Source organism: Roseateles sp. GW821-FHT09H10, from assembly GCF_059415865.1.
This window is the reverse complement of record NZ_JBWKOB010000001.1, coordinates 1343890-1562812: the sequence shown is the minus strand read 5'-3', so window position 1 is coordinate 1562812 and position 218923 is coordinate 1343890. Positions and strand designations below refer to the sequence as shown.

General features: G+C 68.7%; 222 protein-coding genes, 2 tRNA genes and 1 pseudogene (2 of these 225 running past the window's edge). 99 read left to right on the top strand and 126 right to left on the bottom strand.

Annotated features, from left to right (window positions below; all coding sequences use genetic code 11):
- A protein-coding gene (locus AC07OY_RS07330) for a protein kinase domain-containing protein (protein WP_495041856.1) crosses the window boundary here: on the bottom strand, positions 1–1598 show its 5' portion. Its footprint begins 1297 nt before the window's first position; only the first 1598 of its 2895 coding nucleotides appear in the window; it begins with the start codon at positions 1596–1598; its stop codon lies beyond the left edge, outside the window.
- 179 nt (positions 1599–1777) lie between these two features.
- Here AC07OY_RS07330 and AC07OY_RS07325 point away from each other — a divergent pair, with 179 nt between their 5' ends.
- Positions 1778–2356, top strand: coding sequence for a TIGR00645 family protein (locus AC07OY_RS07325; protein ID WP_495041855.1), 579 nt, complete (start codon positions 1778–1780; stop codon positions 2354–2356).
- A 4-nt stretch (positions 2357–2360) separates the two neighbouring features.
- Here AC07OY_RS07325 and fumC read toward each other — a convergent pair whose 3' ends face one another.
- Positions 2361–3746, bottom strand: coding sequence for a class II fumarate hydratase (gene fumC / locus AC07OY_RS07320; protein ID WP_495041854.1), 1386 nt, complete (start codon positions 3744–3746; stop codon positions 2361–2363).
- A gap of 112 nt (positions 3747–3858) precedes the next feature.
- Here fumC and AC07OY_RS07315 point away from each other — a divergent pair, with 112 nt between their 5' ends.
- Positions 3859–5400, top strand: coding sequence for a fumarate hydratase (locus AC07OY_RS07315; RefSeq protein WP_495041853.1), 1542 nt, complete (start codon positions 3859–3861; stop codon positions 5398–5400).
- A 111-nt stretch (positions 5401–5511) separates the two neighbouring features.
- The gene (locus AC07OY_RS07310; RefSeq protein WP_495041852.1) at positions 5512–6645 is read left to right on the top strand and encodes a branched-chain amino acid ABC transporter substrate-binding protein; all 1134 of its coding nucleotides are present in this window, start codon (positions 5512–5514) and stop codon (positions 6643–6645) included.
- A gap of 26 nt (positions 6646–6671) precedes the next feature.
- Here the strand turns inward: AC07OY_RS07310 and AC07OY_RS07305 are convergent, their stop codons facing one another.
- Positions 6672–6953, bottom strand: a complete 282-nt coding sequence (locus AC07OY_RS07305; protein ID WP_495041851.1) for a hypothetical protein — start codon at positions 6951–6953, stop codon at positions 6672–6674.
- Between the two features lie 83 nt (positions 6954–7036).
- Between AC07OY_RS07305 and AC07OY_RS07300 the strand changes: the two genes are divergently transcribed.
- Genes AC07OY_RS07300 through ahr form a run of 3 tightly spaced genes read left to right on the top strand, consistent with a single transcriptional unit; the run spans position 7037 to position 9381 of the window.
- Positions 7037–7495, top strand: coding sequence for a GNAT family N-acetyltransferase (locus AC07OY_RS07300; RefSeq protein ID WP_495041850.1), 459 nt, complete (start codon positions 7037–7039; stop codon positions 7493–7495).
- A gap of 12 nt (positions 7496–7507) precedes the next feature.
- Entirely contained in the window at positions 7508–8353 is an 846-nt protein-coding gene (locus AC07OY_RS07295; RefSeq protein WP_495041849.1) for a CE1 family esterase, read from the top strand.
- A gap of 11 nt (positions 8354–8364) precedes the next feature.
- Positions 8365–9381 (top strand): NADPH-dependent aldehyde reductase Ahr, encoded by a 1017-nt coding sequence (ahr, locus tag AC07OY_RS07290; protein WP_495041848.1) that lies wholly within the window; start codon positions 8365–8367, stop codon positions 9379–9381.
- Here ahr and AC07OY_RS07285 read toward each other — a convergent pair.
- Positions 9348–10382, bottom strand: a complete 1035-nt coding sequence (locus tag AC07OY_RS07285) for a PEP-CTERM sorting domain-containing protein (RefSeq protein WP_495041847.1) — start codon at positions 10380–10382, stop codon at positions 9348–9350. The two genes, ahr and AC07OY_RS07285, sit on opposite strands and share 34 nt — an antisense overlap.
- Positions 10383–10568: 186 nt before the next feature.
- Between AC07OY_RS07285 and AC07OY_RS07280 the strand changes: the two genes are divergently transcribed.
- A complete protein-coding gene (locus tag AC07OY_RS07280) occupies positions 10569–11531 on the top strand; it encodes a PEP-CTERM sorting domain-containing protein (RefSeq protein ID WP_495041846.1) in 963 nt (320 codons plus the stop codon).
- Here AC07OY_RS07280 and AC07OY_RS07275 read toward each other — a convergent pair.
- Together AC07OY_RS07275 and AC07OY_RS07270 are read right to left on the bottom strand one after the other, a co-directional pair.
- Positions 11528–12817, bottom strand: a complete 1290-nt coding sequence (locus tag AC07OY_RS07275) for a mechanosensitive ion channel family protein (protein ID WP_495041845.1) — start codon at positions 12815–12817, stop codon at positions 11528–11530. The genes AC07OY_RS07280 and AC07OY_RS07275 overlap by 4 nt on opposite strands.
- A gap of 57 nt (positions 12818–12874) precedes the next feature.
- The gene (locus AC07OY_RS07270; protein WP_495041844.1) at positions 12875–13810 is read right to left on the bottom strand and encodes a histone deacetylase family protein; all 936 of its coding nucleotides are present in this window, start codon (positions 13808–13810) and stop codon (positions 12875–12877) included.
- 30 nt (positions 13811–13840) lie between these two features.
- On the opposite strand from AC07OY_RS07270, the gene AC07OY_RS07265 reads away from it, so the two are divergent.
- Positions 13841–14776, top strand: coding sequence for an AAA family ATPase (locus tag AC07OY_RS07265; protein WP_495041843.1), 936 nt, complete (start codon positions 13841–13843; stop codon positions 14774–14776).
- Between the two features lie 6 nt (positions 14777–14782).
- Here the strand turns inward: AC07OY_RS07265 and AC07OY_RS07260 are convergent, their stop codons facing one another.
- Positions 14783–15820, bottom strand: coding sequence for a S1C family serine protease (locus tag AC07OY_RS07260; protein WP_495041842.1), 1038 nt, complete (start codon positions 15818–15820; stop codon positions 14783–14785).
- A 72-nt stretch (positions 15821–15892) separates the two neighbouring features.
- Between AC07OY_RS07260 and AC07OY_RS07255 the strand changes: the two genes are divergently transcribed.
- The 6 genes from AC07OY_RS07255 to AC07OY_RS07230 all read left to right on the top strand — a co-directional run bounded on the left by AC07OY_RS07255 (position 15893) and on the right by AC07OY_RS07230 (position 22182).
- A complete protein-coding gene (locus AC07OY_RS07255) occupies positions 15893–16888 on the top strand; it encodes a DUF58 domain-containing protein (RefSeq protein ID WP_495041841.1) in 996 nt (331 codons plus the stop codon).
- Positions 16885–18906, top strand: a complete 2022-nt coding sequence (locus tag AC07OY_RS07250; protein ID WP_495041840.1) for a transglutaminase TgpA family protein — start codon at positions 16885–16887, stop codon at positions 18904–18906. Before AC07OY_RS07255 ends, AC07OY_RS07250 begins: the two co-directional genes overlap by 4 nt.
- Positions 18903–19976 carry a hypothetical protein gene (locus tag AC07OY_RS07245; protein WP_495041839.1) on the top strand — a complete coding sequence of 358 codons (1074 nt, stop codon included), beginning with the start codon at positions 18903–18905 and terminating at the stop codon, positions 19974–19976. Before AC07OY_RS07250 ends, AC07OY_RS07245 begins: the two co-directional genes overlap by 4 nt.
- A gap of 15 nt (positions 19977–19991) precedes the next feature.
- Positions 19992–21077 (top strand): lytic murein transglycosylase B, encoded by a 1086-nt coding sequence (gene mltB, locus AC07OY_RS07240; RefSeq protein ID WP_495041838.1) that lies wholly within the window; start codon positions 19992–19994, stop codon positions 21075–21077.
- Positions 21074–21670 carry a TetR/AcrR family transcriptional regulator gene (locus AC07OY_RS07235; RefSeq protein ID WP_495041837.1) on the top strand — a complete coding sequence of 199 codons (597 nt, stop codon included), beginning with the start codon at positions 21074–21076 and terminating at the stop codon, positions 21668–21670. The genes mltB and AC07OY_RS07235 overlap by 4 nt, the downstream gene beginning before the upstream one ends.
- 131 nt (positions 21671–21801) lie before the next feature.
- The gene (locus tag AC07OY_RS07230) at positions 21802–22182 is read left to right on the top strand and encodes a VOC family protein (protein WP_495041988.1); all 381 of its coding nucleotides are present in this window, start codon (positions 21802–21804) and stop codon (positions 22180–22182) included.
- Positions 22183–22184: 2 nt separating this feature from the next.
- Here AC07OY_RS07230 and AC07OY_RS07225 read toward each other — a convergent pair whose 3' ends face one another.
- Positions 22185–23252 (bottom strand): cyanophycinase, encoded by a 1068-nt coding sequence (locus AC07OY_RS07225; protein ID WP_495041836.1) that lies wholly within the window; start codon positions 23250–23252, stop codon positions 22185–22187.
- A gap of 49 nt (positions 23253–23301) precedes the next feature.
- Positions 23302–25704 (bottom strand): DNA internalization-related competence protein ComEC/Rec2, encoded by a 2403-nt coding sequence (locus tag AC07OY_RS07220; RefSeq protein WP_495041835.1) that lies wholly within the window; start codon positions 25702–25704, stop codon positions 23302–23304.
- Positions 25705–25785: 81 nt separating this feature from the next.
- Between AC07OY_RS07220 and AC07OY_RS07215 the strand changes: the two genes are divergently transcribed.
- A complete protein-coding gene (locus tag AC07OY_RS07215) occupies positions 25786–26250 on the top strand; it encodes a RidA family protein (protein WP_495041834.1) in 465 nt (154 codons plus the stop codon).
- A complete protein-coding gene (locus AC07OY_RS07210; protein ID WP_495041833.1) occupies positions 26250–26744 on the top strand; it encodes a disulfide bond formation protein B in 495 nt (164 codons plus the stop codon). Before AC07OY_RS07215 ends, AC07OY_RS07210 begins: the two co-directional genes overlap by 1 nt.
- On the opposite strand, the gene paoC is transcribed toward AC07OY_RS07210, so the two are convergent.
- The 9 genes from paoC to AC07OY_RS07165 form a co-directional block, all read right to left on the bottom strand.
- A complete protein-coding gene (paoC, locus tag AC07OY_RS07205) occupies positions 26727–28913 on the bottom strand; it encodes an aldehyde oxidoreductase molybdenum-binding subunit PaoC (RefSeq protein WP_495041832.1) in 2187 nt (728 codons plus the stop codon). The two genes, AC07OY_RS07210 and paoC, sit on opposite strands and share 18 nt — an antisense overlap.
- Positions 28910–29866 (bottom strand): FAD binding domain-containing protein, encoded by a 957-nt coding sequence (locus AC07OY_RS07200; RefSeq protein ID WP_495041831.1) that lies wholly within the window; start codon positions 29864–29866, stop codon positions 28910–28912. Before AC07OY_RS07200 ends, paoC begins: the two co-directional genes overlap by 4 nt.
- Positions 29863–30492 carry an aldehyde dehydrogenase iron-sulfur subunit PaoA gene (gene paoA / locus AC07OY_RS07195; protein WP_495041830.1) on the bottom strand — a complete coding sequence of 210 codons (630 nt, stop codon included), beginning with the start codon at positions 30490–30492 and terminating at the stop codon, positions 29863–29865. The genes AC07OY_RS07200 and paoA overlap by 4 nt, the downstream gene beginning before the upstream one ends.
- Before the next feature lie 101 nt (positions 30493–30593).
- Complete coding sequence (locus AC07OY_RS07190; protein ID WP_495041829.1) at positions 30594–32354, bottom strand: gamma-glutamyltransferase family protein; 1761 nt, start codon at positions 32352–32354, stop codon at positions 30594–30596.
- Between the two features lie 9 nt (positions 32355–32363).
- Entirely contained in the window at positions 32364–33545 is a 1182-nt protein-coding gene (locus AC07OY_RS07185; protein ID WP_495041828.1) for a serine hydrolase domain-containing protein, read from the bottom strand.
- A gap of 31 nt (positions 33546–33576) precedes the next feature.
- Positions 33577–34956: a DUF1501 domain-containing protein gene (locus tag AC07OY_RS07180; RefSeq protein ID WP_495041827.1), complete on the bottom strand. Its 1380-nt coding sequence runs from the start codon at positions 34954–34956 to the stop codon at positions 33577–33579.
- Between the two features lie 10 nt (positions 34957–34966).
- Positions 34967–36694 (bottom strand): DUF1800 domain-containing protein, encoded by a 1728-nt coding sequence (locus AC07OY_RS07175; RefSeq protein WP_495041826.1) that lies wholly within the window; start codon positions 36692–36694, stop codon positions 34967–34969.
- A gap of 109 nt (positions 36695–36803) precedes the next feature.
- Complete coding sequence (locus AC07OY_RS07170) at positions 36804–37442, bottom strand: 3-oxoacid CoA-transferase subunit B (protein ID WP_495041825.1); 639 nt, start codon at positions 37440–37442, stop codon at positions 36804–36806.
- Positions 37443–37444: 2 nt separating this feature from the next.
- Positions 37445–38152 carry a CoA transferase subunit A gene (locus AC07OY_RS07165; protein ID WP_495041824.1) on the bottom strand — a complete coding sequence of 236 codons (708 nt, stop codon included), beginning with the start codon at positions 38150–38152 and terminating at the stop codon, positions 37445–37447.
- 78 nt (positions 38153–38230) lie between these two features.
- Here AC07OY_RS07165 and AC07OY_RS07160 point away from each other — a divergent pair, with 78 nt between their 5' ends.
- The gene (locus tag AC07OY_RS07160; RefSeq protein WP_495041823.1) at positions 38231–38785 is read left to right on the top strand and encodes a helix-turn-helix transcriptional regulator; all 555 of its coding nucleotides are present in this window, start codon (positions 38231–38233) and stop codon (positions 38783–38785) included.
- Positions 38782–39732, top strand: a complete 951-nt coding sequence (locus tag AC07OY_RS07155; protein ID WP_495041822.1) for a DUF3667 domain-containing protein — start codon at positions 38782–38784, stop codon at positions 39730–39732. Before AC07OY_RS07160 ends, AC07OY_RS07155 begins: the two co-directional genes overlap by 4 nt.
- A gap of 7 nt (positions 39733–39739) precedes the next feature.
- On the opposite strand, the gene AC07OY_RS07150 is transcribed toward AC07OY_RS07155, so the two are convergent.
- Positions 39740–40582 (bottom strand): 2OG-Fe(II) oxygenase, encoded by an 843-nt coding sequence (locus tag AC07OY_RS07150; RefSeq protein WP_495041821.1) that lies wholly within the window; start codon positions 40580–40582, stop codon positions 39740–39742.
- Positions 40579–41358 (bottom strand): peroxide stress protein YaaA, encoded by a 780-nt coding sequence (yaaA, locus tag AC07OY_RS07145; protein ID WP_495041820.1) that lies wholly within the window; start codon positions 41356–41358, stop codon positions 40579–40581. Before yaaA ends, AC07OY_RS07150 begins: the two co-directional genes overlap by 4 nt.
- A 34-nt stretch (positions 41359–41392) precedes the next feature.
- Between yaaA and AC07OY_RS07140 the strand changes: the two genes are divergently transcribed.
- A complete protein-coding gene (locus tag AC07OY_RS07140) occupies positions 41393–42181 on the top strand; it encodes an MBL fold metallo-hydrolase (protein WP_495041819.1) in 789 nt (262 codons plus the stop codon).
- A 20-nt stretch (positions 42182–42201) separates the two neighbouring features.
- Here the strand turns inward: AC07OY_RS07140 and yedA are convergent, their stop codons facing one another.
- Entirely contained in the window at positions 42202–43104 is a 903-nt protein-coding gene (gene yedA, locus AC07OY_RS07135) for a drug/metabolite exporter YedA (RefSeq protein WP_495041818.1), read from the bottom strand.
- Positions 43105–43212: 108 nt separating this feature from the next.
- Between yedA and AC07OY_RS07130 the strand changes: the two genes are divergently transcribed.
- A complete protein-coding gene (locus AC07OY_RS07130; RefSeq protein WP_495041817.1) occupies positions 43213–43719 on the top strand; it encodes an Lrp/AsnC family transcriptional regulator in 507 nt (168 codons plus the stop codon).
- 18 nt (positions 43720–43737) lie between these two features.
- On the opposite strand, the gene AC07OY_RS07125 is transcribed toward AC07OY_RS07130, so the two are convergent.
- From AC07OY_RS07125 to AC07OY_RS07115, 3 genes are all read right to left on the bottom strand, one after another.
- Positions 43738–45084 (bottom strand): TolC family outer membrane protein, encoded by a 1347-nt coding sequence (locus AC07OY_RS07125; RefSeq protein WP_495041816.1) that lies wholly within the window; start codon positions 45082–45084, stop codon positions 43738–43740.
- A 142-nt stretch (positions 45085–45226) separates the two neighbouring features.
- Positions 45227–45880, bottom strand: a complete 654-nt coding sequence (locus AC07OY_RS07120; RefSeq protein ID WP_495041815.1) for a protein-L-isoaspartate O-methyltransferase family protein — start codon at positions 45878–45880, stop codon at positions 45227–45229.
- Between the two features lie 46 nt (positions 45881–45926).
- Complete coding sequence (locus AC07OY_RS07115) at positions 45927–46562, bottom strand: TetR/AcrR family transcriptional regulator (RefSeq protein ID WP_495041814.1); 636 nt, start codon at positions 46560–46562, stop codon at positions 45927–45929.
- Positions 46563–46690: 128 nt separating this feature from the next.
- Between AC07OY_RS07115 and AC07OY_RS07110 the strand changes: the two genes are divergently transcribed.
- The 3 genes from AC07OY_RS07110 (at position 46691) to AC07OY_RS07100 (ending at position 51233) form a co-directional block, all read left to right on the top strand.
- Positions 46691–47548 (top strand): undecaprenyl-diphosphate phosphatase, encoded by an 858-nt coding sequence (locus AC07OY_RS07110; protein ID WP_495041987.1) that lies wholly within the window; start codon positions 46691–46693, stop codon positions 47546–47548.
- 259 nt (positions 47549–47807) lie between these two features.
- Positions 47808–48641 carry a type I methionyl aminopeptidase gene (map, locus tag AC07OY_RS07105; RefSeq protein WP_495041813.1) on the top strand — a complete coding sequence of 278 codons (834 nt, stop codon included), beginning with the start codon at positions 47808–47810 and terminating at the stop codon, positions 48639–48641.
- A 3-nt stretch (positions 48642–48644) separates the two neighbouring features.
- The gene (locus AC07OY_RS07100) at positions 48645–51233 is read left to right on the top strand and encodes a [protein-PII] uridylyltransferase (protein ID WP_495041812.1); all 2589 of its coding nucleotides are present in this window, start codon (positions 48645–48647) and stop codon (positions 51231–51233) included.
- Here AC07OY_RS07100 and AC07OY_RS07095 read toward each other — a convergent pair whose 3' ends face one another.
- The 6 genes from AC07OY_RS07095 to AC07OY_RS07070 form a co-directional block, all read right to left on the bottom strand.
- Positions 51234–51812 (bottom strand): DUF3501 family protein, encoded by a 579-nt coding sequence (locus AC07OY_RS07095; RefSeq protein ID WP_495041811.1) that lies wholly within the window; start codon positions 51810–51812, stop codon positions 51234–51236. It lies immediately after the preceding gene.
- On the bottom strand, positions 51809–53161 hold the full coding sequence (locus AC07OY_RS07090; protein WP_495041810.1) for a (Fe-S)-binding protein: 1353 nt from the start codon (positions 53159–53161) through the stop codon (positions 51809–51811). Before AC07OY_RS07090 ends, AC07OY_RS07095 begins: the two co-directional genes overlap by 4 nt.
- 76 nt (positions 53162–53237) lie before the next feature.
- Positions 53238–53657: a rubrerythrin family protein gene (locus tag AC07OY_RS07085; protein WP_495041808.1), complete on the bottom strand. Its 420-nt coding sequence runs from the start codon at positions 53655–53657 to the stop codon at positions 53238–53240.
- Between the two features lie 77 nt (positions 53658–53734).
- Positions 53735–54625, bottom strand: coding sequence for an alpha/beta hydrolase (locus AC07OY_RS07080; protein WP_495041807.1), 891 nt, complete (start codon positions 54623–54625; stop codon positions 53735–53737).
- Between the two features lie 110 nt (positions 54626–54735).
- Positions 54736–54811 (bottom strand) — tRNA-Ala (locus AC07OY_RS07075).
- 28 nt (positions 54812–54839) lie between these two features.
- Positions 54840–55004, bottom strand: a complete 165-nt coding sequence (locus AC07OY_RS07070; protein ID WP_495041806.1) for a hypothetical protein — start codon at positions 55002–55004, stop codon at positions 54840–54842.
- Between the two features lie 100 nt (positions 55005–55104).
- On the opposite strand from AC07OY_RS07070, the gene AC07OY_RS07065 reads away from it, so the two are divergent.
- Positions 55105–57000 carry a glycoside hydrolase family 2 protein gene (locus AC07OY_RS07065; RefSeq protein ID WP_495041805.1) on the top strand — a complete coding sequence of 632 codons (1896 nt, stop codon included), beginning with the start codon at positions 55105–55107 and terminating at the stop codon, positions 56998–57000.
- Between the two features lie 407 nt (positions 57001–57407).
- Here AC07OY_RS07065 and AC07OY_RS07060 read toward each other — a convergent pair whose 3' ends face one another.
- A complete protein-coding gene (locus AC07OY_RS07060; protein WP_495041804.1) occupies positions 57408–59951 on the bottom strand; it encodes an Ig-like domain repeat protein in 2544 nt (847 codons plus the stop codon).
- 226 nt (positions 59952–60177) lie between these two features.
- Here AC07OY_RS07060 and AC07OY_RS07055 point away from each other — a divergent pair, with 226 nt between their 5' ends.
- Complete coding sequence (locus AC07OY_RS07055) at positions 60178–60723, top strand: 2'-5' RNA ligase family protein (protein WP_495041802.1); 546 nt, start codon at positions 60178–60180, stop codon at positions 60721–60723.
- Between the two features lie 146 nt (positions 60724–60869).
- Positions 60870–61418, top strand: a complete 549-nt coding sequence (locus AC07OY_RS07050; RefSeq protein WP_495041801.1) for a hypothetical protein — start codon at positions 60870–60872, stop codon at positions 61416–61418.
- Positions 61419–61505: 87 nt separating this feature from the next.
- Here AC07OY_RS07050 and AC07OY_RS07045 read toward each other — a convergent pair whose 3' ends face one another.
- On the bottom strand, positions 61506–62150 hold the full coding sequence (locus AC07OY_RS07045) for a BON domain-containing protein (protein WP_495041800.1): 645 nt from the start codon (positions 62148–62150) through the stop codon (positions 61506–61508).
- 228 nt (positions 62151–62378) lie between these two features.
- Here AC07OY_RS07045 and AC07OY_RS07040 point away from each other — a divergent pair, with 228 nt between their 5' ends.
- Positions 62379–62879, top strand: coding sequence for a hypothetical protein (locus tag AC07OY_RS07040; protein ID WP_495041799.1), 501 nt, complete (start codon positions 62379–62381; stop codon positions 62877–62879).
- Between the two features lie 29 nt (positions 62880–62908).
- On the opposite strand, the gene AC07OY_RS07035 is transcribed toward AC07OY_RS07040, so the two are convergent.
- The 4 genes from AC07OY_RS07035 to AC07OY_RS07020 are packed head-to-tail and all read right to left on the bottom strand — an operon-like array spanning position 62909 to position 64586.
- Positions 62909–63322: a response regulator transcription factor gene (locus tag AC07OY_RS07035; RefSeq protein ID WP_495041798.1), complete on the bottom strand. Its 414-nt coding sequence runs from the start codon at positions 63320–63322 to the stop codon at positions 62909–62911.
- 16 nt (positions 63323–63338) lie between these two features.
- The gene (locus AC07OY_RS07030) at positions 63339–63875 is read right to left on the bottom strand and encodes a ferritin-like domain-containing protein (RefSeq protein ID WP_495041797.1); all 537 of its coding nucleotides are present in this window, start codon (positions 63873–63875) and stop codon (positions 63339–63341) included.
- Positions 63868–64332, bottom strand: a complete 465-nt coding sequence (locus AC07OY_RS07025; protein WP_495041796.1) for a BON domain-containing protein — start codon at positions 64330–64332, stop codon at positions 63868–63870. Before AC07OY_RS07025 ends, AC07OY_RS07030 begins: the two co-directional genes overlap by 8 nt.
- The gene (locus tag AC07OY_RS07020) at positions 64329–64586 is read right to left on the bottom strand and encodes a hypothetical protein (RefSeq protein WP_495041795.1); all 258 of its coding nucleotides are present in this window, start codon (positions 64584–64586) and stop codon (positions 64329–64331) included. The genes AC07OY_RS07025 and AC07OY_RS07020 overlap by 4 nt, the downstream gene beginning before the upstream one ends.
- 192 nt (positions 64587–64778) lie before the next feature.
- Here AC07OY_RS07020 and AC07OY_RS07015 point away from each other — a divergent pair, with 192 nt between their 5' ends.
- The gene (locus AC07OY_RS07015) at positions 64779–65414 is read left to right on the top strand and encodes a response regulator transcription factor (protein ID WP_119045846.1); all 636 of its coding nucleotides are present in this window, start codon (positions 64779–64781) and stop codon (positions 65412–65414) included.
- Positions 65415–65502: 88 nt separating this feature from the next.
- On the opposite strand, the gene AC07OY_RS07010 is transcribed toward AC07OY_RS07015, so the two are convergent.
- Both AC07OY_RS07010 and AC07OY_RS07005 read right to left on the bottom strand, forming a co-directional pair.
- Positions 65503–65676 (bottom strand): DUF3563 family protein, encoded by a 174-nt coding sequence (locus tag AC07OY_RS07010; RefSeq protein WP_495041794.1) that lies wholly within the window; start codon positions 65674–65676, stop codon positions 65503–65505.
- Between the two features lie 96 nt (positions 65677–65772).
- Entirely contained in the window at positions 65773–66696 is a 924-nt protein-coding gene (locus AC07OY_RS07005; RefSeq protein WP_495041792.1) for a VTT domain-containing protein, read from the bottom strand.
- 84 nt (positions 66697–66780) lie between these two features.
- Between AC07OY_RS07005 and modB the strand changes: the two genes are divergently transcribed.
- From modB to AC07OY_RS06980, 5 genes are all read left to right on the top strand, one after another.
- A complete protein-coding gene (modB, locus tag AC07OY_RS07000) occupies positions 66781–67464 on the top strand; it encodes a molybdate ABC transporter permease subunit (RefSeq protein WP_495041791.1) in 684 nt (227 codons plus the stop codon).
- A complete protein-coding gene (gene modA, locus AC07OY_RS06995) occupies positions 67461–68198 on the top strand; it encodes a molybdate ABC transporter substrate-binding protein (protein WP_495041790.1) in 738 nt (245 codons plus the stop codon). The genes modB and modA overlap by 4 nt, the downstream gene beginning before the upstream one ends.
- Complete coding sequence (locus AC07OY_RS06990) at positions 68195–68956, top strand: ABC transporter ATP-binding protein (RefSeq protein WP_495041788.1); 762 nt, start codon at positions 68195–68197, stop codon at positions 68954–68956. The genes modA and AC07OY_RS06990 overlap by 4 nt, the downstream gene beginning before the upstream one ends.
- Positions 68953–69768 carry a TOBE domain-containing protein gene (locus AC07OY_RS06985; RefSeq protein ID WP_495041787.1) on the top strand — a complete coding sequence of 272 codons (816 nt, stop codon included), beginning with the start codon at positions 68953–68955 and terminating at the stop codon, positions 69766–69768. Before AC07OY_RS06990 ends, AC07OY_RS06985 begins: the two co-directional genes overlap by 4 nt.
- Positions 69769–70001: 233 nt before the next feature.
- Complete coding sequence (locus tag AC07OY_RS06980; RefSeq protein ID WP_495041786.1) at positions 70002–70793, top strand: PEP-CTERM sorting domain-containing protein; 792 nt, start codon at positions 70002–70004, stop codon at positions 70791–70793.
- Positions 70794–70867: 74 nt separating this feature from the next.
- Here AC07OY_RS06980 and AC07OY_RS06975 read toward each other — a convergent pair whose 3' ends face one another.
- Both AC07OY_RS06975 and cynS read right to left on the bottom strand, forming a co-directional pair.
- Positions 70868–71686, bottom strand: a complete 819-nt coding sequence (locus AC07OY_RS06975) for a 2-keto-4-pentenoate hydratase (protein WP_495041785.1) — start codon at positions 71684–71686, stop codon at positions 70868–70870.
- Positions 71687–71807: 121 nt separating this feature from the next.
- Positions 71808–72251, bottom strand: a complete 444-nt coding sequence (cynS, locus tag AC07OY_RS06970) for a cyanase (RefSeq protein WP_495041784.1) — start codon at positions 72249–72251, stop codon at positions 71808–71810.
- Between the two features lie 159 nt (positions 72252–72410).
- On the opposite strand from cynS, the gene AC07OY_RS06965 reads away from it, so the two are divergent.
- From AC07OY_RS06965 to AC07OY_RS06940, 6 genes are all read left to right on the top strand, one after another.
- Positions 72411–73421 (top strand): sulfate ABC transporter substrate-binding protein, encoded by a 1011-nt coding sequence (locus AC07OY_RS06965; protein WP_495041783.1) that lies wholly within the window; start codon positions 72411–72413, stop codon positions 73419–73421.
- A 167-nt stretch (positions 73422–73588) separates the two neighbouring features.
- Positions 73589–74458, top strand: coding sequence for a sulfate ABC transporter permease subunit CysT (gene cysT, locus AC07OY_RS06960; RefSeq protein WP_495041782.1), 870 nt, complete (start codon positions 73589–73591; stop codon positions 74456–74458).
- Positions 74455–75336, top strand: coding sequence for a sulfate ABC transporter permease subunit CysW (gene cysW, locus AC07OY_RS06955; RefSeq protein ID WP_495041781.1), 882 nt, complete (start codon positions 74455–74457; stop codon positions 75334–75336). The genes cysT and cysW overlap by 4 nt, the downstream gene beginning before the upstream one ends.
- Complete coding sequence (locus AC07OY_RS06950) at positions 75336–76394, top strand: sulfate/molybdate ABC transporter ATP-binding protein (RefSeq protein WP_495041780.1); 1059 nt, start codon at positions 75336–75338, stop codon at positions 76392–76394. The genes cysW and AC07OY_RS06950 overlap by 1 nt, the downstream gene beginning before the upstream one ends.
- Positions 76395–76835: 441 nt before the next feature.
- On the top strand, positions 76836–77054 hold the full coding sequence (locus tag AC07OY_RS06945) for a TOBE domain-containing protein (protein ID WP_119045826.1): 219 nt from the start codon (positions 76836–76838) through the stop codon (positions 77052–77054).
- Positions 77055–77070: 16 nt separating this feature from the next.
- Positions 77071–77658 (top strand): RBBP9/YdeN family alpha/beta hydrolase, encoded by a 588-nt coding sequence (locus AC07OY_RS06940; protein WP_495041779.1) that lies wholly within the window; start codon positions 77071–77073, stop codon positions 77656–77658.
- On the opposite strand, the gene AC07OY_RS06935 is transcribed toward AC07OY_RS06940, so the two are convergent.
- Positions 77655–78536: a dienelactone hydrolase family protein gene (locus AC07OY_RS06935; RefSeq protein ID WP_495041778.1), complete on the bottom strand. Its 882-nt coding sequence runs from the start codon at positions 78534–78536 to the stop codon at positions 77655–77657. The genes AC07OY_RS06940 and AC07OY_RS06935 overlap by 4 nt on opposite strands.
- A gap of 119 nt (positions 78537–78655) precedes the next feature.
- On the opposite strand from AC07OY_RS06935, the gene AC07OY_RS06930 reads away from it, so the two are divergent.
- From AC07OY_RS06930 to AC07OY_RS06915, 4 genes are all read left to right on the top strand, one after another.
- Positions 78656–79615 carry a CysB family HTH-type transcriptional regulator gene (locus AC07OY_RS06930; protein WP_495041777.1) on the top strand — a complete coding sequence of 320 codons (960 nt, stop codon included), beginning with the start codon at positions 78656–78658 and terminating at the stop codon, positions 79613–79615.
- Between the two features lie 76 nt (positions 79616–79691).
- Entirely contained in the window at positions 79692–80684 is a 993-nt protein-coding gene (locus AC07OY_RS06925) for a sulfate ABC transporter substrate-binding protein (protein ID WP_495041775.1), read from the top strand.
- Positions 80685–80918: 234 nt separating this feature from the next.
- Entirely contained in the window at positions 80919–82439 is a 1521-nt protein-coding gene (locus AC07OY_RS06920) for a DUF1800 domain-containing protein (RefSeq protein ID WP_495041774.1), read from the top strand.
- 4 nt (positions 82440–82443) lie between these two features.
- On the top strand, positions 82444–83628 hold the full coding sequence (locus AC07OY_RS06915; protein ID WP_495041773.1) for a DUF1501 domain-containing protein: 1185 nt from the start codon (positions 82444–82446) through the stop codon (positions 83626–83628).
- A 10-nt stretch (positions 83629–83638) separates the two neighbouring features.
- Here AC07OY_RS06915 and AC07OY_RS06910 read toward each other — a convergent pair whose 3' ends face one another.
- Both AC07OY_RS06910 and AC07OY_RS06905 read right to left on the bottom strand, forming a co-directional pair.
- A complete protein-coding gene (locus tag AC07OY_RS06910; protein ID WP_495041772.1) occupies positions 83639–84202 on the bottom strand; it encodes a flavodoxin family protein in 564 nt (187 codons plus the stop codon).
- 33 nt (positions 84203–84235) lie between these two features.
- Entirely contained in the window at positions 84236–84973 is a 738-nt protein-coding gene (locus AC07OY_RS06905; protein WP_495041771.1) for a pirin family protein, read from the bottom strand.
- Between the two features lie 101 nt (positions 84974–85074).
- Here AC07OY_RS06905 and AC07OY_RS06900 point away from each other — a divergent pair, with 101 nt between their 5' ends.
- Together AC07OY_RS06900 and gluQRS are read left to right on the top strand one after the other, a co-directional pair.
- Complete coding sequence (locus AC07OY_RS06900; protein WP_495041770.1) at positions 85075–86049, top strand: LysR family transcriptional regulator; 975 nt, start codon at positions 85075–85077, stop codon at positions 86047–86049.
- Positions 86046–86900: a tRNA glutamyl-Q(34) synthetase GluQRS gene (gluQRS, locus tag AC07OY_RS06895; protein WP_495041769.1), complete on the top strand. Its 855-nt coding sequence runs from the start codon at positions 86046–86048 to the stop codon at positions 86898–86900. The genes AC07OY_RS06900 and gluQRS overlap by 4 nt, the downstream gene beginning before the upstream one ends.
- 4 nt (positions 86901–86904) lie before the next feature.
- Here gluQRS and AC07OY_RS06890 read toward each other — a convergent pair whose 3' ends face one another.
- On the bottom strand, positions 86905–88320 hold the full coding sequence (locus AC07OY_RS06890; protein ID WP_495041768.1) for an ankyrin repeat domain-containing protein: 1416 nt from the start codon (positions 88318–88320) through the stop codon (positions 86905–86907).
- 108 nt (positions 88321–88428) lie between these two features.
- Between AC07OY_RS06890 and AC07OY_RS06885 the strand changes: the two are divergent.
- The 4 genes and pseudogenes from AC07OY_RS06885 to AC07OY_RS06870 form a co-directional block, all read left to right on the top strand.
- Positions 88429–88773, top strand: a pseudogene (locus AC07OY_RS06885) (FKBP-type peptidyl-prolyl cis-trans isomerase); the annotation flags it as partial.
- 30 nt (positions 88774–88803) lie between these two features.
- Positions 88804–89151 (top strand): FKBP-type peptidyl-prolyl cis-trans isomerase, encoded by a 348-nt coding sequence (locus tag AC07OY_RS06880; protein ID WP_495041986.1) that lies wholly within the window; start codon positions 88804–88806, stop codon positions 89149–89151.
- Positions 89152–89245: 94 nt separating this feature from the next.
- Positions 89246–89662, top strand: coding sequence for a PilZ domain-containing protein (locus AC07OY_RS06875; protein WP_495041767.1), 417 nt, complete (start codon positions 89246–89248; stop codon positions 89660–89662).
- 254 nt (positions 89663–89916) lie between these two features.
- On the top strand, positions 89917–90669 hold the full coding sequence (locus AC07OY_RS06870) for an MgtC/SapB family protein (protein ID WP_495041766.1): 753 nt from the start codon (positions 89917–89919) through the stop codon (positions 90667–90669).
- Here the strand turns inward: AC07OY_RS06870 and AC07OY_RS06865 are convergent.
- Positions 90666–91589 (bottom strand): LysR family transcriptional regulator, encoded by a 924-nt coding sequence (locus tag AC07OY_RS06865; protein WP_495041765.1) that lies wholly within the window; start codon positions 91587–91589, stop codon positions 90666–90668. The two genes, AC07OY_RS06870 and AC07OY_RS06865, sit on opposite strands and share 4 nt — an antisense overlap.
- A 97-nt stretch (positions 91590–91686) precedes the next feature.
- Between AC07OY_RS06865 and metE the strand changes: the two genes are divergently transcribed.
- The 3 genes from metE to AC07OY_RS06850 are packed head-to-tail and all read left to right on the top strand — an operon-like array spanning position 91687 to position 94934.
- Positions 91687–94017 (top strand): 5-methyltetrahydropteroyltriglutamate--homocysteine S-methyltransferase, encoded by a 2331-nt coding sequence (metE, locus tag AC07OY_RS06860; RefSeq protein ID WP_495041764.1) that lies wholly within the window; start codon positions 91687–91689, stop codon positions 94015–94017.
- A 37-nt stretch (positions 94018–94054) separates the two neighbouring features.
- Entirely contained in the window at positions 94055–94501 is a 447-nt protein-coding gene (locus AC07OY_RS06855; RefSeq protein WP_495041763.1) for a hypothetical protein, read from the top strand.
- Positions 94502–94547: 46 nt separating this feature from the next.
- Positions 94548–94934, top strand: a complete 387-nt coding sequence (locus AC07OY_RS06850; protein WP_495041762.1) for a hypothetical protein — start codon at positions 94548–94550, stop codon at positions 94932–94934.
- A 7-nt stretch (positions 94935–94941) separates the two neighbouring features.
- Here the strand turns inward: AC07OY_RS06850 and map (AC07OY_RS06845) are convergent, their stop codons facing one another.
- Together map (AC07OY_RS06845) and AC07OY_RS06840 are read right to left on the bottom strand one after the other, a co-directional pair.
- Entirely contained in the window at positions 94942–95736 is a 795-nt protein-coding gene (gene map / locus AC07OY_RS06845) for a type I methionyl aminopeptidase (RefSeq protein ID WP_495041761.1), read from the bottom strand.
- Positions 95733–95981: a ParD-like family protein gene (locus AC07OY_RS06840; protein WP_056197644.1), complete on the bottom strand. Its 249-nt coding sequence runs from the start codon at positions 95979–95981 to the stop codon at positions 95733–95735. Before AC07OY_RS06840 ends, map (AC07OY_RS06845) begins: the two co-directional genes overlap by 4 nt.
- An 82-nt stretch (positions 95982–96063) precedes the next feature.
- Here AC07OY_RS06840 and AC07OY_RS06835 point away from each other — a divergent pair, with 82 nt between their 5' ends.
- Positions 96064–96750: a hypothetical protein gene (locus AC07OY_RS06835; RefSeq protein WP_495041760.1), complete on the top strand. Its 687-nt coding sequence runs from the start codon at positions 96064–96066 to the stop codon at positions 96748–96750.
- Here the strand turns inward: AC07OY_RS06835 and AC07OY_RS06830 are convergent.
- The 4 genes from AC07OY_RS06830 to AC07OY_RS06815 are packed head-to-tail and all read right to left on the bottom strand — an operon-like array spanning position 96747 to position 101986.
- Complete coding sequence (locus AC07OY_RS06830) at positions 96747–97196, bottom strand: acyl-CoA thioesterase (protein WP_495041759.1); 450 nt, start codon at positions 97194–97196, stop codon at positions 96747–96749. The genes AC07OY_RS06835 and AC07OY_RS06830 overlap by 4 nt on opposite strands.
- Positions 97189–100005 (bottom strand): ATP-binding protein, encoded by a 2817-nt coding sequence (locus tag AC07OY_RS06825; protein WP_495041758.1) that lies wholly within the window; start codon positions 100003–100005, stop codon positions 97189–97191. Before AC07OY_RS06825 ends, AC07OY_RS06830 begins: the two co-directional genes overlap by 8 nt.
- On the bottom strand, positions 100005–100688 hold the full coding sequence (locus tag AC07OY_RS06820; protein WP_495041757.1) for a hypothetical protein: 684 nt from the start codon (positions 100686–100688) through the stop codon (positions 100005–100007). The genes AC07OY_RS06825 and AC07OY_RS06820 overlap by 1 nt, the downstream gene beginning before the upstream one ends.
- The gene (locus AC07OY_RS06815; RefSeq protein ID WP_495041756.1) at positions 100685–101986 is read right to left on the bottom strand and encodes a hypothetical protein; all 1302 of its coding nucleotides are present in this window, start codon (positions 101984–101986) and stop codon (positions 100685–100687) included. Before AC07OY_RS06815 ends, AC07OY_RS06820 begins: the two co-directional genes overlap by 4 nt.
- Positions 101987–102152: 166 nt before the next feature.
- Here AC07OY_RS06815 and AC07OY_RS06810 point away from each other — a divergent pair, with 166 nt between their 5' ends.
- The 5 genes from AC07OY_RS06810 (at position 102153) to AC07OY_RS06790 (ending at position 105535) form a co-directional block, all read left to right on the top strand.
- On the top strand, positions 102153–103016 hold the full coding sequence (locus AC07OY_RS06810; RefSeq protein WP_495041755.1) for an L-type lectin-domain containing protein: 864 nt from the start codon (positions 102153–102155) through the stop codon (positions 103014–103016).
- Between the two features lie 77 nt (positions 103017–103093).
- Positions 103094–103894: a DODA-type extradiol aromatic ring-opening family dioxygenase gene (locus AC07OY_RS06805; RefSeq protein ID WP_495041754.1), complete on the top strand. Its 801-nt coding sequence runs from the start codon at positions 103094–103096 to the stop codon at positions 103892–103894.
- Positions 103895–103953: 59 nt separating this feature from the next.
- Complete coding sequence (locus AC07OY_RS06800; protein WP_495041753.1) at positions 103954–104322, top strand: hypothetical protein; 369 nt, start codon at positions 103954–103956, stop codon at positions 104320–104322.
- Entirely contained in the window at positions 104319–104870 is a 552-nt protein-coding gene (locus tag AC07OY_RS06795) for a MerR family transcriptional regulator (RefSeq protein ID WP_495041752.1), read from the top strand. The genes AC07OY_RS06800 and AC07OY_RS06795 overlap by 4 nt, the downstream gene beginning before the upstream one ends.
- Positions 104867–105535: a hypothetical protein gene (locus tag AC07OY_RS06790; protein ID WP_495041751.1), complete on the top strand. Its 669-nt coding sequence runs from the start codon at positions 104867–104869 to the stop codon at positions 105533–105535. The genes AC07OY_RS06795 and AC07OY_RS06790 overlap by 4 nt, the downstream gene beginning before the upstream one ends.
- Here the strand turns inward: AC07OY_RS06790 and AC07OY_RS06785 are convergent.
- Both AC07OY_RS06785 and AC07OY_RS06780 read right to left on the bottom strand, forming a co-directional pair.
- Positions 105513–106112, bottom strand: coding sequence for a DUF1294 domain-containing protein (locus AC07OY_RS06785; RefSeq protein WP_495041750.1), 600 nt, complete (start codon positions 106110–106112; stop codon positions 105513–105515). The genes AC07OY_RS06790 and AC07OY_RS06785 overlap by 23 nt on opposite strands.
- 64 nt (positions 106113–106176) lie before the next feature.
- Positions 106177–107850: a DEAD/DEAH box helicase gene (locus tag AC07OY_RS06780; protein WP_495041749.1), complete on the bottom strand. Its 1674-nt coding sequence runs from the start codon at positions 107848–107850 to the stop codon at positions 106177–106179.
- Between the two features lie 534 nt (positions 107851–108384).
- Here AC07OY_RS06780 and AC07OY_RS06775 point away from each other — a divergent pair.
- Positions 108385–108924: a DUF2087 domain-containing protein gene (locus AC07OY_RS06775; protein ID WP_495041748.1), complete on the top strand. Its 540-nt coding sequence runs from the start codon at positions 108385–108387 to the stop codon at positions 108922–108924.
- On the opposite strand, the gene AC07OY_RS06770 is transcribed toward AC07OY_RS06775, so the two are convergent.
- On the bottom strand, positions 108904–109737 hold the full coding sequence (locus tag AC07OY_RS06770; protein ID WP_495041747.1) for a helix-turn-helix transcriptional regulator: 834 nt from the start codon (positions 109735–109737) through the stop codon (positions 108904–108906). The genes AC07OY_RS06775 and AC07OY_RS06770 overlap by 21 nt on opposite strands.
- Positions 109738–109839: 102 nt before the next feature.
- On the opposite strand from AC07OY_RS06770, the gene AC07OY_RS06765 reads away from it, so the two are divergent.
- Positions 109840–110730: an SDR family oxidoreductase gene (locus AC07OY_RS06765; RefSeq protein WP_495041746.1), complete on the top strand. Its 891-nt coding sequence runs from the start codon at positions 109840–109842 to the stop codon at positions 110728–110730.
- A gap of 4 nt (positions 110731–110734) precedes the next feature.
- Here the strand turns inward: AC07OY_RS06765 and AC07OY_RS06760 are convergent, their stop codons facing one another.
- From AC07OY_RS06760 to orn, 3 genes are read right to left on the bottom strand one after another with little or no spacing between them, the layout of a single operon-like run.
- Positions 110735–111280, bottom strand: coding sequence for a hypothetical protein (locus tag AC07OY_RS06760; protein WP_495041745.1), 546 nt, complete (start codon positions 111278–111280; stop codon positions 110735–110737).
- Positions 111277–113046, bottom strand: a complete 1770-nt coding sequence (locus tag AC07OY_RS06755) for a chorismate-binding protein (protein ID WP_495041744.1) — start codon at positions 113044–113046, stop codon at positions 111277–111279. The genes AC07OY_RS06760 and AC07OY_RS06755 overlap by 4 nt, the downstream gene beginning before the upstream one ends.
- A 16-nt stretch (positions 113047–113062) precedes the next feature.
- On the bottom strand, positions 113063–113623 hold the full coding sequence (orn, locus tag AC07OY_RS06750) for an oligoribonuclease (protein WP_495041743.1): 561 nt from the start codon (positions 113621–113623) through the stop codon (positions 113063–113065).
- A gap of 49 nt (positions 113624–113672) precedes the next feature.
- Between orn and AC07OY_RS06745 the strand changes: the two genes are divergently transcribed.
- Genes AC07OY_RS06745 through AC07OY_RS06730 form a run of 4 tightly spaced genes read left to right on the top strand, consistent with a single transcriptional unit; the run spans position 113673 to position 116879 of the window.
- Entirely contained in the window at positions 113673–114944 is a 1272-nt protein-coding gene (locus tag AC07OY_RS06745; protein ID WP_495041742.1) for a M48 family metallopeptidase, read from the top strand.
- Positions 114941–115276 (top strand): 4a-hydroxytetrahydrobiopterin dehydratase, encoded by a 336-nt coding sequence (locus AC07OY_RS06740; protein ID WP_495041741.1) that lies wholly within the window; start codon positions 114941–114943, stop codon positions 115274–115276. The genes AC07OY_RS06745 and AC07OY_RS06740 overlap by 4 nt, the downstream gene beginning before the upstream one ends.
- A complete protein-coding gene (rsgA, locus tag AC07OY_RS06735) occupies positions 115273–116175 on the top strand; it encodes a ribosome small subunit-dependent GTPase A (RefSeq protein ID WP_495041740.1) in 903 nt (300 codons plus the stop codon). Before AC07OY_RS06740 ends, rsgA begins: the two co-directional genes overlap by 4 nt.
- Positions 116175–116879 (top strand): DUF3047 domain-containing protein, encoded by a 705-nt coding sequence (locus tag AC07OY_RS06730; protein WP_495041739.1) that lies wholly within the window; start codon positions 116175–116177, stop codon positions 116877–116879. The genes rsgA and AC07OY_RS06730 overlap by 1 nt, the downstream gene beginning before the upstream one ends.
- 196 nt (positions 116880–117075) lie before the next feature.
- On the opposite strand, the gene AC07OY_RS06725 is transcribed toward AC07OY_RS06730, so the two are convergent.
- From AC07OY_RS06725 to AC07OY_RS06695, 7 genes are all read right to left on the bottom strand, one after another.
- Positions 117076–117342 carry a hypothetical protein gene (locus AC07OY_RS06725; protein WP_495041738.1) on the bottom strand — a complete coding sequence of 89 codons (267 nt, stop codon included), beginning with the start codon at positions 117340–117342 and terminating at the stop codon, positions 117076–117078.
- A 186-nt stretch (positions 117343–117528) separates the two neighbouring features.
- Complete coding sequence (locus AC07OY_RS06720) at positions 117529–118185, bottom strand: PEP-CTERM sorting domain-containing protein (protein WP_495041737.1); 657 nt, start codon at positions 118183–118185, stop codon at positions 117529–117531.
- A gap of 154 nt (positions 118186–118339) precedes the next feature.
- Positions 118340–119065 carry an SDR family oxidoreductase gene (locus tag AC07OY_RS06715; protein WP_495041736.1) on the bottom strand — a complete coding sequence of 242 codons (726 nt, stop codon included), beginning with the start codon at positions 119063–119065 and terminating at the stop codon, positions 118340–118342.
- Positions 119065–120021, bottom strand: a complete 957-nt coding sequence (locus AC07OY_RS06710) for a CsgG/HfaB family protein (protein WP_495041735.1) — start codon at positions 120019–120021, stop codon at positions 119065–119067. Before AC07OY_RS06710 ends, AC07OY_RS06715 begins: the two co-directional genes overlap by 1 nt.
- Before the next feature lie 92 nt (positions 120022–120113).
- On the bottom strand, positions 120114–122474 hold the full coding sequence (locus tag AC07OY_RS06705) for a penicillin acylase family protein (protein WP_495041734.1): 2361 nt from the start codon (positions 122472–122474) through the stop codon (positions 120114–120116).
- A 67-nt stretch (positions 122475–122541) separates the two neighbouring features.
- The gene (locus AC07OY_RS06700) at positions 122542–123330 is read right to left on the bottom strand and encodes an SDR family oxidoreductase (protein ID WP_495041733.1); all 789 of its coding nucleotides are present in this window, start codon (positions 123328–123330) and stop codon (positions 122542–122544) included.
- A gap of 68 nt (positions 123331–123398) precedes the next feature.
- Entirely contained in the window at positions 123399–124514 is a 1116-nt protein-coding gene (locus tag AC07OY_RS06695; protein ID WP_495041732.1) for an ABC transporter substrate-binding protein, read from the bottom strand.
- Positions 124515–124715: 201 nt separating this feature from the next.
- On the opposite strand from AC07OY_RS06695, the gene AC07OY_RS06690 reads away from it, so the two are divergent.
- Entirely contained in the window at positions 124716–126338 is a 1623-nt protein-coding gene (locus AC07OY_RS06690) for a sensor histidine kinase (protein WP_495041731.1), read from the top strand.
- Here AC07OY_RS06690 and AC07OY_RS06685 read toward each other — a convergent pair.
- The 11 genes from AC07OY_RS06685 to AC07OY_RS06635 all read right to left on the bottom strand — a co-directional run bounded on the left by AC07OY_RS06685 (position 126331) and on the right by AC07OY_RS06635 (position 136014).
- Entirely contained in the window at positions 126331–126537 is a 207-nt protein-coding gene (locus AC07OY_RS06685) for a hypothetical protein (RefSeq protein ID WP_495041730.1), read from the bottom strand. The two genes, AC07OY_RS06690 and AC07OY_RS06685, sit on opposite strands and share 8 nt — an antisense overlap.
- A 42-nt stretch (positions 126538–126579) precedes the next feature.
- The gene (locus AC07OY_RS06680; RefSeq protein ID WP_495041729.1) at positions 126580–127890 is read right to left on the bottom strand and encodes an MFS transporter; all 1311 of its coding nucleotides are present in this window, start codon (positions 127888–127890) and stop codon (positions 126580–126582) included.
- Between the two features lie 10 nt (positions 127891–127900).
- A complete protein-coding gene (locus tag AC07OY_RS06675) occupies positions 127901–128956 on the bottom strand; it encodes a LacI family DNA-binding transcriptional regulator (protein ID WP_495041728.1) in 1056 nt (351 codons plus the stop codon).
- A gap of 119 nt (positions 128957–129075) precedes the next feature.
- Positions 129076–130755: an MFS transporter gene (locus AC07OY_RS06670; RefSeq protein WP_495041727.1), complete on the bottom strand. Its 1680-nt coding sequence runs from the start codon at positions 130753–130755 to the stop codon at positions 129076–129078.
- A 187-nt stretch (positions 130756–130942) separates the two neighbouring features.
- The gene (locus AC07OY_RS06665) at positions 130943–131602 is read right to left on the bottom strand and encodes a 2-hydroxychromene-2-carboxylate isomerase (protein WP_495041726.1); all 660 of its coding nucleotides are present in this window, start codon (positions 131600–131602) and stop codon (positions 130943–130945) included.
- Positions 131599–131826, bottom strand: a complete 228-nt coding sequence (locus tag AC07OY_RS06660; protein ID WP_495041725.1) for a DUF1289 domain-containing protein — start codon at positions 131824–131826, stop codon at positions 131599–131601. Before AC07OY_RS06660 ends, AC07OY_RS06665 begins: the two co-directional genes overlap by 4 nt.
- Positions 131823–132326, bottom strand: coding sequence for a YbaK/EbsC family protein (locus AC07OY_RS06655; RefSeq protein WP_495041724.1), 504 nt, complete (start codon positions 132324–132326; stop codon positions 131823–131825). The genes AC07OY_RS06660 and AC07OY_RS06655 overlap by 4 nt, the downstream gene beginning before the upstream one ends.
- 35 nt (positions 132327–132361) lie before the next feature.
- Positions 132362–132769, bottom strand: coding sequence for a hypothetical protein (locus AC07OY_RS06650; protein WP_495041723.1), 408 nt, complete (start codon positions 132767–132769; stop codon positions 132362–132364).
- Between the two features lie 14 nt (positions 132770–132783).
- A complete protein-coding gene (locus AC07OY_RS06645; protein WP_495041722.1) occupies positions 132784–133176 on the bottom strand; it encodes a DUF3224 domain-containing protein in 393 nt (130 codons plus the stop codon).
- Positions 133167–134408, bottom strand: a complete 1242-nt coding sequence (locus AC07OY_RS06640; RefSeq protein ID WP_495041721.1) for a cyanophycinase — start codon at positions 134406–134408, stop codon at positions 133167–133169. The genes AC07OY_RS06645 and AC07OY_RS06640 overlap by 10 nt, the downstream gene beginning before the upstream one ends.
- 136 nt (positions 134409–134544) lie before the next feature.
- Complete coding sequence (locus AC07OY_RS06635; protein ID WP_495041720.1) at positions 134545–136014, bottom strand: cyanophycinase; 1470 nt, start codon at positions 136012–136014, stop codon at positions 134545–134547.
- 166 nt (positions 136015–136180) lie between these two features.
- On the opposite strand from AC07OY_RS06635, the gene AC07OY_RS06630 reads away from it, so the two are divergent.
- Positions 136181–138889, top strand: a complete 2709-nt coding sequence (locus AC07OY_RS06630) for a TonB-dependent receptor (RefSeq protein WP_495041719.1) — start codon at positions 136181–136183, stop codon at positions 138887–138889.
- Here AC07OY_RS06630 and AC07OY_RS06625 read toward each other — a convergent pair.
- From AC07OY_RS06625 to AC07OY_RS06615, 3 genes are read right to left on the bottom strand one after another with little or no spacing between them, the layout of a single operon-like run.
- Positions 138882–139301: an acyl-CoA thioesterase gene (locus tag AC07OY_RS06625; RefSeq protein ID WP_495041718.1), complete on the bottom strand. Its 420-nt coding sequence runs from the start codon at positions 139299–139301 to the stop codon at positions 138882–138884. The two genes, AC07OY_RS06630 and AC07OY_RS06625, sit on opposite strands and share 8 nt — an antisense overlap.
- Entirely contained in the window at positions 139298–139930 is a 633-nt protein-coding gene (locus AC07OY_RS06620; RefSeq protein ID WP_495041717.1) for a YceH family protein, read from the bottom strand. Before AC07OY_RS06620 ends, AC07OY_RS06625 begins: the two co-directional genes overlap by 4 nt.
- Complete coding sequence (locus tag AC07OY_RS06615; protein ID WP_495041716.1) at positions 139914–140696, bottom strand: SDR family oxidoreductase; 783 nt, start codon at positions 140694–140696, stop codon at positions 139914–139916. The genes AC07OY_RS06620 and AC07OY_RS06615 overlap by 17 nt, the downstream gene beginning before the upstream one ends.
- A gap of 130 nt (positions 140697–140826) precedes the next feature.
- On the opposite strand from AC07OY_RS06615, the gene AC07OY_RS06610 reads away from it, so the two are divergent.
- Both AC07OY_RS06610 and AC07OY_RS06605 read left to right on the top strand, forming a co-directional pair.
- Positions 140827–142503 carry an electron transfer flavoprotein-ubiquinone oxidoreductase gene (locus AC07OY_RS06610; RefSeq protein WP_495041715.1) on the top strand — a complete coding sequence of 559 codons (1677 nt, stop codon included), beginning with the start codon at positions 140827–140829 and terminating at the stop codon, positions 142501–142503.
- A 110-nt stretch (positions 142504–142613) separates the two neighbouring features.
- Positions 142614–143429 carry a DUF72 domain-containing protein gene (locus AC07OY_RS06605; RefSeq protein ID WP_495041714.1) on the top strand — a complete coding sequence of 272 codons (816 nt, stop codon included), beginning with the start codon at positions 142614–142616 and terminating at the stop codon, positions 143427–143429.
- On the opposite strand, the gene AC07OY_RS06600 is transcribed toward AC07OY_RS06605, so the two are convergent.
- Complete coding sequence (locus tag AC07OY_RS06600; protein ID WP_495041713.1) at positions 143426–144043, bottom strand: FMN-binding negative transcriptional regulator; 618 nt, start codon at positions 144041–144043, stop codon at positions 143426–143428. The two genes, AC07OY_RS06605 and AC07OY_RS06600, sit on opposite strands and share 4 nt — an antisense overlap.
- Positions 144044–144080: 37 nt before the next feature.
- Between AC07OY_RS06600 and fdhD the strand changes: the two genes are divergently transcribed.
- A complete protein-coding gene (fdhD, locus tag AC07OY_RS06595) occupies positions 144081–144848 on the top strand; it encodes a formate dehydrogenase accessory sulfurtransferase FdhD (RefSeq protein WP_495041712.1) in 768 nt (255 codons plus the stop codon).
- 7 nt (positions 144849–144855) lie between these two features.
- Here the strand turns inward: fdhD and AC07OY_RS06590 are convergent, their stop codons facing one another.
- Both AC07OY_RS06590 and AC07OY_RS06585 read right to left on the bottom strand, forming a co-directional pair.
- Positions 144856–146928 carry a diguanylate cyclase gene (locus AC07OY_RS06590; RefSeq protein WP_495041711.1) on the bottom strand — a complete coding sequence of 691 codons (2073 nt, stop codon included), beginning with the start codon at positions 146926–146928 and terminating at the stop codon, positions 144856–144858.
- Positions 146925–147917 (bottom strand): tripartite tricarboxylate transporter substrate binding protein, encoded by a 993-nt coding sequence (locus tag AC07OY_RS06585; RefSeq protein ID WP_495041710.1) that lies wholly within the window; start codon positions 147915–147917, stop codon positions 146925–146927. The genes AC07OY_RS06590 and AC07OY_RS06585 overlap by 4 nt, the downstream gene beginning before the upstream one ends.
- A gap of 207 nt (positions 147918–148124) precedes the next feature.
- Here AC07OY_RS06585 and AC07OY_RS06580 point away from each other — a divergent pair, with 207 nt between their 5' ends.
- Positions 148125–149261 carry an epoxide hydrolase family protein gene (locus AC07OY_RS06580; protein ID WP_495041709.1) on the top strand — a complete coding sequence of 379 codons (1137 nt, stop codon included), beginning with the start codon at positions 148125–148127 and terminating at the stop codon, positions 149259–149261.
- A 51-nt stretch (positions 149262–149312) separates the two neighbouring features.
- Positions 149313–150020, top strand: a complete 708-nt coding sequence (locus AC07OY_RS06575) for an AraC family transcriptional regulator (RefSeq protein WP_495041708.1) — start codon at positions 149313–149315, stop codon at positions 150018–150020.
- Positions 150021–150075: 55 nt separating this feature from the next.
- Here the strand turns inward: AC07OY_RS06575 and AC07OY_RS06570 are convergent.
- From AC07OY_RS06570 to cysS, 6 genes are all read right to left on the bottom strand, one after another.
- A tRNA-Ser gene (locus AC07OY_RS06570) sits at positions 150076–150168 on the bottom strand.
- A 198-nt stretch (positions 150169–150366) separates the two neighbouring features.
- On the bottom strand, positions 150367–151641 hold the full coding sequence (locus AC07OY_RS06565; protein ID WP_495041707.1) for an aspartate kinase: 1275 nt from the start codon (positions 151639–151641) through the stop codon (positions 150367–150369).
- Between the two features lie 60 nt (positions 151642–151701).
- Positions 151702–153006: a tRNA lysidine(34) synthetase TilS gene (tilS, locus tag AC07OY_RS06560; RefSeq protein ID WP_495041706.1), complete on the bottom strand. Its 1305-nt coding sequence runs from the start codon at positions 153004–153006 to the stop codon at positions 151702–151704.
- Complete coding sequence (locus AC07OY_RS06555; RefSeq protein ID WP_495041705.1) at positions 152975–153946, bottom strand: acetyl-CoA carboxylase carboxyltransferase subunit alpha; 972 nt, start codon at positions 153944–153946, stop codon at positions 152975–152977. Before AC07OY_RS06555 ends, tilS begins: the two co-directional genes overlap by 32 nt.
- 61 nt (positions 153947–154007) lie before the next feature.
- Positions 154008–154637 carry a DNA-3-methyladenine glycosylase family protein gene (locus AC07OY_RS06550; RefSeq protein WP_495041704.1) on the bottom strand — a complete coding sequence of 210 codons (630 nt, stop codon included), beginning with the start codon at positions 154635–154637 and terminating at the stop codon, positions 154008–154010.
- The gene (cysS, locus tag AC07OY_RS06545) at positions 154637–156007 is read right to left on the bottom strand and encodes a cysteine--tRNA ligase (protein ID WP_495041703.1); all 1371 of its coding nucleotides are present in this window, start codon (positions 156005–156007) and stop codon (positions 154637–154639) included. The genes AC07OY_RS06550 and cysS overlap by 1 nt, the downstream gene beginning before the upstream one ends.
- A 130-nt stretch (positions 156008–156137) precedes the next feature.
- Here cysS and AC07OY_RS06540 point away from each other — a divergent pair, with 130 nt between their 5' ends.
- From AC07OY_RS06540 to AC07OY_RS06520, 5 genes are read left to right on the top strand one after another with little or no spacing between them, the layout of a single operon-like run.
- Positions 156138–156665, top strand: a complete 528-nt coding sequence (locus AC07OY_RS06540) for a tetratricopeptide repeat protein (protein ID WP_495041702.1) — start codon at positions 156138–156140, stop codon at positions 156663–156665.
- A gap of 13 nt (positions 156666–156678) precedes the next feature.
- Positions 156679–157242, top strand: coding sequence for a peptidylprolyl isomerase (locus AC07OY_RS06535; protein WP_495041701.1), 564 nt, complete (start codon positions 156679–156681; stop codon positions 157240–157242).
- Positions 157239–157736 (top strand): peptidylprolyl isomerase, encoded by a 498-nt coding sequence (locus tag AC07OY_RS06530; RefSeq protein WP_495041700.1) that lies wholly within the window; start codon positions 157239–157241, stop codon positions 157734–157736. The genes AC07OY_RS06535 and AC07OY_RS06530 overlap by 4 nt, the downstream gene beginning before the upstream one ends.
- Entirely contained in the window at positions 157733–158479 is a 747-nt protein-coding gene (locus tag AC07OY_RS06525; protein ID WP_495041699.1) for a UDP-2,3-diacylglucosamine diphosphatase, read from the top strand. Before AC07OY_RS06530 ends, AC07OY_RS06525 begins: the two co-directional genes overlap by 4 nt.
- Positions 158479–159252: a M90 family metallopeptidase gene (locus AC07OY_RS06520; protein ID WP_495041985.1), complete on the top strand. Its 774-nt coding sequence runs from the start codon at positions 158479–158481 to the stop codon at positions 159250–159252. Before AC07OY_RS06525 ends, AC07OY_RS06520 begins: the two co-directional genes overlap by 1 nt.
- Positions 159253–159284: 32 nt before the next feature.
- Here AC07OY_RS06520 and clpA read toward each other — a convergent pair whose 3' ends face one another.
- Complete coding sequence (gene clpA / locus AC07OY_RS06515; RefSeq protein WP_495041698.1) at positions 159285–161612, bottom strand: ATP-dependent Clp protease ATP-binding subunit ClpA; 2328 nt, start codon at positions 161610–161612, stop codon at positions 159285–159287.
- The gene (gene clpS / locus AC07OY_RS06510) at positions 161609–161989 is read right to left on the bottom strand and encodes an ATP-dependent Clp protease adapter ClpS (protein ID WP_495041697.1); all 381 of its coding nucleotides are present in this window, start codon (positions 161987–161989) and stop codon (positions 161609–161611) included. Before clpS ends, clpA begins: the two co-directional genes overlap by 4 nt.
- Before the next feature lie 180 nt (positions 161990–162169).
- Between clpS and AC07OY_RS06505 the strand changes: the two genes are divergently transcribed.
- A complete protein-coding gene (locus AC07OY_RS06505; RefSeq protein ID WP_495041984.1) occupies positions 162170–162418 on the top strand; it encodes a cold shock domain-containing protein in 249 nt (82 codons plus the stop codon).
- 163 nt (positions 162419–162581) lie between these two features.
- Positions 162582–164822, top strand: coding sequence for an NADP-dependent isocitrate dehydrogenase (locus tag AC07OY_RS06500; RefSeq protein WP_495041696.1), 2241 nt, complete (start codon positions 162582–162584; stop codon positions 164820–164822).
- A 275-nt stretch (positions 164823–165097) separates the two neighbouring features.
- Here AC07OY_RS06500 and AC07OY_RS06495 read toward each other — a convergent pair whose 3' ends face one another.
- The 4 genes from AC07OY_RS06495 to hemN form a co-directional block, all read right to left on the bottom strand.
- A complete protein-coding gene (locus tag AC07OY_RS06495; protein WP_495041695.1) occupies positions 165098–165373 on the bottom strand; it encodes a hypothetical protein in 276 nt (91 codons plus the stop codon).
- A 49-nt stretch (positions 165374–165422) separates the two neighbouring features.
- Positions 165423–166679: an NADP-dependent isocitrate dehydrogenase gene (icd, locus tag AC07OY_RS06490; protein ID WP_495041694.1), complete on the bottom strand. Its 1257-nt coding sequence runs from the start codon at positions 166677–166679 to the stop codon at positions 165423–165425.
- Between the two features lie 66 nt (positions 166680–166745).
- Positions 166746–167372, bottom strand: a complete 627-nt coding sequence (locus AC07OY_RS06485) for an urease accessory protein UreH domain-containing protein (protein WP_495041693.1) — start codon at positions 167370–167372, stop codon at positions 166746–166748.
- On the bottom strand, positions 167372–168766 hold the full coding sequence (gene hemN / locus AC07OY_RS06480) for an oxygen-independent coproporphyrinogen III oxidase (RefSeq protein WP_495041692.1): 1395 nt from the start codon (positions 168764–168766) through the stop codon (positions 167372–167374). The genes AC07OY_RS06485 and hemN overlap by 1 nt, the downstream gene beginning before the upstream one ends.
- A 110-nt stretch (positions 168767–168876) precedes the next feature.
- Here hemN and fnr point away from each other — a divergent pair, with 110 nt between their 5' ends.
- Positions 168877–169635 (top strand): fumarate/nitrate reduction transcriptional regulator Fnr, encoded by a 759-nt coding sequence (fnr, locus tag AC07OY_RS06475; protein ID WP_495041691.1) that lies wholly within the window; start codon positions 168877–168879, stop codon positions 169633–169635.
- Between the two features lie 56 nt (positions 169636–169691).
- Here fnr and AC07OY_RS06470 read toward each other — a convergent pair whose 3' ends face one another.
- The 4 genes from AC07OY_RS06470 to AC07OY_RS06455 form a co-directional block, all read right to left on the bottom strand.
- Positions 169692–170024, bottom strand: coding sequence for a BON domain-containing protein (locus AC07OY_RS06470; protein ID WP_495041690.1), 333 nt, complete (start codon positions 170022–170024; stop codon positions 169692–169694).
- 198 nt (positions 170025–170222) lie between these two features.
- The gene (locus tag AC07OY_RS06465) at positions 170223–171632 is read right to left on the bottom strand and encodes a sigma 54-interacting transcriptional regulator (RefSeq protein ID WP_495041689.1); all 1410 of its coding nucleotides are present in this window, start codon (positions 171630–171632) and stop codon (positions 170223–170225) included.
- Positions 171633–171792: 160 nt separating this feature from the next.
- On the bottom strand, positions 171793–172233 hold the full coding sequence (locus AC07OY_RS06460; protein ID WP_495041688.1) for a hypothetical protein: 441 nt from the start codon (positions 172231–172233) through the stop codon (positions 171793–171795).
- The gene (locus tag AC07OY_RS06455) at positions 172214–173749 is read right to left on the bottom strand and encodes an ATP-binding protein (RefSeq protein ID WP_495041687.1); all 1536 of its coding nucleotides are present in this window, start codon (positions 173747–173749) and stop codon (positions 172214–172216) included. The genes AC07OY_RS06460 and AC07OY_RS06455 overlap by 20 nt, the downstream gene beginning before the upstream one ends.
- 173 nt (positions 173750–173922) lie before the next feature.
- Between AC07OY_RS06455 and AC07OY_RS06450 the strand changes: the two genes are divergently transcribed.
- Positions 173923–175248: an NAD(P)/FAD-dependent oxidoreductase gene (locus AC07OY_RS06450; RefSeq protein WP_495041686.1), complete on the top strand. Its 1326-nt coding sequence runs from the start codon at positions 173923–173925 to the stop codon at positions 175246–175248.
- Here AC07OY_RS06450 and AC07OY_RS06445 read toward each other — a convergent pair.
- Genes AC07OY_RS06445 through AC07OY_RS06405 form a run of 9 tightly spaced genes read right to left on the bottom strand, consistent with a single transcriptional unit; the run spans position 175211 to position 182705 of the window.
- Positions 175211–175504: a hypothetical protein gene (locus tag AC07OY_RS06445; RefSeq protein ID WP_495041685.1), complete on the bottom strand. Its 294-nt coding sequence runs from the start codon at positions 175502–175504 to the stop codon at positions 175211–175213. The two genes, AC07OY_RS06450 and AC07OY_RS06445, sit on opposite strands and share 38 nt — an antisense overlap.
- Entirely contained in the window at positions 175501–175764 is a 264-nt protein-coding gene (locus AC07OY_RS06440; protein WP_119045694.1) for a hypothetical protein, read from the bottom strand. The genes AC07OY_RS06445 and AC07OY_RS06440 overlap by 4 nt, the downstream gene beginning before the upstream one ends.
- Before the next feature lie 16 nt (positions 175765–175780).
- Positions 175781–177190 (bottom strand): cytochrome c oxidase accessory protein CcoG, encoded by a 1410-nt coding sequence (ccoG, locus tag AC07OY_RS06435; RefSeq protein WP_495041684.1) that lies wholly within the window; start codon positions 177188–177190, stop codon positions 175781–175783.
- A gap of 1 nt (position 177191) precedes the next feature.
- Complete coding sequence (gene ccoP, locus AC07OY_RS06430) at positions 177192–178088, bottom strand: cytochrome-c oxidase, cbb3-type subunit III (RefSeq protein ID WP_495041683.1); 897 nt, start codon at positions 178086–178088, stop codon at positions 177192–177194.
- Complete coding sequence (locus AC07OY_RS06425) at positions 178085–178216, bottom strand: cbb3-type cytochrome oxidase subunit 3 (protein WP_495041682.1); 132 nt, start codon at positions 178214–178216, stop codon at positions 178085–178087. Before AC07OY_RS06425 ends, ccoP begins: the two co-directional genes overlap by 4 nt.
- Positions 178217–178229: 13 nt before the next feature.
- Positions 178230–178853, bottom strand: coding sequence for a cytochrome-c oxidase, cbb3-type subunit II (gene ccoO / locus AC07OY_RS06420; RefSeq protein ID WP_495041681.1), 624 nt, complete (start codon positions 178851–178853; stop codon positions 178230–178232).
- Between the two features lie 9 nt (positions 178854–178862).
- Positions 178863–180311 carry a cytochrome-c oxidase, cbb3-type subunit I gene (ccoN, locus tag AC07OY_RS06415; protein WP_495041680.1) on the bottom strand — a complete coding sequence of 483 codons (1449 nt, stop codon included), beginning with the start codon at positions 180309–180311 and terminating at the stop codon, positions 178863–178865.
- A 46-nt stretch (positions 180312–180357) separates the two neighbouring features.
- Positions 180358–180507, bottom strand: a complete 150-nt coding sequence (ccoS, locus tag AC07OY_RS06410) for a cbb3-type cytochrome oxidase assembly protein CcoS (RefSeq protein ID WP_477935541.1) — start codon at positions 180505–180507, stop codon at positions 180358–180360.
- The gene (locus AC07OY_RS06405; protein ID WP_495041679.1) at positions 180507–182705 is read right to left on the bottom strand and encodes a heavy metal translocating P-type ATPase; all 2199 of its coding nucleotides are present in this window, start codon (positions 182703–182705) and stop codon (positions 180507–180509) included. The genes ccoS and AC07OY_RS06405 overlap by 1 nt, the downstream gene beginning before the upstream one ends.
- A 111-nt stretch (positions 182706–182816) precedes the next feature.
- Here AC07OY_RS06405 and AC07OY_RS06400 point away from each other — a divergent pair, with 111 nt between their 5' ends.
- Positions 182817–183269 (top strand): cupin domain-containing protein, encoded by a 453-nt coding sequence (locus AC07OY_RS06400; RefSeq protein ID WP_495041678.1) that lies wholly within the window; start codon positions 182817–182819, stop codon positions 183267–183269.
- On the opposite strand, the gene AC07OY_RS06395 is transcribed toward AC07OY_RS06400, so the two are convergent.
- On the bottom strand, positions 183266–183922 hold the full coding sequence (locus AC07OY_RS06395) for a glutathione S-transferase family protein (protein WP_495041983.1): 657 nt from the start codon (positions 183920–183922) through the stop codon (positions 183266–183268). The two genes, AC07OY_RS06400 and AC07OY_RS06395, sit on opposite strands and share 4 nt — an antisense overlap.
- 157 nt (positions 183923–184079) lie before the next feature.
- Between AC07OY_RS06395 and AC07OY_RS06390 the strand changes: the two genes are divergently transcribed.
- On the top strand, positions 184080–185294 hold the full coding sequence (locus tag AC07OY_RS06390; RefSeq protein WP_495041677.1) for a polyhydroxyalkanoate depolymerase: 1215 nt from the start codon (positions 184080–184082) through the stop codon (positions 185292–185294).
- A 3-nt stretch (positions 185295–185297) separates the two neighbouring features.
- Here AC07OY_RS06390 and AC07OY_RS06385 read toward each other — a convergent pair whose 3' ends face one another.
- The 3 genes from AC07OY_RS06385 to xseA form a co-directional block, all read right to left on the bottom strand.
- Positions 185298–185987 (bottom strand): alpha/beta fold hydrolase, encoded by a 690-nt coding sequence (locus AC07OY_RS06385; RefSeq protein WP_495041676.1) that lies wholly within the window; start codon positions 185985–185987, stop codon positions 185298–185300.
- A 75-nt stretch (positions 185988–186062) separates the two neighbouring features.
- On the bottom strand, positions 186063–186644 hold the full coding sequence (locus AC07OY_RS06380) for a superoxide dismutase (protein WP_495041675.1): 582 nt from the start codon (positions 186642–186644) through the stop codon (positions 186063–186065).
- Positions 186645–186707: 63 nt separating this feature from the next.
- Positions 186708–188018, bottom strand: coding sequence for an exodeoxyribonuclease VII large subunit (gene xseA, locus AC07OY_RS06375; RefSeq protein ID WP_495041674.1), 1311 nt, complete (start codon positions 188016–188018; stop codon positions 186708–186710).
- Positions 188019–188378: 360 nt separating this feature from the next.
- On the opposite strand from xseA, the gene AC07OY_RS06370 reads away from it, so the two are divergent.
- From AC07OY_RS06370 to AC07OY_RS06340, 7 genes are all read left to right on the top strand, one after another.
- On the top strand, positions 188379–188996 hold the full coding sequence (locus AC07OY_RS06370; RefSeq protein ID WP_495041673.1) for a MotA/TolQ/ExbB proton channel family protein: 618 nt from the start codon (positions 188379–188381) through the stop codon (positions 188994–188996).
- A gap of 10 nt (positions 188997–189006) precedes the next feature.
- Positions 189007–189423 carry an ExbD/TolR family protein gene (locus tag AC07OY_RS06365; RefSeq protein WP_495041672.1) on the top strand — a complete coding sequence of 139 codons (417 nt, stop codon included), beginning with the start codon at positions 189007–189009 and terminating at the stop codon, positions 189421–189423.
- On the top strand, positions 189389–190432 hold the full coding sequence (gene lpxK, locus AC07OY_RS06360) for a tetraacyldisaccharide 4'-kinase (protein WP_495041671.1): 1044 nt from the start codon (positions 189389–189391) through the stop codon (positions 190430–190432). The genes AC07OY_RS06365 and lpxK overlap by 35 nt, the downstream gene beginning before the upstream one ends.
- Positions 190432–190638, top strand: coding sequence for a Trm112 family protein (locus AC07OY_RS06355; RefSeq protein ID WP_495041670.1), 207 nt, complete (start codon positions 190432–190434; stop codon positions 190636–190638). The genes lpxK and AC07OY_RS06355 overlap by 1 nt, the downstream gene beginning before the upstream one ends.
- Positions 190635–191372, top strand: coding sequence for a 3-deoxy-manno-octulosonate cytidylyltransferase (gene kdsB, locus AC07OY_RS06350; protein WP_495041669.1), 738 nt, complete (start codon positions 190635–190637; stop codon positions 191370–191372). Before AC07OY_RS06355 ends, kdsB begins: the two co-directional genes overlap by 4 nt.
- Positions 191373–191460: 88 nt before the next feature.
- Positions 191461–192114 (top strand): adenylate kinase, encoded by a 654-nt coding sequence (adk, locus tag AC07OY_RS06345; protein ID WP_495041668.1) that lies wholly within the window; start codon positions 191461–191463, stop codon positions 192112–192114.
- A gap of 101 nt (positions 192115–192215) precedes the next feature.
- The gene (locus AC07OY_RS06340) at positions 192216–192974 is read left to right on the top strand and encodes a 3-hydroxyacyl-CoA dehydrogenase (protein ID WP_495041667.1); all 759 of its coding nucleotides are present in this window, start codon (positions 192216–192218) and stop codon (positions 192972–192974) included.
- A gap of 358 nt (positions 192975–193332) precedes the next feature.
- On the opposite strand, the gene AC07OY_RS06335 is transcribed toward AC07OY_RS06340, so the two are convergent.
- From AC07OY_RS06335 to AC07OY_RS06295, 9 genes are all read right to left on the bottom strand, one after another.
- Positions 193333–194586 (bottom strand): hypothetical protein, encoded by a 1254-nt coding sequence (locus AC07OY_RS06335; RefSeq protein WP_495041666.1) that lies wholly within the window; start codon positions 194584–194586, stop codon positions 193333–193335.
- 89 nt (positions 194587–194675) lie between these two features.
- Entirely contained in the window at positions 194676–195113 is a 438-nt protein-coding gene (locus tag AC07OY_RS06330) for an ExbD/TolR family protein (RefSeq protein ID WP_495041665.1), read from the bottom strand.
- Between the two features lie 15 nt (positions 195114–195128).
- Positions 195129–195557 carry an ExbD/TolR family protein gene (locus AC07OY_RS06325; protein ID WP_495041664.1) on the bottom strand — a complete coding sequence of 143 codons (429 nt, stop codon included), beginning with the start codon at positions 195555–195557 and terminating at the stop codon, positions 195129–195131.
- A 34-nt stretch (positions 195558–195591) separates the two neighbouring features.
- Entirely contained in the window at positions 195592–196410 is an 819-nt protein-coding gene (locus tag AC07OY_RS06320; protein ID WP_495041663.1) for a MotA/TolQ/ExbB proton channel family protein, read from the bottom strand.
- A gap of 80 nt (positions 196411–196490) precedes the next feature.
- On the bottom strand, positions 196491–197135 hold the full coding sequence (locus AC07OY_RS06315; protein WP_495041662.1) for an energy transducer TonB: 645 nt from the start codon (positions 197133–197135) through the stop codon (positions 196491–196493).
- A gap of 436 nt (positions 197136–197571) precedes the next feature.
- Positions 197572–200391 carry a TonB-dependent receptor plug domain-containing protein gene (locus AC07OY_RS06310; RefSeq protein WP_495041661.1) on the bottom strand — a complete coding sequence of 940 codons (2820 nt, stop codon included), beginning with the start codon at positions 200389–200391 and terminating at the stop codon, positions 197572–197574.
- 361 nt (positions 200392–200752) lie between these two features.
- Positions 200753–201754, bottom strand: a complete 1002-nt coding sequence (locus tag AC07OY_RS06305; protein ID WP_495041660.1) for an LD-carboxypeptidase — start codon at positions 201752–201754, stop codon at positions 200753–200755.
- On the bottom strand, positions 201751–202299 hold the full coding sequence (gene tadA / locus AC07OY_RS06300) for a tRNA adenosine(34) deaminase TadA (protein WP_495041659.1): 549 nt from the start codon (positions 202297–202299) through the stop codon (positions 201751–201753). Before tadA ends, AC07OY_RS06305 begins: the two co-directional genes overlap by 4 nt.
- A gap of 25 nt (positions 202300–202324) precedes the next feature.
- Positions 202325–202837, bottom strand: coding sequence for a winged helix DNA-binding protein (locus tag AC07OY_RS06295; protein WP_495041982.1), 513 nt, complete (start codon positions 202835–202837; stop codon positions 202325–202327).
- A gap of 48 nt (positions 202838–202885) precedes the next feature.
- Here AC07OY_RS06295 and pxpB point away from each other — a divergent pair, with 48 nt between their 5' ends.
- The 6 genes from pxpB (at position 202886) to AC07OY_RS06265 (ending at position 208007) form a co-directional block, all read left to right on the top strand.
- Entirely contained in the window at positions 202886–203536 is a 651-nt protein-coding gene (gene pxpB / locus AC07OY_RS06290; RefSeq protein WP_495041658.1) for a 5-oxoprolinase subunit PxpB, read from the top strand.
- On the top strand, positions 203533–204465 hold the full coding sequence (locus AC07OY_RS06285) for a 5-oxoprolinase subunit C family protein (RefSeq protein WP_495041657.1): 933 nt from the start codon (positions 203533–203535) through the stop codon (positions 204463–204465). The genes pxpB and AC07OY_RS06285 overlap by 4 nt, the downstream gene beginning before the upstream one ends.
- Positions 204450–205184: a 5-oxoprolinase subunit PxpA gene (pxpA, locus tag AC07OY_RS06280; protein WP_495041656.1), complete on the top strand. Its 735-nt coding sequence runs from the start codon at positions 204450–204452 to the stop codon at positions 205182–205184. The genes AC07OY_RS06285 and pxpA overlap by 16 nt, the downstream gene beginning before the upstream one ends.
- Positions 205185–205348: 164 nt before the next feature.
- On the top strand, positions 205349–206062 hold the full coding sequence (locus tag AC07OY_RS06275) for a DUF969 domain-containing protein (RefSeq protein ID WP_495041655.1): 714 nt from the start codon (positions 205349–205351) through the stop codon (positions 206060–206062).
- Positions 206059–207018 (top strand): DUF979 domain-containing protein, encoded by a 960-nt coding sequence (locus AC07OY_RS06270; RefSeq protein ID WP_495041654.1) that lies wholly within the window; start codon positions 206059–206061, stop codon positions 207016–207018. The genes AC07OY_RS06275 and AC07OY_RS06270 overlap by 4 nt, the downstream gene beginning before the upstream one ends.
- Positions 207018–208007: a DUF72 domain-containing protein gene (locus AC07OY_RS06265; RefSeq protein ID WP_495041653.1), complete on the top strand. Its 990-nt coding sequence runs from the start codon at positions 207018–207020 to the stop codon at positions 208005–208007. Before AC07OY_RS06270 ends, AC07OY_RS06265 begins: the two co-directional genes overlap by 1 nt.
- Here AC07OY_RS06265 and AC07OY_RS06260 read toward each other — a convergent pair.
- From AC07OY_RS06260 to AC07OY_RS06250, 3 genes are all read right to left on the bottom strand, one after another.
- On the bottom strand, positions 207997–208227 hold the full coding sequence (locus AC07OY_RS06260; protein ID WP_495041652.1) for a hypothetical protein: 231 nt from the start codon (positions 208225–208227) through the stop codon (positions 207997–207999). The two genes, AC07OY_RS06265 and AC07OY_RS06260, sit on opposite strands and share 11 nt — an antisense overlap.
- 91 nt (positions 208228–208318) lie before the next feature.
- Entirely contained in the window at positions 208319–208864 is a 546-nt protein-coding gene (locus AC07OY_RS06255) for a 2'-5' RNA ligase family protein (protein WP_495041651.1), read from the bottom strand.
- A gap of 4 nt (positions 208865–208868) precedes the next feature.
- Positions 208869–209093: a hypothetical protein gene (locus AC07OY_RS06250; protein WP_495041650.1), complete on the bottom strand. Its 225-nt coding sequence runs from the start codon at positions 209091–209093 to the stop codon at positions 208869–208871.
- 93 nt (positions 209094–209186) lie between these two features.
- Here AC07OY_RS06250 and AC07OY_RS06245 point away from each other — a divergent pair, with 93 nt between their 5' ends.
- The 3 genes from AC07OY_RS06245 (at position 209187) to AC07OY_RS06235 (ending at position 213909) form a co-directional block, all read left to right on the top strand.
- The gene (locus AC07OY_RS06245) at positions 209187–209399 is read left to right on the top strand and encodes a hypothetical protein (RefSeq protein WP_495041649.1); all 213 of its coding nucleotides are present in this window, start codon (positions 209187–209189) and stop codon (positions 209397–209399) included.
- A 16-nt stretch (positions 209400–209415) separates the two neighbouring features.
- Positions 209416–212844, top strand: coding sequence for an ATP-binding protein (locus AC07OY_RS06240; RefSeq protein ID WP_495041648.1), 3429 nt, complete (start codon positions 209416–209418; stop codon positions 212842–212844).
- A 69-nt stretch (positions 212845–212913) separates the two neighbouring features.
- A complete protein-coding gene (locus tag AC07OY_RS06235; protein ID WP_495041647.1) occupies positions 212914–213909 on the top strand; it encodes a hypothetical protein in 996 nt (331 codons plus the stop codon).
- Here the strand turns inward: AC07OY_RS06235 and guaA are convergent.
- The 3 genes from guaA to guaB are packed head-to-tail and all read right to left on the bottom strand — an operon-like array spanning position 213872 to position 218231.
- Positions 213872–215458 carry a glutamine-hydrolyzing GMP synthase gene (gene guaA, locus AC07OY_RS06230; RefSeq protein ID WP_495041646.1) on the bottom strand — a complete coding sequence of 529 codons (1587 nt, stop codon included), beginning with the start codon at positions 215456–215458 and terminating at the stop codon, positions 213872–213874. The two genes, AC07OY_RS06235 and guaA, sit on opposite strands and share 38 nt — an antisense overlap.
- Before the next feature lie 7 nt (positions 215459–215465).
- Positions 215466–216701 carry a TCR/Tet family MFS transporter gene (locus tag AC07OY_RS06225; RefSeq protein ID WP_495041645.1) on the bottom strand — a complete coding sequence of 412 codons (1236 nt, stop codon included), beginning with the start codon at positions 216699–216701 and terminating at the stop codon, positions 215466–215468.
- A gap of 60 nt (positions 216702–216761) precedes the next feature.
- Positions 216762–218231: an IMP dehydrogenase gene (guaB, locus tag AC07OY_RS06220; RefSeq protein WP_495041644.1), complete on the bottom strand. Its 1470-nt coding sequence runs from the start codon at positions 218229–218231 to the stop codon at positions 216762–216764.
- A 59-nt stretch (positions 218232–218290) separates the two neighbouring features.
- On the opposite strand from guaB, the gene AC07OY_RS06215 reads away from it, so the two are divergent.
- Positions 218291–218803 carry a DUF4124 domain-containing protein gene (locus AC07OY_RS06215; protein WP_495041643.1) on the top strand — a complete coding sequence of 171 codons (513 nt, stop codon included), beginning with the start codon at positions 218291–218293 and terminating at the stop codon, positions 218801–218803.
- 14 nt (positions 218804–218817) lie between these two features.
- On the opposite strand, the gene AC07OY_RS06210 is transcribed toward AC07OY_RS06215, so the two are convergent.
- Positions 218818–218923, bottom strand: partial view of an RnfH family protein gene (locus AC07OY_RS06210; RefSeq protein ID WP_495041642.1) — the end only. 221 nt of this gene lie beyond the right edge of the window; the window shows 106 of its 327 coding nt (coding positions 222–327); its start codon lies beyond the right edge, outside the window; it ends in the stop codon at positions 218818–218820.

The window sequence follows — 218923 nt, the reverse complement described above, 5'->3', positions numbered from 1 at the left end:
TTGTCGTCCGGACCGAGGGCGCTCAGCGCCTGCCGCGCCAATTGCTCGGCCTTGCCGTAGTCTTCCTGCCCGAGCGCGGCATTGGCCATCAGCAACCTGACTTTGGCCGCCTCGCCGGCCCTGGACGGCGTGGCGGCCGCTCGCTCCAGCAGCGCCAACGCACGCTCGGAGAAGTCGGCGGCCTGCGCGTAGGCGCCAATGTCCGCGTAAGCCTGGGCGACCGTCGAGTACAGGGTCGACTGGATATCGGGTTGATCCTGGAAGCGCTGCGCGATGAGGTGGGCCCCGTTCTCCAGCGCCGAGGGCGCCAGGCCGGGGCCTTGAGGCCGGGTGCTGGCCTGGAAGAGGTCGGAGACGTAGGCCGTCACCGCCTGGACGCGCTCAGCCTGGCGCGCCGCCCGCTGGCTCTGCAGCACCGCAACGCTCCCTGCGGCGAGGCCCGTGAGCACGACCGCCGAGCCCGCGCCGAGCGGCAGCCAGTAGCGTCTCAACAGCTTGCTCAACCGGTATCCCAGCGAGTCCGGCCGCGCGGATACCGGCTCGCCCGCGAGGTGGCTCTCGACATCTCGCGCGAGCGCATCGGCCGTGGCATAGCGGTTCTCGGGTGCATGCCGCATGGCCTTGCCGAGGATGGCGTCGAGTTCCCCCCGCAGACGGCGCGCCTGTGCCGCGTCGTCCACCACGCTGCTGGCGCGAGGCGGGTCGCCCGGCCCCGCGCCAGGACTGCTCTCGGCGTCCCGCAGTGGCAGGCGGCCCGTCAGCAACTCGAACAGCAGCACGCCGAGGCTGTAGGCATCCGATTGCACCGTCACCGCCTCCCCCGACACCTGCTCGGGCGACGCGTAGCGCGGCGTCATCGCACGGCCGGCCAGCGTGACCGTGTCGCCCGCCCCGCCTTCGTGGACCAGCTTGGCAATGCCGAAGTCGAGCAGGTGGACCTCGCCGTCCGCGGAGACCAGCACGTTGCTCGGCTTCAGGTCGCGGTGCACGACCAGGCGGCCATGCGCGTAGGCCACGGCGCGCGCGACCTGGACGAAAAGCCGCAAGCGCCCGCCGATGTCCAGCTGCATCTCGTCGCAGTAGGCGTCGATGGGCCTGCCGTCCACGTACTCGAAGGCCAGATAGGGCCGACCGAGGTCGTCAACTCCGGCGTCGTAGAGCCGGGCGATGTGGGGATGCTCCAGGAGGGCGCCGATGTCGCGTTCGCGGGCCATGCGCTCCGCCAGGCCACGGTCCCAGGCCAGGCGGGGCAGCTTCAGCGCGACCTGGCGCTTGAGCAATCCATCGGCTCGTTCCGCCAGCCACACCGTGCCCATGCCACCGCGGCCCAGTTCGCGCTCCAGGACATAGGGGCCGACGCGGCTTCCCGCGCCAGCGCTCCCGGCGTCGGGCACCGCCTCCAGCCGCGGCAGGACGAGATCGCCGGTCTCGCGGCCCAAGCTGGCCTGCCGGTCCAGCATGCGGCGCAGCGCCGGTTCAAACCGCCGCTGATCGTCCGGCAACGCAGCGAACCACGCCTCACGGCCGCCGGGGCCCAGCATGGCAACGGCGTCGAACATCGAACTCAACAGGGGCAGGTCGACAGCGGCGAAAGGCATTTCAGCATCGGCAGGCATGCTCACTCCATCAGACCCAGATGCTCCATCAGACGCAGTCAGGGGCGCAGCCCGGACATGATCGCCGCAGTTTGCGCACGGGCCCTCGACCGCAGGCGCATCAAGCCGTCATGCCAGCTTCCCTAGAATCCGCTCGCTGTATCTCGCACCCCAAGGATTCGATGACCTCCCCGCTGCGCCCCCTGCCCCGCCTGATCTTCGCCAGCCGCTGGCTGCAGTTGCCCCTGTATCTGGGCCTGATCCTGGCCCAGGCCGTCTATGTCTTCCAGTTCTGGACCGAGCTGGTGCATCTGATCGAGGCGGCTTTCGGCAACCAGGCGGCGCTGGACATCCTGGTCAAGAGCATCGGCTACAAGGGCGAGGCCCTGCCCGGCAAGCTCAACGAGACCATCCTGATGCTGGTCGTGCTGGGTCTGATCGACGTGGTCATGATCTCCAACCTGCTGATCATGGTCATCGTCGGCGGCTACGAGACCTTTGTGTCGCGCATGGACCTGGACGGCCACCCTGACCAGCCCGAGTGGCTGAGCCACGTGAACGCGTCGGTCCTGAAGGTCAAGCTGGCCACGGCCATCATCGGCATCAGCTCCATCCACCTGCTGAAGACCTTCATCAACGCCGACAACTACAAGGAACAGACGCTGATGTGGCAGACCATCATCCACATCGCCTTCCTGCTGTCGGCCATGGCGATCGCCTACACGGACCGCCTGCTGGCCCACCACAGCGACAAGCACTGAAGTGTCAGCGTCCGACCATCTGGCCGGGCACCACCCAGGCATCGAACTGCTCGGCCGTCACATGGCCCAGGGCCAGCGCCGCCTGGCGCAGGCTGGTCCCTTCCTTGTGCGCCTTCTTGGCGATCTGCGCGGCCTTGTCATAGCCGATGTGGGTGTTGAGCGCCGTCACCAGCATCAGTGAGCGCTCCACCAGCTCGTTGATGCGGCCCTCGTTGGGCGTGATGCCGACGGCGCAGTGGGTGTTGAAGCTCGCCATGCCATCCGCCAGCAGGCGCACGCTCTGCAGGAAGTTGTGGATGACCATCGGGCGGAACACGTTGAGCTCGAAGTTGCCCGACGCACCGCCGATGTTGATGGCCACGTCATTGCCCATGACCTGGGCCGCCAGCATGGTCACCGCCTCGCTCTGCGTCGGGTTGACCTTGCCCGGCATGATGGACGAGCCCGGCTCGTTCTCCGGGATGGAGATCTCGCCGATGCCGCTGCGCGGGCCGCTGGCCAGCCAGCGCACGTCGTTGGCGATCTTGTTCATGCTGGCAGCCAGCGTCTTCAGCGCGCCGTGGGCGTGCACGAGGGCGTCGCAGGAGGCCATGGCCTCGAACTTGTTCGGCGCCGTGACGAAGGCATGGCCGGTCAGCCGCGCCAGCTCGGCGGCCACTGCCTCGGCATAGCCCTTGGGCGCGTTGAGCCCGGTGCCGACCGCCGTGCCGCCCAGAGCCAGTTCATAGAGATGCGGAAGCGCCGCCAGCACATGGCGTTCGCCGTGGTTCAACTGGGCGACCCAGCCCGAGATCTCCTGGCCCAGGGTCAGCGGCGTCGCGTCCTGCAGATGGGTGCGGCCGATCTTGACGATGCCGTCATAGGCCTCGGCCTTCTGCTGCAGCGTCGTGCGCAGCGCCTGCAGCGGCGGCAGCAGGCGCTCCACCAGTGCCTGCACGGCAGCCACATGCATGGCCGTGGGGAAGACGTCGTTGCTGCTCTGGCTGCGGTTGACGTCGTCGTTGGGGTGCACCAGCCGCCCCTCGCCGCGCTCACCACCCAGCAGCTCGCTGGCGCGGTTGGCCAGCACCTCGTTGACGTTCATGTTGGTCTGCGTGCCCGAGCCGGTCTGCCAGACGACCAGGGGGAACTCGTCGGCATGCAGGCCGCCAATGACTTCATCGGCCGCGGCGACGATGGCGTCGGTCTTCTTCGCATCCTGCAGGCCTAGCGCCTGGTTGACGACAGCCGAGGCGCGCTTCACGCGGGCGAGTGCGCGGATCAGCTCGGGTGCCTGGCGCTCACCCGAGATGTCGAAGTTCTGCAGCGAGCGCTGCGTCTGCGCCCCCCACAACTTGTCGGCCGGCACCTCGATGGGGCCGAAGGTGTCGCGTTCGAGTCGGGTGGTCATGGGCTTGCTGAAACGTGAAAACTGAGACGCCAGCATAGGCTCGATGAGAACCATTCTCATCGATAAGGCTTTGATAATGCGAGGGTTTGCCCACCCACCTCCGGACCGCCTCATGAGCACCACGATCCGCCAGCAAGACCTCATCGACAGCGTCGCCGCCGCACTGCAGTACATCTCGTACTACCACCCGGCCGACTACATCGCCCACCTGGCCCGCGCCTATGAAAGCGAGCAGAGCCCCGCCGCCAAGGACGCGATCGCCCAGATCCTGACCAACAGCCGCATGTGCGCCGAGGGCAAGCGGCCCATCTGCCAGGACACCGGCATCGTCAATGTCTTCCTGAAGATCGGCATGGACGTGCGCTGGGAAGGCTTCAGCGGCAGCATCGAAGACGCCGTCAACGAGGGCGTGCGCCAGGGCTACCTCAACCCCGACAACAAGCTGCGCGCGTCCGTGCTGGACGACCCCATCTTTGCGCGCAAGAACACCAAGGACAACACGCCCGCCGTCGTGCAGATGGAAGTCGTGCCCGGCAACACCGTCGACGTCATCGTCGCGGCCAAGGGCGGCGGCTCGGAGAACAAGAGCAAGGTCTACATGCTCAACCCCGGGGACGACATCGTCGACTGGGTGCTGAAGACCGTGCCCACCATGGGCGCCGGCTGGTGCCCGCCGGGCATGCTCGGCATCGGCGTCGGCGGCACGGCCGAGAAGGCGGCCCTGCTGGCCAAGCAGGCGCTGATGGAAGACATCGACATGTACGAGCTGCTGCAGCGCGGCCCTCAGAACAAGCTCGAAGAGATGCGCATCGAGCTCTACGAAAAGGTCAACGCGCTGGGCATCGGCGCGCAAGGCCTCGGCGGCCTGACCACCGTGCTGGACGTGAAGATCAAGACCTTCCCGACCCATGCGGCCAGCAAGCCCATCGCGATGATCCCGAACTGCGCGGCCACCCGCCACGCCCACTTCGTGCTGGACGGCAGCGGCCCGAGCTACCTCGAAGCCCCCAGCCTGGACCTGTGGCCCGACGTCAACTGGGCGCCCGACTACAACAAGAGCAAGCGCGTCGACCTGAACACGCTCACGCCCGCCGACGTGGCCAGCTGGAAGCCCGGCGACACGCTGCTGCTGAACGGCAAGATGCTGACCGGCCGCGACGCCGCCCACAAGCGCATCCAGGACATGCTGGCCAAGGGCGAGCCGCTGCCGGTGGACTTCAAGAACCGCGTCATCTACTACGTCGGCCCGGTGGACCCGGTGCGTGACGAGGTGGTCGGCCCCGCCGGCCCGACGACGGCCACGCGCATGGACAAGTTCACCGACATGATGCTCAGCCAAACCGGCCTCATCGCCATGGTGGGCAAGGCCGAGCGCGGCCCGGTCGCCATCGAGTCGATCAAGAACCACAAGAGCGCCTACCTGATGGCGGTCGGCGGTTCGGCCTACCTCGTCAGCAAGGCCATCAAGGGCGCCAAGGTCGTCGGCTTCGAGGACCTCGGCATGGAAGCCATCTACGAGTTCGACGTGGTCGACATGCCCGTCACCGTGGCGGTCGACGCCAGCGGCACCAGCGCCCACATCACCGGCCCGGCCGAGTGGAAGCAGCGCATCGCTTCGGGCAAGCCGGTCGGCATCCCGGTCGCGACGGCCTGAGGCCGTGGGCGGGCCAGGCCCGCCCGCACTGTGGCGACGCGCCGACGATCGGCGGGTGCGGCGCGGGCATCGCTTGCTAGCATGCCCGCCTCACAAGGAATCCCTTCGCCCATGCAACGTCGCTCCCTGCTGATCGCCACGGCCATCACCCCCTTCGTTGGCGCCTGCTCGCGCATTCCCGACACCATCAAGATCGGCGTCGCCCAGCCGCTCAGCGGCCCGCTGGACCGTCTCGGCAAGGACATGCTGACCGGTGCGCAGATGGCGGTGAAGGACCTGAACGCGGCCAACTTCCTGGTCGACGGCAAGCCCGTCAAGTTCGAGCTGGTGTCGGGTGACGACAAGTCGGACGCGGCCACCGGCAAGGCGGTGGCGCAGCAACTGGTCAGCGCGGGCGTCGTCGCCGTCATCGGCCACCTGAACTCGGGCGTCAGCATCGAGGCCGCGCCCATCTATGGCGCCGCCAGCGTCGCGCAGCTGGCCATCTCCACCAATCCCCGCTACACGCAACTCGGCCTGCCCACCACGCTGCGGCTGGTGGCCAACGACGACGTGCAGGCCAAGGCCATGGCGGGCTATGCCGCGGGCTCCATGGGAGCGACGAGCTTCGCGCTCATCGACGACGGCACCCCCTATGGCAAGGGCCTGATCGACGGCGTGACCGCCCACATGAAGACCCTGGGCAAGGCCGTGGCCCTGCGCATCACGCGTGACGACAAGACCACCGATTTCAGCGCGGACGCGGCCAAGATGGCGGCGGCCAAGATCGATTGCGTCGTCACCACGCTGGCCGACTTCCAGGTCGAGGCGCTGATGAAGCAGATGGCCGCGGCCGGCTTGCAGGACGCGCAGCTGATCGGCGGCGACACCATCAAGACCGACCTGCTGCCCAAGAAGCCCTTGCCGCTGCGCCGCGTCGTGGCCACGTCGCCCATCGTCGAAGCCATCGAGTTCGATTCCGGCAAGCCCTTCGTCGAACGCTTCACCACGGAAAACAAGCAGGCCATCGCCTACGGTGCGCACTACGCCTATGACGCGGTGTTCTCCATCAGCGAGGCCGTCAAGCGCGCCGCCAGCGCCGAGCCCGCCAAGGTGCTGGCCGCGCTGAAGTCGCTGGACCTGCATGGCCCCGTCACCAACAGCCTGCGCTTCAATGAAGGCGGCGAGCAGCGCTTTGGCAGCATCAGCGTCTACAACATCGAACGCGGCCAATGGCAGCCGGTGATGCGCGCTTCGGAGTGGTGACACCGCGCCCCGGCTGACGCCCGGAATCAGCGCTTGGGAGGCGCTGCCGACGCGCCTTGTGGCGGGGGCGGCGGCATGTCCTTGGGCCGGCAGGCCAGCGGCCGGCCCTCGGGCGCCCAGCAGCTGCCCTTCAGCGTGCGGCTCTCATGCGTGAAGCTGCAATCGGCGCCGGCCTTGGCCGTCTTGCAGGCGGCCAAGGCCTCGGGCGGCGGGCCGCGGCGTTCGCCGCCGGGAGGCGGGCCGCCCTGCGGCTGGGCCTGGGCCGCCGCGGCGGCCAGCAGCAGGGGGAGCAGGAGGCTGGTTTTCATGGGAAGTCCTTCGTGAATCGGTGATGGCATGCTGACGGCAAAAAGTGAAGCCAATGTATGCATCGCCGCCACAATGCTTCACGATGATCACGACCCGCCCTCTTCGAACTTCAGACCGCGCCGCCTGGCAGCCGCTCTGGGACGGCTACAACGCCTTCTATGAGCGCGTTGGCGAGACCGCCCTGCCCGCCGAGATCACCGAGACGACCTGGGCGCGCTTCTTCGACGCCAGCGAACCCGTCCATGCCCTGGTGGCCGAGGATGAAGGCGGCCGCCTGCTCGGCCTCGTCCACTACCTCTACCACCGCAGCACGACGCGCATCGAGCTGACCTGCTATCTGCAGGACCTCTTCACCACGCCCGAGGCCCGTGGCCGCGGCGTCGGCCGGGCGCTGATCGAGGCCGTCTACGCGGCCGCCCACGAGGCCGGCATCAAGCGCGTCTACTGGCAGACCCACACCACCAACGCCGCCGGCCGCGCCCTCTACGACAAGGTCGCCCACCATGTGGGCTTCATCGTCTACGCGCGCGACGTGGCTTGAGGGGGCGCTGACATGCGACTGCTCCAAACCACCGCCCTGCTGCTGGTCCTGTGCGCCCTTGCGCCGCTCGCCCAGGCCCAGGCCTGCTCGCTGGCGCCCGTCAACGGCGAGATGCGCGAGCTGAGCTCGGGCGGCCGCGCGCGGACCTACCGGCTCTTCGTGCCGCCCGGCCTCGCCGGCCAGACGCGCCTGCCCCTGGTCCTGGACCTGCATGGCACGGGCGGCAACGCCACCGGCCACGCGAAGACGACAGGCCTTGAGGCCCTGGCCGCCCGCGAGGGCTTTGCCGTCGCCACGCTGCAGGCCGAGGACTCGCGCTGGAACGTGCCCGTCTTCACGCCACGCGCCGACGACGTGCGATACGTGTCCGACGTCATCGACCAGGTCGGCGCCCAGGTCTGCATCGACCCGGCGCGCGTCCATGCCACCGGCTTCTCCGGGGGCGGCCGCATGTCCTCGCTGCTGGGCTGCCGCCTGAACCAGCGCATCGCGTCCATCGCGCCGGTCGGCGGCCTGCGCTGGACCGGCCCCTGCCCGGGCCGCGCCGTGCCGGTGCTGACCATCCACGGCCTGGCCGACTACACCAATGCCTACGAAGGCCACGGCGACCGCGGCGGCGAATGGGTGGAGAGCGTGCCCGAGGCCCTGGCCGGCTGGGCGACGCACAACCGCTGCCAGCCCAAGCTGGTCCAGGACAAGCAGCCGGGGCCGCTGCAGACCCTGCGCTATGAAGGCTGCGCAGCGGCGGCCGAGGTCCGCCTGCTGCGCATCGACGGCATGGGCCATGTCTGGCCGCGCACCGAGGTCGATGCGACGGCCGTCATCTGGCAGTTCTTCAAGACCCACCCGCTGCAATAAAGGAGACCCGCATGTCCAACATCCGCGCCTATGCCGCCCTCGCCCCCGGCGGCGCCCTGCAGCCGTTTGACTACGACCCCGGCCCGCTGGGCGACGAGGACGTCGAGATCAGCGTCGAGCACTGCGGCATCTGCCACTCCGACCTCGCCATGATCGACAGCGAGTGGTTCCCGGCCAGCTATCCCATCGTGCCCGGCCACGAGGTCGTCGGCCGCATCACGGCGCTGGGCGCCCATGCCAAGGGCCGCCAGATCGGCCAGCGCGTCGGCGTGGGCTGGCATGCCAGCAGCTGCACGCATTGCAATTTCTGCCTGGGTGGCGAACAGCATCTGTGCGGCAAGCGCCAGCCGACGCTGATCGGCCGCCATGGCGGCTTTGCCGACCGCCTGCGGGCCCACTGGTCCTGGGCCGTGCCCCTGCCCGACGCGCTGGACCCGGCCGCGGCGGGCCCGCTGATGTGCGGCGGCGGTACGGTCTTCCTGCCCTTCGTGCTGCATGCCATCAAGCCGACCGACCGCGTCGGCGTCGTCGGCATCGGCGGCCTGGGTCACCTGGCCGTCAAGTTCGCGCGCGCCTGGGGCTGCGAGGTCACGGCCTTCACATCGTCCGCCTCCAAGCGCGACGAGGCCCTGGCCCTGGGCGCCCACAAGACCCTGTCCAGCGTCGACAAGGCCGAGCTGAAGGCCGCCGCGGGAAGCCTGGACTTTCTGCTGATCACCGTCGGCGCCGCGCTGAACTGGGACGCCCTGCTGGCCACGCTGGCCCCCAAGGGCCGCATGCATCTGGTGGGCGTCGTCACCGACGCGATGGCGCTGAAGAGCGGCGGCCTGCTGAGCTGGCAGAAGAGCCTGTCGGCCTCGCCGACGCCGCCGCCTTCGGTGCTCAAGACCATGCTGGAGTTCGCGGCGCGGCACCAGATCCTGCCGCAGGTGGAGCGCTTCGCGATGAGCCGCGTCAACGACGCCCTCGATCACCTGCGCTCGGGCAAGGCGCGCTACCGCGTGGTGCTGGACGCCGACTTCCGCTGACCGCGGCGCTGGCCCAGCAGGGCCGCGAAGGCCACGCCGGCCAGCGCCAGCGTGGCGGGCTCGGGCACGTTGCCGACGTTGATGACGACGGGCGCCGCCAGGGCCGCGGCGGCCGTGAACTCGCTCGGATCGGCGACGAAGGCGCCAGCCGGGTCCTTCGCGCCCAGGGTGCTCGTGAAGGTGTGGGTGGCGTCCAGCTCGCCGCCGAAGCGCGCCCACAGGCCAAGATAGCTCTCGATGAAGTAGTAGCGCCCGGCCTCGACGGTGAAGTCGATGTCCGTCGCCGCGCCCGAGGCGGTGATGCCGTCGTTGCGCACCTCGCCTTCGAGGCGGAAGTCGGCGCGCGTGGAGGCCTGGCTCCAGAAGCCGCTGCTCTGGGGATCGAATCCAAAGCCGGTATCGGGATCGAAATCGAAGGTGGAGGCCAGCAGCGAGAACACCGTCACCCGCGTCTTGGCATAGACGGAGGCGTTGGTGGTGCCCAGCTCGAGGTCGCCCGGCCCATCGAGGCCGGCGGCAGGGGTGATGCTGGAGACGAAGTCCAGCACGTTGTGGACGCTGCGCACTTCGGAGCCGCTGCCGGTGTACTGGAAGCTCTGCAGGCCCAGGGAGTGGCCCGACACGCGGCCGTACTCGCCCGCGAAGGCGCCCTGGCTGAGCAGCAGCACGCCGGCGGCGCCCGAGGCGTCGATGGACGAGCGGGTGACCTGGCCGCCATGCGTGCCGATGGGGTTGGTCGCGGCCGTCGCGGCCGACGTGCCGCCGACGGTCATCTGCGAGTTCTGCTCGATGATGGGCCGGAAGATGGGCTGGCCGGACGGATCCAGGGCAGCCTCGCAGCGGTCCGGCGTCGTGCTGCCGGCCGCCTGGGCCGCCGGGCTGCGGCAGTCGCGCACATAGGTGGCCGCGAAGGCGGCGTTGGAGATGGCCGTCGGCACCGCGCTGGCGCAGGTCGCGGCGGCGGCAAGGGCGAGGCAGACAACGGACGGGACGAGGCGCATGCAGGTCTCCTGGCTGGAACTGCGGCGATTGTGCTGAGCCGGCGCGGCGAGTCATCCTCGATTCGCGCGAGGGGAAAACCCTTGACCAGCGCCCCCTGAACCTTGGGGGGTGCTGGCCGGTTTCCCGCGCCCTTTGCGTTCGTTCGGACAAGGCCGATGGTCGGCCCGACCTGAACGGAGAATGCAATGCGATATCGAGACCCAAGCCCGCTGCTGCTGGCCGTGGCCGGCGTGCTGATGACGGGCCATACGCTGGCCGACGTGCAGAGCGCGGTACGCGCCGAGGCGCGTGTGCGCGTGGGCCCCCACCCCATGCGCATCCTGAGCGACCCGGACGACCGCTGGCTGCGTCAGGTCCACGGCTCCACGGTCTCCGCCAGCGTGGCGAACTTCGACAGCTTCACCGATCCCTGGACGTCCAACCCGATCGCTGCCACGGCCAGGGCCAGCTTCGGACTGGAGGCGGGCCGACCGCGCATGGAGCTGCTGACGGCCAGCGACAGGGGCAACTTCTTCTATCCGGACGCCTTCAGCTACACCGAAGCCGGCGGCATCCTCACCATCACCGGCACGCTCACCGGCACCCCCGGCACCCGTGCCCTGCTGAGCCTGGAAGGCAGCTTCATGGCCGCGGTTGCACCGTCCACCCGTCCGCCGGTGAGTTCCTCCGGCGCCCAGGTGAGCTTCAACGCCGGCCTGGTCCTCAGGGGCCCGGGGCAATCGGCCTGCCAGGCCCAGCGCTGCGTGGCCAGTGCGCGCATGGACGAGAGTTTCGCCAACGGCAGCCATCCGCAGAACGGGCTGTCCCAGCCTTTCTCGCTCAGCCTGGAAGCCAGTGCAGGCGACAGCTTCGAGATCTCCTTCGGCGTGGCGGCCACCGCCAGCAATGGCTATTTCGTGCTGATCGGCCAGCCGGCGGGCGTGCCCCTGTCGGCCCTGGCGGCGAGCAGCGGAGAACCGGCGGCCGCTGCCAGCTTTGCCGGCATCAGCGGCATCCGCGTGGGCGCCGGCCTGGGCCTGTCGGCCGACAGCGGCCTGGAACTGCTGCCCGACGGGCGCTGGGTGCTGCCGTCGCCGGTCCCGGAGCCGGCTGGCTTCTGGCTGCTGGGCGCAGGCCTCGCGGCCCTCGGCCTGCGCCGCCGCGCCTAGGCCGGGTCGGCGGCCCCCGCTGCCGGCTTGGGCAGGCGCTGCACCTGCTGCGGATAGGGAATGTCCACGCCCAGGCGCTGCAGCGTGTGCAGCACGGCGAGGTTGACGTCCGAGCGCACGCCGCCGCTGCCGTTCTCGGGGTCCATGATCCAGAAGAACACGCTGAGCTCGATGCCGCTGTCGGCAAAGCGGCTCAGCTGCACGGACGGGCCTGGGTCGCTGAGCACGCGCGGCACCTCGACGACGGCGGCGGAGATGGCCTGCATGACGGCGTCGACATCGCAGTCGTATTCCACCTGCACCACGGTGGACAGCAGCACCCGCGGATCGGCCAGCGAGGAGTTCTCGACCCGCTGCGTGATCAGCATCTCGTTGGGCACGATGGCTTCCTTGCCGCCCAGCGACCGGATCACCGTGTAGCGCGTCTTGATGTCGGTGACGCGGCCCTCGAAGCCGTCGACCTTGACCATGTCGCCGATGCGCAAGCTGCGCTCGGCCAGGATGACAAAGCCGCTCACATAGTTGGCCGCCAGCTTCTGCAGGCCGAAACCCAGGCCCACGCCCAGGGCGCCACCCAGCACGCCCAGGGCCGTCAGGTCGATGCCGGCCGCCGACAGCGCGAACAGCAGGCCGACGAAGAGCAGCAGCGCGCGGATGGCGCTGGCGGCGATCTTGCGCATGGACAGGTCCATGGCCTCGCGCCGCAGCAGCCGCGATTCGATCGCCGAGGAGATCCACAGGGCCACGACCAGCACCAGGGCCGCCGTCAGGCCGCCCTCGATGAGGTTGCGCAGCGTCAGCTTGACGGTGCCGAACTTCCAGCCGATGTCGTCCAGCTCGTCCAGGATGACGGGCAGCAGGCCGGTGATCCACAGCACCGCGCCCAGCCACATGAGCCACGACCCCAAGCGCTCCACGAGGCGGATGGGCGCCGAATCGGGCCAGGCCGCGCGCAGCACGCGGGCGATGACGCGGATCACGGCCAGCGACACCAGCACCGGCAGGGCCAGCTTGAACAGGGCCGGCGCCAGCCCCCACAGCGGCAGCAGGCGGCGGGCACCGAAGGCCAGGGCCAGGGCCAGCAGCGGGAACAGCGCGCCATCGATGACGCGGTCGCCGAACAGCACGCTGTGCTCGCGCCGGGTGGCGGCGCGCGACAGTGCCCAGCTCAGCAGGCCGGCCAGGGCCAGGCAGCCGAGCAGCAGCCCCCATTCGGCGAGGGCGTCGGCGCTGAAGACACGGGCCAGCAGGGCCTGGAGTTCGCTCCAGCTCAGAGGTTGATGCATTGAGTTCATGTCAGGCCCGGGCACCTGGACGGCCCCGGGAATGGTCGGACCCGAAGGTTACAGGTCGGCGAGGACGCGCAGATGCACACCCACACTGCGCGCCAGCGCGTGAAGGTTGTAGCCGCCTTCGAGGACCGAGACGATACGGCCCTGGGCATGGCGCTCGGCGATGGCCTTGATTTTCAGCGTCATCCACTCGTAGTCGGCCTCGACCAGGCCGAGCTGGCCCAGTTCGTCATCGCGGTGGGCGTCGAAGCCCGCCGAGATGAAGATCATCTGCGGCTTGAAGCGCTCCAGGGCCGGCAGCCACATGGCCTCGACGATCTCGCGCACCTCGCCGCCGCGCGTGTAGGCGGGCAGCGGCACATTGACCATGTTGGTGCCCTTGGGCACGGCGCCGCTGTAGGGGTAGAGGGGATGCTGGAACAGGCTGACCATCAGCACGCGGTCGTCGCCGGCAATGATGTCCTCGGTGCCGTTGCCGTGGTGGACGTCGAAGTCGACGATGGCCACCCGCTTCAGGCCGCGCCGGTCCAGCGCATGGCGAGCCGCGATGGCCACGTTGTTGAAGAAGCAGAAGCCCATGCTCTCGCTGCGCGTGGCATGGTGGCCGGGCGGTCGCACGGAGCAGAAGGCGTTGTCGGCCCCGCCGTCGATGACGAGGTCGGTGGCCTGCACGGCGGCACCGGCCGCATGCAGGGCGGCCTCCCAGGTGTGGGCATTGGCCGAGGTGTCGGGGTCGACGGCACAGCGCTCGCCCTTCTCGGCGCAGTCGCGCAGCATGGCGCCGATCTCGGCCACATAGCCGTGGGTGTGGGCCAGTTCCACATCCTGGAGGTCGACCGGGCGGGCATCGACATACGCCAGGGCCTGGCCCAGGCCCGAGGCGATCAGCCAGTCGTCGATGGCGGCCAGGCGCTCCGGGCATTCCGGGTGGCCCTCGCCCATGTCGTGGCGGCGGCACTCGGGGGGATTGAAATACGCGGTGGGCATCTACCGTTGTCTCTTGCTATGGTCTGGTTCATGACGACGCCATCACGAACGCTGGCAGGGCAACTGCAGTCCCTGCAAAACCAGATTAGCACGGTCATCAAGGGCAAACCCGCCCAGATCGCCGATTCCCTGGCCTGCCTGATCGCCGGCGGCCATCTGCTGATCGAGGATCTGCCCGGCGTCGGCAAGACCACGCTGGCCCATGCCCTGGCCATTTCCCTGGGCCTGAAGTTCTCGCGCCTGCAGTTCACGGCCGACCTGCTGCCCAGCGACCTGCTCGGCGTCTCGGTCTACGAGCGCGAGAAGAACGGCTTCGCCTTCCACCCGGGACCGGTATTCGCCCAGGTGCTGCTGGCCGACGAGATCAACCGCGCCGGCCCCAAGACCCAGAGCGCCCTGCTGGAGGCCATGGAGGAGCACCAGGTCAGCATCGAGGGCATCAGCCACCCGCTGCCCGAGCCCTTCTTCGTCATCGCGACACAGAACCCCAGCGAGCAGCTCGGCACCTTCCCCCTGCCCGAGTCCCAGCTGGACCGCTTCCTGATGTGCATTTCCCTGGGCTACCCCGACGCCGCCGCCGAGCGCGAGCTGCTGATGGGCGAGGACAGCCGCGAGCTGTTGAAGCTGCTGAAGCCCGTCATGACGCCGGCCGAGCTCATCCAGGCCCAGGCCGCCGTCAAGGCCATCCATGCCGCGCCGCCGCTGCTGGACTATCTGCAGGCCCTGATCGCCGCGACGCGCTCGGGCCAGTGGTTCGTCGAAGGCCTGTCACCCCGCGCCGGCCTCGCCGTGCTGCGGGCCTCCCGCGCCCGGGCTCTGCTGCAGGGCCGGGACTATGTCTCGCCCGACGACGTCCAGGCCATCCTGCCCCAGACCATCGCCCACCGCCTGCAGCCGCGCGCCGGCGCCGGCCGCGGCGCGCGGGAGCAGGTGCGGGCCATGATCGAAGCCATCCCCCTGCCCTGACGACCATCATTTCGCGTCGCTCGTCGCCTCGCTGCCGACGGGGATCAGCTGGGTTGCGCCGCGGCGGAACACGCGCAGCGCCAGCGTCGCACCGGCCGGCCTGGCGCGGATCATCTGGTACAGCGCCCCGACCGAGCCGGGCGTCTCGCCGCCGTCGACGGACAGGATGGCATCGCCCACCCGCAGGCCGGCCCGCTGGGCCGGGCCGCCCTCGCGCAGCGCGGCAATGACAACGGCGCCGCTCCTGCCGGGCACGCCAAGGGCCCGGGCCGCTTCCTCGGGAAGCAGGTTCGCGCTGATGCCTATCGTGGCGCGCTCGACCCGGCCGCGGCTGCGCAGCTCCGTGGCGATCTTCAGGTATTCGTCGGCGGCGATGGCAATGGTGAAGGGCACGCCGTTGCGCGGCAGGTACTGATGGCTGGCGATGCCGATCAGTTCACCCGTCTTCAGCCGCAGCAGGGGCCCGCCGCCCATGCCCGGCAGGACCTGGGCCGTCGACTGGATCATGGACGCGGCGCCCGCGCCCAGGTCCACCGTCGAGCTGACCAGGCCGTCGGTCACCACCGGCGACGGGTTGGTTTCGGCGGACATGCGGCCCAGCAGCGCCACGCGCTCCCCGAGCGCCACGTCCCTGGACGAACCCAGGGCGGCATGGGGGAGATCGACGCCCTCGATCTTCAGCAAGGCCAGCCCGGAAACCTTGTCCCGGCCGACGATGGACGCCTTGCGCCGGCCGCCACGCTCCAGCGTCACCAGGATTTCGCCACCGGGCGCGAGCAGCGATTCCACGGTCAGGATCAGTCCATCCGCCGAAACCAGCGTGCCCGAGCCGACCACCACCCCCTTGGGCGTCAGCGACACCGGAGGATTCATTGCATCGATGACGGGCTCGGTCTTGTCGGGAGGCAGTCCGGCCGGAACGACGGCAATGCCGACCACGGCGGCCCGCAGGCGGGCGACATGGCCGGCGACGTCCTCCTGGGCGGGCGCGGTGAAAGCAGTGAACAGGCAGACGCAGGCAAGCAGGTATCGGCAGGGTTTCATGAGAGACGAGGCGGATTCGCGGGCATCGTCCCGGCAACCCGCGCCATGGGCAACCCCACGTATCCTTGCGTCGTGGCCGCCTTTCTGACCCTCCGCTCCCTCTGGCAAGCCCGCTGGCAGGCCTGGTGGCAGGCCCGCCTGCCGCTGGCCGACACCCACCAGACGACGCAGCGCAATGTCTACATCGTGCCCACCTGGGCCGGCGTGGCCTTCTGCGGCACGCTGGGCGTGCTGCTGCTGGCCAGCATCAACGAGCAGCTCAGCCTGGGCTATGCGCTGACCTTCGCGCTGACCGGCGCCGGCCTGGCCTCCATGCACACGACCCACGCCAATCTGCGCGGCCTGCAGATGGACCTGAAGGCGCCGGAAGGCGTGCATGCCGGCGACGAGTACGCGCTGGAGCTGCGCCTGCACAACCCGGGCAGCGCCCGCTTCGGCATCGCCATCAGCGCCCAGCTCGACAGCGGCCCGACCGAGCCCGCCTGGGTCGACGTGCCGGCTCTCGGCCATGCGGTCGTCAAGCTGCGCCTGCCCGCGGACCGACGCGGCCTGCGCGACCTGCCGCGCCTGATGGTCACCACGCGCTTTCCACTCGGCTTCTTCCGCGCCTGGAGCTATTGGCGGCCGGCCGCCAAGGTCTGGGTCTATCCGCGGCCCGAAGAGGTGCCGGCCCCCTTCCCCGTGCAGGCCGAGGCCGGCGCCGGCGAAGCCGCGTCGACGCGCCAGTCCTCCAGCGGCACCGATTTCTCCGGCGTGCGCAGCTACCGCCGCGGCGACTCCATGAAGCAGATCCTGTGGCGCAAGTCGGCCCTGGCCCTGGACCAGGGCCTGCCGCTGTGGGTGCGCGAGACCGAGGCGCCGCTGGCCCAGGACCTGTGGCTGGACTGGCGCGACACCCAGGGCCGCGACACCGAGGCCCGGCTGTCCCGCCTGGCCGCCTGGGTGCTGGCCGCCGAGCGCCTGGGCCAGCCCTATGGCCTGCGCCTGGCCGGCCGCGAGATCGCACCGTCACTGGGCGCCGCACATCGACAAGCCTGCCTGGAAGCGCTCGCGGGGTTTGGCGCATGAGCGCCCTGGCCGGATGGTGGGCGCGCCTGCCACGCGATACGCGGGACAGCTTCTTCCTGCTCGGCGTCATCACGGCCGTCATCTCTCCGCACGCCGATCACCTGCCCTGGTGGAGCAGCGCGTTCACGGCGCTCGTGCTCGGCTGGCGGGCCCTGCTGGCCTGGCGCCAGCGCCCCCTGCCCAGCCGCTGGTGGCTGCTGGCCATCATCGTGGTCTACACCGGCCTGACCTGGCTGACCTTCCGCACGCTGATCGGCCGCGACGCCGGCATCACCCTGCTCGTCATGCTGATGGCGCTGAAGACCCTGGAGCTGCGCGCGCGCCGCGACGCCTTCGTCGTCTTCTTCCTCGGCTTCTTCCTGGTGCTGACGCAGTTCCTGTACTCGCAGTCCCTGTTGATGGCGGTCTGGTCCCTGGTGTCGCTGTGGGGCCTGCTGGCGGCCGTCGTGCTGGCGCAGATGCCCACGGGCGTGCCCAGCATCGCCATCGCCGCCCGCCGCGCCGCCGGCACCACGGCCCTGGGCCTGCCGGTCATGGTGCTGCTCTTCGTGCTGTTCCCGCGCATCGCGCCTCTGTGGGGCGTGCCGACCGAGGCCATCGGCAAGACGGGGCTGTCCAACCAGCTCGAGTTCGGCGCCATGAACGAGATCGCCAACGACGAGAGCATCGCGATGCGGCTGAAGTTCGACGGGGCCCTGCCGCCGCCCGACCAGCGCTATTTCCGCGGCCCGGTGCTGACCCGCTTCGATGGCAAGACCTGGCGCGCGCCGGATCCCCGCCTCAGCCAGAGCTGGCTGCGCGGCCGCGACGAGCTGGTCACCGCCGGCCCCGCGCTGCGCTACGAGATGACGCTGGAGCCGCTGCGCATCTCGGTGCTGCCGCTGCTGGAGATGAGCCCCGGCGCGGTCCGCAGCGAACTGGCGCTGACCGATCTCGTCGTCACCCGCGGGCCCGAGCTGCAATGGGTGTCGCCGCGCCCCATCACCGAGAGGATGAGGCTGGCCAGCAGCGCCCACATGGCCTGGCGGGCCGGCGAGCAGCGCAACCGCAACCAGCTCGCCACCGACCTGGAACTGCCGGGCGGCCTCAACCCCCGCACCCGGCTCTGGGCCGAGGCCCTGTCCGGCGAGCCGCGCTTCGCCACGCTGGAGCCGGGCCCGCGCGCCGAGGCCCTGGCCGAAGCCCTGCTGACGCATGTGCGCACCCAGGACTTCACCTACACGCTGACGCCGGGCCGCTATGGCGAGACCTCGCCCGACGTCATCGACGAGTTCTGGCTGGAGCGGCGCCTGGGCTTCTGCGAGCACTTCGCGTCGGCTTTCGTCGTCGTCATGCGCGCCATGGGCGTGCCGGCGCGCATCGTGACCGGCTTCCAGGGCTGGGACGCCGAGCCCCAGGACGGCTACCAGGTCGTGCGCAACGCCAATGCCCATGCCTGGGCCGAGTTCTGGGTCGAGGGGCGCGGCTGGGTGCGCAGCGACCCGACGGCCGCCGTGGCGCCCAACCGCGTCATCCAGGGCCTGGCCCTGCGGCCGCAGCCCGGCGTCCTCGGCCAGTTCAACCCGACGCTGTGGCGGGCGATGCGCAATGGCTGGGAGACCCTCAACAACCGCTGGCAGCAGCTGGTGCTGAACTATTCGCGCGACAACCAGTTCGACCTGCTCAAGCGCATGGGCTTCGAGCGCGCCGACTGGACCGGCCTGGGCCAGGCCCTGGCCGGCGTCATCCTCGTGTTGGCCGTGGCCGGCGCGGCCTGGATACGCTGGAGCAGCCGCCCCCACGACGCCTGGAGCCGCCAGCGCGCCCGCATCACTGCCCTGCTGGACCGTGCCGGCGTCAGCATTCCCGCCCATGAGAGCCCCGCCGCCTGGGCCCGCGCGCTGCGCCGCCAGCATGGCCAGAAGGCCGAGCCGGCCGCCCAATGGCTGGAGAAGCTGGAGCGCTCGCGCTATGCCCCCGGCGCGCCGGCGCCGGCCTGGGGCGAGTTCCGCACGGCGGCCCGTATGCTGCGCGCGTGAATTCCGTCTCCCTGATCTCCTGCTGGCGTAAAGCCTGCATCGCCGCCACGCTGGTCGCCGCTTCGGCAACCACCCTCGCCCAGTCCTCGGAAGCCGATCGGGCAAGGCTTGGCATGGACTACCTCGGCACGGACCTGCGCAACCTCGCCGTACAGGGCCGCCTCGCGCAGCGCCAGGCACGCGAGGCGCAGGTGGCCGAGGCCGTGCGCCAACTCGTCGCGAAGACGCCCGATGACCCCGCCCTGACGGGCGAAGGCGGCGACGGCCAGACGCCGCTGCAGCGCGCCGCGCTGAACGGGCATGCGCAGATCGTCGAAGCCCTGTTGAAGTCGCCCGCCGTGCTGCAAACGGTGAACACCGGCGGCACGCGCGGCAGCTCCGCCTTGGTGCTGGCCACGCTGGAACGACCGTTGACGGCATGGCTGTGCGAGCCGTGGCTGCTGCGCACCCGTTCGCCGCAATTGCGGGCCAACCTGGAATCGCCGCGCAGCCATGTGCTCGAGGCACCGCAGGATGTCTTCGCCCGCATCCGCGCGCTGCTGATCCAGGCAGGCGCCAAGCTTGGCGACGGTGAGCTCGCCGCCCAATGGAAGCGCCGCTGTCCTCGCGGCGACAGCGAGGCCACGGCGCTGTTCACCGACGACGCTGCCACGCCCGCGGCGCTGCGCTCGCTGGCGCAGCGGCTTTGGGACGAGGCTCCCGCGCGCAGCGACACGACCGCGGTGCCGCCCGTGGCGGCGAGTCCCGACTCAATCCCGGGTTCGATGGACGGCAAATGGAACGACAACCGCGTCTGCCGCGCCATGCCCAAGCCCGTCGTCGGCGCCGGCCTGCCGGCGGGCACGGCTTCGGTGACAACGCGGATCCATCTGCGTGACGGCCTGGTGATGCAGGTCTTCGTGGAAAGGACCGGCGGCACCCTGCCGACCTACGCCAACGCGGCCTTGGCACGCACCCTCGAGCGAGCCATCGCCAGCTATGAATGCCGCGGCGATGCCATCGCGGAGCTGAGCTTCGACTTCCGCATCGAGCCGCCCGACGCCCCTGCCTCGGCGCCCTTCCCACGCTGAACAAAATCCGTCTTGATGCCCCCCGTCTCCTCCTTGTTGACCGCCTGCCTGCTCGCAGCGGCCGTCGCGGCCTGCCCGGCCGTGCAGGCCAAGCCGGCACGCACCCACTCGCCACCGGCGAAATCGCAGCCCGCCCAGCCCCTGGGCGACCGTCCCGCCGTCATCGCCTTTGCCGATGAACTCGCCGCCGCCCAGGGCTGGGATGCTGCGGCCCTGCGCGAGCAGCTCGGCCAGGCCCTGGACCTGCCGCGCGTGCGCCAGCTCATCCTGCCGGCCGCTGTCGGCACCGCCAAGAACTGGACGGCCTACCGGGACCGCTTCATCGAGCCCCGGCGCCTGGACGCCGGCCTGGCCTTCTGGGCCGAACACGAGGCGGCACTGGCGCGAGCCGAGAGCACCTACGGCGTGCCGGCCGAAGTCATCATCGGCATCATCGGCGTCGAGACCTTCTATGGCCGCATCACCGGCGGCTTCAAGGTGCTGGACGCGCTGGCCACGCTGGCCTTCGACTTCCCCACCGAGCACCCGCGCGCCGCCGAACGCCAGGCCTTCTTCCGCAGCGAGCTGGCCGAGTTCCTGAAGCTCTGCCGCGAGAACGGCCTGGACGCCGCCGACGTGCGCGGCAGCTATGCCGGGGCGCTGGGCTGGCCGCAGTTCATGCCGGGCAGCTGGCGCCAGCACGCCGTGGACTTCGACGGCGACGGCCGCATCGACCTGATCACCAGCCCGGTGGACGCCATCGGCAGCGTCGCCCACTACCTGTCCGCCTACGGTTGGAAGCCCGGCGACGCGACCCACTACAGCGTCAAGCTGCCGACCGACCGCCGCGAGCGCGCCAGGCTGCTGGCGCCCGACATCAAGCCCACGTTCACGGCCGCCGAGCTGAGCGCCGCCGGCGCCCTGGCCTCGGAGGCCGCACGCGACCACGACGGCCCCATGGCCGTCATCGAGCTGCAGAACGGGCCGAAGAAGCCCACCACCGTGCTGCTGGGCACGCAGAACTTCTGGGTCGTCACGCGCTACAACTGGTCGGCGTACTACGCGCTGGCCGTCATCGAGCTGGGCCAGGCCGTGAAGGCCAGGCGGTTGCAGCAGCGATGAGCACCCTGCGGCCGCGCAAGCAGCCGACGCAGCCGCGCGCCGTCGAGACGGTGGCCTGCATCCTCGAGGCCGCCGCCCAGATCCTGGAAGCCCAGGGCCTGGCGGCCTTCAACACCAATGCGGTGGCCGAGCGGGCGGGTGTCAGCATCGGGTCGCTCTACCAGTACTTCCCTGGCAAGGATGCGCTGCTGATCGCGCTGATGCAGCGCGAGAAGGAGCGCTTTCGCGACGACGCCCACGCTGCCCTGGCCGAGCCCGATGGCCGCGCGGCTCTGCAGCATCTGATCAAAGCCGCCGTGCGCCAGCAACTCGGCCGCGCCGAACTCGCGCGGCTGCTGGACCTGGAGGAAGAGAAGCCCGCGACCCGCCAGGCCCTGGACGGCAAGAGTGGCTTCAGCGAGCTGATACGGCGTGTGCTGGCCCTGCCCGGCCTGCCGCCCCAGGCCGACGTCGCGCATGCGGCCGACGACGTCGGCCAGCTCATCCGCGCCCTGACCGACGCGGCCGGCCTGCGCGGCGACCATGACGGGGCGGCGCTGGAAAAACGCCTGTGCGCGGCCATCTTCGGCTACCTGGACGCCGCTCAAATGTGAGCAAGGGCGGCGGCCGCGCCGCCATGCCCGTGAGCGGCCGCATGCGAGTAGCCTGAAACCAGGCCAAAACCGACGATGAAGGCTCTGCAAATCCCTTGGAGCCTTCCATGACCACAACGACATTCGCCTCCATGAAGCTCAACCATCTGAGCTTCCCCTCCCTGGACCCCGCCCAGACCGCGGCCTTCTTCGAGAAATATCTGGGCTTCACCCGCTCGCCCATTGGCGGCTTCTGGGTCCTCAAACGCCCCGGCTTCGATGTCGTCATCGAGAACGGCAGCGGCGTGGCGCCGGATTGGCCAAAGACCTTCCATGTCGGTTTCGAACTGCCGACGCGGGCCGACGTCGAGGCCCTTTACGCCGCCATGGCCGCCGACGGCGTGCCCATGGAGACCGAGGTCATCAGCCATGAACGCGGCTCGCGCTTCTTCTGCCGCGCGCCGGGCGGCGTCATGTTCGAGCTGAACACGCGGGCCGATGCGACGCCCGAGTACCGCGCCACTTTCGACTGAGATCAGTACGGATTGGGCATGAGGACGCCGGCCTCAACGGAGATGAAGTAGGGCGACACCGTCGGCCAGGTCGCCAGGTTGTACTGGCCACCGGCGACGCGCTTCTCGACCTGCAGGCTGCGAAAGGTCAGCGGCTTCCTGGCCTGCACGGTCGTCGGCGCCAAGGTCGGCTTCAGGAAATAGGCCCGGCCCGTGCGGCCGCCGGCGCCGTCGTCGTTGCCCATGACGGTGGCGATATCGCCATCGACGACGACGGCCGTCTGCTCGTCCACGCCGATGCCGCGCAGCGCCTGCCAGCCGGCCCAGCCGTCGGCGGACAGCCGGGCGAGGAAGGTGACGAGGCGTCCCATGCGGTCGCGCGCGACAAGGTGGGCGTCGGTGACGACATTGCCCATCAGGGGCAGCGCGTTCAGGAAGCCGCGGTCCAGCGTGACATTGCGGTCGTAGGGGTTGGCCATGGCCTCTGCCGACGACACCGACTGGTTGGCGCCCGAATAGTCGAACTGGCCCAGCACGGCCAGTCCGGCGCTGGTGCCCCCGAACGGCACCTTGCGCGCCACCGCTGCCTTCATCGCGGCCTCCAGCGGCGTGCCGGCCCATTGGCCGATATAGGTGGACTGGTCGCCGCCGGCGATGAAGAGCACGTCGGCCCGGTTGACGAGGTCCAGCACCTCGGGCGCGCTGGCGCCGGCCCGCGTCTTCAGCACGATGGACTCGACGGAATCGACGCCGTCCATGGCCATCAGATAGGCGTTGTAGCCATCGGCGCCAGAGGTGCGCAGGACGACGACATCGACCTTGGCCGCCGTGCCGCCGCGTGCCTTGGCGATCATGGCGCGGAAGGCGTCGTCGACATCGATGCCACCGCCCATCAGCACCAGCAGGTTGCCGGCCGGCTGCGGCGGCAGCACATCGGCCGCGCTGCCGCTGCGGTAGAGCTCGTAGTCCTTGCTGCCGGCCGTGGCCTTGGCGCCGCTGCCCGCGCTGCCCCCTCCCGCGAAGGCGGCGAGGCTGAAGCAGACCAGGCCCAAGGAAACAAGACGGCGGCTCCAGATGGACAAGCGATTCATCGCGATCTCCTTGCGCGGCGGCAGCCGCCCCAGTGTGGCAGTCCCGCCGTCAGAAGACCAGTTCGACTTCGGGCGCGGCCGTCGCCTCTTCAGGTGGCCCGGACGGCGTGGCGCCAAGCGAGGTGTGGTCCTGCCAGTAGCGCCGCCTCTGCTCGCGCTCGCAGCTCGACTCACCCGTCTCGCTCTGCCAGCGCCAGGCACCGCAGGACGGGCTGCTCACGACGGCGATGCCGGCCGCCTGGTAGCGCGCCAGCACCGGTGGCGCCGGATGGCCGAAGCGGCTGCGATAGCCGGCCTGCACCAGGCCGACCGACGGCTGCACGGCCGCCAGCAGCTCGGCGCTCGACGAGGTCTTGCTGCCATGGTGAGGCACCAGCAGCACATCGGCTCGCAGGTCAGCCTCGCGCCGGACGAGCTGTCGTTCCTGCTCAGACTCCAGGTCGCCCGCCAGCAGCGCGCGCCGCCCCGAGGCCGAGGTGATGCGCAGCACGCAGGACAGGTCGTTGGACTTCAGTCCGGCGTCATAGTTGGCCGGCGTCGGATGCAGCACCTCGAAGCGCACGCCATCCCAGTGCCAGCCCTGCCCGGCTTCGCAACGCAAGGCGGGCGGCCCCGCCCGCAGCAGCGCATGCCCAGGCTCCAGCGAGCTGCGCATTTCGGTCACGGCCAGGGCCTGCATCAGCGCCGCGGCGCCGCCGACATGGTCGCCGTCGCGATGGCTGAGCATCAGCAGGTCCAGACGCCGCACGCCGAGCGAGCGCAGCAGCGGCAGCAGCACGCGCTCGCCGGCGTCCGCGCCCGGCGCATAGGCCGGACCGGTATCAAAGACCAGCACATGGCCGTGGGTGCGGACGATGACGGCATTGCCCTGGCCCACGTCCGGTGCCAGCAGCTCGAACTCGCCTGCGGGCGGGCGCGGCACCGCCGGCCACAGCAGGGGCAGCAGCATCAACAGGCCCGCCAGGCGCAGCCGCCATGGCAGGCGCAGCGCGATCAGCAGCGCGCCCGCCAGGGCCAGGGCCTGCGACCACCCGGGCGCGGCCGGCAGCCACCAGACCACCGCCGGCCAGGAGACCAGCCACTGCAGCCAGGCCATCAGACCCTGCACCAGGTGCGCCGCCAGCGCCCACAGCGGCGGAAACAGCCCGCCCGCCAGGGCCAGCGGCGTGACGATGAAGCTGATCAACGGAATGGCGACGAGATTGGCCAGCAGGCCGACCAGGGACAATTGCGCAAAGCAGATCAGGCTCAGCGGTGCCAGCCCGATGGTGGCGATGAGCTGGGTGCGCAGCGCGGCCTTCAGGCGTGCGAGCCAGCCCTCGGCAGCCTCGCCACCGGCCGCCATCAGCAGGCCGACGGCACCGAAGGACAGCCAGAAGCCCGGCTGCATCAGCGCCCAGGGATCCACCGCCGTGACGACGACGGCCGCGGCCAGCAGCACCAGGGGCCAGGGCCAGCGCAGACCGAGGCTGCGCAGCCCGGCGACGGCGGCCAGCATGAGAACGGTGCGCTGGGCCGGCACGCCCCAGCCGGAGAACAGCGCATAGGCCAGGGCCGCCGCCACGCCGACCCAGCGCGCGGCCGAGGGCGCCGGCAGGCGCAGGCAGAGCCAGCGGCTGCGGCGCCACAGCGGCGCGACCAGGGCCGAGGCCAGCCAGGCGAGCAGCACGACATGGCTGCCCGAGACCGACAGCAGATGGCTGACACCGCTGTCGCGGAACAGGTTCCAGTCGGCATGGGCGATGGCGTTCTGGTCGCCCAGGCTCAGGGCCGCCAGCACGCCGGCCATGCCGGGGTCGGCCACTTGTGCGCGGATGGCCGCGCGCAGGCGTTGCCGGGCCGCGTCTATGGACCACCAGGGCGCCGCATGCAGGCGCTCGGCCGCGCGCACGACGCCGCTGGCGCGCAGGCCCTGCTCGAACAGCCAGAGCTCGGTATCGAAGCCGCCTGGATTGGCCAGGCCGTGGGCCCGCTTCAACCGGGCGGTGAAGCGCCAATGCTCGCCGGCCATGAGAGACGGCAGGTCATAAGCCAGCAGCATCAGGCGCCGCGGCACCTGCGGCGGCAGGGCCGTGCCCGCAGGGCCGACGGACTCGACCGCGAACTCGAAGCGCCAGCCCGGCACGCCGCCCTGGCCGGTGACCGCCAGCGGCAGCGAATCGACGCGCCCGTTCAGCACCAGGTCGCGGCCTTCCCAGGCCGGCTGCAGCTCGGGCTTCAGGCGCAGTTCGGCGCGCAGCGCGGCCTGCCCGAAGGCGAACACCGCGGCGCAGGCCGCCAGCAGCAGCCAGTGGCGGCGGCGCAGCAGCCAGAACGCCGTGACAGCGAGCCCGAGGGCCGCATATTCGGCGCCGGTCGGCAGCCGCTCGCAACGATGCAGCAGGGCCAGGCCCGACAGCCAGGCCAGGCCCGTCGCCACCAGCTCGCGCGCACCCCACGGCTGCTTTGCCAATGCCCTTCCTCACCCCCTCGGGATTGATGTCGGGGTGTAGCATGCCCCGGTTTTTCGCTCGCGCCACCGCGCTTTCCCCGCATGAGCTCCTCCGCCATCCAAGCCAAGCTCGCCGAACTCGGCATCACCCTGCCGCCGCTGGCCATTCCCGCAGCCGCCTACCTGCCCTTCACGCGCACCGGCAATCTGCTCTATCTGTCCGGCCACATCGCCAAGAAGGACGGCAAGCCCTGGGTCGGCCAGCTCGGCAAGGATGTCGACACCGCCACCGGCCAGGCCGCCGCGCGTTCCGTGGCCATCGACCTGCTCGGCACCCTGCAGGCCGCCACCGGCGACCTCGGCAAGGTGCGCATCGTCAAGGTCATGAGCCTGGTCAACAGCACGCCCGACTTCACCGAGCAGCACCTCGTCACGAATGGCTGCTCCGAGCTGTTCGCCACCGTGCTGGGCGAAGCCGGCAAGCATGCCCGCAGCGCCTTCGGCGTGGCCCAGATCCCGATGGGCGCCTGCGTCGAGATCGAGCTCATCGCGGAAGTCCAGGACTGATGTTCACCTCCCCTTCCAAGCTGCCGGCCCGCGCGCTGGCGGGCATGGCCGTGGCCAGCTTCGGTGCCGTCGGCATCGCGCTGATCGCCCAGCACCAGTTCGGCGTCAAGCCCTGCCCCTGGTGCGTGCTGCAGCGGGCCATCTTCCTGTTGATCGGTACCGTCTCGCTGCTGGGCTGGCTGGTGCACGCCAAGCGAACGCTGCGCCAGGCGGCCCTGGTCGTCGTGCTGACACTGTGCGCCGCCGGCCTGACGGCTGCCGTCTTCCAGTACGAAGTGGCCTCGCAGAGCGCGAGCTGCGCCATGGGCCTGGCCGACAAGACCCTCACCGCCCTCAATCTCGAGGAGCTGTGGCCATCGGTGTTCATGGTCACGGGCAATTGCGCCGATGCGGCCAAGTACCGCATGGCGGGCCTGCCCTATGAAGTCTGGAGCGGCGCGCTGTTTGCCGCTCTCGGCGCGCTGGGGCTGTACTTGCTAAACCAGCGCCGGTAGCCCGGGCAGCAGCTTGTCCAGCGTGACGGGGTAGTCGCGCACGCGCACCCCCGTCGCGTTGTAGACCGCATTGGCCACCGCGGCGGCCGCGCCGCAGATGCCAAGTTCCCCCACGCCCTTGGCCTTCATCGGCGAGGAGATGGGGTCGGTCTCGTCGAGGAAGACGACGTCCTGGTGGGGGATGTCGGCATGCACTGGCACCTCGTAGCCGGCCAGGTCGTGGTTGACGAAGAAGCCGCGGCGATGGTCGACCTGCAGCTCTTCCATCAGCGCCGCACCCACGCCCATGGTCATCGCGCCGATGACCTGGCTGCGCGCCGACAGCGGGTTCAGGATGCGCCCTGCCGCGCAGACGGCCAGCATGCGCCGCACGCGGATCTCGCCCGTCGCCGCATCCACGGCCACCTCGCAGAAATGCCCGCCGAAGGTGGACTGCTGGTAGCGCTTGTCAAGGTCGCCGTATTCCATGCCGTCCTCGGCCACCAGGCCGGCAAAGGTCTTCAGCGCCACGGCCTTGCCGCCGCCGCGCACCTGGCCGTCGACGAACTCGGCGTCGCTCATGCCGGCCTTCTGCGCCACCAGGCCTCGCAGCTTCATGCAGGCCGCATAGACACCGGCCGTGGCGCTGTTGCCGCCCCATTGCCCGCCCGAGCCGCAAGAGACCGGGAAGGCCGAGTCGCCCAGGCGCACGACGACCTGGTTCAGCGCCACGCCCATCATCTCGGCGGCGGTCTGCGCAATGATGGTGTAGCTGCCGGTGCCGATGTCGGTCATGTCGGTCTCGACGATGACGCGCTCGCCGTCCAGCCTCACCCGCGCCTTGGACTTCATGACGAGGTTGTTGCGAAAGGCCGCCGCCACGCCCAGGCCCAGCAGCCAGCGGCCGTCTCGCACCTTGCCGGGCTGGGCATTGCGCTTGCTCCAGCCAAAGCGCTCGGCGCCTGTCTTCAGGCACTCGGCCAGGCGGCGCTGCGAGAAGCGCCGCTGCGGCTTCTCGGGGTCGACCTGGGTGTCGTTGCGCAGGCGGAATTCGATGGGGTCCAGGCCGAGCTTCTCGGCCATCTCGTCCATCGCGATCTCCAGCGCCATCAGGCCCGGTGCCTCGCCGGGCGCGCGCATGGCATTGCCCTCGGGCAGGTCCAGCACGGCCAGGCGCATGGCGGTATGGCGGTGCTCGCCGGCGTAGAGCAGGCGCGTCTGCGCCACCGCCGTCTCGGGTCCGCCGCCGGGCAGGTCGCCCGACCAGCTCTCGTGCGAGATGGCCTGGATGCGCCCGTCCTTGTCGGCGCCGATGCGGACGCGCTGGATGGTGGCGGGCCGGTGCGTCGTGTTGTTGAACATCAGCGGCCGCGTCAGCGCGATCTTCACGGGCCGGCCTACCGCCTTTGCCCCCAGCGCGGCAAGTACGACGTCGGCGCGCAGGAAGAGCTTGCCGCCGAAGCCGCCGCCGACAAAGGGCGACTTGACCTGGATCTTGTCCTTGGCCATGCCGAGCGTCTTGGCGAGGTCGCCGACGGCCCAGTCCACCATCTGGTTGGACGTCCACACCGTCAGCTTGGGGCCCTCCCACCAGGCGATGCTGGCGTGTGGCTCCATCATCGCGTGGCTCTGGTCGGGCGTGCTGTAGCTGGCGTCCAACTGCACCGGGGCCTTGGCGAAGCCGGCCTCGAAGTCGCCATGCCGGGTCTCGGCCTTGCCGCCAAAGCCGTCATCCTTGGCCATGGGCGCGCGCGGCTTCTCGGCCGCCAAGTCGAAACGGCCCTTGGCTTCCTCATAGCGGATGTTCACCAACGCCGCGGCAGCGCGGGCCTGCTCGAAGCTCTCGGCCACGACGACGGCCAGGGCCTGGTGGTAGTGCTCGATCTGCGGCCCGCCGAGCAGCTTGGCGGTGTTCTTGCTGCCTTTTGCCAATTTGCCCGCGTTCTGGGCCGTGACGATGGCGAGCACGCCCGGCGCCGCGCGGGCCGCGCGCAGATCCATCGCTGCAACGCGCCCCTTGGCGATGCCGGCGCCGATCACGTAGCCGATGGCCGGCTTCTGCTCATGGTGCTCGTGGGCATAGAGTGCCGTGCCCGTGGTCTTCAGCGGACCGTCGATGCGCGGCGTTGCGATGCCGACGACCTTGCCCTGGTCGATGGGGTTGGTGGTGGCGGGCTGGTCGAATCTCATGCGGCCCTCCGGGCGGGGTGAAGGACGTCCGCGGCCAAACGCTCGGCCAGCTTGAGCTTGAAGGCGTTGTCCTGCTGGGGCGTCGCGCCCTTGAAGGCTTCGCCGAAGTAGCCGTGCACGCCCTGGGACAGCCGGCCTTCGGCGGCCTCGACGCGCCAGGGCTTGGGCGCCACCCCGCCGAAGGCGAGACGCGCGCTGCCGTCGCGCTGCACGATGGCCGCCAGCGACACCAGCGCGAAGGCATAGGACGCCCGGTCGCGCACCTTGCGGTAGACCTGCACACCGCCCGCCGGCGGCGGCAGCAGCACCGAAGTGATCAGCTCGCCATGAGCCAGCGTGTGCTCGATGTGGGGCGTGTCGCCGGGCAGCTTGTGGAAGTCGGCAATCGGGATGCGGCGCATCTGGCCGTCGGGCCTGACGGTCTCGACCTGGGCGTCCAGCACGCGCATCGCCACCGCCATGTCGCTCGGATGGCTGGCGATGCAGGCCTGGCTGGTGCCGATCAGGGCCAGGGACCGCGTCACACCGCCGATGGCCGAGCAGCCGCTGCCGGGCTGGCGCTTGTTGCAGGGCTGGGCGGTATCGTAGAAATAGGGGCAGCGGGTGCGCTGCAGCAGATTGCCGGCCGTCGTCGCGCGGTTGCGCAACTGGCCCGAGGCACCGGCCAGCAAGGCGCGGGACAGCACCGCGTAGTCCTTGCGCACACGGGCATCGGCGGCCAGGTCGGCATTGCGCACCAGGGCACCGATGCGCAGGCCGCCGCCATCGACCGGCTCGATGCGGTCCAGGCCCAGCGGGTTCACGTCGACCAGATGCGTCGGCGCCTCGATCTGCAGCTTCATCAGGTCCAGCAGATTGGTGCCGCCGGCAATGAAGCGGGCATCGGGCCGCTGCGCCACGGCCGCCGCCGCCTCGGCCGGCGTACGGGCGCGCTCAAAGCTGAAGGCTTTCATGCGGCGCCTCCCGCGACCTCGGTGATGGCCTCGGCGATGTTGGAATAGGCGCCACAGCGGCACAGATTGCCGCTCATGCGCTCGCGCAGCTCGTCCGCGCTCAACAGTGGTTTGGCAGCCAGATCGGCCGTCACATGGCTGGGCGCGCCGCGCTGGAGTTCGTCCAGCATGCCGACGGCCGAACAGATCTGGCCCGGCGTGCAGTAGCCACACTGGTAGCCGTCATGCTTGACGAAGGCGGCCTGCAGCGGATGCAGCTTCTGCGGCGTGCCCAGGCCTTCGATGGTGGTGATCTTGGCGCCCGGCGCCATGACGGCCAGCATCAGGCAGCTGTTGATGCGGCGGCCGTCCATCAGCACCGTGCAGGCGCCGCACTGGCCGTGGTCGCAGCCCTTCTTAGTGCCGGTGAGGTGCAGCTGCTCGCGCAACAGGTCCAGCAGCGTCGTGCGCGTGTCCACGTCCAGGCTGTGGGCCTGGCCGTTGACCTCCAGCGTGACGCGTCCCGTCGTTCCCATGGACATGGCCGGCTCCCGGTCAGCCGCTTCCGCAGTGACGGCGGCCGCCGTGCCCGCGCCCGCCACCAACACGTCCCGGCGTGAAAGACAACATCCCTGCAACTCGTCCATCGCTGGCCCTCCGGGCTGACAACCCGACCAGCCTAGTGGGCGGCGGCAGGACCACGATGTCGGACAAGACGCCGCGCCGCGGCAGGACGCGGCTTGGCTTGCTACTCCCCGCGCACGACGCCCTCGCGGCGCGGGTCGGCGCCGCCCACCCAGCCTTCCTTGACGCGCACCAGCATCTGCAGTCCGCTGGTCAGGTCGGTTTCCACCACCTGCTGGCCGCGGCCACGCAGGTCGGCCAGCTGCTCGGCCGTCAGCGCGCCGCGCTCGACGATCAGGGAGCCGCTGTTGAAGTGGCCGTAGTTCGGCAGGTCCACCGCCTGTTGCGCCTGCAGGCCCCAGGCCAGGGTGCCAGTGATGACCTTGGCGACGTAATGGATGATGACCGGCCCGCCCGGCGAGCCGGCCACCAGGACGAGCTTGCCGGCGCGGTCGAAGACCAGGGTGGGCGCCATGCTGGAACGCGGCCTTTTTCCCGCCTCCACGCGGTTGGCCACCGGCTTGCCGTCGGCGCCCACCGGGTTCAGCGAGAAGTCGGTCAGCTGGTTGTTCAGCATGAAGCCGCCGCCCAAGCCGGTACCGCCGTCGCTCATGACGCGGTTGCCGAAGGCGGACTCCACGCTGGTCGTCATGGCCACCGCATGGCCTTGCGCGTCGACGACGCTGACATGGCTGGTGCCGGCCTCGAGCTGCTCAGCCTGGGGCGCCAGGGCCTGCTGGACGGCGGCCGGCTGGCCGGCCGTGGCCACGCCCATGGCCTTGGGCGCAATCAGGGCGCCGCGCTGCTTCAGATAGGCGGGAGCGAGCAGGTTCTGCCAGTCGCCGCCCGGTGCGCTGACGAAGGCCGGGTCGCCGATGTACTGGGCCCGGTCGGCAAAGGCCAGCTTGGCGGATTCTGCATAGGCATGCATCCAGTCGGCCGTGATGCCCTGAGCCGCCACTGCCGCGGGCTGGGTGTCGAGAATGCCGAGGATCTGCATCAGCGTCAGATGGCCGGAGGTCGGCGGCCCGAAGCCGCAGACGCGATAACTGCGCCAGTCATTGCACAGCGGCGGGCGCTGCGCGGGCTTGTAGGCGGCCAGGTCGGCCTCGGTCAGCAGGCCCGGCCGCACATGCCCCTTGACGCGGCGCACGATGTCGGCCGCGACGGCACCCTCGTAGAAGCCCTTGGCGCCCTGCTTGGCGATGCCGCGCAGCACGGCGGCATAGGCCGGGTTCTTCAGCACCGTGCCGACGGGCTTGGGCGTACCCGCGGCATCGTAAAAATACGGCGCGGCCTGGGCATCGCTGCGCAGGGCCGGCTCCGAGGACATCAGTTCGAACAGCCGCGGGCTGACGGCGAAACCCTGCTCGGCCAGGCGGATGGCCGGCTCGAACAGGCGGGCCCAGGGCAGCTTGCCATGCTGGCGATGCGCTTCGGCCAGCATGGCCAGCACGCCGGGCGTGCCGGTGGACAGGCCGCTCAGGATGGCGTCGCGCATGGCCATGGGCTTGCCGTCGGCCTTGAGGAACATCTCGGGTGTGGCGGCGGCCGGCGCGGTCTCGCGGCCGTCCAGGGACTGGACCTGGCGGCCATCCCAATGCATCAGGAAGGCGCCGCCGGCAATGCCGCTGGACTGCGGCTCGACCAGGCCGAGCACCAGCTGCACGGCCACGGTGGCGTCGATGGCCGAGCCACCGGCCTTCAGCATCTCGACGCCGGCGTCCACGGCCAGCGGATTGGCGGCGGTCACGGCAAAGCGCTTGGCGGGCGCCGTCAGGCTGCCCTGCTTGGCGCTGCGGCTGGTGGCCGCCTCGGGTTGATCGAGGGCATGGGCCGGGGCCAGCAGGCCGGCCAGCAGGAGAGGCGTCAGGAGGCGAAGCATCCGGCCATCTTAGGCATGGCCGGGCCTGGCCATGACCTCGGCGGCCAACTGGGCCACCAGCGGCCTGGCGCGCGAGCCATTGGCCAGCAGCACGACGCCGCGACCGCTGGCGGGATGGATCTGCAGGGCAGACGCAACGCCCGGGTCGCGCCCGAAATGGGCCCAGACGCCCTGCCCCAGGCCGCGCCAGGCCAGGCCCTGGCGGTAGCCGGCGCGCTCGGGCACCGGGGCCTGCTGGTCGGACAGCATCTGGGCTACGCTGGCCGCGGCCAGGATGCGCCGGCCGTCCAGCGCGCCGCCGCCCAGCACGGCCTGCGCGAAGCGCGCCAGCTCGGCGACCGAGCTGCGCAGCAGGCCGTCCGACATCGTGGCGAAGCTGTACAGGCACAGCGGCAGCTGCTGGCCGGCGTCGACAGCCTGTGGCGCCTCTTCGGCGCGCAACTTGTCCGGCAGCGGCTTGCCGGCCGCAACGAATTCATAGGGCGTGGCGTGTTCAGTGCGCTCCAGTCCCTTCAGCAGGAAGCGGCTGCGGGCCATGCCCAGCGGGGCCAGCAGGCTGCGCTGACAGGCTTGCGCATAGGGCAGCTCGCTGAGGCGTTCGACAAGCAAGCCCAGCAGGCCATAGCCGACATTGCTGTAGGCATGGCGCTCGCCGGGAACCCAGGGGTGAAAGCCCACCGCCCCCGCCTCCTTCAGCCAGCTGCCGAGTTCGGCCTGCGGATCGCCACAGGCATAGCTCGCCTCGTAGGCCGGCCCGTCGGCGATGGCTGCGGTGTGCGTCAGCAGCTGGCGCGTCGTGATGGCGGCGCCGGAAGGATGGCGCAGCTTGAAAGGCAGCCAGAGGTCGACCGGCGCGTCCAGCTCGAGACGCCCCTGCTCCTGGAACTGCAGCACGGCCGCGCAGGTGAAGACCTTGGTGATGGACGCGATATTGAGCAGCGTCTGCGCCGCCATGGGCCGCTGCGCTGCGAGGTCGGCCCAGCCGAAGGCCGTCGCGTGCAGCAGGGCACCGCCTTCGATGACGGCCAGCGCAAGGCCTGGCACCTGGGCCTGCTGCATGCGCTGCTGCACGTTGGCTGCGTAGGCCGGCGACCGCAGCCAGTCCAGCAACGGGGGTTCGGCGGCCCGCAGGCCCGGAGTCCAGGCGGCTGCGGGGACGCAGGCCAGCAGTCGTCGGCGTGTCAGCGGCATGGGCCGATTGTTGACCCGCTCAGCAGCGGCGTCAGAAGTAAGCCATGTCCTTCTGGCTGTAGTTGGCGATCTGCGGCAGCACCTTGGGCAGGTCGGTGCCGCTGATGCCCATCCAGGTCGCCAGCGTCGCGCCGAGCTGGTCCACGCCCGTCGTCGGCAGCAGCCGGCCCTGGCCGACATCGTCGGGGCCGTTGATGCTGACCGAGGGCAGGCTGCCCCAGAACCTGCCGCCCTGCACCGCCCCGCCCAACACGAAATGGTGGCTGCCCCAGCCATGGTCGGAGCCATCGCCATTGGTGGTCAGCGAGCGGCCGAAGTCGCTGGCCGTGAAGGTGGTGACCTGGTTCGCCACGCCGAGTTCGACGGTGGCGGCGTAGAAGCTGGCCAGCGCGTCGTTGACGGCCGTCAGCAGGCCGGGATGTTCGTCCAGCAACGCGTCGTGCGTGTCGAAGCCGCCCAGGGACACGAAGAAGACCTGGCGCTTCGCCCCCAGGGCCTGGCGGGCGGCGATGAGCCTGGCCACCATCAGCAGCTGGGCCGACAGGCCGCTGGCCGTGTCGAAGGGCGTCTGCAGGGCCGGCACGCCGGCGAGGCCGCTCGTGACGACGCCCTGGGCGCTGACCGAGCGCGCGACCACCTTGTTCAGTTCGGCCTCCATCCAATGCGTGCGGTCGGCCGCGGTGATGAGGCCGCGCAGCGCATCGGCACAGGCCTGCGAGCCGTAGAGCGGCTTCAGGATGCCGTTGATGGGCACGGCGCCGCTGGTGGACACCTGGTATTGCACGGCCTGCTTGCCGGCCATGAAGACGGCATTGCCGGCGGCATTGATGCAGGTGAAGGTGGCGGTGCCGTTGCCGCCCAGGAAGAGATCGCCCATGCGGCCACCCCAGCCCGAGGTGGCGCCTTCCGGCGAGCTGCTCTGCCAGACCGACTGCTGGTCGTTGTGCGAGAACAGCTTGGGCGGCAGCGGCACGCTCCTGGCGTTGTACTGGGCCAGCGTGGTGGGCTGGATCAGCGTGCCGACATTGAGCTGGATGCCCAGCCGCCCGCTGTCCCACAGGCCCTTGAGCTTGCCGAGCTGGGGCGCCAGGGCCATCTGGCGGCCGCCGACATTCAGCGCCAGGGCCGTCGCGGCGAGCTGGTCGCGCGGCGTCGCCAGGGTCTGGCGGATCTGGGCATAGGCGTTGTAGCTGGCCTGGTCGTAAGGGACGAGGGTGTTGCCATGGTCGTTGCCGCCATAGAGGAAGACGCAGACCAGGGCCTTGTAGTCGCTCGGCGCCGCCTGCGCAGCCGCTTCGCCGAGGGCGGCCAGGTTCAAGGCCCAGGGCGCGGCGGTGCCCGCGATGCCGAGGGCGCCGGCGCGGCGCAGGAACTCGCGGCGCTGCAGTTCGGGGAGTCGGTTCAGCTTCATGGTCGCACCCTCACTTCTGCACCTGGTATTCCGGGCAGGCCATGAGCATCAGGATGGCCGCCTGCACGCGGTTGAGCTTGCCGGCATCGCTGACGGCCGAGATGGTGGCGACGGCGGTTGCGATGGTGGCCTGGGTCGTCGTCGAGATGCCGCCGCCACCCAGGCGCGTGGCGAGGCTGGCGACCAGGCCCGGCGCATCGCCGGCCAGCGCGAGTTCGGCCGTGTAGCTCGGCTTCACGTCGTTGATGCCATCGGCAATGGCCTTCTGCATGTAGTTGAGATAGCCGGCTACCGTGCTCTCGTTGCAGAGCTGGAACTCGGGCGCCGTGACGGCATTGACGCCCAGCTGGGAATTGGGCGGCACATAGCCGGGCCGGAAGAAGTTGAAGACCGAGGGGCTGCGCAGCGGGCTCTGGCCCAGGCGGGTGCCGGCATCGCTGGTGTTGCCGATGTTCCAGATGCCGGTGGGCGAGGTCACGCCGAAGGACCGTCCCCACTGGAGGAAGCGCAGCAGCGGCTCGCGCAGCTTGCCGGCGCCGGGAGCCGTAGACGCGGTGCGGGCTTCGCTGTCGAGCAGGATGGCCCGGATGACGGCCTTGAGGTCGCCGCGCGCGCCGGCGCCGTTGTCGGCCCAGACGGCGGCGACGCGGCCGACATAGGCCGCGCTCGGGTCGGACGCGACGAGGCGCTGGATGAGCTGGCGGCCGATGAAGGGGCCGACGTTCGCATGGTTGGCCAGCGTGTCCAGCGCGATCTTCAACGCCGCCGGGCCATCGGCCGAGGCCGGGATGTCGACGTCCAGCACCTTCTTGGCCCCGGTGGAGAAGCGCGAGGCGATGTTGGCCATGGGCTTCTTCATGAAGGCCGGGTCGCTGCCGCTGTAGCCGTCGAAATCCCAGCCGGTGAAGACACGGGCCAGGTCGCTGATGTTGGCCTGCGTGTAGGTCTCGACGGGCTTGCCATTGCCGTCGAGCTTGAGCGTGCCGTCGGCATTGAGCTGGTAGAGGCCGATGCTGAACAGCTGCATGACCTCGCGGGCGTAGTTCTCGTCGGGCACGCGGCCGGTGTTGGGATCCTCCTTGAGATTGCCGCGCGTGGCGAGGTAGACGCCCATGCCGTTGGACAGCGTGACGGCGTTGAGCAGCTCGCGGTAGCTGCCAAAGCAGCGCTGCTCCAGCATGTCCATGTAGCAGGCGACGGCGAAGCCCCGCCAGGGCATGGGCAGGCCGCTCATGGAGATGACGAAGATCTCGCTCAGGGCCAGCACGACGCGCTGGCGCAGCGTGTCGGGGGCCGACATCAGCTTGCGCCACAGCGTGTTGTCGACGCCGCCGAAGTCATTGCGGTGGTCGACGACCGCGTAGCCATGGGCCACCATCCAGTCGAAGTGGCTGTCGGTCACCGGCAGCGCGAACTGGGCATCCAGCCAGGCGGCATAACCGTTGGCCTTGACGGTGGCGATGTCGGCGCTGCTGGCGGCAAAACCGGCCTGGGCGAGAAAGCGGGCCGCCTCGGCGTCGGTGATGCTGGGAGGCGGTGGCGGCGGTGGTGGCGCCGGAGGAGGCGGTGGTGGCGGCGAAGGCGATGGGGTTGGCGCATCGCCACCCCCTCCCCCACCGCAGGCGGCCAGCAAGGCCGCGGCCGCCGCGGCGATGGCAAGGCCGTCGGGGTTCAGCTCTGCACTTGTCTCGGGTGCGGGGGCGATGGTCTTGACTTCAGGCGACGGAGGTGTGCGCATGATGGCCTCGCTCGTTGTTGTCTGCAGAATGCTCCGCGCAACGCAAACGGGCCAGCTTGCGCTGACCCGTCGAGGCCCATGAACTGGGGACAGGAAAGGAGGATTTACCTCAGAGCAACGGAACCCCTGTCTTGCTTTGCGCTTGTTCACGCGTGACGCCTTCGGCCAGCTCGACGAGCTTGATGCCTTCGGGCACGACGTCGAAGACGCCGAGGTCCGTGATGATGCGATCGACGACGCCGACACCCGTCAGCGGCAGGGTGCAGCTGGGGATGATCTTGAGGTCCTCGGTGCCGTCCTTCTTCTTGGCGACATGCTCCATCAGCACGATGACGCGCTTGACGCCGGCCACCAGGTCCATGGCGCCGCCCATGCCCTTGACCATCTTGCCCGGGATCATCCAGTTGGCCAGGTCGCCGCTGCCGCTGACCTGCATGGCGCCCAGGATGCTGAGGTTGATCTTGCCGGCACGGATCATGGCGAAGCTGTCGTGGCTGCCGAAGATGCTGGAGCCGGGCAGCGTGGTGACGGTCTGCTTGCCGGCGTTGATGAGGTCGGCGTCGACTTCGTCCTCGGTCGGGAAGGGGCCGATGCCCAGCATGCCGTTCTCGCTCTGCAGCCAGACTTCCTTGGTCGCCGGCACATGGTTGGCCACCAGCGTCGGGATGCCGATGCCGAGGTTCACATAGAAGCCGTCTTCCAGCTCCTGGGCCGCGCGGGCGGCCATCTGGTCTTGGGTCCAGGGCATGGTCAGGCCTCCTTCTTCGGGGACAGGGTCATCTTCTCAATCCGCTTTTCCGGATTGGCATTGACGACGATGCGGTGCACATAGATGCCCGGCAGATGGACATCGTCCGGGTCGATGTCGCCGGTCTCGACCAGGTGCTCGACCTCGACGACCGTCAGCTGGCCGGCCATGGCGGCCGCCGGGTTGAAGTTGCGCGCGGTGCGGCGGAAGACGAGGTTGCCGCTCTTGTCGGCCTTGTAGGCCTTGACCAGGGACACGTCGGGCACCAGGGCCTTCTCGAGGATATAGGTCTGGCCGTCGAACTCGCGAGCCTCCTTGCCTTCGGCGATCAGCGTGCCGACGCCGGTGCGCACGAAGAAGGCCGGGATGCCGGCGCCGCCGGCGCGCAGCTTCTCGGCCAGCGTGCCCTGGGGCGTGAACTCCAGCTCCAGCTCGCCCGCCAGGTACTGGCGCTCGAACTCCTTGTTCTCACCGACATAGCTGGAGATCATCTTCCTGATCTGGCGCGTGGTCAGCAGCTGGCCGAGGCCAAAGCCGTCGACGCCGGCATTGTTGGAGATCACCGTCAGGTCCTTGACGCCGCTGTCGCGCAGGGCTGCGATCAGGGCTTCGGGGATGCCGCACAGGCCGAAGCCGCCGACCGCGAGCATCTGCCCGTCCCTCACGACGCCGCGCAGCGCTTCCTCAGCGCTCGGGTACACCTTGTTCATGCCGTCTCCTGGCGGTTTGCAACGCCCGCAAGGGTACTATCGCGCCCCTCTCGAAGTCGATTACGCGAATTCGCCTAAGTGGAACCCGCCGCCCTCGATTACCGCAGCGCCTTCCAGCTGGCTCCCATCGGCCTGGTGCTCTCCGCCCAGCGCCAGATCGTGGACTGCAACGAGCGCGTGCTGCAGATGTTCGCGGCCACCCGTGAGCAGCTGATTGGCCAGAGCTTCGCCGTCATGTACCCCAGCGCCGCCGAATTCGAGCGCACCGGGGCGCGCATCGTCGCCAGCCTGGACGCCCAGGGCCACTATGCCGACGACCGCGTCATGCGGCGCTTGGGCGCTGGCGAGCTGTTCTGGTGCCATGTGACCGGCCGCGCCCTGGACCCGGCCGACCCGCATGCCCGCGGCATCTGGAGCTTCGAGGACCTGTCGGCGCGCCGCCAGATCACGGCCGATCTGACGCCGCGCGAGCGCGAGATCGCCGCCCTGCTGGTCGAGGGCCAGACCAGCAAGCTCATCGGCCGCCGCCTCGGCGTCAGCCCGCGCACGGTGGACATCTACCGCGGCCGACTGATGAAGAAATACCAGGCGGGCAGCACGCCTGAACTGATCAACAAGCTGTTGTCCGCATGACCACGCATCACGCGCCCGAACTGCCCTACTGCCGCAACTGCCACTTCACGCTGGCCGCGCCGCGGCCCGTCCATTGCGGCCACTGCGGCCAGGAGACCGACCTGCATCCGCCCTCGGTGCGCGAGATGTTCACCGAGTACCTGGGCCATTACGTCGCCTTCGACGGCCCGCTGTGGCGCACGCTGTGGGCCCTGGTCTGCATGCCGGGCCACCTGACCAACGCCTATTTCCACGGCCGGCGGCGCCGCTATGTACTGCCGCTGCGGGTCTATCTGAGCGCGAGTTTCCTGCTCCTCATCGGCCTGGCCCTGGTGCCGCAGGGGCCGACCCAGGTCATCGAGGCCGACCCCGACGCCATCGCCACGACGGGCAAAGTGACCACGATCAGGGTCCGTCCCAACATGACACCCGCTGAAGCGGCCGGCAAGGCCAAGGCGATTGCCGATGGCGCCAGTGCGCCGACGCCGGCCAGCGTCTCGATCAGCTCCAAATTCGGCAATTGCGACCTGGCGAAACCGTCCAGTTGCAGCACCACGGAGCGCTGGCTGACCCAACTCGTCAACAAGGGCGAGTCCATGACCTTCGAGCAGTGGAAAGCGCGCGCGCGCGCGCTGGCGCCCTATGCCCTGCTGCTCATGCAGCCGATCTTCGCCGCCCTGCTGCTGGGCGCGTTTGCCGGCAGCGGCCGGCGCTATGCCGAGCACTTCGTGTTCTCGCTGCACAGCCACAGCCTCTGGTACCTGGCGCTGCCGCTGGCGATGGCCACCGGTCTGGAAGCGCCGATGATCTTCGCCGTCTTCTGGCACGGCCTGGCGGCGATGCGCCGCGTCTATGACCTGGGCTGGTGGGGCGCCCTCTGGCGCGGCATGCTGCTCAGCGCCTTCTATTTCATGCTGCTGCTCGGAATGGCGACGGCGATGATCGCGCTGATCGCCGCCACCGCCTGACGCCCGATCAGGTGAACACGCCCTGACGCAGCCACTTGGTGGCCACCCATTTGTCGCCGTCCAGCACCGGCGATCCGCCATGCAGGGTCTGCGTGGCTGGGTGCGGCCGGTCGTAGCTGAAGAAGACGGCATTGCCCTTGACCGGGGCGACGTCCAGGCCGATGTCCGGGAAGATGGTCGAGCCGCCGGCCGTGGGCGTGTTCAGGTACATGACCAGCGTCGCGACACGCTGGCCGCCGCGCTTCAGGATGGCCGGCGTGCTGATGTGGCCGGGGTCGAAGTAGTCGTAATGCGGCTGGTACTCGGCGCCCGGGCGGTAGTGCAGCACCTGCAGGCCCTCGCCATGGTCCAGCGGCCAGCGCAGCAGCGTCGCGATGCGCGACTCCAGCTTGCGGATCAGCTCGGTCTCGCAGCGCTCGAAGAACATGCCGTCGCTGGTGCGCGCGGCGTTCACCTCGCTGCCCTCGGCGCCGGTGGCCACGGTCTCCGAGCGCGCCAGGCGCTTGGTCGCCAGCGCGATGATGCCGTCGCACTCTTCATCCGACAGCAGATCGCCGAAGACGATGACGCGCGGCTGGCGCAGGGCCATCAGCACCTTGACCTGGCGATCGCCGGCATCGATGACGGGGGCGAAGCGCCCCAGGTCGGGCTCGGGCAGGCCCGGCGTCGCATCGGGCGGAGCCGTCAGCGTGGCCGACTGGCCCAGGGTGCGGGCCAGGGCCTGGCGGGCAATGCCCTCGTCCCAGCCGCTGCCCAGCATGGCCGCCAGAATGCTTTCGGACGCATGGCCGGCGCGGCTCTGCTCGGTGATCCACTCACACAGCTCGGGGGTGATGACTTGTTGGCTCATGACTTGCGGCGGAAGACGAGTCGGTCGGGAGTTGAAACCTCGGAGGCCAGACGATAACCGTCCAGATCGAAAGCCTTGAGCCCTTCTGGCGTTTCAAGGCGTTGCTGAATGGCGAAGCGCGCCATCAGGCCACGCGCACGCTTGGCGAAGAAGCTGATGATCTTGTACTCGCCGTTCTTCCAGTCCTCGAACTGGCAGTCGATGACGCGCGGCTTGAGGGCCTTGCGGTCGGCGGCACGGAAGTATTCCTGGGAGGCCAGGCTGACGATGACCGGCGCCTTTTCAGCCTTGGCCAGCTTGTTCAGGTGCAGGGCCAGGCGGTCGCCCCAGTAGTCGTAGAGGCTGGCGCCATGCTCGCCGGCCAGGCGGGTGCCCATCTCCAGGCGGTAGGGCTGCATGCGGTCCAGCGGCCGCAGGATGCCGTAGAGCCCGGACAGCATGCGCACATGGGCCTGGGCCCAGGTGATGTCTTCTGCGCTCAGCGTCTTGGCATCCAGGCCGTCGTAGACATCGCCATTGAAGGCCAGCACGGCCGGCTTGCTGTTCCTGTCGGTGAAGCGGGGGCGCCAGGCCGCATAGCGGTCGACGTTGAGCTGGGCCAGGGGCTCGGACAGGTCCATCAGCTCGCGCACATCGTCCACGCTCTTGGTGCGCAGGATGTCGATCAGGGCCGCCGTGTCGTCGAGGAACTGCGGACGGGTCAGGGCCGGCGCCAGTTCGGGGGGCGTCGGCGTGTCGTAGTCGAGGGACTTGGCGGGCGAGAGCAGAAACAGCATGGGGCCGGATTCTGGCCTAGGCGAAACTGGTCTTATGCCCGCCGCCATCCATGCCTTCCACGAGCCCGTCACTGGTACGGTCAGCTATGTCGTGCACGACCCGGCCACGCGCCAGGCCGCCGTCATCGATCCGGTGCTGGACCACGACCTCGCCAGCGGCCGCTCCAGCACGGCCAGCGCCGACCTGCTGCTGGCCCATTTGCGCGAGCACAGGCTGACGCTGCAGTGGATCCTCGAGACCCATGTGCATGCCGACCATGTCTCGGCCGCGCGCTATCTGCGCGCCCAGGCCGGCGGGCTGATCGCCATCGGCGAGCGCATCCGCGAGGTGCAGGCCACGCTGGCGCGCCTGCGGGGATGGACATCGGAGGATGACGGCTTCGATCGCCTGCTGGCCGACGGCGAACGCTTCATGATCGGCAGCATCGAGGCGACCGCCCTGCTCACGCCCGGCCACACGCCGGCCGACCTGGCCTTCCAGGTCGAGGATGCCGTCTTCATCGGCGACACCCTCTTCATGCCCGATGTCGGCAGCGCCCGCGCCGACTTCCCCGGCGGCGATGCGGCCGTGCTCTACCGTTCCATCCGGCGCCTGCTGGCATTCCCGCCCGCGACCCGGCTCTTTGTCTGCCACGATTACCCGCCCGGCCGCGAGCCGCGCTGGCAGGCGACGGTGGCCGAGCAGCGCGCTGCCAACGTCCATGCCCATGACGGCGTCAGCGAGGCCGAGTTCGTCGCCATGCGCCAGGCGCGGGACCAGACCCTGGCCGCGCCGCGGCTGATGCAGCCGTCCCTGCAGGCCAATATCCGCGGCGGCGGCTAACGTGGCCCATTGCCCTAGGGTTAGCAGGCCCTGGCGCGCCCCACGAGCAGCAGCACGACGCCCACCAGCACGATGCCCGCGGCCAGCCATTCATGGCCGCTGATCTGCTCGCCCGCCAGCGTGACGCCGAGCAGCATCGCGATGACGGGGTTGACGAAGGAATAGCTGGACGCCAGGCCCGCCGAGGCCTCGGCCAGCAGCACCATATAGGCGTTGAAGGCGATCAGCGAGCCGAACACGACGAGATAGGCCCAGGCCCACAGCGCCTGCGGCTCGATGCGCTCAGGCAGGGTCTCGCCCGCAAAGAAGCTCAGCACCATCAGCACGACGCCGCCCGCCAGCATCTCGCTGGCAAAGCCCATGGCGCCGGGTGCCAGCGGCCAGACCCGCTGCGACAGCACGCTGCCCACGGCCCAGCTGGCGCAGGCCACGCTGATGGCCACCAGGCCCATGGGCGAGGCGCCGAAGCCCTGGCCCTGCGTCAGCAGCAGCACGCCCACCAGGCCCAGGGCGATGCCGGCCGATTCGATGCGCGTCGGCTTCTCGCCCCACAGCAGGTTGAGGCCGGCGATCATCAGCGGCATCACGGCGATGAAAGCCACGACCAGGCCGGAGCCCACCGTCTGTTCCGCCGTCGCCGTGCCGCCCATGCCGCCGCCCAGCATCAGGCCGCCGATAACCAGGGCATGCAGCCACTGGCGCCGCGTGGGCCACGCCACGCCGCGCCAGCGCATCCACACCGCCAGCAAGGCACCGGCGACCAGGAAGCGGCTGCCCATCTGGAAGAAGGGCGGCAGGCTGACCAGCGCGTATTTGATGGCGAGATAGGTCGAGCCCCAGACCAGCCAGGTGGCGGCCAGGCAGAGCATCAGTTTCGGGCTCAGGCCAGGAGCGGTCTTCAGCGGCAGCGTGGTCGTGTTCATGGCCGGCATCGTAGAAATTCCGGCCCTCCCGCAACATGGGCTCTTCAAGGTTCAGAACGCCATCGGCCTTAGGATTGAAGTAGTTGACACCGAATTCCGGAGACTTTCATGGCAATTGACCTCGATCAGCATGACCATCGCATCCTCGCCGAGCTGCAGGCCGATGCCCGCCTGACGATGGCCGAGCTGGGCCGGCGCGTGCACTTGAGCCAGCCGGCCGTGACCGAGCGGGTGCGCAAGCTGGAGGACGGCGGCGTCATCCGCGGCTACCGGGCCGTCGTCGACGCCAGCAAGCTGGGCTATGGCATCCGCTCCATCATCCGCATCGGCAACCTCGACGAAGGCGAGCTGATGCGGGCGCTGGACTGCAGCCCCGAGGTCGTGACGGCCTATGGCGTGACCGGCGAGGACAGCTGGATCCTGGAGATCGCCGTGCGCGACGTGGCGCACCTGCGGGCGACGCTGTCGCGCTTCTGCCAGCAGGTGCCGACCTCGACCGCCATCATCCTGAACGCCATCCGCGAGCACGCGCCGATCCGGCCACTGCCGACCGGCGCCGAGGCCGAGCCCGTACCGGTGGCGGCCAAGCAAAAGCCCCGCCGGGGCGGGGCCTGATCGCAGCGCGGCGCCGCTTCAGCGTGCCAGCAGGGAATTGGCGGCGGCCACATCCTCGGGACGCAGCTGGCCCGAGGCCAGGCGCAGCTTGAGACTGTTGACGACGACGTCGTAGCGCGCCTTGGCCAGGTCGCGCTGGGTCGTGTAGAGCTGGGTCTGGGCGTTCAGCACGTCCAGGTTGACGCGCACGCCGACCTTGTAGCCCAGCTGCGTGGCCTCCAGGGCCAGCTTGGTGGACGACTCGGCGGCCTCGTAGGCACTGACCTGGGCCTTCAGCGACTGCACGCCGAAGAAGGCGCGGCGCGTGCCCTCGGCGACGGCGCGGCGCGCGAAGTCGAGGTCGTTGCGGGCCTTCTCTTCCAGCACCAGGGTTTCCTTGATGCGGTTCTGGGTCGCGCCGCCGGTGTACAGCGGATAGGTCAGCGTCAGGCCGACGCTGGCGTTCTTGCCCGTGCCGGCGCTGCCCTGCTGGGCCGCGATGATGGCGGGGCTGGTGTGGGTGTTGGTGCCGCCCAGCGTGGCGTTGGCATCCAGCGTCGGCTTCTCGCCGGCGCGGGCGATCTGGGTGTCGAGCTGCGCGATCTCCAGGCCCAGGCGCGCCTTGCGGACGCTCGGATGCTGGTCATCGGCGGTGGCGACCCAGGTGTCGACATTGTCGCTGGGCAGGGCCGGCAGGGCCACCGGCACGGCCAGGCCCTTGGGCTCGACGCCGACGCGGCCGACGAACTGGTCCAGGGTCACGCGCTTGACGCGCAGGTCGTTGTCCGCGGCCAGTTCCTGGGCCACGGCCAGGTCGTAGCGGGCCTGGGCTTCACGCGTGTCGGTGATGGTGGCCGTGCCGACCTCGAAATTGCGCTTGGCCGAGGCCAGCTGCTCCGAGATGCCGGCCTTGTTGGCGCGCGAGGTCGTCAGCGCGTCCTTGGCCGCCAGCACATCGAAATAAGCCGTGGCCAGGCGCACGATCAGGTCCTGCTCGGCGGATTCCAGGTCGGACTGGGCCAGCGCGTAGGCGCGGCGGGCCTTGTCGATGGTCGGGATGTTGCTGGCGTTGTAGACCGAATACTTGCCCTGCAGGCCGGCCGACAGCGTGCGCGTGTTGAAGGCGCCCGTGGACGGCGGATCGGTGCGGGTCAGGGTGCCCGAAGCCTGCAGGCCCAGGGTCGGGCGCAGCAGGGCTTCCGCCTGGGCGGCACGCGCGGCGGCTGCATCGGCGCTGTTGCGGATCGCCAGATAGCTCGCGTCATAGCCCCGGGCACCGTCATAGAGCTCTTGCAGGCTCTGGGCCTGGGCCGCGCCGGCGAGCAGGAGGCCTGCGGCAAGGGCCAGCGGTTGCAGGGTCAGGCGGGAGGCTGTGACGAAGGGCATGGGATTCCTTGACTGGAGCAATGTAGTGAGCGCGGCCGGGTTTATAGAGGCAAAGCCCGAAGATGACCTAAGCCATGTGACGACCTGCGCCCAAACGGGGAGCAACGGTCGTTTTCGGGCGACGGGCTGCAGCCGGCCATGTTCAGAAGCTGAAGGCCGACGCCTCGGCAAAGCCCGGCAGGCGGCCGGCCACCGTGTCGAACATCTCGACGGTGCGGAAGTCGCTGGCGCCGGTGCGTGTGATCAGCACGGCGCGCATGACCGGCTCGCTGCCGACGATGGCCGCCAGGCGGCCGCCGGTCTTGAGCTGGTTCAGCAGGGCCTGCGGCACGGCGGCGACCGAGCCGGACAGCAGGATGACGTCGAAAGGCTCCTCGGCGGCCAGGCCGGCGGCGCCGTCCTGGTTCAGCACGGTGGCGTTCAGCACGCCGGCGCGCTTGAGGTTGGCGGTGGCCGTGGCGGCCAGGCCGGCGTCGGCTTCCAGCGCGATGACGCGCTGGGCCTTGTGGCCCAGCAGCGCGGCCAGGTGACCCGTGGCGGCGCCGATCTCCAGCACCTTCTCGTGGCGCTGCACCTTGAGCTCCTGCAGCAGGCGGGCCTCGACCTTGGGCGCCAGCATGCGGCGCGTGGCCGTCAGCGGCAGCTCGGTGTCGACGAAGGCCTGCGCCTGGTGGGCTGCGGGCACGAAGTCCTCGCGGTGCACGACGCGCAGCAGTTCCAGCACGCTGAGATCAAGCACGTCCCAGGGGCGGATCTGCTGCTCGATCATGTTGAAGCGGGCTTGTTCGAGGTTCATCTTGTTCTCCGGGCGCGGTCGACGGCAAAAAGCAAAATTCTAGAGGTCAGCCCGGCACCGCCAGCAGACCATGCAGCAGCAGCGACATCTGGGCGTCCAGCAGCTCCTCGGCGCCCATGGTGTGGTGGCAGATGTCGTGCTCGCCGAAGGAGTGCTCGTGCAGCAGCATATGCAGCATGGGCGCGATGAGCATGTGCACCATGGCTTCCACCGGCACGGCGCGGAACTCGCCGGAGCGGATGCCGCGCTCGATGAGGCCGCCGATCAGGGCCTGGGACGGCCGGATGACCTCTTCCACATAGAAACGCGCCAGCTCCGGGAAGTTGCGCGCCTCCACCATCATGATCTTGCAGACCACCCCGGCATTGCCATGGCCGACCTTGGCCCACCAGGCCTGCATCATCTGGCTCAGCAGCTCGGCAATGGGGCCCTCGTACTGCGCGGCCTGGACGGCCGACTCGGCGATGTGCACGGACAGGTTGTCGCGCACCATGGCCTTGAAGAGCTCGTCCTTGCTCGGGTAGTAGCGGTAGAGCGTCCCCTTGGCGACGCCGGCGCGCGTGGCGATCTCCTCGCTGCGGGTGGCCGCGAAGCCCTTCTCAACAAAGAGCTGCAGGGCGGCGTCCAGCAATTCCTGCGGGCGGGCGTCCTTGCGGCGTTGACGGGGAGCAGCTGTGGCCAAGACGAGGCAGTTAATGACCGGAGAGTCAGTAATGTAGCCGCGGCGGCCAGCCGGCCGCAAGGACGCGACTTGCCCGCTCGCTACACTGCGCCGCCTTTTTGCATTCGTCGTTGTTCGGAGCCCTTTACGTGGACGTCATCCTGCTGATCAAAGCCGCCATCATGGGCATCGTCGAGGGGCTGACCGAATTCCTGCCCATCTCGTCCACCGGCCACCTCATCCTGGCCGGCTCGCTGCTGAACTTTGTCGGCGAGAAGGCCAAGGTCTTCGAGATCGCCGTGCAGACGGGCGCGATGTTCGCCGTCGTCTGGGAGTACCGCGAGCGCCTGGCCCGCACCGTCAAGGGCATCGCCAGCGAGCGCCAGGCCCAGCGCTTCGCGATGAATGTGCTGATCGCCTTCATCCCGGCCGTGGTGCTGGGGCTGAGTTTCGGCAAGCTGGTCAAGGCCCACCTCTTCCATCCGGTGCCGGTCGCCCTGGCCTTCATCGTCGGCGGCCTGATCATCCTGTGGGTGGAGGCCCGCCACAAGCGCCTGTACGGCGGCATGGACATGCAGGGCGCCCGCCGCGCCCGCATCGAGACCGTGGACGACATGGGCCCGATGGACGCACTCAAGGTCGGCCTGCTGCAATGCCTGGCCCTGATCCCCGGCACCAGCCGCTCCGGCGCCACCATCATCGGCGGCGTCGTACTCGGCATGTCGCGCAAGGCCGCGGCGGAGTTCAGCTTCTATCTCGGCATCCCGACGCTGATGGGCGCTGGCGCCTATTCGGTGCTCAAGCAGCGCGACGCCCTCGCCTGGGCCGACCTGCCGATGTTCGCCGTCGGCCTGGTGTTCGCCTTCATCAGCGCGCTGCTTTGCATCCGCTGGCTGATCCGCTATGTGTCCAGCCACGACTTCAAGGTCTTCGCCTGGTACCGCATCGCCTTCGGTGTCATCGTGCTGGCCACGGCCTATATGGGCATGGATATCTGGAAAGATTGAAGCCCCTCGCCCAGTCTTGCATCGGCTGAACGCCGGCAAGCCTGGTCGGTCTTGCAGACCGCGCTGCGGCAGTGCCGCAGCTCTTCGGCAGGCACATGCCGCCCACCGGGCGCCATGTGTCCGGCCTCAGCCCCCGCGGGGACGGCGATGCCCGCGGCATTGGGCCGCGAGCACATCGCCAGCGCGGGCCGGCTAGGGAGCGGCCGGGCGCTCGGCCCGCCTATTCATTCCTTGAGCGACGGGCAGAGATAATCGAGCCATGGCCATCACGATCAAGACCGCTGCCGATGTCGAGGGCATGCGCATTGCAGGGCGCCTGGCGTCCGAAGTCCTGGACATGCTGACGCCCCACGTCAAGCCAGGCATCACGACCAACGAAATCGACAAGCTCGCCCATGACTTCATCGTCCATGTGCAGCAGGCCATTCCCGCGCCGCTGAACTACTGTCCGCCCGGCTACACGCCCTACCCCAAGTCCATCTGCACGTCGGTGAACCAGGTGGTCTGCCACGGCATCCCCAATGACAAGGCGCTGAAGAACGGCGACATCGTCAACATCGACGTCACTGTCATCAAGGACGGCTGGCACGGCGACACCAGCCGCATGTTCGTCGTCGGCGAGGGGTCCATCGCGGCCAAGCGGCTGTGCGCCTTCACCTACGAAGCCATGTGGAAGGGCATCGCCAAGGTCAGGCCCGGCGCCAAGCTGGGCGACATCGGCCATGCCATCCAGACCTTCGCCGAGAACGCCGGCTTCTCCATCGTGCGGGAGTTCTGCGGCCACGGCATCGGCCAGGTCTTCCATGAGGAACCGCAGGTGCTGCACTACGGCCGCCCCGGCACGCTGGAAGAACTGGTGCCCGGCATGATGTTCACCATCGAACCCATGATCAATGCGGGCCGCCGCGAGATCAAGGAGATGGGCGACGGCTGGACCATCGCGACCCGCGACCGCTCGCTGTCCGCCCAGTGGGAGCACACCATCCTCGTCACCGACACCGGCTACGAGGTCATGACCCTGTCCGCCGGCAGCCCGCCCCCGCCCGCCTTCATCACGCAGGCCGCGGCGGCAACCGCCAGCACTGTCGCCTAGGCCGTGGCCACGCTTGCGGAGCTCCGCCAGCAGTTCAAGGCGGGCAAGCAGACGCTGATCGACGGCTTCCTGGCCGCGCGGCCCACGCAGGCCGGCGCCCTGACGCTGCTGCGCCGCCTGGCCCGCCATGTCGACGACACGCTGCGCGGGCTGTGGGAGCAGGCCGGCATGCCGGATGGCGCCTGCCTCGCAGCCGTCGGCGGCTATGGCCGCGGCGAACTGTTCCCGCATTCCGATGTCGACGTGCTCGTGCTGCTGCCCGACGGCGTCGAGGCCTACCAGCCCGGGCCGGTCAAGTCGGCCATCGAGGGCTTCATCACGTCCTGCTGGGACGTCGGCCTGGAGATCGGCTCCTCGGTGCGAACGCTGGGCGAATGCCTGACCGAGTCCCAGGGCGACGTGACCATCCAGACCGCTCTGCTCGAAGCCCGCCCGCTGGCCGGCGACGCCAAGCTGTTCCGGCAGATGCACAAGCGCTTCATGCAGGCCATGGACGCGAAGGCCTTCTTCCGCGCCAAGACGCTGGAGACGGTGCAACGCCACACCAAGTTCGACGACACGCCCTACGCGCTGGAACCCAATTGCAAGGAAAGCCCCGGCGGCCTGCGCGACCTGCAGATGCTGATCTGGGTGGCTCGCGCCGCCGGCCTGGGCAAGACCTGGAAGGCCCTCAGCGCACGCGGCCTGATCACGCCCTTCGAGAGCAAGCAGCTGCAGCGCAACGAGGGTCAGCTGAGGCTGATCCGCGCGCGCCTGCATGCGGTGGCCGGCCGGCGCGAGGACAGGCTCGTCTTCGACCTGCAGACCGCCGTCGCCCAGAGCTTCGGCTTCGAGGGCACCGGCGCCCAGCGCGCCTCCGAGGTGCTGATGCGGCGCTACTACTGGGCGGCCAAGGCCGTCACCCAGCTGCACCAGATCCTGCTGCTGAACCTGGAGGAGCAGATCAACGGCTCCCAGCAGAACCATGTGCGGCCGCTGGAAGGCCACAGCGACTTCCTGGACCGCGGCCGCATGCTGGAGGTCGCCAGCGACGACCTCTACCAGCGCGATCCTCACGCCATCCTGCGCACCTTCCTGATCTACCAGCAGACGCCGGGCATCAAGGGCCTGTCGGCGCGCACGCTGCGGGCGCTCTACAACGCCCGCGGCCTGATGGACGGGGCCTGGCGGCGCGATCCGGTCAACCGCGCCACTTTCATGGCCATGCTGCGCCAGCATGAAGGCCAGACCCATGCCTTCCGGCTGATGAACCAGACCTCGGTGCTCGGCCGCTATCTGTGGGTCTTCCGCGCCATCGTCGGGCAGATGCAGCACGACCTCTTCCACGTCTACACCGTGGACCAGCACATCCTGATGGTGCTGCGCAATGTGCGGCGCTTCTTCGTGCCCGAGCATGCCCACGAGTACCCGTTCTGCTCGCAGCTGGCCGCCCAGTTCGACACGCCCGAGCTGCTCTACATCGCCGCCCTCTTCCACGATGTGGCCAAGGGCCGCGGCGGCGACCACTCCGAGCTCGGCGCCACCGAGGTCAAGCGCTTCTGCCGCCAGCATGGCCTGAGCGCCGAGGACACGGCCATGTGCGTCTTCCTCGTCGAGCACCACCTGACGATGTCGCGCGTGGCGCAGAAGGAGGACCTGGCCGACCCCGAGGTCATCGCCGCCTTCGCCGCCAAGGTGGGCGACGCGCGCCGCCTGACGGCGCTCTACCTGCTGACCGTGGCCGACATCCGCGGCACCAGCCCCAAGGTCTGGAATGCCTGGAAGGGCAAGCTGCTGGAGGACCTGTATCGCATCGCGCTGCGGGCCCTGGGCGGCGCGAAGATCAACCTCGACGCCGAGATCGAGGCCCGCAAGGCCGAGGCCCGGCAGGACCTGGCCCTGCACTCCCAGCTGCCCGGCACCGAGGAGCCGCTGTGGAAGACGCTGGCCATCAGCTATTTCGCCCGCCATGACGGCGCCGAGCTGGCCTGGCATGCGCGCTCGCTGTGGCGCCATGTCGAGAGCCAGGTGCCGGTGGTGCGCGCCCGCCCCTCGCCCATCGGCGAAGGCCTGCAGGTGCTGGTCTATTCTCCCGACCAGCCCGACCTGTTCGCCCGCATCTGCGGCTATTTCGACACCGCCGGCTTCAGCATCCTGGACGCCAAGGTGCACACGACGCGCAAAGGCTATGCGCTGGACACCTTCCAGGTCATCCGCCCCGAGGCCGACGTGCACCATCGCGACCTGGTGCCCATGGTGGAGCAGAAGCTCTCCAGCGTGCTGCAGGCCGGCGGGCCGCTTCCCGAGCCTAAGCGCGGCCGGCTGTCACGCCGCGTCAAGAGCTTCCCCTACACGCCGCGCATCTCGCTGCGTCCGGACGAGAAGGCCACGGCCTGGCTGCTGACCATCTCCACCAGCGACCGCGCCGGCCTGCTCTACGCCATCGCCCGCGTGCTGGCGAGGCACGGCATCAACCTGCAGCTGGCCAAGATCTCGACGCTGGGCGAGCGCGTGGAAGACACCTTCCTGCTCGACGGCCCGGCCCTGCAGCACAACAAGGCGCAGATCCAGATCGAGAGCGAGCTGCTGGACGCCGTCTCGCTGCCGGCCTAGCTATCGAAGGTCGCCGGCCAGGCTGGCCAGCGTCTCCGGCGCGATCTGCATGTGCGCCGGATAGTTCGTGTGGTCACAGCCGAGCTTGACGCCCGCGCCGGCCTTCACCGCCTGGCGCATGGCTGAGCTGAGCTCGAAGCGCACGAAGTGCACGGCCGAGGTCTTCTCCTCGTTCTCGCGGTCCAGGTCCTCGTCGGCGATCGCATAGACGCGCGGATGGCCTTCCACCTCGATGAACATGCGGTCCTCGACGCCGATGAGCCTTGAGAGCTCGCGCTTGCGCTCATTGGGATCGGGGTACTCGATCAGCATCGTCGCCTTCCAGTTCGAGCCGTCCGGCACCAGCGGCGCATAGGCATCGATCTCGCCCTGGATGCCCTCTTCCTCGAAGATCTTCTCGATGCGCAGCATCTCCTGGATCTGATAGCGGATGGTCCGCTCGTCCTCGAACTGCAGATTCAGGTGCTCGCCGAGCTGCACGCTGCGCAGGCGGCGATGGGCCAGGATGGCGGTCTTCTCGGCCTTGCGGAACTTGGCATAGGCCTCGAGCGTCATCAGGCTGTCGGGCGTGATGGTCATGGTGCGATTCCGTAAGCGGTGCGCAGCAGCGTCAGCGGATGGGCGACGGCCTTGGCCGGCGTGCCTGCCAAGGCCATGCCCTGGGCGATGTGGTGGCTGGCCAACGCGCAGTCGCTGGCGACGACGTCGGGCTCGTCCTTGGCCATGGCCTTGAAGACGGGCTTGCCTATCTTCATCGCCACCGGGTGGTAGGGCGTCTTCACGCCATAGGTGCCGGCATGGCCCGAACAGCGCTCGACGGTGTTCAGCTTGACCTCGACGCTCTGGCCAATCAGCTTGAACATCTCCTCGGTCTTGCGGCCGATCTTCTGCACGCGGCCATGGCAGGGGATGTGATAGCTGACCTTGCCGAGAGCCTGCCTGAAATCGGTCTTCAAGAGGCCGTCCTTGTGGCGGGCGACGAGGTATTCAAAGGGGTCCCACATGGCGTCCTGCACCAGCGCCACGTCCGCCTCGCCGGGGAACATCAGCGGCAGCTCCTGCTTGAACATCAGCGTGCAGCTGGGGATGGCCGACAGGATGGCGAATCCGTCCTTGGCATAGGGCGCCAGCACCGCGATATTGGCCGTCTTGTGCTTCTCCACCGTGGCCAGGTCGCCCAGCTCCAGCTTGGGCATGCCGCAGCAGGTCTCCTTCTCGACGATGACGTAGGGGATGGCGTTGTGCTCCAGCACCTTGAGCAGGTCGAAGCCGATGCCGGGCTCGTTGTAGTTGACGTAGCAGGTCGAGAAGATGGCCACCTTGCCCGGCGTGCGCTCGCCGTTGGTGACGACGTGCGACAGCGCCTTGGGCGCGCTCCAGCGGAATCGCTTGGACGCGAGCTCGGGCAGCCAGGCCTCGGGGTGCACGCCCAGCTGGGAGTCCATCATCCTGCGTGCGAACTTCGTGCGGTTCACGGCGTTGACGGCCTGCACGACGACCGGGATGCCGGCGAACTGGCCATGCACATCGGTGGACGCCAGGAACTTCTCGCCGCCGCCCACCCCGCCCTTGCGGAACTTGATGGCCTTGGCGCGCAGCATGGTGTGGGGGAAGTCCAGGTTCCACGGGTGCGGCGGCACATAGGGACACTTGGTCATGTAGCAGAGGTCGCAGAGATAGCACTGGTCGACGACCTTCCAGAAGTCCGCCTTCTCCACGCCATCCAGCTCGCCGGTCTTGCCCCCGTCGACGAGGTCGAACAGCGTCGGGAAGCTCTGGCACAGCGACACGCAGCGCCGGCAGCCATGGCAGATGTCGAAGATGCGCTCCATCTCGTGGAGGCAGGCGGCCTCGTCGTTGAACTCCGGGCTCTTCCAGTCGAGGGCATGCCGGGTCGGCGCCTCGAGGTTGCCTTCTCTGATGCTCATCGCGTCTCCTGCGCAGTCGTCTGGGCGCACTCACGCACAGACGACTGCGGCCGCCTTTCAACAGCCGCTTCGAGTCCTAGTCCACCAATGCGTCCAACGCCTTCTGATACCGGTTCGCATGCGAGCGCTCGGCCTTGGCCAAGGTCTCGAACCAGTCGGCGATCTCGTCGAAGCCCTCGTCGCGCGCCGTCTTGGCCATGCCCGGATACATGTCGGTGTATTCGTGGGTTTCACCGGCGACCGCAGCCATCAGGTTCTGGCGGCTGTTGCCAATGGGCAGCCCCGTGGCAGGGTCACCCACGGCTTCCAGGAATTCGAGGTGGCCATGGGCATGGCCGGTTTCACCTTCGGCCGTGGAGCGGAACAGCGCCGCCACGTCGTTCTGCCCTTCGATGTCGGCCTTGTTCGCGAAATAGAGGTAACGGCGGTTGGCCTGGGATTCGCCGGCAAAGGCGTCCTTCAGGTGCTGCTCGGTCTTTGAACCTTTCAAGCTCATCGCAGTCTCCGGTGGGTGGAAGACGGCGACGCTACTCCCGGGGTTGCCGGGCTACCAATCGATAGCTTCAATCCATCTCATAGCAGGCCGCTATACCAGCGCAGGCCCAGCAGCTGGCGCGCCAACTGGTGGGAACGCCCCTGGGGGTCGGCCAGGTCGTGCAGCACGGTGAAATGGTTGCAGCCCGGCAGCGCCTCGCAGACCGGTACGGCGCGGGCGCCCCAGGCCTGGCGGATCAGCTGGTTCTGGCGCAGGTGTTCCTCGCTTTCCTCGGCGCCGACGAGGGCGAACAGGGTCTGCGGCGAGCGTGGCGCCGGAAAGTGCACGGGGCTGAGCCGGCGCGCCCTGGCCGCGTCCAGCTGCAGATCGGCCTGCAGAAAGGGCACGCGGCACAGCGGCGCGAGGTCATGCAGGCCGGAGATCGACATGGCGCCCTGCACCAGCCGCCGCGGCAGGTCCTTGGCCACGCGCTTCCAGTCACAGCAGCTCAGCATGGCCGCCAGATGCCCCCCGGCCGAATGGCCGAGCAGCACGATGCGGCTGGGGTCGCCGCCATGCTCGGCCGCATGCCGCCAGGCCCAGGCCACTGCTTCGGTGAGCTGCATGGCGATGCGCTCGATGCCGACGGCAGGGCAGAGGTCGTAGTTGGGCACGACAACCAGAGCGCCTTCGTCCGTGAAGCTGGCGGCCAGGAAGGAGTAGTCCGACTTGTCCAGGGCCCGCCAATAGCCGCCATGGATGACGATGAGGACGGGCGCAAAGCCGCCGCCGGAACCCTGGTCGGGCTTGAAGACGTCCAGGGTCTGCTTGGGATCGGGGCCGTAGCGCAGGTCGAGCTCGCAGCTGGAGCGCTCGCGCGTCAGCGCCGAGGCCTGGGCCCAGCGCCCGAGGATGTCGGCGCTGTCGATCACGCGCTGGCGGTTGTTGTACTGGGCCTCGAACCAGGCGGTCGGCTTGCTGGGCGTCATGGACGGGCACTCACCGGGGGCTGTCAGGAAAAAGAGAAAGCCCTGGAGCATCGATTCTCAAGGGCTTCCTGGAGCTCCTGTGACGATGCAGCATCGTCCAGGATGACGGGTGGTGGAGAGGAGGAGGATCGAACTCCCGACCTCCGCATTGCGAACGCGGCGCTCTCCCAGCTGAGCTACCCCCCCACGCGTCAAAAAGTATAGCCCCGCAGCTTCAGCAGTCGTCTCGAGCGTGCGTTGCCGTCGTCCAGCCGACGAACTGATTCGATCCGCGGTCCGGACGCCGCTGCTCGGCCAGCTGCTGGAGGTTGGGGGTGGCCACGCCGCGGTTCATACAGCCGTTGACGGCGATGTCCCTATTGCCGGCTTGCATGATCATGTTCTCCTTGAGCGCCCTGGCCTATCTGGTGGCGTCGGTGGTCGAAGACACTCGTGCCGCGGTACAAGAAGATCGGCCAACCCTCTGTCGGATGTGCTCCATGACGAAGACGATGCAAATCCTGCTCGCCACTGCCCTGCTGTGCGGCGCCTGGGCCGTGCGAGCTGCAGCGCCCGCCCCACTGGCCCTGGCCACGGCCGCTTCCGGCCCGCTGCTGGTGTCGGCCGACCTCAGGCCCGGGCTGGAGCTGTCGGGTGCGTGGCACTATTCCATCGACCCCTACCGCTCCGGTCTCGCGGGCTTTCATGGCGAGCCGCCCGATGCCGGGCAGCAGCGCTGGCGTGACGTCGACGTGCGCCAGGTGATGGCGGATGACAACCGCGTGCTCTACGAGTTCGACCTGGCTCACTCGCCGGTCACGACGCTGCCTTCGTCCTGGCTCACCCAGGCGCCGGAACTGCGCCACTACCAGGGCCTGATCTGGTACCAGCGCAGCTTCAAGGCGCCGGCCGCGCCTCGCGCCGGCCGGCACTTCCTGCGCTTCGGCGCAGCCAACTACAAGACCGTCGTCTACGTCAACGGCCAGCCTGTCGGCCGCCACGAAGGCGGCTTCACGCCTTTCGCCTTCGAGGTGACGAAGCTGCTGCGCGACGGCGACAACCAGGTGACCGTCGGTGTCGATTCCCAGGCCACGCCGGCCACCGTGCCGCCGCCTGTCACCGATTGGGAGAACTACGGCGGCATCACGCGGCCGGTGCGGCTCATCTCCACGCCTGCCACCTATGTCGACGACGCCTGGGTGCGCCTGACGCGCGATGGGCAGCTGGCCGTGGACGCGACCCTCAACGGCCCCCAGGCGGCCCAGCGCCCCGTTCGCCTGCGCATCGCCGAGCTGGGTCTGGACCTCACCGGCACCACCGATGCGCAAGGCCGCTGGCGCACCACGGTGGCGGCACCACCCGCCCTGAGCCGCTGGTCACCCGAAAGTCCCAAGCTCTACGACGTGGCCATCGACGCCGGCGCGGACCGCTGGCGTGACCGCATCGGCTTTCGCACGATCGAGACGCGCGGCGCCGACATCCTGCTCAATGGCAAGCCCGTCTTCCTGCGCGGCATCTCGCTGCACGAGGAGGAGATCGGCCCCAACCCCACCCGCGACATCACGCCCGACGCGGCGCGCGCGCTGCTGGGCGAGATCAAGGGCGGGCTGCACGGCAATTTCGTGCGCCTGGCGCACTACCCGCACGCCGAGGTCATGACGCGCATGGCCGACGAGATGGGCCTGCTGGTCTGGAGCGAGATCCCGGTCTACTGGCTGGTGGCCTGGTCCAACGCCGACACGCTGGCCAGCGCCCGCAACATGCTGGCCGAGAACCTGCTGCGCGACCGCAACCGCGCGTCCGTCGCCATCTGGAGCGTCGCCAACGAGACGCCGCTGAGCGACGCGCGCAATGCCTTCCTGCGCACGCTGGTCAGCGACGTGCGCGCGCTGGATGACACTCGCCTGGTCAGCGCCGCGCTGCTGGTGGAGCGTGACCGCAACGCGAGCGTGCCCACCATGACCCTGGCCGACCCGCTCGCCGAGGTGCTCGACATCGTCGCCATCAACACCTACAACGGCTGGTACTCGCAGGACCGGCTGGCCGACCTGCCCGCCAGCGTCTGGCACCTGCCCGCCAACAAGCCGCTGATCTTCTCGGAGTTCGGCGCCGACGCCAAAGCCGGCTTCAACGACACCCGTCCCGCGCCACGCAAGTTCTCCGAGGAATACCAGGCCCAGTACTACTTCCAGACGCTGGCCATGGCCGACAAGGTGCCGACCCTGCGCGGCCTGTCGCCCTGGATCCTGAAGGATTTCCGCTCACCCCGCCGACAGAACCCCGACTTCCAGCAAGGCTGGAATCGCAAGGGCCTGATCTCCGAGACCGGGCAGCGCAAGCAGGCCTTCGGCGTGCTCGCGGACGACTACAAAAAGAAGCAGATGAGCGGACGCTAGGGCTACGACTGCGGGAGACGCATGCAAGCCTGGCATCGACTTCCCAGCGTCCGCCGGTACCGCGGACGCGTCAAAGGCCACGCCCATCCTGGTGCCTGATCCCGTCGCCATCAATCTCGCCATCGATGCCGCCTCCGCGATCAGCGAGCCTTGACGTTGTGACACGGCAGATCGCCAGAGCCAAGACGGCTTTGGATGACAAGGTCAACGGCGAGGTGAAGGTCGAGAGATCCTTGTCGTTCGGCTCGGTAGATGCGGCGCCCGCTGGCTGTACGGCGGGCAAGACCTCCGGGAAGCCATAGCCCCTCTCGCTAGGCGCCGGGCTGCTTGCCCTGCGTCGACAGACCTCGAGGCGGCAATGGCCTACCCCGCCCTGTTGATGCGCCTCCAGGCGCCAGCAGCCTGCCTCAATCCCGCACCACGTGCAGCACCTGCATGCTGATGCTCGAGCCGAAACCGCCGCGCGCCTCGGGCATGAAGCTGGCGACCACAGCATGGGCCCCGGGCTTCAGGCCGTCGGTCGAGAAGGCTGCACGGCCCTTGGCATCCAGCCGCATGCGTCGACCGACGCGCTCGCCGTCGATGGAGAACTGCACGCTGCCCTTGGGAAGGACACGCGTCTCGCCCTGGTTGCGCAGCGCGACGCTGGCTGTGAAGGTCGCCCGCTCGCGGGGCTTGGTGCTCGATTGTTCGCCCTGCAAGGCAATGGTGGTCGCCCCGGCCCGCACGCGCTGGCTGAGCAGATAGGTCTTGGCAAAGCCTCTTTCGCCGGTCGCCTGCACGTCGAACACGCAGTTGGCACGCGTGCGCCTGTCCTCGATGCCGCTGCAGGCGTCACGCGCCGCGGCGAGGCTGAGTGGCTTCACCGGCGTCGTCTGCGGCAGCTCGCACGGCGGCTTTTCCGGCGGCCAGGTCTTCATCGTGAATGACTCGGTGGACGAGCCAGACCCGTAGTCGAAGAGGCTGGTCTTGTCCTTGACGCGCCAGGCCTCGCCGAAGCGCTGGTAGAGGTCGACATAGCGGTCGTGCAGGGCCGCGGGCATGGGGCCCATCGACGAGCCATCGGGCAGGGCCGGCAACCAGCTGCCTGCAAGGACAGCGCCGGCCAGGCCGCCGCTCGCGTCCACGCTCGGCGAAGCACCGCCCATGGCCGTTGCGCTGGCCGACCGCACGATGCCCACGTTCAGATACCACTTGCTCTGCGAGGCCCACCACCCCGGCGTCACCGACAGCGTGTAGCCGTCCGGCGACACCACCTCGATGCCGCCAGCAACCGCCGTCGGGGCGATGCGACCGCCGTCGCCCAGATCGATGCCGCTGGCACCCAGCGTGGCCAGGTTGCCGTCGACGCGGAGCTGAAGACCGCTCGGGTCCGGCACGCCGCTCAGATTGGGCTGGTAGGTGACCCTGCGCTTGCCGACGCGCGCGGCTACGGCCGTGTTCAGGCTGACGCAGGTCGCCAGTTCCGTATGCGGGCTGGGGCCTGGGTTGAAGGTCGTGGCGATGGGGGCCTGGCGCACCTGCACTTCCGTGCCGCCGCCCGCGCGCAGGGCCACGAACTCGCCGGCACCCTGGAAGTCGTAGTGCGTACCGTCGAGCGTGGTGATGTGCGGATCACCATCCAGCCCCATGACACCACTGCTGCCCGGGTCCAGCCAGTTGCTCAGGCGCGTGGCGTTGCTGCCGCCGCCGGTCCAGTCGCGGTCGAAGCGGCCGTAGTTGTCGTTCAGGGAAGCCGCGGGCGCCCCGCAGAACGAGGGGCCGTTGGAGAGCTGGCCCACGCAGCGGCGCGTGGTGCTCGAGAAGATGCAGGAGCCCGATGAGCCAGGCTCGGTCACGGCGACCTGGTTGGGTGGGTTGGGGCCGAGGCCGCTCCAGTCCGCGCGCCAGAAATTGGTGGAGGCCGTCGGCGTGCTGTTGGAGAAGCTGATGGCCTTGACGTCGGCGCGCGGGTGGTGGATGCCCACCACGCCGGGTGGCGCCGTGCCGCTGCGATCCCAGCCGGCGAAGAAGACGTTGAAGGCGGGATCGGGGGCCGCGTCGAGCTCGAACAGCACGAAATCACTCGCGGCGCTGGTGGCGCGGAAGGTGGCGCCCGTCTGGTTGTCGGTGGTCGATCCCGGCCCGTGGGTGCCGCAGGTAGCCGACTGGAAGTTCCAGAAGGCGACGATGGTCGGCGCCGAGGTGGCGGTCACGTCACAGTGGTTGGCCGACAGCACATAGGGCCTGAAGTCCAGGGCCGTGTTGTTCATCAGGGTGCCGGTGCAGGCCGAGGTGCCGTTGATCGTGTAGGCGGTCACGGCCCGGATCTCGTTGCTCCACGGATTGCCCTGGGGGCAGATGACGTCGATGTTGCAGGCGCCTTCGGTGCCGCCGAGCAGCCCCACCTTGCCAAAGGCCCTGTAGCCCTTGTTGACCCGGCCGATGATGAGCTTGGGCTCGGCGGCTCCGGTGGGCACGAACACCTCGATGACGATCTCCTCGCCCTCGATCATCGGCGTCCAGAGGCTGCCGGCGCGGTTGCGGTGCTTGTGCGTGTACGGCCCCTCGACATGCTTGGCCTCGGGGTCGTAGATCCACAGCTTGGCGCCCGCGGGCATCTCGAAGGTGGTGATGGCGAGGTTGTTGCTCACCGCCCCGGGCGACTTGATACGCAGCCGCCACAGCCGTCCGTCCGGGACGTTCTGCCAGGTGCCCGAGCTCGCCGTATCGACCGAGGTTTCCTCCGCCACCGCGAAGCGCAGCGGCGCCGAGCGGCGCGTTTTCAGGTTCTGCTCGCGGTCTTCCTCGAGCAGGCGCTTGGCATCGATGGCCTTCAGTTCCCGGCGCTCTATCCTCTCCAGCGACTTGTCGGCCAGCGCGAAGCTGCGCGGCTCCTCGTACATCCTGGCCACCGCGTCATGGCCCATGACGGCCGCCAGGGCCGCAAAAAGAAGACTGAAGGCTCGCATGGCGATCTCCCTCCGGCCCGAGCGGCCGGCTGCTAATTCGGTTAGTGCTGGTTTCAATCTAGGTCACCTGCCGGGGCACGCTGCAGCAGCGTCATCCGCATTGGGGAGCCACCCCACCACCGATGCAGGCTGCATGCGAACCTGGGGATGGCTTTTCAGCGGTAGGGCTGGACATTCGCCCCGCCATGAAATACTGTATGCAATCACAGCATTCGAAAGGCCCGCCGTGACGACACCTCGACTGCTCCTGATCTCCCAGCCGCCTGCCGAGGTCGAGAACCTCATGGCGATCGCCATCGAGCGCCACGGGCTTGACGTCCGGCTCGGCGAAGCGATGTTCCCGGCCTCGAACTGGCACCAGACATGGTCGGGGCGCTATCTCGACACACCGGGCATGCGCCGCGCCCTGCGAGGCGTGGGCGCGCGGATTTCCGCCGAGGCCTTCAGCCTGGTGCTGAACCGCATTGGCGGCGGCGAACACTGGTCATTCCTGGCCCTGGGCCGGCCCTCGGGCTTCGACGAGGTGCTGGACGACGTCCAGGGCGCCCTTCTGGATGAAGGCTTCGGCGAGGGCCCCGGCCACGCGCCCCATGTGACGCTCAGCTACCGCGCGCCGGAGCCGCTGGCGCCCATCTACATCGAGCCCATCCTCTGGCAGGTGCGCGAGGTGCTGCTGGTTTCCGGGCATGGCGAGGGCGACGACCATCACTACGAAATCATCGACCGCTGGACGCTGCATGCGCCCGCGGACCTGCAGGGCAGCCTGTTCTGACATCGCTCGCGCACGGGGTCTTGTCCGACTTTTTCGGGGCTGCGGCGCCGACATGGCCGGCGCGGTGGGATTCCTATGCTGACTGGCGTGGCACCTCTCTTGCCCTTGAGCAAGGGGACCCACCCATCAAAGCCAAAGGAGATCCCATGACGAAGCAAATCCGTACCTCCCGCCTGTTGTGCGCACTCGCGCTGGTCGGCCTTGCCGGCACCGCCTCGGCGAATCTGACCAAGCCCGTGTATTCGCAGGCCAAGGACGAAGTCAAGACCATGTTCAAGACCGAGCGCGACAAGTGCGGCTCGCTGTCGGGCAACGCCAAGGACGTCTGCGTCGAGCGCGCCAAGGCCCATGAGAAGGTGGCCCTGGCCAACCTCGAGTACCAGTACAGCGGCACGGTCAAGGACCGCAATGACTATCTGGAAGCACGCTACGAGGCGCGCTACAAGCTCGCCAAGGAAATGTGCGACGACAAGTCCGGCAATGCCAAGGACGTCTGCGTCGCCGAAGCCAAGGCCGAGCATGACAAGGCCAAGGCCGACCTGAAGGCCAACAAGGCCTTTGCCGAAGCCCAGAGCGATGCGCTGGAGACCAAGCTGAAGGCCGACTACAAGGTCGCCAACGAGCGCTGCGATTCGCTGGCCGGCGACGCCAAGAACAGCTGCCAGGCCAGCGCCAAGGCCCGCTACTTCCAGTGACGCAACCAGCCTCCGCTGCCCGATTCAGCGGAGGCGCAAATGCAAACCGCCGGCTCACGAGCCGGCGGTTTGCTTTGCGGGAGAAGATCAGCGCACCGCGCTGGCGGCGGGGTCGACGGATGGGCGCGGCATGCCCTCCGCCACGGCGACGACCTGACCGGGCTGCGGCAAGGCCAGGCGGTTGTCCACGCCACGCACACCCTGCGGCGCTCCGGCCAGCACGGTGGCACGTTCCTTGGCCGCTGCGTCGGGTGCGGGGCCCTCGAGGCGCACGACGCCGTCGGTCGTCACCACCGTGATGCGTGAGGCGCTCAATGCCGGGTCGGCGGCCAGCGCCGTCTTCACCTTGAGGCTGATGCCGGTGTCGTCGATGGCCGTGCCGACACCATCGACGGCGTTGCGCGAGGCCTCGACGGCGGCGTTCTGCGAGTCCGTCACCGTCTGGCCCATGCGGTCGCCCAAGCCACGCACATTGGCCACCGCAGCGTCCAGCTGCGTGCCCACGCTGCGCGGGTCCTGCAGGCTGGCCACGGCGACTGCCGTGATGGCCGCCCCCAGCCCCAGGGCCAGCACCCAGCCGCCGGCGCTGGAACGCCGGCGCGGTGGCTCGTCTTCGCGCCAGCGGCGTGCGGGCGGCTCGACGGCATGATCGGGATCGGGGTCGGTGGTCTTGCCGTAGGGCGTCAAACGATCGCGCCAGTTGTTGGCATGGGCGGGGTTTTCGGATCTCATGGCGATCTCCTGATGGGCCCGGCGGGCCTCCTCGCAGCAAGTCTGGCCGGCGGCTCCCGAGCGGCCCATCAGCGAGCGCAGGCGCGCGCTGTAGGACCGCGCGCCACTGCATGGCCGCGCTCACCACGGTTTCCGTTTGTCCGATAGCTGCTGCCGCCGCAGGCCGACACGGCGGGCAAGGCCTGGCTCCCATCATGGCCAGCATCCCCTTCTGAAGACGCTGCCGCCATGAAGCTCCGCCTGTTCTTCTCGCTGCTCGGCTTGTCGATGATTCCTGTCGCCCACGCCCAGACCGGGCCGGTGAGCGGGACAGGCCTGGCCGGCCAATCCGCCCAGGCCGCACAGCTGTCGGCTTCATCCGACCCCGAACTCAACTGGCGCGACCCGCAATGGCTGAGCCGCCAGCGTGAACGCTCGCGCTGGCGCTATCAGCTGGGCCTGGAGCAGCAACTGCGCTCACCCGCCCAGCTCGGGCCGCAGGCCTCGGTGCGCGAAGCCTTGTGGGCCGGCGTCAGCTACGACTTCAACACCCGGTTCAGCGGCGGCGTGGAAACGCCGGTCTGGCAACGCGACAGCGGCTGGGCATCGCGCATGGCCTTCGAGAAGCCCAAGAGCGAAGGCCTGGCCGGCTTGCGCGGCGCCTTCTCCTACCAGCTGAGTTCTCAAAGCAAGCTGACGCTGCGCCCGCAGGCGCGTCGCGTCATGCTGAGTTATTCGGCCACCTGGTGACGCAGCCGGGTACAGCCCGGCGCACGCGGTCAGCGACCGCCCGCAGGCAGATCCAGGCCGTCGACAGGGCCCTCGCCGGAGAGATCGGCGCAGTAGTTGATGAGCTCATCGAGATCGCGGCATTTGTCGAACACGCGCTCGGCGCCGAGCAGGCTGCAGCGGCGGCGCATGTCGTCCGTCGCGTAATTGGTCAGCACGACGCGGCGCGCGGCCATGCCCAGGTTCTGCGCGGCACGCAGCACGCCCAGGCCGGTGCCCGAGTTCAGGAAGATGTCGACGATGACGACATCCGCCCTGCGAGCTGACTCGCGGCTCATCCAGTGCACGGCGGATTCTTCATCCGCCGCGCTGCCAATCACCTCCACATGGGCCAGCTCTTCGAGCGTGCCCGCGAGGTTCTCCCGGATCACCGGGCTGTTCTCGACGATGAAGGCGCGCAGCATGGCGACTCTCTCCGGTTCAGGCTCGCGCCATCCAGTCCTTCAGCTCATCGGCATGCTCTTCCTCGTCGGCCAGGATGTCCTCCAGCAGTCGCCGGGTGGTGGAATCCTTGTCGCCCACGAGGCCGATCATCTGGCGGTAGCTCTCGACGGCCACGCGCTCGGCAATGAGGTTGGACCTGATCATGGCCTTGAGATCGTTCACGGCGTCATAGTCCGCGTGGCTGCGCTCGGGCAGGCCGGCCGGACTGAAGTCCGGCTCGCCGCCGAGCTGCACGATGCGCTGGGCCAGCCGGTCGGCATGGCCGAGTTCGGCGTTGGCATGAATGAGGAATTCCTCGGCGATGCTCGGCGACTCCAGCCCCGCCGCCATGAAGTGGTGGCGACGGTAGCGCAGCACGCAGACCAGCTCCGTCGCCAGCGCCCCGTTGAGCAGCCCGACGATGTCGTCGCGCCAGGGCCCGTAGGCCGGCGTGACGGCGCCGTCGTCGAGGTCGCTGCGCGCTGCGCGCAGACCCGCCTCATCGAGCCGCAAGGGGGCGTGGGCTTCAGCCATTGCGGGCTACCACGAGCTGGTTGTCGACGGTGCGCACACCCTCGACGGCTGAGGCCAGCGTCGTGGCGCGCGCCTGCGAGCCCGCATCGGGCGCCGTGCCGGTCAGGGTCACGCGGCCGTCCTCGGCACGCACGTCGATCTTGGTGGCCTTGAGCCGGTCGTCGGCCATCAGCGCAGCATTGATCTTGGTGACGATGGTGGCGTCGGTCGCAGCTTCAGAAGCTGCTGCAGTCGCGTCCTTGAGCTTGGTCTCGGCCTTGTCCATGGCCTGGCTGGCGTCCTGCTTGGCCTCGGCACCGGCCTGCTTGGCCTCGGCGATGGCGCCGTCGAGCTTCTGCCCGGCGGTGCGTTCATCGTTCTGCTTGCTGCAGGCGGCCAGGGCGGCGGCCAGGGCCAGGGCGCCGATCAGCGGCGCGCGGGAGGTGGTGAAGCGGTTCATCATGCGTCCTTTCTTCATCGCTGAAGCGGTTGGGAAATCGATGTGGCCAACTGTGGCGGCTGCTGGTCCTGAAGGACCGTTGCCACCGTGCCTATCGGATGTCGGACAAGGCCGACACGTTGCCCGTGGCGCAGTTCCTCGCCGCGGCGAACGTTCTCCTGGAGGGTGTCGACAAAGGCCGCCAGCATGGCGGCGCCCATCGCGGCGGCCAGGGCCAGCACCAGCCACGGCGGTGGTGTCAGGCGGGCCAGGGTGTCGGTCAGGGTCTTCATCGCTCGCTCCAGCGGCCTGTCGTGGCCATGGGCTGACTTTGCAAAAACCCGGGATATCCGGCTGCCGGCCGCCTTCGCGGGGACCCGTAGGACAAGCAGCCGGCCTATACCCTTTGTAGGACAGCGCCGATCGCGCACGCCGTTTGCCGTCGCTACGCTTTACTCGTACTCACAACTGATTCGGAGCGCAACATGATTCGCATTGGCATCGTTGACGACCACGCCATCGTGCGGTCCGGCCTGCGGCAGTTCCTCAGCGAAAACGTCGACCTGCGGGTCACCGGCGAGGCCGGCAACGGCCGCGACGCCCTCGACCTCGCTCGCGGCGGCGAAGTGGATGTGCTGCTGATGGACATCTCCATGCCCGGGCAGAGCGGCGTGGACGCGCTGTCGGCCATCAAGACCCGCTTCCCCGAGCTCCCCATCCTCATCCTCAGCGGCTTTCCGGAGACGCATTACGCGACGGCTCTGCTGCGCCAGGGTGCCAGCGGCTATCTGAACAAGGAATGCGATCCCGAGGAGATCGCCAACGCGATTCGCACCGTCGCGCGCGGCCGCCGCTACATCAGCCCGGCCGTTGCCGAACTGCTGGCGGATGGCGTCGCCGGCGGTGGCTCCGACCGGCCCCTGCACGAGTCGCTGTCGGAGCGCGAACTGCAGGTCTTCCTGCGCTTGGCCAAGGGCGAGACCGTGGGCGACATGGCCAAGGCCATGTTCCTCAGCGTCAAGACGGTCTCGACCTACCGCACCCGCGTGCTGGAGAAGATCAAGCTCGAAACCAACAGCGACCTGACCTATTACGCGCTGAAGAACGGCCTGATCCAGTAAGACGCTCCGGAATTGAAAACGGCCCCGATGGGGCCGAAATGACAACGGCCCCTGACGGGGCCGTTTGTTCTGGGGGTGCCGGTCCGGCTCAGCGGCCGATGTTCAGCGGGGCCACCGAAGAGGCGCGCGACTGGTTGGCGATGCGACGCTCGAGGTCGGCGTGGTCGATGGCGTCGGACAGGTAGCTCTCGTCGATCTCGGACTGGGTTTCCACCGTCAGGACGCTGCGCAGGGAGGAGAAGAGGTTCTGGATCAGTTCCATTTGGGCTTGGTTGGCTCGTGGCCACTTGTTTTCTAGGGTTAACCCCATTTTAGGGTTAACACTAGGTTTTGCGCAAGCCAGACTTCGTGAACTGCGTCACCCCGGCTCGAGAGCCAGGCCTGCCTCGGCCCAGGCGTCGATGCCGCCGCGCAGCACCCGGGCCTGGCGCCCCTGCCGCGTCAGCCATTGCGCCGCCCGCGCCGCGGAGACGTCATTGGGGCAGGCGCAATAGGTGACGAGTTCCGCCTCCGCCGGCAAGGCGGCCAGGGCCGCCTCGTCGAGGGCGCCGAGGTCCAGGCGGCGCGCGCCGGGGATGCGACTGACCAGCGAGCCGCCGCGCACGTCCACGAAGATGATGTCGCAGCCCTGCTCCCGCAGCGCCAGCGCCTCGGCGGGATCCAGACGCTCGAAGCGATGCAGTTCGCGCCGCACGACGGCGCGCCGCCACAGCCGCCAGACCAGATAGAGGGCCACGACCGCAGCGCCCAGCACGAGAGCCGCGCCGCCCAGCTCACTCAGGCCGCTCAGCAGCGCATCGATCTGGGCATGGAAGACCCGCCCCGCCGCAAGCCCGGCCACGGCCCAGAGCACGGAGCCGAGGAAGTTCCAGGCCAGGAAGCGCCCCGCCGTCATGCCCAGGGCGCCAGCCAGCGGCGGCGCCAGCATGGACAGGCCTGGCACGAACTTGGCGATCAGCAGCGTCAGCACGCCGCGACGGGCGAAGCTGACCTCGTTCTGGCGCACGCAGCTGTCCGGCGAGATGGAGATGCGGCACAGCGCCGCCAGCACGCGCCGGCCCAGCCGCCGGCCGGCCCAGAACCACAGCGTGTTGGCCGCCATCGCGGCTGCAGTGATCGCCATCGTGGCCTGCAAAGCGAAGCCATCGCGCGACGCCGATTCCGCGCCCAGGAGCAACAGCAGCGGCGTGGAGGGCAGCGGCGCGCCGAGCTGATGCAGCAGCACGGCGATGGCCACGGCGAGCAGGCCGTGGCGGGAGAAGAGTTCGGTGATCAGTTCCATGGCGGATGAAGGGGCGAGGATAGACGCCAGCGCATGCCCCCAATGGCAGCAGGTTTCGTGATGTAGTTGATTACATTACGCACCATGTCCACCGAACTCTGGAGCCAGTTCGACGCCGCGCCGCTGACGCTGACGCTGCGCGTGGCCTTTGTCGCGACGCTGCTCGCCCTGCTGCTGGGCGTCGCTCTCGGCTGGGTCTTCGCCCGCACCCGCCTGCCAGGCCGCGGCCTGCTGGAGGCCATCTGCATGCTGCCCCTGGTGCTGCCGCCCACGGTGCTGGGCTACGGCATCCTCGTCTTGATGGGCCGGCGCGGCGCCCTCGGCGGCTGGCTGCGCGAGCACTTCGACTACAGCGTCATCTTCCACTGGCACGGCGCCGTCATCGCATCCACGCTGGTGGCCCTGCCCCTGGTGCTCAAGGGCGCGAGCAGCGCCTTTGCCCAGGTCGACCGCAACCTGGAAGCCGCGGCCCGCACGCTGCGCCAATCCCCTTGGAGCAGCTTCGTGCGCGTGACCCTGCCGCTGGCCTGGCCCGGCATCCTGGCCGGCACCCTGCTGGCCTTTGCCCGCGCCATGGGCGAGTTCGGCGCCTCGCTGATGGTGGCCGGCTCGATCCCCGGCCAGACCCAGACCGCCTCCATGGCCATCTACGACGCCGTCCAGGCCGGCCGCGACGACCTCGCGCTGATGCTGGCCCTCATCGTGTCGGCCGTCTCGGTCGCCATCCTCGTGCTGTCCAACCGCTATCTGCAACGCATCCCCTCATGAAACGCCTGCTCGCCCTCTGTGCCGCCCTGCCCCTGCTCGCCTCGGCACAGCAGCTGACCGTCTCCGCCGCCGCCAGCCTGACCGATGCCTTCAAGGAGATCGGCCCCCGCTTCGAAGCTGCCAAGCCGGGCACCAGCATCCGCTTCAACTTCGCCGCCTCGGGCGTGCTGCTGCAGCAGATCGCCCAGGGGGCGCCCGTGGACGTCTTCGTCAGCGCAGACCAGGACACCATGAACCGCGGCGCCGACCAGAAGCTCATCGCCACCGACACGCGGCGCGACTTCGCGGCCAACTCGCTGGTGATGGTGACGCCGGCGCAGGGCGCGCCCGCCATCGCGGCCCTCGCCGACCTGAAGAAGGCCGAAGTGAAACGCATCGCCATCGGCAAGGTCGCCTCGGTGCCGGTGGGCCGCTACACCCAGCAGGCCCTGGGCACGGCCCAGCTCTGGTCGGCCGTGACGCCCAAGCTCGTCTTCGCCGACAACGTGCGCCAGGTGCTGGACTACGTGGCGCGCGGCGAGGTGGAAGCCGGCTTTGTCTACCGCACCGACGCCGAGATCGCCAAGGGCAAGGTCGTCATCGCCACGACCGTGGGCGGCCACACGCCCATCACCTATCCAGCCGCTGCGGTCGCCGACAGCAGGCAGGCCGCGCTGGCGCGAGACTTCGTCTACTTCCTCGGCGGCGCCGAGGCCCAGGCCATCCTCGCCAAGTACGGTTTCGGCAAACCTTGATCGACGTCCGACTCCAGCTTTCCGTCAGCGACGCCCGCCGGCGCTTCGACCTCGACATCGGCTTCGCGACCGATGCACCCTTTGTCGCCCTCTATGGCCCGTCGGGCGCCGGCAAGTCGCTGACCCTGCAGGCCATGGCCGGGCTGCTGCCGGTGCAGGCGGGCCACGTCAAGCTGGACGGACGCGCGCTGCTGGACACGGCGGCCGGCGTCAACCTGCCCCCCGAGGCCCGCGGCGTCGGCTATCTCTTCCAGCACTACGCCCTCTTCCCCCACCTCAGCGTGCGCGACAACATCGGTTTCGGCCTGACGAACTGGCGCCGGCGCCTCAAGGCCGACGACGCGGCGCGCGTGGACGAACTGATCGAGTCCTTCGGCCTCACGGCCATGACGCGCAGCAAGCCTTCGACGCTGTCCGGCGGCCAGCAGCAGCGCGTGGCCCTGGCCCGCGCCCTGGCCTGCAATCCGCAGGTGCTGCTGCTGGACGAGCCCTTCGCGGCCCTGCACCCCATGCTGCGCCAGCAGTTGCGCGACGAGCTGCGCGCCGTGCGCGAACGCTGGGGCATCCCGGCCGTCATGATCACCCACGACCTGGACGACGTGGCCGCCCTGGCCAACCGGGCCTATGTGGTGGACGGCGGCCGCGTCACGCGCGAGGTCGACCTGGACGCTGGCCAGGGCCGCGAGCTGCTGGACAGCAGCGCGCTCCGCCCCGAGGAGCAGCGGCGCCGAGATTTCCTGAAGACGCAGATCGCATGACGCAGAACGACCACCCGCTGCTGCAGGGCGAGCTGCGCCTGGCCGGCCGCCTGGATGGCCGCTTCTTCGACCTTCTCGCCGCGCTGTCGCTGACCGGCTCGCTGCAGAAGGCCGCCAAGGCCGCCGGCTACAGCTACAAGGGCGCCTGGCTGGTGCTGGACGCCGCCCATGCGCTGGCCCACTCGCCCCTGGTCGAGTCCGCCACCGGTGGCCGCGGCGGCGGCGGCTCGCGGCTGACGGCCGAAGGCGCGGCCCTGCTTGCCGCCTGGCGCGAACTGCAGAACCGCCACGCCGCCTTCCTGCATGAGCAGGCGGCCTGGCTGGAAACCCAACCCACGCTCGACACGCTGCTGAAGAGGATGTCCATGAAGACCACCGCCCGCAACCAGTTCCTCGGCCGCATTGCCGGCGTGAATCCCGGCCCGGCCACGACGACGGTGCGCATCGCGCTGGACGGCGGCCATGAGATCACCGCTTCGCTGACGACGCAGGCCGCCCAGGAGCTGAACGTGAAGACCGGCAAGGAGGCGCTGGCCTTGGTGAAGGCCAGCGAGGTCGTGCTGGTGACCGATTTCGGCGGCTACCGGCTGTCGGCCCGCAACCAGCTGGCCGGCACCATCTCGCGCGTGCAGGGTGGCGCCGTGTCCAGCCTCGTCGGCGTGACCCTGCCTGGCGGCAGCGTCGTGACGGCCAGCGTCACCAACGACGCCGTCGAGGCCCTGGATCTGGCCGTCGGCCAGCAGGCCACCGCCGTCTTCAAGGCCTATGCCGTCATGCTGGCCGTGCGCGGCGAGCCAGGCGCCGGCGGCTGAGCCCCTCATCGCCGTCCGTGACCCAGTTCACGGACCGAGGAAAAGGCCACCGGAACACGGGTGTCGGCCCGCATGACAGCAGGGCCGCGGGCCTTGATTCCCTGTGGCGGCCCGACGGCCTGCCGTCATGGGGAAACCATTCAAACCGGGGGGCGCCCTGGCCCATCACTTGCGTATGACTTGGTGAACACCCCTAACTCTAGGGGACTATCGATTCCAACAAGGTCATCGCCATGCTGAAGAAAGCCCTCACCGCCGCCGCCCTGCTGTTCGCCGGTTCCGTCGCCCTTGCAGGCCCCGTGGGCAGCTACTACGCGTCCGTCAGCGGGCAGCGCATGGTGGTCGTGCAGGGCAACGCCGTCACCAACAGCTGGGCCGCCCAGAACGGCTGCGAATGGTCCGTCAACGTCTACAACGACGTGCGCACCAACCCGGCCGGCACCGGCTGCGGCGCTGGCGCCCAGTACACCCTCGGCGGCACCTACACCGGCGTGAACTACGCCGAGGAAATCGGCGGCTACACGGACACCGACGACTCGACGACCGACGGCAAGTACAACTACACGGTCGCTCACGCGACGGGCGCCGTCATCCGCACCGATCGCAACTTCGGCGGCGCCACGACCCTCTTCAACGCCGGCATTGGCAGCCTGGGCATCACCTACGACGAGACCGACGACTCCCTGTGGATCATCGGCTTCAGCAGCAATGTGCTGCGCCACTACTCGATGAATGGCACGCAGCTGGGCAGCTTCAACCTCGGCCTGAGCTTCACCGGCGGCCTGGCCCTGGATCACATCGACCAGACGCTGTGGATGGTCGACGTCGGCGGCGTCATGCAGCAGTACAGCAAGACCGGCCAGTACCTGCAGACCGGCCTGCAGATCGGCTATGTGCTGGGCGCCGAATTCGATTTCGCGACGGCCAATGTCGGCCGCCTGCCCGAGCCCGCGACGCTGGGCCTGCTGGGCGTGGCCCTGGCCGGCCTCGGCCTGAGCCGCCGCAAGGCCCGCGCCGCCGTCTGAAAGGCCGGGGGGCGCATGAACAAGGGAGCCTAGGCTCCCTTTTTCTTTGCCTCGGGCGGCATCAACGAACGGCGTCAGGCGCCCGCTGCCGTCGCGCGCGTGATCTGCACCAGCACCTCGCCCGCACCCGCAAACACATGCCGCGACTGCTGCCCGATGCGGATGTCGTGCACGCCGGTGATCATGCCGGTGGAGATGACATCGCCGGCCTTCAGCGTCTGGCCCTGCTGGGCCCGCTTGTTCAGCGTGAAGGCCAGGGCGCCCAGGGGCCCGGGCTTGATGGCGACCTTGCCGGTGCCGACCGACTGGCCGTCGATGAAGGTCTCGACGTCGATCGTCTCCAGCTCGTGCCAGTTGGCGATCTCGGCGCCGACTACGACGCCCCAGTTGTTGCCGAAGTCGGAAATGACCGCCCCCGGGCCGATGTCGTTCAGCGTCGCCAGCGGGCTGCTGGCCACCTCGACACCGATGTGCATGGACTTGACGAAGGAAGCGACAGTGTCGGCCGTCCAGTCGGACTTGCCGGCCGGCGAGTCCTGGGCGACGACGATGACGACTTCGGCCTCGACGGCGGCAAAGCCGCCTTCAAAGACGGGGCATTGCGCGACGCCGCCTTGCTCGACTCGATGCACATTGGCCATGAAGGCGGGGCCGATCAGGCGCTCCTCGGGAAACTGGGCCGCAAACGCCGGGTTCACGCGGGCCACCTTCCAGCCCTTGACGGCATCAGGCCAGCGGGCGATCGCGGCGGCCTGGATCTCGTAGGCCTCGGCCAGCGTGGCGGGTGGCGTCCCCGGGTAGGCGGGCAGCGACTGGCCGGCGGCGCGGGCAGCGGTGAAGCGGGCCGAGATGTCCTGGGGGTCGCTGGCCTTCGTGTCTTGTTCAGTGCTCATGGTCTGTCTGCCGCGCCGCAGCGCCCTGTTGAATGCGGGCGGCAATGTATCGCGAAGCCATGCGGGGCGCCCTTTGCATCTGCGCAAGAGCGGCTATCGCACCGCGCCCGCGGCGGACCGGTCAATAGGTCTTGTAGGGCAGGAACTTGCCGCTCATGACGATGCTGACGCGGTCGCCGGCCGGGTGGGGTTCGCGCTGCAGATCCATCCTGAAATCGATGGCGCTCATGATGCCGTCGCCGAATTCCTCATGGATCAGCTCCTTGAAGGTCGTGCCGTAGACGCTGATCAGCTCATAGAAGCGGTAGATCAGCGGGTCGGTCGGCACCGAAGTGGGCAGGCTGCCCTTGTAGGGCACCACCTTGAGCCACTGCGCCTCGCATTCGCTCAGGTCGAAGAGCTGGGCCAGCGTCGCCGCCTGGGCGTCGTTGAAGGTCATCTGGCCCAGGCAGCCGGCCGTGACCCATTCCTTGCTCAGGCCCACGGCCTGGGCCACGTCCGCCCATTTGATGCCCTTGGCCACCTTGGTGGCGATGATCTTTTCGGTGACGTCGAGGCGGCTCATGCGGGATCTCCTGGTTGTGCAAACAGTTGCCGCTCATGCCCGCAGCAAGGCCCATGCCACCCATGGGCGTAGATCGAATAAGGAAATAAGCAAACTATCGTTTGGCGAATAAGGGAGTTCGGGCACCCTCTCGGCTTTCGTTCACCCGAAGCCCATTCCATGCCCGCCTTCCTGCCTACCCGCCGCGCTGTCGTCGCCCTGGTTGCCGCCACCGCCGCCCTGCCTGCGTTGGCGTCCGACCCGACGCTGCTGAACGTCTCCTACGACGTGGCCCGCGAGCTCTACAAGCAGATCAACCCGGCCTTCATCGCCGCGCAGAAGGCCAAGGGCGTGACGGTCGCCGTCAACCAGAGCCATGGCGGCTCCAGCAAGCAGATCGGCGCCGTCATCGGCGGCCTGGAGGCCGACGTCGTCACGATGAACCAGGCCACCGACGTCGACCAACTGGCCAGCAGCGGCCTGACGCCGGCCGACTGGCGCAGCCGCTTTCCCAACGGCGCCGCGCCCTACTCGTCGACCATGACCTTCCTGGTGCGCAAGGGCAACCCCAAGGGCATCAAGGACTGGAGTGACCTGGCCCGCCCGGGTGTGCAGGTCATCATCCCCAACCCCAAGGTGACGGGCAACGGCCGCTACAGCTATCTGGCCATCTGGGGCAGCGTCATCGCCAACGGCGGCAGCGAGGCCCAGGCCAAGGAGCTGGTCACCAAGGTGCTGACCAATGTGCCGGTGCTGGACGGCGGCGGCCGCGGCGCCACCACCACCTTCACCCAGCGCGGCATCGGCGACGTCCTCGTCACGTTCGAGGCCGAGGTCGAGCTGATCGAGAACGAGTTCGGCAAGGGCCAGTTCGAGCAGGTCAACCCCAGCATCTCCATCGAGACCGACGCGCCCGTGGCCATCGTCGACAAGGTGGCTGCCAAGAAGGGCACGACCGCCGTGGCCAAGGCCTACCTGGACTTCCATTGGACGCCGGAAGGCCAGGAAATCATCGCCAAGAACAACTTCCGCCCGCGCGATCCGGCCATCTTCAAGAAGCACGCCCAGCGCTTCGCCAACATCAAGCTCTTCACCGTCGAGCAGACCCTTGGCGGCTGGGCCAAGGTCAGCAAGCAGCACTTTGCCGACGGTGGCAGCTTCGACCAGGTGATGGCTGGCATCAAGCGCTGACATGAAGCCCCTCGCCCAGCTTGCCTCGCTGAACGCCGGCAAGTCTGGTCGGTCCCCCGTGGGGACGGCGATGCTTGCGGCGTCGAGCCGCAAGCACATCGCCCACCGCGGGCCGGCTAGGGAGCGGCCCGGCGCTCGGCCCGCAATGCACTACCGATAACTCCAAGATGGCTTCCTTATCTTTCGGCCGAAGACGCGTTCTTCCCGGCTTTGCGCCGACGCTGGGCTTCACGCTGTTCTACCTGTCCATCATCGTGCTGGTGCCGCTGGCCGCGGTGTTCCTGAAGTCGTCGGGCCATGGCTTCGACGCCTTCTGGGCCGCCGCCACGTCGCCGCGCGTGATGGCTTCCTACAAGCTGAGCTTCGGCGCCTCGCTGATCGCGGCCACCATCAACCTCTTCTTCGGCCTCATCCTGGCCTGGTGCATCGTTCGCTACGAGTTCCCGGGCAAGAAGCTGGTCGACGCGCTGATCGACCTGCCCTTCGCCTTGCCCACCGCCGTGGCCGGCATTGCGCTGACGGCCCTGTATGCGCCCAATGGCTGGGTCGGCTCGATGTTCGCGCCCGGTGGCGTGTTCGCGCCGCTGTTCGGCGAGAACGGCACCAAGATTGCCTTCACGCCCCTGGGCGTGCTGCTGGCCCTGATCTTCATCGGCCTGCCCTTCATCGTGCGCACCGTGCAGCCCGTGCTGGAGGACATGGAGACGGAACTGGAAGAAGCCGCTGCGTCGCTCGGCGCCCAGCGCTGGACGACCTTCCGCTACGTGGTCCTGCCGACGCTGCTGCCCGCCCTGCTGACCGGCTTTGCGCTGGCCTTCGCGCGCGCCGTCGGCGAGTACGGCTCGGTCATCTTCATCGCCGGCAACATCCCCATGGTCAGCGAGATCACGCCGCTGATGATCATCGCCAAGCTGGAGCAGTACGACTACGTCGGCGCCACCGCAATCGCGGCCGTCATGCTGATCTTCAGCTTCATCCTGCTGCTGGCCATCAACGGCCTGCAGGCCTGGAGTTCGCGCCGGGGGAGCAAGCGATGAGCACAGCCCTGCATCTGGCACCCGCGCGTGCTCGCGCCAAGTACCAGGACAACCCCGCCACACGTGAGTCTCCTGCTGTCCGCTTCACCTTGCTCGCGCTGGGTCTCGGCTTCTTCGCCATCTTCCTGCTGCTGCCGCTGGTGGCCGTCTTCACCGAGGCGCTGCGCAAGGGCTGGGCGCTCTACTTCGCGTCGCTGGCCGACGAGGAGACCTTCTCGGCCATCAAGCTGACGCTGACGGCGGCCTTCATCGCCGTGCCGCTGAACCTCGTGTTCGGCGTCAGCGCGGCCTGGCTGATCGCCAAGCATGAGTTCCGCGGCAAGCAGCTGCTGATCACGCTGATCGACCTGCCCTTCTCGGTCTCGCCCGTCGTCGCCGGCCTGATGTATGTGCTGATCTTCGGCGCCCAGGGCTGGTTCGGCCCCTGGCTGCAGGCCCATGACGTGAAGATCATCTTCGCCGTGCCTGGCATCGTGCTGGCGACCGTCTTCGTCACCTTCCCCTTCGTCGCCCGCGAGCTGATCCCGCTGATGCAGGCCCAGGGCAAAGACGAGGAAGAGGCCGCCACGGTGCTCGGCGCCAGCGGCTGGCAGACCTTCCGCCGCGTGACCCTGCCCAACATCAAGTGGGGCCTGCTCTACGGCGTCATCCTGTGCAATGCGCGCGCCATGGGCGAGTTCGGCGCCGTGTCGGTCGTCTCCGGCCACATCCGCGGCCTGACCAACACGCTGCCGCTGCACGTCGAGATCCTCTACAACGAATACCAGTTCGCCGCCGCCTTCGCCGTGGCCTCGCTGCTGGCGCTGCTCGCGCTGGTGACGCTGGTGATCAAGCAATTCATCGAGTGGCGCGCCAGCCAGTCGAGCAAGGAAGCGTGATGGGAATTCAAGTCCAAAACATCCACAAGAGCTTCGGCAACTTCACCGCCCTGGGCGATGTGACGCTGGACTTTCCGCGCGGTGAACTCGTCGCCCTGCTCGGCCCTTCGGGCTGCGGCAAGACGACGCTGCTGCGCATCATTGCCGGCCTGGAGCAAGCCGACCGTGGCCGCGTGCTGCTGGACGGCCAGGACGCCTCCGACACCCATGTGCGCGAGCGCCAGGTCGGCTTCGTCTTCCAGCACTACGCGCTGTTCCGCCACATGACGGTGTTCGACAACGTCGCCTTCGGCCTGCGCGTGAAGCCCAGGAAGCAGCGCCTGCCCGAGACCGAGATCAAGAAGCGCGTCACCGAACTGCTCAAGCTCGTGCAGCTCGATTGGCTGGGCGACCGCTTCCCGCCCCAGCTCTCCGGTGGCCAGCGCCAGCGCATCGCGCTGGCCCGCGCACTCGCCGTCGAGCCGCGCGTGCTGCTGCTGGACGAGCCCTTCGGCGCGCTGGACGCCAAGGTGCGCAAGGAATTGCGCCGCTGGCTGCGCCGCCTGCACGACGAGCTGCACATCACCAGCATCTTCGTCACGCACGACCAGGACGAGGCCCTGGAAGTGGCCGACCGCATCGTGCTGATGGACCACGGCCGCGTCGAGCAGGTCGGCACGCCGCAAGAGGTCTACGAGCGGCCGGCCACGCCTTTCGTCTACGGCTTCCTCGGCGCGGTCAACCGCTTCGTCGGCCAGTCGCGTGGTGGCGTGCTGCACATCGGCGAGCACCAGTTGCCGCATGCTGGTGCGCACAACGACGGCGAGGTGCAGGCCTATGCCCGCCCGCACGAGCTGCAGATCCTGACGGACGAATCCGCCCACGGCCTGTCCGCCACGGTGGAGCGCGTGCTGTCGTTTGGCGCCAGCGCAAGGGTCGAGTTGATCGGACCGGATGGCCAGCCGCTGGAAGCCGAGCTGACTCGCCACCAGGCCGAGGAGCTGCAGTTGCAGGGTGGCCAGCGCGTCAAGCTCAGCGCTGCCAGGCTCAGCCTGTTCGAGGCCGGCGCGGGGATTTGAGCTCGCTGGCGACGAGCGAAACCGAACAGCCGCGTCGCCCGAGCGACGCTGACTTGGGCTGTTTGCTCGTGAGCACGGCGTGCAGCCGCGCGTTAACGGGTGCGGTGCGGCGATAAGCGCCTCCAGTGAAAAGTCAGACGCGAGAGCGCAGCGGTTCGCATCGGCCCGAAGCGACGCTGAGCGTTCTCGCGCGCCGCTGCAGGCGGTGCCGCGGTCGAGTGCGGTTCAGGGCCTCTTCTTTGGTGACTTTCTTCTGGCCCCGCAGAAGAAAGTTACCCGGCTGCCGGGACGGACTCCCGGCAATGCAGCGAGTCGAAGCAGCAGCAGCCACAACCACCCAACCCACCGCTTCCTCACCCTCCGCATGCCCACCTGCAAAACGCTTCGTTCCCTAACGCTCCAGCGCCGCTCACACTGAAGACTCCCCATCCAGGAGTCTCCATGAGCATCACCGCCATCAACGTGCGCAACCAGTTCCGCGGCACCATCAAGGAAATCATCGAAGGCCCGGTTGTCTCCGAAGTCGATGTCGTCACGCGCAGCGGCGACGTCGTCACCTCGGTCATCACGACGCGCTCGGTCAAGGACCTGGGGCTGGAAGTCGGCCGCGAGGTCGTCGCCCTGGTCAAGTCCACCGAGGTGTCGATCGCCACGCTTTGACGAGGAGGCCGCCGCCATGCCCTACACCGCGCCACGCGTCCTCATCATCCCGGGCCTGAACGACAGCGGCCCGGCGCATTGGCAGACCTGGCTGCAGGGCCAGTACCGCGACGCGCGCCGCGTCACCCAGCGCGATCCCAGCAAACCGGAACTCGAACGCTGGGCCGATCGCATCCAGCGCACGCTGGAAGTGGCCGGCCCGGGCGAATGGCTGGCCGTGGCCCACAGCTTCGGCTGCCTGGCCCTGGCCCGCCACCTGGCCGACCACCCGGACTCGCCGATACGCGAGGCGCTGTTCGTCGCGCCCGCCGAGCCCGACAAGTTCGGTGTCGCCGAGGCCCTGCCCCACCAGCGCCTGCCGCGCCGCTCACGCCTGATCGCCAGCAGCACCGACCCCTGGATGAGCGCCGCCAGCGCCGCGCGTTGGGCCCATCGTTGGGGTGCCAGCTACAGCAATCTCGGGCCGGTCGGCCACATCAATGCCGAGGCCGGCTTCGGGCCCTTTCCCATCGCCAAGAGCTGGATCGAAGCAGCCCGCGCCCGCGCGGCCGCGGAGCAACGCCCGCGGCACGCCGAGTTCCGCGAATGGGCGTTTGCCGTCTAGCCCAGCGCTGACTTGAAAGCCGCCAGCGTGCGCTCCCAGGCCAACCGCGCCGCCGCCGCGTCATAGCGCGGCGTCGTGTCGTTGTTGAAGCCGTGCTGGGTGCCGGCATAGGTGTGGGCCTCGTAGCGCACGCCGGCCGCCTTCAGCGCGGCTTCATAGCCGGGCCAGCTGGCATTCACGCGTTCGTCATTGCCGGCGTAATGGATCAGCAGCCGCGCCTTGATGCGCGCCACGTCCTCGGCCGCTGGCGCGCCGCCGTAGAAGGGCACGGCCACGGCCAGCTCGGGGACCTGCGTGGCGACATGGTTGGACAGCGCCCCGCCCCAGCAGAAGCCGACCACGCCGAGCTTGCCGTTGGCATCGGCCAGCGTCAGCAGGCCGCGCGCGCCGGCCACGATGTCTGCGCGCGCCTTGGCCGGGTCGAGCTTGCCGAAGAGTTCGCGTGCCTTGTCCTCGTCGCCTGGATAGCCGCCCGAGGGCGCCAGCGCATCGGGTGCATAGGCCACATAGCCGGCCAGGGCCACGCGGCGGGTGATGTCCTCGATATGCGGGTTCAGGCCACGGTTCTCGTGCACCACCAGCACGGCCGGCAGCTTGCCCGCGGCATTCGCCGGCTTGGCCAGATAGCCCTGCACCTGGCCGTTGCCATCGGGCGAGGGGAAGGCCTGGCGGCGCGTGACCAGGCGCGCGTCGTCGGGCTTGACCTGCTGGGCCGCCGCGAAATTGGGGCTCAGCGCAGCCAGCAGGGCCGCCGCGCCGGCCGGGCCGCCGGTGAAGCTCGCGGCCTGCTCCAGGAAGCCGCGCCGGCTCAGGTCGCCATGCACATAGCGGTCGAACAAGGGCCAGGCCTGGTCGGGGATGTCGGTCTTGAGGGTCATCGCTAGCGTCCTTATGCGAGGGAAGGCCGACTTTAGTGGGACTACCCCACAAGAAGTGAATATCGATATCGCGAATGGTTCGACGACAGCAGCGGCTCCGCTTCGCAGAATCCCGGCGCATGAACTTCCAGCAACTCCGCTCCGTCCGTGAAGCCCAGCGCCGCGGCTTCAACCTGACCGAAGTCGCCCAGGCCCTGCACACCTCGCAGCCCGGCGTCAGCCGCCAGATCCGCGAACTGGAGGAGGAACTGGGCATCGAGCTCTTCGTGCGCGTCGGCAAGCGCCTGACCGGCCTGACCGAACCCGGCGAGCAGGTGCTGCCTGTCATCGAGCGCCTCTTGCAGGAAGCCGAGAACCTGAAGCGCGCGGCCGATGATTTCGCCCAGGCCGGCAGCGGCCGCCTGCGCATCGCGGCCACCCACAGCCAGGCCCGCTATGCGCTGCCGCCCGCCGTGCGCGACTTCCGCGCCCACCATCCCGATGTCAGCTTGCATCTGCAGCAGGGGTCGCCGCAGCAGATCGCCCGCCTGCTCCTCGATGGCGAAGCCGACGTCGGCATTGCCACCGAAGCCCTGGCGCAATACCCCGAACTGGTCGCCCTGCCCTGCTACCGCTGGACCCACTCGGTCGTCGTTCCGCCCGGGCATCCGCTGCTGGACGGCCCGCTGACGCTGGCCCGCGTGGCCCAGTTCCCCATCGTCACCTACGAGCCCGGCTACACCGGCCGCTCCCATATCGACGAGGCCTTCTCCGCGGCCCAGCTGCAACCTCACATCGTGCTCAGCGCGATGGACGCCGACGTCATCAAGACCTATGTGGAGCTGGGCCTGGGCGTGGGCATCGTCGCTTCCATCGCCTTCGACGAGGAGCGCGATCGCCACTTGCGCTCCATCGACGCCCGCCATCTGTTCGAAGACAACATGACGCGCCTGGCCGTGCGTCGCAGCGCCTATCTGCGCGACTACGTCTACGAGTTCATCCAGACCTTCGCCTCGCCCCTCAAGCGCGAGGTGGTCGATGCCGCCCGCCACGAACTCCCGGCCGCCGAGCCCGTGCTGGCCTGGTCGAAAGCCGCATGAGCTTGTGACAACTTGTTCTTTGCCCGCCTCGCCCCTCATCCCTAGAGTGAACCGCCTCACCCCTAACTCCAACACCATGCGCCGCCTTCTCACCGCTCTCTCCCTCGCAGTCGCCGCTACCGGCGCCTTTGCCCAGACCTCCCTGCTCAACGTCTCCTACGACCCGACGCGCGAGCTGTACCAGGACTTCAACAAGGCCTTCGCGGCGCAATGGAAGGCCAAGACGGGCGAGACCGTCAGCGTCAAGGCCTCGCACGGTGGTTCGGGCAAGCAGGCCCGCTCGGTCATCGACGGGCTGGAGGCCGACGTTGTCACGCTGGCCCTGGCCTATGACATCGACGCCGTCGCCGACCACAAGCTGCTGCCGCTGGACTGGCAGAAGAAGCTGCCCAACAACGCCAGCCCCTACACGTCCACCATCGTCTTCCTGGTGCGCAAGGGCAACCCGAAGAAGATCAACAACTGGCCCGACCTGGCCCGCAGCGGCGTCGAGGTCATCACCCCGAACCCCAAGACCAGCGGCGGTGCGCGCTGGAACTACCTGGCCGCCTGGGGCTATGCGCTGAAGAACGGCGGCACGCCCGATTCGGCCAAGGACTTCGTCAAGCGCATCTATGCCAACACCAAGGTGCTCGATTCCGGCGCCCGCGGCTCGACGACGACCTTCGTCGAACGCGGCATCGGCGACGTGCTGATCGCTTGGGAGAACGAGGCCTTCCTGGCCGTCAAGGAACTCGGCCCCGAGAAGTTCGAGATCGTCACGCCCAGCGTGTCCATCCTGGCCGAGCCGCCGGTAGCCATCGTCGACAAGGTCGTCGACAAGCGCGGCACGCGCAAGCAGGCCGAGGCCTATCTGAACTATCTCTACAGCCCCGAGGGCCAGGAGATCGCGGCCAAGAACTACTACCGCCCGACCGACGCCAAGGTCGCGGCCAAGTACGCCAAGCAGTTCGGCGCGGTCAAGCTCTTCACGCTCAGCGAGCACTTCGGCACCTGGCGCCAGGCCCAGAAGACCCACTTTGACGACGGTGGTGTCTTTGACCAAATCTACGCTCCTGGAGCCAAGTAAGCGCCCCTCGCCCAGCCTCGCTTCGCGGAACGCGAGCGAGTCTGGTCGGTCCCCCGAGGGGACGGCGATTGACCGGGCATCGAGCCCGATCAACATCGCCAGACGGGCTGGCTAGGGAGCGGCCCCGGCGCTCGGCCCGAGAAAGACACGACGGCCGCGGTGGATGTGAAGTCTTGTTTCGCGCGCGCCCTAACCTCGACAGCTGACGTTGGGCGGCCTCATCATGAGGCCGCCATGAGAAACCCAGCGTTCTGCACCGCCCTTCTGATCTGCCTGGCCGGCTGCGCCAACGTGCCGCCCCCGGCCACGCAGACCCACGGTCCAGCCCAAGACACGCTCTGGCTGGACCGTCTCACTTGGGGCGCCAGCAGCGCCGACCTCAAGGCCGTGCAGACCCAGGGCCGCCAGGCCTGGCTGGACGCCCAGCTCCAACCCGCCCGCCCGGCGGCACTGCCCGAGGCCGCGCAGGCCCAGATCCGCGCCCTCGCCATCACCCAACAGCCCCTGCTGCCCCTGGTCCAGCAGATGGAGGCCCAGCGCAAGGCCGCCGATGCGCTGACCGACGACACGGCCAAGGCCGAGGCGCAGAAGAACTACCAGCAGGCCCTGACCCGACTGGCCCGCGAGGCCTCGAGCCGCCAGCTGCTGAACGCGCTGTACTCGCCCCACCAGGTCCAGGAGCAGCTGAGCTGGTTCTGGTTCAACCACTTCAACGTCCACCAGTTCAAGAACAATCTGCGCGTGATGGTGGGCGACTACGAGCAGGGTCTGCGCGAGCGGTCTCTCGGGCGCTTTCGCGACCTGCTCGGCTACACGGCCCATCACCCGGCCATGCTGCGCTACCTCGACAACGAGCAGAACGGCGCCAACCGCATCAACGAGAACTACGCCCGCGAACTGCTGGAGCTGCACACCCTGGGCGTGGGCGGCGGCTACAGCCAGCGCGATGTGCAGGAGCTGGCCCGCGTGCTGACGGGGCTGGGCGTCAACATGACGGACACCCGCCCCAAGCTGAAACCGGCGCAGGAGGCCCAGTACCGCCGCGACGGCCTGATGGAGTTCAACCCGGCCCGGCACGACTTCGGCGACAAGAGCCTGCTCGGCATCACCATCAAGGGCCAGGGTGAGGCGGAGCTGGAACAGGTGCTGGACCTGCTCGCCAAGCACCCGAGCACGGCGCGCTATGTGTCGCGCAAGCTGGCCCAGTATTTCGTCGCCGACGAGCCGCCGCCGGCACTCGTCGAACGCATGGCCGAGCGCTGGCTGCAGAGCGACGGCCGCATCGCCGAGGTGCTGCGCGCCATGGTCGGCTCGCCCGAATTCGAAGCCTCGCTCGGCCGCAAGTTCAAGGACCCGACGCATTACGTCGTCTCGGCCGTGCGCCTGGCCTATGCCGACAAGGTGGTACTGAACACCGGCCCCATGATCGGCTGGCTCTACCGCCTCGGCCAGGCGCCCTACAACCGCCAGACGCCCGACGGCTATGCCATGGACGAGAGTGCCTGGGCCGGGCCCGGCCAGATGACGACGCGCTTCGAGATCGCCCGCGCCATCGGCAGCGGCAGCGCCGGCCTGTTCAAGGTCGAGGGCGAGGCCAAGGACAGGCCCGCCTTCCCGCAGATCGCCCACCCGCTCTATTACGACGGCATCGCGCCGCGCCTGGCGGCGGCCACGCAGCAGGCCCTGGGTCAGGCCACGTCGCCGCAGGAGTGGAACACCTATCTGCTGGCCTCCCCCGACTTCATGCACAGGTGATGTGATGGACCGACGCCTCTTGCTCCAACTCGGCCTCGGCGCCAGCCTGCTGCCCACGCAGCTGTGGGCAGCATCGCCCCCCACGTCGACATCCGCGCCGCGCCTGCTCGTCGTCTTCCTGCGCGGCGCCTACGACGCGGCCAATCTGCTGGTGCCGACCTCGTCGAGCTTCTATTACGAGGCCCGGCCCAATATCGCCATCGCCAAGACGGCCGCCCTGCCGCTGGATGCGGACTGGGGCCTGGCGCCGGCCGTGGCCGACAGCATCCATCCGCTGTGGAGCAAGGGCCAGGCCGCCTTCGTGCCCTTTGCCGGCACGAATGACGTGTCGCGCAGCCATTTCGAGACCCAGGACCACATCGAGCTGGGCCAAGCCGACGAAGGCAGCCGCGACTTCCGCAGCGGCTTCATGAACCGCCTGGCCGGCGTGCTGGGCGCCGGCTCCCGCCTGGAGGCCATGGCCTTCACCGACCAGGTGCCGCTGATCCTGCGCGGCAACCTGCCCGTCGCCAACCAGGCCTTGCGCGATCTTGGCAAGCCGGCCATCAACGCCGCCCAGGCCCAGGTCATCGCCGGCATGTATGCGGGCACACGCCTGGCCGGCACGGTCAGCGGGGGCTTCGAGGTGCGCGACGAGGTGTCCAGGGAGATGGCCGGCGAGATGGAAGCGGCCAGCCGCGGTGCCATCGCAGCCAAGGGCTTTGCGCTGGAGGCGCGCCGCATCGCGCGGCTGATGCGCGAGCGCGTGACCCTGGGCTTCATCGACGTCGGCGGCTGGGACACCCATGTGGGCGAAGGCGGCGCCACCGGCCAGCTGGCCAACCGCCTCGGCGAACTCGGCAAGGGCCTGGCGACCTTCGCCGACGAGATGGGGCCGCAGTGGAACAACACCGTCGTGGTGGTGGTCAGCGAATTCGGCCGCACCTTCCGCGAGAACGGCAACCGCGGCACCGACCATGGCCATGGCAGCGCCTACTGGGTGCTGGGCGGCGGCGTGAAGGGCGGGCGCATCGCTGGCGAGCAGGTGGAGGTCAAGGCCGCCACGCTGTTCCAGAACCGGGACTGGCCCGTCATCAACGAGTACCGCGCGATGCTGGGCGGCCTGTTCAGGCGCATGTACGGCCTGAACGACGCGCAGCTGGCCCAGGTCTTCCCCGGGGCCAGCGCGCGCGATCTCGGTCTCGTTTGAGCGGCCTGGTTCAGGCGGCGGACTTCACCCAGCGGTCGACGACCGCCTTGACGCGCTCACCGAAGTGCTTGGCGGTGGCGATGTCGCCCGGCACCATTTCCTCGGCCGAGGCGTCGCTCGGCGTCTGCGTGATCAGGCCGGCATAGCCGCCCAGGTTGTTCACGTCGTCGCGCGTGGCGGCCTTGTGGTTGGGCGCCTTCAGCCCCATGCCGACCCAAATCATGCCGTGCTGCTGGCTGAGTGCGTGCAGGTACTGGATGGTGCCGCCCTTGTCGCCGTTCAGCGTGGCCGAGTTGGTGAAGCCGGCGGCGATCTTGTCCTTCCAGACCTGGGCATACCAGGGCTTGCTGCTGGCGTCGGCGAACTTCTTGAACTGCCAGCTCGGGCCGCCCATGTAAGTCGGCGTGCCGAAGATGATGCCATCGGCCGCGGCCAGCGAGGCCCAGTCGGCCTCGGTGATATTGCCCTCGGCGTCGATGGCGATCAACTGCGCGCCCGCCGTGCCGGCGACGGCCTCGGCGACCTTCTTGGTGTGGCCGTAGCCGGAGTGGTAGAGAACGACGATCTTGCTCATGGAGGACTTCCTCTGTTGGGGGGGTGGGAAAACTCAAGCGGCCAGGTCGAAGACCAGGACTTCGGCATCCTTGCCGGCTGTCAGGGCGAGGCGCGATGTTTCGCGAAGCTGCAAGGCATCACCGGCCGTCAGGTCTTGCCCGTTTGCGGTAAGCGCGCCGCGGATGACGTGCACATAGGCGATGCGGCCCGGCGCCAGGTCCAGCTCGGCGGCCTCGCTGCCATCGAACAGGCCGGCATACAGCTTCGCATCGGCATGGATGGTCACCGCGCCATCGGCGCCGTCGTTGGCCGCCACCAGGCGCAGCTGGCCACGCTTGGAGCCGGCGTCGAAATGCTTCTGCTCATAGCTCGGCGCGATGCCGCGGGCGTCCGGCATGATCCAGATCTGCAGGAAATGCGTCGTCTGGTCCGGGGCATGGTTGAACTCGCTGTGCAGCACGCCGGTGCCGGCGCTCATGCGCTGCACGTCGCCGGGGCGGATGACGCCGGCCTCCTTGCCGTTTTGCGCCGCCCCGCTCTCGCCGTTGCCCATGCTGTCCTTGTGGGCCAGCTCGCCCGACAGCACATAGCTGATGATCTCCATGTCGCGATGGCCGTGGGTGCCGAAGCCGGTCCCCGGGGCGATCTTGTCCTCGTTGATGACACGCAGCGGCCCGAAGCCCATGCGGGCCGGGTCGTAGTAGTCGGCGAAGGAAAAGCTGTGGAAGGACTTCAGCCAGCCATGGTCGGCATAGCCGCGATCACTGGACTTGATGAGTTGGGTCGTCATGCTGGGCTCCTTGCTTTGTGGTCGATGGAGTCAATGTAGGAGCCGCCCCCCGAATGACCACTCAGGCTGGCTTGAGGACACCATTCAAATAGACTGAACTGATGTCCTCCCCCTCCCAAGACAAGCGCCGCGCGCTGACGCCCGAAGCCCTGTCCATGATGGACACCATCGCCCGCACCGGCAGCTTCGCGGCGGCCGCACGCGAAATGGGCCGCGTGCCCTCGGCCCTGACCTATTCCGTGCGCCAGCTCGAGGACGCGCTGGACGTGCTGCTCTTTGACCGCAGCTCCCGCCAGGCCGTGCTGACCTCGGCCGGCCAGGAACTGCTGCACGAGGGCCGGCGCCTGCTGCAGGAGCTGGACGCCGTCGCCAACCGGGTGCGCCGCATCGCCACCGGCTGGGAGAGCGAGCTGACGCTGGCCGTGGACGACGCCATCGCGCGCCGCGCGCTGTTCGACCTCATGGAGGCCTTCTACGCCGAGAAGATCGACGGCGGCGGGCCGCCACCAACCCGGCTCAAGCTGCGCGTGGAAGTGCTGGCCGGCACCTGGGAAGCCTTGCTGCATGGCCAGGCCGACGTAGCAATCGGCGTGCCGGCGCAGCAGCTGCCCAGCAGCAGCATCCATTGCGAAGCAGCCGGCGAGCTGGAGTTCGCCTTCTGCATTGCGCCTCATCACCCGCTGGCCAGCCTGACCGAGCCCCTGACGGCCAGCCAGATCGCCGAGCACCGCATCATCGCCGTGGCCGACAGCGCCCGCCTGCTGGCGCCGCTGACCGTCGGCCTGCTGCCGGGCCAGGACGTGCTGACCGTGCCGTCCCTCGCCACCAAGCTGGAAGGCATGCTGCGCGGCCTGGGCTGTGGCTCGCTGCCGGTACCCATGGTGAGGCGCCATATCGAAGCCGGCCGCCTCGTGCGCAAGGCCACCTACGAGGGGCACCGCACCGGCAAGATGCACTACGCCTGGCGCGACACCGGCCACGCACCCGGCAAGGCTCTGGCCTGGTGGCTGGACAAGCTGCGCAGCGAGACGACGCGCAAGGCGCTGCTGGAGCAGCACGAAGGCCTGCTGCTTTGACAACCCGCTACCGCGGCCGCTTCGCGCCCTCCCCGACCGGGCCCCTGCACGCCGGCTCCCTGGTGGCGGCACTGGCCAGCTGGCTGGACGCCCGCGCCCAGGGCGGCCAATGGCTGATACGCATCGAAGACGTCGACGGCCCGCGCTGCCCGCCGGGCATGGACACGGTCATCCTGAACCAGCTCGACGTGCTCGGCCTGCGGCCCGACGAGCCCCCGGTTTGGCAGTCACGCCGCGGCGAGCTCTACCAGGCCGCGCTGGACCGGCTCATCGAATCCGGCCAGGCCTATGGCTGCGCCTGCACCCGCGCCGAGATCGCCGCGGCCGCCGGGCCCCGGCCCAAGCATGGCGAGCTGGTCTATCCCGGCACCTGCCGCCACGGCACCCTGGGCCGGCCGGCGCGGGCCTGGCGCTTTCGAGTCCAAGGCCAGGTCGACTGGCAGGACCGCCGCCTGGGCGCGCAGAGCCAGGACCTGGCCACCGAGGTGGGCGACTTCGTGCTGAAGCGGGCCGACGGCCTGTGGGCCTACCAGCTGGCCGTCGTCGTCGACGATGCTGACGCTGCCATCACCGACATCGTCCGCGGCGAGGACCTGGCCGACAACACGCCGCGCCAGATCGCGCTGCAGCGCGCCTTGGGCCTGGCCACGCCGCGCTATCTGCACACGCCGCTGGTGCTGGCGGCGGACGGCCACAAGCTGTCCAAGCAGAACGGCGCGGCGGCCATCGATCTTGCGGATCCGGCGGCGCGGCTGCGCGAAGCGGCTCAGCGCCTCGGCCTGACGCCACCACCCGGCGGCATGGCCGACGTGCTGGCCGCCGCCGTCGCGCAATGGCGGACGGCTTTCTGATCGCTCAGAAGCAGACCAGAAAGCAGTAGAGCTGCGACTTGTCCATCGACAGCTCGACCGTGTCGCCATCGACCTTCACCCGAACGGGCTTCTCGAACGCCGCGGCCTCCTGCACCAGATAGCTGAAGGGCTGATAGCGGTCTGAGGAGCCGATGTGGGCACCGCCGACGAAGGTGTGGGTGGTGCCCACGTACTCCTGGCGCGTGATCGACTTCTCGTAGGAAAAATTGGCCACGACGATGTACTCGCCGGCCGGCAGGTTGGTGAAGGCGAAGCGGCCCTCGTCGTCCAGGATGCGCGTGGACATGAAGTGCTTGGCGATGCTCTCCGGGATCTGGCCCGGCAGCTTCTTGGTCGCCTTCACATGCTCGTACCAGGCCTTGAATTCGTCGGTCATCCAGATCAGCCCGACGGCCGCGCTGCCCTTGGGCGGGTACTGCTTGCGCGCCAGCACGGCCAGCTTGACGAAGGCCTGGCCCTTGATGGTGGACGCACCCACCGGCCGCAGCTCCGCCGTCGCTTCCTTCAGCGTGCGGCCGGCAAAGACCTTGCCGTCCACGCAGTCCAGCATGGCGCTGCGCGCCTGGTCCAGGCCGTCGTAGTCCAGCGTGAAGACGGTGGCATTGTTCAGGCGCAACTGCAGCTCGGTTTCGCTGTCGCGCATGGACTTGAGCGTCTGGCGGATGTCGCCGGTGCCGACGGCGAGATGGCCCTGGGGCGCCCCCGTCTCGCGGGCCAGCAGCTTGGCCTTCATGCGCACGGCCGGCAGCTTCTGCTGCTGCAGCTCCACCTGCACGTCCTGCGCGTTCTGGGACCAGGGAATGTCGGCGCTGCTGAACAGGATGGTCGCGCTGGGCACGCTGGCGGTCGGGCCGAAGATGGCCAGGCCGGGCTGGCGGGGTCGGGCGGGAATGAAGCGGATGGCGCAGTTCAGCTTCGGGTTCGCCGCGTCCTCACGCAGCATCCAGGCGCCCAGGGATGAGCGCACCACGAGCTTGTTGCGATCGTCGCCTGAATCCTGGGCCACGGCGGGCTCGGCGAGGCCAGCCAGCAGCAGGCCGCCGAGCAAGGCCAGCGCCACGCCGCGAACGCGGTCGAGCAGGCGGGCGAGCAGGCTGCGGGCCGTCGGTTCCGGCTCCGGCGCCAGCCTCGTCACGCCCAGCTCGCACAGCCTGTCCTCCAGTGTCGTCAGGCCCACGCGCCGGGCTGCCTGCATGGGCGTCGCCGCGTCGAACTCGGAGGGCAGATCGGGATTGGCGCCGTGGTCCAGCAGATACAGCGCCACTTGCTGCTGCCCGGCCAGGATGGCGGCGACCAGGGGGGTGGACAGGAACTCGGGATGCGCATAGTTGACGTCCACGCCCGCCTTGACGTGGTACTCGACCAGGGCCAGGTCGCCTTCGCACCCGGCCTGATACATCTCTTTCCAGTTTCCACCCGACATGCTCCGACCTCGCTCGAATGATGGCCGGCGCACTTTAGGGCCGGCCGGCGACAATCTCCCGATTCACCTACGGAAGGATTCCCCATGAACACGACGCCCACCGGCCTGCAATACGAAGACACCGTCGAAGGCGACGGCAAGCAGGCGTCGGCCGGCCATGATGTCACCGTCCACTACACGGGCTGGCTGTGGGTCGACGGCGCCAAGACCACCAAGTTCGACTCCAGCAAGGACCGCGGCGATCCGTTCGAGTTCGAGCTGGGCGCCGGCATGGTCATCAAGGGCTGGGACGAAGGCGTGCAGGGCATGAAGATCGGCGGCAAGCGCACGCTGATCATTCCGGCGGGCCTCGGCTATGGCGCGCGCGGCGCCGGCGGCGTCATCCCGCCTAACGCCACGCTGTGCTTCGATGTCGAGTTGCTCGGCCTGGCCGGCGGCCCCGAGCCCGTCGAGCTCAACCTGCACACCACCTCCACCGGCCTGCAGTACGAAGACCGCGTCGTCGGCGAAGGTGCCGAGGCCGCCAAGGGCCAGCGCGTGTCGGTGCACTACACCGGCTGGCTCTACAAGGATGGCATGAAGGGCAAGAAGTTCGACTCCAGCAAGGACCGCGGCCAGCCCTTCAAGTTCCGCCTCGGCGGCGGCGAGGTCATCTCCGGCTGGGACGAGGGCGTGCAGGGCATGAAGGTCGGCGGCACGCGCATGCTGGTGCTGCCGCCGGAGCTGGGCTATGGCGCCCACGGTGCCGGCGGCGTCATCCCCCCCAACGCCACGTTGCTGTTCGAGGTGGATCTGCTCGCGGTCTGATCCGAAGCCATTTCGAGTGACGGGGGCTCTGCTGACAAGTGCCTGTCATTCGCGGATGCTGTGATCCAGTCCGTTCACGCACACTGATCACACCATGTCGATTGACCAGCGCCGCTTCCCCCGTGTCGAGTTCTTCCTCGTGCCCGACCAGCACGAGCAGTTGCCGGTCTGGGTCATCAAGCCCGAGGGCCTGTCCGAGGAACGCGGCGGCGTGGTCGTCAACCTCAGCGAGGCCGGCCTGCAGATCCTGGCGGCGGCCGAGCCACCGCTGGACGCCGAGCACTACGAGCTGCGCCTGCTGCTCGGCGAGGACGAAGGCGTGCCCCTGTTCAGCGCCGACGTGCGCCGCGTCTGGACCCGGCCGCTGAGCCGCATCGTGCAGCTCGGCGGCTTCGAGTTCGAGACGGCCAACTCCCAGGCCGAGGAATTCCTGCTCGCGCAGACGGCCCACGTCACGGCGCGCAAATGGGTGCGTTGCGTGCTGGTGGAGCGCATGACAGCTCTGGCCTGAACGGTTGGCCCCTCGTCCGAGGAGTACCTTGGCCGGGACCGCTCTACGGCCACTGGGCGCCATGTGTCCGGCCGAAGCCCCCGAGGGGACGGCGATGCAAGCGGCATTGAGCCGCTTGCACATCGCCAGAGCGGGCCGGCCAGGGAGCGGCCCGTCGCTCGGCCCGCAACAGTGGGCCGCTTCCCTCTGGCGGGCCGTATCCAACTCGGTTAGCGTGGCCGCGGGGCAGCATCGCCCCGCCACCGGCCACGCCCATGCTCGAAGCCGACCACCTGCTGCGCTACTGGTCCGACAGCCAATGGGCCGCCAATGTGCTGATGCTGATGCATCTGCTGGGCGCCATGGTGCTGGGCCTGCTGCTCGGCTATGAACGGGCCTATCACGGCCGCGCGGCGGGCATGCGCACCTATGCGCTGGTGTGCATGGCGTCCTGCGGCGTGACCATCCTGGTCGGCTATCCCGACCAGTGGTTCGGCGGCCACCTCGCGGGCGGCCCCCTGCCCCAGTTCATCGACCCCACGCGGGTCATCCAGGGCGTGGTGACGGGCATCGGCTTCCTGTGCGCCGGCGTCATCATGCGCGAGGGCATGAACATCTCCGGCCTGACGACGGCGGCCTCCATGTGGGCGGCCTCGGCCATCGGCATCGTGCTGGGCATGGGCTTCTACTTCGCCGCCATCACGCTGACGCTTTTGTGCGCCACGCTGATGATGTGGGGCGCCAAGCTGGAGGCCCGCCTGCCTTCCCACCCGGCCATCGCGGTGACGCTGCGCGGCGAATCGGGCCGGCGCTTCACCCAGGCCGAGCTGGCCGAGTTCGCCGACGGCCTGGGCTACCGCTTCGCGCCAGGGTCCCTCAGCATCGAGAAACAGGGCGACCACGAAGAGTGGCGCTTTGTCTGCACGGCCAAGCAGAACTTCAAGGGCCAGACCCTGTGCCGCTTCACCGGCCGCCTGCATGAGCTGCAGGGCGTCGCCGGCTACCGCGTCACGCATGCCCGCAACTAGAGAAGGTTGACGGCAGCGAGGTTCAGCAGCGAGGTCTCGCGCATCAGCTTCACGAAGTCGGCGAGGAAGGGCTTGGCCGCCAGGTTCGGCGTGCTGACGGCATACAGACGCCCCGTCAGCCCCGCCTCGCCGATGCGCTGGCGCGCCACATAGCCGCGTGCCAGATAGCCCTCCACCGCCCACAGCGGCAGGGCCGCGATGCCGCGCCCGCTGGCCACGAGCTGCAGCATGGCCACCGTCAGCTCGCTGGTGCGGCGCGGCGGCGCGATGCCGGCCGGCTGCAGCACGCGCCGCACCAGGTCCAGCATCTCGTCCGGGACCGGGTAGGTGATGAGGGTGTGGTCGGCGAAGTCGGCCGCCTCCAGCCAGGGCTTGCCGAGCAAGACATGACCCTTGGGCAGCAGCGCAATGATCTCGAAGCTGAACAGCGGGTGCACGACAACGCCGGTCTCGTCGGCGTCCACGTCCGACACGATGGCCAGCTCGGCGCGGTCCTGGTGCAGCAGGCCGACGGGGTCGGCCTGGAAGCCGGACACGATATCCAGTTCCACCTCGGGCCAACGCTCGCGGAAGGCGTCCATGGCCGGCATCAGCCAGTCGAAGCAGGTGTGGCATTCCACGGCGATGCGCAATTGCCCGGCCGAGCCGTCCACCAGCCGGCGCACATCGCGGTCGGCCTCATCCACCTGCGGCAGCACGGTGTCGGCCAGCTTCAGCAGCCGCTGGCCGACGACGCCGAACGCCAGAGGGTTGCTCTTGCGCGCGAACAGCTCGGCGCCGTAGTGCTCCTCCAGGCCCTTGAGCTGGTGGGACAGGGCCGACTGCGTCAGGTTCAACAACTGGGCCGCGCGGGACAGGTTGCCGGCCTCGCGCAGGGCGACCAGGGTGCGCAGATGGCGCAGTTCGAGCGGCGTTTGCATGAGCGGAATTATTGATTAACCCAAAAACGTTTCGTTTGATTCATTGTGCCTGAGGGGCGAGCATCACGAACGAAATTCATCTACTTCCCGATTCGTCATGATCAAGACTCATATTCTGGGCTTCCCGCGCATGGGCGAGCACCGCGAACTGAAGACGGCGCTGGAGCGCCACTGGCGCGGCGAGCTGCCCGCCGCCGAACTGGAGCGCCAAGCCGCCGCGCTGCGCGCCCGCCACTGGCAGCTGCAACAGGACGCCGGCCTGGATCACGTCACCGTCGGCGACTTCGCCCTCTATGACCATGTCGCCCACCTGATCCAGCTCTTCGGCTGCGAGCCGGCCCGCTTCGGCTTCACGGGCCAGCAGACGCCGCTGGAGCGCTATTTCGCGATGGCCCGCGGCATCACGACCAGCCATGCCCACACCGACGCCTGCGGCTGCAGCGGCGCCCACGTGGATGGCGTGCCCGCGCTGGAGATGACCAAGTGGTTCGACACCAACTACCACTACCTCGTCCCCGAGTTCGACGGCGCCACCGAGTTCAGCCTGAATGCCGAACGCCTGCTCGCAGAGGTGGATGAGGCCATCGCCCTGCCCGCCAGCCCCAAGGTCGCGCTGCTGGGGCCGGTCAGCTTCCTGTACCTCGGCAAGAGCAAGCAGGAAGGCTTTGACCGCCTGGTGCTGCTCAAGCGCCTGCTGCCCGCCTATGAGCAACTGCTGACCCGCCTGGCCGCCCGCGGCGTGACCTGGGTGCAGCTGGACGAACCCATCCTCGGCCTGGACCTCAGCCCGGCTTGGGCAGACGCCCTGCGCCTCGCCTATGCGCGCCTGGGCGTCGTCGGCCAGCCTCTGCTGCTCGCCACCTACTTCTCGCCGCTGAGCGACAACCTCGCCCTCGCCTGCGAGCTGCCCGTGGCTGGCCTGCATGTCGACGCGGTTCGCGCCCCGGAGGAACTGCTGCCCGTGGCCCTGCGCCTGCCGCTGGACCGCGAGCTGTCGGTGGGCATCGTCGACGGCCGCAACATCTGGCGCAGCGACCTCGACCATGCCCTGCTGCAGCTGAACAAGGTCCGCGAGCTGCGCGGCGGCCGGCTCTGGGTGGCGCCCTCCTGCTCGCTACTGCATGTGCCCTTCAGCCTGCGCCAGGATGCGGCCCTGGACACCGAGCTGCAGGGCTGGCTGGCCGGCGCCGTCGAGAAGCTGGACGAGTTGCGCGTGCTCAAGCGCGCGCTGTGGGGTGATGAAGCCAGCGTGGCCCGCGAACTGGCCGAATCCCGCATCGCCCGCGCCACCCGCATCGCCAGCCGGCGCGTGCGCAACGCCGGCGTCGCGGCTCGGCTGAAGGCCCTGCCGGCCGACGCCGACCAGCGCCGCTCGCCCTTCCCTGCCCGCCAGGCCGCGCAACGCCACCGCCTGAAGCTGCCCGCCTTCCCGACGACGACCATCGGCTCCTTCCCCCAGACACCCGAGATCCGCGCCGCCCGCGCCGCCTTCAAGCGCGGCACGCTGGCTGAAGACGCCTACCGCGAGGCAATGCAGCGCCAGATCGAACTCACCGTGCGCAAGCAGGAAGAGCTGGGACTGGACGTGCTGGTGCACGGCGAGGCCGAGCGCAACGACATGGTCGAGTACTTCGGCGAGCAGCTGTCGGGCTTTGCCTTCACGGCCAATGGCTGGGTGCAGAGCTATGGCTCGCGCTGCGTGAAGCCGCCGGTGCTGTTCGGCGATGTGTCGCGCCCCAAGGCCATGACGGTGGACTGGACCGTCTTCGCGCAGAGCCTGACGGACAAGCCCATGAAGGGCATGCTGACCGGCCCCATCACCATCCTGCAGTGGTCCTTTGTGCGCGACGACCAGCCGCGCGCCGACACCGCCCTGCAGATTGCGCTGGCCATCCGCGACGAAGTGGCCGACCTGGAAGCCGCCGGCATCGCCGTCATCCAGATCGACGAGCCCGCCATCCGCGAGGGCCTGCCGCTGCGCCGCGCGGCCTGGGGCCGCTACCTCGCCTGGGCCACGCGCGCCTTCCGCGTCTCGGCCAGCCCGGTGCGCGACGACACCCAGATCCACACCCATATGTGCTACTCGGAGTTCAACGACATCCTCCCCGAGATCGCCGCCATGGACGCCGACGTCATCACCATCGAGACCAGCCGCTCCGGCATGGAGCTGCTGCGCGGCTTTGGCGACTTCCGCTACCCCAACGAGATCGGCCCCGGCGTCTACGACATCCACTCGCCGCGCGTGCCCGACACGGCCGAGATGCTGCGCCTGCTGAAGAAGGCCGCCGAGGTCATTCCGCCGGAGTTGCTGTGGGTCAACCCGGACTGTGGGTTGAAGACGCGGGGGTGGGTGGAGACTGAAGCGGCGCTCGCGCGGATGGTGGAGGCGGCTCGGGAGCTGCGGCGGGAGGTGGCGCTGGCGGGCTGATGCGCCTCGGCCAGCATGGCTGGCATCATTCGGCCAGATGAATCGCTACGCTCCGCCCGCTGTCGAAGTTGCCGACATTGACGTCGAAGGCATCAGCCCGCATCCGTTGTTCAGGACCTCAGGCATTGCGCTCGCCACCCTCTTCGGTGGCGCGCTTGCGGCGGGCTACCTCGTCTACCGCAACCTCATCAGCCTGGGAAGGCCACAACAGGCCAAGCGCGCTGCTCTGGTCTTCGGCGTGCTTTCGGTCGCCTTTCTTGTCGCTTCCTGGCGCGCGCCGCCAGACCTCATCTCACAGCTCCTCTCGTTCGTCTTTCCGCAGCTGGTCTTCGTTCTCGTTGCAAAGCTGTGGCTACAGGGCCGACAAGATCGGCGTTCGCCGTTCCGCTCCAATTGGCGCGCGGTTGGCGTTGGCGTCTTGGGCAATATCGCAGCCAAGGCGCTGTTCTTTCTGGCGGCACTGGTGGAGGGAATGTCCGCGTGAGCCTGCTCGCACGCAAACGCCACTCGTTTGAAACGCGAGGCATCAAGTGACGAGCGGCTACTACGATCCAGAACACCAGCCAAACGCCAGCGAATGGCTAGCCCTCGACGAAGCGGAGCGGCTGCGCCTGGTGAAGAACTTCCACGAGCGCGCACGCGTACGCGGTGCGAAAACACACGCGGTGTCCCATGTGGTGGTTGAGACTCAGATCGCCACCGGTTTTGGTCCGAGCTGCAGGGCTGTTGCACGCCTGCAAGCGCAGGGATTCACGCGGCATGAAGCAATTCATGCCATCGCGACAGTGGTGTGGAGATGCTTGAGCGAGAACCCGTTTGGTGCTGAGTCTGTGCCGGCGCAAGTCATGCAGACACGCATGAACAGAGAGATCGAAGCACTATCTGCCGCAACAGTTCGCGGCTTCGATGGCGCTTAGCACCCCGTCAATCGTCGATCGCCGGATATTCCCCCAAGCCATCCGGCCACGGCGTCAGGATCTCGAAGCCGTCCTTGGTCACGGTCACCATGTGCTCCCACTGCGCCGACAGCGACTTGTCGCGCGTGACCACGGTCCAGCCGTCGTTCAGCTCACGGATGGCGGCGCTGCCGGCGTTGATCATGGGCTCGATCGTGAAGATCATGCCCTCCTGCAGCTTGAGCCCTTCACCCGGGCGGCCGAAGTGGTTGACGTGCGGTTCGTCGTGATAGACGTCGCCGATGCCATGGCCGCCGTACTCGCGAACGACGCTGAAGCCGGCCGCGTGCGCCACCTTCTGGATGGCGTGGCCCACGTCGCCTAACGTCGCGCCCGGGCGCACCTGGCGGATGCCGGCACGCAGGCATTCATAGGTCGTCATGACCAGGCGGCGCGCCAGCACATTGGTTTCGCCGACGATGAACATGCGGCTGCTGTCGCCAAACCAGCCGTCCTTGGTCAGGGTCACGTCGACGTTGACGATGTCGCCCTTCTTCAGCGTCTTGTCCTTGGACGGAATGCCGTGGCAGACGACGTGGTTGGGCGAGATGCAGGCCGTCTTGGGATAGCCGTGATAGCCGACGTTGGACGGGATGCACTTCAGCTCGTTGACGATGTAGTCGTGGCAGATCGCGTCCAGCTCATCCGTCGTCACGCCGGGCACGACGTGGGGCTTGAGCATGGCCAGCACTTCGGCGATCAGATGGCCGGCCTCGCGGGCCTTGGCCACTTGCTCAGGCGTACGCAGCTTGAGGCTCTTCATGCCCGCGCTCCCTTGGCTTTGGGTGCCTGAGCCCAACCGGCCAATCGAGCCAGGTCCAGCCCGCCCTCCTGCTCGGCGCGGATCAGCAACTGGCAGATCTCGCTGTGGCTCAGCTGGGGATGCAGCTCGGCCAGCATGCCGATGCGCATCCAGTGCTCGGCCTGGGCATTGATGGAGCGCGACAAGGCCTGGCTGGCAACGCGCAGGCTCTCGTGCATCGGATCGGAGATTTTGACGATTCCCATGCCGCAACTATATACGCTTCGTATACGAAACGTATAACAACCCTGGCCCTACAGTTCGGGGCAGCAACCCTGCCTTAGACGCATGCCCCAAAAACTCTTTCCGCGCGTCTTCCTGGGCCTGGCGCTTCTGGCTTGCGCCCCTGTCCACGCTGAGGATTGCGGACCGATAGACGAGCTCTCGGCTCAAGATATCGAATCCATCCGCACGCTGTCCAGACGGGTGGGCATGCGCGGCCCCTTGCGCCTGTGCAGCGACTACGTCGGCGCCCCTCTTGGCTGCCCAGCGATACGCGTCGACACGATGCCCGGCGTCGAAGGCAACAAGCGCAGTTGGCAACGGCTCTACCTGGGCCGGGGCTTCAAGGGCCAGGAAACATGTCCCGGATGGCGGCCCGGCAGCGCGGTGTACCGGCAAGGCGCTTGGGTGACCGCCCGCAGCAATCTGAACCGCATGACGTCATGGCGCTTCACCGACAACCAGCGGCATGCCGATGTGCAACTGGGCGACGGCATCAGCTATCAGCTGGCGGACCGCATCATCCGGTCCCTGCTCGACCGCAGCTGGCAGGACGAACTCGACACCGACGGGCGCAAGCTCGTGGCCCAGTGGCATGGAGAGCCGGACCGGCTTGAGCAGGTCACCAGCATCTACGGCAATGCGGACACCGGCTATGACGTGCGCTTCGGCGAGATGGGTGGCCTGATCGTCCGCGTTGTCGTCAAGGGCTCGATCATCAAGCTGGTCAGCGCCGGCATCTACTACGTCTAGCCGCCTGCCTCTGGAGCAATGACGGCAGCCTCATAGATGCCGAGAAACTCCGCCGGCATGCGCTTCGGTCTACCGCTGCTGATCTCGATGCACACCAGCACCCAGCGGCCACGCACCAGCGTCACGCCGTCACTCGCGCGGCGCAGCTGGAAGCGCCGCTCCATGGTCAGCTTGCCGTCGCTGGCTGTCAGCCAGGTGCCCAGCACCAGGGCCTCGCCCTCGAAGGACGGCAGCAGATAGTCGTAGTGGCCCTCGCGGATGGCCATGGCGCGGTCCAGGCGGCGGTAGTCGTCGAGCGACAGGCCCAGCGCCTCGGAGTGGGCCCAGCCCGCCTGCTCGCACCATTGCACATAGACCGCGTTGTTGGTGTGGGCCAGCCCGTCGATGTGTTCGGCCGCGGGCGTCAGCGCCAGCGTGAACGGCGACGGGTAGTCCCAGTCATTCATACACGGACACTTCCGGCCGGCGCGCCAGCACGGCAATGGGCGGCGCCCAGCGTTCGCCGCGCGGCTTCTTGCTCGTCACCAGCGTGATCTCGCTGGGCTCGAAGACCTCGACGTTGTGCGTGATCGGCGTCGTCAGCAGGTATTGCGCGCGGGTGCTGCGCAGGAAGTGGCCGACGAGCTGGATGTTGCGCACGTCCAGGTGGGCAAAGGGCTCGTCGATGAAGACAAAGCCGCCGGGCGTCTCGTCGTCCTTCATCAGGCCCACCAGCAGGATCAGGCTCTTCAGCACCTGCTGGCCGCCCGAGGCCTCGCCGTCGTTCAGGCCAACCTCGCCCTTGCCGTCGAAGTTGAACTTGACCTGCAGGCCGGCCTGGGCGAGCACGGTGTCGTCGTTGTCCAGATGCGGCAGCACGGCCTCGGCCGTCGTGCCGGCCAGCTCGCCCAGCTCGGCGACGTTCTTCTTGTAGCGGCGCACCGTGGCGCGCATCACGTCGATATAGCGCTCGCGAGCGTTGAAGGCGGCGATGCGGGCCAGCTCATTGCTGGCGCGGCGGTCGCTCAACTGGGTGTCCTGCTCATGCACCTGGGCGGCCATGCGCGCATGACGGTCGACGACGCTGGCGTCCACCTCCCAATGCCCGCCTTCCAGCTCCTGGTCCACATGGTGGGCGCGGATCTCAGCCTGGCGGGCGTTCTCGAATTCGTCGCGTGCGGCGGCGAGCGCTGCGGGCGTGACCCAGGACTTGGGGAACTGGGCTTTTTGCTTGCGCGACTCCTGCGAAGCCTTGCGCAGCGCCTCGCGCTTGGCCTCATGCTCGCGCAGACGGCCGGCGGCCGAGCCCTCGCCGTCCTTCAGCGCGATCTGCGCGCCCTCGTAGGCCTGCTCGCTGCGCGTGGACTCGCGCACGACGCGGTCATGTTCGCTGTCCAGCGTGCTCATACGTGTGGACGCTTCGGCGCGCGCTTGCCGCAACACCGGCAGGCGGGCGCGTGCTTCGGCGAACTCGTCCGAACGCTCGCTCAACTCCTGCGCCGCCTTGTGGCCGACGGCCGCGCGCTGCACGTCCTTGAACTGGCGCTCGACCTCGGCCTGGGCCTTGGCGATGCGGCTCAGCTCGCCATCCCAGCGCGCGAGTTCGGCTTCGAGCGCGCCACGGCGTGAATCGACCGCGGACGCGCCGAACTGGTGGTCGCGCGGCTCGACGAAGACGCTGCGGCCGCCACGGCCGTCGCGGTAATAGGCGTCGGTGGTGATCCATTCACCGCCGACCTGGGCGCCCTCTTCCGTCGACGCGACGCAGCGGATACCGCCCAGTTGCCGCGCCAGCCACGAAGGCAGCGGCGCGCTGACGTTCAGCGCCGCCAGCAGCGTGCCGGCCGGCGCCTGCGTCACGGGCGAGGTGTCGGCCACGACGTAGTGGCGGTAGCGCTGCTTGGCGGCGATGTCGAAGGCGCGGCCTTCGTCGCTGCGGTGCTTGAGCACGACAACCCAGCGCGATGGACGCAACAGGCCTTCGGCGGCGGCACGCCAGGTCTCGTCCGCGATGTCGATGCTGTCGGCGACGAGGTAGTGGGCAATGCCCGCGTCGTCCAGCGCGCGCTTCATCGGCGCGACCTCGGGCGGCGGCGGCGGCAGGCGCTTGCCGCTCAGCTCGCCGAGCTGAGCCTGGGCGCGCGAGGCCTTGTCGCTGGCGCGGGTGTAGTCGGCGCGCAGGCGTTCTCGCTCGGACGCCAGCTCCTGCATCTTGGCCGTCAGCGCCGCGGCGTCGGCCTCCACATCTGCCAGAGCCTTGAGTTCGTCTTCGCGCTTGACCAGGGCCTCGGCGGGCCGCTCGGCTTCGCGGGCCGCATCGAAGGCGGCGCGCGCTTCGCGGCGTTCGCCGTCCAGCGCCTTCAAGCGTTCCTTCGCCGCTTCCTGGGCCGTGAACAGGCTGTGCAGGGCCGCGCGCTTGTCGCTCAGCGCCTTCACGTCGCCCGAGGCGAACAGCCGCTGGCGGTGCAGCTCGCGCGCATCGCGGGTGATGCGCTCGCGGGCTTCGCTCCAGCGCAGCACCGGCAGCACCTCGGTGGCCAGGCGCTCGCGCTCCTGGATCTTGAGCTGGTACTGGCGATGGCTGTTGACGCGGTTGGCCAGGTCGGACAGCTGGGCCTGGGTATGCGCCAGCTCGGCGCCTGCCTGTTCGACTTCCTTGCCCAGGTGCTGCTGATGGCTGCGTGCCTGCTCGTAGCGATCCAGCACCTCCTGGTCGCCAAACACCTCGAAGACGAGGCGCAGCAGTTCCTTGGGCGAGAGCTCGCAGAGCCTGTCGGTCTGGCCCTGCTCCAGCGCCAGCACGCGGCCGATGGCGCGCGTCAGGCCGGCCGCTTCAAGACGCTTCTTCCAGGCTTCGATGCCCAGCCAGTCGCGGTCGCCCTTCTCGGCGAGCTGCTCGATCTCGTGCACGCCGTCGAGGATGGTGTAGCGGCGCACCCAGTCGCCGCCATGGCGTTCGATGCGGCAGGCCAGGGTGACCTGGTCGGCATAGAGCAGCGACGAGGCGAAGGGCCGGCTGCTGTTCTGGCGCGAGCGCGGGCGGTTGTCGACGAGGGCGCGCAGCCAGGCCGTCTCGGCGTTGGCGTGGCGGGCGTAGGTCTTGTAGGTGCGGCCGCCCGAGCACTCCAGGCCCAGCAGCGTGCGCATGGCGTCCAGCAGCGTGGTCTTGCCCGAGCCGTTGGGGCCAGCGATGGTGATGATGGCGCCGTCCAGCGGCAGCGTGACGCGCTGGCAGTAGTCCCAGTGCAGCAGTTCAAGCGATTGCAGGTGGAACATCAGTCTTCGAGTTCTTGTTGTTCGGCTTCTTCGGGGCGGGGCAGCGGATGGCCGGCGCGGGCCAGCACATCGCCCAGGGCGCCGTCGAGGATGCGCGGCGCCAGCAGGTCGTAGTCGATGAGCAGGTCCAGCAGCGGGCCTTCGGCGATGTCCTCGCCGCGGCGCGTGACGAAGCCGTGGCGCTCCAGCAGCTTGAGGTTGGTGTCCAAGCGCAGCTTCTTGCCGAGCTGGTCGCCGAAGTCGGCCAGCAGGCTGCGGTAGCTGATCAGCGGCGCGACGGACGCGGCCTGGGGCATGGGCTTGTCGGTGGCGAAGAACTCGCCCTGGCCGGCGTGGATGGCGTCGCTGCGCGCCACTTGCCGTTGCCGCTTGGGCAGCACGATGAGCGACCACAGCACCACGAGCAGCGCCACGCCATCGCGCGGGATATCGAGGTTGTTGTTGGCGGCCAGGCCCGTCTCGCCGAACACGGCGCTCTCGGCCGGGCGCATCAGCGCCACCGAGATGTGATCGGCATGCACGTTGTCCACCAATTGCAGGCCCACGCCGGCCAGGCGGGCGCCGAGCTGGTTCCAGAGCTCGGTGTCGATCAGCGCGCGCTTCACGAGGGGGTGGCTGCGCGGCAGCCAGCGGCGGGCCAGCAATTGCGCGGCGAGTTGCTGGGAATCGTCGAGAGGGCTCATTCGGAAGCAGGTTCAGGGTTCAACACGCCGCGGCTCATCCATTTGACAAACTCGTCGTCGACGGGGCCTTGCTCGGCGGACCAGCGCACCGACCAAGGCTGTCGAGCCATGTCGCCGGTGGCGCCCTTGAGGTGGCGGGCCTGGGCGTCGCCCAGCAGGGGCAGCAACTGGGCGCGGTAGGCCGCACGGGCATAGCTGTCGCCGAGGATGGCGGGCGCCAGGTCGCGCTCAACCGGCTCGTGGGCCCAGGCGGACAGCAGCGCCTGCATCTGTTCCATGTCGGGCGGCAATTGCATGACGGCCAGCTCCCCGGTGGGCGCGGCCTGGCCCTGCGGCAGGGCTGCGGCCTCGGAGGGTTTGGGGCGGTCGCGCTCGAACTCGGCCTCGGCGGTATCGACCAGATCGCGCTGGGCCACCAGCACCGGATGCACGGGCCGCTCCCAGGCACCGTTCAACAGGGCGGCCAGGTCGCCCTGGCTTTGCAGCCAGCGGCGCACATCGGTCGTCGTGATGCCGGTGGAGCCCAGGGTCACGCGCTGGCGGTCGGCCTGCTGCAAGGCCCGGTTGAACTGGCTGGCCATGGCCAGCAGCCGCGCCTGGGCCAGTCCCAGTTCGCGGGCCAGGCGCTCCAGCCGCGCCTCGCCGGCCGATTCGGCCTGCGCAATGATGGCACCCAGGGCCTCGCCGGCGCGGTCCACCAGCGTCAGGGCCTTCTCGAAGCGGGTGCGGGCCCGGCGCAGCGCGAACTCGCTGCCGCTGGCGATGGCGTCGGCGAACTCGTCGTAGAGGCGGGACAGCTGGGCCAGCAGATGCTGCAGCTGCGCCGGCTGAAGCGTGCCCAGCTGATGGGCACCCGCCACGCCGGCCAGCAGGGAAGCCAGGTCGCCATCGGGCGCCTGTTCCTGGGTCAGCGGCTGCAGCAGGCCGACGACCTGCTGGGCCAGCGGCGTCACCGCATAGGTCTGGGCCGTAGCATCCCAGGCCAGCAGCTCGGCCTCGCGCAGGCGCTTGAGCACGCTGTCCAGCACCTCGTCCCGCAGCACATGGAAAGCCTGGTTCAGGGCCTCGCGGGTCAGGCGCGATTCGCGCAGGGCCATCAGCTCGAAGAACACCCACAGCCGCAGCCGGGTGACGCCCGCCGGCCCCTGGAACAGCGCGCGTAGAGCGATCTGCAGCGCGTCCTGGTGCTCCAGCTGCCACCACAGCAGAGCCTCCACCGGCGCGGCGCCGTCGCGGAAATAGTCCTCCACGCGGTCGGGGCGCAGCGAGTCGTCGGTGTCCTGGGGTGTCGTCAACATGGGGCGCGGATTATCGACGGCCGCCGGAGCCGGCAAATTAGGGGGTGTCGAGGGCTTTGACAGACGGCCGCGCCCCGGGCCCCGGCTCCGTCACCGCCCTCCATGAAGCGGTGGCGGTGGCATCAGATTTGCATATCTGACTCACACCATCCGGAGGAGACGAGAAATGACTCACCGCACGCTGTTCGCTGCTGCCGCTCTCGCCCTCGCCGGCCTCGCGCCCCAGGCCCAGGCCGCCCTCGTCATCGACTACGCCAACTTCACTGGTGCCTGTGGCAGCAGCCTGACCTGCGTCGGCTCGACGGCCGTCAACGGCGGCGATCTGCGCCTCACCCCCGCCGCCTTCAACACGGCTGGTGCCGGTTTCAGCACGACCGCCATCAGCCTCGGCGCCGGAGCGACCTTCAGCACCAGCTTCCAGTTCCGCATGAACCAGGCCGGCGGCATCGATCCGGCGGACGGCTTCACCTTCGTGCTCTCCAAGGCTTCTTCCGGCTTGGGCTCGACGGGTGGTGGCATGGGCTATCAGTTCGTCACCGACAGCGTCGCCATCGAATTCGACACCTACAACAACGGCGAGGTTGGCGGCAGCAACCACGTTGGCATCGACGTCAACGGCTCCCTGGCCAGCCTGGCCCCGGTCAGCCCCTACGGCATGGCCAACTGCACGTCGGGCAACTACGGCGCCGCCGGCTGCATGAGCAACGGCAAGATCTGGTCGGCCTTCGTCAACTACGACGGCACGACCAAGATGCTCAATGTCGGCGTGCAGGAAGCCGGCTCGGCCCTGATCCAGCTGATCACCAACTACAACATCGACATCAGCGCCGCCCTGGGCACCAACGACGCCTTCGTCGGCTTCACCGCCGCCACCGGTTCCGGCTGGCAGAACCACGACATCCTGAGCTGGCAGCTCGCCAACGACACCTCCATCGTCGGCCCCGGCCGCCTGCCCGAGCCGGCCGACCTGGCCCTGCTGGGCCTGGCCGGCGTTGCCGCCCTCGCCGCCTCCCGTCGCCGCCGCGCCTGACGTCGTTCGAGTTTTGCGAATGCCGGCATCAAGCTGGCTGAAACCAGGCCCGCTCCGGCGGGCCTAGTCTTTGGGGCATGCAAAACCCTCGCCTGCCCACCTTCTTCCTCTCCCATGGCGGCGGCCCCTGGCCCTTCATGGATGGCGACTACCGCCGCGCCCACGCCCAGCTCGAGGCCTCGCTACAGGCCGTGCCGGCCACGCTGCCGGCGAAGCCGAAGGCGATCCTGATGATCTCGGCGCACTGGGAGGAGAGCGCGTTCACGGTGATGACCGCGCCGGCGCCGGGCATGCTCTACGACTACGGCGGCTTCCCGGCCCACACCTACGAGGTCGTCTACCCGGCCCCGGGCGACCCGGTGCTGGCTGAGCGTGTCGTCGCCCTGATCCAGGCCGCCGGCCTGCCCGCCGCGCGCGACGCCCAGCGCGGCTTCGACCATGGCGCCTTCTGCACCCTGGTGCCCATGTATCCGCAGGCCGATGTGCCGGTCGTGCAGTTGTCGCTGAAGCGCGGCCTCAGCCCGGCCGACCACCTGGCCCTGGGCCGGGCCCTGGCGCCGCTGCGCGACGAAGGCGTGCTCATCCTGGGCAGCGGCTTCAGCTTCCACAATCTCCGCCTCTACGGCATGCAGGGCCGTGAGCCTTCCGCCGCCTTCGACGCCTGGCTGCAGACCGCCCTGCCCAGCGCGGACGGCCGGGCCGAGCGCCTGCAGGCCTGGGCCCAGGCCCCCGCTGCCCGGCTGGCCCATCCGCGTGAGGAACATCTGCTGCCGCTGATGGTCGCCGCCGGTGCGGCCGAGGGCGACACGGCCAGCTGCAGCTATCACGAGACCGGATTCCTCGGCGGCGTGACCGCCTCCAGCTTCCGCTTCGGATGAACGCTTGACCTGACGGCTGCCGTCACCCCGAGGCTCATGGCTTTCCTTCTGGAGACGCCATGAACCTTGACGACACCGCATTCCTCGCGGCAATAGCCAGCTGCGAACTTCCGCCCGGCGACTTTGGCCATCGCCAGCATCTGCGCCTGGCCCGGCTGCATCTGCAGAGCGCGCCGCTGGAGATCGCCATCGAGCGCACCTGCGCGGACATCGCCCGCTTTGCCGCCCACCACGGCGCCCACGCCAAGTTCCACCGCACCATCACCGAGGCCCTGCTGCGGCTGATGGCGGCGCGGGGCGCCGACGACGCGGCCCTGCTGGACGATGCGCGGGGCCTGCTGGCCCGCCACTATTCGCCGACACTGCTGGCCAGCCCCGCAGCGCGATTGCGCTTCCAGCCGCCCGACCTGCAGCCCCTGCCCGCATGACGCCGCCGCCACTCACCCTCGGCCGCCTGGCCCGCGCCACCGGCCTGGCGCGTTCTTCCCTGCTGCACTACGAGGCCTTGGGGCTGCTCATGCCGCTGGCGCGCAGCGAGAGCGGCTACCGGCTGTATGGCGAGGCCGAAATCCAGCGACTCGGCAGCATCCGCCGCTACCGAGAGGCCGGGCTGTCGTTGCAGGCCATCCAGCAGCTGCTGTCACGCCCCCAGGCCGACGGCCCGGCCGCCCTGCTGGAGCAGCGCCTGCTGGCCATCAGCGACGAGATCCAGCGCCTGCGCGAACAACAGCAGGAACTGGCCCGCCTGCTCGCCATGCCCGAGTTCCATGCCCTGCGCCGCGCCCGCGGCAAGGCCGACTGGGTGGCCCTGCTGCGCCAGGCCGGCTTCAGCGACGCGGACATGCACCGCTGGCATGCCGGCTTCGAGGCCGCGGCGCCAGAGCGGCATGAGGCCTTCCTGGAGTCGCTGGGCTTGCCGGATCAGGAAGTCGCGGCGATTCGGCAGGCCGCTGCGTCCACGACACTGCAGACATGAACAAAGAAGCGCTGATCGAACAACTCGCCGCCTGCCATCGTGACGGCGGCCAGCTCAAAGCCGCCGACTGGGTCGATGTGGTCCGCGACGAGGCCGATGCCTACGCCGTGCAGGACGGCGTCGCGCGGGCCCTGGGCTGGCGCTTCGAGCGCTGGAAGTCCGGCGGCGCCAGCGCCCAGGGGCCCTTCAGCCATTCGCCGGTGAATCCGGTGGCGGCCAAGTCGTTGCTGGGCGTCGAAGCCGAGGTCGCGCTGCGCATCGACGCCCAGGGTGCGCCCGAAGCCATGTGCATCGCCATCGAACTGGTCGCCTCGCGCTGGGCCGAAGGCCTGGATGCGCCGGCCCTGCTGCGCATGGCCGATCACCAGTCCAACGCCGGCCTGCTGCTGGGCGGCTGGCAGCCCTGGCGCGAGCTGGACTGGGGCCAGCTGAAATGGCGGCTTCAGCTCGAAGGCCAGGCCGACATCGTGCGCCGAGGTGGGCATTCGCTGAACAACCCGGCGGGCGTGCTGCCCGCCTGGTTGAAGCATGCGGGCGTCAAGGCGGCCGCTGGAACCGTCGTGACCACGGGCGCCTGGGGCGGCCTGCACCCGCTGGCCGGCGCCGCACGCGGCGTGCTGGCCATCGAAGGCCTGGGCGAGTTCAGCTTTTCAGCAGCGGCGTGAAGATCGCGACAAAGGCCGCGACATTGAGGGCGACGCTCGCCCAGTAGACGCGCCGGAAGGCCGGCTTGACGCTCTTGTGGCGCAGCAGCTGCTGGGCCAGCAGCGCGCCCGGCCAGCCGCAGGCCAGGGACAGGCCATGCAGGGTGTTCTCGCCGACGCGCCAGTCGCCGCGCGTGGCGGCCCGCTTGTCCAGCGCATAGACGATGAAGGTCGCCATGCTCATGGCGGAATAGAGACCCCAGAGCCAGTTGGGCACGCCCCACAGCAGGCGCACGGTGAGCACGAAGCCGGCAAAGGCCGGGATCAGCAACAGCACGCGCTGGCGATCACGCGGCGCGGCGGGCGCCGGCGGTGCCTTGACGGATCGCACCGCCAGAGCCCGCGGCTTGCCCTGGGCGTCGCGCCCGGCCTGAAAGCTCAGCCTTTCTCCCACCACCGGCCGCTGAGGCCGCGCCACGAAGGCGTGGATGTGCACGAAAAGGCGGGCCGCACCGCCATCGGGGGCGATGAAGCCATAGCCCTTGGCGTCGTCCCATTGGACGAGGGTGCCGGTCTGTCGGTCGCTGGAAGAGGTCATGAAATGAAAAGGGCCCGCAGCGCGGGCCCTCCATCATCGCCGGGCAGCGGACGCTGCCACGCGATCAGCGGCCGAAGCCACCCTTGCGCGGGCCGCCGGGGCCACGGCGCTCGCCGCCGAAGGCCGGACGGTCGCCGCCGCCAAAGCTGGGCTTGCCGCCGAACGCGGGCTTGTTGCCGCCGCCATGGAAGGGGCGATCGCCGCGCGGCTGGAAGCCACGGTCGTCGCGGGGCTGGAATTCACGGGGCTGGAAGCCGCGATCTTCACGGGGCTGAAACTCGCCGCGGGGCTGGAAGCCACGGTCTTCACGCGGTTGGAAGCCACGGTTCTCGCGCGGCGGGAAGCCGCGATCGTCAGCGCGCGGCGCAAAGCCACGGTCGTCACGCGGTGCGAAGCCGCGGTCCTGGCCGGCATGGGCATGACCGAAGGGCTTGCCGCCACCATGGAAGGGGCGGCCACCTTCTTCGCGGCGGAAGGGCTTGTTGCCGAAGCCGGGACGGCCGCCGAAGTTGCCACGCGGGCCACGGTCGTCGAAGGAGCCGGCCGGACGCGGCGGGAAGATGCGCGGTTCCTGCGTCTTGGGCTCCAGGCCTTCGATGTGGCTGACGGGAATCGTCTGCGTCGTGAACTGCTGGATGCGGCGGATCATCGACACGTCTTCACGCAGGCCGAGGGTGATGGCCAGGCCCTGGCGACCGGCGCGGCCGGTACGGCCGATGCGGTGCACATAGTCCTCGGCCTTCATCGGCAGGCCGTAGTTGATGACGTGGCTGATGGTGGGCACGTCGATGCCGCGGGCGGCGACGTCGGTAGCGACCAGCACCTTCACTTCACCGCGGCGCAGGCCCATCAGCACGCGGTTGCGCTTGCCTTGGGGCATGGCACCGTGCAGCGGGGCAACCGAGTGGCCGAGCTCAGCCAGGCGGTCGGCCAGCCAGTCGGCGTCGCGCTGGGTGCTCGTGAAGACAACGGCCTGGTCCAGTTCCGGCGCGGCCAGGATGGATTCCAGCAGCTGGTCCTTGTGATGGGGGTTGTCGGCCCAGTGCAGGCGCTGCTCGATGTTCTCGTGCGTGTCGGTGTGGTTGGCCACCTCGATGCGCTGCGGGTCCTTCAGCAGCTGCTGGGCCAGGCGGCCGACGTGGCCGGCAAAGGTGGCGCTGAACATCACCGTCTGCTTGGTCTCAGGGGTGTGGCTGGTGACGACGTTGATGTCGTCGATGAAGCCCATGTCCAGCATGCGGTCGGCTTCGTCCAGGACCAGCATCTCGACGTTGTTCAGCACGCACTTGCCGCTGGCCAGGTGGTCCAGCAGGCGGCCCGGGGTGGCGATCAGGATGTCCAGGGGGCCGGTCAGCTGGCGGATCTGCAGCGGATAGGGCATGCCGCCCAGCACCGTCGCGACCTTCAGGCCCGGGATGTGGCGGCCATAGGTCTGGGCGGCCTTGCTGACCTGCATGGCCAGCTCGCGGGTGGGGGCCAGCACGAGGACGCGCGGGCCGTAGATGACGCCCTTTTCACGGCGCTTGGTGTTGTCGCCGCGGGCGGCCAGGATCTTTTCCAGGGCCGGCAGGATGAAGGCGGCGGTCTTGCCCGAGCCGGTGCGCGAGGAGACCATCAGGTCCTTGTTCGCGATGGCCAGGGGAATGGCTTGGGCCTGCACGTCGGTGGCCGTTTCATAGCCAGAATCCTTGACGGCTTGCAGCACGGAGGGGCTCAGGCCCAGGGTCTCGAAACTCATTACTTCGCTCTTTCGTTCATTCACACCGTGCACCCGCCAACAGCAGGCAAACGCGCGGCGCCGAGGGGCATCACAAGCCCTTCGGAATCACATAAGTCGCTGGGAGATAGATCAGCTCGCGTCGTGCGGCTCGGGCTTGTTACAGCAGCCCGGGTGCGGCGCGGGGGAACAGTCAGTCAAAGCGACGGCTTCATCGCCGCCGACCGATCCGTGTTCGGAGTTCGATGCCCAAGGACTGGATTTGATCGAACGAGGTCAGAGGAGACGTGGAACACCTGGAGCAGGCCCCAGGCGAAGCCGCGACTGTAGCACGGATCAGGGTTTTCACGGAATCACCCCCGCAGGCGCGGGTGTGCGGTCTGGCACACTTGCAGCCCGGGTCGGCAGAACACCCAGGCCTTGCCGCGCGGCACCCGCCGCGAGCTGAACCTGCCAAGCCTCCGCCTTCGTTCACGTGAAGCTCAACGCGTGCGCCCTGGCTGCAAGTCGGCAAGCCCAGCCTCTTTTGTTTTGGCGTGCGCATGGAGTGCCCCCATGGCCCGTGAATCCCTGCCCCTCGTCGTGGACGATCTGTCCGCCTTCGCCAAGTCCCTGCGTGCCCAGCTGCTCAAGCATGAGCCGCCGCAGCCGCCCGGCCACCAGACCCTGCTCAATATGCTGGCCCGCGCGGCCGGGCATCGCAACCTGCAGACGCTGAAGGCGCGACCGCCAGCGCAGAGGCCCAAGCCGCCGCTTGCAGCCAATGAATTGAGCGAGATCGTGCGCCGCACCTTGCGCCTCTTCGACGAGCAGGGCCGGCTGACCCGACTGCCCGTCAAGCGCTCCGTGCAGCTGATGGCGCTGTGGGGCCTGTGGATGCATTTCGACGCCAACCGCCCCTACACCGAGCGCGAGGTCAACCAGATCCTGACCGCCTGGCACAGCTTCGGCGACTACTGCACGCTGCGCCGCGACCTCGTCACGCAGAAGCTGATGGCGCGCACGGCAGACAGCTCGATCTACACCAAGCTGCCGGCGCGGCCGGGCGAGGATGCGATGGCGTTGATGCGGGCGCTACGCCAGCTGGCCCACTAGCAACTGGCGCACGCGCGCCTCGTCGGCCGCGGTGGCCGGGTGGTAGACGATCATCGTCAGGTCCGGCCGGCCTTCCACGGCCAGGCCGCTGTACTCCAGCGAGATCGGCCCGGCCACGGGATGGTGGATGAGCTTGGCCATCTCGCCATAGCCCTCGCGCACGTCGAGCTCGCCCCACATCGCCGCGAACTCGGCATTGGCCGCGCTCAGTTCCTCCACGATGGCCTGCACGGCATCGCCGGCGCCGGCCCGTGCGACGTCGGCCCGGAAGGCCGCGACGACAAAGCGCGCATCCCGCTCCCAGTTCGGGATGCGCTGGCGCGCGGCAGGGTTGCCGAAGATGTGGCGCAGGATGTTGCGCCGCTCCGGTGGCATGGCCGAGTAGTCGTTCAGCACCGCGGCGCAGGCGCGGTTCCAGGCGAGGACATCCCAGGTCGGCGTGCGGATCATGGCCGGGCAAAAGGCCAGCGCGTCCAGCACCCGCTGCAGCCGCAGCGGCACTGCGGCCGCTACCTGGAAGCGGACTTCCGGCGGGCGGTTCTGGGCCAGCAGGAAGAGATGTTCGCGTTCGACGTCGCTCAACTGCAGGGCGCCTGCCAGGCGCTCCAGCACCTCGGTGGACGGCGCGCCGCCTCTTCCCTGCTCCAGCCAGGTGTACCAGGTGGGGCTCACATGGGCGCGCTGGGCCACCTCCTCGCGGCGCAGGCCCGGCGTGCGTCGGCGCGCCAGTGGCAGGCCCAGGGCGGCGGGATCCAGGCGAGCGCGGCGCTCCTTCAAGTAGCGACCGAGCGGGTTGTCTTGGACAACGGACATCGTGATCCTGTTAGTGGCAATACCGGTATGCGCTCACGGCTTCACGTGCGCAGCCGGCATCGCGACAGTGGCGCCACTCCCACTGTTTTGCAAGGACTCCCCATGCATGTGTTCGTGACGGGCGCGACCGGTTTCATCGGCTCGGCCATTGTGCAAGAACTGCTTTCCCATGGTCATCGCGTGACCGGACTGGCGCGCTCGGATGCGGCCGTCGAGACCCTGGCCGCTGCCGGTGCGACGGCGCATCGCGGCGACCTGACCGATCTCGACAGCCTGCGTCGTGGCGCGGCTGCCGCCGATGCGGTCATCCATACGGCCTTCAACCACGACTTCAGCCGCTTTGCCGCCAGCTGCGAGGACGACCGCCACATCGTCACGGCCCTGGGCGAGGCGCTGGCCGGCAGCGACCGCCGCCTCGTCGTCACCTCGGGCACGGCCCTGGTGGCGGCGGGCCGGCCCTTCGCGAAGGAGACGGACACGCCCTCCCCTCATCACCCCCGCGTTGCCTCGGAGCAGGCCGCCGCAGCCCTCGCCGAGCGCGGCGTGAACGTCAACATCGTGCGCCTGCCGCCCTCGGTCCATGGCGATGGCGACCATGGCTTTGTGCCATTGCTGATCAACCTCGCCCGCCAGAAGGGCCTGGCCGCCCAACTCGGCGACGGCAGCAACCGCTGGCCAGCCGTGCACAGGCTGGACGCGGCCGAGCTGTTCCGTCGCGTCGTCGAGCAAGGCCGGGCCGGCGCGAGCTATCACGGCGCCGCGGAGACGGGCGTGGCCTTCGCCGACCTCACGGCCATCATTGGCCGACGCCTGGGGCTGCCCGTCCAGAGCCTGGCAGGCGAAGCAGCGGCAGCACATTTCGGCTGGTTCGAGAAATTCGCGGCAATGGACAACCCCTGCAGCAGCGAGGCGACGCGGCACGAACTCGGCTGGCAGCCGCGACGCATCGGCCTGCTGGCCGACGTGGACCAGCCCGCCTACTTCGCGGCCTGACGCTTCACGGCTGGGGTTTCGAGGCCGCTCCGCAATTCATGATGCAGCGGGTGTCGGCATAGGTCACCTTGAAGTGCCAGGCCCGGTTCCGGATCAGCAAGGCACTTTCCGCCAGTCCGTCGATGTAGATGACGCGGACGCCGCCCCATTCCATGTACCGCGCGTCCTTGTCCTTGCTCGCATCGCCGCCGGCCAGCCAGTCGAAGTTCTGCGACTTCACCTCCTGCTTGCCAAAGCGGAACGAATGCTCCCGCCCGACCTTGTAGGGCGATTCACCCATCAGTCTCGAAACATCGTCGGGCTTGGAGCCTGCCTGCAGTTGCAGCAGCTTCGATGCGACATGGCGAAACTCCACGGGGACTTTCTGCAAGGCTTCGGGACCGGTCACGCAGTCCATCTTCGGGAACCCGCGTGCGTCGATGCCCTGGTGATCGCAATACTTGGACTCCGGCGTGTCCAGCGCCCAGATCGGCGGCTCTCCCGCGGCACCGGCCCATCCGCACCAAGCCATCGCGAGCAGCCCCGCGCCGCGCTTGTGCCATCCATTCATCGCGGCTCTCCTGTCATGAGCATGGCCGGCAGCCATCCCCGCAAACTGTTGAAGAAGGCCAGGCCCGAAGCTCGGGCCAGGTCTTCGCGCATCAGCCGCGCCTCGCGGATGCGGCCCTGGGCCAGCAGCTCGGCGCGCAGCACGCCGGGCAGCAGGCCGGCGGCGAGCGGCGGCGTCAGCCATTGGCCGTCAATCTGCAGAGCGAGGTTGCCGAAGCTGCATTCCGTCAACTCGCCGGCCTCGTTCCAGAGGACGAGGTCGAAGGCCGCGGCGGGTTTGTCGAAGGCGTAGAGCTCGCGCCGCGTGGTCTTGTGGGCCAGGTACTCGGCCCGCGGACCGCGCGTCGGCATGGGGCGATCGGCGAGCGCGAGCTGCACGGGTTCGGACGTCGGCACGAAGGCGGTCAGCGCGTGGCTGAAGCGGCCCTCAGCGTCGCAGGTCAGGCGCAGCCGCCAGCTGCCCTCGGGCTTGCCGGCGGCAACCGCCTTGAGATGGGCTCGCGCCTCCGCCAAGGAAAAGCGCAGGCCGAAGTGGCGCGCCGTGCGCTGCATGCGGGCCAGATGGGCATCGCCGCGCAGCGCCACGCCTGCTTCCAGGCGCAGCGTCTCCAGCGCCTCCACGGGCGCCTCGGCGCGGGCCAGGAAGCGCGACTTGGCTCGCCATTCGGCGATCTCGGCGGCGGGTTCGCTGTCCAGCGTGATGGCGCTGCCAATGCCGCAGGTCAGCGCATCGCCGCGGAACTCGACAGTGCGGATGGGCACGTTGAAGGTGGCCACGCCGCCGGGCTGGATCAAGCCCAGCGCACCGCAATACCAGCCGCGCGCCGTGGGCTCCAGCTCACGGATGATCTGCATCGCCCTGACCTTGGGGGCGCCGGTCACGGAGCCGCAGGGGAAAAGCGCGGCAAAGGCGTCGGCCAGCGTCAGGCCGCCGCGGCTGACGGCCGTCACCGTGGACGTCATCTGCCAGACCGTCGGCAGCGCATGCAGCTCGAACAGGCGCGGCACGCGCACCGTGCCGAGCTGGGCGACACGGCTCAGGTCGTTGCGCAGCAGGTCCACGATCATCAGGTTCTCGGCGCGTTCCTTCTCGCTGGTGCGCAGATGCGCTTGCGCCGCCTCGTCATCGACGCGGTCGCGCCCGCGCGGCGCCGTGCCCTTCATGGGCTGGGCGGCCAGCAGCCAGCTGGCCTTGGCGCCGGGCACGGGGCGCCAGTCGAAGAAGAGTTCTGGCGACACGCTGGCCGCCCCCGCCTCGCGCAGGAAGAGACTGAAGCCGCCCGGCTGGCTGGCGTGCAGGGCCAGGAACAGCTGTTCGGGATCGAGAGCACCCGCCTCGGCACGCAGACGGGTCGTCAGATTGACCTGGTAGCAGTCGCCGTCGCGGATATAGGTACGGATCCGCTCGATGGCGCCCGTGGCATCGGGCTCGGCATCGCGCCAGCCGAGGAAGCCGCTGTAGGCCGGCGGCGGTTCGGGCCAGGGCTCGGGGGCGACCTCATAGACCGCGAATTCGGCCAGCGGCGCGGTGGTTGCATGGGTGACCAGGGCCTTGTCGAAAGCCGCGGCCGCTTCAAAACGCAGGCCACCCAACGCCCAGGCGCCGCCTCGCGCAGCCGACTCGGCCTGGGCGACGACGGCGGCCACCTCGTCCAGCCTCGTCGCGCGCAGCCAGCGTGCCGGCGGCGTGCTCCAGCAGCCGCGCACACGCTCGCCGTCCTCGCGGGCCAGCGGGTGGCGGGGGAAGTCGAAGGCGGCGTGCAGCAAGCGGGCCGGCGCGCTATCAGGCCAGGTTGAGGAAATGGGTGCGGTAGTGGATGAGTTCGTCGATGGACTCGTGGATGTCGGCCAGGGCCGTGTGGGCCTGGGCCTTCTTGAAGCCTTCCAGCGCGGCCGGCTTCCAGCGCTTGGCCAGTTCCTTCAGCGTCGACACATCGAGGTTGCGGTAGTGGAAGAAGCTCTCCAGCTCCGGCATGTAGTTGGCCAGGAAGCGGCGGTCCTGGCAGATGCTGTTGCCGGCCATCGGGCTCTTGCCCTTGGGCACGTATTGCTTCAGGAAGGCGATGGTCTGGGCGGCCGCCTCGGCTTCGGAGATGGTCGAGGCCTTGACGCGGTCGATGAGGCCGCTCTTGCCGTGGGTGCCCTTGTTCCAGGCGTCCATCTTGTCCAGCGTCTCGTCGGTCTGGTGCACGGCAAAGACCGGGCCTTCGACGCGCTTCTCGAGGTTGGCGTCGGTGACGACGACGGCGATCTCGATGATGCGGTCCGTGTCCGGATAGAGACCCGTCATTTCGAGGTCGATCCAGATCAGGTTGTTTTCGCTGGGGGCAAGGGTGTCGGACATGTTGGACTCACTCTGAGGATGGCGAATTCTCGCAGCCTAAAATTTGGCCATGTCTCCCCTGCTCCTGTCCCTGGCTTTTGCCGTCGCGCTCGCGGCCTCGACCCTGGTCAAGTTCTGGCTGTCCTCCCGGCAGATCCGCCATGTGGCCGCCCACCGCGGCCAGGTGCCCGCCGCCTTTGCAGGCAGCGTCACGCTGGCCGCCCACCAGAAGGCGGCCGACTACACCATCGCCCGCTCCCGCTTCGGCCTGCTGGCCCTGGCCTTCAACGCGGCCGTGCTGCTGGGCTGGACGCTGCTGGGCGGCCTGGGCCTGCTCAACGCCTGGGTGCTTGCCGCCAGCAGCGCCCTGCCCGAGGCCTGGCAGGGCATGGGCTACCAGCTCGGCCTGGTGGCGGCCTTCCTGGTCGTCGGCTCGCTGCTGGACCTGCCCTGGGAGCTGTGGTCCACCTTCAGGATCGAACAGGCCTTCGGCTTCAACCGCACCACGCTGAAGCTCTTCCTCGTCGACATGGCCAAGGGCCTGTTGGTCGGCGCCCTGCTGGGCCTGCCCATCCTGGCCCTCATCCTGTGGCTGATGGGCGCCGCCGGGCCGCGCTGGTGGCTGTGGGCCTGGGGCTCGTGGATGGGCTTCAACCTGCTCGTCATGGTCATCTACCCGACCGTCATCGCGCCGCTGTTCAACAAGTTCGAGCCGCTGACCGACCTGGCGCTGAAGGAACGCGTCGAGCGATTGATGGCGCGCTGCGGCTTCGCGGCCAAGGGGCTTTTCGTCATGGACGGCAGCCGCCGCTCGGCCCATGGCAACGCCTACTTCAGCGGCTTCGGCCCGGCCAAGCGCGTCGTCTTCTTCGACACCCTGCTGTCCAAGCTCAACGGCGGCGAGGTGGAGGCCGTGCTGGCCCACGAGCTGGGCCACTTCAAGCACAAGCACATCACCAAGCGCATCGTGTTGATGTTCGCGATGAGCCTGGCCGGCTTCGCGCTGCTGGGCTGGCTGATGCAGCAGCCGGCCTTCTACCTGGGCCTGGGCGCCCAGCCCAACCTCGCCGCCCCCAATGACGCGCTGGCGCTGATCCTCTTCCTGCTCGCCGGGCCGGTGTTCGGCTTCTTCGTGACGCCGCTGGCCAGCCACTTCTCGCGCCGCGACGAGTTCCAGGCCGACGCCTATGCCCGCGCCCAGGCCAGCGGCGCCGACCTCTCTTCGGCCCTGCTCAAGCTGCACGAGGACAATGCCGGCACGCTGACGCCCGATCCGGTCTACGCCCGCTTCTACTACTCCCACCCACCCGCTGCCGAACGGCTCGCAGCGCTCGCCTCATGAACGATCTGCTGCTTGCCCAATGTGACCCCAAGGCACCCCTGATGGACGCCGACACGCGCAACCGCGTGCTGGCGCAGTTGCCCGGCTGGCTGCCGGATGCCGAGAACAAGGTGATCGGGCGCCGCTTCGGCTTCGCGAACTTCTACCAGACCATGGCCTTCGTCGACGCCGTTGCGGAGATCGCGCATGCCCAGGATCACCATCCGGAAATGCTGGTGGGCTACGACGCCTGCACCGTCAGCTACTCGACGCATTCGCGCGGCGGGCTGACGCTGAACGACGCGATCTGCGCGGCGCAGGTGAGCGCCCTGTCCGAAGCGACCGGTACATGAGCAAATTCCAGGCGCTGGACCTGGGACTTGTCGTGCGTGGCCATGGCCGCCACTACATCGTCGAGGATGCTGACGGCAAGCGCCTTGTCTGCCATCCGCGCGGCAAGAAAAGCGACGCCGTCGTCGGCGACCAGGTGCGCTTTGCTGAATCCGGCGACGAAGGCGTCATCGAGGCCGTCGAGCCGCGCCGCAATCTGCTGTTCCGCCAGGACGAGTGGAAGACCAAGAGCTTCGCGGCCAATCTCGACCAGCTGCTGGTGCTGGTCGCGGTCGAGCCCGTCTTCAGCGAAAGCCAGCTGGCCCGCTCGCTGATTGCCGCCGAATCCGCGGGCATCCGCATGGCGATCGCGCTGAACAAGACCGACCTGCCCGGCACGGATTCGGCCCGTGAGCGCCTGGCGCCTTACCGGGCCATGGGCCTGAAGATGTTCGAGGTGGCGCTGAAGGCCGACCGCGAGGGCTCGCGCGCGACGCTGGATCCCTGGCTGGCCGATCAGCGCACCTTCGTCCTCGGCCCCAGCGGCACGGGCAAGAGCACGCTGATCAACCTGCTGGTGAAAGACGCCCAGGCCCAGGTCGGCGAGATCTCGCAGGCCCTCAACTCCGGCCGCCACACGACGACGACGACGCAGTGGTACTGGACAGACGACACGCGCACCACGGCCCTGATCGACTCGCCCGGCTTCCAGGAATTCGGCCTGCGCCAGATCGTTGCCGCCGAGCTGTGGCGCTACATGCCCGACCTGCGCGAGCACGCCGACTGCCGCTTCGCCAACTGCAGCCACATCCACGAGCCGGGCTGCGGCGTGCAGGCGGCCGTGCAGGCGGGGCAGATCAGCGCCAGCCGCTACCGCATCTACGGCGAAATCCTCGAAGAACTCCAACGCAAGACCTGGTGATGCGCCTCTCCCTGCTTGTTGGCGCCCTGGCCCTGCTGGCCGGCTGCGCAACCACTGTCACGCCCCCGCCACCCGCGGCCGAGGGCTGGCAGCCGCTGGCCCTGCCCGGCAAGAAGTCCACCCAGTACAACTGGACGGAAAAGGACGGCCGCCCCGCGCTGGAAGCGTCGTCGGACCGCTCCGCCAGCATCTGGCGCAAGAAGCTCGAGCCGCCACGGCAGCAGGTGGGCCAGGTGAGCTTCTCGTGGTGGGCCCAAGGGCTGATCCCTGGCGCCAATGTCTCTGACGTCGATCGCGAGGATGCCGTCGCCCGCGTCATCTTCGGCTTTGCCGGCGACACCGACAAACTGCCGCTGCGCACGCGCATGAAATTCGAGATGGCCCAGGCCCTGACGGGTGAGTCGCCGCCCTATGCGACGCTGATGTATGTCTGGGACAGCAAGCTGCCGGTGGGCACCGTCGTCATCAATCCGCGCAGCGACCGCATCCGCAAGATCGTCGTCGACTCCGGTCCGGCGGAGCTGCGCCGCTGGCGCGAACACCGCCGCGATCTGGCCGCCGACTTCCGCCTGGCCTTCGGCGAGGCGCCGGGGCCGCTGACCTCCATGGCCGTCATGACCGACAGCGACAACAGCCGCGCGTCAGCCCGGACCTGGTACGGTCCCGTCGAATTGGAAGCCCCTCGCTCAGCCCCACCTCGCTGAACGCGAGCGAGTCTGATCGGTCTTGCAGACCGCGCTGCGGCAGTGCCGCAGCCCATCGGCAGGCACATCGCCAACGCCGGCCGGCCAGGTGAACTGAAGTCGGACACAAGCAGTCCCTGCGGACTGCTTGTGCCTACGGAAGGCCATGGGCCTCTGGCCCATGGCAGGTCCGGCGCTCGGCCCGCAAACGCCGAAATCAGCGCTGTTCGGGCGCGCGCAATGGCAGCGGCGCGGCGTCGCGCACTTCGCGGGCCTCGACGTCCACCACGTCGCCCACCGGCTGGCGGCGCTGCGCCCAGGGGTTCTTGTTGACGCGGAACTGCAGGCCGGGCTTGCGGCCGGTCAGCAGGCGGATCACCAGGAAGATGACGAAGCCCAGCACGGCGATCAGGAAGAGGCCGAGGCCGATGAGTGCGCCGGCGACGATCATCAACAGGCGAAGCAGGGAGCGGAACAGCGACATGGACCTATTTTGAACGCTGGACGCCCGCCGGGACCGTGACGATGGTCACCCATTGCGAATGCTGCGGCTGAGGGAGTCTCAACCTCGACCCGACAAAAACCATGCGCATTCGAGCCGCCGTCTTGTCGGGCGGAAACGAAAAAGCGGCCTGTCCTTCCGAACAGGCCGCCTTGGTGTCTCAGGCCATCAGGCGCGGCGGCGACGCAGGCCCATGCCAGCCAGTGCCAGGCCGACCAGGGCCAGCGAAGTCGGTTCGGGCAGGCGATTGGCGGCCGTCGCGTCCACGTTGATCACGGGCGCGTCGACGCCGAATTCGCGGCTGTTGAGGTCGTTGCCGAGGAAGACATTGGGGCCCTCTTCCTGCACCGTGATCAGGATGCCGGCGAAGCTGGCGCCGGTATCCAGCATGTCCTGGATGAAGGCGGTCACGTCCAGCTGGTAGGTCGGCGTGCCGTCGAGCGTGGCCAGCGTGCCCAGCAGGCGCGTGGTCAGCGTGGCATCGCCAGTCGTCACCAGGCCGTCACCGGCATAGCCCCAGAACTGGAAATGTCCGCCCGCGACGGCAGTGCCGCTGGACACCACCTTGAAGGTGGCCGAATTGATGGTGTCGCCGACATTCAGGCCCGCCATCGAGAACTCGATCGCCGAACGCGTGAAGGCGCCCTCGTAGCCGAAGGTGCGCAGATAGCCGTCGGCAGGATTGCCACTGAGCGCATAACCGTTTGCCGCGCTGCCGCCGAACCAGTCGTCAGACACGTCGACCAGCGCCGTCGGGGCTGCGTGAGCGGCAACACCGCTTCCGAGGAGGGCTGCAAACAGCAGCGAGAAAACGGATTTCTTCATGGCGCAATCCCTAGAAAAGGAGAATTGCGCATATGAAGCAAGTTACAGGCCACCAAGGAAACTCCTTTAGTGACAAGAACTTATGGGAGGACCAGCAAACAACAAGTTGCAACTGTCAAATATCCCGACGCCCTCAGGCGCCCTTCGCAGGCCCTCACCCGCGCCCGACGAAGGGCATGTTGGTCGCCATGACCGTCATGGTCTGCACATTGGCGGACAGCGGCAAGCCGGCCATGTAGACGACGGCGCGGGCGACATCCTGGACATCCATGCGCGGCTCCACCGCCATCGTGCCGTTGGCCTGGGGCACGCCGCGCGCCATCTTCTCGGTCATCTCGGTGGCGGCATTGCCGATGTCGATCTGGCCGGCGGCGATGTCGAAGGCGCGGCCATCCAGGCTCAGCGACCGGGTCAGGCCGGTGATGGCGTGCTTGGTCGACGTGTAGGGCACCGTGTTCGGCCGCGGCGCATGGGCCGAGATGGAGCCGTTGTTGATGATGCGGCCGCCGCGCGGGCTTTGCGCCTTCATCAGCGCGAAGGCCGCGCGGGCGCAGAGGAAGCTGCCGGTCAGGTTGGTGTCGACCACCGCCCGCCACTGCGCCACGCTCAGCTCGTCGATGGGCACGGCGGGCGCCGAGATGCCGGCGTTGTTGAAGAGCAGGTCCAGCCGGCCGAAACGCTCGCGCAGGCTTGCAAAGGCCACATCGACCTGGGCCTCGTCGCAGACATCGGTGGGCAGGGCCAACGCATCGGGAAGCGTCTCGCGCAGCGCATCAACGCGGCGGCCCATCAGCGCCAGCGTCCAACCCTCGGCAGCCAGCGCGCGGGCCACTGCCCGGCCGATGCCGGAGCCGGCGCCGGTGACGAGAGCGACCCGCATCAGCGCCCGGTCGAAGAAACCAGGGAACGCTGCACCCAGCCGCTGAAGTTGGCCGCGTCGACCTTGACGAAGCCATCCTTGACCTCGCCGGTCGCCACGAGCTCGTCGCTGCGGCTCAGCGTCGCGACGACCTTGCTGTCGCGCGACGGCGCGGCGTAGGCCTTCACGTTGGAGATCTTGGCCACCAGCATCTGGCCGGCATTGATGGGCGCGCCGGCCTGCGTGGACGCGCCGGCATTGGCGTCGCCCGCGGCGCTGCCGGTGCGGATCAGGCTCTGCTGGTCGCGGATGCCCAGCACGATCTTGTTGTAGTTGTCGAGCAGGCTGGCGGCGATGAGCTTGCCCTCGGGCGTGCTGGTGTAGCCGCCCGCGGCGCCCACCAGGCCGCCGCCATAGCCCCAGCCACCGATGGAGAAGTCGGTCTTGGTGGCCTTGCCCTCGGCGGCAGCGACCTGGATGCTGGAGCGCACGTCGGCGAGCAGCAGGCTGGTGGTGGCCTCCTTGAACTTGAGGCCGCCAGCGATGGAGCTGATGGCGCCCAGCTTGCCGCCCAGCAGCCCGCCGATGGCACCGCCGACGCCGCCGGTGTTGCTGGCAGGAATCAGCACATTGGGCGTCATGACGAAGTCGGCGGCCTGCATCTGGCCCTTGCCGATGTTGGATTCCTGGCGCATCTCGCCGGCCGCGGCCAGGTTGCGCTCCTGCTGGATGTTCTGCATGGCCTGGCCACGCTCGACGACGTCGAAGCAGCCCGACTGCTGCACCATCATGCGCAGCAGGGCGGCCGGCGAACCGAGGCCGTAGTGCGACAGGTGGTTCCAGCCATGCTGGGGCTCGGCCACGGCCAGCACGCCCAGCTTCTTGGGGCACTTCTCGACGTTGGAGCCCGCCTCCTGGGCTTGCGCGGCCGCCGCGGCCAGGGCCAGCACGGCCATGCTGAGAGTCTTTTTGTTCATGATCAACCTCGCATCGTTGTCGGAAGCCCAGGATTGTGCACAGGGCGTGGGGCCCATGACGTCCCCATTCCGCTGGAACGGGGTCGCCTGGATCAGGGGCGCAGCACCAGACGGTGTTGGGTCTCACCGGGCAAGAAAGGCAGCGGCTCCCCGGCCAGCCAGGCGGCATGGTCGCCGCGGTAGAAGGGTGACATCGGATGGCCGCTCTGGCCACCGGGGATGACGAGGATGCCGCTCTCCTCGTGGCCGGGCGAGACCACCATGCGCTCGCTCTGGCCATGGCCATGGTTGTGCACGCGCGGCATGTGGCTGTCGCCGGCCATGCCCTGGGAGGCCTGGTCCAGCCAGCCCGCCAATGCAGGCACGGCCATGCTGAGCGGGTGGCGCATGCTGGTGGCGTTGTCGGCGCCCCAGGTGGCGGCGGCCAGGCTGCCGTATTTGCCGACCAGCTCCTGGCGGCTGTCCAGCGCGGCGCGCTGCAGCAGCTCGGGCCAGCTCTTGAAGGCGGCCGGCAGGGTGTCTGGGCGTGCGGCCTGGATCAGCGCCCAGCCCGGCGTCTCGGGCACCATCTTCAGGTCGGACAGCTTGGCTCCCTGGGCTTCCAGCAGGCCGGCCAGCGGGTCGAACAGGCTTTTCAGCGCCTGCAGCCGGAAGGAGCGCACCAGCAGATAGCCGACCGCGTCGGGCCGGGCCGCATCGGCGCTCTTCTCGACCTCGGCGCGGTAGTCCGCCAGGCCGTTGGCAGCCACGAAATCGGGCGTCAGCACCTGTTCCAGCAGCAGCTTGCGCCAGTGCTGGTGAAAGAGCGCGCGGTGGTCGAGCTGGACGGCGTGCAGGCCGGCCTCGTCGAGTTTGTCCTGGGCGCGCAGGCCGTCGCGGATCTGCATGCCGCGGGCGCCGAGGTCGTAGCCGCCGTTGCCCAGGGTCTTCAGCGCGTCGCCGCCGACCATGCGCGAATTGGCCGTCCACAGCCGGCCATCGGCGGGGTCGACGATGCGCGGCTGCTCGGCCGCGGGGAGATAGCCCTGCCAGCGCGCGCGGCCGTCGCTCCAGTCCTGGGGGCGATCGATGTCATCGCCGCCCACTCGCCGGGGCATGGCGCCGATGACGGTCCAGGCGATGCGGCCACCGGCATCGGCCACCAGCAGGTTCTGGGCCGGCATGCCGGCGCCCGCGGCCAGTTGCACCGCCTCGTCCACATTGGCGGCCGTCTCCATGTGCATCAGGCGCAGATTCATGCCTTCGCGGTCGTGCGCCACCCAGCGCAGCACATAGGCCTGGCCGCCCGGCGCCTTCTGGGGCATGACGGGTCCCCACTCGCTTTCTATGACGATGTGATCGACGGGAGGCTCGCCGGCGATCTCGATGCGCTCGACCGCCTTCTGCAGCGGCTTCTCGGCGCCCCCCGCCAGGTAGTGGGTGCCCGCCGCATTGAGCTTCAGCGCGACGACGTCGGCCCAGTCCGAGGTCGTGTTGGTGAAGCCCCAGGCCACCCGGCCATTGCTGCCGACGACCAGCAGCGGTGCGCCCGGCAGGGTCACGCCGGCCACGTCATGGCCGCCGGCGGCGTCCTTCCATTTCATGCGCGTCTTGAACCAGGTGCCCGGCGTGCGCAGGCCCAGGTGCATGTCGTCGGCCAGGATGGCCCGGCCGCCGGCGCCATGCGCGGCCGCGACGGCGAAGTTGTTGCTGCCGAGGTCGCGCGCGTCGCGCAGGCTGCAGTCGCTGCAGGCAACCTTGGCAGCGCGCAGGGCAGCGGGCAGCGGACCTGCCGGCAGCGGCACGGCGGCCACGCGGCTGTCGTCCATGGCGGCCTGCCAGTCGGCGCTGTGCTGGGTCAGGAAGGCATACCAGTCCGCCGGCACCGCCTCGCGCAGCAGGCCGGTGGCGAGGTCGTCACGCCCCTGCGAGCCCTGCAGGTCGAGGTACATGCCGTAGGCGACGAGCACCGTGTCGGCCGCCACCCATGCTTTGGGTTGCTGGCGCAGCAGCAGGTATTCGGGCGGCCGGGCCGACAGACCGGCCAGCCCGGCGTTCACACCGCTCACATAGGCGTCCAGCAGCGCGCGCTCATCGGCTGGCAGGGCCGCGATGCCGGCTTCAGCGCGATGGCGGAAACGATGCATGCGGCGCGACTTGTCCAGCGGCAGGGCCTTCGCGCCCACCAGTGCCGACAGTTCACCGGCGGCATTGCGGCGCATCAGGTCCATCTGGAAGAAGCGCTCCTGGGCATGCGCGAAGCCCAGGGCCCGGGCCACGTCCAGGCGGTTCTCGGCCGCGATGGTCAGGTAGCCGCGCGCGTCGCGCTGCAGCTCCGCCGGCGCGGTCAATGCCGCGACGCTGCGCTCACCATCGAGCTGTGCGAGGCTGCCGCGCAGGGTCAGCCAGATCGCCAGCGCCAGCAGCAGCACAAGAGCCAGCAGGGCCAGCAGGACGCGCTTGAGCCATCTCATGAATTTCCCTTGATCAGTTGAGGACAGCGCCGACGCCTTCGGCGCTGCGGTCTGTCCCGCAAGTTCATCAGAATGTTCCCGAGTAGCTGCCCCCATCGAGCAGGATGTTCTGGCCGGTCAGATAGCCCGCCTGGGCGCTGCACAGCATGGCGCAGATGGCGCCGAACTCGGCGGCATTGCCGAAGCGCTGGGCCGGAATGGCCGAGCGGCGCTTTGCCGCAAGTTCGTCCACGCTGACACCGGCCTTGGCGGCGCCGCTGGCAAAGCCCTTCTTCAGGCGGTCGGTGTCGAAGGCGCCCGGCAGCAGGTTGTTGATGGTCACATTGGCGCCGGCCAGACGCGGCTGGCGGGCCACGCCGGCAACGAAGCCGGTCAGCCCCGAGCGTGCGCCGTTGGACAGGCCCAGGGTGTCGATAGGCGCCTTCACGGCGCCCGACGTGATGTTGACGATGCGGCCGAAGCCGCGCGCGGCCATCGCGTCCACCGTCGCCTTGATCAGCTCGATGGGGGCCAGCATGTTGGCATCCAGCGCCGCGATCCACTGCTCGCGGCCCCAGTCGCGGAAGTCGCCGGGCGGCGGGCCGCCGGCGTTGTTGATGAGGATGTCGACGCGCGGGCAGGCTGCGAGCGCCGCGGCGCGGCCCTCGGCCGTGGCGATGTCGCCGGCCACGGCGCGCACCTCGACGTCGGGATTCAGCGCCCGCAGCGCGTCGGCCGTGGCCAGCAGATCGGCCTCGCCGCGCGCCGTGATGACGACGTTGACGCCCTCGCCCACCAGCGCCTCGGCGCAGCCGCGCCCCAACCCCTTGCTCGCCGCGCAGACGAGCGCCCAGTGGCCCTTCAAACCCAGATCCATGTCAGCCCTCCGACGCCGCGAAAGTCCGCATCATCGCGCGGCCGCGGGCCGGCGCTGCGCGCCGGGATTTACCGCCAGAACTTGCCGTCAGGGCCGACGATGGACACGTCGGTGAACTCGAGGCCGTTGTGGTCCTTCTCGGAGTAGTGCACCTGCAGGCCGCCGAGGTCGATGCGCGCGCCTTCCAGGGCCTTGGCGAAGGCGTCGCGGCTGATGTCCTTGGCATTGGCGCGCTTGAGCGTCTCGACGACCAGCTTGGCGGCCGCGAAGCCTTCCAGCTGGGCGGGCGTCAGCTCGCTGCGGCCCGAGGCCTTGGCCAGGCCCAGGGCCTCGCGGACCATGGGGTTGGACGTGGAGCGCTCGTAGGGGAAGAGCTGGGTCACGACAATGCCGCGGGCGTTCTCGCCCAGCTGCTTGACGAAGTCGCTGGAGGCGTTGTTGGACAGCGTGGCGACATGGGCCGTCGAGCCCGCCGCGCGCAGCGCATTGACGCCCTCGACGACGGCATAGGCCGGCCCGATCAGCACGACGGCCTCGATGCCCGCCTTGGCAATGGCCTGCATGGTCGGCGCGAGGTCGGGCTTGTTGCGGTCAAAGCGCAGATTGGACATGGCGCGCAGCTTGATGTCGTCCAGGCCCTTGATGGCGCCCTTGCCGGCATCGTTGCCGAAGGGGTCGTTGACCTGCACGATGGTGATGCGCTTGACGCCGATGCCGGCCAGGTGCTTGACCGCGCGCTCGGCCTCCTTCTGGTAGCTGGCGCGCAGGTGGTAGACCCAAGGCTGGACCGGCTCGCGCAAGGAGATGGCGCCCGTGGCCGGGGCGATCAGCGGCAGCTTGTTTTCCTTCAGCACCGGCAGCAGGGCCTCGGTCGGACCGGTGCCGCGGCTCAGCATCAGCGCCAGCACGCCCTGGCTGGCCAGGGACTTGGCGGCGGCCACGGCGGTGGCGGCGTCGTACTTGTCGTCCTGGGTGATGAACTCGATGTTCTGGCCCTTGACGCCGCCCTGGGCGTTGACCCAATCGAAATACAGCCGGGCGCCCTCGGCGCTCTCCTGCACGATGCCGGCAACGGGCCCGGTGAAGCCCGCCACCATGCCGATGCGCAGCGTGGTCTGCGCAAATGCGCCATTCGTTCCGATAAAGGCAGCGAACAATGCCGCCAGGCCAACCCAACGCTTCACTGTTTTTCTCCAGGCCATGCGCCCATTGGGGCGCGTTTATGGCCGCGGATTGTGGGGCCAGCCCCCCTACCCCCAGCAGCCCCCCTGCCCCAGGAAAAACCCGGGCATCACCGGGTCCGAATGCGCATTTGCACCGCTTTTGCCGGGCCTACACTCTGGCCGCCCTGGCGCCCTCCGTGCGCCCGCCGGCACCATCCGCCCATGCCGGAAAGCCCCCTGCCGCCACCGCCCATCGCCCTGCCCCGCACGCCTGCGCCCGCGTATGGCTGGCAGCGCAGTTCCCTGACCTTCGCCGTCGTGCTGGCCCTGCTGCTGGGCCTGCTGCTGCCGACGACGGCCGTGCTGCTCTATGACGGCCAGAAGACCCGGGCCACAGCGATGGAGGACCTCAAGCGCGACCTTTCCCGCGCCACCGAGGTGATGGCCCTGTCCCTGGCCGAGCCGGTCTGGCAGGTGTCGCCCGACCTGGCCGACCCCATGGTCAAGGCGCAGATGGACGATCCGCGCTTCGTGTCGGTGCAGGTCGTCGAGCCGGCCTCGTCCGCCCCCTTCCTGTCGCAGCAGCGCGCCGGCGACAAGCCCGATGCCGACCTGGTGCTGAGCCAGACCCGCCCCATCCAGCGCGACGGCCGCGAGATCGCCAAGCTGACCGTCAGCATGAGCGCAGCGCCGCTGCTGCAGGCCAAGCAGGCCGAGGTCTGGCGCACGGTCTGGCGCAGCGTGCTGACGCTGACCCTGTCCCTGGTGCTGATGCTGTGGGTGCTGCAGCGCTATGTGATGCGGCCCATGACCGACCTGACCGGCCTGGCCGAGGCGCTGGCCGCCGGGCGGCTGGACCAGCCCCTGCGCGTGGGCGGCGCCGACGAGATCGCCCGCGTCGGCGTGGCCATGGAGCGCATGCGCCAAGCCCTGCTGTCGGCCTTCGAGGCCCTGCGCCAGCACAACCTGAACCTGGAAGAAACCGTCGCCCAGCGCACCGCCGAACTGACGGCCAGCAATGCCGAGCTGTCGGAGGCGCTGGAGACCCTGCAGAAGGCGCAGCGCGAGCTGGTCGAGTCGGAGAAGCTCGCGTCGCTGGGCCGGCTGGTGGCCGGCGTGGCTCACGAGCTGAACACGCCGCTGGGCAATGCCCTGACCGTGGTGTCGGCCCTGGACGACCGCTACAAGCAGCTCGAGTCCATGCTGTCAGGCACGACCCAGCTGCGCCGCAGCACGCTGGAGGAACTGGCCCGCGACACGCGGCGCGGCCAGGACATCCTGCAGCGCAATGTGCAAAAGGCGGCCGACCTGGTGCGCGACTTCAAGCAGGTGGCCATCGACCAGACGGCCGACCTGAGGCGCGACTTCGACCTGGCCAAGGTCGTCGAGGACGTGATGGTCATGGTCGAGCCCAGCTTCAAGCACACGCCCTTCGTCATCGACCCGGACCTGCAGCACGGGCTGATGATGAACAGCTACCCCGGCGCCCTGGGCCAGGTGCTGACCAATCTGCTGATGAACGCGCTGCTGCACGGCTTCGACGGCGTGGAGCAGGGCCGCGTCACGGTCCATTGCGCGCCGCTGGACGACGAGCAGGTCGAACTCAGCGTGATCGACGACGGCCGCGGCATGGAGGAGTCCGTGCGGCGGCGCATCTTCGATCCCTTCTTCACGACCAAGCTCGGCACCGGCGGTTCGGGCCTGGGCATGCACATCGTGCACAGCATCGTGACCAATGTGCTGGGCGGCCAGATCGAGGTGCGTTCCTCGCCCGGCCAGGGCACGCAGATGCTGATGCGACTGCCGCTGACGGCGCCGCAGCGCGCCGGTGGCGAGGTCAGTTAGAAGCGGCGGAAGCGGGTGCCGAAGCAGCTTCAACGGCCGCAGTGATGGCGGCAGACGCTGCAGCCGAGGCCGCGGGCTCATGGCCGCCGGCCGCCACGTCGTGCTTCTCGCCGCTCAGGTCGATATCGCCGCCACTCTTGGTCAGGATGAACAGCGCCAGCGCGGCAAAGGCGATGAAGCCAACAATCAACTTCCACATGCTCGGGTCTCCGGGATTTGAATGAACTGCCCCGAATTCTGCTCAGCGAGGCTGACGCCCAACTGAAGGTTTCACCGCCAGGACACAAACCGCGGCCAGCGCCAGCAGCACGCCGGCCAGGCGGATGACGTTCTCGGGACGCCCCGCCAGCAGCGTGTCGTAGAGCAGCGGCAGCGTCACGGCCTGGATCAGCATGGGAATGACGATGAACATGTTGAAGATGCCCATGTAGACGCCGGCCCGCTCGGGCGGGATGCTGCCGGCCAGCAGCACATAGGGGTTGCCCATGATGGAGCCCCACGCGAGGCCGATGCCGATCATGGGCAGGAAGAGCAGCGCCTGGTCGCGGATGTCCGGCAGGGCCCACATGCCAGCGGCCGCGCAGGCCAGCGCAAAGGCATGCACCCATTTCGCGCCCACCCGCCGGGTGAAGGGCACCATCGCGAAGGCCGCGACGAAGGCGACCGCGTTGTAGAAGCCGCCGACCTGCCCGTTCAACAGCGCGGCGTCGCGAAAGCCGGCGCTTCGGGGGTCGTCCGTGCCGAAGACGGTGGCGGCCAGCATGGGCACGACATAGATCCAGTAGCACATCATCCCGTACCACTGGAACAGCGCCATCCACCAAAGCCGCCGCATGGTCTGGGGCATGTCGCGCAGCGCGGCCCAGATTTCGGCCAAAGCCGCGCCAAGGCCATGCGGCAAGGCCTTCAGCCGCGCGATCTCCTCGGCGGGCAGTGGCAGCTCGGGCACCTTGCGGATGGACCAGAACACGGTCGCGAACGACAGCAGGGCCCCGACCACGAAGGCCAGCGTCGTGACGACCGGAATGCCGTTGGCACCCAGGGCGTCCTTGTTCATGCCGATGGCGACGAGCAGGCTGGGCGTCAGATAGGCCAGGGTCTGAGCCAGGCCCGTGAAGGAGGCCTGGGTCAGGAAGCCGCTGGCATGCTGCTCCTCGCGCAGGCGGTCGCTGACATAGGCGCGGTAGGGCTCCATGGTCACGTTGTTGGCCGCGTCCAGGATCCACAGCAGGCCGGCCGCGAACCACAGCGCCGGGCTGAAGGGCATGGCCAACAGACCCAGCGAGCACATCAGCGCGCCGATCAGGAAGTAAGGCGTGCGCCGCCCCCATTGGTGGGTGGTGCGGTCGCTCATGGCGCCGATGACGGGCTGCACCAGCAGGCCGGTGACGGGACCGGCCAGCCACAGATAAGGCAAATCTTTTCCTTCGGCGCCCAGCATCTGGTAGATCGGGCTCATATTGGCCTGCTGCAGGCCGAAGCTGAACTGGATGCCGAGGAAGCCGACATTCATGTTCACGATCTGCGTGAACGAGAGATGGGGCTTGTCCACGAGGCGTCAGCTAGAACGCGGCTGGGGCGCTGTCGCGCAGCTTCAGGTAGACGGGCATGGTGCGCGGCCCGGCGCGCTCGCCGCGCAGCTGTCCCAGCAGCGCCTCGACGAGTTCAGCACCGGCCTCGGCGACGGGCTGGTGGACGGTCGTCAGCGGCGGGTCGCAGTAGGCGGCCACCGGCATGTCGTCATAGCCGATGACGGCGACGTCCTCGGGCACGCGGCGGCCCGCGGCACGCAGGGCCTGCAACATCAGCATGGCCAGCACGTCGCTGCAGCAGACGACGGCATCAAACCCGGCCTCGTTGCGGCAGAACTCTCGCACTGCCGCCGTGGCGACACCGGCTTCGAAGGGCGCGGCCAGCTCCAGCGCTGGATCGGCATCCAGCCCGGCCTCGCGCAGCGCCTGCACATAGCCCTGGCGGCGCAGCCAGACCTCGGGGAGCTGCGCATCGCCGACGAAGGCGATGCGCCGCCGCCCCAGCGCCAACAGATGCCGCGCGGCCAGTTCGCCGCCGAGCACGTTGTCGCCGCCGACGCTGCAATAGATCTGCTGCGGCATCTCGCCGCCCCAGACCACCAGCGGCAGCTTGCGCGCGGCCATGTCGTTGAGCTGATCGTGCTGGCGCCACTGCCCGATGAGGATGACGCCGATGGCCTTGCCGGAATCGAACCAGTGCGAGGCCAGGTCCAGGCGCTCGGCGTCGACGCGCGACAGCAGCATGTCGTAGCCGCGGTCGGTCAGCGCGTCGGCAATGGAGCCGACGATGGACAGGAAGAAGGGATCGGAGATGTGCTGGCGGGACTTGGCGTCGTAGGGCACGACGACGGCCACCGTCTTGTTCTCCTGCAGCCTCAGGTTGCGGGCGCCGAAGTTGATCGAGTAGTTCAGGGAACGCGCCAGCTCGGCGACACGCTGGCGGGTCTCGGCATTGACGAGCTCGCTGCCGTTCAAGGCGCGCGACACCGTGGACACCGACACGCCGGCCAGGCGCGCGATGTCGACCATCTGCAAGCGCCGCTGCTCGCCGGCACTGCCTTCTGAAGGATCTTTGGACTTGGGCATTGGCGGCATCCTCGCAGGGCGAGATGCAACCGACAAGCAGGGCTAGCCTGGGCAAAAGAAAAGGCCGGCATGAAGCCGGCCTTTCAGGGATCCCGGGGAAATCCCGGGGATCAGCGATCTCAGTCGCGGGCGTAGATGTCCACGTCCTTGGTCTCGCGAACGAACAGCAGGCCGATGACGAAGGTGATCGCGGCGATCACGATCGGGTACCAGAGGCCGTGATAGATGTTGCCGTTCTGGGCCACCATGGCGAAGGTGATGGAGGGCAGCATGCCGCCGAACCAGCCGTTGCCGATGTGGTACGGCAGGCTCATCGACGTGTAGCGGATGCGGGTCGGGAACATCTCGACCAGCATGGCCGCGATCGGGCCGTAGACCATCGTCACGTAGAGCACCAGGATGAACAGGATGCCGATGACCATGGGCACGTTGGCCTTGGCCATGTCGGCCTTGGCCGGGTAGCCGGCGGCCTTCATCGCGTCGCCCAGGTCCTTCTTGAAGGCCGCGATGGCCTTGGTGCTGGCTTCGTCGAACTTGTGCTCGGTCAGCTTGGTGGCCGTCGGCACGGCGATTTCCTTCTCGCCGACCTTCACGATGGTCGGGGCGCCGGCGGCGGCCTCGACGGTCTCGGAGCTGGCCGACGACTGGGCCAGGGCACGCTTGGCGATGTCGCAGGCGCTGGTGAAGTCGACTTCACGAGCCAGCGGGCTGCCCTGGAAGGAGCAGCTGGCCATGTTGGTCGTCAGCGTGACCTTGGCGGTCTCCTGGGCCTTGGCGAGGTCAGGGTTGGCTGCGGCGGTCAGGGCCTTGAACAGCGGGAAGTAGGTCAGCGCCGCCAGCAGCAGGCCGGCCAGGATGATGGGCTTGCGGCCGATCCTGTCCGACAGCGTGCCGAAGATGACGAAGAAGGGCGTGCCCAGGATCAGCGAGATGGCGATCCAGATGTTGGCGCTGGCGGCTTCGACCTTGAGCACCGACGTCAGGAAGAACAGCGCATAGAACTGGCCCGAATACCAGACCACGCCCTGGCCGGCCACCAGGCCGAAGAGGGCCAGCAGCACGATCTTCAGGTTCTTCCACTGGCCGAAGGACTCGGACAGCGGGGCCTTGGAGGTCTTGCCCTCGGCCTTCATCTTCTGGAAGGCGGGCGATTCGTTCATGGACAGACGAATCCACACCGAGATGCCCAGCAGCAGGATGGAGACGATGAAGGGAATGCGCCAGCCCCACTCGCCGAAGTCCTTCTCGCCCATCGCGGTACGCGTGCCGAGAATGACCATCAGGGACAGGAACAGGCCCAGCGTCGCCGTGGTCTGGATCCAGGAGGTGTAGGCGCCGCGCTTGCCGTGCGGCGCATGCTCGGCCACATAGGTTGCGGCACCGCCGTACTCACCGCCAAGGGCCAGGCCCTGCAGCAGCCGCAGGCCGATCAGGATGACCGGGGCCGCGGCGCCGATGGTCGCGTAGGTGGGCAGCACGCCGACGATGAAGGTCGACAGGCCCATGATCAGGATGGTGACCAGGAAGGTGTACTTGCGGCCGATCATGTCGCCCAGACGCCCGAACACCAGGGCGCCGAAGGGGCGCACGATGAAGCCGGCGGCAAAGGCCATCAGCGAGGCGATGAAGGCGGCACCGGGCTCCAGGCCCGAGAAGAACTGCTTGGCGATGATGGGCGCCAGCGAGCCGTACAGGTAGAAGTCGTACCACTCGAACACCGTGCCCAGCGAGGAAGCGAAGATGACCTTCTTTTCCTCTTTGGACATCGGCGCGGCGGCCGTGGAAGTCGCAGTTGCCATTGCTATGTCTCCGGTCAGTTGTCGGGCCGCCCCACAGGCTTCCCTTGCCGTGACTATTCACACCGCCTCTGACCGTGTTCTGACGCCATTCTGAATCGAGGCTGACAATCTCCGCAGGAACCCGCAGTTCGCATTTCTCAATGCGAGACCAAATGACCCTCGCGGGTAAATCCTGAGACGTTTTGAATCAGTGTTTCCGGACGACCCCGGGGCGGGCCTGAGCCGCCGACTCCCAGACACCGCTGCGGAACCAAGGGTCGCCGTCCAGGGCCGCGCGCAGCATGGGCAACGCGTCCTGGCCCCAGAAGAGGCGCCCCTCGAACTCGACCGTGGGCACGCCGAAGACGCCCAGGGCCAGGGCCGCCTCGGTCTCGCTGCGCAGGCGCTGCTTGACGGCCTCGCTGGCGGGATCCTGGACCGGCGCCAGCCGCCCGGTCAGCTCGGCGATGCGGCCGGCGTCGCTGGCATCGGCGCCGGCGCCGCGCCACACATGATGGAAGAGCTGCTCGACGACCCAGCGGCCCGGCGTGTCCCCCGGCTGCCCTTCCTGCGCCGCGCAAGCCCAGGCCAGGCGCAGCAGGGGCAAAGGGTTGAAGGGATGCTGGGCCGGCGCATCCAGCACCACGCCCTGGCGGTGCGCCAGCCAGGCCACCTGGCGGAAGGTCCAGCGCCGCTTGGCGTCGATCTCGGCCGGGCCCTTCTGGCCCAGGGCCTGCAGCAGGGCCGCGAACAGGATGGGCCGGTAGACGACCTCGACGCTGTGGCCGGCCAGCGCTTCGGGCAGGGCCTCGAAGCCCAGGGCCGCGTAAGGCGAGATGGGGTCGAAATAGAAGGTCAGCTGCTTCATCGGTCCTGTTCCTCGCTGTGCGGCCAGGGGCCCAGCCACAGGCCGTGCCGGTGCATCTCGACGCGCCGTTCGGGCAACTGGTCGAGGATGTGGCGCTGCACGGTTTCCGGCGCCCCGCCCCAGCCGGCGATCTCGTTGATGCTGCGCGCGCAGCCACGGCACCAGCCGGTGGCCGCGTCCATCTGGCAGACGTTGACGCAGGGGGAGACGACTGCGGGTTTCATGCCTGAACGACGTCGATGACGGGCGCGCCAGTGAGCTTCTCCAGCTCTCCCGGCGTCAGCTCGAACACGCCGTTGGGATGACCCGCGGCGGCCCAGATGATGTCGAAGCGGAACAGCTCGCGGTCGATGAAGAGCTGGGGCGCCGCAAAGCCGTCCACCGGCGCGAAGCCGGCCGGCGACACGCCGCCGATGGAGAAGCCGGTACGGGCCTTGACGAAATCGGCGTCGGCGCGGCCCAGGCTGCCGGTATGGGGCTTGAGCTTGGCCTCGTCGACGCGCTTGTCGCCCGAGGTGATGACGAGCACGGCCGAGTCATCGGCCTTGCGGCGGAAGACGACGGACTTGGCAATCTGGCCCAGGGTCACGCCCAGGGCGTCGGCGGCCTCCTGGGCGGTGCGGGCGGCCACGTCCAGCCACAGCGGCCGGTGGGGATGGGCCAGATCGGCCAGCGCGGCGCTGACGCGCTGGAAGCCTTCGGGTCGGGTATCGGTGTCAGCCATGGCGGCGATTGTGTCGCGGCCGCCGCCCTGTCGCCTCAGTCGCGGTCCTTGCCCTTGCCCTTGTCCTTGTGCTTGTGCTTGTCGTGGCCCTTGCCATGGCCCTTGCCCTGGTCGTGGTCATGGCCGTGGCCGCTGTAGCGCTCCTGGTACCAGTCCTCGCGGACGAAGTAGACCGGCGTGCCGCAGGCGTTGTAGCGGGCGCAATGCTTGGCCCAGTTCTTCTGGTGGCCCGGCGGGATGCGCATGTAGACGGGCGCGACCTGCACGGGACGCCGCTGCACCCAGACGGGTTCCGCCAGCACCACGGGCGGCGGCGCATTGCCGATGTCGATGCGACCGTAGAAGCCGGGCTGGCCGACTTGGATGGACACGCCGACGTCGGTGGCCCGGGCGGCGCCCGCGGCCAGTGCCAGTGCGACGAGGGGGAGGAGGATCTTCTTCATGGCGTCTCCTTCGTTCAACGCTCGGGCAGCTCGTAGTCGAAATCGTAGAAATGCTGATGGCCCTCGACGCGGATGCGCATCCCGCCGGTCAGGCCGGCCAACGCCCCGGTGCCGGAGTCGGGCACGACGCCGATGACCAGCGTGGACTGGCCGCGGTCCATCTCGCCGTGGTGGACGAGGGCGAAGCTGCCTTCGCGCCCCTGCAGGCTGCCGTTCACGACCTCCAGGGCCACATAGGCGGCCGACCCGGCCACGCTGCCGTGTATTGCCAGCATCTGGCCGGCACCGCGCGCCTCGAGGGCGCCGTGGTATTGCTTGTCGAGCAGCATGCGGCCGATGGCCGGACTCGGGCCTTCGGCATCCCGGGCCGTCATGCCGACGCTGAATTCACCGCTGATCACGGGCATTGCAGTTCTCCTTGGAGCCGCGGCTCCGATTCGACCACGCGCGGCGCCTCGCTGGCCAGCGGCGTGAACAGCGGGTTGGCCACGCGCACCGGCACCACGTCGAGCCGGGCCCCCAGCACGGTGTAGTCCTCGCTGCCCAGCACAGCGCTGCACCAGCCGACGAGGCCGGGCCCGCGGCGCAGCCGGAACTCGAAGCCGATGTCGGCCATGGCGTCGCCGGCACGCGGGTTGGCCCGGTAGGCCAGGCCGCGCACCTCGGGGGCCGGGCCATCCAGGACCTGTGTCAGCGCCTCGAGGATGCAGCCGTCGCCGAGGATGTCGAGGAAATAGCGGTCGGACTGCAGGCCGGGCTCGAAGCCGGGCGCGGCGGGGTCGATGCGCGGCTCGCTCAGCTTGTGGGCGGCCGGCGTCGTCACGCCGCTGGCCAGGTCGTGGCGGTCGCCGTGGTCCAGATAGGACAGACGGGCTCCGCGCAGATTGAAAGCCGGCAGCGTAGCGTCATGGGTCGCCTCGCCCAGGTCGACGAGGACGGCACCGCTGCCGCCGATCACTTCCAGCTCGGCGCCCTTGATGACGACGGCCGCGTTCTCGTCGACGCCCAGGCCGAGGCGGCAGCCCAGGGCCTGCAGGGCCGGCAGCATGCGGCCGATGCGGCCCCGCTTCAGGAAATGCTGGTCGACCAGCAACTCGGGCGCGACGAAGCCGAAGCCGCGGTCGTACTCCTGGCCGGCCCGCCACTGGCCGCGCAGCACGGCGAGGTTGTCCATGGCGTCGCGGAACATCAGCCGGCTCATGACGGCCGCGCCGGCGCTGGTGCCGGCGATGACACCGCCGGCCGCGAAGACGGCGCGGATGGCGTCCAGCATGGCGGTGGGCCGGCCGCCGGGCTGCAGGGTGTCGACCAGGTATTCCTGGGCGCCGCCCGAGAAGAACACGGCCCGGGAGGCCGCGACACGGCGGATCAGGGCCGGGTCGTTCAGCGTAGCGGCCAGGTCGACGCTCTCGAGATGAGGCGCGAGGGGAATCACTTCGGCGCACGCGCCGCAGCGGTTCAGCGCGGCGACGATCTGGGCCGCAATGCGCTCGGGCTCGTAGGCCGCGGTGGGGAAGACGGCGACGGACGCGCCGACGCCGCCGGCCTCGTCGACGATGCGCTGCCAGACGGCGTCGCTGTCAGCCTTGAGCGCACCGCCAATGACGATGACGGTGCCGGCGGGGGAGGAGCTGTGCAAGATGGGCGCTGGGTTCCGGCGGGTTGCCGAAAAGAGGCTGGATCACAAGCCTGCCATCTTGGCAGGCTCTGGCGCAAATCAACAGCGGGTCAGGCCTGAGGAAACGAAACGCTTGTGACCAAGCGCTGCGCCGCGGCTACTGGCCCGAGGGCGCGGAAGCCGGCGGCGCCGCTGGCGCCGGCCCGCTGGCAGCCGGCTTGGGCGCGCCGGCCCAGCCCCCGTACAGCGGCATGGGCAGGCGCACGGGGTTGATGTCCAGGTAGAGATTGGTCACCGTGAACTGCTCGCCGCCGAACTCCTCGGTGCTCCAGCCCAGGGAATCCGAGCCCTTGTAGAGGCGGAACAGGAAACCGAGCTCGGCCAGCGGGTCGTTGCCGCGCGGCAGCACGTCGAAGGCCAGGCCCTTGACCTCCTTGCGCACGCTGTCGATGAGGCGGCTCATCGCGCCGGAGATCGTCGAGTCGCCCAGCATGTCGAGGTGGAAGACGTCGTCGGTGTAGTAGGGCTTGAAGCTGGGCGACTCGGCGTCGTGCAGGTCGCCGCGCAGCTTGGGCGCCGACGGCGTCGTCGAGCGGGCCCGCACGTGATAGCGGTCGCCATGCTCCAGATAGGACAGCCGCGCGCCCTGCACATTGAAGGCGCCGAGCGCGGGGTCGGTCTTGGCCTCGGTCAGGTCGACGATCATGCAGCCGCGGTCACCGATGACCTCGATCTCGTCGCCGCGGATGATGGCGGCGGTGTTCTCGTCCACGCCCAGGCCGATCTTGTAGCCCTTGGCCATCATCAGCGGGATCATGCGGCCGAAGCGGCCGCGCTTCAGGAAATGCTGGTCGACGAAGAGATGCGGCCCGACGAAGCCCAGGCCGCGATCGACCTGCTTGCCGTCGGCGAAGCGGCCCTTGAGGATGTTCACGACGCTGGGCGCGTCGCGGAACATGACGGTGCTCATGATGGCCGCGCCGGCCGAGGTGCCGGCGATGACGCCGCCCTTGCGGTAGACGTCCCAGATGGCCTCCAGCATGGGGGTGCTCTGGCCGCCGGGCTGCAGCACGTCGACGATGCGCTCCTGCACGCCGCCGGTGAAGAAGATGCCCTTGGCCGCCTTGACCTTGGCGATCAGCGCGGGGTCGCGCACGACCTTGCTCAGGTCCACCCACAGGAACTTGGGCGCCACCGGCAGGGCTTCGGCGACGGCGCCACGGCGCTGCAGCAGGTCCACGACCTGCTTGGCGCTGGCTTCGGGATCCTCGCTGGCCGTGCCGAAGACGACGAAGCGCGCGCCCTTGCCGCCGGCCAGCTGCACGATGCGCTGCCAGACCTCCTCGTTGTCGGCCTTCAGCGCGCCGCCAATGGGCACCGCATAGCCGCGGATGGCGGGCTCGGCCTCGACGACGGCCGGCGCCGCTGCGGGCGCTGGCGCGGGTGCGGGCGTTGCGGCGGCTGGCTTGGCGGGCGCCGTGGTGCGCGGCGCCGAGGCCGGCGCGGCGGGACGAAACAGCCTGAAACCCTGGGACGCGCTTGCCGCCGGCGCCGCGGCGGGGGGGGCTGCCTGCACGCTGACGGCCATCGCCATCGCCGCCATTGCCGCCCAGATCCATACCCTCATGCCCACATCCCTCCTTGGTCAGACCGCGCATGATGACAGAGGCGGGATGACCATTCGCCCCTAATTCGAACGAAGGATGCGTGGCGCGCACGAGACGAATCGACGTGTGGAAACCGGCAGCTAGCGGCGCCGTGCCTAGACTCGCGCGAACCAAGGAGGCTCCCCGATGAAAACGCCCTGCCCCAACCGCATTGCCGCTAGCGCGGCCCTGCTCGCGCTGAGCTGCGCAGCCCAGGCCCAGACTTCGCTGGAGCGGGTCGAGATCACAGGCACGGCCATCAAGCGCATCGAGGGCGAGACGGCGCTGCCGGTGCAGGTCATCACGCGCAACGACATCGACAAGGCCGGCGTGACAACGGCGGCCGAGCTGATCGCCCGCCTCAGTGCCAGCGCCAACAACCTGACCGACGGCGGCAGCATCGGCTACGGGGGCTTTCGCGACCAGATGGGCCTGAACGCGGCCAACCTGCGCGGCCTGGGCGTGTCGTCCACGCTGGTGCTGCTGAACGGCCGGCGCATGGCCAATTTCGCCTCGCCGGGCGACGCCGCCGGCGTGGACCTGAACAGCATCCCCGCCGCGGCCATCCAGCGCGTCGAGATCCTGCTGGACGGCGCCTCCTCGCTGTACGGCTCGGACGCCATCGGCGGCGTCATCAACTTCATCACGCGCAAGGACTACAGCGGCGCCGAGATCAATGTGCTGGCCGGCAACACGACGGAGGGCGGCGCCAACAAGCGCTCGGCCACGCTGGCCGGCGGCTTCGGCGACTACGGCCGCCAGGGCTTCAACATCATGGCCGTGCTGGACGTGCAGAAGACCACCAGCCTGAATGCCACGCAGCGCAAGTTCATCAAGGAGCTGGACATCCCCGGCCGCCTGCCGGACCTGCTGTCCAGCGCCAGCTTCCCCGGCAACATCCTGCTCGACCAGAACCTGCCGGACTCCGAACAGCGCGACACGCTGATTTCCGAGGGCTACAAGGCCAACGGCAAGACCGTCATCGACTCCTTCCGCGTCAACCCTGCGGCGGCCACCGGCTGCGCCCCGGCCAATGGCAGCCTCTACCTGCCCGACGGCATCGGCGGCGTGGACGGCTGCACCTTCGACTACATGCGGGACATCGAGCTCTATCCCAAGTCGAAGAAGACCAGCCTGTTCACCCGCGGCGTATTCAATCTCGGCGGCGGCCACCAGCTCTTCGCCGAGGCCTCGCTGGCGCGCGCCCGCACCTTCTACACCGGCACGCCCAACCGCGTGGACGCCGAGATCGACATCGCGCGCCTGCCCTTCCTCGCCTTCAGCTCGCTGAACGCGCTGCCCGCCGGCGACGAGCGCCGCATCATGGTCGTGCGCACCCGCCTGATGGAGGCCGGCCTGCGCACCAGCGAGGTGGCGGCCTCGGCTGACCGCTTCGTGCTGGGCACCAACGGCCTGCTCGCCGGCTGGGACTATGAATGGGCGCTGAACCACAGCCGCAGCAAGGTCTCGGACCGCGACTCCCAGGGCTATCTCAACGAACAGATGATCATGGACGGCTTCGCGGCCGGCACGCTGAATGCGTTCGGACCGTCCAGCGCGGCGGGCATCGCCCTGTACGAGAAGGCCCAGATCCGCGGCGAGGTGCGCCGCGCCATCGGCACCATGGACAGCCTGGACTTCAAGGCTTCCAAGGCCATCGGCAAGCTCGACGGCGGTGACCTGGCCGTGGCCTTTGGCGGCGAAGTGCGCCGCGAGAAGCAGGACTACCACCAGTCCGACGCGCTCAAGCAGGACCTCATCCTCGGCGAGACCTCTCAAGGGCCGGACTCGGACTTCGGCAAGTCGCGCAAGGTCTCGGCCGTTTTCAGCGAAATCAGTGCCCCCATCACCAAGCAGCTGGAACTGCAGGCCGCGGTGCGCTACGAGCACTACCAGGTCAGCGGGGGCGCGCTCAGCCCCAAGCTGGGACTGAAGTACGTGCCCAGCCCTGAATTGCTGCTGCGAGCATCGGTCGGCAAGGGCTTTCGCGCGCCGAGCATGTCCGACCTGTACCGCCCCGTCACGGAAGGCACCGCCGCCACGCTCGTCGACCCCGTCTGCCTGGCCGCAGACCCGGAAAACACGCCCACGGACTGCTCGGATACCTGGCCGACGCTGAACTACAGCAACGTCAAGCTCAAGCCCGAGAAGTCACGCCAATTCTCGGCCGGCGTCGTCTTCGAGCCGCGGCGTGGCGTCAGCCTCAATGTCGACTACTGGAACATCGAGAAGTCCAACCTGATCAGCACCCTGGGCGTGGACGTCATTCTGGGCAACCTGGGCAAGTACGGCGGCTTCGTCAATCGCGACGAGGACGGCGACATCGACTGGATCGACCTCATCAAGGAAAACCGCGGCAAGCAGCGCATCTCCGGCCTGGACCTCGGCGTCAACCTGACGGGCCTGAAGACGGGCTTCGGCGAGTTCGGCCTGCGCCTGAACGGCACGCTGACGCTGAAGTCCCAGCAGCAGACCGGCGACGGCGATCCCTTCGTCAGCAATCTGGGCCGCTTCATCAACGACGGCGTCGTGCAGCGCTGGCGCCACACGGTCAGCGTGGACTGGGAAAGCGGCCCCTTCTCCGCGACGCTGTCCAACAGCTTCCTGTCTGGCTACGACGACCAGCACATCATCGGCAAGCCCGACCGCAAGGTCTCGGCCTACTCGCTGTGGAATGCCTCGGCGGCCTGGGCGGCCACGAAGTCGCTGACCCTGCGCGCCGGCGTGCAGAACATGTTCGACAAGTCGCCGCCGTTCTCGCAGCAGGCCTGGTTCTTCCTGTCCGGCTACGACCCGAGCTACACCGACCCGCGCGGCCGCTACGCCTACGTCAGCGCCAGGTACAGCTTCAAGTAACGAGCTCGCGCACCCAGTCCGGCAGGGCAATGGCCTTGTCGGTCTGGGCATCGAACCACAGCGTCGTCGCGCCGCCCTCGGCGTAGATGACGCCGGGCTCGTCGGCCCGCTCCAGCGTGATCCAGGTCTCGAAGCTGGTGCGGCCGGGGTCGCTGACGTAGTGCTTCGCGAGCACCTCGCCGGGCACCTTCAGCTGGCGATAGAAATTGCAGAAGGCATTGACGATGACCGGCCCCTGCCCGCCAGGATTCGGCGGTGCGCCGATGGCGGCCAGCCAGTCCACACGCGCCATCTCCAGGTAGCGGAAGTACAGCGTGTTGTTGATGTGGCCCATGGCGTCCATGTCGCCCCAGCGCATCTGGATGCGCAGCTCGAAGGTCAGCTTCTTCTCGGCCGGAACGGCATATCTCATGGCTGCATGCCCAGTTCGGCGGCGATACGGTTGACCAACTGACGCAGCGAGGCGACTTCCGCGCGCAGCAAGGCCACCTCCTCGTCGCGCGGCATGGCGGCCACGGCCGCCTGCTCGATCGAGGCCACCGGCCCGCACAGCAGATGCGCCCAGCGCGCCTCGCGGGCGCCCGGCGCCTTGGGCAGCTTGATGGCCATCGGCTGCTCGCGTTCGGCCAATTCCTCGAGGAAACCTTCGACCGAGGACACATCGGCGAAGCGATGCAGCCGCTCGGTGTTCTGGCGCAGCTCGGCCGCCGTCTGCGGGCCGCGCAGCATCAGCTGGGTCAGCAGCGCCTGGGCCGCGCCGGGCACGCCCAGGCCGCGGGCGAAGTTGTGCTCGTAGCGCACCACGCGGCTGCCGCTGACGGTGTTGACGAGGCTCAGGCTCTTCAGCTCCTCGATGGTCGCCAGCACCTCGGCCTCGGACACGTCCATGACCGGGTCGCGCGCCGTCTTCTGGTTGCATCCCGAAGTCAGCGCATTGGCCGACAGCGGGTAGCTGTCCGGCACGGTGCTTTCCTTTTCAACGAGGACGGCGAGGACGCGGGCCTCCAGCGGGGTCAGGTCTCGCTTAAACACCGAAGCCATCGTCCGCTTGAATGACGGCGCCATTGATGAAGTGGCTCTCGGTGGCACACAACATCAGCAGCGAGGTGTCCAGGTCCTTGGGCTGGCCGACGCGCTTCCTCGGCAGCAGCTCGACGAGCTTCTTGCCCTGCTCGGTGCCCCAGTGGTGGTGGTTGATCTCGGTGTCGATATAGCCCGGGCAGATGGCGTTCACGTTGATGCCGTACTTGCCCCATTCCAGCGCCATGGCCCGCGTCATGTGGATGACGGCGGCTTTGCTCATCGCATAGACGCCGATCTGGCCCAGCACGCGCAGGCCGGCCATCGACGCCACATTGACGATGCGCCCGCCGATGAAGGTGCCCGGCGCCGAGCCGCGTGCACGGGCCAGCATGCGCTTGCCCACCTCCTGCGCGACGAAGAAGGCGCCACGCGTGTTGGTGTCCATCACATAGTCGTAGTCGTTCTCGGTGACGTCGGTGAGACGCTGCGTCGTGCTGACGCCGGAGTTGTTGATGAGGATGTCCAGCGTGCCGACCTCGGTCTCGGCATGGGCCACGGCGGAGCGGATGCTGGCCACATCGGTCACGTCGAGCTGCACGACATGGGCATCGCCGCCATTGCCCTCGATCTCGGCGCGCAGGTCCTTCAGCCGCTCGACGCGGCGGCCAGCCAGCACGACGCAGGCGCCGGCCTGGGACAGCGTGCGGGCGAACTGCGCGCCCAGGCCGCTCGACGCGCCGGTGATCAGCGCCACGCGGCCTTCCAGATTGATGGAGTAACTCATGAGACTGCCTTCTGAGTGGGTTGCGTCCATCCTACCGGTCTAGACCGCACAACCTAAAAAAGCACGATCGTTCGATTTGCATTCCAGCCTCTCTAGAATCGCGCGCAATTCATATCCGCCGGAGACCTGTATGACGTCCGAAGAAATCCTGGCCCAGTTCGGCCCCCGCGAGTCCATGGAATACGACGTGGTCATCGTCGGCGGCGGCCCGGGCGGCCTGGCCACGGCCATCCGGCTCAAGCAGATCAAGCCCGATGCCAACATCGTCGTGCTGGAGAAGGGCTCGGAGCCCGGCGCCCACATCCTGTCGGGTGCCGTCATGGACCCGCGCGCCCTCACCGAGCTGTTCCCGAACTGGAAGGAACTCGGCGCGCCGCTGAACCAGGCCGTGACCGGCGACGACGTGCTGCTGCTGTCCGAGACCGGCAGCACCCGCACGCCCGACGCCCTGGTGCCGCGCAACTTCCACAACGACGGCTGCTACGTCATCAGCCTGTCCGACGTCGTCAAGTGGCTGGCCCAGCAGGCCGAGAACCTCGGCATCGAGATCTTCCCGGGCTTTGCCGCCGCCGAGGTGCTCTATGACGAGCAGGGCCGCGTCAAGGGCGTGGCCACCGGCAATATGGGCATCGGCAAGGACGGCGAGCCCGGCGACAGCTTCCAGCTTGGCATGGAGCTGTGCGCCAAGTACACGGTGTTTGCCGAAGGCGCCCGCGGCCATCTGGGCAAGCAGCTGCTGGCCAAGTACAAGCTGACCGAAGGCAAGGACACCCAGACCTTCGCCATCGGCATCAAGGAGCTGTGGGAGATCCCCGCCGACAAGGCCCAGCCCGGCAAGGTCGTGCACACGGCCGGCTGGCCCATGGAAGGCGACACCTTCGGCGGCGGCTTCCTCTACCACCTGGACGGCAACAAGGTCACGCTGGGCTTCGTCATCGGCCTGGACTACGACAACCCCTATCTGAGCCCCTTCGAGGAGATGCAGCGCTGGAAGGCCCACCCGGCCATCCGCGCCCACATCGAGGGCGGCAAGCGCATCGGCTACGGTGCCCGCGCCATCAACAACGGCACGCCCCAGGCCCTGCCCAAGACCGTCTTCCCCGGCGGCTGCCTGATCGGCTGCGACGCCGGCTATTTGAACGCCGCCCGCATCAAGGGCAGCCACGCGGCCATCAAGAGCGGCATGCTGGCCGCCGAGGCCCTGGCGCCCGCGCTGGCCGCCGGTCGCGCCCAGGACGAGCTGACGGCCTACCCCGAGGCCTTCGAGAAGAGCTGGCTGAACGAGGAGCTGCAGCAGAGCCGCAACTTCAAGCTCTGGTTCAAGAAGGGCAAGACGGTCGGCCAGTTGATGACCGGCATCGAGCAGTGGCTGCTGCCCAAGCTGGGCGTCAAGAGCCCGCCGTGGACCCTGCACAACCACAAGGCCGACAACGAGTCCCTGCGTCCGGCCGCCGAGTGCAAGCCCATCGCCTATCCCAAGCCGGATGGCAAGCTGACCTTCGACCGCCTCTCCTCGGTGTTCATCTCCAACACCAACCATGAAGAGAACCAGCCGGCCCACCTGACGCTGAAGAACAACTCGGTGCCCGTGCAGGTCAACCTGGCCAGGTTCGCCGGCCCCGAGAGCCGCTACTGCCCGGCCGGCGTCTACGAATTCGTGCCGAATGAAGGCGGCAGCGGCGAGCGCCTGCAGATCAATGCGCAGAACTGCGTGCACTGCAAGACCTGCGACATCAAGGACCCGACGCAGAACATCGTCTGGGTCACGCCCGAAGGCGGCGGCGGCCCCAACTACGCGGGCATGTAAGACGCGTCCTCCCACACTCGAAGCCGGCCTCAAGCCGGCTTTTTTGTTGCCTCCGCGCCGGTGCGCCGATAGACTGTTTTTTCATACAGTCAGCAGCCCGGAGGCGCTAGGTGAGTGCAGCAGCAAGGATCAGGGTCGGCATCGGCGGCTGGAACTTCGAGCCCTGGCGCGACAACTTCTACCCCAAGGGCTGGCCGCAGGCCCGTGAGCTCGAGTACGCCAGCCAGCACCTGACGGCCATCGAGATCAACAGCACCTATTACGGCGCGCAGAAGCCGGCCACCTTCGCCAAGTGGCGCAAGGAGACGCCCGAGGGCTTCATGTTCTCGCTGAAGGCCATCCGCTTCGCGACCCAGCGCCGCGTGCTGGCCGACGGCGCCGACTCCATCAAGCGCTTCATCGAATCCGGCATTGCCGAGCTGGGCGACAAGCTCGGCCCCATCGTCTGGCAGCTGGCGCCGACGCACAAGTTCGACGCCGGCGACATGACCGCCTTCCTGGAGCTGCTGCCGGCCGAGATCGACGGCCTGAAGCTGCGCCATGCGCTGGACGTGCGCCATGCCAGCTTCCAATCGCCCGAGTACCTGGCCCTGGCACGCAAGTTCAAGGCCGCGACGGTGTTCACCGAGTCCGACGACTACCCGCCCATCGCCGAGCCGACCGGCGACTTCGTCTACACGCGCATCATGCGCACCCACTCGGACGAAGCGCTGGGCTGCAAGCCCGAGGTCTTTCCGCAGCTGGCGGCGTCGGCCCAGATCTGGTCAGAGGGCGGCGAGCCGGAAGGCCTGCCGCGCATCGAGCCCGCCGCGGCTGCAGCAGGCCCGCGCGATGTCTTCGTCTACTTCATCAGCGGCGCCAAGGAACGCGCGCCGCATGCGGCCATGGCGCTGCGGCGGGCGCTGGGCGAGGATGTGGCTGCCTAGCGCTCCAGCCGCGCCATCCAGTCGGCCGTGGCGCGGTCTTCGGCGCGCTCGGACGCCGCCAGCGCCTCGCGGATGCGCTGGCGTTCCGTGGCGGCGCGGTTCTGGCTCATCTTGAGCTTGAGTTCCCAGCGCGTCACGCGGATGCGAAAGCCGACGATGGCACCGAGCAGCTTGGTCTGGTAGTCCTCCTTGAGGCCGCGCCACTGCTCCGCATATGCCGGCTCAAAACGGCCGATCAACCGCTTCAGCAGCCCATCCTTGTCGGCCTGGCCATCGATGAGCTCGATGTCGCCATAGGCATGCAGGGCAGCGTAGTTCCAGGTCGGCACGTTCTGCACGGCGTCGTAGTGGCTGGGGCTCACATAGGCGCTCGGCCCGCTGAAGACGGCCAGCAGGCTCTTCTGTTGCGACAGCCAGCCCCAGTGCGGATTGGCGCGGGCCATATGACCCTCCAGCACCAGGCCGTTGTCGTCGGGCACGACGACCAGCGGCAGATGGCTGCCAAAGCCCTGCCCCGCCGCATCCGGCCCGACCAGCAGGGCCAGCGGATGCTCGGCGATCAAGCGCAAGGCATGGTCGAGATCGGTGGACTTGAATTGGGCGGGCAGGTACACGGCGGCTCCAAAAAAAGAGGCTCCTATCATCGCCGCCATGCTGAATGTCGAAGCCCTGCAAACGCTGAAACCCCTGAATTCGGCGGCGGATGAGGAGGTCGCCGTCGAGCTGCCCGTCGCGCTGACGGTCAATGGCATCTCACAGGCCGTCATGCTGGCCACGCCGGCCGACCTGGAGGATTTCGCGCTGGGCTTCGGACTGGCCGAGGGCTGGTTCACATCGCGCCAGGAGCTGCTGGACATCGAGGTGGACATGCGGCCTGAAGGCCTGGAGCTGGGCCTGACCGTGACCGCGGCCTGCGAGCAGCGACTGAAGGCGCGCCGGCGCACCCTGGCCGGCCGCACCGGCTGCGGCCTGTGCGGCGTCGACAGCCTGGCCCAGCTCGCCGCCGTCCAGCCGTCACCCGTGCAGCCTCCCCACCTCACGGCCGGCGCCCTGGAGCGCGCCCTCGCCGCCCTGCCCTCGGCCCAGCCCCTGAACGCACGCTGCGGCGGCCTGCATGGCGCGGCCTGGTGCCGCCCCGACGGCGAGCTGGTGCTGGCCCGCGAGGACATCGGCCGCCATAACGCGCTGGACAAGCTGACCGGTGCGCTGGCGCGCCGCGCTGCGGATCCGCCGCGCCAGGGCTTCGTGCTGATGTCCAGCCGCGCCAGCTACGAGCTCGTGCACAAGACGGCCATGGCCGGCATCGGCCTGCTGGCCTGCATGTCAGCGCCCAGCAGCCTGGCCATCGCGACGGCGCGCGGCCTGGGCCTGGAGCTGTGGGCCTTTGTGCGCGAAGGCCGCGCGACCCGCTACGCCTGAGGGGCGCTCAACGCAAGAGCGCCGCGGCGCGCACGTCGTCCTCGGCCTCGCCTTCACCCTCGCCCGCCAGGAAGCAGCGCACGACGATCTGGTCGCGCCCACCACGCTTGGCTTCGTAGAGGGCCTCGTCGGCCGCGGCATACATGACCTCGGGCGTCAGGCTGGAGGTCGGCGCGGCCCACCAGGCCAGGCCGAAGCTGGCCGTCACCACGCCCTGCGGACTGCCTTCGTGGGGCAGGGCCAGGGCATGCAGGGCGGCATTGAGCTGGCCGACGAAATGCAGGGCCATTTCGGCCGAGGTGGCCGAGAAGATGACGCCGAACTCCTCGCCGCCGAGGCGGAACAGCGCATCGGTCGAGCGCTTGATGCTGTCCTTCAGCGTCTGTGACAGGGCCTTGAGGACGGCATCGCCGGCCTGGTGGCCGTAGCGGTCGTTGTAGGCCTTGAAGTGGTCCACGTCGAGCATGCACAGGGCCACGGCCTGGCCGCGCTGGGCACCCGCCAGGGCGGCCAGGCAGACATCATTGAAATGACGCCGGTTGAAGGCGCCCGTCAGCGCGTCGACGATGGCCAGGTCGCGCAACTGCCGGTTGGCCGCCTCCAGCGCGCGGGCGTCGTCGCGCAGGCGCTGCTCGTCGGCCTTGCGGCGCGAGATGTCCAGGTGGGTGCCGGCCAGGCGCAGCGGGCGGCCTTCGGCGTCGCGCTCGAAGACGCTGCCATTGCTCTGCACCCAGACCCAATGGCCGGCGGCATGGCGCATGCGGAACTCGGCCGTGTAGCGTTCGTCGGCGCCGCTGAAATGGCGCTTCATCGCGATATTGGCCTCGATGAGGTCGGCGGGATGGCAGAGCCTCTCCCAGGTGGTGCCGGTCACCGGCTCGAGCTCGGCCCGGCTGCGGCCCAGCATCTGCGCCCAACGCTCGTTGATGTCCAGCTGGCCGCTGTCGATATGCCAGTCCCAGGTGCCGGCGGCCGTGCCGTCCAGCACATTGGCCATGCGCTGGCGATCCTCGGCCAGCACGGCCTCCGTCCTCTCGAGCCGCCGCCGCACGACGAGGCTGCGCGCCACCGCGAGCGCGACGAGCAGGGTCGCCAGGCCGCCCGAGCTCAGGGCGAGCAACGGTGCCCGGTCGCTCTCCGCAGCCAGGGCGCCCGGCCGGGGCCTGAGCACCAGCTGCCAGGGGCGCCCGCCCACGTCGACGCTGAGGGCCGTGTCGCGCTCGTCGGACCGGAAGGGCTCGCTGCCGGCCGAGGAGTAGATCAGGCGGTGCTTCTCTTCCTGGTCGAAGACGAAGACATCCAGGCCATTGGCGTCGGCCCGCAAGGCCGCCTCGGCCATCAGCGCGGGCAGTTCGATGACACCGGCGAGGAAGCCGGTCAGCTCGCGGCGCCTGTCCTCGACGCCGGCGGGATGCGCCACCCGGTAGGTCGGTGCGGACACCGCGAAGCCCGTGATGGCCGTGGCCTTCTGGTCGCGGCGGATCAGAGAAAAGGTCTCGGAGGCGATGGGCACGCCGGCATCGCGCGCCAGCAGCTTGGAGCGCATGCGGCGCGGGTCGAAGGCCATGTCCACGCCGATGGCCCCGCCGTTCTCGGGCCAGGAGTAGCGCACCGGCACATGCAGCTCACGCTCGCGCGCCGGGATGAAGCCATCGGCCTCGTGGTCCGGCGCCGGCTCGACGACGCGATAGCCGGGCTGCTCGAGATTGGCCTGAGCCTCGAACTCGGCCAGCTTCGCGCGCGGCACGACGGGCTGCCACTCCAGCAGGGTCAGGGCCGACGACTCCGTCATCAGGCCCGCGCCATAGCGGGCGAACTGGGCGCGTGTCAGCGCGGGCTGGGCGGACAGCATCTGGCTGGCCGCCTGCAGCGTCTCCACGACCCGCAGCAGTTGCAGGTCGAAGGCGCTGACCACGCTCTGGCCCATCGCGTTCAGCAGTTCGCGCTGCTGGCCCGCCGCCTTCAGGGCCAGCGCCCGGTAGGCCCCCACGCTGCCCGCCAGGCCCACCGCCAGGATGAGGACGACCAGCGTCACGTCGACGACCCAGGGCCAGAGCCTGCGGCGCTGCGGCGCACTCATGGCCGGGCCTCCAGCGTCGTCACGAGGCGCTCATAGAACTGTCCCTGCTGGCGCAGATAGAGGCCGGGATCCTTGATCGCGTGGATGCGTGCCGACGCACCCAGGGCCTCGGTGCCGGCCTGCCACTCAGCGTCGGCGGCTACCTTGTCGAGCAGGGCCCGCCAGCGCTCGACGGCCTCGGCGGGCATGCCGGCCGGCCCCAGCAGGGCCGACCAGCCCTGCAGCTTCTGCATGTCGCGCAGGCCCAGTTCGGCGGCGTTCTGCAGCCGCGGCAGGGCCTGCAGCCGGCCCTGGGCCGTCGTCATCAGGCCGCGCAGGGCCCCCGACTGGATGGCCGGGACCATGGTGCGCGCGTTGTTGCAGCTGAAGTCGACCTCGCCGTTGAGCAGGGCCTGCGTGGCCAGGGAGCCCTGTCCGAAATGCAGGGGCCTGGCGGCATCGCCGGGCAGGCCGTTCAGGGACAGCAGATAGCGCACGGCGAGGTTCTGCAGCGTGCCGGCACCCGCCGTGCTGTAGCGCAGCTGGCCCGGCGTCGCGGCGATGGCGGCCAGCAGTTCGTGCATGGACTGGATGGGGGTGCCGGTGCGAACGGCGCAGATGAGCGGCGCCTGGTCGAGCACGGCCAGCACCGTGAAATCACCCACGGGCACGGCCGTGCGCGGCGACAGCGCCGGCAGGATGGCGACGCTGCCCACGCGGGCCAGCAGCAGGGTGCGGCCGTCGGGCAGGGCCTGCTTGACCGCACGCCCCGCCGCCGCGCCGGATTCGGCGGTCAGGTGGACGATGTCGAACTCCACGCCGCCGACGCGGGCCGCGCTCTGCACGAAATTGCGGGCCGAGCCATCGGCCTCGCCGCCAGCCATGAAGGGCACGAACAGCCGGATCGGCGCCATGCCGGGCTGGGTCGCGCCCACGGCGGCGCTGGCCAGCAGGCCGCCCGCCAAGGCGAGCAGCGCTGCGAGCCCTTTTCCCAGCCTATTTCTTGTCATGAGCGCCACCAGCCGATCATAAATAAGCGAAACATCGCTTGAATTGGCAAATTTGAACTTGAAATGGTCAATTCGTGACGATCGCCACGGACGAGGCCGACTGGCGGCACATAGCCCCCGGGCGAGCGGATTGGCGGGTTTCTACAAGCCTCAAAACGGCCGGCTGCCGAAACTGGATCCCATCGATTCACCCCTCAGGAGCCCGCCATGAGCAGCACCATCCGCCCCTTCCGCATCGACATCCCCCAAGCCCAGGTCGACGACCTGCAGCAGCGCCTGCGCCAGACCCGCTGGCCCCAAACCGTCGCCAAGGACTGGAGCCGCGGCCAGCCGACGGACTTCATCCGCGACCTGGCCACCCAATGGCTGGACGGCTATGACTGGCGCCGGCACGAGGCCGAACTGAACCGCCACCCGCAGTTCACGACCGAGATCGACGGCCAGACCCTTCACTTCCTGCATGTGCGCTCGCCCGAGCCGTACGCCCTGCCTCTGGTGCTGACCCACGGCTGGCCCAGCAGCGTGGCCGAGTTCCTCGATGTCATCGGCCCCCTGAGCGACCCGCGCGCGCATGGGCTGGACCCGGCGGTGGCCTTCCATCTGGTCATCCCTTCCCTGCCCGGCTTCGCCTTCTCGTCGCCGCTGGCCGGCCCGGGCTGGGATGCGGCGCGCACCGCCGCCACCTGGGAAACGCTGATGAAGCGCCTGGGCTATGAGCAATACGGCTTCCAGGGCGGCGATGCCGGCGCCCTGGTCGGCCGCGAGCTTGCCATCCTGAACCCCAAGGGCCTGCTCGGCGTCCATCTGCAGCAGATCTTCGCCTTCCCGAGCGGCGCCCCCGGCGAGATGGAGCAGCTCTCGCCCTTCGAGATGGCCGGCCTGGGCAATCTGGAGCGCTTCCAGAAGTACAACGGCTATGCCGAGATCCAGTCCAAGCGGCCGGCCACCCTGGGCTTCGGCCTGGTGGATTCGCCCGTGGCCCAGCTGGCCTGGAATGCCGAGCTCTTCTTCGGCTTCGAGGGCGAGGCCGCCAGCACCATGGACCGCGAGCGCTTCCTGACCCATGTGTCGCTGTACTGGTTCACCGCGACGGGCGGCCAGGCGGCCGAGTTCTATTACGAGAACGCCCAGACCGGCGCCGGCTACCGCGAACTCCCCAGCGCCGCGCCGACTGCGGTGGCCTCCTTCCCGAACGACTTCCGCTCGGTGCGAACCTTTGCCGAGCGCTCGTTCAGCAACATCGTGCAGTGGACCGAGATGCCGCGCGGCGGCCATTTCGCGGCGGCGGACGCGCCGGAGCTGCTGGTGCAGGACATGCGCAGCTTCTTCGCCGGGCTGCGCTGAGCCAGCGGCTCGCTACCATGCGTGCATGCAGTTGCCCTGCCTGCACGCGGCATGACCGGCCGCGACCCGGACACCCAGCGCGAGACGCGCGCGGCCGACTCCCTGTCGGCCGCGCGCTTCATCGTCCATGTGCACCGTGTCAGCTATGCGGCGGCCACGCAGGAGACGCTGCGGCCCGACGGCAGCTGGGACCTGGTGTTCAGGCAGGACCGCGAGGGGCGGCTGATGGTGCTGCAGACCGGCCAGACCGATCAGGTCGTGCAACTGGACAGCGCGGCCGGCGACAGCTGGTTCAGCATCGCCTTCAGGCCCGAGGTCTATATGCCGAGCCAGCCGGGCGCCGTGATGGTCAACCAGGGTCGCGTGCATGAACTGGCTGGCCAGCGCGGTGTCGTCATCGGCGGCGAACGCCAGGAGCTGCCCAGCTTCGACAACGCCGAGCAGTTCGTCATGGAACTGGCGCGGCGCGGGCTGATCGAGGTGGACCTGCTGCTGCAGCGCGCGGCGGCCGGCGGCTGGCGAGGCGTGGACGACCGCAGCCTGCAGCGCCACAGCGCCCACGTCACGGGCATGAGCCCGAAGAAGCTGCAGCAGATCCTGCGGGCCGATGCGGCCAGCAACCTGCTGCTGCAGGGCCAGCGGCCCGCCGACGTGGCCGCCGAGCTGGGCTATACCGACCAGGCCCATCTGACGCATTCGCTGCGCCGCATCCTGGGCCTCACGCCGGGGCAGTTGCAGCCGCCAAGGCTCACCAAATAGCGCTCGCCAAAGAAAAACGCCGCGGTGAAGGAATCACCACGGCGTCATCTGTTCTTGGCGGAGTCGGAGGGATTCGAACCCTCGATGCAGGTTTTGCCCACATACTCCCTTAGCAGGGGAGCACCTTCGGCCACTCGGTCACGACTCCAGCACAGCCGCGCATTCTATACCAGCGCGCTAGGCTCTCAGAAAGAAATCCGTTCTATCAGCCCGATTTTCTGCGGGCCGAGCGCCGGGCCGCTCCCTAGCCGGCCCGCTCTGGCGATGCGCTTGCCGGTCGATCCGGCAAGCATCGCCATCCCCTCGGGGGATCGGCCAAGGTCCCCCTTGGACGAGAGGCCCCATTTCAGGCGGCAGCCGCTTCTTGGTCCAGATCGAAGGCCTTGTGCAGGGCGCGCACGGCCAGCTCCATGTACTTCTCGTCGATGACGACGCTGGTCTTGATCTCGCTCGTCGAGATCATCTGGATGTTGATGCCCTCTTCCGACAGCGCGCGGAACATCTTGCTGGCCACGCCGACATGCGAGCGCATGCCGATGCCGACGATGGAGACCTTGCAGATCTTGGGGTCGCCAACGACCTTGCTGGCGTTGGTGGCCGGGCCGACGGTGTTCTGCAGCAGCTCCATCGTGCGCGCATAGTCGTTGCGGTGCACGGTGAAGGAGAAGTCGGTCTTGCCGTCGTGGGAGACGTTCTGGATGATGACGTCGATGTCGATGTTGGCCTCGGCCACGGGGCCCAGGATCTGGAAGGCGATGCCGGGCTTGTCGGGCACGCCGAGCAGCGTCACCTTGGCCTCGTCGCGGTTGAAGGCAATGCCCGAAACGACGGCTTGTTCCATTTTTTCGTCCTCTTCAAAACTGATCAGGGTGCCGGACTTGGCTTCCTCGTTGATGTCGATGTCCCAGGGCGTGAAGCTGGACAGCACGCGCAGCGGCACGCGGTATTTGCCGGCGAATTCCACCGAGCGGATCTGCAGGATCTTGGAGCCGAGCGAAGCCATCTCCAGCATCTCTTCGAAGCTGATGGTGTGCAGGCGGCGCGCCTCGGGCACGATGCGCGGGTCGGTCGTGTAGACGCCGTCCACATCGGTGTAGATCAGGCACTCGTCGGCCTTCATCGCGGCGGCGATGGCCACGGCCGAGGTGTCGGAACCGCCACGGCCCAGCGTCGTGATGTTGTTGTCGGCGTCGATGCCCTGGAAGCCGGCGATGACGACGACCTTGCCCTCGGCCAGGTCAGCGCGCACGCGCTTGTCATCGATGCTCTCGATGCGGGCCTTGGTATAGGACGAGTCGGTGGCCACCGGCACCTGCCAGCCCGTGTAGCTGACGGCCTGCACGCCTTCGGCCTGCAGCGCGATGGCCAGCAGGCCCACCGAGACCTGTTCGCCGGTGGCGGCGATCATGTCCAGCTCGCGGTTCACTTCCGGGCTCATGCTGGCCGGCGACAGCTCCTTGGCGAGACCGAGCAGGCGGTTGGTTTCGCCGCTCATCGCCGAGGGCACGACCACCAGCTGGTGGCCGGCGCGCACCCATTTGGCAACGCGTTTGGCCACGTTGCGAATGCGATCGGTGGAACCCATCGAGGTGCCGCCGTACTTGTGGACGATCAGAGCCATGTGTTTGAGCGAAGGCTGGAAGAGTGAGCCGCCGGGACGGATGCTCGCAAACCCCTGATTTTATGCGCCAGTCCCGCTCTCGCCTTCGCTCTGCGGCAAGGCTGAGTCCTCCAGCCAGCGCAAAGACAGCTGCGGCACATCTTGATCGGCGAAGGCACGCGCATCCATGCCCAGGCCGGCGACTGCGATGAGACGGCCTTCGGCGTCGAACAGCAAGGGGCCGCCGCGCCGCCAGGGCGGCAGGCCGGCTTCCTGGCAGGCTTTTTTCAAACTGCGCGGCACGGAAGCCGGAGCGCGCTGGAATTGCTCTCCACCGGAGCGGGCGCCTTGCGTCAGTCGAGCGAGCCTCTCGGTTGAAATGCCTGGCGAGCCTGGCTCGACGAGCCAGGCGCCCTGCCAGCCGGGTTGCGGGTAGAGGCCGGGTCGACCCAGATCGACGGGAGACGGCTGCAAGGGCTGCATCGATGCCACCGCCCAGTACAGGCCATCGCGATAGGCATGCACCGCGCCGCCGGGCGCCGGCCAGGACAAGGTCGCACCAGGACGCCATTCGGCCAGAAGCCGCTCGACCAGGCTGGCCGGCGCTGCGGTGAACTGCGACAACCAGGCGCGCAGCGCGTTGCCCGCGCGGGCGGGCGAAAAGGCCAGCAACGCCACCAGGTCGAGTCGCTCGGCACTGGCAATGGTCGCCAGATCGGCGGCGGCGACCTCGGCCGCGAGGTCCGCCGCCTGCTGGGCCCAGCGCGCCGCCTGGGCCAGGCCGGCCTCGGCGGCCGGAAATGCCGGCCACAGCGCCTGCCGCAGCCGGTTGCGGGCATAGCGCGGGTCGGTGTTGCTCGGGTCTTCAATCCAGCTCAACCCATGCAGCTCGGCATAGGCCAGGATTTCGCTGCGCGGCCTGTCCAGCCAGGGGCGCGCCCAGCACAGGCCGTCACGCCATTGCGCCCTGGGCATGCCCGCCAGCCCCGCAGTGCCAGCGCCGCGCATGGCCTGCAGCAGAAACGTCTCGGCTTGATCCTGGCGGTGCTGGGCCAGCAGCAGCAGGTCAGCCCCGGCCACGACGGCCATGTCATGCAGGGCGCGATGCCGCCCCTCCCTCGCCCAGGCTTCGATGCTGTCGCCCCGCCCCGGCGCGCCGCTCAGCCGCGTGCAGGCGAACTCGGCGCCGCAGGCCCGCGCGAACCGCTCGCAATGGACGGCCCAGTCGTCGGCCTGGGCCTGCAGGCCATGGTGGACATGAAGTGCGACGACCCTGGCACTCACCGCCGCGCGGGCGGTGGCATGCAACAGGGCCGTGGAATCGAGGCCGCCGCTGAACGCGACGGCGACCGCATCACCGGTTCTTGGTGTCGCTGAAGCGGCCATAGGCCTGGACGCGCTCGTAGCGGCGGTCCAGCAGCTCGCGGGTCTTGAGGTCGCTGACCTGGCGCAGCGAGTCGCTCAGCGCGCGCTTCAGGTTGGAGGCCATCTGCTTGGCATCGCGATGGGCGCCGCCCACCGGCTCATTGACGATCTTGTCGATCAGGCCCAGGGCCTTCAGGCGGTGGGCCGTGATGCCCAGGGCCTCGGCCGCGTCAGAGGCGCGCTCGCTGCTCTTCCACAGGATGGAGGCGCAGCCTTCGGGCGAGATGACGGAGTAGGCCGCGAATTGCAGCATCAGCACCTGGTCGGCCACGCCGATGGCCAGGGCGCCGCCCGAGCCGCCTTCGCCAATGATGGTGGCGATGATGGGCACTTCCAGCTGGGCCATCTCGAGGATGTTGCGGCCGATGGCTTCGGACTGGCCACGCTCCTCGGCACCGATGCCGGGATAGGCACCCATGGTGTCGATGAAGGTGAAGACGGGCAGGCCGAACTTCTCGGCCAGCTTCAGCAGGCGCAGGGCCTTGCGGTAGCCCTCGGGGCGCGGCATGCCGAAGTTGCGCAGCGTGCGCTCTTTGGCATCACTGCCGCGCTGGTGGCCGATGACCATGCAGGCCTGGCCGTTGAAGCGGGCGATGCCGCCCACGATGGCGGCGTCGTCGGCGAAGTGGCGGTCACCGTGGAGTTCCTGGAACTCGGTGAAGACCTCGGTGCAGTAGTCCAGGGTCTGGGGACGCTGCGGGTGGCGGGCGACCTGATAGACCTGCCAGGGCGCGACGTTGGAATAGACGTCCTTGGTCAGCTGCTGGCTTTTCTTGGAGAGGCGGTCGATCTCTTCCGAGATGTCGACGGCCGACTCGCTCTGCACATAGCGCAGTTCTTCGATCTTGGTCTCGAGCTCGGCAATGGGTTGCTCGAACTCCAGGAAGTGTTTCTTGCTCATCAGTCGTCCTGATATCAAACGCCCACCATCTTTCTACCCCGCACAGCGGGTAGGACGTGGGCTAGTAATCCACCGGTAGGGGATCCAGGCTGCGCCAAATGTACCAAACCGCTACCGAGCGGTAGGGTGCCCAGGCGTCGCCCACCTCGCGGGCCTCGGCTCGTGACACGGGCTCGCCGGAGAAGTAGTTCAGGCTGATGCCCTTCAGCAGCCCGACGTCGTCCAGGGGCATCACATTGGGGCGCATCAGATGAAAAATCAAGAACATCTCGGCCGTCCAACGGCCGATGCCACGGATGGCAACCAGTTCTTCAATGATGGCTTCGTCGTCCATCTGCGCCCATTGGCGCACATGTACCTGGCCAGAATCGAAATGTTCGGCCAGATCACGCAGATATTCGACCTTGCGGGCGGACAGGCCAGCGGCGCGCTGCTCCTCCACGCCCAGGGCCAGGACGGCGGCCGGCTGGCATTTGGGCATCAGCGCCACCCAGCGGTTCCAGACCGACTGCGCGGCCTTGACCGAGATCTGCTGGCCGACGATGGAACGGGCCAGCGTGGCGAAGGCGTCGCCGCGGCTTTGCAGGCGGGCCTCGCCAAACTGCGGGATGAGCTTCTTCATGACCCGGTCGCGCTTGACCAGATGCTTGCAGGCCTCGTCCCAGTAGGCCGGGATCACTTCAGGCGGCATCAGCTCTTCACCCAGGTCGTGCCACCGGCACCGTCCTTCAGCGTGATGCCCTTGGCCGTCAGCTCGGCGCGGATGGCGTCGGCGCCGGCAAAGTCCTTGGCTGCCTTGGCCGCGGCACGGGCGGCGATGCGCTCCTCGATCCAGGCTGCCTCGTCGCTGGAGCCGCCCTGCAGATAGGCGCGCGGGGCCTGCTGCAGGATGCCGAGCACGCCGGCCAGGGCCTTGAGCAGGCCGGCACGCTGGGGCGAACGGTCGCGATTGACCTCGTTGACGAGGTCGAACAGCACGGCGACGGCGCCCGGGGTGCCGAAGTCCTCGTCCATGGCCGTCTTGAAGGCGGCGGCGCTGGGCTCGGTCCAGTCGATGGTCACGTCGGCGGGCGGCACCGCATCCAGCGCCGTGTACAGCCGCGTCAGCGCCGTTCGAGCGTCTTCCAGGTGCGAGTCGCTGAAGTTGAACGGCCGGCGGTAATGGGTGCGCAGCATGAAGAAGCGCAGCGTCTCGCCGTCGAACTTCTGCAGCACGTCGCGGATGGTGAAGAAGTTGCCCAGGCTCTTGGACATCTTCTCGCCGTCGACGTTCAGGAAGCCGTTGTGCAGCCAGTAGGTCGCGAAGTCATAGCCCGCGCCTTCGCTCTGGGCGATCTCGTTCTCGTGGTGGGGGAACTGCAGGTCGGCGCCACCACCATGGATGTCGAAGCTCTCGCCCAGCAGGGCGCAGCTCATGGCCGAGCATTCGATGTGCCAGCCCGGGCGGCCTTCGCCGAAGGGCGCGGCCCACTTGGCGTCGGCCGGCTCCTCGGCCTTGGCGGCCTTCCACAGCACGAAGTCCAGCGGATCGAGCTTGCCGTCATCCACGGCCACGCGCTCGCCGGCGCGCAGGTCGTCGATGCTCTTGCCACTGAGCTTGCCGTAGCCGTCGAACTTGCGCACGGCGTAGTTCACGTCGCCGCCCTCGGCGCGATAGGCCAGGCCCCGCTCCTCGAGGCGCTCGATCAGCGACAGCATCTGCGGCACGTACTCGGTCGCGCGCGGCTCGTGGTCGGGTCGCAGCAGGCCGACGGCGGCGAAGTCCTCGTGCATCGCGGCGCTCATCTCTTCCGTCAGCTGGCGGATGGTGATGCCGCGCTCGACGGCGCGCTTGATGATCTTGTCGTCGATGTCGGTGATGTTGCGCACATACGTGACATCAAGACCGCTGGCGCGCAGCCAGCGATAGATGACGTCGAACGCCATGTTCATGCGCAGATGTCCCATGTGACACAGGTCGTAGACCGTGATGCCGCAGACGTACATGCGCACTTGGCCAGGCACGAGCGGTCGGAAGTCTTCGAGAGTGCGACTGAGGGAATTGAAAACGCGCAGGGACATGGGAAACGGGCAGGCAGCCACCAACAAGAAGCCCCGCACTGGGTCCGCCCAGGCGGGGCTCATAGAATGAATTCAGTATAGCGGCCGCCCTTTGTCGTCGTCCTTTCTGCCGCCCCCCGCGTCAACCCTCATGCGCCTGCCCCTCTCCACCCTCCTGCTGCCCTTCACGCTGGCCCTGGCGCTCGCCGCGGCACCGGCCCGGGCCGACGATCTCGCCAGCGCCCAGCGCCTGTGGCTGGCCGGCCAGAAGGCCCAGGCCGTCGAGCAGATCGAGCAGGCCCTGACCCGCCAGCCCGACGACCTGCAACTGCGCTTCGCCCTGGGCGTCATGCGCATGGAACTGGGCGAGCGCGCCAAGGCCCTGGCCATCTTCACGCGGCTGACCCAGGACTTCCCCGACCTGGCCGACCCCTACAACAATCTCGCCGTGCTGCACGCCGCCGCCGGCGAGCTGGACGAGGCCAAGACCGCGCTGGAGCAGGCCCTGCGCGTGCATCCCGAGCATGCCCAGGCCCAGGAGAATCTGGGCGACGTGCTGGTGCGCCTGGCCCTGCGCGCCTACCAGCGCGCCCAGAAAGCCGCCCTGATGCCCAGCGACGTGCTGGCCGGCAAGATCAACCGCACGCTGGCCCTGACCCGCGAGCTGCGCACCCGCTAACTCCCCGCCTCCCATGACCAAATTCCTTCCCTTCCTCCTCGCCGGCCTGCTGGCCACGCTGGGCGCCCAGGCCCAGACCATCAAGCTGCAGACGACCGAAGGCGACATCCGGATCCAGCTGAACGCCGAGAAGGCGCCCAAGTCGGTCGCCAACTTCGTGCAGTACGTGAAGGCCGGCCACTACAACGGCACCCTCTTCCACCGCGTCATCGCCACCTTCATGATCCAGGGCGGCGGCTTCGACGCCAAGATGAACCAGAAGCCCACCAAGCCGCCGATTCCGCTGGAGTCGCACAACGGCCTGAGCAATCTGCGCGGCAGCATCGCGATGGCGCGCACCAACGACCCGAACTCGGCCACCGCCCAGTTCTTCATCAACGTCGAAGACAACGTCCGCCTGGACGGTGATCCGGGCAATCCGGCCACCGGCTATGCGGTCTTCGGCCAGGTCATCGAGGGCATGGACGTCGTCGACAAGATCCGCGCCACCGAAGTCGCACCGCGGGGCATGCACGAGCATTTCCCGGTCAAGCCCATCTTCATCACCAAGGCTCTCGTCGAGCCCGTCAAAAAATGAGCCAAGTCAAACTCACCACCAACCACGGCGACATCCTCATCGAGCTGGATGCCGAGAAGGCCCCGCTGTCGGTCGCCAACTTCCTGAGCTACGTCCGCAGCGGCCACTATGACGGCACGGTCTTCCACCGCGTCATCAAGGGCTTCATGATCCAGGGCGGCGGCTTCGAGGCCGGCATGAAGCAAAAGCCGACCGAAGCCCCCATCCAGAACGAAGCCAACAACGGCCTGAAGAACGCCCACTACACGCTGGCCATGGCGCGCACCAACGCCCCCCACTCGGCCACGGCGCAGTTCTTCATCAACACGACCAACAACGGCTTCCTGGACTTCAAGTCCGAGAGCCCGTCGGGCTGGGGCTATGCCGTCTTCGGCAAGGTCGTCGAGGGCAAGGAAGTCGTCGACAAGATCGAGAAGTCCAAGACCGCCGGCCGCGGCGGCCATGGTGACGTGCCCGTCGAGGACGTCGTCATCGAGAAGGCCGTCGAGGTTTGATCCACACGCTGACGGCCCCGGCGCAGTGGCGGCAGGTCGACCTGCTGTCCGACCTGCACCTCGGGCCGGACACCCCGGGCACCCTCGCCCGGCTTGAAAAGCATCTCGCCGACACACCCGCGCAGGCGGTCCTGCTGCTCGGCGACATCTTCGAAGTCTGGGTCGGCGACGACGCCCGCCATGAGCCCTTCGAGGCCGGCGTCGTGCGCCTGCTGCGCGACGCGTCCCGGCGGCTCGACCTCTTCTTCATGCATGGCAACCGCGATTTCCTCGTCGGCGCCGAACTGCTGCTCGAGGCTGGCATGACCGCCCTGCCCGACCCCAGCGTGCTGGACGCCTTCGGCCAGCGCTGGCTGCTGGTGCATGGCGATGCCCAATGCCTGGACGACACCGCCTACCAAGCCTTCCGCCGGCAGGTGCGCTCGCCCGAATGGCAGGCCCAGTTGCTGGCCCAGCCCCTGGCCGCCCGCCAGGCCCTGGGCCGGCAGATGCGCGAAGGCAGCAAGGCCGCCCAGGCCAAGCAGCTGATGGCCACCGACCTCGACGCCGAGGCCTGCCGTGCACTGCTGCGCGAAGCCGGCGCGACGACACTGATCCACGGCCACACCCATCGCCCCGCCGTGCATGACCTCGGCGGCGGACTCACGCGCGTCGTGCTGTCCGACTGGGACCTGGATGCGGTGCCGCCGCGCGGCGATGTCATCCGCCTGTCCATCGCCGGCCTGCAACGCCTGCCGCTGTGATCCTCAAGGCCATCCAGAACTGGCGCGAACAGCGCGCCGTCGAGCGCCATGCCATTCCCGATGCGCTGTGGCAGCTGACGCTGCTGCGCTACCCCTTCCTGGCCCAGCGCAGCGAGGATGACCTCGCCGAATTGCGCCGCCTGTGCAGCCTCTTCCTGTCGACCAAGGAGTTCCACGGTGTCGGCGGCTTCGAGGTCAGCGACGAAGTGGCCGTCGCCGTGGCGGCCCAGGCCTGCCTGCCGGTGCTGCGCCTGGGCCTGTCCTGGTACGACGGCTTCGTCGGCATCGTCATGCACGAGGGCGAGGTCGTCGCCCAGCGCCGCTTCGAGGACGAGGACGGCGTCGTCCATGAATACGACGAGGAACTGGCCGGCGAAGCCATGGAAGGCGGCCCGCTGATGCTGACCTGGAACGCCATCGCCGTCAGCGACGACCCGGCGGAGTTCGGCGCGGACGCGGTCTACAACGTCGTCATCCACGAGTTCGCCCATGTCATCGACATGCGTGACGGCCTGGCCGACGGCGCACCACCGATGAACGCGGACGAACGCGAGCGCTGGATCGGCATCATCGACGCCGAGTGGGAGAAGTTCTGCGCCCGCATCGACGCCGGCGAGGAGACCCTGATCGACCCCTATGGCGGCGAAGCCGTCGAGGAGTTCTTCGCGGTGGCCGTGGAGGCCTTCTTCGTCGCGCCGGCAGCGATGCGGGCCGAGGAACCGGCGATGTACGAGTTGCTGGCCGGCTTCTTCAAACAGAACCCGGCAGGCTGAAAGAAAAAGGGACGCCAAAGCGTCCCTTGTTTTTAGGCCGTGGCGGGTTCCGCTTTCGGCTTGCCATCCTTGCTGGGCTTGGGCGGCGTGGGCTGGATGTCCAGCACCGTCTCGCCCTTGTCGTCCACGTCCACGCTGAGGCGGCCGCCGTCGACCAGCTTGCCGAACAGCAGTTCGTCGGCCAGCGCGCGGCGGATGGTGTCCTGGATGAGGCGCTGCATCGGCCGGGCCCCCATCAGCGGATCGAAACCCTTCTTGGCGAGGTGCTTGCGCAGCGCATCCGAGAAGCTGACCTCGACCTTCTTCTCCTGCAGCTGGCTTTCCAGTTGCAGCAGGAACTTGTCGACCACGCGCAGGATGATTTCCTCGTCCAGCGGGCGGAAGGACACGATGGCGTCCAGGCGGTTGCGGAACTCGGGCGTGAACAGGCGCTTGATGTCGGCCATCTCGTCACCCTGCTGGCGGGTGGTCGTGAAGCCGATGGTCGACTTGTTCAGCGCCTCGGCGCCGGCATTCGTCGTCATGATGATGATGACGTTGCGGAAGTCGGCCTTGCGCCCGTTGTTGTCGGTCAGCGTGCCATGGTCCATGACCTGCAGCAGCACGTTGAAGACGTCCGGGTGGGCCTTCTCGATCTCGTCCAGCAGCAGCACGGCATGCGGCTTCTTGGTGACGGCCTCGGTCAGCAGGCCGCCCTGGTCGAAGCCGACATAGCCCGGAGGCGCGCCGATGAGGCGGCTCACGGCATGGCGCTCCATGTACTCCGACATGTCGAAGCGGATCAGCTCGATGCCCAGGATGTAGGCGAGCTGCTTGGCCACTTCGGTCTTGCCGACGCCCGTGGGGCCGCTGAACAGGAAGCTGCCCACCGGCTTGTCCGGCCGGCCCAGACCCGAGCGCGCCATCTTGATGGCGGCGGCCAGGGCGTCGACGGCCGGATCCTGGCCGAAGACGACGCTCTTCAGGTCGCGGTCCAGGGTCTTGAGCTTGCTGCGGTCGTCGCTGTTGACGGACGCGGGCGGGATGCGCGCGATCTTGGCGACGATGTCCTCGACCTCGACCCGCGTGATGGTCTTCTTCTGCTTGCTCTTGGGCAGGATGCGCTGGGCGGCACCGGCCTCGTCGATGACGTCGATGGCCTTGTCCGGCAGATGGCGGTCGTTGATGTACTTGGCCGACAGCTCGGCCGCCGCCTGCAAGGCGCCCAGGGCGTACTTGACCGAGTGGTGCTCCTCGAAGCGGCTCTTCAGGCCCTTCAGGATCTCGATGGTCTGCTCCACCGACGGCTCGGCCACGTCGACCTTCTGGAAGCGACGGGACAGGGCCGCGTCCTTCTCGAAGATGCCGCGGTATTCGGTGAAGGTGGTCGCGCCGATGCACTTCATGGCGCCACTGGACAGGGCCGGCTTCAGCAGATTGCTCGCGTCCAGCGTGCCGCCCGAGGCCGCGCCGGCGCCGATCAGCGTGTGGATCTCGTCGATGAACAGCACGGCGTTGGGCTGGTCCTTCAGCGCCTTCAGCACGGCCTTCAAGCGCTGCTCGAAGTCGCCGCGGTACTTGGTGCCGGCCAGCAGCGCACCCATGTCCAGGGAGTAGACGATGGCATCGGCGAGGACCTCAGGCACTTCGCCCTCGGTGATCCTCCAGGCCAGGCCTTCGGCGATCGCCGTCTTGCCCACGCCGGCCTCGCCGACCAGCAGCGGGTTGTTCTTGCGGCGGCGGCACAGCACCTGCACGACGCGCTCGACCTCGGCCTCGCGGCCGATCAGCGGGTCGATCTTGCCGTCCTTGGCCTGCTGGTTCAGGTTCGAAGTGAACTGCTCCAGCGGCGACGCCTTGGCGCTGCCGCCCTCGCCTTCCTCGCGCTCGCCTTCCTGGCCGCCAGGAGCCTGGCCTTCCGGGTTCTTGGGCGGCTCGGGGTCGGTCTTCTTGATGCCGTGGGCGATGAAGTTGACGACGTCCAGGCGGGTCACGCCCTGCTGGTGCAGGTAGTAGACGGCGTGGGAATCCTTCTCGCCGAAGATGGCCACCAGCACATTGGCGCCGGTGACTTCCTTCTTGCCGCTGCCGGTGCTCTGCACATGCATGATGGCGCGCTGGATGACGCGCTGGAAGCCCAGCGTCGGCTGGGTGTCCACCTCGTCGCTGCCGCCCACCATGGGCGTGTTTTCCTTGATGAACTGCGTCAGGCTCTTGCGCAGGTCGTCCAGGTTGGCGGCACAGGCGCGCAGCACCTCGGCGGCGCTGGGGTTGTCGAGCAAAGCGAGCAGCAGGTGCTCGACGGTGATGAATTCGTGCCGCTGCTGGCGCGCCTCGACGAACGCCATGTGCAAACTGACTTCAAGCTCTTGCGCAATCATGCGGCCTCCATAATGCACTGCAGGGGGTGGCCGGCACGCCGTGAGGCGGCCAGAACCAGCTCCACCTTGGTCGCGGCGACGTCTTTGGTGAACACACCGCAGACCCCGCGACCCTCATGGTGGATTTTGAGCATGATCTGCGTCGCCGTATCGAGGTCATGCCGGAAAAATTCCTGCAGAACCATGACTACAAACTCCATCGGCGTGAAATCGTCGTTCAGCAGCAGCACCTGATAGAGCCGGGGGGGCTCGGTTTTCTGGGTCTGCCGCTCCACGACGACCGCGCCCTCGCCTTCGTCCTTGCCGGGCTTCACGGGAGGCACGGGTGGGGGCGGCGTCGACTGGTTTCGCGTTGAAGGAACGGGGATCACAGGCATGTCGGGATTCTATCGACGGGGGTATCCCCTCGCCGACCGCGGGCAGTTGGCGACGAAGCATGAAATTGCAAGAAGCTTCGGGTCAACCCGGCCGGGAAGGTCCTGAATTGACGCCATTTGTCGCGCTACCAAAATCGCGTCCGCCTCTTTGGGCCGTAGCACAAGAATGGAGACAAGATGATGGCGCTGGGCAAGGTCAAGTGGTTCAACGATGCCAAGGGCTTTGGATTCATCGAGCCGGACGCCGGCGGCGATGACGTCTTCGCCCATTTCTCGGCGATCCAGATGGAGGGCTTTCGGACCCTGAAACAGGGCAGCCAGGTGCAATTCGATCTGGTGCAGGGCCCCAAGGGTCAACTCGCCCAGAACATCACGCCGATGGAAGCCGCCGCGCGCGCTGCCGAGCAGCAGCCGCAACTGGCGTCCTGAGCCGACCTCGCAAATCAGAAGCCCCGTGGCCGAGGCCACGGGGCTTTTGCATTGGCGGACCGCAAACGAGCGGCAACCGCCCCCGGCTTGCTAGAGTTACGAGTTGCGCGCGGTCGCTTTGGCAGGCCGTGCGCACGGATTTCCCATTTACCGGACCACGCTCATGACCGCCGACAAGAAGCCCCAGATTGTTTACACCCTGACCGACGAAGCGCCTCGCCTGGCCACCGCCTCGCTGCTGCCGGTCGTCCAGGCCTTCGCGGCCCAGGCGGGTATCGACGTCGTCACCAGCGACATCTCGGTGGCTGGCCGTGTCCTGGGCCAGTTCCCGGAAGCGCTGTCCGAAGAGCAACGCCAGCCGGACAACCTGGCCGCCCTGGGCAAGCTGACGCTCAAGCCCGAAGCCAACATCATCAAGCTGCCCAATATCAGCGCCTCGGTGGCCCAGCTGAAGGCTGCCATCAAGGAGCTGCAGGACAAGGGCTACAAGATCCCCGACTACCCGGAGAAGCCCGAGACGGACGAGCAGAAGGACATCCGCGCCCGCTACAACAAGTGCATCGGCTCGGCCGTGAACCCGGTGCTGCGCGAAGGCAATTCCGACCGCCGCGCGCCCAAGGCCGTCAAGGAATACGCCCGCAAGAACCCGCACCGCATGGACGCCTGGAGCCAGGCCTCGCGCTCGCATGTGTCGCACATGCACGGCGGCGACTTCTATCACGGTGAAAAGTCGCTGACGCTGGACCGCGCCCGCGACGTGAAGATGGAGCTCATCACCAAGAGCGGCAAGACCATCGTGCTCAAGCCCAAGGTCGCGCTGCTGGACCGCGAAGTCATCGACTCGATGTTCATGAGCAAGAAAGCCCTGCTCGAGTTCTATGAAACCGAGATCGAGGATGCCCGCAAGACCGGCGTGATGTTCTCCCTGCACGTCAAGGCGACCATGATGAAGGTGTCCCACCCCATCGTGTTCGGCCACTGCGTGCGCATCTTCTACCGCGAGGCCTTCGAGAAGCACGGCAAGCTCTTCGACGAGCTGGGCATCAACGTCAACAACGGCATGGTGGACCTGTACACCAAGATCGCCACCCTGCCCCAGAGCAAGCAGGAAGAGATCAAGCGCGACCTGCACGCCTGCCATGAGCACCGCCCGGAACTCGCCATGGTGGACTCGGCCAAGGGCATCACCAATTTCCACTCGCCCAACGACATCATCGTGGACGCCTCCATGCCCGCCATGATCCGCAGCGGCGGCAAGATGTACGGCGCCGATGGCCGCCTGAAGGACGTCAAGGCCGTGATGCCCGAGTCGACCTTCGCCCGCATCTACCAGGAGATCATCAACTTCTGCAAATGGCATGGCGCCTTCGACCCCAAGACCATGGGCACGGTGCCCAACGTCGGCCTGATGGCCCAGCAAGCCGAGGAATACGGCTCGCACGACAAGACCTTCGAGATCACCGAAGCCGGCACCGCCAACATCACCGACCTGGAAACGGGCGAGGTGCTGCTGAGCCAGGAAGTCGAGCAGGGCGACATCTGGCGCATGTGCCAGTGCAAGGATGCCGCCATCCGTGACTGGGTCAAGCTGGCCGTCAACCGCGCCCGCAATTCCGGCATGCCGGTCGTCTTCTGGCTGGACAGCTACCGCCCCCACGAGGCCCAGCTGATCCGCAAGGTCAAGATGTATCTGCACGAGCACGACACGACCGGCCTGGACATCCAGATCATGAGCCAGGTCCGTGCCATGCGCTACACGCTGGAGCGCGTCATCCGCGGCCAGGACACCATCAGCGCCACCGGCAACATCCTGCGCGACTACCTGACCGACCTCTTCCCCATCATGGAGCTGGGCACCTCGGCCAAGATGCTGTCCATCGTGCCGCTGATGGCCGGCGGCGGCATGTACGAGACGGGTGCCGGCGGCTCGGCCCCCAAGCATGTGCAGCAGCTGGTGGAAGAGAACCACCTGCGCTGGGACTCCCTGGGCGAGTTCCTGGCCCTGGCCGTGAGCCTGGAAGACGTCGGCATCAAGACCCAGAATGCCAAGGCCAAGGTGCTGGCCAAGGCCCTGGACGCCGCCACCGGCAAGCTGCTGGACAACGCCAAGGGCCCCAGCGCCAAGACGGGTGAGCTTGACAACCGCGGCAGCCACTTCTACTTGACGCTGTACTGGGCCCAGGCCCTGGCCGAGCAGACCGAGGACGCCGACCTGGCCGCCCGCTTCAAGGCCCTGGCCGCGACGCTGGCCACCAACGAAGCCAAGATCGCCGGCGAGCTGAAGGAAGTCCAGGGCAAGCCCACCGACATCGGCGGCTATTTCCTGCCCGACGCCGCCAAGCTCGACAAGGTCATGCGCCCCAGCGCCACCTTCAACGCCGCGCTGCAGTCGCTGGCCAGCTGATCCAGCGCGGTCAAAAAACCAGGGGCGCCGGCGGCGCCCCTTTTTTTGTCTAGCAGCAGCGTCGGGTTTTCACGCTCAGGTGAAGTCCGTAATCCAACAGCAAGCCAACGGACTGATTTATTTCATACAGTCTGATACCAGGCGTTGACCTCCTGCAATGCCCCCTTCCGGACGCCGAGTGAAGCACCACGAAGCGCCCCCAAACCCCGGCCTTCCGCCGGGGTTTTCCTTTTTGGGCGCCGGCCTCACGCCGGGGTTTCCCTTTTGGGCGCCGCTCAATGCGGCAGCGGCTTGCGAAAAGGGTCGGGAATCGGGTGGGGCTTCAGCGCGCCGCGCACCCTTTCCACCGTCGCGGCGGAATCCTTGTCGTCGACCGCGACGATGAGCCGCAGCCACGTCGCCTTGTCGAGGTCGGTCTCGCGGCGGGTCCAGCACCACACCTGGGCGCCACGCGCGCCGGCCCGATCGGCCAGCACCACCTCGTCGAAGTCCGCCCCCTCGTAGAGGAGGAGCTGCTCTTCGGCCACATAGGTGTTGGCGTAGTCCGGCATGCTCAGAGTCTAGGCGTTAGACGGGTGGCCCGCCATGGCGGGCGCGGCCTCACTCCATCTGGTCGATCATGACCTGGCCGAAGCCGGAGCAGGACACCTGGGTCGCGCCGTCCATCAGGCGGGCGAAGTCATAGGTGACCTTCTTGCTCAGCACGGCCTTCTCCATCGCCGTGATGATGAGGTCGGCCGCCTCGGTCCAGCCCATGTGGCGCAGCATCATCTCGGCCGACAGGATCTCGGAGCCGGGGTTCACATAGTCCTTGCCTGCGTACTTGGGCGCCGTGCCATGGGTGGCCTCGAACATGGCGATGGAGTCGCTCATGTTGGCGCCCGGAGCGATGCCGATGCCGCCGACCTGGGCGGCCAGCGCGTCGGAGATGTAGTCGCCGTTCAGGTTGAGTGTCGCGATGACGCTGTATTCGGCCGGGCGCAGGATGATCTGCTGCAGGAAGGCATCGGCGATGCTGTCCTTGATGGTGATGTCCTTGCCCGTCTTGGGGTTCTTGAACTTGCACCACGGGCCGCCGTCGATGGGCTCGGCGCCGAACTCCTTCTGGGCCAGCGCATAGGCCCAGTCACGGAAGCCCCCTTCCGTGAACTTCATGATGTTGCCCTTGTGCACGATGGTCACGCTGGGCTTGTTGTTGTCGATGGCGTACTGGATGGCCTTGCGCACCAGGCGCTCGGTGCCCTCGCGCGACACCGGCTTCACGCCGATGCCCGAGGTGTCGGGGAAGCGGATCTTCTTGACGCCCAGTTCGTCCTGCAGGAACTTGATGAGCTTCTTCGCCTTGTCGCTCTCGGCCTCGTACTCGATGCCGGCGTAGATGTCTTCCGAGTTCTCGCGGAAGATGACCATGTCGACCTTGTGGGGCTCCTTCACGGGGCTGGGCACGCCTTCGAAATACTGCACAGGGCGCAGGCAGACGTAGAGGTCCAGCTCCTGGCGCAGCGTGACGTTCAGCGAGCGGATGCCGCCGCCGACGGGCGTGGTCAGCGGGCCCTTGATGGAGACGACATAGTCCTTGACAGCCTGCAGCGTCTCTTCCGGCAGCCACACATCGGGGCCATAGACCTGGGTGCTCTTCTCGCCGGCGTAGATCTCCATCCAGTGGATCTTGCGGCTGCCGCCATAGACCTTGGCCACGGCCGCATCCACCACCTTGAGCATGACGGGCGTGATGTCCAGGCCGGTGCCGTCACCCTCGATATAGGGAATGATGGGGTGGTTCGGCACATTCAGCGAGAAGTCGGCGTTGACGGTGATCTTCTGGCCGCCTTCAGGCACCTTGATGTGTTGCGACATGACTTGTGGGCTCCGCGAGAGACGAGACGGGACGGGAAAACAGGACCCGGCGAGTTTATGGCCACGTCAGCAGGCCACCGCGAGCCTCTGCCAAACCCCATGCGCGAGGGCCCAGGCCGCGCCGGCCGCCAGCGCCAGGCCCGCCAGCCGCAGCGCCAGCATGCCACCGTCATCGCCGCGCTTGAGCAGCCTGGCCCGCCACAGCGGGCCGATGGCAAGACCTGGCGTGCTGGCCAGCGCAAAGCCGGCCATGGCGAGGGCACCGCTGCCCATCGATGCGGACAGGCCCGCCAGCAGCAGGGCCGCATGCAGCAGCCCGCAGGGCATGACCACCCAGGCCATGCCGGTGGCCAAGGCATGGCGGGGCTGCGGCCGCCAGCTCAGCGCGCCGAGCCAGACCGGCATGCGGCCGCGCAGCAGCAGCACGATGCCCAGCAGCAGCAGGGCCGACTGCAGCAGGGCCCAGGCCGGCTGCAGCAGCGCCAGGCCCTGGGAGCTTCGCGCCAGCCACTCGGCCGAGGCCGCCGCCGCCGCGCCGCCGGCCGCATAGCCGAGCACCCGGCCGAGCAACAGCTTCGCCGGGCGCCGCCCGCCTGCCAGCGCACAGGGCGCGCTGCACATGGCGGCACAGTGCGGCATGCCGGCCAGGCCCATCAGCGTGGCCGACGCGATCAGGGCCGCGTCCAGCGCCATCAGATGATCTTGGAGAAACGTTCGCGGCTGGCGTCGGCCTGGCAGTAGCGGTCGAACACCATGGCAATGGCGCGCACGAAATACCAGCCCAGCGGCGTGACCTGGATGGCGCCGGACTCCAGCACGACCAGCCCCTGCGCGGCCAGCACCGCCAGGCGCTCCAGCTCGGGTGCGAAATAGGCATTGACGTCGACGAGATGGGACGCGGCGATGGACTCGAATTCCAGCCGGCCCTGGCACATCAGCGCCATGATGACGGCGCGGCGCAACAGGTCATCGCGTGTCAGGGCCAGGCCGCGTTGGACCGGCAGCTGGCGCTGGCGCAGCGCGTCCTCGTACTCCGCCAGGGTCTTGGCGTTCTGCGCATAGGTGGCGCCGACGCGGCTGATGGCCGACACCCCCAGGCCGACCAGGTCGCAATCCGGTTGCGTCGAGTAGCCCTGAAAGTTGCGGTGCAGCAAGCCCTGGCGCTTGGCGATGGCCAGCGGATCGCCCGGCAGCGCGAAATGGTCCATGCCGATATAGGCATAGCCCTCGCCGAGCAGGGCGCTGATGGCGCCCGACAGCATGGCCAGCTTGTCACCGGCCGGCGGCAGTAACTCGGCGACGATGCGCCGCTGCGGCTTGAAGCGCTGCGGCAGATGGGCATAGGCATACATCGCGATGCGATCGGGCCGCAGCTCTGCCACCTGGGCGATGGTGCGGGCGAAGCTCGCAGGCGTCTGCAGCGGCAGGCCATAGATCAGGTCGACGCTGAGGGACGCGAATCCCAGTTCACGCGCCGACTGCGTCAGCGCTGCGACCGACTCCAGCGGCTGAACCCGATGCACCGCCTTCTGCACGCCGGCATCGAAGTCCTGCACGCCGAAGGACAGGCGATTGAAGCCCAGCGACCGCAGATGGGCCAGGCGCGCAGCATCAACGGTGCGCGGGTCCACTTCGATGGACAGCTCCGCGCCGGGCAGGAGCCTGAAGTGGCGCCCCAGCATGGCCATCATCTGGCTCAGTTCGGCGTCGGACAGAAAGGTCGGCGAGCCGCCGCCCAGATGCAGTTGGGACACCGGCGCCATACCGCCCAGGGCCTCGGCCACCAGATCCATCTCGACGCCCATGCGCTCCAGATAGGGCAGTGCCCGCTCATGGTGGCGGGTGATGATCTTGTTGCAGGCGCAGTAATAGCAAAGCTGTTCGCAGAACGGGATGTGCACATAAACCGACAGCGGCTGGGCCGCGCCGCGCTGCCTCAAGGCCTGCAGATGCTGCGCGGCCTGATGAGCTTCGACGAAGCGATCGGCGGTCGGGTAGGAGGTGTAGCGCGGGCCGGCAGCGTCGTGGCGCCGGATGTTGGCGTCGAGCAGGTCGGAGTCCAGGGTCTTGTCGGAAACGGCAGCCATGCCCGCACTGTGCCCAGCGGCGTTTCAAGCGGCCTTGATCAATATCAAGGACAGTGCTCGATGTGCATTCAAGAATGGGCACCATGCTGACCTCCCCTCTGCCCTAAGCGATGAGCCTGCCCACAACGCCCAGCCTGGTCGGCAGCCCCTTCCCCGCCATCGAGCCGCTCAAGGTCGCCTGCGCCAGTTGCAATCTGCGCGAGCTCTGCCTGCCGGTGGGGATGAACGCCAGCGAGCTGGATCAGCTCGACGGCCTGGTCAGCAAGCGCCGCAGCGTGCCGCGTGGCGAGCACCTGTTCCGCAACGGCGAGCGCTTCGAGGCGCTGTATGCGGTGCGCACCGGCTTCTTCAAGACCTGCGTCGGCAGCGAGGACGGCCGCGACCAGGTCACCGGCTTCCAGATGGCCGGCGAGCTGCTCGGCCTGGACGGCATCAGCAGCGACCGCCACCACTGCGACGCGGTCGCGCTGGAGGACTCCTCCGTCTGCGTCATTCTCTACGGCCAGTTGGAGGAGCTGTCGCGCGAGTTCAGCGTGCTGCAGCACCAGTTCCACAAGATCATGAGCCGCGAGATCGTGCGCGACCATGGCGTCATGCTGCTGCTCGGCAATATGCGCGCCGAGGAGAGGCTGGCGGCCTTCCTGCTGAACCTGACGCAACGCCTGCAGGCGCGCGGCTTCTCGCCGTCCAGCCTGGTGCTGCGCATGACCCGCGAGGAGATCGGCAGCTACCTCGGCCTCAAGCTCGAGACCGTCAGCCGCACCTTCTCCAAGTTCCAGGACGACGGGCTGCTGGAGGTCAAGCAGCGCCAGTTGCGCGTCCTGGACCAGCCCGGCCTGCAGGCCCTCGTCAACAACAGTCGCTGCTGACGCAAAAAGGCCCCGCGGGGGCGCGCGGGGCCTGACGGGATCAGGGGGCTGGCGCTTCAGCCGACCTTGATCTCGTTGCGAACTTCCTTCACGCCCGGCACGGCCTGCACGAGCTTGACGGCCTTCTGGGCCAGTTCGGCGCTGGGCGCCGCACCCTTGACGACGATGACGCCGGCGGCGGTGCTGCTGACAGTCAGCGGCAGGGCCTGCAGATCCTTGTCCTGCTGCAGGGCCAGGGCAGCCTGGGCCGCAACGGCGGCTTCCGGGGCGGCGGGCTGGGCCTGGGCGACCTGCTGGGCCGGTGCGGGGTCGGCGGCGAAGGCCGCGGATGCGGCGCTTGCCACCAGGGCGGCGGACAGCAGACGGACGAGGCGGGTGGTTTGTTGCATGCAGATCTCCTGAGGATGCTTGAATCAAACGCGATGCCGGTCGGCACCACGACCGGCTTAGCGCAAGGGGTGTGCCAGCTCCTGATTCATCAATGACATCAACGACTTGGCGCTGCCAGCCACGGCAGATCCCGCCTTCGCGGCCGTCCCGCGGCATGGTTTTGTCGCCGCACGGCGACAGGCTGCCGTCCGTCCGCCCTAAGTGCTTGATTCACCGGACAGTTTCCTGTCGCCAGAATCCGACGCTCCGCCTAGGGGGTCGTCGCGGAAGAGCTGCGGATCCAGGCCGTGCTTCTGCATCAGGCGATAGAACTCCGTGCGGTTGCGGTCCGCCAGCCGCGCGGCTTCGGCCACGTGGCCCGAGGTCAGCTTGAGCAGCCGGTTCAGGTAGTCGCGCTCGAAGCGCTGCTTGGCATGCTGGTAGTTCAGCACTTCCGCCGAAGGCATCTGCAAGGCGCGCTGCACCTGGGCCAGCGGCACCAGGGCGCCGGTGGCCAGCACGCAGACCTGCTCGACGACGTTGTAGAGCTGGCGCGCATTGCCCGGCCAGGGCGCCGTCACCAGGGCCTCAAGCGCATCCGGCGCGAAGCCGCGCACCGGCTTGCGGTGGCGCTCGGCCAGGGTGCTGAGGAAATGCTGGGCCAGCAGGGCGATGTCCTCGCGGCGCTCGCTCAGCGGCGGCAGGCTGAGCTTGACGACATTGAGCCGGTAGTAGAGGTCGGGGCGGAACTGTCCCTCGGCCATCGCCAGGTCCAGGTCGCGGTGGGTGGCCGACAGCACGCGCACGTCCACCGCCACCGCCTCGTTGCTGCCCACGGGTCTCACCATGCGCTCCTGCAGCACGCGCAGCAGCTTGACCTGCAGGGCCAGCGGCATGTCGCCGATCTCGTCGAGGAAGACCGTGCCGCCCTGCGCCGCCGGGATCAGGCCCTGGCGATGGCCCTGGGCCCCGGTGAAGGCGCCTCTCACATGGCCGAAGAGCTCGGACTCCAGCAGGGCCTCGGGGATGGCGCCGCAGTTCACGGCGATGAAGGGCTTGGCCGCCCGCGGGCTGGCCTTGTGGATGGCGCGGGCCAGCAGCTCCTTGCCGGTGCCGCTGTCGCCGCCGATGAGGACGCTGGCGTCCGTCGCCGCGACCAGCCGCGCCTCGGCCAGCACCTCGGCCATGCGCGGGCTGCGGCTGATGATCTCGCGGCGCCAGCCGCCGTCGCCATCGAAGGGCGCGGGCCCGGGCGCGTTGACGCGCAGGGCCTGCTGGATCTTGGCCAGCAGCTCCTTGGCGTCATAGGGCTTGGTCAGGTAGGCGTGGGCGCCGCGCGTCGTGGCCTCCACCGCGTCGGGGATGCTGCCGTGGGCCGTCAGCAGGATGACGGGCAGCGAAGGGTGATGGGCGCGCACCTCGTCGAACAGGGCCAGCCCGTCCAGCCCGGGCAGGCGCACATCGGTGATGAGCAGCGACGGCAGCTTCACGGCCAGATGCGCGAGAGCAGCCTCGGCGCTGGCCACGGCCTGCACCGCGTAGCCCGCGGCGGTCAGGCGCATCGTCATCAGGCGCAGCAGGTCGGCGTCGTCATCGACGATGAGGAGGGAGGCGGGTGCATGGGTCATGCTCGATGTCCTGTTGTTTGCGGGCCGAGCGCCGGGCCGCCCCCTAGCCGGCCCGCGCTGGCGATATGCTTGCCGGTTGATCCGGCAAGCATCGCCGTCCCCTCTCTGCGGCCTGCGGCCGCAGAGCAGTCCCGGTCAAGGTCATCCTTGGACGAGGGGCTCATCGTTTCGCGGGCAGGGTCTGCTCGATGGCCTTGAGTGCTTCCAGCTTCTCGTTGAGCTGTTCATTGCGGCGCTGGCTTTCGCGCAGCTGCTGGGTCAGCTTGTCGACGCTGTCCTGCAAGCGCCGCTGATCGGCCAGGCGCAGGGACAGCTGGACGGCCAGCTGCCTCAGTGGCTCGGCCTGGGGATCGGTGGACGTGGCGATGGCCTCCACCTGCGCCACCGCCTGGTTCAACTCGGCCGTGCCGCGGCCCAGGGCCAGGGCCTTGCGCAACTCCTCGGCCGTCGCGAGCAGGTCCTGCAGCGCCCTGACCTCCGGTGCCGGCAAGGGCTCGGGGCAGGCCGGCGCAGGCGGCGGCGCTGCCACCGGGGCCGGCGGGGGCGTCTGGCATGCCGCCAGCAACAGCAGGCAGGCGATCTCAAGCAGTCGTGGCTTCATGGGCAGCAGGAATCTCGATGCGGAAATGGGCGCCGCGCTCGGCAGGCAGCAGGCAGCAACTGCCCCCATGCGCCTGCGCGATCTCGCGCACGATGGACAGGCCGATGCCGCTGCCGCGGCGCGCGCCGGGGGGCTGGTGGCGGCCCTGGTAGAAGGGGTCGAAGATGCGCTCCACATCCTCGGCCGCGACGCCGGGGCCGGCGTCGATGCAGTCGACGCGGACCCGGCCGCCACTGCGCGCTAGGGCCATCACGATGGCGCCGCCCGGCGGGCTGAAGCGCAGCGCGTTGGCCAGCAGATTGGCCAGGGCCATGCCGAGCTTCTCGGCATCGACCCAGGCCTCGCAGGCCTCGGCCTCGACGTGCACTGCCAGGCCGCGCGCCTGCCACAGCAGCCGCTGCTCGTCGACGACGCGCGCCAGCAAGGCCCGCAGGTCCACGCGCTGGCGCTGCAGCTGCTGCGAGTCCGAGGCCAGGGTCTGGTAGCGCAGCAGATCCTCGATCTGGCGCTGCAGGGCCGCGCTGTTGTCGCCGAGGATGCGCACGATCTCGGTCTGGTCCGGCGTCAGGGGCCCGGCCACGCCATCACGCAACAGCGCCGCGCCCTCGCGGATGGAGGCCATGGGCGTCTTCAGCTCATGCGAGATGTGGCGCACGAAACGGGTCTTGTCGGACTCCAGCGCCGCCAGCCGCTGGCGCAGCCATTCCAGCTGGCGCCCCAGGCGGCGCAGGTCCACCGGGCCTTGCACATCGGCCACGACCTGGTCGAAGCGGTTGGCACCGAGGCGGCCGATGGCGGCCTCGACCTGGGCCAGCGGCCGCAGCAGCCAGTGCCCGAAACCCAGGGCCAGCAGCACGGCGAGCACGATGGCGCCCAGCACCAGCCCGCTGATGAGGCGGCGCTGCTGCTCCAGTTCGGCCAGCACGGCGTCGCTGCGCCTGTCCATGGCCTGCTGGCCCTGCACGGCTAGGGCTTCGTTGATGGCATGCAGGCGGGCGAACACCGGCGTCAGGCGGCGCAGCACCGAGGCGCGCGCCCGCCCGGGGCCCTGCAGCATGTCAGATACCGCCGCCGCCTGCTGCGCCCATTCGGCGAACAGCGGTTGCGCGCCGGGCTCCATGAGCTTCACCGCCAGCGCCGCCTGCGTGGCCCGGGCGTCCTCCCAGGCGGCGCGGAAGCGCTCTCGCAAGGCCGTGTCGTCCAGCACCAGGAACTGCCGCGCGCTGCGTTCCATGGCGACGGTGCGCTCGGCCAGGCGCTGCACCTCGGTGGTCAAAGCCGCGGCATCCTGCGAGGCCTGGCGGCCCTGCAGGGCCACATGCTCCAGCACCAGCATGGCCTGGGCCGCCGCGCCACCCAGGGCCACGGCGATCAGCAGGAAGGCCGCCACCAGGCATTGCCGGAACGACAGGCCGCGCAGCCCGCCGCTGCGCAGGCGCTGCCAGGCCGAATCGGCCGGAGAGGCGGCTTCGGAGCGGGGTAAAAGGGGGGTGGGGACCAGGGCGTCGGTGGGCATCGTGCGGCATCGCGCCCGCATGCCATGCGCGCGCGCCGCAGCTTAAGCGGGGGCCCAGGACACAGGCAGACGCAGCGGCGCCGGCATTGCATCCTGATGAAACAAGCTCGCTGTCGTTACAGGTGAAATGTTGCAGCGCACAAAACAGATGTAAGCGCGCGTAGGATGGCGCCATGCGTCCTCAAGTCCTCATCGTTGGCTGCGGTTTCGGCGGCCTGGAGGCGGCGCGAGTCCTGCGCGCCGCCGACGTCGACGTCACCATCGTCGACAAAACCAACCACCACCTCTTCCAGCCCCTTCTCTACCAGGTGGCGACAGCCGGCCTTTCCGCGCCGTCCATCGCGGCGCCGATCCGCCATCTCTTCCGCGGCCAGCGCAATGTGACGACGCTGCTGGGCGAGGTGGTCGCCATCGACGCCCAGGCCAAGACCGCCACGCTGAAGGATGGCGCCCAGCTGAAGTGGGACCATCTCATCGTCGCCGCCGGCGCCACCCACAGCTATTTCGGCCGCGACGACTGGGCCCGGCACGCGCCGGGTCTGAAGACATTGGAAGATGCCTTCGAGATCCGCCGCCGCGTGCTGCTGGCCTTCGAGGCCGCGGAACGCGAGGACGACCCGGCCCGGCGCGCGGCGCTGATGCAGTTCGTCGTCGTCGGCGGCGGGCCCACCGGCGTGGAGCTGGCCGGCACCTTCGCCGAAATCGCCCGCCACACCCTGCCCGGCGAATTCCGCCGCATCGACCCGCGCCAAGCGAAGGTGTTGCTGGTGGAAGGCAGTCCGCGCGTGCTGGCCGCCATGCCCGAGGCCTTGAGCGAACGCGCCCGCGAGCAGCTGGTGGCCCTGGGCGTGGAGGTGAGGCTGAATGCCCGCGTGACCGGCATCGATGCCGAGGGCCTGGACCTAACGACCGCGAGTGGCGCGGAACGCCTGCACAGCCGCTGCGTGGTCTGGGCGGCGGGCGTCGCCGCCTCGCCGCTGGGGCGCCAGCTGGCCGAGGCCACGGCCTGCACGCTGGACCGCGCCGGCCGTGTCATCGTCGAGCCCGACCTGAGCCTGAAGGGCTTTCCCGCCATCCAGGTCATCGGCGACCTCGCCGCCGCGCAAAGCCACAAGCCCGGCCATGACCCGCGGCCCGTGCCTGGCGTGTCGCCCGGCGCCAAGCAGATGGGCCGCTGCGCCGCCGCCAACCTCAAGCGCCGCCTGCGCGGCGAGGCCACGCAGGCCTTCCGCTACGCCGACTACGGCAACCTCGCCACCATCGGCCGCAACAGCGCCGTCGTCGACCTGGGCACGCCGGCCGGCCCGCTGCGCTTCTCGGGCTATTTCGCCTGGCTGTTCTGGCTCTTCGCCCACGTCTACTTCCTCATCGGCTACCGCAACCGCTTCGTCGTGCTGCTGGACTGGGCCTGGGCCTACTGGACCTATGACCGCGGTGCCCGCGTCGTCGCCAATGCGGGGCTCAGCGGGGCCAGCCCGGCGCGCGACGCCCAGGCTTGACCTCGTCGCCCGGCAGACTGACGAGCAGCAGTGCCAGGCTGGCGCCCAGGGCGATGACGGCCCAGAAGATCAGGAAGCTGACGGTGTAGACGGCCTGTGGCGACAGCTGCACCGGCGCGGCGCCGAACCAGCGCAGTTCCGCCGGATCAACGACCGCGAAGACCAGGGCCTCCAGCACGCCGGCCGCGAGGAAGGACGACCAAGCCACCGCCATCGCGAAGCGAGCGACGCGCGACGGACCGGGCGTACCGGTCACGGCTTCGCCCCGGGCACGCCGGTCGCAGCGTGGTTGCGCGCAAGCAGGGCCGGCACGTCGCCTGACTGAGCGCGCAAGTCGGCGGGCTGCACATCATCAGCCGCATGCTGGGTCATGGCGCGTGTCTCCAGCGGCGGGTCGGGATGGCGCAGTGCCAGGGCGAGGGTCAGGAAGCTCGCCACCACGACGATGGCCGGCCCTCCCATCACCAGCCACATCATGGGTTCGCGCCAGGCAGGCGTGGCATTCACAGGGGGCATGTCGTTCTCCTGGCCGTCAGCGCGGCAGCACGAAGGTGGATTTTTCGACGACGGCCTCGCCCGGGCCGGTGTCGTCGCGGTGGATGTGCCAGCGCATGGGGTGGGCACCCGCCTTCAGCGCCTGCGCGGTCTCGGGCGGCACGCGCAAGGAGACGGCGACCCAGCGTGCCTCGGCGGGGCCCAGATCCACGGTGGCAGCCTGGCTGAGCCTGAGGCCCGGCAGGCCCTCGGCCTCGATCCGGTAGCGCTGCGGCGCCTCGGTTGCGTTCATGATCTGCAGCCGGTAGACGTTCTCGATCCAGCCGTCCTCGACGAGACGGGCCAGCGAGGCGCGGTCGCGCACGATGTCGACGCGGAAGCTGTGCCGTGACACGATGCTCCACAGCAGGCCGGCGCCAATCAGCAGCAGCACGGCGGTGTAGATCAGCACGCGCGGCCTCAGCACGCGGCGCCAGCGTTCTTGGCGGCTGAAACGCTGCTCCAGGCCGTTCTCGGTGTCGTAGCGTACGAGGCCGCGCGCTGTGCCCATCTTGTCCATGACGCCGTTGCAGACGTCGATGCAGGCCGCGCAGCCTATGCATTCGTATTGCAGGCCGTCGCGGATGTCGATGCCCGTGGGGCAGACCTGCACGCACAGCTCGCAGTCGATGCAGTCGCCCAGCGCCTCCGTACGGGCCTCGCCCTTCTTGCGCCTGGCGTTGTTGCCGCGCGGTTCGCCACGCACCGTGTCATAGCTGACGATCAGCGTGTCGCGGTCGAACATGGCGCTCTGGAAGCGCGCATAGGGGCACATGTATTTGCAGACCTGCTCGCGCATATAGCCCGCGTTGCCATAGGTCGCAAAGCCGTAGAACAGCACCCAGAAGGTCTCCCACGGCCCCAGGGCGAGGGCAGCCACCTCGGCAGCCAGCGTGTGGATGGGCGTGAAGTAGCCGACGAAGGTGAAGCCGGTCCACAGGCCGAGCGCGATCCAGACGGCCTGCTTGCCGCTCTTGCGCCACAGCTTGTTCCAGCCCCAGGGCGACTTGTCCAGGCGCAGGCGCGCATTGCGGTCGCCCTCGAACCAGCGCTCCACGCGCATGAAGATCTCGGTGTAGACCGTCTGCGGGCAGGCGTAGCCACACCACAGCCGCCCGGCCACGGCCGTGAACAGGAAGAGCGCGTAGGCCGAGATCATCAGCAGGCCCGTGAGGTACACGAAGTCCTGCGGATACAGCACCAGGCCGAAGACGTAGAAGCGCCGCGCCTCCAGGTCGAACAGAACGGCCTGGCGGCTGCCCCAGCTCAGCCAGGGCAGGCCGTAGAAGACGAGCTGGGTCAGGGCCACGATGGCCCAGCGCCAGCGTGCGTAGAAGCCATCCACCGCTCGAGGGTGGATCTTGTCCTCGGAACGGTAGAGCCGTATGACGGCTTCGGAATCAGCCATCTCAGTGGCTGCTCAGGGACCAGACATAGGCGGCCAGCACCTTGATCTGTTCCGGCGTCAGCCGCTCGCCATGGGCCGGCATCACGTTGTGCTTGCCGTTGTTGATCATGGCCGTGACGACTTCCTCGCCCCAGCCATGCAGCCAGACCTTGTCGCTCAGGTTGGGCGCACCCAATGCCGGATTGCCCTGGCCGCGAGGGCCATGGCAGGCCGCGCAGGCCGTGAACTTGGGCTTGCCGAACTGTGCGTACAGCGAGTTGTGCGGGCTGCCCGACAGCGACAGCACATAGTGGGCGACATTGCGCACATCCTCGCTCGTGCCCACTGCCGGGGCCATGACGGGCATATTGCCTTCGCGGCCCTGAGTGATGGTCTCGACGATGGTGTCGTAGTTGCCGCCCCAGAGCCAGTCGCCGTCGGTCAGGTTGGGGAATCCTTTGGAGCCTTTGGCGTCCGCACCATGGCATTGGGCGCAGTTGTTGGCAAACAGCCGCTCGCCGATGGCATGGGCCTTGGGATCCTTGGCGAGCTGTTCGGGCGCCATGCCGGAGAAGCCGGCATAGACGGGCGCCATGGCGGCACGCGTCTGGGCGACGTCCGCCGCGTGCTCGCCCAGGCTGGTCCAGCCCAGCTTGCCGCCGACGCTGCCAAGGCCCGGGTAGAGGGCCAGATAGATGCCGGAGAAGAAAACGGTCAGCACGAACAGGCCCATCCACCAAAGCGGCAGCGGGTTGTTCAGCTCACGCAGGTCCTCGTCCCAGACGTGGCCGGTGGTGTTGTCGGCGGCCGAGGGCTGGCGGCGGCTGGCGATGATCAGCAAGACGACGCAGGCCAGCAGACCGAGCACGGTGGCCGCGGCGACGAAGGTCGACCAACCCGAGTTGAAGAAGTCGCTCATTGCTCGTCTCCCTGGAACGGCAGCTGGGCGACGGATTCGAAGCGGCCGCGCCAGGCCCAGAAGACGATGCCCACGAAGACGGCCAGCGACACGAGGGTCACGGCGATGCGGAGTTCGTTGATGCCCATGATGCGGGCTCCTTCACTTGTTCGCGGTGCCAAGCACCTGCAGATAGGCGACCAGTGCGTCGAGCTCGGTCTTGCCGGCGACCTCCTGTGCTGAATCCTTCACCTCGGATTCGGTGTAGGGCACACCGAGCAGGCGCATGGCCGACAGCCGCGCCGGCATGCCGGCTGCGTCCACGGTGTTGGTCGCCAGCCAGGGGTAGGCGGGCATGTTGGATTCGGGGACGAGGTCGCGCGGGTTGTTCAGGTGGATGCGATGCCAGTCGTCGCTGTAGCGGCCACCCACCCGATGCAGGTCGGGTCCGGTGCGCTTGCTGCCCCACTGGAAGGGGTGGTCGTAGACAAACTCGCCAGCCGTCGAGTAGTGGCCATAGCGCAGCGTCTCGGCCGCAAGCGGCCGCACCATCTGCGAGTGGCAGTTGTAGCAACCCTCGCGCAGATAGATGTCGCGGCCCGCCAGCTGCAGCGGCGTGTAGGGCTTGAGCCCAGGCGCAGCCTGCGTGGTGGAGCGCTGGAAGAACAGCGGCACGATCTCGACGATGCCGCCGACCAGCACGGTCAGCAGCACGAGCGCGATCATGAGCAGGTTGCTGGTCTCTATGCGCTGGTGGCCGCTGACGGCTTGGGTATCGGTACTCATGAATTCTCCTCAGGCGTGGGCCAGCGCGGGGGCTGGGATGCGCACGGCCTTGACGCTGCCGGCCTGCATGGTCTTGATGACGTTCCAGCTCATGACACCCATGCCGGCGAGGTAGAGCAGGCCACCGGCGAGGCGGATCACATAGAAGGGCCAGGTCGCCTTGACGCTCTCGACGAAGGTGTAAACCAGGGTGCCGTCGGGGTTGACCGCGCGCCACATCAGCCCCTGCATGACGCCGGCGATCCACATCGCCGCGATATAGAGCACGATGCCCAAGGTCGCGATCCAGAAGTGCAGTTCGATGGCGCGCTTGGAGTACATCTCCGTGCGGTTGAACATGCGCGGGATCAGGTGGTAGAGGCATCCCATGGAGATCAGACCCACCCAGCCGAGTGCACCGCTGTGCACATGGCCCACCGTCCAGTCGGTGTAGTGCGACAGCGAGTTGACCGTCTTGATCGACATCATCGGCCCCTCGAAGGTCGACATCCCGTAGAAGGACAGCGACACGATGAGGAACTTCAGGATGGGGTCGTCGCGCAGCTTGTGCCAGGCGCCCGACAGCGTCATGACGCCGTTGATCATGCCGCCCCAGCTCGGCGCCAGCAGCACCAGGCTGAAGATCATGCCGATGCTCTGCGCCCAGTCCGGCAGGGCCGTGTAGTGCAGGTGGTGGGGGCCCGCCCACATGTACGTGAAGATCAGCGCCCAGAAGTGGACGATGGACAGCCGGTAGCTGTAGATGGGGCGCTCGGCCTGCTTGGGGATGTAGTAGTACATCATCCCGAGGAAGCCTGCGGTCAGGAAGAAGCCCACCGCGTTATGCCCGTACCACCACTGCACCATGGCGTCCTGCACGCCGGCATAGGCCGAGTAGCTCTTCCAGAAGCTGACCGGGATCTCGGCGCTGTTGACGATGTGCAGCAGGGCCACGGCGATGATGAAGGCGCCGAAGAACCAGTTGGCCACGTAGATGTGGCGGATCTTGCGCGTGCCCACGGTGCCGAAGAAGACGATGGCATAGGACACCCAGACGACCGCGATCAACAGGTCGATGGGCCACTCCAGCTCGGCGTACTCCTTGCCTGTCGTGTAGCCCAGCGGCAGCGTGATGGCCGCCAGCAGGATGACGAGCTGCCAGCCCCAGAAGGTGAACCAGCCCAGCTTCGGGCAGAACAGCCGCGTCTGGCCGGTGCGCTGCACGACGTGGTAGCTGGTGGCGAACAGCGTGCAGCCGCCGAAAGCGAAGATGACCGCGTTGGTGTGCAGGGGCCGCAGGCGCCCGTAGCTCAGCCAGGGAATGCCGAAGTTCAGATCCGGCCAGGCCAGCTGGGCGGCGATCAGCACACCCACCGCCATGCCTACCACGCCCCAGAGGACGGCGGCCAGCGCGAAGGCACGCACCGGTCCGTCCTCATACATCGCCCCTGGGGTGGCCAGGGTTGCTTCGTTCGCCATCGCGACTCCTTCAGTCTGATGCGAACCATTCTTCGTGGGAGGGCCCTCAGGCGGCTTGATCCTCGTCAAGCAGGATGCGTTCGGCTTCGTTTTCGAAGCCGTCAAGTTGCCCGGAGTTCACGGCCCAGCCGAACACGGCCACGATGAGCAGCACCAGGACGACCGAAAACGGGATGAGAAGGTAGAGGATGTCCATCAGCGGTTCAGCCTCTGCGCGTTGAGGACGACGAAGAGAGAACTCGTCGCCATGCCGATGCCGGCCGCCAGCGGCGGCAGCCAGCCCGTCAGCGCCAGCGGCACGCTGGCCAGGTTGTAGAGGGCCGCCCAGGCCAGGTTCTGACGCAGGACCCGACGCGTCCGATGCGCCAGCTTCAAAGCCTGTGGGATGGCCGTCAGGCGGTTGGACACCAGCAGCGCATCCGCCACGCTGCGGGCCAGCATGGCGCCCTGCCCCATCGCGATGCGCACATCGGCCGCGGCCAGCACCGGCGCATCGTTGATGCCGTCGCCCACCATCAGCACGCGCTCACCACGCGCCTGCCAGTCGCGCAGCGCGGCAAGCTTGGACTCGGGCGTGGCCCCCGCGCGCCAATGGGCGATGTCCAGCAGATGGGCCATGCGCGCGACGGCGGCGGGCTGGTCGCCCGACAGCAGGCGCAGACGCAGGCCCTGGGCGCGCAAGGCCTTCATCGCTTCGGCAGCGTCGGGGCGCGGCGCTTCGGCCAGATCCAGCCAGAGCACGCAGTCGCCGCAGCCAAATGCCAGGCGCGCGGCGGGGTCGGGCAGTTCGCTGACCCAGGCCGGCGCACCAAGGCGCCACAACTTGCCACTCGCATCGCGTGCCTCGACACCGCGCCCGGCCACTTCACGCACATCGGTCCAGGTGCCGGCGGCACCTGCGATGGCCTGCGCATGCGGGTGGCGCGACAGCGCAGCCAGGCTGCGCGCGACGGCCAGCAAGGCGTCGGCATCGGCGCCCTGGGCCCAATGGCGGCGCAGTTGCAGGCGGTCCTCGCTGAGCGTGCCGGTCTTGTCGAAGACGACGGTGTCCACCGCGCACAGCCGCTCCAGGGCCGACAGGTCGGCCAGCAGCAGCCCGCGCCGGGCCAGGGCGCCGCTGGCCGTCAGCCAAGCGGCCGGCGCTGCCAGGGTCAGCGCGCAGGGACAGGTGACGATGAGCACCGCGACTGCAACGGCGATGGCGCGCGACGGGTCCACCCACCACCAGCCGACGCCGGCCGTCAGCGCCAGCAGCAGCACGACCGCGGTGAAGCCCGTTGCTACGCGGTCGACCAGGCCGCTGGCAAGGGGACGCTGGCTCTGGGCCTGCTGCATCAGCCGCACGATGCCCTGGGCCGTCGTGTCCCCGCCCACGCGCTGCACGCCGACGATCAGCGAGCCGTCAAGGTTGATGCTGCCGGCGACGACCGCATCGCCCGGCTGTTTGGCAACGGGCGCGGACTCACCCGTCAACAGGGCCTCGTTCACGTCGCCCTGGCCTGACAGCACGCGACCATCCGCCGCAAAGGCCTCGCCGGCCGCGACGCGGATGCGGTCCCCCACGCGCAGCGACTCGGGCGGCACACGCTCGCTGCCGCCATCAGCCAGCAGGCGCTCAGCCGCCATTGGCAAGGAACCGGCCACGGCTTCCAGTGCATCGGCCGCCCGATGCCGCGCCCCCAGCTCCAACCAGCGCGCCAGCAGCAGCAAGGCGATGAACATGGTCAGCGAATCGAAATAGACCTCGTGACCCAATAGCCCGCCCGGATCGAACAGCGCGCCGGTGCTGGCGACAAAGGTGACGGTGATGCCCAGCGCCACCGGCACGTCCATGCCCAGCCGCCCGGCTCGCAACTGCCGCCAGGCACCGCTGAAGAAGGGCCCGGCCGCAAAGGCCATGACCGGCAGCGTCAGCACCCAGCTGGCCCAGCGCAGCAGGCGGTCCAGGTCACTGCTGAGCTCGCCCGGCGCGGCAACATAGGCCGGCGCCGCCATCATCATGACCTGCATCATCAAGAAGCCTGCGACGAAGAGGCGCCACAGCGCCCGCCGCCTTTCCTGGCGGCGCAGCTCGCGTGCCGGCGCGGCCACATCGGGCGTCGCGCCATAGCCCACCGCCTGCAACGCAGCCATCACATCGGCCAACGCCAGCTGCGAGGGCAGCCACTGCAGGACCAGGCGAGCCGATGCCGGGTTGACGCTGGCGCTGAGCACGCCGGGCAGCTTGAGCAGCGCCGCCTCGATCAGCCCCGAGCAGGCCGCGCAATGCATGCCGGCCACCTGGAACTGCGACAATGCGGCGCCGCCCGGGCCGTCGGGCCAGGTCGTGAAGGGGGCGATAAGGAGGCGGGCGTCGGCGTCGGCCGCGTCCAGGCCTGGAGGTGGAGCGCTCACGCCGCCAAGCTAGGCGGCCCGCCCTCCCCGGCCCATGACCTGCGTCAAGCTTTTGCAGGAACGCATATTGCAAGTGCTCCCAGGCCTGCAGTTTTTCAGGAGGCCCTGGTCATGTCGGATCTGTCGATACCCGTGGACGCCGCCAACGACGCGTCCGCCACGCAGTTCTCCCACGTCAAGCCCGGGGACACGCCCTGGCGCAGCGACGGGCTCAGAGACTTCTTCCTCTATCGCGACCTCGGCGTCGCCGCGGCCACCGGTGGCAAGGTCATCGCGCACCTTGTGAAGGCGAACATGGCCCCTGAAAAGGGCACGGGATGGCACCGCCATGAGGCGCAGTTCCAGATCGTGCTGATGACCAAGGGTTGGGCCAAGTTCATGTATGGCGACCAGGTGACGCTGGTGGAAGCCGGCGACTGCGTGCACCAGCGCCCCGGCATCGTGCACTATCTGTTCGACTATTCGCCGGACATGGAGTACCTCGAGATCGTGTCGCCGGCCGACTTCGGCACCGTGGACATGCCGGCGCCCTGCGACGTCCCGATACCGACACCCTGGCCTTAGAAGTCCATGTCCAGTTGCTCGATCTCATCGGGCTCGAGCCTCGCGGCGGCCGTCCACTCCTTGAGTTCGGGCATGGCGGCGATGGTCTTGCAATAGGCCATGCAGGCGGGGTTCAGCGGCACGTCATAAGTCGTGAAGCGCGTGACCACCGGCGCGAAGAAGGCGTCGGCCGCACTGCGCTTGGCGCCGAACAGATAGGGGCCGCCGTAGCGGGCCAGGCAGTCGGTCCAGATCTCGCTGATGCGCTCGATGTCGGGCCTGGCGCCGGCCCAGATCTTGTGGCGCGGGAAATGGCCCTTGAGGTTCATCGGCAGGGACGCGCGCAGATTGGCGAAGCCCGAGTTCATCTCGCCGCAGATGGCCCGCGCATGGGCGCGCGCGACACGGTCGGCGGGCCACAGGCCGGCCTTGGGAAAGCTCTCGTTCAAATACTCGGCAATGGCCATGTTGTTCCATACCGTGACGCCGTCATGGCGCAGGCAGGGCACGCGGATGGACGGGGCCAGCAGCAGCAGCTCCTTGCGCGCGTCCTCATCGTCGGGCGAGACCATGATCTCTTCGAAGGCCAGGCCGGCAAAGCGGGTCAGCAGCCAGCCCCGCAGCGACCAGGACGAGTAGTTCTTGCTGCTCAGCGTCAGCGTGGCGGCGGGCAAGGCGGCTTTGACGGCCTTGCGGGCTGCGGGCTTGGTGGGCGTGGCAACAGGCATGGGCGTCTCCTTGGCGTTCAGGCAGGCATCTCGACGCAAGCCCCATGCCATGCTGGCGCGCTCCTTGCGTTGTTCACCGCATCCCCGCCCTGCAGGAGCAGCCATGTACCCCGCCTACCAGGCCCACAGCGACTTGATGTGGCCGCTGCGTGCGGCTACCCGACTGTCGACCTCCTTCCTGCAGCAGCCGGCCATCGCCGACGCGGGCTGGCTGCCGGCCCGCCAGATGTCGGCCGCCGGCAAGGTGTTCGAGCTGGCCCAGATCACCCACACGCGGCCGCCCTGGCGCATCGGCGAGATCGTCAGCGGCGACGAGCGCTGGGCCGTCACCGAGGAGGCCGCGCTGACCACGCCCTTCGGCACCCTGCTGCGCTTTCGCAAGGAGGGCGCGCCGCCGCAGCCCAAAGTCATGGTGGTGGCGCCAATGTCGGGCCACTTCGCCACGCTGCTGCGCGAGACGGTGCGCACCCTGCTGCAGGACCATGATGTCTATGTCACCGACTGGCACAACGTGCGCGATGTGCCGCTGTCTGCCGGCCGCTTCGGGCTGGACGAATACACCGGCCACCTGATCGACTTCCTGGCCGCCATCGGCCCGCAGGCCCATGTGGTGGCCGTCTGCCAGCCCTGCGTCAGCGCCCTGGCCGCCGTGGCCCTGATGGCCGAGGACGACCACCCCGCCACGCCAGCCAGCCTGACGCTGATGGCCGGGCCCATCGACTGCCGCGTCAGCCCGACGGCCGTCAACGAACTGGCCACCAGCAAGCCCATCTCCTGGTTCCGCAAGAACCTCATCAGCCATGTGCCCTGGCAGCATGCCGGCGCCGGTAGGCGCGTCTACCCGGGCTTTGTGCAGCTGTCCGCCTTCATGAGCATGAACAAGGACAGGCATGCCAATGCCTTCAAGGACTATTACAAGCACCTGGTCGCGGACGAGTTCGACAAGGCCGAGGTCACGCGCATGTTCTACGAGGAATACCTGGCCGTGGCCGACCTCGCCGCCGAGTTCTACCTGGAGACCGTGGAGCGCGTCTTCCAGACCTATGACCTGCCGCGCGGCGAGATGATGTTCAGGGGACGCCGCGTGAACCCGGCGGCCATCCGCCGCACGGCGCTGCTGACCATCGAGGGTGAGCGCGACGACATCTGCTCGGTCGGCCAGACCTTGGCGGCGCAGGACCTGGCCAGCTGCCTGAAGGCCTATCTGCGCACCCACTACATCCAGCCCAATGTCGGCCACTACGGCGTGTTCAGCGGGCGGCGCTGGCAGCACCAGGTCTATCCGCTGGTGCGGCACGTCATTCAGGTGTCCCAGTAGGGATCAGCGCAGCCCAAACATGAAACGCTTGACGATAGCGGCAGCCTCGGCCGGCCGGGTCTGGAGCAGGAAGTGCGGCCCGGACAGTTCGGCCATCTCGACGTCGGGCTTGATTTCCGCGATGCGCGCACCTGCTGACCGCGGCACGACGCGATCCTCTTTGGCGCGCAGGTAGAGGGCTGGCACGACGACCCGACGCAGGTCGGCCGTCGCATCCACGCCCAGCACGGCCTTCAGGCGGGCGCGCATGACGGCCGCCGGCAGTTGCCGCATCGCGGCGCCGAGATCCGCGTTCAACGCCGACTCGAAAGCGCGGCCCATCAGCACCCGGCCCAACAGCGTGACGGGCATGACACCCAGCGGCAATGCGGGCAGCACGCCGCCGAAAGGGCGCATCGCCGGCCGCGGATTGCTGGCGAAGGTGCAGCACAGCGCCAGGCCCTTGAGCTGAGACGGGGCCTGCGCCGCGATCTGGATGCCGATCGGGCCGGAGAAGGATTCGGCCAGCAGCACATAGGGCCGATCGACGGGCAAGGTCTCGCGCACGAAAGCCAGGAGTTCGGCGTAGCCCCAGGGACGCTCCACCGGAAAACGCAGCACTCGCGCCTCGACGCCGGGGCCAAGCACCCGCACGAAGCGCGAGAAAAGCTCACCCGTGCCGTCCATGCCGGGCAGCAGAACCAGGGTGTTCAAGCCGGTGACACTCATCGTGTTCGACCACAAAAATGCCGGCTGATGCCGGCTCTTGTCGCTGATCGAACTGCGCGATCAGGCGAAGTTGGCTTCAGCGAACTGCCAATTGACGAGATTGCTCAGGAAGGTCTCGACGAACTTGGGACGCAGGTTGCGGTAGTCGATGTAGTAGGCGTGCTCCCACACGTCGACGGTCAGCAGGGCCTTGTCGGCCGTGGTCAGCGGCGTGCCGGCGGCGCCGGTGTTGACGATGTCGACCGTGCCGTCGGCCTTCTTGACCAGCCAGGTCCAGCCCGAACCGAAATTGCCGACGGCGCTCTTGACGAAGGCTTCCTTGAAGGCGGCGTAGCTGCCCCACTTGGCGTTGATGGCGTCAGCCAGCGCGCCGCTGGGCTCGCCGCCGCCTTGCGGCTTCATGCAGTTCCAGAAGAAGGTGTGGTTCCAGATCTGGGCCGAGTTGTTGTAGATGCCGCCGCTGGAGGTCTTGATGATCTCTTCCAGCGTCTTGCTCTCGAACTCGGTGCCCTTCTGCAGGTTGTTCAGGTTCACGACATAGGCGTTGTGGTGCTTGCCGTGGTGGAACTCCAGCGTTTCCTTGCTGTAGTGCGGAGCCAGCGAGTCGATGGGGTAAGGCAGCGGGGGCAGCGTGTGTTCCATGTGTGAACCTCAAAGTGTTGGGGGGAAGGGAAACCGAAAGATTGTAGGGAGCGAAACCCGGCCCTACTGCGACGAGGGGGGCGGCAAAGGCCGTACCCGCAGGACTTGCATGTCGGCCGCGCCGTCGGCCAGCACGGCACGCACTTCGCCGCCGGCCGGCAGGGACTGCACGGAGGTGATGGCGCCTCCCTTGCCGTCGTCCAGCCAGGCATAGCCGCGGGCCAGCACATGCTGGGGGTCCAGGGCCAGCAGCCGTGCCTGCAGGGCGTCCAGCCGGGTGTGCTGGCGGGCCAGGATGTCGCGATGGGCGCGCTCATGGCGCTGCTCGAGATGCGTCAGCCGCTGGCCCTGGAGTTCCACACGACGCCGGGGCGCCGCGCCGGCGCGCTGGGCCAGCAGTTCCAGCACGCGGCGCTGGCGGGCCAGGCTGTCGCTGGGGCGGGCCAGGCGCAGGGCCAGGCGGTCCAGGCGCTGGGCCAGGGACTGCAGGCGGTGGTCGACGCGCAGGGTCAGGCTGCGCTCCAGGCTTTCCAGGCGCTGCAGCAGGTTGGCCCGCGACGGCGCGGCCAGCTCTGCGGCCGCCGTCGGCGTGGGGGCACGCAGGTCGGCCGCCAGGTCGCACAGGGTCACATCGGTCTCATGGCCGACGCCACAGACGACGGGCAGGGCCGACGTGGCCACGGCCCGCACGACGCGCTCGTCGTTGAAGGCCCACAGGTCCTCCAGCGAGCCGCCGCCGCGCACCAGCAGCAGCACATCGACCTCCGCCCTGGCATTGGCCGTCTGCAAGGCCCGCACCAGGGCCGGCGGCGCCTCGGCACCCTGCACGGGGCTCGGGTAGACGACGACCTCGACCTGGGGCGCCCGCCGCGCCAGCGCCGTCAGCACATCATGCAGGGCGGCGCCTGCGGCCGACGTGATGACGCCAATGCGCCGCGGATGGCTAGGCAGGGCCCGCTTGGACTCTTCATCGAACAGGCCCTCGGCCGCCAGCCGGGCGCGCAGCTTCAGGAATTGCTCGTAGAGCGTGCCGGCACCGGCGCGGCGCATGGCCTCGACGACGAATTGCAGCTCGCCGCGCGGCTCGTAGACGGCGACGCGGCCGCGCACCTCCACCAGCACACCCTCGCCCGGCGCGAAGTCCAGCAGCGCAGCGGCGCGGCGGAACATCGCGCAGCGCAGGCTGGCGGCCTGGCCGTCAGCGTCCTTCAGGCCGAAATAGCAGTGGCCGCTGGCGGCGCGGGTGAAGCCGGCGATCTCGCCGCCGACGACGACCACCGAGAAGCGCTCGGCCAGGCTCTGGCTGACCGCCTCCAGCAGGCCGGCCACACCCCAGACACGACGATTTGAAGCGGGTTCGCGAGCGTCAATCACGCGCAAACCCAATGCCGGCGCGGGCCGGGAAGTCCACAGCCGCGCCAATGCTGGGCTGGCGGGCAATTGCGGCTCATTTCACTCGTCACGGCGCTGTCATGAGCACATAAGGCCTTGTTTTTCAATTCGAATTCCACTGCTCAAATTGGAGGCAAGTTGTCCAAGGCCTTGATTTGACGGCCTCTGCAGCACGACGCAGCCGGCTTGCCCACAAAGTTATCCACAGCAACGGTGGATTGTGAGAACGCTTTCGCGGCGTGAAGGACAGGCTGGGACCCGCAAGGCTGGGGCCATAATCCCGCGCACTCTCGCGGCCGCCAGCGGCCGTTCAGCTCGACGCATTCATCGACGGGGACGCCCTTGTTTTCGATCATACAAGCCGCCGGTTGGCCGATCTGGCCCTTGCTCCTGTGCTCCGTGGTGGCCCTGGCCCTCATCATTGAACGCGTGTCCAGCCTGCGCGCCAGCCGTGTGCTGCCGGCGCGGCTGCTGGAAGACGTCATGAACGTCAGTGCCCAGCAGCTGCCCGCCCCCGACATGGTCGACCGCCTGGCGGAGAACTCCATCCTCGGCGAGGTGCTGGCCTCCGGCCTGCGCGCCGTGACCGTGGAGCCGCAGATGCCCGAAGGCAAGCTGCGCATGGTGTTCGAGTTCGCCGGCCGCCGCGCCGTGCACCAGCTCGAGCGCTACATGAACACCCTGGGCACCATCGCCACGGCGGCACCGCTGCTGGGCCTGATGGGCACGGTGGTCGGCATGATCGAGATCTTCGGCAGCCAGACGCCCGGCGGCGGCAATCCCGCCCAGCTGGCTCACGGCATCTCCATCGCCCTCTACAACACGGCCTTCGGCCTGATGATCGCCATCCCCAGCCTGATCGCCCACCGCTACTTCCGCGGCAGGATCGAGGAGTACGTGCTCGAGCTCGAGGCCGCCGCCGACCGGCTGCTGGGCCAGCTGCGTCGCTACACGGCTTGAGGATCGAGCGATGCGATTCCGCCCCCCGCACAGCGAGCCGCCGGAGATCAACCTGATCCCCTTCATCGACGTGCTGCTGGTGATCCTGATCTTCCTGATGCTGTCGACGACCTATTCCAAGTTCACCGAGCTGCAGATCACCCTGCCCTCGGCCGACGCGGACAAGCTCAAGGACAGGCCGCAGGAAGTCATCGTCGGCATCGCCGCCGACGGCCGCTTCGTCGTCAACCGCCAGCCGGTGGAAGGCCGCTCGGTGGACATCCTGATCGCCGCGCTGCGCCAGGCCTCGGGCGGCAACAACGAAGCCTCGCTGATCATCTCGGCAGATGCCGCCACGCCCCACCAGGCCGTCGTCAACGTGATGGACGCCGCGCGCCGCGTCGGCCTGACGCGTGTCACCTTCGCCGCGCAGACCGACGCTCGCTGACCGGCTGCAGCAGCAGTGGCTGACGGGCGGACCGCTGTCCGCCGCGCTGCTGCCGCTGAGCTGGCTGTACCGGGCCCTGCTGGGCCTGCGAAACCTCTGGTATCGAACCGGGCTGAAACGCGTCGAGACGCTGCCCGTTCCCGTCATCGTGGTCGGCAACTGGATCGTCGGCGGCGCCGGCAAGACGCCGACGACGCTGGCCCTGCTGACCCTGTTGCGCGAACGCGGCCTGCGCGCCGGCGTGGTGTCGCGCGGCTATGGCCGCGACGGCGACGGCGTGCGCCTGGTCACGCGCGTGTCGACCGCCCGCGAGGTGGGCGACGAGCCGCTGCTCATCCATCTGCGCAGCGGCGCGCCGGTGGCCGTGGGCCGTGATCGCGTCGCCGCCGCACGCGCGCTGCTGGCCGCCGAGCCGGGCCTGCAATTGCTGGTCAGCGACGACGGCCTGCAGCACTGGCGGCTGCCGCGGGCCTTGAGCCTGCTGGTCTTCGACGAGCGCGGCCTGGGCAATGGCCGGCTGCTGCCCGCCGGCCCGCTGCGCCAGCCGCCTGGCGCGCTGGCGGCCGACCAGCTCGTCGTCTACAACGCCGCCCGGCCCAGCACTGCCCTGCCCGGCTTCGTCGCCGAGCGGGGCCTGGCGGGCGCCGTGACGCTGGCGGACTGGTGGGCCGGCCGGCCCGCGCAGATGGACGCCCTGCTCGCCCTGCGCGAGCGCCCCGGCCTGCTGGCCGTCGCCGGCGTCGCGCGGCCGCAGCGCTTCTTCGACATGCTGGCCGGCCTGGGCCTGCACGTCGACACCCTGGCCCTGCCCGACCACGCCGACTTCGCGACGCTGCCCTGGCCCGCGCATGTTGCCGGCATCGTGCTGACCGAGAAGGACGCCGTGAAGCTGGCACCCGAACGCGTCGGCGAGCTACCCGTCTGGGTCGTGGCGCTAGACTTCTCGCCCGGTGCCGGCTTCGAGGCCGCGCTGGACAGCCAACTGCAAAAACTTTTCGCTCCCGCCTGATGGATCAACGCCTCATCGAAATGCTGGTCTGCCCGCTGTGCAAGGGGCCGCTGACGCTGCTGCGCGAAGGCGAACTGCCGGCCCTGGCCTGCCGCGCCGACCGCCTGGCCTTTCCCATCCGCGACGGCATTCCACTGATGCTGGAGAGCGAGGCCAAGCCCTGGGACCCCGAGGCGCCGACGGCACCGGTCGCGCTGGCGCCGTGAGCTTCACGGTCGTCATCCCGGCGCGGCTGGCATCGACCCGCCTGCCCAACAAGCCGCTGGCCGACATCGCCGGCCTGCCCATGATCGTGCGCGTGGCGCAGCGCGCCGCCCAGTCGGGCGCGAGCCAGATCGTCGTCGCGACCGACGCGCCCGAGGTGGCCGCCGCCTGCGCGGCCCACGGCGTGCGCGCGCTGATGACGCGCGCCGACCACCCGTCCGGCAGCGACCGCCTGGCCGAGGCCGTCGAGCAGCTGGGCCTGGCCGACGAGGCCGTCGTCGTCAATGTGCAGGGCGACGAGCCGCTGATCGCGCCGGCCATGATCGATGCCTGCGCCGCGACGCTGGCGGCCCGATCCGACTGCGTGATGGCAACGGTCGCGCATGCGCTGACCGACCCTTCCGAGTTCGCGAACCCCAATGTCGTCAAGCTGGTCACCGACCAGGCCGGCCGGGCCCTGTATTTCTCGCGCGCACCCATCGCCTGGTGGCGGGACGGCGGCGGCCAGCCCAAGGGTGCGCTGCGCCATGTCGGCCTCTACGCCTACCGCGCCGGCTTCCTGCGCCGCTTCCCGCAGCTGGCCGTGAGTCCGCTGGAGCAGGTCGAGTCGCTGGAGCAGCTGCGCGTGCTCTGGCACGGCGAGCGCATCGCCGTTCACGTCAGCGAGGAACGCCCCGGTCCGGGCGTCGACACGCCCGAGGATCTGGAGCGCGTCAGGCGCCTCATCGAGGGTTGACACGTCAGGCCCCCGAAAGGCCGCGTGCGATACTCAAACGCTGATTGATGCAGGACTTTTTAACAGTCCTGACGAGACGAGGAGACCCATGCGACTGATCCTTCTGGGCGCACCCGGCGCCGGCAAAGGCACCCAAGCTGCCTTCATCTGCAAGCAATTCGGCATTCCGCAGATCTCCACCGGCGACATGCTGCGCGCCGCCATCAAGGCCGGCACGCAAATGGGCCTGGCTGCCAAGGCCGTCATGGATTCGGGCGCCCTGGTCAGCGACGACATCATCATCGGCCTGGTCAAGGAGCGCATCGCCCAGGACGACTGCGCCAAGGGTTTCCTGTTCGACGGCTTCCCCCGCACCATCCCCCAGGCCGACGCGATGAAGGCCGCCGGCGTCAAGCTGGACTATGTGCTCGAGATCGACGTGCCCTTCGACGCCATCATCGAGCGCATGAGCGGCCGCCGCGTGCATGTGGCCTCGGGCCGCACCTATCACGTCAAGTTCAACGCCCCCAAGGTGGAAGGCAAGGACGACGAGACGGGCGAGGAACTGATCCAGCGCGAGGACGACAAGGAAGAGACGGTCAAGAAGCGTCTGGACGTCTACTCCGCGCAAACTCGGCCCCTGGTCGACTACTACTCGCAATGGGCCGCCACCGGCGATGCCAATGCCCCCAAGTACCGCCGCATCGAAGGCGTGGGCTCGGTCGACGACATCATGAAGAAGGCACTGGCCGCACTGGCCTGAGCACGACGCTTCGGAACAAAGCCGCGGCGCGAGAGCCCGCGGCTTTTTTGTGCTTCACAATTGACGTTTACGTCAACCAATCAACCCAGGAGATCCTCATCATGGAAATCGCAGGCAAGGTGTTCATCGTCACCGGCGGCGCCTCGGGCCTCGGCGAAGGCACGGCGCGCATGCTGGCTGCCAATGGCGCCAAGGTCGTCATCGCCGACCTGCAGGTCGAGCGCGGCGAGGCCGTGGCCAAAGAGCTCGGCGGCGTCTTCGTCAAGTGCGACGTCAGCCAGGAGGCCGATGGCCAGGCCGCCGTTGCTGCCGCAACCAGCCTGGGCAAGCTGATGGGTTTGGTCAATTGCGCCGGCATCGCGCCGGCCATCAAGACGGTGGGCAAGGACGGCGCGCATCCGCTGGCGTCGTTCAGCAAGACCATCACGGTCAACCTGATCGGCACCTTCAACATGATCCGCCTGGCCGCCGAGGCGATGAGCAAGAACGAGCCGGAAGCCACCGGCGAGCGCGGCGTGATGATCTCGACGGCCTCCGTGGCCGCCTACGACGGCCAGATCGGCCAGGCGGCCTATGCGGCCTCCAAGGGCGGCGTCGTCGGCATGACCCTGCCCATCGCCCGCGACCTGGCGCGCAACGGCATCCGCAACATGACCATCGCCCCCGGCATCTTCGGCACGCCTATGCTGTTCGGCATGCCCCAGGAAGTGCAGGACGCGCTGGCCACCAGCGTCCCCTTCCCGAGCCGCCTGGGCAAGCCTGAGGACTACGCCAAGCTCGTGCACCAGATCGTCACCAACGACATGCTGAACGGTGAAGTCATCCGCCTGGACGGCGCGATCCGCATGGCGCCGAAGTGAGCCCCCTCGTCCAGTCCCGCGGCGCTGCACGCGCGCGGGCCTGACCGGGACCACGCTGCGGCCAGAGGCCGCAGCGCTTCGGCAGGCACGGCGAGTCCTCAGGACTCGCCATGTCCGGCCTCAGCCCCCGAGGGGACGGCGATGCTTCCGGCATTGAGCCGGAAGCACATCGCCAAGCGGGCCGGCTCGGTGAACTGGAGTCGGACACAAGCAGTCCCTGCGGACTGCTTGTGCCTACGGAAGGCCATGGGCCTCTGGCCCGTGGCAGGCCCAACGCTCGGCCCGGAGTACGAATACCGCGCAGCAATGAAAAAAGGCCTGGTTCGCACCAGGCCCTTTTGTTTGGCGATTCGCTGGATCAGCGCTTGCGGGATTGGATCATCCACAGGCGGGCCAGGTCGGCGGCGCCTTCCGTGCCCTTGACCGACTTCCAGGCGGCTTGCGCCTTGGCGCCTTCGCCGCCGAGGTGGTAGGCCAGGCCGAGGTAGAGCTTGGCGTCCTCGGGACGCTTCAGATTGCCCTTGTCGATGCCTTGCTGGATCTGCTCGACACCCTTCTTGGCATTGCCACCGAAGGCATTGGCCAGGCCCAGCGTGACCAGGGCATTGCCGTCCTTGGCGTCGGCCGCGGCCTTCTCGTTGACGGCGGCAGCGGCCTTGGCCTCGCCGATCTTCTTGACCATCAGATCAGCCAGGCGCTTGTGGCGGGCGCCTTCGGCACCCTGGCCCAGCACGCCGGCAGCCAGGCCCTTGTCGACGACCTGCTTGCCCTCTTCCGGATAACCGGCCTGGGCGGCCAGCTGGGCCATTTCCATGTAGTCCTCGGCGCCACGCGACATGTTGCCGGTGGCCAGGCGCAGACGGTAGAGGTCCAGCGCATAGCGGCTGCCGTCGAAGCTCTTCTTCTCCGGCAGGCCGCCGAGGATCTGGGCCCACAGCTTGGGATCGGGGTAGTAGTTCAGCAGCTTCTCGGTCGCGAGGGCCTCAGCGCTCGCGTCGCCCTTCTTCTGCGCCGCCCAGAGCAGATTGGTGAGCTTGTCCTTCGCCGGAGCGCGGCCGGTCTTCTCATCGGCCTGGATCTCGGCCAGCGTGTCCTTCAGGAAACCCGACACGTCGCCCGACTTGAACTGGGCTTGCTGCTGCACCTGCTTGACCGTCGGGCTGTTGCCACCGGCCGCGAAGTACTTGTTGGCCCATTCCAGCGCCTTGGCCGCGTTGTTGCCGCGCAGATAGGTGCCCGCAATGGCTTCCATGTACTGCAGTTGCTGAGCCTGTCCCAGCTTGCCGGCACCCTTCAGCGCCTCGAAGGAACGCACCATCGTGTCGGGCTCGTTCGCGCCCATGGCGGCAGAGAAACGCACGCCTTCGATGGCGTTGTTCTCGCCAGGCGTGCGGCCGCCGACGGCTTCCGCGTCACGCAGCTTGGCCAGGGCTTCCTTGTACTTGCCAGCCTTGACGAACTTGCTGGCGTCGGTCAGCGGCGTGCCGACTTCCTTGCGCACGCTGTCCTGGGCAGCCGCCTGGCTGAAACCGAACTCGGCGCCGGGCGCGCCGTTCAGGGACAGGGCCAGGGCGCCAACGGCGACAGCCACCATGGTTTTCAAAGTCTTCAATTTGCTCTCCTGCAAGCAAAAACGCGCCACCCTTTCGGGCAGCGCGCGTTCAACGTATCAGCGGTTGGGCGGGCTGACCTGAGTCTGCGTCACTTGACGTATTGCTCGTTACCAACCATGCCCATCTTCTTGACACTGTTGCGCTGGGCCGAGGCCATCACCGCAGCAACGACACCGTAGTCCACCAGCTTGTTCGGCTTGATGTGGATTTCAGGCTGGTCGCTGATCGGCATGACACCGATTTCCTGCATCTTGGCGTTCACGGCGTCGATGTTCGGCAGTGCGTTCTCGTCCCAGTACACGGTGCCGTCGAAGTCGATCAAGACCGTGTGCACGACCGGGTCTTGCAGCGGCTGCTTGTCGCTCGGCGGCGGCATGTCGAGGTTGACAGTGTGCAGCTGGATCGGGATGGTGATGATGAGCATCACCAGCAGCACCAGCATCACGTCAATCAGCGGCGTCGTGTTGACGTCCATCATGACTTCGGGCTCAGCGCTGCCCGACGAGCTTCCGACATTCATTCCCATATTCGACTCCTGGGATCAGCCGCCACGAGCCGGAGGCTCGGTGACGAAGTTGATCTTCATGATGCCGGCGCGCTGGCAGGCGAAGATCACACGACCGACCGACTCATAGCGGGACTTGTCGTCGCCGCGAATGTGCACCTCGGGCTGCGGGTTCTTGACCGATTCCTTGCCGAGGCGCTTGACCAGCTCCTCCATGTCAGGAATGGCTTTCGTACCCCAATAGACTTCGCCGTCCTTGGCGACCGAGATTTCGATGTTTTCCGGCTTGGTGACGCGGATCAGGTTGGTCTCCTTGGGGAGATTCAACGCGATCGATTGCGTCACCACCGGCACGGTGATGAGGAAGATGATCAGCATCACCAACATCACGTCCACGAGGGGCGTGGTGTTGATGGTTGCAACAACTTCGTCCTCGCCGGAGGAAGATCCGACGTTCATGCCCATGGCATTGGCTCCTTTACGAGCGGCAGCTCAGGGATTAGCGCTTGGCGACGGCGCGGTTGCCCATCAGCACGCCGTGCAGATCACCGGCGAACGAGCGGACCTGGCTCATGACGGCCTTGTTGCGGTTGACCAGCCAGTTGTAGCCCAGCACGGCGGGAACGGCGACGACCAGACCGATGGCGGTCATGATCAGAGCGGCGCCCACGGGGCCGGCGACCTTGTCGATGGAAGCCTGGCCGGCTTGGCCGATGGCGGTCAGGGCGTTCAGGATGCCCCACACGGTACCGAACAGGCCGATGAAGGGCGAGGTCGAGCCGACGGTAGCCAGGAAGCCCAGGCCGGAGGAGATCTTGGTGTTGACGTCGGCAACGGCGCGGTCGACGTTCATCGTGACCCAGCTGCTGTGATCGATGTTCTCGGTCAGGGCGCCTTCATGGTGCTCCGAGGCCTCGATGGCGGCGGTGGCGATGTAGCGGAAGGCGCTTTCTTCCTTCAGGCTGCGGACGCCATCAGCCAGGCTGGCCTTCTTGAAGAAGGTGGCGCGGACTTCCTTGGCTTCGGACGACAGCTTGCTGGTGTCCCACAGGCGGACCACCAGGATGTACCACGAGCCCATGGACATGATGGCCAGAATGGCCAGCACGACCTGGTCGACGATGTTGCCGTGAGCAACGATGTTGCCCAGGCTGTAGGGGTTGTCAGCAGGCTTGGAGGCGGCTGCGGCGGGCGCAGCAGCGGCGTCAACGGCGGAGGCGGCTTCAGCCGGCTTCGAATCTTGAGCGTGGACGGGCGAAACAGCCAGGGTCGCGGCCATGGCGATGGCGGCCAGGAAGCCGGTGATGCGAGAAATCATGGAGTCAACTCCTAGGAAAAATTCTGGTTTGATGCGGTTCTGAATGCGCCGGTCTGGCGCCGGGTTCAAAGCGGGGTCTCTTATTCGATCTTGAACTGGAACTCCTGCTCGAACACGTGATCGCCCGGGCATTCGTAGGTGTCCTGCAGCGTCTGGGTAATCGCCTGCGTCATTGCGCGCTGAGCCTTGCGGTCAACGCCGCCACGCAGAGGCGTGATTTCGACGGAGGTCACGCGGCCGGCCTTCACGGTCGCCACGGCCTTGTAGAGGGCTTCGCCGCTCCAGTTGACCGAAGGCACCTCGGGCTTGCCCATCTTGGTGCAAACCATGCCGGCCGTGATCTTGCCCGCAGGCTTCGGCGTCGGCGCAGCAACCGGGGCCGGCGGCGGGGCCGGACGGATCTCGGACACGGCCGGCGGAGCGACCTGGGTGGTCGTCACCGCGGGCGTCGGCGGCGCGGGTGCGGTCACCTGGAACTCAGGCGGCGGCACGAAAGGCGGAGGCGGTGCCTTGAGATCCGGAGGCGGCGGCACCACCTTCTCGGGCGGCGGCGGCGGCTTGACCTTCTCTTCGATCACCTTGACGTCGATGGGGCCGGTGACCTTCTTGACGATATCGCGAGCCAGACCGCTGGCCAGCGCGTAGATGGCCACGACGTGGATCAGGACGACGATGCCGAAGCCCGTGAACCGGGACGCGCCCTGCTTCTCCTGCGCAAAATTCATGCGCGCTCCTTCTTGCAACTACAAATCACAGTCAATGACTCTTTTCGGACAAGCGGCCACTGTCACGGCGGAGGTTGCGTTCCATCCGTGAACGGGTTCCCGAAGGGCGTGCATTCTAGATCGCGGAGCGAACGATTCCGCCTCGTCGAAAACACGCAGTGCAGCCGGCGTGTAAGCCTCTTTACACCTGCTCGAGCCAAAAAAAACGCCCGGTGGCACTAGGGCCGTCGGGCACGCGTTTCTTCGCCACGAACCAGGCGCAGCAAAAAACCACACCTCCGGCCAAACCTGGCCTGCAAGCATCTTAGCTGGCGGTTTTGTCACCACTTCCTGGGGCTAACCCGGGCAAGCAGAACAGCTCGATTACATGCAACCAGACACAAAAAAAGCCGCGCCTTGCGGCGCGGCTCGGTCTCAACAACCCATCAATTCAAGCTCAGAAGAACTTGTAGTTGATGCGGCCGTAGAACTGGCGGCCCACCGGGTTGGCATAGGTCGCGTCATAGCCGGTCTGGAAGAACAGCTCGTTACGCGACGACGGCGGATCCTGGTCCAGCAGGTTCTTGATGCCGGCGGTCAGCGTCAGCGCCTTGGTCGGCTTGATGGCGAACTGGGCGTCCCAGGTCACGTAGGCCTTGACCGTGCGCGTGGCCGGGTAGTCTGCACCGATGGCGGCGGGGTTGGTGTAGTCGTCGTAGCTGTGCGTGTAGTTGTTGGTCAGCACGGCATCGAACATGCCGGTGGACCAGCTGCCGCTCAGCGAGTGCCTCCAGCGCGGGGTGGCGCCGAAGTCCTTGAACTTGCCCAGATCGCTGACCTTGGCCGCGCCGTTGTACTGGTAGCCGTGGGTGACGACCAGCGCGCCGTCGAAGTTCACGCCGAAGGTGCCCATCGACGACTTCATGCGGTGTTGCAGGCTGAAGTCGATACCCGAGGCGTAGAACTTGCCGTTGTTCTCATACGGCAGGTAGACGTAGGCCATCGGGAACCGGTTGTCCTGGCTGCCCTGCAGAGGATTGGCCTGGTTCGGGTCGTTCAGCGGGTCGAAGCGATAGATGAAGTTCTTGTAGGTGTTGGGATCGCTCAGCACCTGGATTTCAGACTTCGGCTGGATCGGGTCCTTGATCTCGACGTTCCAGTAGTCGACCGTCAGGGACATGTCCTTGACCGGCGAGAAGGCCAGGCCGGCAGAGAACTGGCGCGACTTTTCCGGACGGACGTTCTTGTTGCCTTCCAGGGCCGTCGTCAGCTGCACATTGCACTCGTTGACGAACTCTTCCAGGTAGTAAGCCTGGTTGTTGAACGTCGAGTTCGGCAGGGGGTTGCCGCCCGGGCAGCGGATCGGGTCGCTCCAGTTGGCGGCCGTGTTGTTGCCAACGGTGAAGGGGCGCAGGTTCTCATACAGCGTCGGGGCGCGATAGCCCTTGGCGACCGAGCCGCGGATGACCATGTCCTTGGTCGGCTGGTAGCGCAGGCTGGCCTTGGGGCTGAAGCTGTTGAAGCTGGTGCCGAAGCTGTTCTTGTAGTTGTCGTAGCGGGCCGACAGGTTGGCTTCCAGGTTCTTGACGACCGGGATGTTGACTTCGCCGAACACGCCATAGACCTTGCGGCTGCCGGTCACGCCCGGGATGGGGCCGCTGCCGCCGACTTCGTCGCCGCTGGCCAGCACGGGCTCAGACAGCTGGTCCAGCTTCTCGTCGCGATAGTTCGCGCCGACAGCCATGGACAGCGGGCCGGCAGCCAGTTCCATCAGGTCGCGCGAGACGCGGAAGTCGATTTCCGTCGACTTGGAGTCAGCAGCCTGTTGGCGGCCGGTCAGCAGGGCGCTGTCCAGAGCGGCCTTGCTGACGGCATCCTGGGCGCCGAAGACGTTGATCTGACCGGCGGCCACCAGGGGCGTCAGCTTGGCGTAGCTGTACTTGCCCGGGCCGAAGAAGATCTCGCCCTTGTTGCGCGAGTAGACGACGGCGGTGTCGTAGTCCCAGCCGGCCAGCGTGCCGCGGGCGCCGAGCAGGAAGCGGTCAGTTTCGGTTTCGGTGATGTCCGAACGGCCGCCACCGGCCACCGTACGCCAGGTGCCGCCGATGGCACCGGTCGGGGTGACAGCCATGTCGTTGGCCAGCACGGTTGCCGCGCCCAGCACGGTGCCGTTGGGCATCACATAGCCGGCGGGCAGCGTCATGCCCTTGGGCAGCGTGATCGACTTGGGATAGAAGCGGCCGTTGGCCGGGTAGCTCATGGCCACCGTGTAGGGCGCCGGCGAGTAGAAGGACTGCACGCGGTCGCGGTTGTGCATCGCTTCAGCGACGATCTGATTGTCAGCGTTCAGCTGGAACACCGCACGGCCGGCGATGTTCGCGCGCCACTGCTCGGGCACCAGGTCGATGAACTTGACGTAGTCGGTGCCGCACTGGGTGGGGCTGGCCGGCGCGCCGAAGGTGGCCAGGCCGAACTCGGGCGCATTGCAACCGAGGTAGCGCAGCGGGTTGACACCGGTGTAGCGGTTGCCGGCCGTGTCGGTGAAGTTCAGGTTGGGGATGCCGTTGCGCGGCGAGGACTTGTTGATGCCCAGGTCGGGACGGACAGCCGAGTTGGCGAAGCTGCGGTCCTTGGCCTTGACCGGCTGGACCTCTTCCTTGCCGGCCGTGATCATCACGTTGAAGCGGTCGCGGCTCAGGTCGCCGAAACCGGCGGCGGTGCTGACGTTGCTGACGTTGCCGCCAATCGTCTCGGACTTGTACTCGCTCCAGGTGACTTCAGCGCCCTGATAGTCCTTGCGCAGGATGAAGTTGATGACGCCGGCGACGGCGTCGGCGCCGTAGATCGACGAAGCGCCGTCGCGAACGACTTCAACGCGCTCGACAGCGGCCAGGGGGATGGAGTTCAGGTCAACGGGGTTGTTGCCGAAGGCGAAGTTGGCAACGCGGCGGCCGTTCAGCAGCACCAGCGTGTACTTGGCACCCAGGCCGCGCAGGTTGGCGGTGGCAGCGCCACCGGTGGCGCCCACGTTGTTGGCGACGACGTTGCCGCCGAAGCTGGAGGGGATCAGCTGCACGAGGTCTTGCACCGTCGTGGCACCGCTGCGGGCGATGTCTTCGCGGGTGACCGTCGAAATCGGCAGCGAGGTCTCGGCGGAGACGCGCTTGATGCTCGAGCCGGTAATCTCGATGCGTTCCAGCTTTTGAGCTTCCTGGGCCAGCGCGCTTGTTGCGGCCAGAGCCAGGATGGCGCTAGTGATGGTGGTTGTTTTGAACATGGACACTCCTGAAGGGATGGACGCCCGCCTTTGTGGTGAGGCGATGCTGGCCCGGATAGGGCCAATCCTTGGCCTGAGCGATCGGCTCAGATTTGGGGTGCCGGAAGTTTGTGCGGGCGCAACATGAGCCCCGCCCCGTAGATGCCCCTAGGGCGCCGCTGGACCGCCGTAAGCCCTTGATGCACAAGGGTTTCCTGGAGTTACGAGGCCTAGAGTGAAACCCCTATGCGTTGTCGGCACGCGACGCGATCCCGCCAAACCGCAAGCCCCCTGCCGGTAAAGCTTGCGTAAAGCTGTCGTGAAGCTGTCTGAGAAATTCGTCACATTTCATGGCCCGCGGCAGAACTTGCGGGCCATGCCATCAGTGATGGTGGTGGCCGTGATCGCAGTCTTCGCCGCAGTCACCGTCATGGTGATGCGCGCCATGCGCCAGGCGCGGGTCAGACTGCCAGCCGAGGATGGCCTCACGGCCCTGCACATAAAGCTCCACCGTGCCACCCACCGGCAGGCAGATCTTGGTGCGGATGTGGCCGAAAGGCAGGCCGGTCAGCACCGGCGTCTTCGTGCGCGAGCGCAGCGCAGCCACGGCGTCCTTGATGCCATAGCCCTTGTCCAGCGGCGATCTGGCGGCGCCGCTGAAGTCGCCCAGCAGCACCGCCGCCTGCGCGTCGATGACACCGGCCTGCTGCAGCTGCAGCAACATGCGCTCGACGCGGTAGGGGTGCTCGTTGATGTCTTCCAGGAACAGGATGCCGCCCTTGACCTTGGGCCAGTGCGGCGTACCCAGCAGCGAGCACAGCACGGTCAGGTTGCCGCCCCAGAGCCGTCCGCGCGCCTCCAGGCCATCGAAACCGCCGGTGGGCTCGCGAAAACCCACGGCCTCCAGCGCACCGCTCATGGCTTCGAGGAAACAGTCGCGCGTGACCTCGTCGACGCCGCCGTCGGCCTCGCTGCGGCCGAAGTCGTCGCAGGCCAGCGGGCCCGCCCACATCGACAAGCCCCCCTTCTTGGCGGGATCGCGGGCGATCAGGCCGTTCTGCAGCGCGGTGAGGTCGCTGTAGCCGACCCAGCGTGTGCCCTGCTCGACGCTCTTGGCGATGCGACCCCAGTCGAGCTGGTCCAGCAGGCGCGTCAGGCCGTAGCCGCCGCGCGTGGCCAGGGCAATTGAGGGTGCGGCATCGGCAATGCGATGCAGGGCCGCCAGCCGCGTCGCATCGTCGCCGGCAAAGCGCTGGTGCCTGGACAGCGCGTCCGCATCGATGCTGACCTCGAAGCCGAGCTGCGTCAGCCGCTTGGCCGCGCGCTTGAGGTTCTCGGCCTTGGCGAGCACGCCCGACGGTGTGAAGAGGGTCAGCGCGGTCATGAAGGATCCAGTTCGGTGGCTTCGCCGGTCGGGATGATGCCTCGGCGTTCAGCGCGGCGGGCCCGGGCGGCCTCGCGGCGTTCGGCAAAGAAGTCGCGCAGCAGCTGGGCCGAAACGTCGGACATCAGTCCGCCTTCGATGCGCGTGTGGTGATTCAGCAAGGGCTGGCCGAACAGGTCGATGACGGAACCCGCCACGCCGGTCTTGGGATCGGCCGCAGCGAAGACGACGCGCTTGAAGCGGGCATGCATCAGCGCCATCGCGCACATCGCGCAGGGCTCCAGCGTCACGAAGAGCTCGCACTCGGGCAGGCGGTAGTTCTCCAGCAGCGTCGCCGCATGGCGCAGGGCGACGATCTCGGCATGGGCCGTCGGGTCGTGCGTCGTGATGGGGCGGTTGTAGCCGGTGGCGATGATCTGGCCGGCTCGCACGATGACGGCGCCCACCGGCACCTCGCCCACCAGCCAGGCGTTGTGGGCCTGGTCCAGCGCCTGGCGCATGGCGAATTCGTCGGTCGGCGTGAAGATCGGGGTCGGCTCGCTCATCGGGCCGGCAGTTTAGGCCCGGGCTTCAGAGGGAAGCGGCGGAACGCGACGCCTGGTCATAGAGCCCCGACAGAAGGCGCATAAGCTGAGCGCAGTCGCCGATGTCCTGGTTCTGCTGGCCGCTGTCGGCCAGGGCTTCCATCAGGCAGCGCTCGCGCACCTCGCGATAGGCCTCGCACAAGGCCTGGCCCTGCTCGGTCGTCGAATAGAAGGCCTCCTTGCCGACCTTCTCGCTCTGCACCAGGCCCATGCCCACCAGCTTGCGCAGCGAATAGGCGACGACATGGGTGTCCTCGACGTTCAGCACGAAGCAGATGTCGGCCAGCTTCTTCTGCCGGTCGCGGTGGTTGACGTGATGCAGCAGCGACACGTCCAGGGCCGCCAGGTCCTTCATGCCGGCGGCCGCCATGCAGCGCACCATCCAGCGGTTGAAGGCATTGCCGACGACGATGAGGCCGAACTCGAACTCCGACAGCTCGGCGCTCTTGTCGGAGACCAGGTGCGAGGACGACACGATGCTGCGAACCATGATTGACATCATAAGCACGAGTCGAATACAAATCGTATACGTTTTACAGAAATACAGATGAGCGCCACGCCACCCGACCTGCTGATTCGCCCACTGGGCGAGGCAGCGCTGTGCTGCACGGTCGACGGCGCCATCGACCTCGGGTATCAGCAGCGCATCTGGCAGCTCGCCGCCGGCCTGGCCCAGACCCAAGGCGTGCTCGACCTGATCCCGGGCATGAATAACCTGACCCTGACCTTCGACCCGCTGACCGCCGACAGCGCGGCGCTCGAACAGGCCGCCCTCACCTTGTGGGCTGGACCGCTGCAACAGCAGCAGGCCGGCCGCCTCATCGAGATCCCGGTGCATTACGACGGCCCCGACCTCACCGACGTGGCCTCCCATTGCGGCCTGTCGCCCGAGGAGGTCGTGCAGCGCCACACCGCCGCCCATTACGTCGTCTACTTCATCGGCTTCCAGCCCGGCTTTGCCTATCTGGGTGGCCTGGACCCGGCCCTGCACACGCCACGCCGCGCCGAGCCGCGCACGGCGGTGCCGGCCGGCAGCGTCGGCATCGGCGGCGCCCAGACCGGCATCTATCCGCTCGTGACGCCGGGCGGCTGGCAGTTGATCGGCCGCACCGCCCTGCCCCTCTTCGATCCCCAGGCCGAGCCGCCCACGCTGCTGGCGCCGGGCGACCGCGTGCGCTTCATCGCGGAGGGCGCGTGATCGAGATCCTGCGTGCCGGCCCGCTGACGACGGTGCAGGACCTCGGCCGCGACGCCTGGCGCGACCGCGGCATCAGCCGCTGCGGCGCGATGGACGATCTGGCCCTGAGCTGGGGCAATCTGCTGGCTGGCAACGAGGCAGGCGCGGCGGGGCTTGAGTTCACCCTCGGCCCGGCGACGCTGCGCTTCAACGCGGGCTGCTGCATCGCCCTCACGGGCACCGATGTCGACGCCAGCCTCGACGGCCGCCCACTGCGGCCCTGGTGGCGCCAGCGCGTGCAGGCTGGCCAGACACTCAGGCTCGCCGCGCCGCGCGAGCGCATGCGCAGCTATCTCTGCATCTCGGGCGGCATCGCCCTGCCCCCGGCCCTGGGCTCGCTCAGCACCGACCTGAAGGCCGGCTTCGGCGGGCTCGGCGGCCGAAGCCTGCGCGATGGCGATGTGCTGCCTCTGGCGGTTCCCGAACGACTGCCCGCACGCAGCATCGGCATCCGGGCACCCGACTGGGATGCCAGCGTGCGCGTGCTGCCCGGCCCCGAGCACGAGGACTTCGCCGCGGCCGCTCGCGAGGCCCTGTGGGCCGCCGACTGGCAACTCACGCCACAGAGCAACCGCATGGGCTTTCGGCTGGCCGGCCCCGCGCTGCAGCGCGAGCGCGGCGGCGAGCTGGCCTCGCATGGCGTGCTGCCCGGCGTCATCCAGGTGCCGCCTGCGGGCCAGCCCATCGTGCTGATGGCCGATGCGCAGACCACCGGCGGCTATCCCAAGATCGGCGTCGTCATCCGCGCCGACCTGTGGAAGCTCGGCCAGCTGCCCCTGGGCAGCTCGCTGCGCTTCATGCCCTGCACCGTCGACGAGGCGCGCGCCGCGCTGCGCCAGCGCCGGACCGAGCTCGACCAACTGAGGACTGTCCTATGCATGTCGACCTGAATGCCGACCTCGGCGAAGGCGCGCCCGACGACGCCGAGTTGCTGGCCCTGGTCAGCTCGGCCAATATCGCCTGCGGCTGGCATGCCGGCGATGCGCGCCTGATGCAGGCCACCGTGGCCGCGGCGCTGGAGCGCGGCGTCGCCATCGGCGCCCATCCCAGCTACCCCGACCGCGAGAACTTCGGCCGCAGCGAGATGCAGCTGGCGCCAGCCGATGTGCGTGCCGATCTGATCTACCAGATCGGCGCCCTCGACGCCCTGGTGCGCGCGGCCGGCGGCCGTCTGCACCACGTCAAGCCCCATGGCGCCCTCTACAACCAGGCGGCGCGCGACCCGGCCCTCGCCGACGCCATCGCCGCCGCCGTGCTCGATGTGAATCCCTCACTGGCCGTCTACGGCCTGGCCGGTGGCGAATTGCTGAAGGCCGCCGAGCGCGCCGGCCTGCGCGCCGTGGCCGAAGTCTTTGCCGACCGCGGCTACCGCGCCGACGGCAGCCTGGTGCCGCGCAGCCAGCCCGGCGCCTTCGTCGAAGACACAGCCGAAGCCGTCGCCCGCACGCTGCGCATGGTGCGCGACGGCGTCGTGCAGGCCGTGACCGGCGAGATCGTGCCGCTGCAGGCCGAGACCATCTGCCTGCATGGCGACGGCGCCCACGCCCTCGCCTTTGCCCGCGCCTTGAACCAAGCCCTCACTCAAGCCGGCGTCGCACTGCGCGCCTGACATGACGCCCCTCGCCCAGTCTCGCCCTGCTGAACGCCGGCGCGCCCAGTCGATCCCCCGAGGGGATGCCGATGCTCGCGGCTTCGAGCCGCGAGCACATCGACAAAGTGGGCCGGCTTGGGAGCGGCCCGGCGCTCGCCCCACAGAATCAATGGAGAACCGACATGACCGCTGATGTTTCCCTGTGGCCGCTGATCGGCGTCGCCGTCGTCATCGTCGGCTTCGTGCTGCGCTTCAACCCTGTCCTCGTCGTCGCGGTGGCCGGCATCGCGACGGGCCTGGCCGCCAAGCTGCCGCTGGACCTCATCCTCGCCAAGCTCGGCACCGGCTTCGTCAAGACGCGCAACCTGCCGCTGACCCTGCTGCTGCCCCTGCCCATCATCGGCCTGCTGGAACGCCACGGCCTGCGTGAGCGCGCCCAGGCCTGGATCGCCGACATCCGCTCCGCCACCGCGGGCCGGTTGCTCGTCGTCTATCTCTTCATCCGCGAATCCGCCGCGGCCATGGGCCTGACCTCGCTGGGCGGCCATGCCCAGATGGTGCGCCCACTGGTGGCGCCGATGACCGAGGCCGCCGCCGAGAAGACCCACGGCCCCATCCCGCAGGCCGTGCGCGACAAGTGGAAGGCCATGGCCTCGGCGACCGACAACGTCGGCCTCTTCTTCGGCGAGGACATCTTCGTCGCCTTCGGCTCCATCGTGCTGATGCAGACCTTCCTGGCCGAGAACGGCATCGTCACCGACCCGCTGCACATCGCGCTGTGGGGCATCCCGACGGCCATCGCCGCCTTCATCATCCACGCGGCGCGGCTGATCCGCCTCGACCACCGCCTGCCGCAGGACATCGCCCGTGCCCGCGCTGAGGAAGCCAAGCCATGAACGCCGTCTTCAAGCTCGACCAGCTCTTCCTGGTCACCGGCCTCGCCCTGCTGGTCGTCGCCGGCCTGACCTGCCGCGACCGCAGCAACCCCAAGCGCTGGAGCAGCGGGCTGTTCTGGGCCCTGTGGGCCGCCATCTATCTTGTGGGCGACCTGCTGCCGCCCGTCGTCAACGGCTTGATCGTCCTCATGCTGGCCGCCCTCGGCGGCCTGGGCGGCGTCTCGCTCGGCAAGCACGGCACGCGCGCGCCGGCCGAGCGACAGGCGAGCGCCACGCGCCTGGGCAACAAGCTCTTCCTGCCCATCCTCGCCATCACGGTGCTGGCCCTCGTCGGCACGCTGACGCTGGGCGATGTGAGCCTGGGCGGCTGGCTGCTGATCGAGACCAAGCACCTGACGCTGGTCAGCGTCGGCCTCGGCGCTCTGGTGGGCCTGATCGCCGCGTTGTGGATGACGCGCGAGCGCCCCATGCAGGCCGTGCACGAAACGCGCCGCCTGCTCGAAATCATGGGCCCGGCCGTGTTGCTGCCGCAGATGCTGGCGACCCTCGGCCTGCTCTTCACCGACGCCGGCGTCGGCAAGGCCGTGGCCCACCTCGCCACCAGCTATATCGCGGTCGACAACGCCTGGTACGCCGTCACGGCCTATGCGCTGGGCATGGCGCTGTTCACCATGGTCATGGGCAATGCCTTCGCGGCCTTCCCCGTCATGACGGCCGGCATCGGCATTCCCATCCTGCTCGGCATGCACCACGGCAACCCGGCCGTCATGGCCGCCATCGGCATGTTCTGCGGCTACTGCGGCACACTGATGACGCCCATGGCCGCCAACTTCAACATCATCCCCGCCGCCCTGCTCGAGCTGAAGGACAAGAACGCCGTCATCCGCGCGCAATGGCCCACGGCCCTGCTGCTGCTGGGCGTCAACATCGTGCTGCTCAAGCTGCTGATGTTCTGATGCAGGACGAGTTGTTCGGCGGCGAGGCACCGGCCACCAGGCGCCCGCGCGGCGTGCAGGCGGTGCCGCCGACGGTGGAGGACCAGGCGCTGGCCGCGGCGCTGTCGCCGCATGTGCACCTCGGCACGTCGACGTGGAGCTATCCAGGCTGGGAAGGCCTGGTCTGGGCCGGCAAGCACAGCGAAGCGACGCTGTCCAAGACCGGCCTCACGGCCTATGCCGCCCACCCGCTGCTGCGCGCCGTCGGCATCGACCGTGGCTTCTACCGGCCCATCCCCGCAAGCGACTTCGAGCGCCATGCCCAGCAGGTGCCCGGAGGCTTCCGCTTCACGGTGAAGGCGCCCAGCCTCGTGACCGACGCGCTGCTGCGCAGCGAGGACGGCCGCGGCAAGGAGCCCAATCCGCTGTTCCTGGACCCGACGACCTCGCTGCAGACCTTTATCGAGCCGGCGTATGAAGGCCTGGGCCAGACCATCGGCGCCCTGGTGTTCCAGCTCAGCCCACTGCCCGCGCTGCGGCTGGCGAACATGAACCAGCAGTTCGACCTGCTGCACGCCCTGCTGCTGGCGCTTCCCAAGCCGCCCGCGGGCGTCATCGCCGTCGAGGTGCGCGACGCCGCCTGGCTATGCCCCGACTTCGCCGAGCTGCTGCGTGACAGCGGCGCGCGCTACTGCGTCGGCCTGCATCCCAAGCTGCCGCCGCTGCAGGAACAGCTGCCGCTGCTGCGCGCGCTGTGGCCAGGGCCGCTGGTGGTGCGCTGGAACCTGAACCGCCTGCACGGCCCCTATGGCTACGAGGAGGCCGAGAAGATGTACGGCGATTTCAACGAGATGCGCGACCCGGACGTCCAGACGCGGGCCGAGCTGGCCCGCATCATCCGCGGCACGGCGAGCGCGGGCCAAGACGCCTTCGTCACCATCTCCAACAAGGCCGAGGGCTCGGCGCCGCTGAGCGTGCGCGCCCTGGCCGAGGCCATCGTCAAGGGCTGACGCGCTTGGCACGCGTGGCGCGGCGCTTGGCCGGCGCCTTGGCGGCGGTCTGGGGCGTCGGCAGATTGCCGCCCTCGGCCTCCCAGCGGCGCACGTCTTCACGGTGCTGCTGCTTGTCGTCGTGGACGCGGCGCAGCTTGCGGTTGTGGCTGAAATGCTGGACCAGCTTGGCGGCCAGGGCAGAGGTGGCAACGAAGGCCAGAAGGGCTTTGGTCAACATGGTGGTGTCTCCTTGCGAGGCCTTCCCATGGTGGACAGCCGCCGGCCGCCCACCCGTCGGCCGGCGGCTGCAAGCCCTGTAGGAGCAGGCCTCAGCCCAGCAGCGGCCAGCGCGCGATGACGTCGTGCCGCGTCAGGCCCTGGGGGCTCTTGACGAGGACGAATTCGCTGGCGATCCAGCCGGGCAGGTCGACCGCCCAGTCCGGCGCCTGCCGCTTGTCGTAGCGCAGGGTCAGGTGGGGCTCGAAGTCCAGCTCGGATCGGCTGAGGCCATGCGCGGCCAGCCGTTCAACGAGGGCCTCCTGAAACTCGCGCACGGCCTCCAGGCCCTGGCCGCCGGTCAGCACGAAGGGATGCTTGGAAGAGCGCTCCTTGCCCCAGCTCTTGAAGCAGTCGAATCTGAGGTCGAAGGCCTGCCAGACGACCTCAGACGCGGCGCGGCCGGCCAGCGCGATGAGCTCGGCATCGGGCTCGGCCTCGAAGAAGCCGAAGTAGTGCAGCGTGATGTGGAAGATGCGGCTGGGCCGCAGCCGCGGCTTCAAGCCGCGCGCCTCATGCTCGGCGCTGGCGAAGCGAGCGATGCGCTCGGCCGTGTCTTCGTCCGGTCTCAGCGCGAAGAAGAGCTTGTGGCCGGTCACGGCCTCAGTTCGTGGCGGCCGAGGCGGCTTCGGCGGCCTTCCTGACTGCGTCGTCGACCGAGTTCTGCACCTGCCGGCCCACGGCCTCCGGCTGCGGCAGGGCCGCCCCCGCCGTGGCGGCCGATGCGCCGGCCGCCGGCGGCTTCAGGGATGTGGCCTGCTTCTTGGCGATCGACAGCACGATGGCCGCGACGATGACGAGGGCGAGAAGGCTGAAGGCTGCGCGCATGAGTTGCTCCGTGAAGGCGGGGCAGCTTAACGCCCATCCTCCGCGCCGTGGCACGCAACGCCGCCGCAACGCCTGCCGGGCACAGTGGCCACCATGTCAATGGACGAGCCCATCTCCCGCCTGCGGGCACTCGCGGCGCCGCGCCGTGGCCTGCTCACCTGGTGGGCACCGGGGCCGGGTGCGTTCAGCGCCCGCGTGGTACTGGACGACGGCAGCCTGCGCGACTTCGACAGCCCCTTCGAGCTGGCCCGCTACCTGTGCACCCCTATGCCGACCTCTCCGGCCACGCCGGACGGCCTGCGCTGATCGTCACAATCCGCGCATGCAGGAACCGTCGGCGGCCATGCTGGAGTTGCGCGTGTTGGGGCCACTGCGCCTGTGGCGCGGCGGCAGCCCCATTGCGTTGACGAATCGCAAGACCCAGGCCCTGCTGCTGGTGCTCTCGCTCGACGGCGGCGCCAGCCGGGCGCGGCTGTGCGCGCTGCTGTGGCCCGACCTGGACGAGTCCAGCGCGCGCCGCAACCTGCGCCGTGAGCTGGCGCGGCTGCGCGAAGCCGGCGTGCCCGAATCCTTCCGCGCCGATGACGACCATCTGCACCCCGGCGACACCCTGAGTTGCGACCTGCTGCTGGCCGAGGGGAAGCCCGAACTGGCGCTCGCCGGCTGGCAGGGCGAGCTGGCCGACGGCTTGCAGCTGGACGATGCGCCACTGTTCGCGCCGTGGCTGAGCGCGGCCCGCGAGCGGGCCCTGCGCCTGCGGCTGCGCGCTTTGGAGGCCGCTGCCACGGCCGCCGAGGCCGGCGCCGACCTGCCCGCGGCGCTGGGCCATGTGCAGACCCTGCTGAGCGAGGACGGCCTGCAGGAACGCCATCATCGCCAGGCCATGCGCCTGCTGGCCGCCACCGGCCAGCGCGAGGCGGCACTGCGCCAGTTCGAGCGCTGCCAGGCCCTGTTGGCCGCCGAGCTGGGGCTGGCGCCCATGGCCGAGACCCTGGCGCTGGCGCAGGCACTGCGTGGGACTGCGCCCCCTGCAGCGCCCGCGCCCATGTCCACCCGTCCGCTGCAGGCCTGGCCGGAACGCCTGCCCTTCGTCGGCCGGGCCGCCGAGGTCGCGAGGCTGCAAGCTGCCTGGTCCCGCCGCGCGGCGGTCGTCATTGTTGGCGAGGCCGGCGTCGGCAAGACTCGCCTGGCCACCGACTTCGCGGCCTCGCAGGGGGCCTACGCGCTGGTGCGCTGCCGCAGTGGCGACGGCGACATTGCCTTCGGCGCCTGCGCCCGCGTGCTGCGCGTGCTGGCCGGCGAGCGGCCGGACCTGCGCGGGCTGGACGACTGGATCGTGGCCGAGGTCACTCGGCTGCTGCCCGAACTGGGCCCGGCGCCGGCGCCGCTGCGCACGCAGGCCGAGCAGCTGCGCTTCGACGAGGCCTGCATCCAGGCCTGGCTGGCGCTGTCGCGCGGCGCCTTCGACGCCCTGGTGCTGGATGACTGGCAGCTCGCCGACCCCGCCAGCCGCACGCTGCTGGCCCGCGTCGCCGCACGCCGCCGGGAAGCGGGCACGCAAGGCGCCATCGAGCTGGTGTGCTGGCGAGGCGCCAGCGACGACCCCGAACTGCTGGCGCTGCGCGCCGCGCTGTCGGCAGAGACCCTCGTGCTGGGGCCTTTGTCGACGGAAGCCGTGTACGAACTGGTGCGACAGCTGTCCGGTGCCGCGGACCCGGTGCGGTTTGCCGAACGCCTGTCCAGCGTCACGGGTGGCCACCCCTATTTCATCGCGGAGACACTGCGCGACCTGGCGGAAACCTCGATGCTGGAAGTCGACGAGCAGGGCCGCTGGCGCACCCCCTTCGACGCCGTGACGCAGGACTACCGCGAGCTGACCATGCCCGCCAGCGTGCGCGAGGCCGTGCTGGCCCGCGTGCGCCGTCTGGACGCACCGACCGCGCGACTGCTGGAAGCCGCTGCGCTCGCCGGCGAACCCTTCGGCGCCGCCTGGCTCGCGTCAGCCTGCGCGTTGTCGGAACTGGAGGCCGTGCAGGCGCTGGAGCAGGCGGCGCAAGCCCAGCTGGTGCGAGCCCACGCGTCGGGCGGTTATGCCTGGGCCCACGATCTGGCGCGCCAGGCCCTGGACTCGACGCTGGAGCCGGTGCGGCGGCGCCTGGTGCATCACCGCCTGGCCCTTGGCGCCGAAGCGCTGGGCAGCAGCGCCGAGGCCGCGAGCCATTTCGAGGCCTGCGGCGAGCCCCGGCGCGCCGTGGCCCACCGCCTGGCTGCGGGCGATGCTGCCCGTGCGCTGGCGGCGCTTGGCGAAGCGGCGCGGCACTGGCAGCTGGGCCTGGCCGACGACCCGACGCCGCCCCAGGCCGCCACGCTGCTGGCCCGCCTGCTGGAGGCCGAACACGGGCGCGGCCGCCACGCCGAGGCCGAGGCCTGCCGGCAGCGCCTGGAGGACCTGCGCGCCGGCACCGCGCTGCCGCCCGCCGTCGATGTCGAGGCCGGCCACGCCCTTGCGCGCTACCTCGTGCGCGGCAAGAGCGCCCAGGCCGCCCTGGCCCTGCTGGACACACTGCCGCCGCCGGACGACGACAGCCAGCGCCTGCGCCGCCTGTCGCTGCGCATGGATGCGCTGCAGCAGCACGGCCGCATCGACGAGGCCCGCGAGCTGGGCGACGAAGCGCTGGCTCTCATCCATCCGGCCCACCCGGAGCGCGCGGAGCTGCTGGCGTCCCTGGCCATGCTGGAGTTCTCCGCCGCGCGCTTCGATGCGGCTGTGGCGCGCGCCGACCTCTTCGTCACCGCGAGCCGGCAACGCGGTGACGGCATGCTCATTGCCCGCAGCCTGCAGCTGCGCGGCGCCTTCCAGGCCGAGCGTGGCGATGTGGATGCCGCCGAGGTCGACTTGCGCGAGGCTGCGGCGCTGGCCGGGCGCTTCGGCAACCGGCCCACGCAGCTGTTCGCCCTTTACAACCTGGCGGTCACCTTCCTGCAGCAGACACGCCCGGGCGATGCCCTGCCGGTGGCGCTGGAAGGCTGGGCCTTGTGCGGCGAACAGCCGGGCAGCGAGGCCCGGACGATGTTCCGTGCCTTGTTCATCGACGCCTATTTCATGGTCGGCGACTGGGGCCGCGCCTGGGCCCATATCGAGCCGGCCATTGACGAGGTGATCGCCATCGGCCAGCCGATGTCGATCGCCGGCATTGCCATGGCGGTGCTGGAACCGATGGCGGTGCTGGGCCAGTGGCCGCGGGCGGCGGCCCTGCTGGCGGCGCTGGACCACGATGCGCTGGCGCAGTCGCCGCAGGCCGGGCAGCCGGTCTGGCTGGCCTGCGCGGTGGGTGCGCTGCTGCGCGGTGACGCGAACGAAGCGCGGGGCTGGCTGGCGCGACTGGGCCCGCCCGACGCCATCGAGAACCCGCGGGTCAAGCAGCGCCTCGCGCTGGTGGACGCCCAGCGCTGCTGCAGCGAAGGCGATCTAGCCGGCGCACTGGCGCGCCTGCCCGCCGACGACGCACCGGGCCTGAACGACGAACTGAAGCTGCGCATGCTGGCGGTGCGCTGCCGCGCCGGTGCTGACACGGCGCTGCTGGCCCAGGCCAGCGCGGCGCTGGCCGATCCCCGCACCAACGCCACTGCCGCGCTCGAATTGGCGCAAGCCCTCGGAGGCGATGTGCTCGCCGCAGCGCTGGAACGCCTGGGTGCCAGCCTGGCCGACTGGCCGGAAGTCCGGTCCAGTCTGCGCGCCACCTGGCTCTGAGCCTTCGCGCCGCAACGGCGCGGCAACGGCCCCGTCCTACCTTGGCGGCTCCTACTCTCGGAGCACGCCATGAAACTGATCGCAATCCTGATGGCCGGCCTGCTGGCCGGCACCGCCCACGCTGGGCCCCACGCGGCCAGCGTCAGCGCGCCCGGCGGCTTTGCCAGCGCCTGCGCCAGTGACCTCAGCTCGGGCGTGGGCTACACGCCCGGCCTCGACATCACGGCATCCTTCAGCTTCTGGACCGGCCACTTCGCCTGCCAGAGCCAGGTCTTCGCCGGCGCGGCCGGCCAGGCCACCGCCGCGGCGCAATGGCAGGCGGCCGACGCAAGCAACCAGTCGTCGATCCGGACCAGCATGGGCCGCATCCACCTGTCCGCCAGCAACACAGCGCTCACCACCGTCATGTTCCCGGTGGCCGCCGCGGGTGGCGGCTGGTCGGAGACCATGACCGTCAACGTCGCCGGCCACGCGGGCGAAGCCGCCACCTGGCTGTTCACGGTCGATGCCACCGGCCTGCTGGCTGCCGGAGGCGGCAACGCCCATGTCATGGTCAACGCCTACAAGAACGGCCTGGAGCTGGACCTGAATGTCGCCGGCTTCGACAAGGGCGGCTCCGACGGCTTGAGCACCGACCGCCAGCGCACGATCTGGGGCGTGTCGCGCAGCGGCAGCCGCAACATCGCCGACACGGTGACCTTCGCGGTGCCAGTCACCCTCGGCGAGTCCTTCGTCTGGGGCGTCTATGCCACGGCCACCGCCGGCATCGCGGGCTGGAGCCCCGGCGGCCCGGGCGCGCTGGTGTCCTCCGGTGCCGACTTCCTGCACACGCTGAGCTATGGCGGCTCGTCGGGCGTGCTGATCGGCGGCCAGCTCTACGGCAACGAGCAACTGCTGGCCGGCAGCGGCATCGACTGGACGCAGGCCGCCGCCGTGCCGGAGCCCGGCGGCTGGACGCTGATGCTGCTGGGGCTGGCGCTGGTCAGCAGGCTGGCGCGACGCCGATCCGGCGCCGGCGCCAGGCCGCTCATTCCCACTCGATGGTCGCGGGCGGCTTGCTGCTGACGTCGTAGGTGACGCGGTTGATGCCGCGCACCTCGTTGATGATGCGGCCGCTGGTGCGCTTGAGCAGCGAATAGGGCAGCTCGGCCCAGTCGGCCGTCATGAAGTCGCTGGTCTGCACGGCGCGCAGGGCCACCACATAGTCGTAGGTGCGGCCGTCGCCCATCACGCCCACGCTCTTCACCGGCAGGAAGACGGCGAAGGCCTGGGAGGTCAGCGCATACCAGCTCTTGCCGGAGTCCGGGTCGATGGTGTTGCGCAGTTCCTCGATGAAGATGGCGTCGGCGCGGCGCAGCAGGTCGGCGAAGTCCTTCCTGACCTCGCCGAGGATGCGCACGCCCAGGCCCGGGCCGGGGAAGGGGTGGCGGTAGACCATGTCGGGCGGCAGGCCCAGGGCCACGCCCAAAGCGCGCACCTCGTCCTTGAACAGCTCGCGCAGCGGCTCCAGCAGCTTGAGGCCGAGCGTCTCGGGCAGGCCGCCGACGTTGTGGTGGCTCTTGATCGTCGTGGCCTTCTTGGTCTTGGTGCCACCGCTCTCGACGACGTCGGGATAGATGGTGCCCTGGGCCAGCCACTTGGCGTTCTTCAGCTTCTTGGCCTCGGCCTGGAAGACCTCGACGAACTCGGCGCCGATGATCTTGCGCTTCTTCTCGGGGTCGGTCACGCCCGCGAGCTTGCCCATGAACTGTTCGCTCGCATCGACGCGGATCACCTTCGCGTGCAGCTTGCCCGCGAACATGTCCATGACCATGTCGCCTTCGTTCAGGCGCAGCAGGCCGTGGTCGACGAAGACGCAGGTGAGCTGGTCGCCGATGGCGCGGTGGATGAGGGCCGCGGCGACGGAGGAGTCGACACCGCCGGACAGGCCGAGGATGACTTCCTCGTCACCCACCTGCTCGCGGATCTTGGCCACGGCTTCGTCGATGTAGCTGCCCATCTGCCAGTCGCCCTGGCAGCCGGCTATTGTCCTGACGAAGCGCGTGATGATGGCCGCGCCCTGCAGGGTGTGCGTGACCTCGGGGTGGAACTGGAAGGCGTAGAGCCTGCGCGCCTCGTCGGCCATGCCGGCGATGGGGCAGCTGGGCGTGGAGGCCATCAGCTGGAAGCCCGGCGGCAGCGCGGTGACCTTGTCGCCATGGCTCATCCAGACCTTGAGCATGCCGTGACCCTCGGGCGTCTCGAAGTCCTGGGTGCCGTCCAGCAGCTGGGTGTGGCCATGGGCGCGGACCTCGGCATAGCCGAACTCACGGTGATCGCTCCATTCGACCTTGCCGCCCAGCTGCACGGCCATGGTCTGCATGCCGTAGCAGATGCCCAGCACCGGCACGCCGGCGTCCCACACGGCCTGCGGCGCGCGCAGCTCGTGGTCTTCATACGTCGAGGCGTGGCTGCCGCTCAGGATGATGGCCTTGGGCGCGAACGACTTGATGAAGTCGTCGGAGACATCGTTCGGATGGATCTCGCAGTACACCGCCGCCTCGCGCACGCGGCGCGCGATGAGCTGGGTGACCTGGGAGCCGAAGTCGAGGATGAGGACCTTGTCGTGTTGCATGGTGATCTCAGGCAGTTTGCAAAGCGGCGCGCTGGCGATGGAAGAAGCGGTAGGCCAGGATCAGGCCAATCGCTTGCAGTGCAGCGCAGGTGAAGAAGGGCAGACCCATGCGCGGGTCGCCGGCGGGCAGGTGCGAGACCCAGCCCAGCAGGGTCAGGCCGATGATGGGCGCGAACACGGCCGTCAAGCTGTTCAGCGACGAGACCGCGCCCATGGCCTGGCCCTGTCGATGGGCCTCGGCGGCATTGGAGATGATGCTCTGCACGGCCGCCGACGCCACGCCGCCGAGCAGGTTGAAGGCGATGACGGCATACATCATCCAGCCCTCGGTCGCGAGGCCGAAGCCCAGGTAGGCCAGCGAGGCCGACCCCATGCCCACCAGCGCCAGTCGCTGTGGGCTGAAGCGGGCCAGCAGCGGCTTGAGCAGCAGGCCCTGGCTGATGACGGACACGATGCCGACGGCGAACAGCGACCAGCTGACCTCCAGCGGCCCCCAGCCGAACTTGAACTTGGTATAGAGCACCCAGGTCATGTGCAACATGAACTGGGCCAGCGAGGCCAGCGCGATGACGACCACCAGCGAACCCACGCCCTTCAGCGCGGCCAGGCCGCGCAGCGCGCTGACCGGGTTGGCCTTCTTCCAGTCGAAGTGGCTGCTGCGCCTGTCCAGCGGCAGGGATTCCGGCAGCACGAAGAAGCCGTAGCACCAGTTCAGCACGGCCATGCAGCCGGCGGCGATGAAGGGCCAGTGGATGTCGTAGTGGCCCAGCCAGCCGCCCACCACCGGTCCGAGGATGAAGCCGATGCCGAACATGGCACCCAGCTGGCCGAAGCGGCGCGCGCGGTCTTCCGGCGGCGTGATGTCGGCCACATAGGCGTTGGCGATGGCGATATTGGCCTGCATGGCGCCCGAGAACAGGCGCACGACGACCAGCATCCACAGCGCTGTCGCCATCGCCGTCACGAAGAAGCTCAGGGCCAGGCCGGCGAAGCCGATCAGCAGCACCGGCCGGCGGCCAAAGCGGTCCGACAGCGCGCCCAGCACGGGCGAGCCGATGAAATTGGCCACGCCGAAGGCCATGGTCACGATCAGGAAGGCGGCGGTCTGCTCGTCGTTGCTGCCGGTGAAGGTCCCCACGATATGCGGCAGCACCGGCACCATCAGGCCGATGGAGATCATGTCGATCAGCACCGCGGCCATGATGAAGCCCATGGCGGGCGTGCGATTCGGGGAGGAACTCATCGTGAATCTGAAAAGAGAAACGGGGCGATCTGAAATCGCCCCGTTTGCTCGGTCAGCAGCTCATTCGCTGCGGTAGTTCGGCGCTTCCTTGGTGATCTGCACGTCGTGGACATGGCTTTCGCGCATGCCCGCCGTCGTGATCTCGACGAACTCGGCCTTGTTCTGCATGTCGGCAATCGACCCGCAGCCGCAGTAGTGCATCGAGGCCTTCAGGCCGCCGGCCATCTGGAAGATGACCTGCACGACCGAGCCCTTGTAGGGCACCTGGCCTTCGATGCCTTCGGGCACCAGCTTGGACGTATTCGGGTTGTTGGCCGAGGTGTCCTGGAAGTAGCGGTCCGCGCTGCCCTTGGCCATGGCGCCCATGGAGCCCATGCCGCGGTAGCTCTTGAAGGTGCGGCCCTGGTAGAGGATGGTCTCGCCGGGGGCTTCCTCGGTGCCGGCGAAGGCGCCGCCCATCATGACGGTGTCGGCACCGGCCGCGATGGCCTTGGCGACGTCGCCCGAGTAGCGGATGCCGCCGTCGGCGATGACCGGCACGCCGGTGCCCTTGAGTGCCGTCACCACGTTGTCGATGGCGGTGATCTGGGGCACGCCGACGCCCGCGACGATGCGGGTCGTGCAGATGGAGCCGGGGCCGATGCCGACCTTCACGCCGTCGGCGCCGGCTTCCACCAGGGCCAGGGCGGCGGCGCCGGTGGCGATGTTGCCGCCGATGACGTCGACCTGCGGGAAGGCGCGCTTGACCCAGCGCACGCGCTCGAGCACGCCGGCGCTGTGGCCGTGGGCCGTGTCCACGATGAGGGCGTCGACGCCGGCCTTGACCAGCAGCTCCACGCGCAGTTCGGTGTCCTCGCCGAAGCCGACCGCGGCGCCGACGCGCAGCTTGCCGTGGCTGTCACGGGCGGCGTTGGGGAAGCTGGTCTGCTTGGTGATGTCCTTGACCGTCATCAGGCCGCGCAGCTCGAAGGCGTCGTTGATGACGACGACACGCTCCAGCTTGTGGGCGTGCATCAGCGCCTTGGCTTCTTCAAGTGACGCGCCTTCACGCACCGTGATGAGCTTCTCGGCCGGCGTCATGATCTCGCGGACCTTGGCGTCCATGCGGGTCTCGAAGCGCAGGTCGCGGCCGGTGACGATGCCGACAACACGCTTGCCTTCGACGATCGGGAAGCCCGAGAAGCCGTGCAGGCGGGTCAGCTCGACGGCATCGCGCACCGAGGCGTCGGGGCCGATGGTGAGGGGCTCGCGGACGACGCCGCTCTCGTAGCGCTTGACCCGCGCCACCTCGCGCGCCTGGGCCTCGGCGCTGAGGTTCTTGTGCACGATGCCGATGCCGCCCTCCTGCGCGATGGCGATCGCGAGGCGGGCCTCGGTCACGGTGTCCATGGCGGCGGACACCAGCGGCAGGTTCAGGGGGATATTGCGCGACAGGCGGGTCGCAAGGCTGGTGTCGCGGGGCAACACCTGGGAGAACGCTGGCACCAACAGAACATCGTCGAAGGTGAGCGCTTTGCCGAGAAGGCGCATGAGGAAAGCTCCAGACGCAAAGCGGCATTATACGGAGGTCGCCCGGCTAAACTCGCCGCATGCCCCACAAAGCCCTTCGCCCCGCCCTCCTCGCCCTGCTCTGCCTCGCCATGGTCGGCGCCGCCCAGGCGCAATGGAAGTGGCGCGACGCCAAGGGCAATGTGCAGTACAGCGACATGCCGCCACCCCCAGGCACGCCGGACAAGGACATCCTGCAGCGCCCCTATGTGGCGAAGCCGACCATCGTCGTCGCCCCGCCGGGCAGCCAGGCCAGCGCGGCTGCGGCGCCCAAGCCGGCCGCCAGCGCCCCGACCAAAGCCGAGCTCGACGCCGCCGCGCGCCAGAAGCAGGAGCAGGACAGCGACGCCGCCAAGAAGAAGGAAGAAGAGCGCCGCGTGGCCGCTCAGCGCCGCGAGAACTGCAGCCGGGCCCAGGCCAATCTGCGCGAGCTGCAAAGCGGCACCCGCCTGACGCGCACCAACGAGAAGGGCGAGCGCGTCTTCATGGATGAGGCTCAAATCGCCGCCGAGGTCAACCGCGCGCGCGACCTCATCACCAGCGAATGCAAATAAAGGCCGCCGCCGGTTCAGCCTGAGTGCTTGGGCCGGTGGCGCGACACGATGGGCTGGCCGCGCTTGGCATAGCGCAGCCGCCGCGCCTCCTTGGGATCCACGGTCAGCGGGCGATAGACC

What these genes read in the sequence shown, in the direction of transcription:
- AC07OY_RS07325 (WP_495041855.1), top strand. Translation starts at nt 1,778, where the DNA reads ATGACCTCCCCGCTGCGCCCCCTGCCCCGCCTGATCTTCGCCAGCCGC.
- fumC (WP_495041854.1), bottom strand. Translation starts at nt 3,746, where the DNA reads ATGACCACCCGACTCGAACGCGACACCTTCGGCCCCATCGAGGTGCCG.
- AC07OY_RS07315 (WP_495041853.1), top strand. Translation starts at nt 3,859, where the DNA reads ATGAGCACCACGATCCGCCAGCAAGACCTCATCGACAGCGTCGCCGCC.
- AC07OY_RS07310 (WP_495041852.1), top strand. Translation starts at nt 5,512, where the DNA reads ATGCAACGTCGCTCCCTGCTGATCGCCACGGCCATCACCCCCTTCGTT.
- AC07OY_RS07305 (WP_495041851.1), bottom strand. Translation starts at nt 6,953, where the DNA reads ATGAAAACCAGCCTCCTGCTCCCCCTGCTGCTGGCCGCCGCGGCGGCC.
- AC07OY_RS07300 (WP_495041850.1), top strand. Translation starts at nt 7,037, where the DNA reads ATGATCACGACCCGCCCTCTTCGAACTTCAGACCGCGCCGCCTGGCAG.
- AC07OY_RS07295 (WP_495041849.1), top strand. Translation starts at nt 7,508, where the DNA reads ATGCGACTGCTCCAAACCACCGCCCTGCTGCTGGTCCTGTGCGCCCTT.
- ahr (WP_495041848.1), top strand. Translation starts at nt 8,365, where the DNA reads ATGTCCAACATCCGCGCCTATGCCGCCCTCGCCCCCGGCGGCGCCCTG.
- AC07OY_RS07285 (WP_495041847.1), bottom strand. Translation starts at nt 10,382, where the DNA reads ATGCGCCTCGTCCCGTCCGTTGTCTGCCTCGCCCTTGCCGCCGCCGCG.
- AC07OY_RS07280 (WP_495041846.1), top strand. Translation starts at nt 10,569, where the DNA reads ATGCGATATCGAGACCCAAGCCCGCTGCTGCTGGCCGTGGCCGGCGTG.
- AC07OY_RS07275 (WP_495041845.1), bottom strand. Translation starts at nt 12,817, where the DNA reads ATGCATCAACCTCTGAGCTGGAGCGAACTCCAGGCCCTGCTGGCCCGT.
- AC07OY_RS07270 (WP_495041844.1), bottom strand. Translation starts at nt 13,810, where the DNA reads ATGCCCACCGCGTATTTCAATCCCCCCGAGTGCCGCCGCCACGACATG.
- AC07OY_RS07265 (WP_495041843.1), top strand. Translation starts at nt 13,841, where the DNA reads ATGACGACGCCATCACGAACGCTGGCAGGGCAACTGCAGTCCCTGCAA.
- AC07OY_RS07260 (WP_495041842.1), bottom strand. Translation starts at nt 15,820, where the DNA reads ATGAAACCCTGCCGATACCTGCTTGCCTGCGTCTGCCTGTTCACTGCT.
- AC07OY_RS07250 (WP_495041840.1), top strand. Translation starts at nt 16,885, where the DNA reads ATGAGCGCCCTGGCCGGATGGTGGGCGCGCCTGCCACGCGATACGCGG.
- mltB (WP_495041838.1), top strand. Translation starts at nt 19,992, where the DNA reads ATGCCCCCCGTCTCCTCCTTGTTGACCGCCTGCCTGCTCGCAGCGGCC.
- AC07OY_RS07235 (WP_495041837.1), top strand. Translation starts at nt 21,074, where the DNA reads ATGAGCACCCTGCGGCCGCGCAAGCAGCCGACGCAGCCGCGCGCCGTC.
- AC07OY_RS07230 (WP_495041988.1), top strand. Translation starts at nt 21,802, where the DNA reads ATGAAGCTCAACCATCTGAGCTTCCCCTCCCTGGACCCCGCCCAGACC.
- AC07OY_RS07225 (WP_495041836.1), bottom strand. Translation starts at nt 23,252, where the DNA reads ATGAATCGCTTGTCCATCTGGAGCCGCCGTCTTGTTTCCTTGGGCCTG.
- AC07OY_RS07215 (WP_495041834.1), top strand. Translation starts at nt 25,786, where the DNA reads ATGAGCTCCTCCGCCATCCAAGCCAAGCTCGCCGAACTCGGCATCACC.
- AC07OY_RS07210 (WP_495041833.1), top strand. Translation starts at nt 26,250, where the DNA reads ATGTTCACCTCCCCTTCCAAGCTGCCGGCCCGCGCGCTGGCGGGCATG.
- paoC (WP_495041832.1), bottom strand. Translation starts at nt 28,913, where the DNA reads ATGAGATTCGACCAGCCCGCCACCACCAACCCCATCGACCAGGGCAAG.
- AC07OY_RS07200 (WP_495041831.1), bottom strand. Translation starts at nt 29,866, where the DNA reads ATGAAAGCCTTCAGCTTTGAGCGCGCCCGTACGCCGGCCGAGGCGGCG.
- paoA (WP_495041830.1), bottom strand. Translation starts at nt 30,492, where the DNA reads ATGGACGAGTTGCAGGGATGTTGTCTTTCACGCCGGGACGTGTTGGTG.
- AC07OY_RS07190 (WP_495041829.1), bottom strand. Translation starts at nt 32,354, where the DNA reads ATGCTTCGCCTCCTGACGCCTCTCCTGCTGGCCGGCCTGCTGGCCCCG.
- AC07OY_RS07185 (WP_495041828.1), bottom strand. Translation starts at nt 33,545, where the DNA reads ATGCCGCTGACACGCCGACGACTGCTGGCCTGCGTCCCCGCAGCCGCC.
- AC07OY_RS07180 (WP_495041827.1), bottom strand. Translation starts at nt 34,956, where the DNA reads ATGAAGCTGAACCGACTCCCCGAACTGCAGCGCCGCGAGTTCCTGCGC.
- AC07OY_RS07175 (WP_495041826.1), bottom strand. Translation starts at nt 36,694, where the DNA reads ATGCGCACACCTCCGTCGCCTGAAGTCAAGACCATCGCCCCCGCACCC.
- AC07OY_RS07170 (WP_495041825.1), bottom strand. Translation starts at nt 37,442, where the DNA reads ATGCCCTGGACCCAAGACCAGATGGCCGCCCGCGCGGCCCAGGAGCTG.
- AC07OY_RS07165 (WP_495041824.1), bottom strand. Translation starts at nt 38,152, where the DNA reads ATGAACAAGGTGTACCCGAGCGCTGAGGAAGCGCTGCGCGGCGTCGTG.
- AC07OY_RS07155 (WP_495041822.1), top strand. Translation starts at nt 38,782, where the DNA reads ATGACCACGCATCACGCGCCCGAACTGCCCTACTGCCGCAACTGCCAC.
- AC07OY_RS07150 (WP_495041821.1), bottom strand. Translation starts at nt 40,582, where the DNA reads ATGAGCCAACAAGTCATCACCCCCGAGCTGTGTGAGTGGATCACCGAG.
- yaaA (WP_495041820.1), bottom strand. Translation starts at nt 41,358, where the DNA reads ATGCTGTTTCTGCTCTCGCCCGCCAAGTCCCTCGACTACGACACGCCG.
- AC07OY_RS07140 (WP_495041819.1), top strand. Translation starts at nt 41,393, where the DNA reads ATGCCCGCCGCCATCCATGCCTTCCACGAGCCCGTCACTGGTACGGTC.
- yedA (WP_495041818.1), bottom strand. Translation starts at nt 43,104, where the DNA reads ATGAACACGACCACGCTGCCGCTGAAGACCGCTCCTGGCCTGAGCCCG.
- AC07OY_RS07130 (WP_495041817.1), top strand. Translation starts at nt 43,213, where the DNA reads ATGGCAATTGACCTCGATCAGCATGACCATCGCATCCTCGCCGAGCTG.
- AC07OY_RS07125 (WP_495041816.1), bottom strand. Translation starts at nt 45,084, where the DNA reads ATGCCCTTCGTCACAGCCTCCCGCCTGACCCTGCAACCGCTGGCCCTT.
- AC07OY_RS07120 (WP_495041815.1), bottom strand. Translation starts at nt 45,880, where the DNA reads ATGAACCTCGAACAAGCCCGCTTCAACATGATCGAGCAGCAGATCCGC.
- map (WP_495041813.1), top strand. Translation starts at nt 47,808, where the DNA reads ATGGCCATCACGATCAAGACCGCTGCCGATGTCGAGGGCATGCGCATT.
- AC07OY_RS07095 (WP_495041811.1), bottom strand. Translation starts at nt 51,812, where the DNA reads ATGACCATCACGCCCGACAGCCTGATGACGCTCGAGGCCTATGCCAAG.
- AC07OY_RS07090 (WP_495041810.1), bottom strand. Translation starts at nt 53,161, where the DNA reads ATGAGCATCAGAGAAGGCAACCTCGAGGCGCCGACCCGGCATGCCCTC.
- AC07OY_RS07085 (WP_495041808.1), bottom strand. Translation starts at nt 53,657, where the DNA reads ATGAGCTTGAAAGGTTCAAAGACCGAGCAGCACCTGAAGGACGCCTTT.
- AC07OY_RS07080 (WP_495041807.1), bottom strand. Translation starts at nt 54,625, where the DNA reads ATGACGCCCAGCAAGCCGACCGCCTGGTTCGAGGCCCAGTACAACAAC.
- AC07OY_RS07070 (WP_495041806.1), bottom strand. Translation starts at nt 55,004, where the DNA reads ATGATCATGCAAGCCGGCAATAGGGACATCGCCGTCAACGGCTGTATG.
- AC07OY_RS07065 (WP_495041805.1), top strand. Translation starts at nt 55,105, where the DNA reads ATGACGAAGACGATGCAAATCCTGCTCGCCACTGCCCTGCTGTGCGGC.
- AC07OY_RS07060 (WP_495041804.1), bottom strand. Translation starts at nt 59,951, where the DNA reads ATGCGAGCCTTCAGTCTTCTTTTTGCGGCCCTGGCGGCCGTCATGGGC.
- AC07OY_RS07050 (WP_495041801.1), top strand. Translation starts at nt 60,870, where the DNA reads ATGACGAAGCAAATCCGTACCTCCCGCCTGTTGTGCGCACTCGCGCTG.
- AC07OY_RS07045 (WP_495041800.1), bottom strand. Translation starts at nt 62,150, where the DNA reads ATGAGATCCGAAAACCCCGCCCATGCCAACAACTGGCGCGATCGTTTG.
- AC07OY_RS07040 (WP_495041799.1), top strand. Translation starts at nt 62,379, where the DNA reads ATGAAGCTCCGCCTGTTCTTCTCGCTGCTCGGCTTGTCGATGATTCCT.
- AC07OY_RS07035 (WP_495041798.1), bottom strand. Translation starts at nt 63,322, where the DNA reads ATGCTGCGCGCCTTCATCGTCGAGAACAGCCCGGTGATCCGGGAGAAC.
- AC07OY_RS07030 (WP_495041797.1), bottom strand. Translation starts at nt 63,875, where the DNA reads ATGGCTGAAGCCCACGCCCCCTTGCGGCTCGATGAGGCGGGTCTGCGC.
- AC07OY_RS07025 (WP_495041796.1), bottom strand. Translation starts at nt 64,332, where the DNA reads ATGAAGAAAGGACGCATGATGAACCGCTTCACCACCTCCCGCGCGCCG.
- AC07OY_RS07020 (WP_495041795.1), bottom strand. Translation starts at nt 64,586, where the DNA reads ATGAAGACCCTGACCGACACCCTGGCCCGCCTGACACCACCGCCGTGG.
- AC07OY_RS07015 (WP_119045846.1), top strand. Translation starts at nt 64,779, where the DNA reads ATGATTCGCATTGGCATCGTTGACGACCACGCCATCGTGCGGTCCGGC.
- AC07OY_RS07010 (WP_495041794.1), bottom strand. Translation starts at nt 65,676, where the DNA reads ATGGAACTGATCCAGAACCTCTTCTCCTCCCTGCGCAGCGTCCTGACG.
- AC07OY_RS07005 (WP_495041792.1), bottom strand. Translation starts at nt 66,696, where the DNA reads ATGGAACTGATCACCGAACTCTTCTCCCGCCACGGCCTGCTCGCCGTG.
- modB (WP_495041791.1), top strand. Translation starts at nt 66,781, where the DNA reads ATGTCCACCGAACTCTGGAGCCAGTTCGACGCCGCGCCGCTGACGCTG.
- modA (WP_495041790.1), top strand. Translation starts at nt 67,461, where the DNA reads ATGAAACGCCTGCTCGCCCTCTGTGCCGCCCTGCCCCTGCTCGCCTCG.
- AC07OY_RS06985 (WP_495041787.1), top strand. Translation starts at nt 68,953, where the DNA reads ATGACGCAGAACGACCACCCGCTGCTGCAGGGCGAGCTGCGCCTGGCC.
- AC07OY_RS06980 (WP_495041786.1), top strand. Translation starts at nt 70,002, where the DNA reads ATGCTGAAGAAAGCCCTCACCGCCGCCGCCCTGCTGTTCGCCGGTTCC.
- AC07OY_RS06975 (WP_495041785.1), bottom strand. Translation starts at nt 71,686, where the DNA reads ATGAGCACTGAACAAGACACGAAGGCCAGCGACCCCCAGGACATCTCG.
- cynS (WP_495041784.1), bottom strand. Translation starts at nt 72,251, where the DNA reads ATGAGCCGCCTCGACGTCACCGAAAAGATCATCGCCACCAAGGTGGCC.
- AC07OY_RS06965 (WP_495041783.1), top strand. Translation starts at nt 72,411, where the DNA reads ATGCCCGCCTTCCTGCCTACCCGCCGCGCTGTCGTCGCCCTGGTTGCC.
- cysT (WP_495041782.1), top strand. Translation starts at nt 73,589, where the DNA reads ATGGCTTCCTTATCTTTCGGCCGAAGACGCGTTCTTCCCGGCTTTGCG.
- cysW (WP_495041781.1), top strand. Translation starts at nt 74,455, where the DNA reads ATGAGCACAGCCCTGCATCTGGCACCCGCGCGTGCTCGCGCCAAGTAC.
- AC07OY_RS06950 (WP_495041780.1), top strand. Translation starts at nt 75,336, where the DNA reads ATGGGAATTCAAGTCCAAAACATCCACAAGAGCTTCGGCAACTTCACC.
- AC07OY_RS06945 (WP_119045826.1), top strand. Translation starts at nt 76,836, where the DNA reads ATGAGCATCACCGCCATCAACGTGCGCAACCAGTTCCGCGGCACCATC.
- AC07OY_RS06940 (WP_495041779.1), top strand. Translation starts at nt 77,071, where the DNA reads ATGCCCTACACCGCGCCACGCGTCCTCATCATCCCGGGCCTGAACGAC.
- AC07OY_RS06935 (WP_495041778.1), bottom strand. Translation starts at nt 78,536, where the DNA reads ATGACCCTCAAGACCGACATCCCCGACCAGGCCTGGCCCTTGTTCGAC.
- AC07OY_RS06930 (WP_495041777.1), top strand. Translation starts at nt 78,656, where the DNA reads ATGAACTTCCAGCAACTCCGCTCCGTCCGTGAAGCCCAGCGCCGCGGC.
- AC07OY_RS06925 (WP_495041775.1), top strand. Translation starts at nt 79,692, where the DNA reads ATGCGCCGCCTTCTCACCGCTCTCTCCCTCGCAGTCGCCGCTACCGGC.
- AC07OY_RS06920 (WP_495041774.1), top strand. Translation starts at nt 80,919, where the DNA reads ATGAGAAACCCAGCGTTCTGCACCGCCCTTCTGATCTGCCTGGCCGGC.
- AC07OY_RS06915 (WP_495041773.1), top strand. Translation starts at nt 82,444, where the DNA reads ATGGACCGACGCCTCTTGCTCCAACTCGGCCTCGGCGCCAGCCTGCTG.
- AC07OY_RS06910 (WP_495041772.1), bottom strand. Translation starts at nt 84,202, where the DNA reads ATGAGCAAGATCGTCGTTCTCTACCACTCCGGCTACGGCCACACCAAG.
- AC07OY_RS06905 (WP_495041771.1), bottom strand. Translation starts at nt 84,973, where the DNA reads ATGACGACCCAACTCATCAAGTCCAGTGATCGCGGCTATGCCGACCAT.
- AC07OY_RS06900 (WP_495041770.1), top strand. Translation starts at nt 85,075, where the DNA reads ATGTCCTCCCCCTCCCAAGACAAGCGCCGCGCGCTGACGCCCGAAGCC.
- AC07OY_RS06890 (WP_495041768.1), bottom strand. Translation starts at nt 88,320, where the DNA reads ATGTATCAGGCCGGGTGCGAAGGCGACCTGGCCCTGGTCGAGTACCAC.
- AC07OY_RS06875 (WP_495041767.1), top strand. Translation starts at nt 89,246, where the DNA reads ATGTCGATTGACCAGCGCCGCTTCCCCCGTGTCGAGTTCTTCCTCGTG.
- AC07OY_RS06870 (WP_495041766.1), top strand. Translation starts at nt 89,917, where the DNA reads ATGCTCGAAGCCGACCACCTGCTGCGCTACTGGTCCGACAGCCAATGG.
- AC07OY_RS06865 (WP_495041765.1), bottom strand. Translation starts at nt 91,589, where the DNA reads ATGCAAACGCCGCTCGAACTGCGCCATCTGCGCACCCTGGTCGCCCTG.
- metE (WP_495041764.1), top strand. Translation starts at nt 91,687, where the DNA reads ATGATCAAGACTCATATTCTGGGCTTCCCGCGCATGGGCGAGCACCGC.
- AC07OY_RS06855 (WP_495041763.1), top strand. Translation starts at nt 94,055, where the DNA reads ATGAATCGCTACGCTCCGCCCGCTGTCGAAGTTGCCGACATTGACGTC.
- map (WP_495041761.1), bottom strand. Translation starts at nt 95,736, where the DNA reads ATGAAGAGCCTCAAGCTGCGTACGCCTGAGCAAGTGGCCAAGGCCCGC.
- AC07OY_RS06840 (WP_056197644.1), bottom strand. Translation starts at nt 95,981, where the DNA reads ATGGGAATCGTCAAAATCTCCGATCCGATGCACGAGAGCCTGCGCGTT.
- AC07OY_RS06835 (WP_495041760.1), top strand. Translation starts at nt 96,064, where the DNA reads ATGCCCCAAAAACTCTTTCCGCGCGTCTTCCTGGGCCTGGCGCTTCTG.
- AC07OY_RS06830 (WP_495041759.1), bottom strand. Translation starts at nt 97,196, where the DNA reads ATGAATGACTGGGACTACCCGTCGCCGTTCACGCTGGCGCTGACGCCC.
- AC07OY_RS06825 (WP_495041758.1), bottom strand. Translation starts at nt 100,005, where the DNA reads ATGTTCCACCTGCAATCGCTTGAACTGCTGCACTGGGACTACTGCCAG.
- AC07OY_RS06820 (WP_495041757.1), bottom strand. Translation starts at nt 100,688, where the DNA reads ATGAGCCCTCTCGACGATTCCCAGCAACTCGCCGCGCAATTGCTGGCC.
- AC07OY_RS06815 (WP_495041756.1), bottom strand. Translation starts at nt 101,986, where the DNA reads ATGTTGACGACACCCCAGGACACCGACGACTCGCTGCGCCCCGACCGC.
- AC07OY_RS06810 (WP_495041755.1), top strand. Translation starts at nt 102,153, where the DNA reads ATGACTCACCGCACGCTGTTCGCTGCTGCCGCTCTCGCCCTCGCCGGC.
- AC07OY_RS06805 (WP_495041754.1), top strand. Translation starts at nt 103,094, where the DNA reads ATGCAAAACCCTCGCCTGCCCACCTTCTTCCTCTCCCATGGCGGCGGC.
- AC07OY_RS06800 (WP_495041753.1), top strand. Translation starts at nt 103,954, where the DNA reads ATGAACCTTGACGACACCGCATTCCTCGCGGCAATAGCCAGCTGCGAA.
- AC07OY_RS06795 (WP_495041752.1), top strand. Translation starts at nt 104,319, where the DNA reads ATGACGCCGCCGCCACTCACCCTCGGCCGCCTGGCCCGCGCCACCGGC.
- AC07OY_RS06790 (WP_495041751.1), top strand. Translation starts at nt 104,867, where the DNA reads ATGAACAAAGAAGCGCTGATCGAACAACTCGCCGCCTGCCATCGTGAC.
- AC07OY_RS06785 (WP_495041750.1), bottom strand. Translation starts at nt 106,112, where the DNA reads ATGACCTCTTCCAGCGACCGACAGACCGGCACCCTCGTCCAATGGGAC.
- AC07OY_RS06780 (WP_495041749.1), bottom strand. Translation starts at nt 107,850, where the DNA reads ATGAGTTTCGAGACCCTGGGCCTGAGCCCCTCCGTGCTGCAAGCCGTC.
- AC07OY_RS06775 (WP_495041748.1), top strand. Translation starts at nt 108,385, where the DNA reads ATGGCCCGTGAATCCCTGCCCCTCGTCGTGGACGATCTGTCCGCCTTC.
- AC07OY_RS06770 (WP_495041747.1), bottom strand. Translation starts at nt 109,737, where the DNA reads ATGTCCGTTGTCCAAGACAACCCGCTCGGTCGCTACTTGAAGGAGCGC.
- AC07OY_RS06765 (WP_495041746.1), top strand. Translation starts at nt 109,840, where the DNA reads ATGCATGTGTTCGTGACGGGCGCGACCGGTTTCATCGGCTCGGCCATT.
- AC07OY_RS06760 (WP_495041745.1), bottom strand. Translation starts at nt 111,280, where the DNA reads ATGAATGGATGGCACAAGCGCGGCGCGGGGCTGCTCGCGATGGCTTGG.
- orn (WP_495041743.1), bottom strand. Translation starts at nt 113,623, where the DNA reads ATGTCCGACACCCTTGCCCCCAGCGAAAACAACCTGATCTGGATCGAC.
- AC07OY_RS06745 (WP_495041742.1), top strand. Translation starts at nt 113,673, where the DNA reads ATGTCTCCCCTGCTCCTGTCCCTGGCTTTTGCCGTCGCGCTCGCGGCC.
- AC07OY_RS06740 (WP_495041741.1), top strand. Translation starts at nt 114,941, where the DNA reads ATGAACGATCTGCTGCTTGCCCAATGTGACCCCAAGGCACCCCTGATG.
- rsgA (WP_495041740.1), top strand. Translation starts at nt 115,273, where the DNA reads ATGAGCAAATTCCAGGCGCTGGACCTGGGACTTGTCGTGCGTGGCCAT.
- AC07OY_RS06730 (WP_495041739.1), top strand. Translation starts at nt 116,175, where the DNA reads ATGCGCCTCTCCCTGCTTGTTGGCGCCCTGGCCCTGCTGGCCGGCTGC.
- AC07OY_RS06725 (WP_495041738.1), bottom strand. Translation starts at nt 117,342, where the DNA reads ATGTCGCTGTTCCGCTCCCTGCTTCGCCTGTTGATGATCGTCGCCGGC.
- AC07OY_RS06720 (WP_495041737.1), bottom strand. Translation starts at nt 118,185, where the DNA reads ATGAAGAAATCCGTTTTCTCGCTGCTGTTTGCAGCCCTCCTCGGAAGC.
- AC07OY_RS06715 (WP_495041736.1), bottom strand. Translation starts at nt 119,065, where the DNA reads ATGCGGGTCGCTCTCGTCACCGGCGCCGGCTCCGGCATCGGCCGGGCA.
- AC07OY_RS06710 (WP_495041735.1), bottom strand. Translation starts at nt 120,021, where the DNA reads ATGAACAAAAAGACTCTCAGCATGGCCGTGCTGGCCCTGGCCGCGGCG.
- AC07OY_RS06705 (WP_495041734.1), bottom strand. Translation starts at nt 122,474, where the DNA reads ATGAGATGGCTCAAGCGCGTCCTGCTGGCCCTGCTGGCTCTTGTGCTG.
- AC07OY_RS06700 (WP_495041733.1), bottom strand. Translation starts at nt 123,330, where the DNA reads ATGGATCTGGGTTTGAAGGGCCACTGGGCGCTCGTCTGCGCGGCGAGC.
- AC07OY_RS06690 (WP_495041731.1), top strand. Translation starts at nt 124,716, where the DNA reads ATGCCGGAAAGCCCCCTGCCGCCACCGCCCATCGCCCTGCCCCGCACG.
- AC07OY_RS06685 (WP_495041730.1), bottom strand. Translation starts at nt 126,537, where the DNA reads ATGTGGAAGTTGATTGTTGGCTTCATCGCCTTTGCCGCGCTGGCGCTG.
- AC07OY_RS06675 (WP_495041728.1), bottom strand. Translation starts at nt 128,956, where the DNA reads ATGCCCAAGTCCAAAGATCCTTCAGAAGGCAGTGCCGGCGAGCAGCGG.
- AC07OY_RS06670 (WP_495041727.1), bottom strand. Translation starts at nt 130,755, where the DNA reads ATGGCAACTGCGACTTCCACGGCCGCCGCGCCGATGTCCAAAGAGGAA.
- AC07OY_RS06665 (WP_495041726.1), bottom strand. Translation starts at nt 131,602, where the DNA reads ATGAAGCAGCTGACCTTCTATTTCGACCCCATCTCGCCTTACGCGGCC.
- AC07OY_RS06660 (WP_495041725.1), bottom strand. Translation starts at nt 131,826, where the DNA reads ATGAAACCCGCAGTCGTCTCCCCCTGCGTCAACGTCTGCCAGATGGAC.
- AC07OY_RS06655 (WP_495041724.1), bottom strand. Translation starts at nt 132,326, where the DNA reads ATGGCTGACACCGATACCCGACCCGAAGGCTTCCAGCGCGTCAGCGCC.
- AC07OY_RS06650 (WP_495041723.1), bottom strand. Translation starts at nt 132,769, where the DNA reads ATGAAGAAGATCCTCCTCCCCCTCGTCGCACTGGCACTGGCCGCGGGC.
- AC07OY_RS06645 (WP_495041722.1), bottom strand. Translation starts at nt 133,176, where the DNA reads ATGCCCGTGATCAGCGGTGAATTCAGCGTCGGCATGACGGCCCGGGAT.
- AC07OY_RS06635 (WP_495041720.1), bottom strand. Translation starts at nt 136,014, where the DNA reads ATGAGGGTATGGATCTGGGCGGCAATGGCGGCGATGGCGATGGCCGTC.
- AC07OY_RS06630 (WP_495041719.1), top strand. Translation starts at nt 136,181, where the DNA reads ATGAAAACGCCCTGCCCCAACCGCATTGCCGCTAGCGCGGCCCTGCTC.
- AC07OY_RS06625 (WP_495041718.1), bottom strand. Translation starts at nt 139,301, where the DNA reads ATGAGATATGCCGTTCCGGCCGAGAAGAAGCTGACCTTCGAGCTGCGC.
- AC07OY_RS06620 (WP_495041717.1), bottom strand. Translation starts at nt 139,930, where the DNA reads ATGGCTTCGGTGTTTAAGCGAGACCTGACCCCGCTGGAGGCCCGCGTC.
- AC07OY_RS06615 (WP_495041716.1), bottom strand. Translation starts at nt 140,696, where the DNA reads ATGAGTTACTCCATCAATCTGGAAGGCCGCGTGGCGCTGATCACCGGC.
- AC07OY_RS06610 (WP_495041715.1), top strand. Translation starts at nt 140,827, where the DNA reads ATGACGTCCGAAGAAATCCTGGCCCAGTTCGGCCCCCGCGAGTCCATG.
- fdhD (WP_495041712.1), top strand. Translation starts at nt 144,081, where the DNA reads ATGCTGAATGTCGAAGCCCTGCAAACGCTGAAACCCCTGAATTCGGCG.
- AC07OY_RS06590 (WP_495041711.1), bottom strand. Translation starts at nt 146,928, where the DNA reads ATGAGTGCGCCGCAGCGCCGCAGGCTCTGGCCCTGGGTCGTCGACGTG.
- AC07OY_RS06585 (WP_495041710.1), bottom strand. Translation starts at nt 147,917, where the DNA reads ATGACAAGAAATAGGCTGGGAAAAGGGCTCGCAGCGCTGCTCGCCTTG.
- AC07OY_RS06580 (WP_495041709.1), top strand. Translation starts at nt 148,125, where the DNA reads ATGAGCAGCACCATCCGCCCCTTCCGCATCGACATCCCCCAAGCCCAG.
- AC07OY_RS06575 (WP_495041708.1), top strand. Translation starts at nt 149,313, where the DNA reads ATGACCGGCCGCGACCCGGACACCCAGCGCGAGACGCGCGCGGCCGAC.
- AC07OY_RS06565 (WP_495041707.1), bottom strand. Translation starts at nt 151,641, where the DNA reads ATGGCTCTGATCGTCCACAAGTACGGCGGCACCTCGATGGGTTCCACC.
- tilS (WP_495041706.1), bottom strand. Translation starts at nt 153,006, where the DNA reads ATGGCCGCTTCAGCGACACCAAGAACCGGTGATGCGGTCGCCGTCGCG.
- AC07OY_RS06555 (WP_495041705.1), bottom strand. Translation starts at nt 153,946, where the DNA reads ATGAGCAAGAAACACTTCCTGGAGTTCGAGCAACCCATTGCCGAGCTC.
- AC07OY_RS06550 (WP_495041704.1), bottom strand. Translation starts at nt 154,637, where the DNA reads ATGCCGCCTGAAGTGATCCCGGCCTACTGGGACGAGGCCTGCAAGCAT.
- cysS (WP_495041703.1), bottom strand. Translation starts at nt 156,007, where the DNA reads ATGTCCCTGCGCGTTTTCAATTCCCTCAGTCGCACTCTCGAAGACTTC.
- AC07OY_RS06540 (WP_495041702.1), top strand. Translation starts at nt 156,138, where the DNA reads ATGCGCCTGCCCCTCTCCACCCTCCTGCTGCCCTTCACGCTGGCCCTG.
- AC07OY_RS06535 (WP_495041701.1), top strand. Translation starts at nt 156,679, where the DNA reads ATGACCAAATTCCTTCCCTTCCTCCTCGCCGGCCTGCTGGCCACGCTG.
- AC07OY_RS06530 (WP_495041700.1), top strand. Translation starts at nt 157,239, where the DNA reads ATGAGCCAAGTCAAACTCACCACCAACCACGGCGACATCCTCATCGAG.
- clpA (WP_495041698.1), bottom strand. Translation starts at nt 161,612, where the DNA reads ATGATTGCGCAAGAGCTTGAAGTCAGTTTGCACATGGCGTTCGTCGAG.
- clpS (WP_495041697.1), bottom strand. Translation starts at nt 161,989, where the DNA reads ATGCCTGTGATCCCCGTTCCTTCAACGCGAAACCAGTCGACGCCGCCC.
- AC07OY_RS06505 (WP_495041984.1), top strand. Translation starts at nt 162,170, where the DNA reads ATGGCGCTGGGCAAGGTCAAGTGGTTCAACGATGCCAAGGGCTTTGGA.
- AC07OY_RS06500 (WP_495041696.1), top strand. Translation starts at nt 162,582, where the DNA reads ATGACCGCCGACAAGAAGCCCCAGATTGTTTACACCCTGACCGACGAA.
- AC07OY_RS06495 (WP_495041695.1), bottom strand. Translation starts at nt 165,373, where the DNA reads ATGCCGGACTACGCCAACACCTATGTGGCCGAAGAGCAGCTCCTCCTC.
- icd (WP_495041694.1), bottom strand. Translation starts at nt 166,679, where the DNA reads ATGTCGCAACACATCAAGGTGCCTGAAGGCGGCCAGAAGATCACCGTC.
- AC07OY_RS06485 (WP_495041693.1), bottom strand. Translation starts at nt 167,372, where the DNA reads ATGGCGCTGGACGCGGCCCTGATCGCGTCGGCCACGCTGATGGGCCTG.
- hemN (WP_495041692.1), bottom strand. Translation starts at nt 168,766, where the DNA reads ATGGCTGCCGTTTCCGACAAGACCCTGGACTCCGACCTGCTCGACGCC.
- fnr (WP_495041691.1), top strand. Translation starts at nt 168,877, where the DNA reads ATGAGCCTGCCCACAACGCCCAGCCTGGTCGGCAGCCCCTTCCCCGCC.
- AC07OY_RS06470 (WP_495041690.1), bottom strand. Translation starts at nt 170,024, where the DNA reads ATGCAACAAACCACCCGCCTCGTCCGTCTGCTGTCCGCCGCCCTGGTG.
- AC07OY_RS06465 (WP_495041689.1), bottom strand. Translation starts at nt 171,632, where the DNA reads ATGACCCATGCACCCGCCTCCCTCCTCATCGTCGATGACGACGCCGAC.
- AC07OY_RS06460 (WP_495041688.1), bottom strand. Translation starts at nt 172,233, where the DNA reads ATGAAGCCACGACTGCTTGAGATCGCCTGCCTGCTGTTGCTGGCGGCA.
- AC07OY_RS06455 (WP_495041687.1), bottom strand. Translation starts at nt 173,749, where the DNA reads ATGCCCACCGACGCCCTGGTCCCCACCCCCCTTTTACCCCGCTCCGAA.
- AC07OY_RS06450 (WP_495041686.1), top strand. Translation starts at nt 173,923, where the DNA reads ATGCGTCCTCAAGTCCTCATCGTTGGCTGCGGTTTCGGCGGCCTGGAG.
- AC07OY_RS06440 (WP_119045694.1), bottom strand. Translation starts at nt 175,764, where the DNA reads ATGCCCCCTGTGAATGCCACGCCTGCCTGGCGCGAACCCATGATGTGG.
- ccoG (WP_495041684.1), bottom strand. Translation starts at nt 177,190, where the DNA reads ATGGCTGATTCCGAAGCCGTCATACGGCTCTACCGTTCCGAGGACAAG.
- ccoP (WP_495041683.1), bottom strand. Translation starts at nt 178,088, where the DNA reads ATGAGCGACTTCTTCAACTCGGGTTGGTCGACCTTCGTCGCCGCGGCC.
- AC07OY_RS06425 (WP_495041682.1), bottom strand. Translation starts at nt 178,216, where the DNA reads ATGGGCATCAACGAACTCCGCATCGCCGTGACCCTCGTGTCGCTGGCC.
- ccoO (WP_495041681.1), bottom strand. Translation starts at nt 178,853, where the DNA reads ATGAGTACCGATACCCAAGCCGTCAGCGGCCACCAGCGCATAGAGACC.
- ccoN (WP_495041680.1), bottom strand. Translation starts at nt 180,311, where the DNA reads ATGGCGAACGAAGCAACCCTGGCCACCCCAGGGGCGATGTATGAGGAC.
- ccoS (WP_477935541.1), bottom strand. Translation starts at nt 180,507, where the DNA reads ATGGACATCCTCTACCTTCTCATCCCGTTTTCGGTCGTCCTGGTGCTG.
- AC07OY_RS06400 (WP_495041678.1), top strand. Translation starts at nt 182,817, where the DNA reads ATGTCGGATCTGTCGATACCCGTGGACGCCGCCAACGACGCGTCCGCC.
- AC07OY_RS06390 (WP_495041677.1), top strand. Translation starts at nt 184,080, where the DNA reads ATGTACCCCGCCTACCAGGCCCACAGCGACTTGATGTGGCCGCTGCGT.
- AC07OY_RS06380 (WP_495041675.1), bottom strand. Translation starts at nt 186,644, where the DNA reads ATGGAACACACGCTGCCCCCGCTGCCTTACCCCATCGACTCGCTGGCT.
- AC07OY_RS06365 (WP_495041672.1), top strand. Translation starts at nt 189,007, where the DNA reads ATGCGATTCCGCCCCCCGCACAGCGAGCCGCCGGAGATCAACCTGATC.
- AC07OY_RS06355 (WP_495041670.1), top strand. Translation starts at nt 190,432, where the DNA reads ATGGATCAACGCCTCATCGAAATGCTGGTCTGCCCGCTGTGCAAGGGG.
- adk (WP_495041668.1), top strand. Translation starts at nt 191,461, where the DNA reads ATGCGACTGATCCTTCTGGGCGCACCCGGCGCCGGCAAAGGCACCCAA.
- AC07OY_RS06340 (WP_495041667.1), top strand. Translation starts at nt 192,216, where the DNA reads ATGGAAATCGCAGGCAAGGTGTTCATCGTCACCGGCGGCGCCTCGGGC.
- AC07OY_RS06330 (WP_495041665.1), bottom strand. Translation starts at nt 195,113, where the DNA reads ATGGGAATGAATGTCGGAAGCTCGTCGGGCAGCGCTGAGCCCGAAGTC.
- AC07OY_RS06325 (WP_495041664.1), bottom strand. Translation starts at nt 195,557, where the DNA reads ATGGGCATGAACGTCGGATCTTCCTCCGGCGAGGACGAAGTTGTTGCA.
- AC07OY_RS06320 (WP_495041663.1), bottom strand. Translation starts at nt 196,410, where the DNA reads ATGATTTCTCGCATCACCGGCTTCCTGGCCGCCATCGCCATGGCCGCG.
- AC07OY_RS06315 (WP_495041662.1), bottom strand. Translation starts at nt 197,135, where the DNA reads ATGAATTTTGCGCAGGAGAAGCAGGGCGCGTCCCGGTTCACGGGCTTC.
- AC07OY_RS06310 (WP_495041661.1), bottom strand. Translation starts at nt 200,391, where the DNA reads ATGTTCAAAACAACCACCATCACTAGCGCCATCCTGGCTCTGGCCGCA.
- AC07OY_RS06305 (WP_495041660.1), bottom strand. Translation starts at nt 201,754, where the DNA reads ATGACCGCGCTGACCCTCTTCACACCGTCGGGCGTGCTCGCCAAGGCC.
- tadA (WP_495041659.1), bottom strand. Translation starts at nt 202,299, where the DNA reads ATGAGCGAGCCGACCCCGATCTTCACGCCGACCGACGAATTCGCCATG.
- AC07OY_RS06295 (WP_495041982.1), bottom strand. Translation starts at nt 202,837, where the DNA reads ATGTCAATCATGGTTCGCAGCATCGTGTCGTCCTCGCACCTGGTCTCC.
- pxpB (WP_495041658.1), top strand. Translation starts at nt 202,886, where the DNA reads ATGAGCGCCACGCCACCCGACCTGCTGATTCGCCCACTGGGCGAGGCA.
- pxpA (WP_495041656.1), top strand. Translation starts at nt 204,450, where the DNA reads ATGCATGTCGACCTGAATGCCGACCTCGGCGAAGGCGCGCCCGACGAC.
- AC07OY_RS06275 (WP_495041655.1), top strand. Translation starts at nt 205,349, where the DNA reads ATGACCGCTGATGTTTCCCTGTGGCCGCTGATCGGCGTCGCCGTCGTC.
- AC07OY_RS06270 (WP_495041654.1), top strand. Translation starts at nt 206,059, where the DNA reads ATGAACGCCGTCTTCAAGCTCGACCAGCTCTTCCTGGTCACCGGCCTC.
- AC07OY_RS06265 (WP_495041653.1), top strand. Translation starts at nt 207,018, where the DNA reads ATGCAGGACGAGTTGTTCGGCGGCGAGGCACCGGCCACCAGGCGCCCG.
- AC07OY_RS06260 (WP_495041652.1), bottom strand. Translation starts at nt 208,227, where the DNA reads ATGTTGACCAAAGCCCTTCTGGCCTTCGTTGCCACCTCTGCCCTGGCC.
- AC07OY_RS06250 (WP_495041650.1), bottom strand. Translation starts at nt 209,093, where the DNA reads ATGCGCGCAGCCTTCAGCCTTCTCGCCCTCGTCATCGTCGCGGCCATC.
- AC07OY_RS06245 (WP_495041649.1), top strand. Translation starts at nt 209,187, where the DNA reads ATGTCAATGGACGAGCCCATCTCCCGCCTGCGGGCACTCGCGGCGCCG.
- AC07OY_RS06240 (WP_495041648.1), top strand. Translation starts at nt 209,416, where the DNA reads ATGCAGGAACCGTCGGCGGCCATGCTGGAGTTGCGCGTGTTGGGGCCA.
- AC07OY_RS06235 (WP_495041647.1), top strand. Translation starts at nt 212,914, where the DNA reads ATGAAACTGATCGCAATCCTGATGGCCGGCCTGCTGGCCGGCACCGCC.
- guaA (WP_495041646.1), bottom strand. Translation starts at nt 215,458, where the DNA reads ATGCAACACGACAAGGTCCTCATCCTCGACTTCGGCTCCCAGGTCACC.
- AC07OY_RS06225 (WP_495041645.1), bottom strand. Translation starts at nt 216,701, where the DNA reads ATGAGTTCCTCCCCGAATCGCACGCCCGCCATGGGCTTCATCATGGCC.
- guaB (WP_495041644.1), bottom strand. Translation starts at nt 218,231, where the DNA reads ATGCGCCTTCTCGGCAAAGCGCTCACCTTCGACGATGTTCTGTTGGTG.
- AC07OY_RS06215 (WP_495041643.1), top strand. Translation starts at nt 218,291, where the DNA reads ATGCCCCACAAAGCCCTTCGCCCCGCCCTCCTCGCCCTGCTCTGCCTC.